We start from the raw sequence: 230686 nt of genomic DNA, 5'->3' as shown, positions 1-230686 counted from the left end.
CGAAGAGCGCCTTGCGGTCAGGCTGATCGAACGCAATACACGCCGGCTGTGGTTGACGGAGGCGGGGCAGGAGCTGCTGGAGCGCTCCAGCCGGGTGCTGAGCGAACTGGCGGAGGCCGAGGACATCGTCAGCGATCGCGCGCTGTCGCCGCAGGGCACGCTGCGGGTCACGAGCTCGCTGTCTTTCGCGGTGATCTATCTGGCGCCGATGCTGCCTTCCTTCCGCGCGCGCTATCCGAAGCTCAACATGCAGATCACGACCGCCAACCGCTATCCCGATTTCATCGAGGCTGGCATCGACGTGGCGATCCGGACGCGCGAGCAGGAGCCGGATTCGAACATCATCGTCCGCCGCATCGGCCAGATGCGGCGCGTGCTTGCCGCCGCGCCTTCCTATCTCGCAAGCGCCGGCGAGCCGGAGCAGCCCGCCGATCTCGCGCGCCACAACATGCTGGTCTACAATCTCGCGAACGATCCCTATTCGCTGCGCCTGCGCAAGAGCCATGGCGCGCAGACCGTCCGCATCACGCCGACGCTCGACAGCAATGACGGCCAGGTCATTCGCGGTGCGGCGCTGGCAGGGCTCGGCATCCTCATCCAGCCGCTCTATATCGTTCAAAGCGACATCGCGGCGGGCCGTCTCGTCCCGGTGCTGGTGGATTGGGAGCTGCCGCTGCTCACCATGAACATCGCCTACCAGAACCGTGCCGGGCTGCCCGCCAAGATCAGGGCTTTTTCCGACTTCCTCGTCACCCACATCCGCGAGCATTCGGAGCCGGGCATCTGGATGGACGCGACCAAGTGAGCGGGTAGCAGCCATGTATCTCGGCATCGATCTCGGCACCTCGGCGGTCAAGACCGTTCTCGTCGACGGTGCCCAGCGCGTGATTGCGAGCGAGAGCCGGCCGCTCGCGACCGCCTCGCCGCAATCAGGCTATTACGAGCAGGACCCCGCACAGTGGATCGATGCGGCCTTTGCCACACTGGATGCCCTCAAGGCGACGCATGCCGGCGAGTTGGCGGCCGTCGAAGGCATCGGGCTGTCCGGCCAGATGCATGGCGCCATGCTGCTCGATGCGAGCTGGAGACCCTTGCGGCCCTGCATCCTCTGGAACGACGGCCGCTCCGCCGCCGAGTGTCGTGTCCTGGAACGACGCTGGCCCGCCTTGCGTGCGGTGACGGGCAACAAGGCGATGCCGGGATTCACCGCGCCAAAACTGCTCTGGATCGCGACGCACGAGCCTGAAATCTTTGCGGCGACGAAACTCGTGCTGCTGCCGAAGGCCTATCTGCGCCTGGTGCTGAGCGGCGAGGCCATCGAGGACGTCTCGGATGCATCGGGATCGCTGTGGCTCGACGCCGCGCGCCGGGACTGGTCGGACGCAGCACTGGCGGCGACCGGCCTGTCGCGCGATCACATGCCGCGTCTGGTCGAGGGATGTGCGCCCGCGACCACGCTGCGCGGCGAGCTGGCGCGGCGCTGGGGCATGACCGGACAGCCGGTGATCGCGGGCGGTGCCGGCGACAATCCGGCGGGCGCCGTCGGCATCGGCGCGATCCGGCCGGGAACCGCGTTCGTGTCTCTGGGAACCTCGGGTGCCTTGCTGGCACCGACCAGCAGAATCGCCGCCAACCCGGACCGCGCGGTGCATACGTTCTGCCACGCCATTCCCGACATGTGGATTCAGGCCGGCGCGATCCTCTCGGCCGCCTCCTGCCTGGCCTGGATCGCGCGCCTGTTCGGCGCCACCGAGGCCGAGTTGCTGGCGCCGCTTGGATTGCGCCCGCAGGCGCCGTCGCCTGTGAGCTTCCTGCCTTATCTGGCGGGTGAGCGGACGCCGCACGATGATCCCGCCGTGCGCGGCATGCTGGATGGTTTGAGCCATGGCACCGATCGCGGGACGATCGTGCAGGCGGTGCTTGAGGGCGTTGCCTTCGCGCTCGCCGATTGCCGCGATGCGCTCGCGGATGCCGGCATTGCGATCACGGAAGCCGACGCCATTGGCGGTGGTTCACGGTCCCGGTTCTGGCTCTCGGTGCTGGCAAACGTGCTGAATGTTCCGGTCCATCGCTTTGCCGGAGGCGAGACCGGCGCGGCGTTCGGTGCGGCGAGATTGGGGCGGCTTGCTGTCACCGGTGAGGCGATCGCCGCCGTGTGCACGCGGCCGCAGCGCATCGAGACGTTCGAACCCGACGCAAGACTGGTCGATGCCTATGCCGAGCGGCTTCCCGCGTGGCGCGAACTGTATCGGCCGCGCCACTAGCATCGCCTCGACGTTGTATTCCCGTGTCTTCGGTATTGCTCTGTGCCGCGGGCTTTTGTTTAATGCGTGAACCGCGCTGACAAAATCATTGAGACGCGGGTAGGAAACGCATTGTGCGTCGGGAGGCACGATGAACGATCCGATCCTCGAGATGCGTGGGGTCTCAAAATCCTTCTTTGGCATCAAGGCGCTGCGTTCCGTTGATCTCACCGTCTATGCCGGCGAAATTCATGCCCTGATGGGTGAGAACGGCGCCGGAAAGTCGACCTTGATGAAGATCTTGTCCGGCGCCTACAGGCCCGATCCCGGCGGCGAGATCCGCATTGAAGGAAGCCCGGTGCGGATCGAAGGTCCGCTCGGCGGCCGCGCGGCGGGCATCTCCATCATCTACCAGGAGCTGTCGTTGGCTCCCAATCTCAGTGTTGCCGAGAATATCTATCTCGGCCGGGAGCTATCGCGTGCAGGTTTGCTGGCGCGCGGCACCATGCGCGAGGGCGTCGGCCCCATCCTGAAACGGCTGGGCGCAGACTTCCTGCCGTCGACGCTGGTGGCGCACCTTTCCATGGGCCAGCGGCAACTGGTGGAGATCGCGCGTGCGCTGCACGCGAGATCAAAAATCCTGATCATGGATGAGCCGACCACCGCGTTGTCGGCCGGCGAGAGCGCACGGCTGTTCGCGCTGATCCGCCAGCTTCGCGCCGAGGGGCTTGCCATCATCTACATCTCGCACCGCATGGACGAGGTCTACGCGCTCGGCAACCGCGTCACCGTGCTACGCGACGGCCGGCTGGTCGGGGCGCTCGACAAGCAGGACATCCGCGCCGACACCATCGTTCGGCTGATGGTCGGGCGCGACGTCTCCTCGTTCTACAAGAAGGATCACGATCCGGAGGCGGGGCGGGGGCATCCCGTGCTCGCAGCGATCGACATGGCCGACGGCCGGCGCGTCAAGGGCTGCTCGCTGACCGTGCATGCGGGCGAGGTGGTCGGTCTCGCCGGCCTGATCGGCGCGGGTCGCACCGAGCTTGCGCATCTCATCATTGGCGCGGCGCCCAGGACCTCCGGCCGTCTCGAGCTGGAGGGACGCCCGGTCGACATCCGCACGCCGGGTGAGGCGCTCGACATCGGCGTCGCCTATCTGACCGAGGACCGCAAGGCGCTCGGCCTGTTCCTGGACATGTCGTGCCTGGACAACATCAACCTCGCGGTGCTCGGCCGGGATGCCCGGATCGGTTACATCCTCGATCGCGACAAGGCCCGCGACCGCGCCAACAGGGCGTTCGCGGCGCTCGGCATTCGTGCCGCCGACATCAACGTCACCGTCGGCGCGCTGTCCGGCGGCAACCAGCAGAAGGTGCTGCTGTCGCGCCTGCTTGCGACCACGCCAAAGGTCCTGATCCTCGATGAGCCGACGCGCGGCGTTGATGTCGGCGCCAAGTCCGAGATCTATTCGATCATCGACAATCTTGCCAAATCCGGCACCGCGATCCTCGTCATCTCGTCCGATCTGCCCGAGATCATCGGCATCTGCGACCGCGTCGTCGTCATGCGGGCGGGGCATATCGCCGGCGAGGTCAGGCGAACCGAGACGGCGCCGTTGAACCAGGAAGACATTATGGCGCTTGCCACGGGGATGGAGCATCTCGATGCCTGACAATGCTGCTTCGGAGGCCAAGCCCGCTGTGACGACGACCAACGGCGCTGCCGCAGAGACAAGGCGCCAGCGGATGAGGGTGCTGATCAGCGCGCTCGGCATGCTGCCGGTGCTGCTGATCCTCTGCATCGGCTTCCACGTGCTGTCGGAGGGCCGTTTCTTCACCGGACAAAACCTCGGCATCGTGTTGCAGCAGGCCGCAGTGAACACCGTGCTCGCCGCAGGCATGACCTTCGTCATCCTCACCGGCGGCATCGACCTCTCGGTCGGCTCGATCCTGGCGGCGTCCGCGATGGCCGGGTTGACGCTCTCCAAGCTGCCGGAGCTCGGGATGCTGTGGCTGCCGGCCGCGCTGCTCACGGGCCTCGGCTTCGGCGTCATCAACGGCGCCCTCATTGCGCTCCTGCGCCTGCCGCCTTTCATCGTCACGCTCGGCTCTCTCACCGCCGTACGCGGCCTGGCGCGACTGCTCGGCGCCGACACCACCGTCTTCAATCCCTCCATTCCCTATGCCTTCATCGGCAACGGCTCGCTGACGCTCGTTCCCGGCGTCGCGTCGATCCCGTGGCTCTCGGTGATCGCCTTGCTCGTGATCCTGGTCTCGTGGCTGGTGCTACGGCGGACGGTGCTCGGCGTGCACATCTATGCGGTGGGCGGCAATGAAAGCGCGGCGCGGCTTGCCGGCATCAAGGTCTGGGCCGTGTTGACCTTCGTTTACGGCGTCTCGGGACTCTTCGCCGGGCTCGGCGGCGCCATGCAGGCGGCGCGGCTCTATGCGGCCAACGGTCTCCAGCTCGGTCAGTCCTACGAGCTCGATGCGATCACCGCCGTGATCCTGGGCGGCACCTCGTTCGTCGGCGGCATCGGCTCGATCTGGGGCACGCTGGTCGGCGCGCTGATCATCGCCGTCCTGTCGAACGGCCTGATCCTCGTCGGCGTCTCGGACATCTGGCAATATGTCATCAAGGGCCTGGTGATCATCGGCGCCGTGGCGCTGGACCGCTACCGGCTGCAAGGCTCCGCCAGAACGTGAAAGGCTCTGCCAGAACCTGAAAGGGTTCGGCGCGCACCTGAGTGCGCATGGTGTGATGCGAGGTTCCGTTGCGGCAACTGGTCTGCCGTGCCGGATAAGAATACAGACCAGGGAGGAAGCCAATGTTGAAGACGATCACGCTCGCCGGCGCCGCGATGGCGCTTGCCCTAAGCACAGCGCCATCCTTCGCCAAGGAACTCAAATCGATCGGCGTCTCGCTGGGTTCGATGGGCAACCCGTTCTTCGTCGCGCTGTCGAAGGGCGCCGAGTTCGAGGCCAGGAAGACCAATCCCAATGTGAAGATCACGACGGTCGGCTTCGAATACGACCTCGGCAAGCAGGTCACCCAGATCGACAATTTCATTGCCGCCGGCGTCGACCTGATCCTGTTGAACCCCGGCGATCCCAAGGCGATCGGGCCGGCGATCAAGAAGGCGCAGGCGGCGGGCATCGTGGTCGTCGCGGTCGACACCGCGGCCGAAGGCGCCGACGCCACCATAACCACGAACAACGTGCAGGCCGGCGAAATCTCATGCCAGTACATCGTTGACAAGTTAGGGGGCAAGGGCGACGTCATCATCGAGAACGGGCCGCAGGTCTCGGCCGTGATCGACCGCGTCGTCGGCTGCAAGAACGTTCTCTCGAAGAATCCCGGCATCAAGGTATTGTCCAGCGACCAGGACGGCAAAGGCTCGCGTGAAGGCGGTCTCACCATCGCGCAGGGCTATCTGACGCGCTTTTCCAAGATCGACGCCATCTTCGCCATCAACGATCCGCAGGCGATCGGCACCGATCTCGCGGCGCGCCAGCAAAACCGCAGCGGCATCGTCATCACCGCGGTCGATGGCGCGCCCGACATCGAGGCCGCGCTGAAGGATCCGGCGGCGCCGCAGGTCCAGGCGTCCGCTTCGCAGGATCCGTTCTTCATGGCGCGGCGTGCGGTGCAGGTGGGTGTCGGCATTCTCAACGGCCAGAAGCCGGCCTCGACCGTCGAGCTCCTGCCCTCGAAGCTCGTGACCAGGGACAACGTCGCCGAGTACAAGGGCTGGACCTCGGATCGTTCTCAGTAGAACGCCGCCTCCCGCGGGAGCGGTCGAAACACGAGATGACGGGCGGCGTTGTGATCCACGCCGTCCGTCGTGCCACGCGTTAGCAGGCGGTGTGGGGACTGGTTCGCGGGGACAAGACGACCGATGGAAATTTGCTCGCGAAGGCGCGGGTCTTGGGTTGAACACGCGATCCGTCGATCACCTCGAGCCGGCCGCAGCGGTTCAGCGTGTGCAGCTTTCTACCGGGCCATGCCGGTCCGGGTCTGAGGGAGTGGCGCACGACCTGCTTGAACGTCGTCGGAGACAGTTCGACCACTTCCGCGAGGCCGAGCGCTGCGCCATATCCGTCGGCGCAATCCTGCACCGGCCGCCACAATTTGCCATCGATGGTGACGAAATTCCCCGCGGGTCGCGCGCTTGCGCGATCGATCAGGACCGGGTTGCTGGCATGGGGCAACCAGGGGCCGAGCAGGTGCTCGGCGTAATAGATCGCAAGAGAATCCGAATAGCCGCCGGTTCCGTCTCGCCAGGCTCCGAACAAATAGTTCAGACCGTTGTGCTGCGTGATGGTCACATCAGCCAGTTCGAGACCTGAGAGCAGCGTGGCGTGCCGCTCCCATTTGTCCGGAAACCGAATGCATTTGTAGAGCGCGACGTCCCCGTGGAGCGAGCTCTCCGGGATCATCCACAACTCGCCATCGTCCTCGATCAGGAACGGATAGGACAGGTGCCAGGGCTCCTCCAGCACGGGTACGACCTCGCCGACCGGGCCGGCGTCGCCGAATTCGATTGCCGAAATGATGCCTTTTCCAACCCGGTGATCGAGGTCTTCGAAGTAGACGAATGTTCGTCCCTGCCAGGTGATGGGGAAGGGATCGGCGTAGAAATGGTTTCCGGGATCGGCAAGAACGTTCCAGCCAGGCCCGGAGAGATCTCCCGTCTGCCAGACGCCCGCGCCATCCTTGAAGCGCCATCCGACATGCCAATGCGGGGCATAGCAGCAGAGGCGGTAGATCTCCTTGGCGATCGACACGGCGAGGCCGCGCACGACGTAGGCCGCCAGCGGCCGGCCGTTGCCGGCTTGGGCCGGGCGTGCCAGCTGCGGCACGATACGCGGCCGTCCCGACAGGATGGCCGCCACCATGGTCAGGGTTCGCGCCATGACCGTTTCGAGCCCACCGCTCAAACCGGCCGCGGTTTCTGCGGAGGGATGGCCGCGGTCGAGCACTGCACCGTCGACCTCGTCGACGATCTCGATGACGGGCAGGTCGCCGGCGAGAATTGCCGCGAGTGCCGCGTTTTCGCCCGCAGTCCCGTTGAACAACGGGCGGAGATACAGCCGGGCCGAGCTGTTCGGATCGCGCGCGGTGCTCGTGAAATCGACGATCACGTCGGCCGTGCCGGTGCGAGCCTGCGTCCGTTCGGGATCGATTTTCAGCTCGTCGGCGCCGCTATGCCTGCCCTTGTGCAGCACCACGCGCTCCAGCCCGAACAGGGCGTTGAGCCCCGCGGGCCGTGGCTCCGCCGTTGCGGTCCACGCGATTTGAACCGGAACGTCCCGGCCGTCGATCGACAGCGACTGGCGGTGCATCCACCGCCGCGCATGGTCACGTTCGCAGCGAAACTCGATGATCATGTCGAGCCAACCTATTCCAACGCATCGGCTCAGATGAGCTGGTTGAGGATTTGAACGTATTCCTCAACCATCGCATCGACCGAATAGCGCAGCCTCAGGCCTTTGGCGTTTTGTTGCAGTTCGTCGCTCAGTGCTTGGTCGGTCAGAAGTCTGGAGACGGCAGCCGACAGCTTCGCTTGATCTGAAGCATCGACAAAGAGGGCAGTGGGCTTTCCTTCGAAGGACAGCACCTCGCGCAGCACGGGAAGATCGGTGACAACCGAGGGAACGCCGGCGTTGGCGGCTTCGACGGCGGCAAGGCCGAAGGTCTCGGCCTGCGTCGGAAACACGAATATGTCGAGACAGGCGAGAAAATCCGCGATCTGGCGTGGCGCTATTTCGCCGAGCAGATGCAGTCGGTCCGAGACGTTCAGCTCGTCCGCGAGCTGCCGCAGTCGTGCCTCGTCGGCGCCCTGGCCGGCGAGTGCAAGGTGCCACGACGGCTCATCCGGCAGCAGGCGTATCGCCGCATCGAGCCGCTTGTGCGGATGCAGCCTCGCCGCGCAGCCGAGCAGGACGCGGTCCGGCGGCAGGTTGAATTTCTGTCGTGCGGCGCTCTTCGGCAGGATGAGGGCCTTGTCCTCGAAGCCGTGCGGGACATGCACCATGCGCGACCGGTAGGCCTGCGGGTAGCGCGAATACTCGCGCTCCATGTCCTTCGAGTTCAGCGTGATGCGGTCGAAGAAGCCGACGCTGCCCATGACGATGTCGGCCGTGCGGACGGGCCAGCTCATCGACAGCGCGGATGAAACCTGATTGGCGACGACAGGGGCGCGGCTGACGAGGCGCGTCACGCCCGCGCCGATGACGTTGCCGAAATGCTGGAAGGTCAGGACGGCGTCAGGCCGCGTGGCTCTGATATGTCCGCCAAGCGTCCACAGCATCCGCAGCAGCGCAACCGGATTGCCCGGCCGGCGCGATGCGCAATAGAACGTCTCGGGCGGCTCGTCGAACGAATCCGATTTGCGGAAGAAAAACAGGTTGGAGACGCGATGGCCGCGCGCGGAGAGGCCGGCGCCGAGAAGCCTGGAGATCTCCTGCGCGCCCGCGTTCTCGGCCTGGGTCTGTACGAGAAGGACGTGCAGCTTTCGTTCGCTGCCGTTCAGCCGCGCGAGTTCTGTCGCGGTCGTCTCGCCCAAATTGTTCGGCTGGTAGTGGAGCACGGATCCCGACCCGCTAAAGAAACGAAATCTTCACCTTCTTAACCCCGTACCTATCATGCAGGCATCGGGCAGACACCGACTAGCAACAAACGGAGTTAATGCGCGAGCCGCCGATTGCCGCGTTCTCGCGGGAATTCTGCTGATTCCCGGATGGTGCGCAGCGAGCGCGTTAACCAACGGAACCTGCGCGCGCCGTCGCGGATCAACCAGGCCGATCGTACGATTGACGCCTATTCGGCGGAGTCGGCGCCGCGAACCGCATAGCGGCCGCGTCGCCACGCCGAGAAGCGCAACAGCACGAGAACCGAAGGATCGACCCCGGTTCGCCGCCGACACAAGACATTGAGTGCGATCGTCGTGAGCGCCAGCGACACGGTGGCCGCAATTGCCGCGCCAAGCACGCCGAGCCAGGGGATCAGGACGAGGAATCCGCCCAGTCTCAATGCGACATTTGCGGCGACGACGGGAACGTAGATGCGTTCATGGCCGGTCAACTGCAGGATCGCCGCCGACGGACCGCCCGCGGCCTGAATGGCCGTTCCGATCGCGAGCACGATCAGCACCGAGTGCTGCTCGGTGAAATGCGGCCCGAACAGGTTGAGGAGATAGGGGCCGCCGACCCAGATCAGGGCGAGGCCTGCGACCACGCAAAGCGCGGTCACTTCCGCCATGAGCTGCAACGTCCGCTCGAATTCCCGGTGATTTTTGCTGAAGTACAGCGAAGGAAGCCGGCGCGCGCCGAACGAGTACAGCGCGGCGGAAAGCATGGCGAAGATATTGGCGAGGCGTGACGCCGCGAAGTAGATGCCGGCGGTCGCCGGATCCAGCATCCAGTAGACCAGAATGACGTCGAAATACTGGTTCGCGACTTCAAGGATGGACGCAAGCCAGAAATGCAGCGCGCTCGATCGCCAGCGCGTTGCTTCGGAACTCGCTGTTGTCGCGCGCAAATCCGGCAGCACCCGTACGATCGCAATGATCTGCGCGACGAGGCCCACCGACATCGCGATCGTCATTGCGGCGATCAGCTCGGCGGGATCGAGCTGCCGATGCCCGAACAGCGTGGCGAGCAGAAACAGGACGACGATGACCCGCCAGAAGAACTCGCGGTTGCCTTCGCCCATGATAATGCTGACCAGCGAGCGCGCGATCTGGCTGCCGAGCATCAATCCGGCACTCACGGCGGTGTAGGCCGAGACGGCGAGGATCAGCAGCCACAAATCCCCTCTGAAGTGCGCAACCAACGCAACTGCGGCGATCGCGATCAGCATCGCGACGGCGGAGATCCTGAAGCTGGAGAGCAGGAGGCCCTTGGTGAGGTCGGGCCTGTCGCCGACCTCATATTCGTTCAGGAACCGCACCAGCAACGCTTCCTGACCGACCAGTCCTACGACTGCGGCGATCTGGGCAACCGAAAGCCAGGTCGCAAAGATACCGAATCCGTCGGGTGTCATCGTTCGCGCGGCGAGCGAGAACAACGCAAACGCGAGCGCGCCGCTGCCAACCTTCAGGAGGATGGTCCCGACGACACCGCGCGTGACGTCACGCCGCAGAAATTGAACAATGGAATCGATCATCGAAGATGCGCAGCGTTCCCCGAAGATGGGCGTTGCAAGGATGGCGAGAGCCTAGCATGCCGGAAAATTGCGAGTGTTAATGCCCGGTCTTCAGGTCCCGTCGTCCATGGTCGACGAAGGTCGTGCGCCGCTGCTTCACGGCGAAACAGCCGCGTCCCTGATGTGCCAGATTGAGCAGGCACCGGCTCGGTCGAAAAGCGGCGTGATGTCATGCCGGTGCACGATGCGGGGCGAAGCCGGCCGGCCTGCGGCGGTTCGAGCATTGGAATGGCCTCTCTGGAATGAATTCGGCAGCTTGGTCTGACGAGACAGAGTACTTCGATGTCGTTCCGAGCAAGGCGCATGCCGCGACGGATGTATCCTGCGACCCGTTAACCTCAATCGCCGGAAATGATCGCGTTTGGCTCTGCGATACGACATCAGGCGAGGGAATTGCACATGGAACCACCGTTAACCGTGGAGCCCTGAACCATGACGACGGATAGACCCGTGACCGAGCCGAGCGATGCAGCTGCGACTGCGGCCATCGTCGCAGACATCGCGATCGTCGGTGGCGGCCTTGCGGGATCGCTCGCCGCATCCGTGCTTGCGCGGGCGGGGCATCGCGTCGCACTCGTCGACAAGCGCGCGGTACATCCGGACGAATTCCGGGTTGAGAAGCTCGGTGGCCAGCAGCTGGAGATGTTCCGCAAGCTGGGTTTCCTCCATGCGCTCGAGAACGTCGCCTGCCGGTATGACCGGGTGCTCAATATCCGGGAAGGCAAGGTCGTCGATATCAGCATCGGCCAGGCTTACGGGTTTTCCTATGCCGGCCTCGTTGCCATGGCGCGCAGCCAGCTGCCTGATCCGTCCAATCTGATCGTCGACGAAGTCACCGCAATCAGCCCCGGCGATGATGTCCAGCATATCGAGCTTGCGTCCGGACGACGCCTTGACGCGCGGCTCGTCGTGCTCGCCACAGGCATGGCGGGCGCTCTCGGCTACAAGCTCGGCATCAAGCGGCGCGTGCTGGCCGAGCGCCATTCGGTGTCGTTCGGCTTCACGATCGCCCGCCGCGACGGCACGCCGTTCGATTTCGAGGCGCTGACCTGTTACGGCGAGCGCACCGCTGACGGCATCGACTATCTCAGCCTGTTTCCGGCGCCTGCGGGCATGCGGGCCAATCTGTTTATGTTCCGCGACCCGACCGATCCGATCATGCGCGAGCTGCGCCGCGAACCGGAAGCGACCGTCCTGCGGCTGCTGCCGGGACTGCGGCCTTACCTCGGCGACTTCCACGTGACCGACAAGGTGCAGAACTGGGTGATGGATCTGACCGTGGTGGAGGGACACCTCCAGCCCGGAATCGTCCTCATCGGCGATGCGTTCCAGACCAATTGTCCCGCCGCCGGCACGGGCGTCGCCCGCCTCTTGGTGGACGTCGATCGCCTTTGCACGGATTACGCGCCGCGCTGGCTCGCAAGCGCCGGCATGGGCACGGAGAAGATCTCGCAGTTCTATTCCGATCCCGACAAGCTCGCGGCCGACCAGCGGTCGCTGAAAATGGCGCGCTTCCGTCAGGCCCTTACGTCCCGCAACGATATCGAATGGGATGTGCGGCGCCGGTTTCACTTCCTGCGGCGCAGTCTCACGCATCGTGTCGATCAGATGCGCCCGGGCTGGCTCGGACGCGTCCGCGGCGCGCTCCGCGCCTGAGCTCCCTCGCTTGCGCTTCGGTTAGCGCGTGGGCGTCGGGGTGCGGGCCGGCGGGAGCCTGAAATCCGACAGCCGCTTGGCCGCCAGTTTGAGCCAGGGAGCCTGCTTCAGCGCGAACAGGCTGATGGCGCCCGCGGTGCTGCCGGCCTGCGTGACCATCCACATCGGCGAGGGCTGGGCGCCGAACAATTTCTTGTACGGCTCGTCGCCAATCGTGAAGTCGAGCATCTGATCGCCGCGCTCGATGCAATCCCTCGCCACTTGCTCGAACATCAGAGAACCCAGGGACTGGCTTTTGTACCCGTCGATATCGAAGGCGCTCATGATGACGAGGAAGCTGCCGCGATGGCACAGTCCGAGCACGGCGGCGATCACGCCGCCGTCCATCTTCATGGCGTAGAGCCGGACGAACGAGCCGAGACCACGGGCCGCCACGTCGGCATAGAAGCTGTAATATTCGGGGCGCTGGAGCAGATCGCCGTCGCCCTGGGCCTGAAAGCGCGGACCACGATATTGCTTCATCGCGTCCATCGCCTCGGAGATCGAGGCGCTGTCGTCGCAGCACGAGAAGCTCAATGCTCCCTTCTTCTGGAGCTGGCGATATTTCTTGGCGAGCTCCTTCTGATAGGAGCGATCCAGCGCGCTGGCACGCCATTGCTCGAACGGGGCGACGAGAACGGTCGCGTAGGCGTTCGTCTCCATCGAGACCCGGCGTGGCGCGCCCAGGAGGCTTTCGATCGGAAGCCGTCCGTCGGGCAGCTTGGTCATGCGGAGCAGGTCGAACGGGCGGACGAGGCGCCTTATCTCCGCGCAGGCCACTTCGTCCTCCAGCAGGCTGGCAAACACCTCGGGACTGCAGACCGGCGCCAGATAGTCGGATACGCGCAAATCGGCGAATTCGATGGTGCGGATCGGGCCGCGGCGGATTCGGAGCAGGGGCAGCACCATCACCAGCGCCCCCGTCGTACGGCGGCGGACCACGACGACCAGCGGCGTCGCGCCTGCATGGGATGCGAGCCTGGCGTAGAGGCTGTCCAGCCAGAGCGGATGCTGAAACGCGGTCGCGGCAGAGCTGTCGAACAGCGCCGCGTATTCCGGAGACAGGAAGTCGAACGCCTGCTCGATGGCGATATCGAATGTATTGCTCGGCTTATTCATGCGTGACCACGGAAACCAGATAACCCGGAGAAGTCGATCGAGCCGGATCCCGCGCCTGTATAGCAGGGTCGTGACGGCCGAGGCACCAGCGGGGTGCGATTTGCATTAACGCATCGAGCAGGGGCCGTATCGTTATCGATCCCCCGAAGTTTCGAGATTTCGTGGTGCCGGGGCTCGGGAGATCAACCCGCAGTAGCAGATAATTAACCAAGCTTAAGGGAAAGTCACCTCATGGCCATCCTGCAGACCGAGAGAGCCTCCGAGGCACTCACGAGCGCGATCTGGAAGACGCGCAGTGCCGGCGTCGAGAAGATCGCCAGGCTCGTCATCTGCGTATCGATCACCGTCAATGTCGTCGCGTCGATGGGGACATTCAATACGGCGATACTGCCGGCGGGACTGACTTATCTGCAACAGGCGGTCGCTCTGTTGATGTGGAGCGTCCTGATCTACGCAAGCGCGTTCGTGCGCCCGCGCCTGCAGCTGGCGTTCAACCCCGATCTGATCGCGCTCCTCGCATTCTACACGTTCGCGGTCGTCTCCGTGTTGTGGACCACTCTGAATGCCGCAGCCATCATGAAGAGCGCCGCTCTTGCAATGACGACGTTTGGCGCGTTCTGTATGATCACGCGGATCGATATCGACGATGTCGTGAAGGCGACGTCCTCCGGGCTCTTCATATTGGTCGCCGCATCGGCGCTTTGCGCACTCGCCGTGCCCGATATCGGGGTAGATCATAGCTGGATGCACAATGGTCAATGGCAGGGCGTCTATGAATCGAAGCAGACGCTGGGCTTTGTCGGCGCGTATCTGATGTTCTTCTCTTGCTACCGGAAGATGACGGGGCAGGGGTGGCTGGCGTTCCTCGTCGCGTTCCTGCTGGCGTCGACCTGCGTCCTCGCGTCGGAATCGCGCGGCGCCGGTGCTGTCGCCCTGGCGGCTTGTGCGCTGCTCGTGACGTCGATGTGGTCGGTCGGCTGCATGAGGCTCTATGCGATCCTGCCGTTCGTCATGTGCATTCTGGCCGGCCTCCTGATCGTCTATTTTTACGCGACGGGCTACGACGCCATCCACATCGGCGATGCGACCGTCAATTTCACCGAGCGGACCTTCATCTGGCACTACGCGATAAGCCATTTCGACGATGCGCCGCTGCTCGGCTTCGGAATCAACGGCTTCTGGACGATCCCGTCGATCTACGATTATTTCGAGCAGAACCATGGTTGGGTGCTCGACAACTATCATAGCGGCTATATCGCGATTCTGATGGAAACAGGATTCCTGGGCTACGTGCTTTTCGCCGCGAGCGTTCTTCTGTTCTCGAACAAGGTTCTCTATTTGATTTCCGCACGATCGATCCACCGGGCGCACTGTGCCCTCATCATCGGATTTGTCGCCCTCAGCTTTCAGACCAATTTCACCGAGACGACGTTCCTTCGCTCGACCATGTTCACGTCGGTGCTCCTGGTGGCCTTCCTCCTTGCAACGTGCAGGCCGGTGCCGGAGACCGATTTCTAACCCTTACGGAATGGAAGCAAGATGACCGCCCCCCGCGCTCGCTGGTCGAGAAGCTTCAATCTTGCCGCAGCGGCTTTTGTCGTCGCATCATTCTTCTCCGACGCCCATGGCGCCGGGCAGGTCGCGCCTCGTGATGCGGCAAGGTTGGGGCGCGGGATCAACATTCTCGGTTACGACGGAATCTGGGAGGGCGGTCAGAACGCGCCGTTCCGTCTGGACAATTTGACGGCGATCAGAAAGGCCGGATTCTCGCACGTCAGGATCAATTTCTTCGGCTTCAAGTTCATGGATCGCGCGAATGTGCTGGATGAGGTCGTGCTGAGAAGGCTTGATGCCGTCATCGAGGAAATCCTCGCCAGGAACCTCGTTCCCATCGTCGACGAACATGACACGCATGTCTGTCAGCGTGATGTATCCGAATGCGGCGAGAAGCTCAGGGCATTCTGGCGGCAGATCGCCGAGCGCTATGCCGGAAGATATCCCAGGCTCGTCTTCGAGGTCTTGAACGAGCCGGGGGGGCAGATGACGTCCGCCAGCTGGAATTCGCTCCTCAACGAATGTATCGGCATCATCCGCCGCACCAACTCCGAGCGGCGGGTCATTGCTGCCGTTCTCAACACAGACGAGATTCCCATCGACGATCTGGCTCTCCCCGCCGACGACAGGAATCTCGTCGTCACCTTTCATTATTACGCGCCGATACGCTTCACGCATCAGGGTGCGCCATGGTCCGAGACGTTCGCGCGCATCGGGCCGCTGGATTGGGGCAGTCCGGACGACGAAGCCAAGGCGGCCGCCGATTTCGACAAGGTCAGCGGGTGGTCGGAGCGAGAGAAGCGCCCGATTTATCTCGGCGAGTTCGGGGTGTACGAAAGGGCTCCATCCGAGAGCCGCCAGAGATACCTGTCGTTCGTGGCGCGAAGCGCCGACAGACGTGGCTGGGCCTGGGCCTATTGGCAGTTCGACCATGATTTCGCGGCCTTTGACAGCGCCCGTCAGGCCTGGAAGCCCGACATCCTGCGCGCCCTGATCCCGCCGGCCCGTTGAAGCAGCAGTTCACGGCCAATATCGGTCTGATCGCGATCGCCTTGCGGTGACGGCTAACCGCCGTCTCTGGCCCGGCAGAACAGATCGATCCCGCCGACCTGTCCGCCCTTGAGCGCGATCTCGATGTTCGCATGCGCGCGATCCGATGATGCGCGATTGAGTGGCGCGCCTTCCGCGAGAGGGGCGATCGCGGTCAGCGCATAAATGCCCATTGCCTGCAGCGCATGGCCGGACGTGTCGCCGCCGGCGACCACGGTGCGAGGGAGCCGCGCGGTTTCCAGAATCGAGTCCAGCGCCTCGCCGAGCCCCGCGCCGATGCGCTCGTTCACGGCGCTCGCCGTTGCGCCGCTCGCCTTGATGGCCGCGTTGAGCGCACCGATGGCGGGATCGTCGGGGCCGCTTGCTGTGATCAGGAGCGCATCGCGTCCCGACGAGAGTGCAGTGAGCGCGCGTTCAGCGGCGCGGCCTATCTCCCTGGTCCATTCAGCCGCGTCGACGGCGCGCGCCGCATCAAGCCGCTCGACGTCGAAGCCGTTGTCCGCGGCATGCGCGATCTGCGCGGCGGTGACGGGTGAGCAGGAGCCGGAGACGCAGGCGATGCGCTCGACGCCGGCAAGGCGCAGATCGGGTTTGCTGTCGGGAATCAGGCCCGCCGACCGCCAATAGGCGACCAGGGCCTGCTCGACACCTTGCGAACCGGCGACGAAGAGCCGCTCGCCGCGATGTTCCCAGATCAGGCGGCCGGCTTCGATCAGCGATGCCTGGTCGAGCACGTCGAGCGAGATGATCTCGGTGCCGGCGCTCCTCGCGCGCATGAGCGCCAGATCCGCGCCGCCATTGACCATGGTGACGAAGTCGATCAGTCCGATCGATCGTGCCGTCTGTCTTGCAAGGTGCCGGCCGAGATCGGACTCGTCCATCGGCGTCACCGGATGACGCGACATGGTCGGGTGCCGGTCGAGACGATGGCCGACGCCATTCACGGCCGCGAACAAATGGCCGAACATCTGATAGCGGCCCATCGCCGGCGATCCCACGAGGAGCGGATGCCAAGCGCCGCCGAGCTGCGGCACCGCGAGGTCGATCGCACGCCCGATCGAGCCGATCTGCGGCGAGGAGTCGAAGGTCGAGCACACCTTGTAGTGCGCGATCGGCGCGCCGATCCCTGCGAGCACCGCGAAAACCGGCGGAAGGTTTTGCTCCATCCAGGCCGGATCCTTCGCGCGCGCCGTGCCGGCGATGCCGATGCCGCGGTAATGCCTGGCGGACGTGAGACGCTCGGGCGTCGGAGTCTCCAGGAAAAGGATTGTCGGCAGGCCCGCGAAGGTGAGGGCCTCCATCGCCGCGGACGAGCCGGTGTAATCATCGCCGTAGAAAGCAACGAGTGGACCGTCGGGCAGGGCAGACGCGCCGCTCACGGCTGCGGACTCGCCGTCGCGGCGTCCCATGCTGCGCGCAAATCGGCAACGCCGGCGGCCGGTCCATCGGGATGGGCGAGAATGCCGCCGCCTGCGGCGAAGATCAGATCTGTCGAGCCGAGTGCGCGCCAGGTAGGTAGCGCCTGAGCCGGCGTCTGGCCCGAGGAGAACACGGGCATCGCGATGCATGGCTTGTGCGCGAACATCGGCGTCAGCGCCGCCTTTGCGGAGACGACCACGCTGTCATCGGTCTCGCTGAACTTGTTGCCGATGCCGTTGACGTGCATGTGATCGGCGCCGGCCAGCCGCCAGATCTTGTGCCACGCCGTATAATCCCAGCCGAGCGCGGGATGACGGTTCAGCGCGCCCCAGCCGTTGCGATGTGCATGAACGGGAAGCTGCGTGTGGCGGCCGAGCTCGACCATGCCGGCGAGCCCGACCGAGTTGATGCTCGCCATCACGCAGGTGCCGCCCTCGCTGAGCACCAGATCATGCCGGCGGCGCATCTGGTCGATCTCGCCGGTGAGGTTGAAGGCGATCATGACCTTCTTGCCGGTTCGATCAGCGTGGTCGTTGACGACGCGCATCACGGCGCGCACGCGTTCGTTGAACGGGCAATAGGCGCCGTCCGATTGCAGCTCGTCGTCCTTGATGAAGTCGATGCCGGCCGCGCACAGCGTGGCGACCAGATTGGCCGTCTCGGTGGGGCTGAGCCCGATGCTCGGCTTGATGATGGTGCCGATCAGAGGACGGTCGCTGACGCCGGTCAGCTCGCGCGTGCCGGCGACGCCGAACTTCGGTCCGGGATAGGCGGCGGCAAACGCGAGCGGCAGGCGCAGGTCGAGCAGGCGCAGGCCGGTCAGCTGGCGCAACTCCCACAGATTGCCGGCGATCGCCGTGACGAGATTGGGCAGTGACGCGCCGATATTGTCGAGCGGCCATGACAACGTCACCCGCGCGCGATTCCAGGGGCCATCGGGGTTGATCGGGCGGGCGACCGGGAGCGACGGCGCGGAAATCGCATCAAGCAACTCGATGCTCTCGACTCGGGCGGCTGCACGCGCTTTCAGCTCCGGCGTTTCGCCGGGCACCGCAACGAACGTGCCGCTCGACTGCTCGCCCGCCATGGTTTCCGCGGCAAGACGCGGATCTTCAGGCGTTTCGATCAGATAGTCGGCTTCGATGCGAACGGGATTTTGCGTCACGGGAGCGCAGACAATCTAGAGCTTGGTAAGATCGGGGAACGGGCGCACGGGGTCGCGCCCGTCCCAGCCTTTGGCGGCTGCGCGGATGAGATCGAACATCTTGCCCTTTGGTCCCGCGACTTCAGACAGTTCGATCACCGTTCCCGGATGATATTCCGTGTCGAAATAGACGAAGCGTCCGCGCGCGCCGACTTCGCCGCTCATGACCGGCTTGAAACCCTCGGCTTCGAGACGGGAGAGATCGGCGTCGTAGTCTTCGGTCCAGTAGGCGACGTGCTGCAGACCCTTATGTCCGGCTTTCAGGAAGTCGGCATACATCGACGGCGCATCGTTGCGGATCTGGATCAGCTCCATCTGCAGCGGACCGGAATTGGCCAGCGCCACCGAATTGTGCGGCTCATAGGCCTTGCCGCGATAGTGGTAGTTCACGATTGGAACCCGCGGATTATAGAACCACGGCCCGATGCCGAGCTCGCGGCTCCAATAATCCATGGCCTTCTCGATGTCGTCAACGACGTAGCCGGCTTGCCGGATCTCACCAAAAAAACGGCTCATTGCATGATTCCCATGATCTTCAGAATTTGAGGAAGCCGATCGACAGCCACGGCACGGCTGCGACGATGGCGAGGCCGATGAAGAGGGCTGCGACATAGCCCCAGATGTGCTTGAGGCCTTCGTCCGGCGATATCTTGCTGATCGCGCAGGCGCCGTAATAGCCGACGCCGAACGGCGGCGCGAACAGGCCGATGCCCATCGCGAGAATCACGACCATCGCATAGTGCACTTCATGCACCCCGGCCTGCTTGGCGATCGGAAACAGCAGGGGACCGAACAGCACGATGGCCGGAATGCCTTCGAGCACGCTGCCGAGCACGACGAAGGCCACAATCGAGATCGCGAGGAAGCCGTAGGCGCCGCCGGGGATCGCCGCCATCGCCTTCGCCAGCTGTTGCGAGAAGCCGGATTGCGTCAGTCCCCAGGCCATCGCCGTGGCGCAGCCGATGATGAAGATGATCGCGCCGGTCAGCGAGGCCGTCTCGACCAGCATGGATTTCAGCCGCCGCCAGGGAAACTGGCGGTAGACCACAAGGCCCATCAGCACGGCGTAGGCGATGCCGATGGTCGAGACCTCCGTGGCAGTGGCAACGCCTTCGACCACGGCAGTGCGGATCACGAAGGGCAGCAGGATGGCGGGCAGAGCGACCATTGTGAGTTTTGCGATCTCGCGCTTGGAGGCGCGCCGCACATGGCTCAGATCCTCATGCCGGTAGCGCCGCCACACCACCACGCAGAGCGCGGTGCCCACGACCAGGGCCGGCAGCAGCCCGCCCGTGAACAGCGCCGCGATCGAGACGCCGGTCACCGAGCCGATGGTGATCAGCACGATGCTCGGCGGTATGGTCTCGGTCTGCGCGCCGGTGGCCGACAGCAGCGCGACGAGGTCGCCGGGCTTGGCGCCACGCCGCTGCATTTCCGGCAGCAGCACGGGCGCGATCGCGGCCATGTCGGCGATCTTCGAGCCGGAGATGCCGGAGACCAGATACATGGCCCCGATCAGCACGTAGGACAGTCCGCCCCTGACATGTCCGAGCAGGCTTGCCAGAAACTGGATCATGGCCCGCGCCATGCCGGTCATTTCGATCAACGCGCCGAGGAAAATGAACAGCGGCACCGCGAGCAGGATCAGGTGCGACATGCCTTCATCGAGACGGCCGACCATCACCATCATCGGTACGCTGGTTGTCAGCGCCAGATAGCCGAAGGTCGCGAGCGCAAAGGAGAATGCGATCGGTACGCCGGCGAACACGTTGGCTGCGACCACGCCGACGAAGAAAATGATGAGGTTGTAGCGTCCGAGCGGGGCGAGCAGCGGTCCGGCAAGCCAGAATGCGGCAATCAGGACGGCGGTGGTGATGAGGGCCGCGACGATCAACGCGGGGCGGTGATGCGTCGCGAGCCGGATCGCGGCGACGACGGCCATCAGGGTCATCCCGACGGGAATTGCGGCTGCGCGCCAGGCATTGCTGATCTCCAGCGCCGGGGTGACGATGACCTGTTCCTCGCTCGCATAATCGAAGGCGGGATGCAGGATCAGCGCCAGCAGGGCTAGGGGCGCCACCGCCGCGATCGTGTCGAGAAAGGTGCGCGCGCCCGGGCCGACATGGCTGACGAGGCCTGTCATGCGCATGTGCTCGCCCCGGCGCAGCGCGATCACCGCGCCCAGCATCGAGAGCCAGAGAAACAGGATCGAGGCCAGTTCGTCCGACCAGATCAGCGGGCTGTGGAAGACGTATCGCATGATGACGCCGGCGAGCATGATGCCGATCTCGACCAGCACGACACCGGCCGCGGCGGTCTCGACCACCGCACCGAGCCAGCGGTCGACGGTGCCCAAGGCGCTCGCAAGCCTGCGCGTGCCCGCATCGGAAGCAGGGTGAGCGGTCGCCGCCAGATAGTCCGTCATCTGATGCTCTGCGATCGTCATCGCGCTCAGGCCAGCTTGCCGACGGCGCCTTCGAGCAGCGCCCAGACTTCGTCGCCGAAGCGGCCTTTCCATTCGCTGTAGAAGCCGCCGTCGCGCAGCTTGGCGCGGAACGAGTCCGGCGAAGGCTTGGTGAAGTTCATTCCCTTGCTCTGGAGGTCGGTCTGCACGGTCGCGTTGAAGGCCTTGATGTCCTCGCGCTGCTTCAAGCCGGCATCGTTGATGGCGTTGCTGACGATGGTCCTGAGGTCGGCGGGAAGGGCGTTGAAGGCGCGGGCGTTGGCGATGAACCAGAAGCCGTCCCAGATGTGGTTGCTGATCGCGCAGTACTTCTGCACCTCGTAGAGCTTCGCCACCTGGATGATCGGCAGCGGATTTTCCTGCGCGTCGACAATGCGTGTCTGCAGCGACGAATAGACCTCGCTGAATTGCAGGCTGGTCGGCGAGGACGACAGCGCCTTGAACATGGAGATGCTGAGCGGAGACACGGGCACGCGGATCTTGAGTCCGTCCATGTCCTTGGCGCTCTCGATCGGCTTGGCGCCGCTGGTGATCTGGCGGAAGCCGTTGTCCCACATCTTCTCGAACGTATGGAGGCCGACCTTGGCCATGGCGGCACGGATATGCGCGCCAAGCCCGCCGTCCATCGCTTTCCAGACCTGATCGTAATCGGCAAAGGCAAAGCCGACCGCGTTGATCGCGGCGACCGGTACCAGGGTCGCGACCACGAGCGCGGAGGGCGTGAAGAAGTTCAGCGCGCCGCTGCGCACCTGGGCGAGCATGTCGGTGTCGCCGCCGAGCTGGTTGTTCGGGAAGATGACGATCTCGACCCGGCCATTGCTCTCCTTGGCGACGCGGTCGGCGGCTTCCTGGGCGCGGATGTTGAGGGGATGCGTCAGCGGCAGGTTGTTGCCGTATTTCAGCGAAAACTCGGCCGCCCGGGCCGGGCGCGAGAGACCGCCGATCAGGCCCGCGGCGGGAAGGGCGGACAGGGCTTGCAGGGCGCGCCGACGGGTCAGGGACATGGGCTTCTCCTCCAACAGCGATTTGATGTTATTTGATGTTTCTGCGACAATGTTGATGCGAAAATTGCGGCTTAGAGCTACCATGTCAAACGGTAATGGTGATGGTTTTTGATGTATTTGACGTTTGGGCCCTGAGATGGACAAGCCATTCGCTCGTTCGCTGAGCCGCATCGTTGACGTGGCGCGCCGGGCCGGCGTCTCCACGGCGACGGTCGACCGCGTGCTCAATCGCCGGCCCGGTGTGCGGGCGATGACGCAGCAGCGGGTGCTCGCCGCCGCGTCCGAGCTCGACTACATGCCGGCCGAGAACCTCCTCGCGGCGATGCGGCCCAAGCCGATGCGGCTGCTGTTCCTGCTGCCGTCGGGCACCAACCGCTTCCTGTCGACGCTCGGGCAGCTGATCGCGCATTCCGACGGCCGGCTCGCGCCGTTCAACGTCCATTGTCAGGTCGACACCATCAAGAGCTTCAATCCCGACCTGCTGGCACGCCAGCTCTGGCGCGCCCGCGACAAGGCCGACGGCATCGCTTTCATGGCGCTCGAACACCCGGTCGTGCGGGAGGCCGTCGATAGGCTTGCGGAGCACGGCGTGCCGACGGTGACGCTGATCTCGGATATCCTGAACGCACGCCGCGCGGCCTATATCGGACTGGACAATCGCTCGATCGGACGCACCGCCGGCTATCTGATCGCGCGCTTTCTGGGCGAGCGTCCGGCCAAGGTCGCGATGATCGCGGGCAGCCGCAGCTACCGCGCGCACGAAGAACGCGAAATGGGCTTTCTGCACGTCTTCGAAGAACTGTTCCCGGCGATCAAGGTCGTAGGCCTGCGCGAAGGTCACGATGACGCCGACCGCAACTATCGCCAGACGCGCATGCTGCTAGGCCAGCATCCGGATCTTGCCGGAATCTACAACATCGGCGGCGCCGCCGACGGTGTCGCTCGCGCCCTGAAGGAAATGAACCGGGCACGCGACGTGATCTTCATTGGTCATGGTCTGACCTCGGATACGCGCAGCTTTCTGCTCGATGGGACGATGGATGCCGTCATCACTCAAAATCAGCTCAACACGATGATGAGCTGTGTCGGCATCTTCGACAATCTGCGCGCCGGCCGCAGCGCCATGCACGGCATCGAGGCGCCGCGCAGCGAGATCATCTTTCGCGAAAATATTCCGGCGCTTGGGGGCTAGCGGCGTATCAACGAGCCATGATCGCTCTGGATCATATCGGCTGGCATGATCGCCACGATGCAATTCTGCCAGTGTTTTGCCCGACGAGTCAAACGGCCGCAGCCTGGTGAAATCTGGGCTCGTCCGGCGGCTCAATTTGCGTTTCAGGAGGGAGGCCGCGCGCTCTGCGCCCGCGGGACGATTCAACCAAACATCGTCTCGACTTAAGCCGTGCCACCGCGACCAACCGGCCAATGGCGGTTCTACTGTGCATGGGGTTGTTTTTCAGTTTTTTGTTTGGCGAGGCGCCGGCGGGCGCTCTACAGGCCAGCCGCGACGCCCAGGCGGCCGATCCCGGGGAGCTTGAGCGCCGGCCGCCGGATGTCGATGCCCAGCACCGCGCCGAAGAAATTGATCTCGAACCCTTCGACCCAGCCGATCGTCATGCCGAGGTAACCCGACAGCGAGGCGTAGGCGCCGGTGCGGGAAGGGGTGATGCCGGCCCAGCGTCCACTGTACGGATAGTCCTTGCCGACCGCGGTGGGTGGAAGGATGGCACGAAGCTCGGGAACGGCGTCCAGCGCCGCCTGCACGAAGGTGTTGGAATTCGGCCCGGGCCAGGCGCTGTAATCGCCGTAGGCGCGGAACTTGTAGGTCTCGACGACGTGGCGGATCTTGGGGATCAGCGCTTCGGCCCGCGCGCCGTCGACCGCCACGACGGTTTCGGGCATGGCGCCGAACCAGCGGCCGTCGGGTGCAAATCCGTTGCTCCGGATCGGGTCGCCCCACGCCGTGTAGTCGTACCGGCTGTAGGTGCTGGCACCTTTCTCCTTGACGACGATCCAGCTGTGGACGGCGAAAATGCTGCGCCACCGCACCGTCCGCGCGGCAAAGACCCGGATCAGCGCGTCCGGATTGGCGGATGCCGGCGGCAGCAAGCCGGCGCTCGAGCGATCCGCCGTCTGCCAATTGCCCCGGCCATCGCCGAACAGATAATAGCGCCCGGTCGACAGCCCGATCGGCACGAGGATCAGCAGCAGGAAGAGAATCAAGAGTTTCCTCAAGGGCGGACACGGTCAGGCAGGGCGATGCGATTAATATAGTTCGCCCGCGGGGTCGCGCCAGCACGCTTCCGCTCTTGCATTTGGGAGGTGCGCCCCCATGTTCCCGATTATGATGAAACTGTCCCTCATCGAAGACCAGGCCATCCAGGCGCGAATCGCGGGCATCGCGGGCGCCGAGACGTTCGATCGCATCTTCGCCGGCATCCGATTCGACGAGATCGACGGCAATCTGCTGTTCGCCATTGCCAGGGACGAAGACTGCGCGAGCGAGATCGAAGACGAATTCTCGCACCATCTCGCGGTGGTTGCGACTCAGGTTCTCGGACAGAGCGTCGACGTGGTCGTGGTGCTGCCGAAAGTCCTGCAATAGGCCTTATTTTGGCGTGCAGGCCGGTCGTCCGGGCTTGCGTCTCTGCTTTTCAACGCAATCGCGAAATTGTAATGACGTCATTGGGCGCTTAGGCCCGATGTGCGTTATCGACCGAGCTCACGGGAGGGCTCGTCGGCGCACGCCTCTATTTGCGAAACAAAGTTGGATACAAATTGGCGCCTACCAGGAAAGCCCGGACCGCGACCGGCGCGACAAAGACAAAGGCCAGCTCTAAGAGCAAGAGCTCGAAAAACCAGAGCTCAAAGAGCAAGGGCTCGAAAGGCAAGAGCTCTAACAGCAAGAGCTCGTCGCGTTCTACGGTCTCGTCTTCATCGCCGCTCGGCATGCTGGCGCTGCATCTGCGCGAGCAATGGGAGAAGTCCGGCCGCGACGGCCTCGTGTTCCTCTGTGACAATGAGAACAGGGCGGAGCGGTTGGGCGGCGTGATCCACGCGCTCGACCCTTCGGTCGACGTGCTGGTGTTCCCGCGACTGAACAATCTGCCATTCGATGGTCTGGAGCCGTCGCGCGAGATCGCGGGCAGGCGGAGCTCGGTGTTGCGGCGCCTCGCCAAGGCCAAGAAGCCGGTCTTCCTCGTATCGACCGCAGAAGCCATCATGGAGCGGCTGCCGCTGCCGGCGAGCTGGTCAAAGACCAGCCTCAGCCTGAAAGTGGGCGCGGCCTATTCGGAAGCCGAGCTGGAGAGCCGTCTGGAAGCTCTCGGCTACGACCTCGATGAAGAGGCGGAATATCCGGGCGGCGTCCTGTTCCACGGCAAGACGTTCGAGGTGTTTCCCGCGGGCGGACTTGGTCCTTTCAGGATCGAACATTCCGGCGGCGTGATCCGTAAGATCGTTGCCGTCGATCCGGTCGAGCATGAGGTCGTCTACGAGACCAGGGAATTGCTGATCGATCCGATGTCCGAACAGATTGCGCTCGGAGGCAAGCGCGGACAGCGGGCGACGCTGCCGGATTATTGCGCTCGCGCGCGGTGGATCGTGGATGCCGGCGTGCTGGGCCATGCCGATATCTGGCTGGGCACCATCGAGGAGGCCGCTGGCCGCAGGGATGCGGAGCGCGAGTATCTCGGACGGGCTGACTGGAAGCGGCTGAAGAAGCGCATCAGCGTGCTTCCGCAAAAATCGGCCTTCACGCCGACGCCCGATTTCTCGCAGGCCTCTTCGCCAAGAAAGATCCTCCGCGCATTTATTGACGACATGCAACGCGCCGGGTCGCGGGTGCTGTTCGTCGCGGCCGTCGAGGATGACCTTCGCGCGATGGAGCGGATGAGCGGCATCAAGGCGGAGCGCTGTGCCGATTGGAGCGAGGCGACCGAGGGACGCGATCGCGAAACAGCGTTCCTGGCCGACTTCGATGCCGGCTTCGTCGGAGCCGGCCGCAAGCCTCTCGTCATCGTCACCGCGTCCGACGTGCTCGGCAGCAGAGCCCATCATCCGCAGCCCATGGCGAGGGCCTGGACGGCCGCGTTCGATCATCCTGACGTCGCGGAGCGCGGCGCGGCGGTGGTGCATTTGCAGCGTGGGCTCGCTCTGCTCGACGGCTTGCAGACCCTCGCCATGGGGACGGGATCGCGGCGCGAGATGGTCAGGCTTGCGTTCGCGGGAGACAACGCCGTTCTCGTGCCGCCGGCCGATCTTGCCTTGATCTGGCCGTATGCGGCCGAGCCCGGCAAGCTGGCACGCGACAAGGCGGACGGAAGCACATGGTGGGCGCGGCGGACCGAGGCCGAGGCGGAGATTCAGGTCGCCGCCAGGGCGCTCGCAAAGCACATCAGCCAGCGCCACCGCCGCCGCGCGCCGAAACTGGTCGCACCCGGGCCGCTCTATGAAAGGTTCGTTGCGCGTTTTCCGTATTTCCCGACCGTCGATCAGGCGAAGGCCATACAGGACGTGCTCGATGATCTCGCGGCAGGTCATCCCATGGACAGGGTGGTGTGCGGCGACGTCGGATTTGGAAAGACCGAGGTCGCGTTGCGCGCGGCAGCCGCGGTGGCGCTGTCCGGGAAACAGGTGGCGATCGCGGTGCCGACCACGGTCCTGGCGCGGCAGCATGTCGAAACCTTCCGCAAGCGCTTCGGTCCTCTCGGTATCGACGTCGGAAGCCTGTCGCGAGCGACCTCCGGCCCGGAGACGCGAGGGATCAAAGAGGGCTTGCGAAGCGGCAGGCTGAAAGTCGTTGTCGGCACGCAGGCGCTCTCTGCAAAGGATGTGAAGTTCGCCGATCTTGGCCTCGTCATCATCGACGAAGAGCAGCACTTCGGAGCGGCGGAGAAGGCGAAGCTTTCAGGGCTGGCAAAGAATGCCCATACGCTCTGGATGAGCGCGACGCCCATCCCGCGCACGCTCGCTGCTGGTCTTGCGGGCTTCCGGGATCTCAGCGTGATCGCAACGCCGCCGGTTCACCGGCTTCCGATCGTGACCAAGATCGCTCCGCTTTCGGATGCGGCCATCGCCGGAGCATTGCTCCGCGAGCGGCGGCGGCATGGACAGAGTTTTCTGATCTGCCCGCGCATCCAGGATCTGGAGCCGATGCTGGCGCGCGTGCAATCATTGGCGCCCGACCTCCGCATCGTCTGCCTTCATGGCAAGATGCCCGTCGACGACCTCGACGACCGCATGATGAGTTTCGTCGATGGCGAGGCGGACGTCCTCCTGGCGACCAACATCGTGGAAAGCGGTCTCGATATCCCGCGCGCGAATACCATCGTGGTGTGCTGGCCCGAAAAGTTCGGCCTCGCACAGCTCCATCAGCTCAGGGGGCGGGTGGGGCGCGGCGGAACGCGCGCCTTCGCCTATCTGCTGACGGAGTCGACCTCGGAACAGTCCGAGAAGCGCTTGGCCGTCCTCGAGGAGTTCAGCAAGCCCGGCGCCGGCTTCGCCATCAGCGAGCGCGACCTGGACCTCAGGGGCGCCGGCGATCTGTTTTCCGAGCAGCAGTCCGGGCACGTGCAGGTGTTCGGACCGGTGCTCTACAGTCATCTCCTGAAGCTCGCCTCGGAAAGAGTGAACGACTCGGGCGCCTTTCTGTGGGTGCCCGATCTCAATCTGCCTGTCGGCGACATGTTGCCTGAAGGTTATGTGCAATCGGAAGCAATGCGGCTCGAGATCTATGGTCGCGCCGCCAGATGCCGGAGCGACGACGATCTGGAAGACCTTGAGGAGGAGACCTCGCGCCGTTTCGGCAGGCTCCCGCCGGAGGCGCGCGATTTCTTTGCGGCCGCAAGGCTCAGGATCGATTGCAAGCGGCGCGGCATCGTCAGGCTCGATGTCGGGCCCGAGGCCGTCGCCGCGACTTTCCTCCCCGGGCGGCTGCGGAAATCCAGAGCGCGATCGCTCCAGCGCGACGGCGATCGTGTCGTCTGCGCCGCCCGCGGGCACGCGGACCCGTTCGGCCGGATCGAGGAATTCCTGGAGCTTCTGGACGAGTGAGGCAGGCCTACTGCGGCTCGATTCCGGCTGCCTTGATGATCCGGCCCCATTTGGCGATCTCCGCCTTCAGGAAGGCTTCGAGGGCTTGCGGCGTCGCGCGCTCGGCCTCGACCGGAGCCATGCTGAGCTCGGCAAAGCGGCTGATCAACGCGGGGTCTTTGAGCGCCGTCTGCAGCGCGCCGACGAGCTGGTCGATCACGAGCTTCGGCGTGCCGCGCGGCGCGTAGAGGCCATACCAGGTCGTCACATCGAACTCGGGAACGCCGGCCTCGGCCGAGGTCGGCACGCCAGGCAGTGTCGCGACGCGCGTCTTGCTGGTGATCGCGTAGCCCTTGATCGTGTTCGACTGGATGTAGGGCGTCGGTCCCGTCGCGGGATCGCAATAGACGTCGATATGGCCGGCGATGACGTCGTTTAGCGCGGGCCCGCCGCCCTTGTAGTAGATTTGCGAGAGTTTCGTATCGGTGGTGCTCATGAACATCAGGCCGCAGAGCTGCGAGGCCGAGCCGAGACCGACATTGCCGAAGGTCATCTTGTCGCCCTCGCTGCGGATGCGCGCGATCATCTCGCCGAGATCCTTGGCCGGGAAATTCGGCCGGGCGACCAGGATCATCGGGACATCAGTGACGAGCCCGATCATGGCGAAGTCGCCGACGGGATCGAACGGCAGTTTTGCGTAGAGCGCGGGCGCAGTGGCCTGGCCGACATGCATCAGGAGCAGCGTGTAGCCATCAGGCGCGGCCTTGGCGACGCGGTTGGTGCCGAGTGTTCCGCCGGCGCCGACGACATTCTCGATGACGATGGACTGCTTCAGCGTCGCGCTCATGGCGTTGCCGAGAATTCGCGCGATGACGTCGCCGGGGCCGCCGGCGGAGAAGGGCACGATCATCGTGACCGGGCGGGTGGGGTAGTCGTCTGCGATTGCCGCGCCGCAGGGCGAGAGCAGGAGACACAGGATCAGCGATCGTACCAGAGACAACATCGAACACTCCCTGAATTCTTGTTTTTCTAGTCGTCGGAAGGCGCCGCCTCCTTGGCGGCGTTTCGTTCAATCATGTCGAGCGCGGCCACCGCAGCCGCATTGATGTGATCGACACAGCAGCGCTCGGCGAGATCTGGATCGCCGTTCTGGATCGCGCGCCAGATCGCGGTGACCTCGCGCAGGCTCTTGTTGATCCGTTTCGGCTGCGACATCGACGTGATCCGCAACAGCTGGATCCGGTCGTGCAGCGGCTTGAGCATGCGCTCGATGAAGGCGTTACGGCATCCACCGATCAACGCGGCGTAGAAGTCGGTCTTGGCTTCGAGGCTCCCGACGAGGTCCTGCTTGGCTGCGGCCGCCTTCAGTCGCGTCAGGGCTTCCCCGATCCGCCGAGCCACTTCCGGATCGTGGAGTCTGGCGCATTCGCGGCCGGCGAAACCTTCGAGCACCGCGCGCGCCGCGTAGAGCTGCCGGGCTTCTTCGAGGCTGATCGTGGAGACCACGGGGCCGCGGTGCGGCACGATGTTGACGAGGCCGTCGGCTTCGAGGGCACGCAGTGCTTCACGGATCGAGGGGCGGCTGACGCCCATCATCTCGCAGAGCTCGCGCTCGACCAGGCGCTGGCCCGGTTTGAGTGTTCCGGACATGATCGCCTCGCGAAGCTTTTGCGCGACCATCGCCCGGACGGTCGGGACGTCCTCGATGCGGAGTGTCGACTGCAATTCGCTACGTCTTTCCATGTCCGGACCCTGGTTGGGAAAAGTCAGTACCGGTTTACAGGCAGAATCATCATTTCGGCAATTTGAACGTGCGCGGGCTGGTCCAGGGCGAAGACGATCGAACGGGCAATATCGGCAGGCTCGAGCGCCATCCTGAACTGGTCGAAATAGTCCTTTTCCTTCTGCCTGTCGCCGCGGTAGCGGGTCAGGATGATGTTGGTCCGGGTCAGGCCTGGCTGGAGCTCGGTGACCCGGATCGCGGTTTCCGCCAGCTCGCCCCGCAACGTCTCGGTGAACATGTGCACGCCCGCCTTGCTGGTGCTGTAGGCGGCCATATCCGGGACGATCCGGACCGCATTGATGGAGCTGATGTTGACGACATGGCCGGCGTTGCGCCTGCCCATGTCGGGCAGGATCGCGCGGGTGACGCGCATCAGGCCGATCAGATTGGTCTGGATGATGTTGGACCAATCGTCGGCGGAGCCGGCATCGAACCGCGTCCGCCCGCCGATATCGTGCCCGGCGTTATTGATGAGGACGTCGACCGGCTTGAACTGCGCGGGAATGGCGTCCGGCAGGCGATCCACGGCCTGCCCATCGCTAATGTCGAGCTGGATCGGAAACACCGCGTTGCCCGCCGTGGATGCGAGTTCCTGAAGCGCCTTGGCGTCGCGATCGACCAGCACGACGCGGCGGCCGCTTTCCAGCAAGGCCTTGGTGATGGCGCGTCCCATGCCGCCGGCGGCACCCGTCAGCACGACGCTCTGGCCCGATTGTTCAGTCATCGCAACACTCCCAATGCTTTCATGCGACCGACCAGCCGCCGTCGATCGGCAGGCTGGCGCCGGTGATGTCGTTTGCCGCGGACCCACAGAGAAAGACGACCATGGCGGCGACCGCATTCATTTCGATGAAACGCTGCGTCGGCTGGCGCTCGCCGAGATATTCCTTGGTCACGTCGTCGACCGGACGGCCGCTGTTCGACGCGATCGTCGCGATCTTGTTCAGGATCGCAGGCGTCGGCAGCGTGCCGGGGCAGAGCATGTTGCAGGTGATGCCGCTCCGCGCGGTCTCGATCGCCACCGCGCGGGTCATGCCCGAAATCGCAGTCTTGGTGGTGACGTAGTCGATGCGGTCCTCGACCGCGCGGCTCGAATAGATCGAGCCCATGCTGATGATCCGGCCCCAGCCGCGCTGCTTCATGGCCGGCAGCGCCAGGCGGATCAGATGGAACGGCGCCGACAGATTGACCGCCAGCGCCTGCTCCCAGCGATCGGGCGGAAATTGCTCGATGGCGGAGAAATGCCTGACCACGGCGTTGTTGACGAGGATGTCGATGGCGCCACAGCGGTCGAGCAGATCGGCCATCATGCCCTCGATCGCCTCGCGCCGGGACAGATCGACGCCGGCGGCGATGACTTCGACACCGAAGCGGGCGCGGAGATCTTCCGCGGCCTGTTTCGGCGCGACGAGATCATGAAGGACGATATTGGCGCCCGCGCCGGCAACGCCTTCCGCGACGGCGAGGCCAAGGCCCGCCGTCGCACCGGTCAGGAGTGCCCATTTGCCCTTCATCGTCGTCACGCTCCGTTATTTCTTGTCGAGCTCGGCGAAGACTTCCTTCGCGTTCCGGAACGCATCCACGCCGGCCGGAACGCCGCAATAGATCGCGACCTGCATGAAGACCTCGCGGATTTCCTCCTTGGTGGCGCCGTTGGCGAGCGCGCCGCGGACATGGGTCTTCAGCTCGTGCGGACGGTTGAGCGCGCAGAGCATCGCCAGATTGAGGAAGCTGCGGGTCTTGCGCGTCAGGCCGTCGCGGCCCCAGACGTAGCCCCAGCAATACTCCGTGGTGAGGTCCTGCATCGGACGGTTGAACTCGTCCGCGGATGCGATCGCCTTGTCGACGAACTCGTTGCCGAGCACGCTCTTGCGGATTTCGAGCCCGCGGTCGTAGGTCGCCTTGTCCATGTTGTTCTCCGTTTCTCCTTCGGACCTTGTCTAGGTCAGTTCTCAGTTCAGGTTTTGGGCCAGAACGGCTGCGCCAGCGCGAGCTGGGGTGGGAACACCGTCACCGGCACGCCGGACTGCCACTGCACGATGGTCACGCCGGCGCCGACGCGGCGGCCCTTCTCGTCGAACTTGATCTCGCCCAGCGGATAGTATTTCGAGGGGCCGGCATCCATGGTGCGCAGCGCCTCGCCGACGGCGACGCGGTCGGCCTTGCCGGCCTTCTCGAGCGCGTCCTTGATCACCCACATGTCGCCATAGGTGGAGATCGCGTTCTGCGTCATCCACGGCTCCTTGTAGCGGGTCTTCAATTCGGCGATCAGGGCCTCGTGGCCCTTGGCGCCCCAGCTTGCGACGCAGGTCAACACGCCCTGGAGCAGTTCGGGGCTCACGGTCTGCAGCATGTCGGGCTCGGCGATCGCGATGCCGAACGAGATGGTCGGAATCTTGCCCTGGCCGAGGCCGAACTCGTTCATCTTCTCGAGCAGCAGCTTCGCGTCCGAGATCACCGTCGGCAGGAAGAACAGCAGATCGGGTTTCGCCGAACGGATTTTCTGCACCAGCGACGTCGCATCGGCCAGCGGCGGCGTGAACGTCTCGTCGACGATCAGCTGCAGCTGGTTCTCCGCCAGCAGGCCTTCGCGCATCGCCTTTGCGGAAGCGATCGAGGCCCCCGTGTTGTCGGTCAGGATCGCGACCGTCTTCGGCCGCCTGCCGGAGGCGGTCTCCGCCAACTTGATGATCTGCGGCAACGCCTGCCGTGCCTGCGAACCTGCGGTGGCCGCGGTCTGGAATACGTATTTGAAGCCGCGGTCGGTGATCAGGTCGGAATAGGAGAGGGTGAGGACGGGCAGGCTGGCGCGCTCGGTGACTTCTGTCACCGCGAGCGTGAATGAGGACAGGTATGCGCCGCTGGCCGCGACCAGATCGGTCTCCTGCGCGACCATGCGCTGAGCGGCGTTCTTGGCCTTTTCCGTGGTGTCGCCGGAATCGAGCACGACCAGCTTCAGCTTGGCGCCGCCGAGCGCCTTGATGCCGCCTTGCGAATTGATGTGGTCGACCGCCATCTCGGCGCCCTCACGCATCACCGTTCCCGGGCGGGCATAGAGGCCAGAGATCGGCACCAGCAGGCCGACCTTCACTTCCGCCGGTTGCTGCGCCCAGGCGGCACGGGACGCGATCAGCGTGCCGGAAGCGCCGGCCAGTAGAGTTCGCCTTGAGATCGTGATTATGCTCTTTGCAGTCATGACAATTCTCCTCCCTGAAAAATTGCGCGGCGCTTAGGATTTCTTCGGCCAGAACGGCTGCGCCTGCGCGAGTTCGGGCGGATAGACAGTGACAGGCACGCCCGATTGCCCTTGCACGATGACGACGCCGGCGCCGACGCGGCGGCCCTTCTCGTCGAATTTGAGCTGACCGCCCGGATAGTATTTCGACGGACCGGCATCCATGGTGCGGAAGGCCTGCGCGACCGAATTACGGTCGGCCTTGCCGGCCTTCTCCAGCGCTTCCTTCATCAGCCACATGTCGCCATAGGTCGAGATGACGTTCTGCGTCATCCAGGGCTCCTTGTACTTGGCCTTGAGTTCGGCGATCAGCGCCTCATGACCCTTCGAGCCCCAGTTGGCGACGATGGTCATGATGCCCTGCACGGTCTCCGGGCTCACGCTCTGGAGCATGTCGGGCTCGGCGATGGTGATGCTGAAGGACACCGTCGGGATCTTGCCCTGGCCGAGGCCGAACTCGCTGATCTTCTCCAGCCCGAGCTTGGCGTCCGACACTGCATTCGGCATGAACAGGAGCAAATCGGGCTTGGCCGAGCGGACCTTCTGGATCAGCGGCGTGGCATCCGACAGCGGCGGGGTCCAGACTTCCTCGACGACGAGTTGCAGGCCTTCCTGCGCGAGCAATTTCTCCTTCAGCGCCTTCGCGGTGGCGACGGACGTCGCGGTGTTGTCCATCAGCATCGCCACGGTCTTCGGTTTCTTGCCCGACGCGTTCTCGGCGAGCTTCATCAGCGTCGGCAGGCCGAGCTCGGACTGACGGCTCGCGGTCGCGGCGGTCTGGAAGATGTATTTGAAGCCGCGGTCGGTCAGCAGGTCCGAATAGGACAGTGTCAGCACCGGCAGTTCGGCGCGCTCGGTGACCTCGGTGACGGCGAGGGTGAAGGAGGAGAGATAAGAACCGGTGGCGGCGACGAGGTCGGGTTCCTGCGCCACCATGCGCTGCGCCGCGTTCTTGGCCTTCTCGGTGGTGTCGCCGCAGTCAATCACCACCAGCTTCAGCTTGGCGCCACCGAGCGCCTTGATGCCTCCTTGCGCGTTGATGTGCTCGATGCCCATCTCGGCGCCCATTTTCATCACCTGGCCGGGGCGGGTGTAGATGCCCGACAGCGGGACGATCAGTCCGACCTTGATCTCGCTAGGTGCCTGCGCACGTGCCACGCCGGCGAGGCCGACGGCGGCGGCGCCCGACAGCACGGTCCGGCGCGTCAGTCCTTTTGATATCCCGCCCTTGGATGTCTTGTTCATTTGTTGTCTCCCTGCTCTTTGTTCTTTGTTCGTCACATGCCGAGATAGGCTTTGCGCACGCGATCATCGGCGCGCAGCGTATCGTTGTTGCCTTCGAGCACGACGTGTCCGGCTTCGAGGACGTAGCCGTGGTCGGCGGACTCCAGGGCTTCCGCCACGCGCTGCTCGACCAGCAGCATGGTCAGCCCGGACTGACGCCGGATATCGATCAGCCGTTCGAAGATGAAGTCCGCGGTCGATGGCGCGAGCCCCATCGAGGGCTCGTCCAGCATCAGCAGCTTCGGCGAGGAGGCCAGGCCGCGGCCGATCGCGAGCATCTGCTGCTGGCCGCCGGACATTGTACCCGCGAATTGGTTGCGGCGTTCCTTCAGCACCGGCAGCCATTCGAAGATGCGCTCGATGTTGGCCTGCCAGTCGCGCCGGCCGCTTTCGGTCATCGCGCCCATTTCGAGGTTCTCCATCACCGTCAGCGACGGGAAGACCTGGCGGCCCTCGGGGACATGGGCGATGCCGAGATGGGCGCGCTGCGGAGGCGGCACCGCGAGGAGATCGATGCCGTCGAACGTAATTTCCCCGCCGCTCGGCTTCACGATGCCGGAGATCGTCTTGAATAGCGTCGTCTTGCCGGCGCCGTTGGGCCCGACGATCGCAACGAACTGGCCCGCGCCGACGTTGATCGACACATCGTTCAGGACGGGCTTGGCCGAATAGCCCGCGCTCAACCCCTCAATTCGCAGCATGGCCCACCCACTTCTTGCCGAGATAGGCCTCGATCACGCGGTTGTCGCGCGTCACCACTTCGGGCAGGCCCTCGGTGATGACGGCGCCGTGGTCGAGCACGAGGAATCTGTCGACCAAGCGGACCATCGCCTGCATGGTGTGCTCGATGATGGCGATGGTCATGCCGTCGCGTGCGAGCTGCTGGATCACGGCGACGACCTCGTCCGCCTCGCCGTGGCCAAGGCCCGCGAGCGTCTCGTCGAGCAGCAGGATGCGGGGCTGGCCGGCGATTGCGCGGGCGAGCTCCATCAGCCGCAGCTCCTTGGTCGAGAGTTCGCCGGCGACGCGGTTGGCTACCGCAGAGAGCCCGACGCGGGCGACCGCGTCGGCGGCAAGCTTGCGTGCCTCCGCGTCGGAGCGCGCGCGCACATAGGCGCCCACCACGACGTTGTCGAGGATCGACATGCGCAGGAATGGCCGCATCACCTGGAAGGTGCGGCCGATGCCGGCCTCGCAGATCACGTGCGGCCGTTGGCCGGACATGTTGCGGCCGTCGATCAGCACCTCGCCCTGGCTCGGCTTCAGGAAGCCGTTGAGGAGGTTGAACAGCGTGGTCTTGCCGGCGCCGTTGGGACCGATAATGCCGAGGATCTCGTTCTTTTGCAGCTTGAAGCTGACATCCTGAACGGCTTTGAGTCCGCCAAAGGAACGCGAGAGGTTGCGAACCTCGAGCACCACTTCGCCGGTGGCCGCACGCTGCCGCGCGGCGGGCTTCAGCGCCGTGACGTTGGCGACGGCCGTTTCCGGAGTGACGCTAGCCGTGGCCTTGGATGCATTTCGCTTGCGCAGGAGATCGCGCAGCTTCCAGAACAGGCCTTCCGGCGCGAGCAAGATGACACAGACGATCGCCAGGCCGAAGATGACGCCCTGAATGCCGGGGATGCGCGCACCGGCCTCTGCGTGCAGGATCTCGGCGAGTGGGATCAGGATCACGGAGCCGATGACCGGCCCCCACACCGTGCCGACGCCGCCGAACATCGCGACCGTGAGCGCCTGTGCCGACACCAGCATGCCGAATACCGATTGCGGGGTCACGACCAGCAGCACCTGTACATAGAATCCGCCGATGGCGGCGGCGATCGCGCCGCTCAGCGTGATCGCGCGCAGCTTCCAGGCCAGCGTGTTGATTCCGGCCGCTTCTGCCGCAGCCTCGTTCTGCTTGATCGCGAGCAGTGCCATGCCGAAGCGCGATCGCTCGATCACCTGCGTCAGCACGATGGTGGCAAGCATAATGGCGAGCCCCAGCAGCGTGTAGATGTGGGGATCGGAGAACTGCATATAGGCGATCGGCGCGTCGCGCTTGATCGGAAGCGTCACCTCCTGGAAGCCGAGCCACTCGAACACGTAGAGAATGGCGAGCGGGTAGGCGAGCATCGCGAGCGCAAAGTAGTGGCCCTGGAGGCGGAAGGTTGGAAATCCGATCAGTAGCCCGGCGATGCCGCCGAGCATGGCGGCGACCGGGATCAGCAGCCAGGGGGAGATATCGAAATAGATCTGCCCGAGCGCGGTCGCATAGGCGCCGATCCCAAAGAAGGCGGCGTGGCCGAACGAGATCAGCCCGGTGTAGCCGCTCAGCAGATTCCAGGACAGGCCGAACACCGCCCACACCGGCACCAGCGTCAGGATGAGCTGGTAATAGGAGTTGGTGACGCCGAGTGAGATCCCGGCGTAAGCGAGCGTGAAGAGCAGGGGGGGCAGCAGTGAACGCATCCGGAGCATGGTCACGTCCTCTCGACCATGCGCCCGAAGAAACCTTGCGGACGGAAGAAGATGATGAGGAGGAACACGGCGAAGATCGCGGCGTTCTGCAATTGCGTCGGCAGGATCAGCGTGGACATCTGCTGCACGAGGCCGATCGTCATGCCGCCCCAGAAGGCGCCGATGATGCTGCCCATGCCGCCGAGCACGACGCCGGCATACATGACGATGACGTATTCGAGGCCGACGAAGGGATGGAACGGATAGTTGGTCGCGAGCAGGCCGCCGGCGATCGCGGTGATGCCGCAGCCGAGCGCGAAGGCGATGCGGTGCGCGCGGTCGACGTCGATGCCCATATAGGTCGCAGCGGTCGGATTGTCGGCGGCGGCGCGGAGCGACTTGCCGATCCGGGTTCGCGTGATCAGCAGCGAAAGCAGAATCATGATCGCGAGCGAAACGATCGCGTCGATGCTGCGCGCCTTGTTGAGGAAGATGCTGATGTCGAAGAAGGGAACGAGCTCCCAGGCCGAGCTCGACAGCGGCGTGCGGATCGAGGCCAGCACCGATCCGAAAACGATGAGGCCGCCGTTCTGCAGGATCAGCGCGATGCCGAGCGTCAGGATGAGCTGGGCGTAATGGCCCTCGCCTTCCAGTGAGGCGGTGCGCGTGCCCGAGACGCGCGAGATCAGGGCGAGATGGACGAAATAGCCGAATACGGCGAGCACAGGCCCGGCCAGCAGGATCGCGACGAAGGGACCGACCGTATTGCCGAACAGCGCCTGGATGCCGGCGGCGGTGAAGAGATAGAAGGCGGCATACATGCCGAGCATCATGAAATCGCCATGGGCGAAGTTGATGACGCGCATGACGCCGAAGATCAGGCCGAGCCCGACGCACATCAGGCCGTAGACGGCGCCGATCAAAAGGCCCGCAGCGAGCGCTTGAAAGAAGCCTTCCATCAGCCCTGCCTCCGCGCGGCGCGAGCGCCGGCTTGCTGGCGATTGTGTGCCGTCGGCACTGCTAGGCTGGTCTCCCGGTCGACCATGTTTCCCCCGTATTGTCTGGCATTTCTTATGATGCCGATCGTAAAACTCGTTCCGGCGCATCCAGACGACACTGCGCGGCGATGTCGCCGGCATTGCCGAGCTGCTCGCAGCCGTCGATGAGGTGCTCGAGCCGGTGCGCGCGGTCCTCGCTGAGGGCGCGAATGGCGGCGGCGCGGAAGCGCGCGCGAATATCTGAAGGCGTTGCGGCGATGACGTCCGGCAAAGCGTGCCGGATCGTCCGGCCGCCGCGCAGATGCACGATCACCTCCGCGCCCTGCTTGCCGGGGAAGGCGGCGGTGAAGCCAGGATCTGCCTTGAGGTCGGTGACCGCGACCAGGCGGATGATGTCGGTATCATCGAGTTCGGAATAGTTCTCTTCCTCGATCTCGCCCCGCGCCAGCGTGGCAGCGACGCTGAAGGGAATGCTCATCTTGGCCTGGAGCGCATTGCGATAGGGGCCCATGGAGTCGCAGCCGGGATAGCGAACGGCGGCATCGGGTGCGCGAATGACGACGCGGTCGATCTCCTCAGTGCTGGCGAGCTCGTGCGAGACGCGGAGCGCTGCTTGGGCCGCGGTCTGCGCGAAATTGCAGGCCGGGACCGGCTTGTTGTAGACGGCCATGATCTCGCTCTCGCCATCCGGGAACAGAGCGATGCTGTCGGGCGCGGCCTGGCGTCGATAGGCGGCGAACAGGCCGGCTTCGCCCTCCAATATGGTTTCCGAGCCGAACGCGCCGGCTGCCGCAAGGCCGATCGCCTTGATCGCATTGCTGGCGGCAAAACCGGGATGAAAATACATGTCGGAGCCGCCGGCATGCGGCCACTCGTTCAGCCCGCTGGATGTATTGGCCGCGATCGCGATGGCGCTGGTTGCCTGGTCCTCGGACAGGCCGAGCGCAAAGCTTCCCGCGAGCGCCGCGCCCGGCGGCGCCACGAGGCCAGTTGGGCGATAGAGGCGCGCGAGGTCGGAGGTCAGGAGCGCGCGGCCGATCCGCGCGCCGGTCTCATAGCCGATGATGGCTGCTGAGAGCAGCCTGGCTCCGTGCAGCGGCGTCTGCTCCGACAGCGCGAGCAGCGTCGGCCAGATCACGACGCCGTGGTGCGCGATGCTGGCCGCATGCATGTCCTCGCGGACGAGGCCGTGCCCCATCACAGCATTCGCAAAGGCGGCGTCGGCCGCTGATGAGGTTTGTGCGGTCCCGATGATCGTTGTGTTGCCGCCGGCCTGCGCGATCGCAACCGCCTGACGGCTCCAGGGATGCTGGCCGGCCTCGAAGGCGCAGGACAAAAAGTCGAGCAGACAGAGTTTTGCTTTCGCGATGACTTCAGGTCCGAAATCTCCAAGATCAAGCGCAAGCACGCTGCGCGCCATCTGGCGCGCAAGCGAGACCTTGCCTGATCCGGTCGGGCCGATCGTCATCGCAATCGCTCTCCCTGAAGGCTTGCGTGATCAGCCGCGCATCTCGACGCCGGCCCACTCCTCGAGCACTTTGGCGATCGAGGTGAAGTCGGACGAGGCGCCATATTTGGCATTGGTGATCGCGAGCATCTGCCGCACCACCGCGCCGCAGACCATCGGCACGCCCATCGCCTCGGCCTCGTCGACGCAGAGACGGACGTCCTTGTAGGAGAGGCCGGTGGCGAAGCCGAAATCGAACGTGCCGGGCAGCACCGCGCGGGGGAATTTGTCTTCGGAGGCGCTGTTGCGGCCGCTGCTGGCGTTGATGATGTCGATCAGCACTTTTGCGTTGACGCCGCCCTTGACGCCCATCGCGACGGCTTCGGACGTGATGACGAGCGCTGCCGCCGCCATCAGATTGTTGGCGAGCTTGGCCGTCTGTGCCACGCCGGGCTTGTCGCCGGTGTAGAACAGCTTGCCGAAATTCTTCAGGATCGGCTGCACGATCTCGTAGGTCGCCTGCGGGCAGGACACCATCACGGCCAGCGTGCCGTTGACGGCGCCCTTGATGCCGCCGCTCACGGGCGCATCGACCAGCGTCATGCCCTTGGCCTTCAGGCCTTCCGCAACGATCTTCGCGGCGCCGGGACCCGAGGTCGAGAGATCGATGACGATCTTCGCGCGGCTACCGCTGCTGATGCCATCCTGTCCGAGCGTGACGGCCTTGACGATGTCGGGTGTCGGCAGGCTGACGAGCAGGATATCGGCGCGCGAGGCGACGTCGGCCGGCGATTTGCCGAGCTGTGCGCCGCGCTTGACCAGCGGCTGCGTTGCTTCAGTCTGCGTGTCATAGATCACGAGCGAATAGCCCGCGTCGATCAATCGCCCGGCCATGGGGCCGCCCATGCGGCCCGTGCCGATTACGCCGAGAATCTCTCCCGCCATCGTCTACTCCCTGTCGCGCGATCCCGTGACGGGCGCGCCTTCTTGATCTCTTTCTTCGACCGGTGTTGCCGGCCGCCGTCGTTGTGGCTGCGGGATCCCGCGCCAACGGGCCGGATTGTTATGATTGTCAGACAAGCTGTCAAGCATAACATTTGGGGTCGACAGTTTGCCGCGGATCGTCATAAGGTCCGGGAAAACGAGGAAGACGCCCCGCGTGCCGCAAGACCAGGTTCAACAAGACCCAATTCCAGGTGTGAGCAGGACTCTCGCTGACTTTGTCGCATCCTCGTCATGGGCGGACGTGGAGGCGCAGAGCCTCGAGGCGCGGCGATCGATCCTCAATTTCTTTGCGACCGCGCTCGGCTCCGCACGCGATCCGGTGGTTACGGCCGCAATGCGCACGCTGTCGCCGTTCAGCGGCGCCGCGACATCGACGATCATCGGCTATTCGCAGTCCATGGACGCGCTGTGCGCGTCGTTTCTCAATGCCGTCTCGGCGAATCTGCTCGACTTCGACGACACGCACCCTGAAACGATCATCCATCCGGCCGCGCCGGTCGCCGCGCCGATCTTGGCGCTGGCGGAGACGCGCAAGCTGACGGGGCGCGAGGTGCTGACCGCGTTCATCCTTGGCGTGGATGTGGAGTGCCGCATCGGCAATGCAGTCTCGCCGCGTCATTATGCCCGCGGCTGGCACATCACTTCGACCTGCGGCATTTTTGGCGCTGCGGCGGCGTGTGCGAAGCTGTTGGGGCTGCCCGCGGAAGGGATTGCGAACGCGATCGGACTTGCGGCGAGCCAGTCGGCCGGCAATGTCGAGAATCTGCCAAGCGCGGCCAAGAACGTGAGCGTGGGCAATGCGGCACGTAACGGGTTGTTCGCCGCGCTGCTCGCGCAGCAGGGCTATGAGGCCGCGCCCCGCGCCATCGAAGGTCCGCTCGGCTGGGCGCGCACCATGGGGGATGAGCCGGATCTCGCCCGCATGCTCGCCGGCCTCGGCAAGACCTGGGAGATCGCGAAGAACACCTACAAGCCCTATCCCGCCGGCATCGTGTTCCATTCGGTCATCGACGCCTGCCTGCTGTTGCGCGAGCGAATTGGCCGGCGCGTCGACCAGATCGAGTCGGTGACAGTGCAGGGCTCGGCACTGCTGCTCGCGCGCGGTGATCGCCCCGTGAACAACGAGCGCGATGCGCGCGTCAGCATCCATCATTGCGTAGTTTGCGGACTGCTGCTCGGCGCGGCCGGCGTTGTCGAGTTCGCGCAGGAGACCGTGGTCCGGCCCGAGATCGCGCGGCTGCGGCAGAAGGTGAGGGCGGAGCTTGATGCTCAGATGCCCGATGGCGCTGCGCGCGTCATCTTGCGCCTGTCGTCTGGTGAAATTCTCACAGAGACCGTGACTTGGCCGCGCGGCAGCCAGGCTGCGCCGCTTTCAGACCGCGAGATCGAAGAGAAGCTGCGTGAAGGCGTGAGGACCGGTCGAAGCGACTGGGATGCGGACCGCGTCATCGATGCGGTCTGGCGGCTCGATGCGGCGGACGACGTCGCCACGCTGCTGCAATCACTGCGACCACCATTGGCGTCGCTCCAGACAAGTTCCAACTAGAATCTCTCAAGACCGAAAAGGGACGATCATGAGCAAGACCGAACTGTTCGAAAAGGGCCTCAAAGTTCGTAAAGAGGTGCTCGGCGAGGACTACGTCAACAAGTCGATCGCGGGGGCCGACGAGTTCACGCGCACCATGGCCGAGTGGTCGACCGAGTTCTGCTGGGGTGCGCTGTGGACGCGGCCGGGCGTCGACCGCCGCACGCGCTCGATCGTCAATCTGGCGATGCTGGGCGCGCTGAACCGTCCGCACGAACTGAAGCTGCACGTCAAGGGTGCCCTGAAGAACGGGCTGACCAAGGAGGAGATCAAGGAGATCCTGCTCCAGGTCGCGGTCTATTGCGGCGTGCCCGCCGGCATCGACGCCTTCCGTAACGCGCGCGAGGCCTTCAACGAGGTCGACGCGGGGTCCTGAGACCGCTTGATGGAAGCTCTTATGGCTGACCCGGAATACGAGCTCTTCGCCATCCGCTATGCAACGCGGGATGCGCAGCGGAGCGAGCACTTCATCGGCGGCGACCCGCATGACGGGCCGATGCCGATGGACTATTTCATGTGGCTGGCGAGGGGAGGCGACCGCACCTTCGTCATCGACACCGGGTTCAACGCCGAAATCGCAAGGCAGCGCAGGCGAACATTCCTGCGCTGCCCGGTGGAGACGCTTGCCGCGTTCGATGTCGACGTGGCCGACGTCAAGGATGTGATCCTCACGCATCTGCACTATGATCACGCCGGCAATTTCGACCGGTTTCCGAATGCGCGGTTTCATCTCCAGGAACGCGAGCTCGCCTACGCCACCGGGCGCTACATGCAGTATCCGAGGCTGTCGCATTCCTTCGAGGTCGAGGACGTCTGCGGGATCGTGCGGCTGAACTATGCGCGCCGGGTGCTGTTCTACGACGGCGACGCCGAGATCGCGCCCGGACTGACGGTCCACGCAGCCGGCGGGCATTCAGCCGGTCTTCAGTTCGTCCGCATCAACACGCGCCGCGGCCCGGTCGTGCTCGCCTCCGACGTCAGTCATTTCTACGAGAACATGGCGAGCGAGCGTCCTTTCACGACAGCATTTCATGTCGGTGACATGCTGGTGGGCTTCGACAAGCTGCGAGCCGCCGCACCGGATGCTGACCACATCGTTCCCGGCCATGATCCGCTCGTCATGAAGCTCTATCCGGCGCCAGGCCCGGATCTGAAGGGCGTGGCGGTTCGCCTCGACGTGGCGCCGTCCAGGGCCGCGCATCCCCGGGAGGTTGGGCAGGGCACAGCGTAAACCTAGGCTAGAAAAAATCGATTTTCGATTTTTTGTTGACCCGCGGCCGCCGCCTTGCAATCATCCGAGCATGGGTCCGCTTCAGTTCCAGTTGTCCGGAAGCCCCGGGGATGGTCCGCGCAGCCTGACGTCGGCGCTGCACGAACGTCTGCGCGCCGACATCCTGGCGACGCGGCTGGCTCCGGGCCAGAAGCTGCATATCGCGGGGCTGGCCAAGCAGTTTTCCGTGAGCCTCGCCGCCGTGCGCGAGGCGCTGTCGCGACTTGTCGCTGACGGGCTCGTGCAGGCGTCGGACCAGCGCGGCTTTCGCGTGAGCCCGGTGTCGCTCGCCGATCTCGCCGACGTGACGCAGACCCGGATCGACATCGAGGGGCTTGCGCTCCGTCGCTCGATCGAGCGGGGCGATGAGGCCTGGCTCGCATCGGTGAAATCCGCCTGGGCGGATTTGAAGGCCGTTCCCCATCGCTATCCCGACGATCCGACCGTGCACTACGAGGAGTGGGTGGTCCGTCACCGCATCTTCCATCGTGCGCTGGTCAACGCGTGCGGCTCGCCATGGCTGCTCGGCTTCCGCGACGTGCTGCACGAGCAGAGCGAGCGATATCGCCGCCTCTCGATCCGCCGGGAGGCCGGAGGCAAGCCGCGCAACGTCGAAGCCGAACACAAGGCGATCGTCGCCGCCGTGATCAGGCGCGATGCGGATGCGGCAGTTCGCGCCTTGTCAAAGCACTTCGGCACCACCAAAGAATTCGTCGAGCTCGCCGCTTCCCGCATTGCGGAGGTGAGCCGTACGACCTGACGATCCGGAAAAATCCGGCACACAAAAAACAGAGACCGGGAGGAAGCTAATAATGAAGATCAATCGCGCGCTGATGTCGCTGATCGCCGCCACAATTCTGGCGGGCCCTGCGAGCGCCGCCGACACCATCCGCGTCGGCCTGCCCACGAAAACCTATTGGCCGACGACGATCGCCGAGACGGCAGTGCGGCAGAAACTGTTCGAGAAGGAAGGCATCCAGGCCGAGTTGACGATCTACCGCAGCGGCGCCGAGACGTTCGAAGGCATGGCCGCGGGCGCGGCCGACATCATTCTCGATCCGCCGTCGCTGGTCTCCGCCGGACGCAAGAAGGGCGTGATGTCACGGATCGTCGCCAATGCCGCGATGGGCAATTTCGGCTGGCAATTGATGGTCCCGACCAAGTCGACACTCGACCTCAAGGACCTCAACGGCAAGAAGGTGGCGATCACCGCGGCCGGCTCCGGCTCCGACTTGCTCGCGCTGTGGACCATCCAGGACAAGAAGATCGATTTTACGCGCGTTCCCGTCGGCGGCGGTGGCTTGGTGCCGAACCTGCTGGCCGGCAATGTCGAGGCGGCCGTGGTCTATTCGCCGCTGAGTTTCCAGATCTCGAAGTCCGGCGAGGCCAAGACCATCCTCGATTACGCGACTGCGGTTCCGCCGAACCTCACTGCGGGCTGGATCGTGCTCGACAAATTCGCCGAGGCCAAGCCCCAGATGGTGCAGAAGGCGGTGAACGCCCTCTACGGCGCGGTCGCGTTCATGCGCGCCAACCGCGACGTCACCGTCAAGCTGATCGCCGAGCTCTATGAAATGCCGCCGGAGATCGCGGGCCTGGAATACGACAACACCATCATGAAGCTCGAGACCAGCGGCGACATGGGCGCGGCCAACGTCAATGCGGCCGTGCAGCTGTCGCTCGATCTCGCCAAGCTCGGTGGGCTCAAGGACATCGTGCCGGTCGAGGACGTCATCTCGGCCAAGTTCAAGCCCGTCCCGACCAAGCCGTAACGATGCAAAGCACGTTCGTCATCAACCTTGCGCGGATCGCGATCATCATCGCGGTCCTCGCGCTGTGGGAGGTGCTGTCGCGCACCGGCATCGTCAATCCGCGACTGCTGCCGTCGGCCTCCGATACCTTTGTGACGCTCGGCGATCTCCTGCAGCGCGCGGCGGTGCAGAAAGATCTGATGGTGACCGCGACCGAGGTGCTGGCCGCGTTCGCGCTGGCCGTGCCGTTCGGTGCGGTGATCGGTTTCCTGGTCGCGGAGAACCGCTACTTCGCGGACGTCGCCAAGCCGCTTTTGTTCTTCGCCTTCAGCATCCCGAAGTCGATCTTCCTGCCGATGTTCATCCTGGTGTTCGGCGTCGGCTTTGCCCAGAAGGTGGGCTTCGGCTTCTTCTCGACGATCTTCATCGTGATCATGTCGACTACGACGGCGGTGGAATCGGTCAAGGTCGAGCATCTCACAGTGGCGCGCTCTTATGGCGCAACGCCATGGCAGACGGCGTTCCGGGTTTATCTGCCGAGCATGCTGCCGGTGTTGCTCGAGGCGTTGCGGATCTCCATGATCTTCAACCTCACCGGCGTGATTTTGGCCGAGATGTACGCCTCGCGCGACGGCATCGGCCACCAGATCGCGACCTGGGGCGAGAATTTCCAGATGAAGCAGCTCCTCGCCGGCGTCGTGATGGTCGCCGCGATCGCCATGACCTTCAACGAGCTTGTCAGATGGGTGGAAACGCGATGCAGCCATTGGCGAATGTGACCCCGTTGAAGCCCGCCGCGCGGGCCGGCGCGATCGAGGTGAAGAACGTCGGCCAGGTCTTCAAGACGAGGTCGCAGGACGTCGTCGCGCTGGAGGACGTCTCGCTCGAGGTCAAGCCCGGCCGCTTCGTCGTGCTGGTCGGCCCGAGCGGCTGCGGCAAGTCGACCCTTTTGATGATGATGGCGGGTCTGCGCCAGCAAACGTCCGGCACGATCACCATCAGCGGCGCGCCGATCCCGCAGCCCGACCCCGACAGGGTCGGCGTGGTGTTCCAGGAGGCGAGCTTGTTTCCGTGGCTGACGGCCGAGGACAATGTCGAGTTTCCGCTGGCGCTGCGCGGCGTGCCCAGGGCCGAGCGCCGCGCCAAGGCGCAGGACGCGCTCAAGCTGGTCGGCCTCGACGGCTTCGGCGGACGCCATCCGCACGAACTCTCCGGCGGCATGAAGCAGCGCGTCTCGATCGCGCGCGGGCTGGTGCAGGACCCGCCGGTGCTGTTGATGGACGAGCCGTTCGCAGCGCTCGACGAGCAGACGCGCATGACCATGGGTGACGAGCTGCTGCGGATCTGGGCTGCGACCGGCAAGACGGTCGTTTTCGTCACGCACAGCCTCACCGAAGCCGTCTATCTCGCTGACGAGGTGATCGTGATGTCGGCGCGGCCCGGACGCATCGTCGATCATCTCCAGGTCCAGCTGCCGCGGCCCCGCACCTACGAGATGCTGAGCGGAGACGCCTTTGGTGCGTTGCGCGACCGCATCTGGCGGCACATCCGCAAATCGGCGTGAGGCGGGCATGAGCGCCAGAATAAGTGCGAAAACGCTGCGATATCTGATCGTGATCGGCCTGATTGCGCTGTGGGAGCTGCTGCCGCGCACCGGTCTCATTCCCGAGCTGTTCCTGCCGTCCTTGTCGTCGACGCTGATCGCCGGATGGACCGATGCCGCGGAATACGGGCATGCGCTCGCGGTGACGCTCTACGAGGTCGTGGTCTCCATGGCATTCGCCTGCGGTGGCGGCATTCTGCTCGGCGCCATTGTCGGCAGCCTGCCACGTCCGCGCGTCCTGATCATGCCGATGGTGTCGAGCCTGTATGCGGTGCCGCTCGTGATCCTCTATCCTGTCTTCACGGTGTGGCTCGGCATCGGCTCGGAGTCCAAGATCGCGTTCGCCTCGATCTATGGCTTCCTGCCGACGATGCTCGCCACCGCCGCCGGCATCCAGACCATCGACCCGCAGCTCCTGCTCGCCGCGCGCAGCATGGGCGCGACGCTCAGCCAGCGGCTGGTTCGCGTCATCATCCCGGCGGCGATCCCGACGGTGCTGTCGGGCTTGCGCGTCGGCGGCGCGCTGGTCATCGTCGGCGTCGTGGTCTCGGAGATGCTGATCTCATCGGCCGGCATCGGCTATCTGATCTCGCGCTATCGGACGATCCTCGACAGCCCGCACGTGTTCGCGGGCGTGCTGCTGGTGCTGTTCCTTGCCATCGCCTTCAACGCCGCGATCCGCTGGATCGAGCGCAAGGCGGCGATCTGGCAGACCGGCACGCGGGCCGGTCAAGCCAATGATGAGATCACGTCGGGCGCGATGCAGCCGGCGACCTGAGGTACTGGCGTGTACGATTTGACCCTGACATTCGACAACGGCCCCGATCCGGAGGTGACGCCACGTGTGCTCGACATTCTCGCCGAGCGCGGCATCAAGACCACCTTCTTCGTCATCGGCGAGAAGCTCGGTGACCCCGAGCGGCGCAGCCTTGCGGTGCGTGCGCACGGGGAGGGGCACTGGATCGGAAATCACACCTTTACGCACAGCATTCCGCTCGGTGAGCAGAAGGACAGCAAGACGGCAGAGAACGAGATCGGCCGCACGCAGTCTGCGATCTCCGATCTCGCGCATCCCCAGCGCTGGTTCCGGCCGTTCGGTGGCGGCGGAAATCTGGATGCGCGGCTGTTGAAACCCTCCGTCGTGGACTATCTCGCCCGCAACAAGCACAGCTGCGTGCTCTGGAATGCGATCCCGCGCGATTGGGACGACCCTGATGGCTGGACCGACCGCGCGCTCGAGCAGTGCAGCCAGCAGCCCTGGACGCTGATGGTGCTGCACGATCTTCCGACCGGCGCCATGGACCATCTCGAGCGGTTCCTCGACGCTGCCGAGGCGGCCGGCGTCCGCTTTCGCCAGGACTTTCCGCCGCAATGTGTTCCGATCCGCAGCGGCGAGATTGCGCTTCCGATCAACGACTATGTGTCCTCCATCGAAGAGAGTGTTTGACTGATGAAAGTTGCAAGCTTCACGATCGCCGGCACCGCGAGCTATGGCATCGTCACCGACAGGGGCGTCATCGATGCCGGCAAGCGCCTGAAGGCATATCCGACGCTGAAGGCGCTGCTTGCGAAGGGAACGCTTGACGAGCTCAAGAAACTTGCCGGCGAGAAGCCCGATTACGCGCTGCAGGATGTCGCGCTGCAGCCGACGGTACCCGATCCCGACAAGATCTTCTGCATCGGCGTCAACTATGCCACGCATCTGGCCGAGAGCGGGCATCCGACGCCGGCGCATCCGATGATCTTCACCCGCTTCGCCAACAGCCAGGTCGGCCATGGCCAGCCGATGATCCGGCCGCTGGAATCCGAGCGGTTCGACTATGAGGGCGAGATGGCCGTCATCATCGGCAAGGCCGGTCGCCGCATCTCGCGCGATGCCGCGCTCAGCCATGTCGCCGGCTATGCCTGCTACAACGACGGCAGCATCCGCGACTGGCAGCGCCACACCTCGCAATTCGCGCCGGGTAAGAACTTTGCCGGCACCGGCGGCTTCGGGCCCTGGATGGTGACCACCGACGAGCTGACCGATGTGACCAAGCAGACGCTGATCACCCGGCTCAACGGTGTCGAGGTGCAGAAGGCCCCGATCTCCGACCTCGTTTTCGACGTGCAGGCCTTGATTGCTTACTGCTCGACGTTCACCGAGCTTGCGCCCGGCGATGTCATCGTGACAGGCACGACCGGCGGTGTCGGTGCCTATCGCACGCCGCCGCTGTGGATGAAGGGCGGCGACTTCGTGGAGATCGAGATCTCCGGCATCGGCATCCTGCGCAACCCCGTCACGGACGAGGGATCGGCCACGGCGACGCGCGCGGCGTGAGAGCCGCGCTCTATAACAATAAGAAGGAGAATCCCATGCCCATGCCAACGCATCTCCTGCCGACCACGGTGGTCGGCAGCTACCCGCAGCCGGAATGGCTGGTGAACCGCGCGATGCTGTCGAAGGTGGTGCCGCGCACGCGCCTGCACGACATGTGGCGCTTGCCGGCGGAGCATCTGGAGGAGGCGCAGGACGATGCGACCATCGTCGCGATCCGCGACATGGAGCGCGCCGGCATCGACATCGTGACCGATGGCGAAATCCGCCGCGAGAGCTACTCCAACCGCTTCGCCACCGCACTCGACGGCATCGACGGCGACAATCCCGCGATGATCGTGGCGCGCACCGGCAACACCCAGACTCCGGTGCCGCGCGTCGTGGGTCCCGTGAAGCGCAAGGGACCGGTCGAGCTGCACGACATGCAGTTCCTGCGTGAGAATACCGACCGTGCCGCCAAGATCACGTTGCCGGGCCCGTTCACCATGAGCCAGCAGGCCAAGAACGAGTTTTACAAGGATGAGGAGGAGCTTGCGATGGCGCTGGCCGAGGCCGTCAATGCCGAGGCGCTCGATCTGCAAAAGGCCGGCGCGGATGTGATCCAGCTCGACGAGCCCTGGGTGCGCAACAATCCGGATCTCGCCAAACGCTATGCCGTCAAGGCGATCAACCGCGCATTGCAGGGCATCACGGTGCCGACCGTCGTGCATCTCTGCTTCGGTTATGCGGCGGTCGTGCCGGGCACGAACAAGCCGGCCGGCTATTCCTTCCTCGCCGAGCTCGACGACACCATTGCCGACCAGATCTCGATAGAGGCCGCGCAGCCGAAGCTCGACCTCGGCGTGCTCAAGGACCTGTCGTCGAAGAAGATCATGCTCGGCGTGCTTGACCTCGCAGATCCCGCGATCGAGAGCGTCGACACCGTGGCCGCCCGTATCCGCAACGGTTTGAAATACGTGTCGCCGGACCGCCTGGTCCCGGCGCCCGATTGCGGCATGAAGTACATGCCGCGCGCAACGGCGTTCGGAAAGCTGAAGGCGATGTGCGACGCGGCAGCCATGGTCCGGCGGGAGATCGGCTGAACAAAGCTGGGCCGGCGAGGATCGTTCGTTCGCCGGCCATCGTCTGGCTGTGGCCAGCCAGGTCGAAATCTGGGATCGTCGGCTCAAAGACCAGTTTCACAACGTTGAACATTCGTCCTCGTTGGCGAGGGGCGACATCGCCGTGGAGGTGACAGCCGCCGTTCAGGCCGAGAGGAATTTGGTGAGAAGCTCCGTTGTGTCGGTGGGGTTTTCCTCGGGAAAGAAGTGACCGCCCTTGACGGCCCGACCTTGTACGTTGTCGGCCCACTTCTTCCAAATTCCCAATGCGCCGCCATTCTGCTCGTAGAATGTATCGAGCGGCCCGCCGGAAGCCCAGAGGTGCAGCATAGGGCACTTGATGCGCCGGCCTTCCTTCTGGTCCGCCTTGTCATGCTCGATATCCACGGTTGCGGCCGCGCGGTACTCTTCGCAGATCGCATGCACCCGAGCCGGATCGCGGTAGGTTTCGATGTATTCCGCTTTCACTTCGGGGCCGAATGAGCCCTGGCCGAAGGGATTGTCGAATACCGCGTCCGGCGCGCCGATCAGGTATTTTTCGGGAAGCGGTGCTTTCTGCGAGAGTAGGCTCCATGGCCAGTAGGTCATGGCGAACTTTGCGTCGGCGTGGCCCCAGGCTTCCGAGATGGGCAGCACGTCAAACACTGCGAGACGCTGCACCTTCTCCGGGTGATCGAGCGCAAGGCGGTAGGAAACGCGACCGCCGCGATCGTGTCCAACCAGATCGAATTTGGAAAAGCCGAGCTTATCCATCACGGCGACAAGCTCATTCGCCATCGCCCGCTTTGAATAGGGATAGTGATCCTCCGCGGAAGCGGGAACGCCGCTGCGGCCATATCCACGAAGATCGACGCAGATGACCGTGCGATCGCCGGCGAGATGCGGCGCCACATGACGCCACATCAGGCTGGTTCGAGGAAATCCATGCACCATGAGCAGTGGGGATCCGCTCCCGTAGCGCCTGATGAAAATGGTGTTGTCATCGATCTTGATCTCCTTTGTCTCGAACTGATCGGAAGCGTTCGAAGCGGGGTCGTTTGGGGATTGGCCGGCCGCGCGTCGCGGTAGAAGCGCCAGTGATAGAGCGGCGCTCGATGCAGCGGTCATCACCTGGACGAAGGTGCGGCGCTCGATCTTTGTCTTTTCTGTCATCCCTGAGGTCCTTCGAGGTTCGCGCGGCGCTCCTGGCAAACGCCCCCTCAATGACGACGCGGGGAGACATGTTAGCACCTGCGTGGAAGAACGCTTTCGCAGGATTAGCGTCTCTGAACCGTTCGTGCTGATGATTTCGGTCATCCGGCTGGCGCGAAGGGCAGAGGCGGGGGCAGTCGGGAAGTGATCGCTGGAATGATCCTCCGCCTGTAACCAATTTGGTCGCGTCGCCGAATAGCGGGAGGTCAGGGTAGGCGGAGATGCGTCAACGCAAGCCGCCAGAGCAATGGAGGATCCATGTCCGACGAAATCAACCACGATCGCCGGCGTTTCGTCGGTGCTGCGGCAACGACAGTTGCGGCGGCACAATTCGGCGTGATTGCGCCAGCGGTTGCAAATGTCCGAGCGAGCAAGAAGGTCGCCCGCGACGTCAGCAGAAGATCGGAAGCGGCGGGGATGGACGCCACCGTCGTTCTCGTCCACGGCGCCTGGGCCGACGGTTCAAGTTGGGCGCACGTCATTACGCTGCTGCAGTCCGAGGGACTGAAGACGATGGCGGCGCCGATTCCGCTCACATCGCTTTCAGATGATGTTGCGGCGCTTGAACGAGCGCTGGAGCGGACAGACGGGCCGGTTGTCCTCGTCGCGCATGCCTATGCCGGTGCCGTGATTGGTGCGGTTACGCAGGAGAGAGTGCGGTCGCTGGTCTTCATTTCGGCTCTCTCTCCTGACGAAGGCGAAACAGTCGCGCAAATATTCTATCGCGACAAGCCGTCGCCGGAGGCGCCGAAACTCACTCCCGACAGTCATGGTTTGCTCTGGATGCCGAACGACCGGTTTGGCGCGGCCTGGTGCCAGCATGCCCGACCCGAGCAGGCTGCGCTCCTGGCTGCGATCCAGCGACCCATTGCCGTCGCGGCAATCCAGGAAAAGGCTCCGAAAGCCGAATGGAAGGCAAAGCCGTCGTGGTACCTTGTCGCCGAAGAGGATCGAATGATCAATCCGGCGACACAGCTATTCCTGGCACGACGGATGGGTGCGCAGGTTCGCTCCGAGAAAGTCGATCATGCATCGCCGATCACCGCGCCGAAGCTGGTCGCCGGAATGATACGCGAGGCCGTCACCCCCGCACGTCCGGACGCCGCGCAGCAACACGGCTGAACGGTCGCTATCAGTGTGAGCTGATTGAAAGTGCCATTGGCTTCTTTCCAATAGGCTTCGCGACCTCGGCTTGTGCAAACAACTGGACGGAGCCACGCTAACTGTTAATTAGTGTGGCCCAGGTTCGAGCGCTGGTCCCGCCCACGACTCTCAAAGCATCTCAGACCCAGCCGCCATCGACGATGTAGTGCTGAGCGGTGCAGGCGGAGGCCTCGTCGGAGGCGAGGAAGACGGTGAATTTCGCGACCTCGTCCGGCACCAGCCGGCGCTTCAGGCACTGTCGCTGCTGCAGTTCGATCTCGCCCGCCGGTGTCATCCATTTTTCGAGCTGGCGCTCGGTCATGATCCAGCCCGGCGCTATCGCGTTCACGCGGATATTGTAGGGACCGTAATCGCGCGCCAGAGAGCGCGTGAGACCGACCACGCCTGATTTGCTGGCGGTGTACGCGGCCATGCCGCCTTGTCCGGCGATCCACGACACCGAGCCGAAATTGATGATGGCGCCGGCGTTTGCCGCCTTCATGTCCGGCAGCACGGCTTGCGACGCGAAGAACTGGTGCTTCAGGTTCACCGCGATGCGGTCGTCCCAATACTCCGGCGTCATCTCCTCGGTCTTGTGCCGTTCGTCATGCGCGGCATTGTTGATGAGGATGTTGATTGGCCCGTGCGCGCTGCGCGCCTCCGCAACGCCGGCGCGTAGCGCGGCGATATCGGTCACGTCGACGCGCATGAAATGCGCGGTGAGACCTTGATCCGACAGCTCGCGTGCCAGGCGTTGGCCCTCGTCCGCCTTGATGTCGAAGAACACGACATTGGATTTCTGCTGCGCAAAGCGCCGCACGATCGCAGCGCCAATTCCTGCTGCGCCACCGGTGACGAGAACGACCTTGGCGGCGAGGTCGGAATAAATGGCGGTCATGGGTACCTCTCGGCTTGCGTAACGGCGGAGCGATGCTCGGCCCAATGTTCCCGCAGACCTTAGCCATTCCCCGCGTGAGGTGCATAGATCAGAATTTTAGTTGCGTACCTCAAAAATCGAAGGCAGGATTGCATCCAAAGAATAAGAGCCGGTTGGGAGGAATGTGATGAGACTGCTCGGGAAGCTGGGACTCGCCGCCGCCGCATGCCTGCTTTGGGCCAACTCCGCCGCGGCCGACACGACGGTCAAGTGGCTGCACATCGAGGCCAATCCGGCCCAGGTGAAGATCTGGGAGGAGGTTGCGCGCGCCTATGAGGCATCGCATCCCGGCATCAAGGTCGAGATGCAGTTCCTCGAGAACGAGGCCTACAAGGCCAAGCTGCCGACCATCCTGCAATCCAAGGACCGGCCCAACATCATCTACAGCTGGGCCGGCGGCGTCCTGAAGACGCAGATCGAGGCTGGCGTCCTCGACGACATCACCGATCAGGTGAAGGGCTACAGCGACAGCCTGACGCCGGCGGCGCTCGCGGCCTTCACGGCCAACGGCCGCGTTTACGGTCTTCCGACCGCGCTGTCGCAGGTCGGTTTCCTCTGCAACAAGGAGCTGATGGCGAAAGCCAAGGTCGATCCTGCCGCCATCAAGAGCTGGGACGATCTGCTTGCCGCGGTGAAGACGTTGAAGGCAGCGGGCGTGACGCCGATCGTGGTCGGTGGCGCCGACAAATGGCCGCTGCACTTCTATTGGACGCATCTTGCGGTGCGCGTCGGCGGCAAGCCGGCCTTCGACGCTGCATTGCGCGGCGAGAATGGCGGCTTCGCCGGCGAGACCTTCCAGAAGTCCGGCGAGCTGTTCAAGCAGCTGGTCGATCTGCAGCCGTTCCAGAACGGCTTCCTCGGCTTCAAGAATCCGCAGGCGGTCGGCTATTTCGGCGATGGCAAGGCGGCGATGACGCTCGCCATCAGCACGGTCTATCATTTGCAGCGTGCGCTTGCCGCCGACAAGGTCGGATTGAGTGAAGAGAAGATCTGCTGGTTCGACTTCCCGGTCGTGGCGGGCGGCAGGGGCGCGCCAACCGATACGCTCGGCGGCATCACCGGCTGGCTGATCACGAAGGGCTCGCCGAAGGAGGCCGTCGATTTCCTGAAATACTTCGTCTCCAGGGACGTGCAGACGCGGCTTGCTGCGGGCAACTTCATCATCCCGGTGGTGCAGGGCGCGGATGCCGGTCTCAACAACGCCTTCATGAAGCTGATCGCGTCCAATCTGGCGAAGTCGAACTACCACCAGAATTTCTATGACCAGAGCCTCGGCCCCTCGGTTGGCCGCGTCGTCAACGACGTCACCGCGGAGATCGCCGGCGGCAGCATGAGCCCGCAAGACGCGGCCAAGGCGATCGAGGCGGCGTGGAAGCAGGGTAACTGACGGTGGCACGCCGGGCCGCGAGCGTGTCGGCGATGGACGTTGCCGGTGAGCTCCCGCAGGTCGCCGAGCGCGGCCCGAGCTGGGACGGCAGGCTGACGGTCCTGATCCTGTTCCTGCCGCCGGCGCTGCTGTTGTTCACGCTGTTCGTGGTGCTGCCGATCGGCGAGGCGGCCTGGTACTCGGCCTTCAACTGGAACGGGTTCGGCAGGCCGACCAACTGGATCGGCTTCGACAATTACCGTTTCGTGCTGGAGACACGCGCCTTCTGGCTCGCGCTGCGCAACAACGGGCTGATCATCGCTGTTTCGCTCGCCATCCAGCTGCCGCTTGCGCTCACGCTGGCCTTGATGCTCGCCGAACGCTTTCGCGGGGCGGTGGCGCTGCGCATGCTGTTCTTCATGCCTTATATCCTGGCCGAGATCGCGACCGGGCTGATCTTCAGCTTCGTCTACGACGGCGATTACGGCCTTGTCGCCTCGATCTGGCGTACCTTCGGCGCCGAGCCCCCGCATCTGCTGGCCTCGACCGACACGGCAATGCTGGCCGTGCTGATCGTCGTCGTCTGGAAGTACTTCGGTTTCCACATGATGCTGTTCATCGCGGCGCTCCAGGGCCTCGACAAGAGCCTGATCGAAGCCGCGCGCATCGACGGCGCGACGCGTTCGCAAGCCCTGCGACACGTGGTCATCCCCTTGCTCTATCCGACGATTCGGCTCTCTGTGTTCTTCGCCATCGTCGGCTCGCTGCAGCTGTTCGACCTCGTCATGCCGCTGACGCGCGGGGGGCCTGCGGACTCCTCGAACACGCTGGTGAGCTTCCTCTACAACAACGGCATCTCCCGCATGCGGGTCGGATATGGCAGCGCCATCGGTGTCATTCTGTTCACGATCTGCGTGACCTTTGCCTTCACGTACAAGCGATGGTTCATGCGTGATGAGTAGCACCGAGACCAATCGTACGCCGTTCGATCCTGCCGTGCTGTTCAAGGCGGTGTTCCTCGCCGTCGTTGCCGTTTTCGTGCTGGTGCCGCTGCTCGCGACCTTGCTCGGTGGCTTTAAATCGCTCGGCGAACTGCGCGTCAATCCGTTCGGCCTGCCACGTCACTGGGAGTGGCAGAACTATGCCGACATCCTGTTCTCCGCGCGTTACTGGCAGCTCTTGCGCAACTCGCTGATCATCTCGACACTCACGGTGACCCTGACCCTGATCGTCGCCTCGATGGCGGCGTTCACCTTCGCCCATGTCAGGTTCTACGGCTCATCGATGCTGCTGAGCTACCTGACGCTCGGCCTGCTGTTTCCGGCCGCGACCGCGGTGCTGCCGCTCTTCATCAAGGTGCGCGATCTCGGGCTGCTCGACACCTATTTTGGCGTGGCACTGCCGCAGGTGGCCTTCAGCCTCGCGATGAGCGTGCTGCTGCTACGCCGTTTCTTCAAGGACATCCCCTATGAACTGCTCGAGGCCGCGCTGGTCGACGGCTGCAGCTACATCAAATTCTTCCGCTATGTGACGCTGCCGTTGTCGCGACCGATCCTGGCGACCGTCGGGACAATCACCTTCGTCAACAGCTGGAACGCCTATCTGTTGCCGCTGGTGATGCTCAACACCGATGCGCTCTATCCCTGGCCGCTCGGCATCATGGTTTATCAGGGCGAGTATTCGTCCGAGTGGCACCTGATCCTGGCCTTCATCACGCTGACGATCCTGCCCACCATCATTCTCTTTCTTCTGGCGCAGAAGCACATCGTCGCCGGCCTCACCGCAGGCGCGGTCAAGGGATGAACGATACCTCACGGAGATCACAATGAGAAAAGTCGGCATCGGAATCATCGGCTGCGGCAATATCAGCACCGCCTATCTGAAGGCGGCCCAGCGCTTTCCAGTCATGGAAATCAGGGCGCTCGCCGATATGCGCAGCGACGCGGCAGAGCGGCAGGGCGCCGCCTTCGGGCTGCCGGCGATGCGGGTCGACCAACTGCTCAAGCGAGAGGATGTCGAGATCGTCATCAATCTCACCGTGCCACTTGCCCACACCGACGTCAGCCTCGCGGTGCTGAACGCCGGCAAGCACGTTCATTCCGAGAAGCCGCTCGGCATCGACGTCGCGGAAGCCCGCAAGGTGATAGATCTCGCCGCGCAGAAGGACCTTCGCGTCGGTTGCGCGCCCGATACGTTCCTTGGCGGCGGGCACCAGACCGCGCGCAAGCTGATCGACGATGGTGCGATAGGCACTCCGGTCGCGGGCAGCGTCTTCTTCGGCTGCCCCGGCCATGAGCGCTGGCACCCGTCGCCAGGCTTCTATTACCTTCGCGGCGGAGGGCCGATGCTCGACATGGGGCCGTACTACATCACGGATCTCGTGCAGCTGCTTGGCCCGGTCGCAAGCGTGATGGGCTCGACCGCGCGCCCGAAATCCGAACGGTTGGTCACCAGCCAGCCCATGAACGGCACCCTGATCCCGGTCGAGGTTTCGACCCATGTCGCCGGCACGCTCGAATTCGAGAGCGGGGCGGTCGTCTCGATCGCGATGAGCTTCGACGTCCCGAAGCACCGGCACGCGCCGATCGAGATCTATGGCGACAAGGGCAGCATGCTGGTGCCGGACCCGAACCGGTTCGGCGGCGAGGTGCAGGTCGCGAAGACTGGCGGTGAATGGGAGCCGGTGCCGCTGACCCACGGTCATGTCGATGGCGAGTTTCGTTCCATCGGTGTCGCCGACATGGCCTCCGCGATCCTGAACAACCGTCCGCATCGCGCCAGCGGCGTGCTCGCTTTCCATGTGCTCGAGGTGATGGAGGCGTTCCAGACCTCCGCCGACGAAGGACGCCGCGTCAAGATCGGCAGCTGCGTCGAGCGGCCGGCAATGCTGCCGGCCGGACGTGAAACCGGACAGATCGACTGAGGGAATGACCATGCGCAAGGCAATGATTGTATGGGGCGGCTGGCCGGGACACGATCCCGATCTCTGCGCTTCGATGATCCGCGGCTGGCTGAAGGCGGAAGGCTTCGAGGTCCGGGTCGAGACCACGACGGCGGCGTTCGCCGATCCCGCGATCCACGATCTGTCGCTGATCATCCCGATCTATACCATGTCGAAGATCGAGAAGGCGGAAGCGCTCAATCTCTGCGCAGCGGTGCGTGGCGGCGTCGGGCTCGCCGGCCACCATGGCGGCATGTGCGATGCGTTCCGCGAGTCCGTCGACTACCAGTTCCTGTGTGGCGGGCAGTGGGTCGCGCATCCCGGCAACATCATCGACTACAAGGTCGACTTGACGAAGCCGGATGACCCCATCATGAAGGGGCTGAAGAGTTTCGAGCATCGTTCCGAGCAGTACTACATGCATGTCGACCCCGCCAACGAGGTGCTGGCGACGACGACCTTCACCGGCGAGCACGCGCCCTGGATTGACGGCGTGGTGATGCCGGTGGTCTGGAAGAAGCGATACGGCGCGGGCAGGGTGTTCTACTCCTCGCTCGGCCACCGCGCTTACGAGCTCGACGTACCGGAGATCCGAACGTTGATGACTCGCGGCATGCTGTGGGCCGCGCGGGAATGACAGCCGGTGCGACGCAGCCGGCGGTTCGCGCCACGCTGGAGGACGTCGCGCGTGCGGCGGGCGTTTCGCTCGCAACCGTCGACCGCGTCGTCAACCGGCGCGAGGGCGTGCGCGCCAAGACCGTCGCGCGTGTCGAGGCCGCGGTGGCAAAACTCGGCTATCGGGGCGACGTCGCGGCCGCGCGGCTCGCCCGCGGGCAGACCTTCCGCTTCGCCTTCGTACTGCCGAGCGGTAGCAACAGCTTCATGACCAACCTGGCCGAGCAGGTCCAGCGCACCGCGGACTGGCTTGCCGGTCACCGCGGCTTCATCGATATCCTCCATGTCGACGTGTTCGATCCGGATGTGCTCGCCGGTGCGCTGGAAAACCTGTCGCCGGCCTATCAGGGCGTCGCCGTCATCGCACTGGACCATCCCAGGGTGCGCGCCGCGATCGACGAGCTCGCCGCGCGCGGGGTCGCCGTGGTGACCCTTGTGTCGGACGCGCCGAGCTCGCGCCGTCTGCATTATGTCGGAATCGACAACCCGGCCGCGGGGCGAACTGCGGCAACGCTGATGGGACGTTTCCTCACCGGCCGCGAGGGGAAGGTCGCCGTGATCGCGGGATCGTTGTCGCTGCGCGATCACACCGAGCGGCAATTCGGCTTCCACCAGATCCTGTCCAGCGAGTATCCGAACCTGCTCGCGCTGCCGGTGATCGAAGGCCGCGACGACAGCGAGCGCACGCGCGAGCTCACGGCGGCGCTGCTGGCGCGCCACGCCGATCTCCGCGGTATCTACTGCTGCGGCGCCGGGAACCGCGGCATCGCCAATGCGCTGGAGGACTTGGGCCGCGCGCGTGAAGTGGTCTGGATCACGCACGAGCTGACCCAGTACACGCGGCGTTTCCTGGTCCGCGGCACGCTCGATGCGATCATCAACCAGGATCCCGGCCACGAGGCGCGGTCTGCGGCGCGAGTTTTGCTCGCGCATTGTTCGGGTGAGCCCATCAGCCCCGACCAGGAGCGCATCCGAATCGACATTTTTCTGCGGGACAACCTGCCGTGATTAGCGTTCGCAGGTGATGGGCAGCTTGCTTCGATAGGTGTCGTGAAGCGCCGCAGCGGCCTCGACGGTGCTCAGAAGTTCGCCGCCATTGCTGCGAGGTGCTGATGGGCCCTTTCGCGGGCAGCCTCGATGGGCTGTTGCGGTCCGGTGGTTGGCCCGATCGGCACGAAACGGACATTGCTGATACCGATAAAGCGCAAAATTTCCCGCAGGTAAGGCGTTGCCATGTCGATGCGCCCGCGGTTCATTCCGGTGGCGAAATCGCTGCCACTAGCGAGAATCACCGTGGTCGGCCGGTCCTTCAGCAGCGGGAGATATCCCAGGGAGGGATCGAACCGAAAGGTAAGCCCGGGCTGGACGATGACATCGAACCATTGCTTGAGCTTGTACGGAATGCTGAAGTTCCACATCGGCGTCGAGATCAGGACCCGATCGGCCAGTGAAAACCGCAGCGCCATCCGCTCGGCCTCGGCAAAGCTGTCGCGCTGTGCGTCGTTGAAGGGCTGCGCCTTCATCCGCGCATATTTGGCCTCGACGATGGGACCTGCGAATTCCGGCAGCCGCTCGCGCCAGAGATCCACGACGTCGATATCCCAATCCGGACGGGCCTGCCGAAACCCGTCAAGAAAGACGCGCGCGCCGGCGCTCGACTCGGAGTCGGCACGGGGCGAGCAGGAGAGGTGCAAGAGCTTTGCCACCACTCATCCCAGCGCTCTGATGACGGCATCCGCCCGGGTGACGACGGCGACGTTCTGCATGGCAAAGTTGATCGAGGCGGAGTGCCAGTCGGCATTCATGGTCGAGCAGCAGTCTTCCGGCACGATCATGAAATAGCCCTTGTCGGCGCCGGTGCGCGCGGTGTGCTCGACCGACATGTTGGTCCATGCGCCGGTGTTGATAATCATGTCGCGGCCGGTCGCTTTCAGGATCGTCTCCAGCCGGGTGCCTTCCCAGGCGCTCATCCGCATCTTCTCGACGACGAAATCGCCGGGCCGCGGCTCGAGGCCCGAGACCGGGGCGGCGCCCCAACTGCCGCGCACCATCGCCTTGCTGTCGACGAGACCCTCGAACAGCGGTGCGTTCAGCGTCACGCCGGGTGCGCCGGGCTCGACCACGAACCAGACATGGATGATGGCGACGCCGCGCGCGCGAGCTGTCTCCGCCAGACGCCGGACGTTCTCGACCACATGCTGTTGTTTCGCATGACCCGGTGCGCCCGACTCGGCGAACGCGCCGCCATCCATGATGACGTCGTTCTGAAGATCCTGAATGATCATGGCGCAACGGCTCGGATCGAGCCGCATCTCGCCGTCGGCGAGGATGGGCGCTGCAGCCGCGGGGCCGGCGTTTGCGCCGCCGCTGCCGCGTTTGCCGCTCATATAGGGCTCGTGGCGCGGCCCGGCCTTGGTCGGGATCGCATAGACCGAATGCGTCGACGTCAAATAGAGCGTGCGGAAATCCGGGCCACCCCAGGCAAGGTTGGCGACGAGCTCGGGCACGCGGACTTTCCCGAGCAGCTCGCCGCGCGGTGAATAGACCCAGACGCCGCCGGGCGCGGTGACCCAGACATTGCCATGCTGGTCGCACTTCATGCCGTCGGGCAGGCCCGGCTCCAGCTCGGAGCGGATGCTGCTCGCGAACACGCGCGCGTTCGACAGCGAGCCGTCGCCGTTGACGTCGAATACGCGGATCAGCGCCTGCACGGTGTCGTTGACATAGAGCAGCTTCTCGTCGGGCGAGAAGCACAGCCCGTTCGGCTGGTCGAACAAATTGCGGTCCACCACGAGCTTGGGCTCGCCGCCCGGCATGACGCGATAGACGCCCTGGAAGCCGAGCTGGCGCGGCCGCTCGACCCCGTAGACCGGCATGCGGCCATACCAGGGATCGGAGAAATAGATGGCGCCGGAGGAGTGCACGCAGACGTCGTTGGGGCTGTTGAGCTCCTGTCCCTGGAAGTGCGAAGCCAGCACCTCGCGCCGCCCGTCCGGTCGCTCACGGATCAGCGACGAGGTCGCGTGCTCGCAGACGATCAGATTGAGCTCGGCGTCATAGGTCATGCCGTTGCATTTGTTCGACGGGCGCTTGACCTCCGCGATGCCGCGCCGCGCATCCCAGCGCCGCCGCACGTCGCCCGGCATGTCCGAAAACAGGAGATAATGATCGACCGGATGCCAGATCGGCCCTTCCGTGAAGTCAAAACCCGTTCCGACCTGCGCGACCCGCGCGTAGGGGTCGATCAGGCTTTCGAATTCGGAGCGCAAGGTGACATGCGTCATCGGTCGATATCCTTAGCTCACGTCAGGCAGGGAACCAGTTCCGCGCGGGCAGCGACTGCACGATCGGGCCGGGGACCTGGTCGTGCAGGCGTCCGACCACCATGCCGCCCTCGATCTTGGCCGGCCTGTCGTGCACCGGCAGCAAATAGCGCGAATTGCTCAGCAGCTTCTTGATCGAGGCCTTCTCGGCCCGCTTGCTGGTGCCGTGGTTTCCCGTCGTCCGCGGCTCCCAGTCGTGAATCTCGTGGAAGGGCGTGACGATCTGGTCGTTGAAATCGTAGATTACGTCTCCACAGATGGTGGCAATGCCGTCGGCGGTCTCGACGATGATGTTCATGGAGCCCTCGGTGTGGGCGTTGGCGGCGTCGCAATAGACGCCGGGCATCAGCTCGATAGGACCTGTGATCTCGAGGTCGAGGAAGCGCAGCGCACTCTTGGTGTGCAGTCGGTCGATGAGATGCTTGATGTCCGGCGCCGGATATTGCGGATGCATCAACCCGGAGACGGAATATTCGAGTTCTTTCCGGTTGAGGACGACGGTCGTATTCATCGGAAACAGATCGTCCTTGCCGGCGTGGTCGATGTGCAGATGGGTATGGCAGACGAAGCGGACGTCGCCCATGCGCACGCCGTGGCGGGCGAGCTGGTTCTCGATCATGTGCTCGTGGTATTGCAGGCCGCGCATCCCGAGCGTTTCCATGATCTGGTTGGAGCGGTAACCGGTATCGACCACGACCGGATATTTGCCGCCGAGGATCAGAAAGCCGAGGGTGAGGACGCGGCGGGTGCGGCCGCAGTCGCGGCCGAGGACCAGAAAGCTCGATTCCAGCTCGATATCGCCATAGTCCAGGATCTTGATCTCCAGCGCCATTCGTTTCCCTTCCCTGTTCCGTTCTTGGTCTGTCAAAGCCGATAGACGCGCGTTGCCGTCGTCCTGAAAATCGCGTCCTGCTGCTCGGTCGTCAGCTTCGCGGCCGCGGCACGAAAGGCGTCGACGAGCTCCCGATAGCTCGTCCACAATTTCTCGATCGGAAAATTGGAGCCGAACAGGCAGCGCTCCGCGCCGAAAATCGCGACGGTATCGGTAAGGACGGCCGCGATGTGTGCGGGATCGTTGCGATGGATGAAGGTGCCGAGCCCGGAGAGTTTTGAGACCACGTTCGGACAGAGCGCGAGCCGGGCCATCCCGGCGCGCCAGGCGGCCCGGCCCGCGGGCGAGAGGTCCTCCAGCATGCCGGCATGCTGGAGGATGAAGGTCACCCCAGGGCAGGACTCGGCGAGTTGCGCCGCGTCCGGCATCTGCGGCGTGAAGACCTGGAGGTCGAAGCTCCAGCCGTAATCGGCCAGGTGCGCGATGTTGCGGCGGACCATGGGATCGACGCAGAGATCGGGCCTGGCCGCGAAGCGATAGAGCGGATTTTCGTGCCAGTGCAATTGCATGCGCGCGCCGCGCACGAGCGGATAGCGCTTCAGGCGATCGAGTTGCGGGCGCACGTCGTCGACGGCGAAATCGGCGTAGGCGACGATGGCATGCGGCCAGCTGTGCTCGTCGGCGGTCTGCTGCACCCAGGCGGCTTCGTCCTCGAAACGGTCATTGGACCAGTTGGTCTGGACATAGACCGAACGGGCGACACCGGTGCCCTCGAGGTCGTCGAGATATTCCCGGATCGGATAATCGCGACGGATCGGCTCGTAGGGTCCAAAGATGCGCGGCTGCATCGGGCCGGTCAGCCAGGGCAGGTCGGCCTGCCGCCAGATGTGATGATGGCCGTCGACAATGTCGCTCACGCCGCTTTCCTCCGTCCCAACGTCAGAATGTGCGCGACAATCGACGCGCTTGAACCGCCATCCACGAGATCATCGACGAAGCGCTGGATGGCCACCAGCGCCTCGGTCTGCGGGCGGAAGTCCGGGCCCGTCGCGAGCGGCGTCAGCCAGCTCACGCGCCAGGCACGCCGCGACAGCTTTGCCACGGCGTCGCGCAACGCATCGACTTCGCCGCGCTCCAGCCCGTCCGACACGACGACGACGGCTGCGCCTCGCGCGTAACCCCCGAACCGCGGCACCGCGAGGAAGGCTTGCAGCGCGTCGCCGATGCGGGTGCCGCCGTCCCAGTCGCTGACGAGGTGCGCAGCCGCGTTCAGCGCTTGCTCGCGACGCTTGAGACGCAACGGCCGGGTGACGCGGGTCAGCCGCGTGCCGAAGGTGAAGACCTCGACATTGGGCGCGGCCTGCACCAGCGTATGCGCGAGCTTCATGTTCTCCTCGGTGCGCGTCTTCATCGAGCCGGAGACGTCGATCAGCAGCAGGAGCTTTCGCCGGCGCTGGCGCCGCTTCAGGTGCCCGAGCCGCAGGATCTCGCCGTCGCTCCGCACGCTGTCGCGCAAGGTCCGGCGAAGGTCGGCAAACGGCCCGCGGCGGGCGCGCATGCGCCGGTGGCCGCGACGCTGCGGCAGGCGCCGCGCGGCCTCGCGCGCCAGGCGCCGGAGCGCGTCGGTGGTGGAGAGCTGGGCGAAGCGGCGCTCCACCAGCGCCTCGGTACGCGTCGCGGCGAGGCCCGATTCGTTGGCATCGTCGGAGAACAGGGGGGCCTGTTCGCCGCGGCCCTCTTCCTGGAGCCGGACAGTCTCGTCGTCCTCGCCATCATCGACATGTTCGATGGCTTCGCTGCCACGGAAGTGCAGGTCGAACAGCCGGTCGAAGGTCGTGCGGCGCTCGGGTGGCGGGGCGAGTGTGGCCAGTGCCGATTGCCTGATGTCGTTGAGGTCGCGCGGCCCGAGCAGCTCGATCGCGGCGAGATAGGAGGTGGTCTGCTCGGGCGCGACGGCGAAGCCGTTGGCGCGCAGCAGCGCGACGAAGGAGACGAAGATGCGGGCAGCGCGCGGAAGCTCCGGCTCGGTGCTCATGCGGTTGCCTCCGCGAGCATGACGTCGAGCCGTGGCGAGATGAAGTGCAGGTCTTCCTCGTCTTTCAGCGCCACGCCGATCGAGCGTTTGAAGGCGTCGGGCCAGCGCGCGCCGCCCTTGTGAAGCAGCGTCGCCGCTTCAGCCCAGTCGACCGCTTCCGCGATGCCCGGTGCCTTGCTGAGCGGCTCGCGGCGCAATTTGCCGACGGCCGCGACGACGGCCCGCGCAGTCGCCTCGGCGACGCTGGAGGCCCGCAGCATCACGATACGCGCCTCCCGCTCTTCGGTGGGATAGTCGATCCAGTGATAGACACAGCGGCGGCGCAGGGCCTCGTGCAGGTCGCGCGTTCGATTCGACGTCAGCACGACGACAGGACGTTCGGCCGCGCGCACCGTGCCGCGTTCCGGGATCGAAATCTGGAAGTCCGAGAGAAATTCGAGCAGGAACGCCTCGAATTCCTGGTCGGCGCGGTCGATCTCGTCGATCAGCAGCACGGTCGAGTCGGGCGCGCGAAGCGTCGCCAGCATCGGCCGCTCGATCAGAAACGTCTCGCCATAGATGTCGATGCTCTCGTCGCCAGCCTGGCGGATCGCGAGCATCTGGCGTGGATAGTTCCACTCGTAGAGCGCGGCCGAGGCGTCGATGCCCTCGTAGCATTGCAGGCGGATGAGGCGGCGGCCGAGGACGGCGGCGATGGCTTTCGCGGCCTCGGTCTTGCCGACGCCGGGGGCGCCTTCGAGCAGGAGCGGTTTGCCGAGGGCAAGGCCGAGATAGGCTGCGGTCGCGAGCCCCTCATCGGCGAGGTAATAGGCCGCCCGAAGCGCCTTCTCCAGCGCCTCGGGGTTGTCGATGCCAACGATGTTGCTGCGAACTGCCATGGCCAGTCTCAGCGTCGCGCCTGTGGCCGCGCGCCGCCCTGAGTCTTGATCGCGCGCAGCACCTTTTCCGGCGTAATCGGCAGATCGTCGATGCGCACGCCGACGGCGTTGAAGATCGCATTCGCGACAGCCGGCAGCACGGGATTGGCGCACATTTCGCCCGGTCCCTTGGCGCCGAACGGGCCATCTGGCGCGGGGCGCTCCAGCACGGCGATATCGTGCGGGCAAATGTCGCCCGGGCCGGGCATCAGATATTCGACGAAGTCGCGGGGGCCGTGAACGGGGTCGGGATAGTGAGGCTCCGTCGTCTCGTAGAGCGCGTGGCTGATGCCCATCCAGGCGCCGCCCACGAGCTGCTGCTCGACCAGGCGCGGATTGAGCGCGCGGCCGAGCTCATAGGCGGAGTCCATGCGGACCATCGCGACTTCACCGGTCTCGTCGTCGACCTCGACCTCCGCCACGAGACAGGCATGGGCGTAGCAGGTCGCCGGCGACATCTCGCCGGTTTCGGGGTCGACGTTGGACAGAGGCACGAGGAATATGCCGCGGCCGGAGATGGTCTTGCCCTGCTTGAACTGGGCGGCGATGGCGACGTCCTTGGTCGAGATCGAGCGATGCGGCGCACCCTTGACGTGGATGTTGCCGCGTCCGTCGGTTTCGAGATCGGCGGCGTTGACCTCGAGCTCCTCGGCGGCTGCCTCCATCATCACGCCGCGTGCCTCGCGCGCCGCGGCCATCACGGCATTGCCGACGCGATGGGTGCCGCGCGAGGCGAAGGAGCCCATGCAATGCGGACCGGTGTCGGAATCCGCGGTGTCGACATAGACGTCCTCGACGGGAACGCCCAGCGTCTCGGCGCAGATCTGACGCGTCACCGACTTCATGCCCTGGCCGAGATCGATCGACGACAGCGCCACCGTGAACTTGCCGCTCGGGTTGGAATGAACCAAGGCCTGGCTGGGATCGCCGCCGAGATTCATGCCGATGGGATAGTTGATCGACGCCATGCCGCGTCCGCGATGCCGGGTCATCAGCGTCTCCTGGTGCCGAACACGGAGGAGAAGCGGGGCGCGCCATGCGAGGGCGCGGCCGGCCGCGGTGGAGGTGGTGACGGCGCAGTAGGCGGCGGCTCGCGCGGTGGTTCGCGGGTGACGGCGGGCGGGAGCCGGTCATAGCTGGTGCGCTGCTGGACTGGCGCGGCCGGCCGGCTGCGCGAATCCGTCGGGGTCGGCGGGATCACGGCGCGGCTGCCGCCGCCGTCCTTGCGCGACGACGCTCGCTTGAACTCCTCGCGGATCGGCCATTTCGCCTTCTCGGCGGCGACCTGGACGCATTCGATCAGCGCGGTGTTCTTGGCTTCGCGCCGATGCGCCTTCATGTCGCCGTCGCGATAGGCATTGAGGATCCGGAACTCCATCGGGTCCATGCCGACGAGGTTGGCCAGCTTGTCCATCTGGCACTCGATCGCGAAATCCATCGCGGTGACGCCGAAACCGCGCATCGCCGTCGCGGGCGTCCGGTTGGTGAAGACGCAATAGACGTCGCCATAGACGTTGGGGATGGTATAGGGCCCCGGCAGATGCGCGGCGCATTTCACGGCGGCGTAGCTGGACAGCCTAGTATAGGCGCCGCTGTCGAAATAGGCGCGGATTTTTCGCGCGATGACACGGCCATCCCGCATCACGCCGTCCTTGATGTAGATGCGCTCAGCGCCGCGGGGCGGGCCGTACTGCATCTCCTCCTCACGCCCGAACACATAGCGGACGGGACGCCCTGTCAGCATCGCGCCCAGGATCGCGAGCGGCTCGGTCAGCGTATCCACCTTGCCGCCAAAGCCGCCGCCGACCGTGCCACCGATGAAGTGAAAGGTGTTGGATGGCAGGTCCAGGATCTTGGCGCAGGTGTCGACCGAGAAAAACAGCGCCTGCGTCGAGGTGTAGACGACGTAGCGGCCGTTGGTGTCGGGCGCGGCGATCGCGCCATTGGTCTCGGTCGGCGCGTGCTCGATCGGAGACATCTGGTAGCGCTGTTCGAGCACGTGGTCGGCCGTCGCGAGCGCGGCGTCGGCATCTCCGAAGCGCAGCTTCTGGTGATCATGGACGTCGTGATAGATGAAGGCGTTCTTCGGATAGGTCCCGTTGACCACGGGCGCGCCGGCCTTGAGCGCGTCCTCGACGTCGAGCACGACCGGCAGCGGCGCGTAGTCGATCCGCACCTTTGCGATGGCCTCGAACGCCTCGCGCTCGCTGTCCGCGACGATGGCGACGACCGGCTCGCCCTTGTAGCGGACCTTGTCCACCGCCAGCGTAGGCTCGTCGTCCTTGCCGAAGTTGATGAGGCTGAGAAGCGTGTTGAGATTGCGCGGCACGTCGGCGCCGCGGATGATCCGGCGTACGCCGGACGAGCGTTCGGCTTCCGTGGTATCGATATGGCGCAGCTGCGCGTGCGCCTGCGTCGAGCGGACCACCTTCAGGTGCAGCATGCCCTGAAGCTTGTGGTCGTTGAAATAGCTCGACGTGCCCGTGACATGGCCGAGCATGTCCTGGCGCTGCGTGCCCTTGCCGATCTCATTGAGATTGTCGTCGCGCTCGTCGGCGAAAATGTCCTTGCGCAGTTCCAGCATGACAAAATCCTTTAGGCACTGGCCCGGCCGCCCGAAGCGGCAAGGATGGCATCGATGATGGGTTCGTAACCGGTGCAGCGGCAGATGTTGCCGGAGATCGCCTCGACGACCTCGGCGCGGCTAGGCTGCGGATTACGGTCGAGCAGCGCCTTTGCGGCCATCAGCATGCCCGGCGTGCAATAGCCGCATTGGGCGGCAAAATTGTCGGCGAAAGCACGCTGGAGCGGATGCAGGTTTGGACCCTGCTTGAGGCCGTCGAGCGTCTCTACCGATCGGCCGGCGACGGTTTCCGCCAGCGTCAGGCATGACAGGTGCAACTCGCCGTCGATCAGCACACTGCAGGTGCCACAGCCGCCCTGGCCGCAGCCGAACTTCGGCGTCATATCGCCGATCAGTTCGCGCAGAGCGACCAGCAGATTGGTGCCGCCATCGACGAAGATCGCGACGTCGCGGCCGTTATGACGAAATTGCAGGGCGGTCTTGGCCATGACGAGCTATTCCTGACCCGAGAGGAGACGGCGCAGATGGACGCCGGCGATCTCGCGGCGATACCAGGCGCTGCCGAGCGCGTTATCGAAGGGTGAGGTGCCCTCGGTGACGGCGGACGCCGCGGCTGCGATGGTCGCGGCATCCAACGAACGTCCCTCGAGCACACGCTCGGCGGCGCGTGCCCGAATCTGGGTCGGTGCCATCGAGCCCAGCGCGATCCGTGCCCCGGCGATCCGTCCGCCGCTGATCGGCAGATGGGCTGCGAGCGTAATGACGGAGCCGCCCTTTGGCTTGATACGGGCGACCTTGTGGTAGCGGAAGGCGTCCGCGCTCGCCGGCCGTGCGCAGGACACCGAGAGCACCAGCGTGCCGGCCTGCCGCTCGCGCGCCTGCAAGAATTCTTCGATGGCGATGTCGCGCGTGCCAAAGCCGCCCTGCACGGCGACGGTGGCATCGAGCGCAAGCAGCGCCACCGTGAAGTCGCCATAGGGACTTGGCGCGAACAAATTGCCCCCGACCGTGCCCATGTTGCGCACCGCAGGTCCGCCGATCGAGCGGGCAGGGGCGTGCAGGAAGCCCAGGTCGCGCTCGGCGAGGATTTTTGCGAAGGTGATGCCGGCCCCGAGCGTCACGCGCGGGCCCGACGCGTCGATCCGGGTCAGGGCCTGGTCGCTGGCGCGGATGACGGTCGAGACAGAGACGTCACCCTCGTTCAGCGCCCGCATCACCAGCGTGCCGCCGCCGAGATAGCGTGCGCCGCGATCTGCCGACAGCGCGCCGGCCGCTTCGCTTGTGCTGGCAAAAGTCTTCACTGTCACGGCCATTGCTATGCCGCCTCCTTCAAGTGCCGGCGGATCGCCTCGAAGCCGGCTTGATAGATGTCTTCCGCGACCATGTGGACGATGCGATCGCGGTCCTCCGGCCGGGTGCTGAAGCGCGACTCCCAGTGCCAGAAGGTGCGGTCGCCGTCGGTCACCGGCAGCAGGCGGACATGCGCTACGTAGTTGAACATCGGCACCGGCGTATCGAGCAGACAGTAGCTGAAGGTCTGCTCGAGATCGGAGAGCGCCAGTAATTGCTCGCGCAGCTCCGATCCGTCCTGCAGCTTAAAGCGCCTGATACAGCCGATCTTGTCAGGGGAGTGCGCGCGCTCGATCGTGGAGCTCGCAACCGCCGGATGCCAGTGATCATGTCCGTTGAAATCGCGCAGCACGTCCCACACCGCATCGGTGGGCGCATCCAGGATCGTGCTTTTCACGATATGCGGCACGGAGTTCACCCTCCGAACTGGCGCTTGAGGGCGTCGAAGCCGCCCTGGAACACGCCGCCGCCGATATTGCCGACGAGCTCCGCTTCCCGTTCGGGTGCGCAGTCGAACTCGGCGGTCCATTCCATGAAGGTCTGGTCGCCGTCGGTGACCGGCGTCAGCCGCAACGTCGCGACGTAATTCTCGACGCCCATGGGGGATTCCAGGATCGAATAGGTGCAGAACATGTCGTAGTCGGAAAGGCCGAGCAGCCTCTCGCGGATGCGGTCGCCGTTGCGCAGGCGAAAATCCCTGACACAGCCGATCTTGTCCGAGGGCTCGCCGCCCTCGATGCGGCTTTCCGCGATCGCGGGATGCCAGTTCGGCATGCCGTTGAAGTCGCGCACCCGCGCCCAGACGCGATCGTTGCGCGCATTGACGACGGTTGAGACATAGACGCGGGCCATGATGCGACCTCAGCTCTTCTTCCGGGGGCTGCGCTCCGCGGGCGGCTCGCCCTCGGTGGAAGGCGAGGGAGCTGCAGCCGGCTTCTCGCCGCCTCCGCCGCCACCGCCGCCCTTGCGGGCGGACTCCTTGATGCCTTGCATGTCGCGAGCCTCGCGGATCAGGCCCGGCATCTTGGCGAGGCTGCCGCCCTCGACGCCGATATCCGCCAGAAGCGAATCGATCAGCGGCGCCTGGACGCGGTAGCGCAGCGCCGAGTCGATCACCTCGTCGGTGGCGCTGCGGCCGCCATTGCCGCCATGGCCGTTGCCGTTGAGGCCGTCGACCTGGAGGATGCGGATGCCCTCGATCTTCTCCATCGGCTTGACGCTCTCGCGCACGATGCCTTCGATGCGGTCGAGCAGCTTCCTGCGGAACAGCGAGTAGCGAGCCTGGTCGGTCAGCACGTTCTCGGCCTCGTTGAGCAGCCGCTGCGCCTCGGCCTCGACGGCCGCGCGCACGCGCTCGGCTTCGGCGGCAATTCGGGTCTCCTCGGCCTGCTTCTCGGCAATCACGATTTCCACGCTCTTGCGACGCCTGGCGATTTCGTTTTCGCGCGCGGTGATGACACGCTCGGTGGCCTCCGTCGCATGTATCCGCGCTTCCTCGGCCGAGGCCCTGGCTGCGGACTCTTCCAGCGACTTCAGGTGGATCGCGATCGCCTTCTCCATCAGAACGGTCTCGACCTCCTTCTCGCGGTTGACTTCGAGCTTGCGCAGTTCGCGCTCGCGGCCGATGCGGGCTTCATCCAGGCCGCGATCCGACGAAATGCGGGCACGCTCGACCTCTTCGCGCGCGGCGATCTCGGCTTCCTGCAGCGACTGGACGCGGGCGACCTCGAGCTGCTCGATCGAGCGGCGGCGTTCGATCCGCGCCGCCTCCAGCGCCTGCTCGCGTGAGACGTCGGTGGTCTCGACGTCCTTGCGGGCGACGATCTCGGCCTGCTTGACCTGGCGGTCGGCGTCGATGCGTTCGGAGCGCTTGGTGGAGAGCGCGATGACGCGGTCCTCGTCCGCGATCTCGATCGCCTTTTTCTGCTCGATATTGAGCACTTCGCGCTTCTTGGACGAATTGATCCGCTCGGACTCCAGCGCGAGATCGACGCCGATCCGCTGGCGCTCGATCACGTCGCGCCGCTTGAGGTCAGCCGCCTCGATCGCTGCGGTCCGCTCGATCTCCAACGCCTTGGTCTCCCTGTCGGCCTGGATCCGCTCGGCGGCGATGGCCTTCTCCTGTGCAACCCGCGCGGCCTCGATCGCTTCGCGCGAGGCGATGTCGGCTTCCTCGACGGCGCGGTTGCGGGCGATCTCGAGTGAACGAACGCGTTCCTCCTGGGCGATACGGGTGGCTTCCGTCGCCTCGCGTGCCGTGATTCCCGCGACGTCGAGTGCCTGGTTGCGCTCGATCTCCAATTGCCGCGTATTCTGCTCGGCGGCGATGCGCTCGGCGGCAAGCGTCCGCTCGCGGGCGATGCGCGCGGCCTCGACCGCGCGCTGGGCCTCGATCTCGGCTTCCTGGATCGTGCGCACCTGCTGGATCTCAAGCGCGCGGGTGCGCTCGTCCGACGCGATGCGCTCGACATTGACAATCATGGTCTGGGCGATGCGGGCCTTTTCGGTCGCTTCGCGGGCGGCGATCTCGGCTTCGTCCACGGCGCGGGTCCGCTCGATCTCGCGGCGCCGTGTCTCTTCTTCATTGGCAATACGGGCGTCGGTCACCACCCGGTCCTGCTGGATGCGCGCTTTCTCGATCCCCTCGCGGGCGGCGATCTCGGCTTCTTCGATCGTACGCATCCGCTCGATCTCGCGCTGGCGCACTTCGCGCTCCGAGGCGATGCGGCTGGTGTCGATCGAGCGTTGGTTGGCGATCCGGGTCTTCTCGATCTCCTCGCGGGCGAGCAGTTCCTTCTCTTCGATGGTGCGGGTGCGCTCGATCTCCCGCTGGCGCGTCTCGCGCTCGGACGCGATGCGGGCTTCCGCGATCGCCTGGTCGTTGGCGATGCGTGCCTTCTCGATGGTCTCCCGCGCGGAAATTTGCGCCTGCTCGGCCTCGGTCTCGCGCAGGGCCCGCTCACGCGCGACCTCGGTGCGTTGCAGGGCGCGGCGCATCTCGATGTCGCGCTCTTGCTCGAGGCGCGCCGTCTCGCTTTCGCGCTCGATCTCGAGGGCCTGTCGCTCGGCCTCCAGATTGCGGGAGCGGATCTTGATCATAGAATCCTGCTCGATGTCGTTGCGCAGCTTGCGCTTGGCCTCGATGTCCTCCATCAGCCGTGTCAGACCTTCGGCGTCGAAGCGGTTCGAAGGATTGAAGAATTCGAGATCGGTCTGGTCGAGATCGGTGATCGCGACGGACTCCAGCTCGAGTCCGTTCTGAGCGAGGGCCTCAGCCGCGTTCGCCTTGACGCGGGCCACATACTCGCCGCGTTGCTCATGCATCTGCTCCAAGGTCATCTCCGAGGCAATTGAACGGATCGCGGAGATGAATTTGCCGGCGAGGAGGGCGTGGAGCTGCTCGGGCTCCATGGTGCGGCGGCCGAGCGTGGCGGCGGCGATGGACACGGCTTCGCGGGTGGCCTGGACGCGGACATAGAAGTCGGCCTCGATGTCGACGCGCATGCGGTCACGGGTGATCACGGCGTCCTGCCGGGAGCGCACGATGCCCATCGGCTGAACGTTCATGTTGACCGGCGTGTAGTCGTGGATGAAGGGCAGCACGAAGGCGCCGCCGTTGATCACGACGCGCTCGCCGAGCAGGCCGGTCCGGACGAATGAGGTCTCCTTGGACGAACGATGGTAGAGCCAGTTCACGATGTAGACGCCGACCACGATCACCACGATGGCGACGATCAGCCAGAGGATCAATTCACCGACCAGAGTCCCTGACATATTTCCCTCCCTCGACCTTCCGGCGTTATCGCGCGCCGATCGCCTTGAATTTGCGTACCTGATCCGTCAGCGCCCGCTCGACCGGCAGCCGCTCCATCGAGGAGGCGCCGTAAAAGCCGTGGCAGTAGCGGGTGTTCTTCATGATGAAATCGGCGTCGTCCGGATCGGCGATCGGTCCGCCGTGGGCGAGCACCAGAATGTCCGGATTGACGCTGAGCGCGGCGGAGGCCCAGGTGTCGATGCGCGCCGGGCAATCCTTGAGCTTGGGTGCGGTCTGCGCGCCGATGCTGCCCCCGGTCGTGAGGCCGAGGTGACAGACGATGATATCCGCGCCCGCGATCGCCATCGCCGCGGCTTCCTTCTCGGTAAAGACGTAGGGCGTCGTCAGCAGGTCCTTCTCGCGCGCCTTGGCGATCATGTCGATCTCCAGCGCATAGGACATGCCGGTCTCTTCGAGATTGGCGCGGAACACTCCGTCGATCAGGCCGACGGTCGGAAAGTTCTGCACGCCGGCAAAACCGAGCGCCTTCAACTGGTCCAGGAAAACGTCCATGTCGCGGAACGGGTCGGTGCCATTGACGCCAGCGAGCACTGGCGTCCTGGTCACGACGGGCAGCACTTCGCCGGCCATCTCCAGCACGATGGCGTTGGCGTCGCCATAAGCCATCAATCCCGCAAGCGAGCCGCGGCCGGCCATGCGATAGCGGCCGGAATTGTAGATGACGATGAGATCGACGCCACCGGCTTCCTCGCACTTGGCCGACAGGCCGGTGCCGGCGCCGCCGCCGATGATGGGCTCGCCGCGCTTTGCCATGTCGCGGAAGCGTTTCAACAGTTCTGCGCGTTCAAACCGGGCCATCGATCACCTCGCTAGTCTCCGGCGCGCCCCGGTGCGGCCGAACAAGGTCCGGAACGCGCTGACAATGGTGGAGGCGAACTCGGGATCGTTGATGTTCTTGGGGACGCGGATGAGCTGACGGTTGGCGGTCTGCCGCACGTTCCGCTCCAGCGCACGGAACAGCGCCGCATCGGCATCGGGATCCCAGAATGGCTGTCCTCGCGCGTCGAGCGCGGAGACGCCGCCCTCGGGCAGGAAGAAGCGTACCGGGCCGTCCATCTGGTTGAGCCGATCGGCGATCCAGCGGCCCATGCGTTCGTTCTCGTCCGCCGTGGTCCGCATCAAGGTGACCTGCGGGTTGTGGACGTGGAATTTGCGGCCGCGGTAGCGCTCCGCAATGGTGTCCGGGGCGCCGAAATTGACCATGTCGAGCGCGCCCACCGAGCCGACGTAAGGCAGGCGGCTGCGGATGATGGCGCCGAAGCGGTCGTCGGTCGCCGGGAACACGCCGCCCATCAGGAGATCGCAGATTTCCGTGGTGGTGAGATCGATGACGCCGGCGATCTGCCCGGAATCGACGAGCTTCTCCATTGAGCGGCCGCCAACGCCGGTGGCGTGGAAGACGAGGCATTCGAAATCCTCGCGCAGGTCGGCCGCGATCTTCTGCACCGCCGGCGTGGTGACGCCGAACATGGTGAGGCCGACCGACGGCAATCCGCCGTCGCCGCGATCCTTCCGCGCGTGCTGATCGAGGCGGGCCCTGACCATGCCGGCCAGCGCGTAGGCGCCATTGGCGAGCACGGCACGCGAGATCGAGTTGAGGCCCTGCACGTCGGTGACCGAATGCATCATGGTGATGTCGGCGGGGCCGACATAGGGCCCGACGTCGCCGGAGGCGACGGAAGAGATGATCAGCTTGGGCACCCCGACGGGGAGGGCCCGCATCCCCGGCGCGACCAGCGACGCCGCGCCCGAGCCGCCCGCTGAAATCACGCCGGCCACATTGCTCTGGCGTCGCAGCCAGCTGGCGAAGGCCTCGGCCATCGCCGTGACGGCGGCGCCGCGGTCGGGTCCGAACACCGCCGATCCGCCGCGCCCATGGTTCAACGCGATCTCCTGGGCGGAGACGTCGCTGGTTGCGTGCCGGCCGCTGGTGGAGACATCGACCAGTCGCGTGCGCAGGCCGCTCCCGGCGATGATGTCGCGGATGAAGCGAAGCTCCGTGCCCTTGGTGTCGAGCGTGCCGACGACGAGCACGACCGGGGGTCCCTGCATCTGCGCCGCGACCGGCTCGCGCCGGCGCCGGGCGGTCTCGTCGAGACGCGCCACCTGTGTCGAGAGCGTGCGGGCGGCGGCCTCGATGCGAGCGATCGGGACTGGCTGTGACCATCGGGTGGGCGGCGTCGGATTGGAGATGTAGACGCGGATCGGGCCGCCTGGACGGGACGGCTGCGGTGCGGCCTTCGCCCCGGTGCCTGCAGCCGGCACGTCGATGGCGGGCTCGAGCTCGGCGTGGAGTCCGACGCCGAGCAGGCGCTGCTGCAACTCCCGGTCCGCGGCAAGGCGCACGGAATCGATGATGCGGTTGATGCGGCCGTTGACCATGATCGCGACGTTGCGCGACACGGCCGTGGCCACACCGATATTCTGCTCGATCACGAGCACGGACATGTCGCCGTCCTCGCCAAGCCGCACCAGCATCTCCTCGACCTGGGCGACGATGACGGGCGCAAGCCCCTCGGTCGGCTCGTCCATGATCAGGAGCTGCGGGTTGGTGAGCAGCGCGCGGGAGATCGCCAGCATCTGCTGCTCGCCGCCGGAGAGCTGGCCGCCACCATGATCCTTGCGCTCGGCCAATCGCGGAAAGGTCTCGTAGATGCGCTCGACCGTCCACGGCCCGCGCCGCAGGCCCGCGGCAAGCTGCAGATGCTCGTCGACGCTGAGCGAGCGCCACAGCCGCCGGCCCTGTGGCACGTAGCCGACGCCGAGCCGGGCTATGTGGGCGGGCGGCCGCTGGGTGATGTCGTCGCCGCGGACGCGGATCGAGCCGCCACTGACCGGCACCAGTCCCATGATCGCCTTGCACAGCGTGGTCTTGCCCATGCCGTTGCGGCCGACCACCGAGAATACGCCGGCTTCGAGCGTCAGATCCACGCCTTGCAGCGCATGCGAATGCCCGTAGTAGACGTCGAGGCCGCGGACTTCGAGGGCGGCGGCGGAGCGGCGGGCCTCATTCATGGCCGCCTCCGAGGTAAAGCTCCTGCACCTCGGGATCGGACTGGATCTCCTGCGGCAGGCCTTCCTTGAAGATGCGCCCGTTGTGCATCATCGTGACGCTCTCGACGACGCGTAGCGCCACGTCCATGTCGTGCTCGATGATGATGTAGCCGATATGCGCCGGCAGCGAGGTCAGGATCTCGACCAGCTCGGCACGCTCGGTCGGAGACAGGCCCGCGGCCGGCTCGTCGAACAACACGAAGCGCGGCGCTCCCGCGAGCGCCAGTGCGATCTCGAGCTGGCGCTGCTGGCCATGCGCAAGCTCGGCGACGCGCTGGTCCTTCACGCCCGTGAGATGGACAGCCTGCACGAGATTATCGGCCGCGCTCATCAGCGCGTCGTTCTGTCCGGGGCGCAGGAACGAGAAGCGCCCGCGCGAGACGCCGCGGCAGGCGAGGTAGACGTTGTCCTGGACGGTGAGACCGGGAAAGAGCGCGGAGATCTGGTAGGTCCGGCGCAGACCGCGGCGGATGCGCTCGTAGGGCGGGAAGTGGGTGACGTCCTCGCCGAAGAAACGGATGGTGCCGGAGGAGGGCGGGAAATCGCCGGTGATGCAGTTGAACAGGGTGGTTTTGCCGGCACCATTCGAGCCGAGCACCGCGCGCCGCTCGCCGGGACGCACGGTAATGGTGACGTCGGTGAGCGCGGCCAGCGCGCCGAACAGGCGCGTCACGCCGCGAAGCTCCAGCGCCGCGCCGGCGCCGACGGCCGAGAGGCGTTGCGCGACGCTATCCATGGCCGGATCCTTGACCGTGACGTCCGCTTGAACGGGCCGCGCCGGATCGCTGGCGCTGTCGCCAGCTCTGCCAGAGCCCTATCACGCCGTCCGAGGACCAGAAGACGATGGCGAGGAAACCGAGACCGATCAGCAGCCGGAAGCGGTTGCCGTCGAGCCCGAGCTTGACCAGGAAGTCGAGCGCGAAGGTGCGTAGCAGCACGAAGATCAGCGCGCCGATGAACGGACCGATGGGACGCGTGATGCCGCCGACCACGGCGATGATGAGAATGTCGATGCAGGCGCCGACGCTCACGGATCCCGGCGAGATCTGCCGGTAGTTCCAGACCTGGAGCACGCCGGCCAGCGCCGCGACAAAGGACGCGAAGGCGTAGGCGGCGACCCGGTGCGCATTGACGTTGAAGCCGAGCGCAGCCATGCGGCGGGGATTGTCGCGCACACCCTGCAGCGCCAGGCCGAACGGTGCGCGGGAGATGTATTCAACGGCGAAGTAGCACAGCGCAGCAACCGCGAGCACGATGTAATAGAAGGGAATGTCGGCGCGCCAGTTGACGCCCCAGAAATGCGGCGTGGCGACGGTGTTGATGCCGGTATGGCCGTTGAAGATCGCCCAGTTCTGATTGGTGAAATAATAGAACGCCGCGCCGATCGCGAGCGTGATCATGATGGTGTAGATGCCCTCGGTGCGCACCGCCAGCGCGCCGCCGAGCGTTCCGAACATGGTCGCGAGCGCAAGCGCCATCGGGACCGCGAGCCACCACGGCCAACCCAGGCTGATATTGGCGTTGCCGCTGACGCCGAACACCGCGACCATATAGGCGGAGAAGCCTGCGATGGTGAGCTGCATCAGGCTGACCATGCCGCCGTAGCCGGCGAGGAACATCAGGCTCAGCGCCATGATGCCGAGGATCAGCGTGGTCGCAAAGATCTCGATCAGGAAGAAGCCGTTGGCGATCAGCGGCATGATCAGAAGAATGGCCGCGACGATCCAGGCTGCAGGATTGTTGATCTCGGGCCATCCGCGCAATTTGGGGCGCTGCGCCGCTGCGGCGGGACGAACGGTGACGCGGGCGTCGTGGGCGAGCGACATCTCAGCGCCTCGCCAACAGGCCTTGCGGCCGGACTGCCAGTACCAGCACCATGATCAGGAAAGTCACGACGATGGCGTAGGTCGGGATGTAGACCGAACCGAGCTGTTCGGCGAGGCCGATGATCAGCGCGCCGAGGGCGGCACCGGGGATCGAGCCCATGCCACCGACGATGACGACGACGAGCGAGGCAAGCAGGAAGCGGATGTCTTCGCCGGGCGAGAGTGACTGGAAGGTGCCACCGACGACGCCGGCGATGCCGGCAAGCCCGGCGCCGAGCGCGAAGACCAGCACGAAGACGAGCTGGATCCGCACTCCGGTCGCGGCCAGGATGTCGCGATCGTCGACGCCGGCGCGAATGATCATGCCGATGCGTGTGCGGTTGAGCGCCAGCCACATCGCCAGGCCGATCACGACGGAGGCGGCGAAGATCACCAGCCGGACCAGCGGATAGCGGAGATAGACCGGCTCGCCCGAGGATTTCACCGCAGTGATCAGCGGCAGCTCGATCGGGCCGATCAGCCAGTTCGGCGTCTGGATCTGATAGAAGTCGCCGCCGCAAGCCCACAGCATCAGGTCGGCGAAGACGATCGAGAGCCCGATCGTCACCATGGTCTGCCGCAAGTCCTGGCCCTCCATGCGGCGGAAGACGATGAGCTGAAGCAGGACGCCGACCAGCGCCGTCAGGATGAAGGCGACGATGAAGCTGAGGAGCCAGGAGCCGGTCGAGGCGCTGATGGCGTAGCCGACATAGCCGCCGAACAAATACAGCGAGCCGTGCGCGAGGTTGACGTTGCGCATCAGGCCGAAGATCAGGGTGAAACCGCTGGCGACCAGGAAGTAGAGGCCGCCGAGCGTGATGCCGTTGAACACGGCGTTCAGGAAGACCCGCTTGCGGCCGATCGCCTCTTCAAGTCCGGGCGGCCACACCGCCAGGGTCAGCCACAGTGCAAGCGCGATCGCGATGATCACGATCAGGGCCCAGGCCGGATGGCGTTCGACGAAGCGCGTCATGTCAACCGCCTCATCCCGGCCTCGCGCCCCCGCAAGCGGGAGGAGGGAGCGATCAGGCCGCGTCGACCTTGCCCTGCCTCATGCTTTGAACGCTGGTCGAACAGCCTTGCGTAGGCTGCGTACCTCGCCATGGACGTGCGTCCTCCCGGACTTGCGATCCTCTTTTCGGGATCGCGTTCCGACCATCTTAGCGAGGGCACAAGGGGAGCGTTTGATCGTCAGTATCTTTTCGCGCGCGGTCAGGCCCGCAAAACCTTGGCGGCGCGGCGGTAATCGGTCGGCGCCATCCCGACATTGGCGGTGAAGAAGCGTGTGAATCCGCTTTGCGAGGAGAAGCCGAGGTCGAAGCCGATGTCGGCGATGGGTGCTTCGCCGGCGACAAGGGCTTCCAGCGCCTGTTCCATGATCAGGGTGTTGAGGTAGAGATGCGGCGTGACGCCGGTCTGGGTGCGGAATAGCCGGTAGAAATGCGGTCGCGACAGGCCGGATTCGCGCGCGATCGTGTCGAGCTCCATTTCGGCGCCCGGACTTTCAGACATCAGCTTGATGCATTTGCGCACGCGGAAGTCGGTGACGGCGCCGGCCGTGCGCGCGTCGCGCGCGATCTCGGCCTGCTGCCAACTTTCGTCGTAGCAGATGTCGATCAGTCGCCGCAGCTCGGCATCGAGGCTGGAGAGTGACGGTGCGCCGCACACAAGCGCTGCGGTTCGTCTGATGTGCTTGTCGAGCGCGACCGTGCGCTTGAACTGGGTGCGGCCGAAACGCAGGCGGTCGGCGCCGGGCGCGTCGGGCGCGAACCACTCCGGATTGACGTAGAGCACGAAGAAGATCGCGCCACCGTCGAGATCGGACGGCAGGAAATTGTGAGGCTCCCAGGGATTGACCGCAACGATGGAGCTTTCCGTGAGGTCGTAGTGCCCGTCACAGACGTCGATGCATGCGGACAGGCCGCCAACATGGAAGATCAGATGACCTTCGCGATGTGCGTGCACGTTGAAGGGGCGGTTCAACTGATAGACCGTCGCCCGACCAAACCGGCCGTGAAAGACGGCAAGCGCCCGGCTCATGCCTTCCCTCCCGAATGTTCTTGTCTTTTCAGTCAGCGTTCAACAACCGGGGCGAGATTGCAAGAGCGCAAGATATCGCGCCTGCAAATCGCCCCGGTTGCCGGAGAGGTATGCGAAACGAGCGACGATGAATGCGTCAGTACTTCTTACATTCCGGAACCGTGCGGCTCGGCAGTCCGATCTTGGCGAACACCGCCGGATCGTAACCGAGCGTCTGGTTCACGTTCGGGATCACCTTCACGACCTTGCTGAACAGCGCGCCCTTGCCGTCATCGACGACCTCGGTGACGAAGTTGGTGCCGATCGCCTGGCGGTTGGCGTCAAGCTTGATCTTGCCGTTCGGTGCGTCGATCTCGATCTTGGCCAGCGCCTCCTTGTACTTGGCCTGGTTGTTGGAAAGATCGCCATTGACCTCGCGCAGCGCGAGGATCAGCGCCATGGTCGAGCCGTAATAGTTGGTCGCAAGAAGCGACGGGCTCGGGAAGCGCTTGTTGGGCGGAAACGCGTCCTGATACGCCTTCACGAACTTCTGCCAGCCCGGATCCTCCCAGGTGTCGGCCTGGCCGCTCGCAGCGATGGTGCCGACCAGCGCATTCTTGGCGTTGCCTTTGGAGGACAGGATGGTCTGGTCGATCATGATGGAACCACCCATCAGATGCGCCTTGCCGCCAGCCTGCTGGTACTGGTTCAGGAAGTTGACGGCATCCGCACCGCCCAGGCCGAGATAGATCGCATCGACATCGTCGGGCAGCGCCGCGATGACGGAGGCAAAATCCTTGGTGCCGAGCGGCACCCATTGCCGGTTGGTGACCTGGCCGCCGGCGCCGCAGAATTCGAGCACGAGGCCGAACACCTGCGTGTAGATGAAGGAATAGTCTTCGCCGACGGTCGCGATCTTGCGATACTTCTTGTCCTCATAAGCGTATTTGCCGAGGCCGACCTGCCACTGCGCGCCATCCATGTTGTAGCGGAAGAAGTTCGGCGCGGGATCGACATAGGTGGTTTCTTGCGCGCCGGAGGCGGCGTTGATGAAAGTCAGCTCCGGATGCGTCTTGGCGAAGTTCTTGACCGCGATGCCCTCGTCGCCGGAGAGCGGCGACAACAGGATCTGCACCTTGTCCTGCTCGATCAGCTTGCGTACGGCGCGCACCGCGGAATCCGGCGTCGCGTCGGTCGAAGCAACGATGAATTCAAGCTCTTTGTCGCCGACCTTCTTGCCAAGCACATTGAGCGCCGTCTGGTGGCCGCGCATGCCGTCCTCGCCGAGCACCGTGTAGGTGCCTTCCAGCGTTGCCGTGACGCCGACCTTGATCTTTTCCTGGGCGATTGCCGCGCCTGAAAGAAAAAGGCTGCTTAGAGCGATCAGTCCCACACTGCATTTCAACATTGCATTCCTCCCTCTGTAGCCAAATTTTTCGCTGAATTGGCGCAGCGCCGTGGCTCCCGAAAGGCGCCCGGCTGTTGAACGAAGGCTAACCGAAGTCGGATGCAGTGCACGTATGGGCGCATCGTGCGGCTTGACGGGCAGTCTCATTTTGAATGTTGCGGCGCAATTGGCTTCGCGGTGCAATAGGCGGCCGGCTTGCCCAATTTGCAGGGCGGCGCACGTGAGGGGCACGATCCTCCGCTTGGTCCGCGCATGGAGCCTGACCCAGCACAGGCCTGGTCCGGTTCAAATCCCCAAGGGAAGGCGGGGCGGAAACAGCCCCCGACGGCTGGATCCGGCTTGAATTTGCCGACAGGGTGTCGCGGCCGGGCGGGCCCCGATGCCTTCAACCTAGGGTGAATTTGCCCTGGATTTCCATTACCATCTGGTGGAAATGAATCACCATACGGCCTCTCACGATCCCGTTCTTGTGGCGCTGTCGATCCTGATCGCCGCGCTCGCCTCCTACACAGCGCTCGACCTCGCGACCCGGATGCGTGCCGCGTCTGGGCGGGCTCGTCCGGCTTGGCTTGCAGCCGCGGCCACCGCCATGGGCGGCGGCATTTGGTCCATGCATTTCGTCGGCATGCTGGCTTTCAGGCTGCCCGGGGTCGAGATCTCCTACGATCCATTCCTCACCTTTCTATCACTTGTCGTCCCCATTGTTGTCGCGGCCGCGGCCTTTGCCGTGGTCGGAAGACGCCCGCAGGCGCTCCTGGTGTCCGGCTTGGCGATGGGGCTCGCCATATCCGGCATGCACTATACGGGCATGGGCGCGATGAGAATGGCGGCATCCGTCGCGTACGATCCTTGGTGGGTCGTGCTCTCGGTCGTGATCGCGATGTGCGCTTCGGTCGTGGCGCTCTGGCTTGCCTTTCGCAAGACAAGTGCGACGCAGCGACTGTTCGCAGGACTTGTAATGGGTCTCGCGATCTCCGGCATGCATTACGCGGCTATGGAAGGTGCCTTGTTCGTGCCAGCGAACACCATGGCCGAACACGCTGGACATTTCGTGGGTCGGGCGCCGCTGGCATTTCTGCTGGCCGGCGCCACCATCCTGATCCTGAGCATTGGGATTGCCGCTGCCGTCTACGATCGGGTGTCGGCGGAGCGCGCCCAACGCGAGGCCAGCGCACTGAGGCGAAGTGAAGAACGCTTTCGGCTCCTGGTGGAGGGCATCGCCGATCACGCCATGTTCATGATCGAGCCGAATGGGGCCGTGGGAAACTGGAATCTCGGGGCGCGCCGGCTGATGGGGTATGGCGACGACATCGTTGGGACCAGCTACGCGATCCTTCATACCGACGAAGACCGCGCGTCCGGGGCGCCAGCACGTGCTCTCCTGGAGGCGGAGCGGTACGGCAAGTCAGCAGTGGAAGCCTGGCGCGTGCGCCGGGATGGCAGCCGTTTCTGGGCGGAGGCAACCCTGGTCGCGGTACGGAACGAAAGCGGCTTGATCACTGGGTTTGCCAACATCGTGCGCGACATCAGTGAGAGGAGGCGGGCACAGGAAGCGCTGGATCGGGCACGCGAAGCGCTGACGCTGTCGCAGAAAATGGAGACCATCGGTCAACTTACCGGCGGCGTGGCCCACGATTTTAACAACCTGCTCGCCGCCGTTCTCGGCAGCCTCGAGCTCCTGAAAAAACGCCTGCAAACCGATGATCCGAAGATACAGCGTCTCGTGGACAACGCGATGCAAGGCGCGCAGCGGGGCGCTCTGCTAACCCAGCGCTTGCTCGCCTTCGCTCGCAAACAGGATCTCAAGCCGGCTGTCGTCGATATCGCCGCACTGGTGCGGGGCATGGCGTCACTGCTGAAATTCGAGGCAGGCGTCCGTATCGACACACTCTTTCCGTTGGACCTGCCAAACGTAAAGATTGACGCCAACCAGCTCGAACTGGCCATCCTCAATCTCGCCGTAAACGCGCGTGATGCGATGCCGGCGGGCGGCCTGATAACCATCTCCGCCCGAGACGAGCAGCGCGAAGCTGGCGCTCCCCGCTACGTGGCGCTCTCGGTGAGCGATACCGGCTGCGGCATGGACGAGGAAACGCTCAAGCACGCTCAGGAGCCGTTCTTCACGACGAAGGGTATCGGCAAAGGCACCGGGCTCGGACTATCGATGGTTCACGGCCTCGCCGAGCAGTCCGGCGGCAGGCTCGTCCTGAAGAGCCGCCTTGGAGTGGGCACGACGGCCGAGATCTGGCTGCCGGTAGCCGAGGAGGAGGCCGCGGTGCTCGCACCGCGCGCGGAGGCTCCGGCACCGATGCTTCGGGCCGACCGCCGGCTTTCCGTGCTTCTGGTCGATGACGACCCTCTCGTGCTCGAGAATACGGCGGCAATGCTGGAGGATCTCGGGCATGCGGTGGTCGAGGCACGCTCGGGCGAAGAGGCATTGGCTCTCCTCCGCCGCACCCAGACCATCGAACTTGTCGTCACCGACTATGCGATGCCGGTCATGACCGGCCTGCAGCTTGCTGAAGCCGTGGTCGTGGAGCGTCCCGGTATGGTCATCCTCCTGAGCACCGGGTATGCGGAGCTTCCCATCGATGCGCGTTCCAATCTGCACCGACTGTCGAAGCCGTTCGATCAGGCCGCCCTTGAGAAGGCTATCCAGGGAGCGATGCGAGAGCGGGGGCGCGCGATATCCGTCGTGGCCTGACGGTTCTGGCTGACGGCCGCCGATCGGCGCCGCCAGCACATTTGCCTCCAGCTCCCTTACCATCCAAATATGGTTGCGTGGAGCGATCAGGTCGTGTTTCGACCGGGGATCATAACAGCGCCTCAGCGACGAGAGGTTGCCGCTGTCCCAGTGAAAGCATGCCGGTACTTGGCAACCGTGTTGCCGATTCGATAAAGGGCTAAATTCAAGTCAGCGTCGCGCGCGGATTCACAACCGTGTACCCCCTCAAAGAACGCGCGTGTATTCTCGTTGTGTGTCCACCTGAGTTGCCGTCGTACGCCATCCAAACGTCGCCCCCGATGTGCTGCTCGAGGACGAAAACGTGCCCGCGTCTTGCCGCGACCATTCCTGCTGCTGGCGATGTACGCGGAAATCTCAGCCAGTTTGCCGCGAGATTCAATTCCGGAACGATGCGACCAAACAGGCGCAGGGCTGCGGCACAACCGCAGAATGAGGACGGGCAGCCCGCGGGGCGGCCGCCAACGATCCGAGTGCTGACCGGGCCGTCAGGCGCCGCAATATTTGTATTGGCGACGACGGTGAGTTGTTTGGTTCGATGTATACGCAATGAGTCTCGCACCTCCCTTCGCTGGTTCGAGATTTGCGCGTAGTTCGAGAAGTCGCATGGCATGGTGACGTTGCATTCGGAGGCGTGCTGTATGCGGTACGGTCGTGCATCGGAATTGAGCGAGGTGATCACAACGAGGCAGCACGCAGAAATTACTTGCTTGAACATCGCAGGCTCCGGGATTGATGGATCCTCCCCCGAGCAACGAGCAACTAACAAAGATTGGCTGAAATGGGTCAAAAGAGCGGCCTAATGCTGGAGCAGAGGCCGGCTATACTTCTGGGGTAACTCGAAACGCGACATTGAAGAACGCCTTTTTCCGCAAGTGGGCCGTGGACGCGGCGCCCGCTTCACGTGTTGATCATGGCCACGTAGTCCACGTGAAGAGTAATTGGTCCCTTCGATCCGTCCAGAATGACGCGGAGGCTCTTCGGATAGTATCCGGCCCCAACCACGGTCCCGGTCTTTCCAGCTAAGCGAGGACCGGCTGCCGGCTTTACCTGAATTCGTGAACCCGGCGGAAACTTGAGGTTCGTTTGGGCCGACCCTGACATGACGTCCTCGGCAGCAAATGAGCTGATTCTACTCGAAAAATCGCTAGCGCGCGGCACAGCGAACGGGTGGGACGAATTCGATTCGCGCGCGCTATCAAAAAGAGCTCTCCAGCCACGGTGCTAAAGAGCGGCAAGGCAACCCAGCGCCTAATACTTCCGCGATTCGCAATTGCCCCCGCAAACGGGTTCGGCTTCGGTGCCAAAATACCGGCTTGCAGGAGCGCTGATCCGCTTGGATTTTCTCTCTACCTGCGCCACGCCCTTTACTGAACAACGGAAACGCTTCGATGAGAACATCCGTCATCGGGGGTAATCCACGAACATCAATCCGGTTTGCTGCTTGCGACCGGCACTGAAGAATTTCGTCGGCGTTGTGCCAGATTCAACATTGATCTTCTCGGCCTCGATTGACCGCATATCTTTGAATCGTCTTTCAAAACAAGTTTTCGCTCAGATATGGCGGTCAGCGCTGGCCAGTTGTTGTGCAAACTTTCAGCACAATAATCCCTTGGTTACGCCCAATGGAACGGAGATTCCTGCCTCAAACGTAAACATACGTTCACCTCGGTGGGACGCACGATCGGTTGTCGGGCGCTCAGACCTACAGGTCACTGGGGGCTTTCAACACTGACAGGGGAATATCATTGGCAACATTACACTACGCTGCGGGCGGGGGTCTGGACTCCCAAGGTAACTTCGCACCAGCTGAAGCTGGCTTTAATCTCGCAGATATCCAGTATGTCGACCAGGCGAATGCACTGCCCAGCGGCGTGCAGGGTCTGGTCTGGCTCGATCAGTACCAAGGCGTGACCCAAGAGTTTATCGACCAGGTGACGCCGTTCCTCAACAATCCGAAAGTGTTCGGCTTCTACCTTGTGGATGAGCCCGATCTGACCGGTCAGTGGGGACCGCAGGCCGACCCCGCGGCTCTGAAAGCTGAATCCGACTGGATTCATCAGCACGATCCCGGGGCCAAGACGTTCACCGTCCTGATGAACACGGGATCATCAGACGATCCGAACTACATGAACAGCTACAACCAGGCGAACACCCACATCGACTACTTCGGTCTCGATTGGTACCCGGTGTGGACGGACCGTCCGAACGTCGACCTCAGCACGATCGACAAGTACGTCTCTGCCGCGGAGCAAGCCGGGATCCCGCTCGACTCCATCGTTCCGGTTTATCAGGCGTTCGGGGGCGGCGGCTGGTCCACCGAAACCGGCAGCCAGGTCGCTGTGCCGACTGCCGCGCAAGCGCAGGCAATGATCGATCATTGGGCGGACCTCGTTCCCAATCCGGCCTTTGACTATGCTTACGCGTGGGGATCGCAGAATGGCGACACTGCGCTCGAGAATTTGCCGGCACTGCAGCAGGTGTTCCTTGCGCACAATACGAGCCATGGCACGGGGGGCGCGACAGCTCCGCCCGTTACCGATCCGGTGACCGACACGCCGCCGCCGGTGGACGCTGGCGGTAGCACCGGGACGGGCGGCACCACGCCGCCGCCGGTGGACGCTGGCGGTAGCACCGGCACGGACGGCAACACGCCGCCGGTTGGCGACGCTGGCGGTAGCACCGGGACGGGCGGCACCACGCCGCCGCCGGTTGCCGATGCTGGCGGTGGCACCGGAAGCACTCCTCCCGTGTCGGGCTCGGACGGAACGACCGATCCGTCGACCGGCGGTACGGATACCGGCGGCTGGGGTGGTCATCACCACGGCGGCGGGTCGGGAGGTTCGTCCTGGCAGGTGGGCAACGGCGGTGGCGGGCACAACCACAACGGTGGCGGGCTCGATTTCTCGCAGTGGCTCAATAATACCAGCACGTCGTCCGCATCCGGAGATCATTCCTGGTGGCGGGGTCACACTGCGACGTCGACCACGACTGCGGATGCCGGTTCGGGGCAGACGGATACGACGGACACGGGCTCGTTCGTAGCGCATCTGGCTGATCTGATGTCTCACCACAACGATCACCACGGGTGGCACTCGTAAGCTCGTAGGTCGTCTACATCAACAAGGACATGCGCGCGGTGCGCTGCGCGCATGTCCACTCTGGGGAGTTCCTCGCGACCACCGGGGCGGTCGAGAGGCGGGGTGCCATTCCGCGCACGGCGGAATGTTGAAATGCGGGCGTCTCGACGCTCGATCGCATGCAATTTTTCAACCGTTTACCGCCGCCCGGCCAAGGGCGGCCCGGATATGCACATGCACGCTTCGGCAAAGCACGCTTCGGCAAAACAGTCTGCGCTCGCGGATGTCTTCCGTCGGATACGTCCCGGTCTGCTCGCGGCCGGTGGACTATCCATCTTCATCAATCTGCTGGTGTTCGTATCGCCGATCTACACCATGCAGATCTACGATCGGGTGCTCACGAGCCGAAACGGGATGACGCTGCTACTGCTCTCGCTCATCGCGCTCGTGCTCTTCATCAGCTACGCGACGCTCGAGCATTTTCGCAGCCGGGTTCTCGTGCAGACTGGATTGCGCTTCGACCGGTTCGTCTCGGGCGAGACGTTCGAGACCGCGCTCGGACAGGCGCTGAGCACGAGCAGCTCGCATCATGTTCAGCTGCTGCGCGATGTCGACACCTTGCGTGAGGTGCTGTCGGGGGGCGTCATCACGTCGCTGATGGACGTGCCGTGGACGCCGATCTTCCTCGCGATGTGTTTCCTGCTTCATCCGCTGATCGGCCTGGTCGCCCTGATCGGCGCGATCATCATCCTGACGCTCGCCTTCCTCAACGAGCGGGTTACGAAGGCGCCGTTGAATGCGGCCGCGTCGAAGAACCTTCACGCACTGGACCGGTTGACGTCCTCGCTGCGCAACGCAGAAGCGATCCGCGCGCTTGGAATGGGACCCGCGGTCCGCGCCGCCTGGGCGGTAACTCATGGTCAGGCGCTGCTGGAAAGCGCGACGGCCGGAGAGCGGGGCGGGACCTTGCTCGCCATCTCCAAATTCCTGCGCATGGCGATTCAGGTGGCCATCATGGGAGTGGGCGCTTATCTCGCGATCCAGCAAGAGATCTCCGGGGGCGTTCTGTTCGCGGCTTCGCTGATCATGGGACGCGCGCTCGCGCCCGTCGAGGCTGCGGTGTCGCAATGGAAGGCGCTGGTTGCCGCGCGCACATCATATGCCCGGCTGGATCGCGCGCTTGCGAACCGCGCCACTGAGCGACAGCCGACACGGCTGCCGGCCCTGGTCGGCGAAATCTCCGTCGAGGCCGCGACGGTGCTCGTCCCCGGATCGCAATTACCGGCCATCGCCGACGTCTCGTTCCGACTGGCCCCTGGCGAAGTCGTCGCCGTGGTCGGCCAGTCCGGTTCCGGAAAATCGTCGTTGGCGCGGGCCCTGGTCGGCGCTTGGCCGCTGGTGCACGGCTGCGTCCGCATCGACGGCAACGACGTCAGGCATTTCGATCCCAATTTCCTTGGACAGAACCTCGGCTACCTTCCGCAGGATGTCGAACTGTTCGCCGGTACCGTGCGTGACAACATTGCACGTTTCCGCGACGACGCCTCCGACGAGGCGGTCGTCGAGGCAGCGCAGCTGGCGTCGGCGCACATGATGATCCAGCGTCTTCCCAAGGGCTATGACACCGTGATCGGGGATAATGGCGCAGGTCTTTCTGGCGGCCAGCGGCAGCGCATCGGGCTCGCCCGCGCGCTGTTCGGCAAGCCGGTGCTGGTGGTGCTCGACGAGCCGAACGCAAATCTCGACGGCGACGGCGATCGCGCGCTCGCCGATGCGATCCAGCGACTGAGGCAGAGCAAGGTGACGATCGTGATCATCAATCATCGCCCGAACCTGCTCGCCGCGGTCGACAAGATCGTGTTCATGCACGACGGACGGCTCGGGCAGATCGGCACGCGCGAGGAAATGCTGCCTGCGCTGCTCGGCAAAACGGTCGCGCCGATGCGGCGTGACGTGCGCGAGCCCGCTGAACATCATCGCGCCGATCGTCATCACCATGCTGACGGCAACCATCGAACCGATGGGGCTCACCGTCAGCCGCAGCTTTCAAATCAAGCGCGTCAGGCGCACGCGACGAGGCAATAATGGACAAGATGTTGCAGCGGGGAACGGACGCTCTTCACAACGAACTGGCGGAGCTTTTGAAGCAGTTCAACAAAACCGATAAAGCGGCGCAGGAGCCGCGCCCTCCGAGCAAGCTCCTTGCGAAGGCGGAGACCATGACAAAGTCGTTGGTCGATCTTGCCAGGGCGAAACTGCTGGTCGATCTTGCCAAGGTGAAACTGCCGACCTTGTGGCCCCGAGGGTCAGTGGGCAACGATGAGGATCCGTCGGGCGATTGGCAGACCCCCGCACGGCGAGGCTTCCTGGTCGTCTTCCTGACCTTCGGCGTATTTGGCGGCTGGACCGCCCTCGCATCGATCGACGGTGCCGTGGTGGCCCCCGGCTCCGTCGTCGTCGAGAGCGACCGTAAGGTGGTGCAGCATCTCGAGGGTGGCATCGTCCAGAACCTGTTGGTCACGGGCGATTCTCATGTCGCGGAAGGCCAGGTCCTGTTGCGGCTCGATCCGACCCAGGAGCGGGCCAAGGAAGAGATCGCCCGCTCGGCGGTTTACTCGGCAGTTGCCGAGGAGGCGCGCCTGCAGGCGGAAGCCGAAGGAAAGGACAGCATCACGTTTCCGACCGAGCTGCTCCAGAAGACGTCCGATCCGAGTGCGATACGCGCGATGGGTGACCAGAAGCGGCGCTTCGATGAACGTCGCGCTGCGCGAAAGATCGAGATCTCGATCCTCGAGGAACGTATTGCGCAGGCGCAGCGGCAGATCCAGGGGAATACCGCGCAGAACAAGGGCGCGCGCGCGCAGTTCGACAGTGTCAGTCAGGAATACACCAAGCTCAAGCCGCTCGTTGATCAGGGCATCGTACCGTTCGCACGCGTCGCCACGCTGGAGCGCTCCAGAGCGGATCTCGAGGGCAAGATCGGCGCATATGAAGCGGATATCGCTCGCTATGGCCGCATCATCGACGAGTCGCGGCTCCAGATCGATCAGGTCGGGCAGAAGGTGCTGGAGGAAGCGACCGGCAAGCTCGCCGACACGCGCGCCCAGCTTGCCGATGCGCGCGAGAAGCTGCGCGTCGCGGTCGATGTTCTGGCGCGGATGGAAATACGCGCACCGCGATCGGGGCGGATCGTGAACCTCAAGCTTCACACGATCGGTGCCGTGATCAAGGCGGGCGACGTGCTGATGGAGATCGTGCCGGACAACGACGTTCTCGTGGTGGCCGCGAGGGTGTCGGCGCTTGATATCAACCACGTCCAGCTCGGCCTTCCGACGGAGGTGCGGCTTCCCTCGTTCAAGGCGCGCTCCACCCCGATCGCCGTCGGCGAGGTTCTTTCGATCTCGGCCGACGCCACGCGCGACGATGTCACCCATCAGCCCTATTACGAGGTGAAAGTCTCGGTCCAGGTGACGCAATTCCCCGACAAAGTCCGGGAGAAGCTCAAGCCGGGCATGATGGCCGACGTCCTGATCGCAACCGGAGAACGCACTATTCTTGCTTATCTGACCCAGCCGATCACGGACGCGATCCGGCGCGGGATGCGGGAGAGCTGATTCGCTGACCGGCCTGTGCAAGGGTCGCCGGGTTCAGGGTGCTACGCTGCAATGCCAACGATCATTGTGGGGGAAGGGCTCGAACCCGGCTATCCCTTCGCGTAGGCCATGACGACGCGACCGGCGCCCGCGTCGTCCAAGACCACGCGGACATTTTCGTAAGCGTCGTTGCGTTCGAGCAGGGTTGCCACCTGTCGATCCTGGCCGCGGCCCACCTCGAACAACAAAAGTCCTCCCGGCCGCAAGTAGCGAGGTGCGTCTTTTGTAACGCGCATATGGATGCTCAGTCCGTAGGGCCCGGCGGCGAATGCCTCGCGCGGCTCGTCTGTGAGCAGAGAGGCGCGATCGCCGTTGAGCCGGGATTCCGAGATATAGGGCGGATTGCAGACGATCATATCGATGCTGTGCTCGAGTTGCAGGCCTGCGAGAGCTTTGAACAGATCACCTTGGAGCACGGTGATGCGGGACTCCGCGCCCTGGCTCGCGGCATTGCGTCGCGCGAGCTCGACACATCCGTCAGTCAGGTCGCTCGCCCAGACGCGAGCGTCGGGAATATTGAGCGCGATCGCGCACGCCAGATTGCCGGCGCCGCAGCACATGTCGACGATCCGCGGCGAGGGCAGGTGTGTCCGGCGCAGTGTTTCAACCGCGGTCCTGCCAAGCAACTCCGTCTCCGGCCGCGGCACCAGCGCGCCGGGAGCAACCTGCAGTTCGATTCCCATGAATTGGGTACGTCCTCGCTCGTAAGCCTCGGCTACGTTGATTGTCTCGCTCATCGCATTCACACCTCACGCGTGACGTCTTCCCCGTCAGCCGTTCAGCTTGCCGTTTTTCAGCTGGGCGGCCAGGTGCAGACCTTTGCAAATCGCCGGCGGACGGCGTCCAGACCTGTCAGTTCAAATGTTTCCTCGTAGGGCGCAGCCGTTCCAGCATACACTTTGGTCTGAAGCCGGCCCGCCCCTGGCATGGAGTTGATGAAGCGGACGACGTCGCCCGGAAAGGCGAGACTTCGTCCGCCATCAGCAACCCTCCATCGTTGATCGACAGGCGGTTGATCATCGATCTGGAATACGACCCTCATGTCGGTGCCTGGAGTGTTGGTCCAGGAACCCGCCGCGGAGAGCAACAGCTCGGTCCGATTCGCGCGACAATGAATGGCGAGCGACGAGGGCCCATCCTTCGCGCCGGCTCGTGCGGTGATCCGGGCGGCGATCTGCGGCTTGTGGTCCACCGGTGATGTCGTTTCGCTCAAGATCCAGTTCGGACTTTGCGGCGGAGCTTGGAAGGATTGCTCAGGTGCTTCCCCAACCTGCTCGTCGACGCATGTCATGTGCTCCATTCCCTGAAATTTCGCGCATGCCCTCGAACGATCTGGCGTGTCGCCGGCTTGCGCGCAGCTTAGATGACCGATACCCGCGAGCAAGACGGCCGCAAGGGTACCGGTTCGCTTCATCGCGATAATCCGACTGTCGCGCTGGGCGAGCGATCGAGCCATTCCTGTGCCGGACCAAACCGGGCCAGAGTGGGGACGCCGGCGCGGAGATTCACGTCCTTCCATTTCGTATCGAAGCCAGCGGATTGCAGCCGGTCGAGCCGTCCGAACAGGTGGTCAACAAAGCGCACCATGCGCCGATAGCGATCGGTCTGCGGCTGCCAGTTGTAGGCGGCAAGAATCGTCGGGACGGCAATGGTCGCGATCCGCTTGCCGGCAGGCACGAGGTTTGGATAGTCCTTTGAATCGAGGGACGACGGAAGATAATAGTCTTCAAATCTGGGGTCGTATTCGATCGGCAGGAACTTGAAGCCATCATCCCAACGTCCTTTCAAGAAGGCGTCGACCGGCTTTGATGTGATGAAGACGACCGCTGCGATTTCGCCGCTCTTCATCTGTTGCAATGCGACCTGGTGGGGAATGAACATCTTTTCGACGTTCAGTCCCAGCCGGCTGAAGATCAGCGGACCGGAATAGGCGGCTGCCGTACCCTGGGTATTGAAATTGACCTTCTTTCCCTTGAGGTCGTCGAGCGACTTGATCTCGGGACGCACGAAGACGTGCAGCTCGGCCGGGAAGAGGTTGAGAACATAGACGATGCGCTTTTCGATCGACGGAACCTGCGCCTTGTACTCGTCAAGGGCATCCATGTTGATGATCGCGGCATCAACGCCCCTGAGATAGAGCAACGAATTGACGTTCTCGGTCGCACCTGTCGTCACGATCGGAATGACGTGAAGCTTGTCCTCCTCGTTGGCGACGCGTGCGATCTCTGCGGCGAGCCGAAGCGGTGCGCCCTCGATAAGTCCTCCGGCGAGCCCCACCGTCCATGCATTGATACGTTCCTTTGCGGCCGTATCAGCATTCCGCGGCGCGGTCGGCGCCGGCGGGTCTCGCGGCGCGCGAGATTGGGCGTTGGCAGCAAGCTGCAGGCCGACCAGTGCCAATGCGACCGTGAACGCGAGCTTACTCAATGACATGGGCCTCTCCACTCTCTGGTCTGGCTTCCGGGGCTCGCTCCAGCAGCTATTTGAGCCCCTTGATCCGTCCTTCTGCATCTCGAATGCCGCCAGCCTGGGCTCGTTCATACAGCTCGCGCGCCTTCGCGGAATCGCCGGCGACGCCGCGAGCGTCCCACGATTGCAGCACGTGAGGATCGTAAGTTTCGGCCAGCATAAAGGCTGCTTGCGCGCTGCCATGTCCAAGCACGTATTCCAGCAAGCCGCGGGCACCGTTGATGTCGGCCTGCCGCAACAATGCGCTGGCACGCGCGAGCAGTCGCTCCTCGTTCGCAAGCGGGCGCAGTGCTCCGCTCGCGGCGGCCTGTCGCTCCACCGAAGCCATGGCCTTCGAGTCGGCGCCGGGCAGGGCAGTCCCCTTTGTGATCTGCGCGCTCGGTGGCGTCGGGGCGGAGGCTGACGGCGCGGGCGGAGGCGAAGCAGCAGGCTGGAGGCTGCTCTGGCTCGGTGCGCGGCCGGTGGGCTCACGCGAGGGCGCCGCCACAACCGCGGAAGCATTCCATGCGGCCAGATGATCCCGGGCGGATGCGAACGTTTGGAGCATTGCGGCGCCGTTGCCCGGTTGCTCCTTTTCGCGCTTGGCTGCCGCCTTTGTGGCGGCCTCGGCGGCTCGTGCAGCCTCCGACGTTTCAGCCCGCGCCAGGTCGCGTTGATCCTTCAGCGACGCCGCCTCGCGCGCGAGAGCGTCCGCGCGGCCGCGCTGCTGTTCGACCTCTCGTTTCAGCGTTAGTTTTTGCTCGGCGTCTGCAGCTCGGGCCGCAGTCAGCTCAGCGCTCGCCGTTTGCGCCGCACGGAGTTCAGCCTGAAGGGACTGCAGCTGGCGGTCTGCGCTCTCAGCTCTGTCCCGCTGCTTCTCGACCTCTCGTTTCAGTGCCAGTTTTTGCTCGGCGTCTGCAGCTCGGGCCGCAGTCAGCTCAGAGCTCGCGGTTTGCGCTGCACGGAGTTCAGCCTGACGGGACTGCAGCTGGCGGTCCGCGCTCTCGGCTCTGTCCCGCTGCTTCTCGACCTCTCGTTTCAGTGCCAGTTTTTGCTCGGCGTCTGCAGCTCGAGCCGCAGCCAACTCAGAGCTCGCGGTTTGCGTTGCACGGAGTTCGGCCTGAAGGGACTGCAGCTGGCGGTCCGCGCTCTCGGCTCTGTCCCGCTGCTTCTCGAGCTCGCGTGTCAGCGCCAGCTTTTGATCGACATCTGCAGCGCCGACCCTCGTGGTCTCGGAGGCCGCGATCCGGAGGGTGCCGAGTTCGCTGATCAGGGCTTCTGTCTTGTCCTGCTCCTGCTTTAGTTCGCGCTCGAGAGCCTGCCTTTGTGCTGCCTCCGCCGCGGCGGACTTCGTGGCTTCGGATGCTGCGTTGCGCGAAGCCTCAAGCTCCGAGCGAAGCGAGGCAAGTTGGAGGGCAAAGCGTTTGGCTCCATTCCGTCGGTCGACCGGCCGCTCCTGTTTCGGCTCGGGTTCGGGCGCCTGCATGGCCGTTGAAGCCGCGACCCGTGCGACGTCGAGCTCCGTCTTCAGGAAAGAGAGCTCACGTGACAGATTTTCGGTCTTTACCCGCTCCTGTTCGAGCGCCTGCGTTTGCTGAATACCAATCTCGATGGCGCGGACAGTGTGCGTCTGGGTCTGCCGCGCCGCGTCGAGCTCCACTCGAGCCGCAGCCAATTCGCGCGCAAGCTTGTTCGCTCGTTGCCGCTCCTGATCCAGCAACAGGTTCTGGTTGAACCGCTCCGCCTCGGAAGCAGCTTGAGCCGGAGTTGACACCGGGGGCGGCGTGGACGTCATGTCCCGCGCAGGGGCATCGGCAGCCGCGCGGGGCTGCTCGGTCGCGGTCCTCGCTCCGCGCGATCCGGGCGCGGCTGGCCTGCTTCCAGCGGGCTGTGTCGCGGCGGGTCGCGCCTCGTCCGCGCGTTGGGCGAGCTTCAGCCTTTGTTTGATCCCGTCGATCTGTTCTGGTCCGCGCGTGCATCCGCACTGATCGAGCATCGCCGGTGTGATGTAGGAGGCGCCACGGTCGCTGTCGTCCTGGGATTTGGCATCGGCAGTTCCAGTCAGAACCGGCAGAAAGCAGGTGATCAGAACCACCATGAGCCGGCCGGCTCTGTCGCATGCGCGTGAGCCGTCAGCGACGTCGAACGATCCTGGTCCGCGGAATGCAAATTGCCGGTGCCCGGGTCGGCGCGCAGCTGTGGTCAGCGCGACGGCTGTTCCTTTCGACAGGCCGAATCCGTGTACCCCCATTGAGACGCCCAACTGCTTGGTAGGGATCATGATGCCTGGCAGCGATCATGGCATATCGTCCATGACGGCGCTTTCATCGACGCGATGTCGATGTCGCAGTTGCGGTAGCCAAAACGGAGTAGTGCGCCGACGATGGGAATTAAGTAGATCGGACGGACCTTTGCCCAAAGCTGCTTGCCCCGACGGTTACGCTTAAATAGCTTGCGACGTGCACGCTTCGTCACACACGCAGGAAGCACAGCCATGAGCAGATCATTTGCCATTTTTGCCGGCGTGGCGGCTGTCGGACTGGTTCTCATTAGCGGCATCGAAACCCGCGGTTCTGCGCAATCCACCCTCTCCACCAAGAATCCCAGCACTACCGCCAGGAACGCAAATGCCAGAATGGGTGTTGCGACACCTCGGAAGCAGCCGCCGCATCGAGTTGTCATCCATGTCGACGTCAACGATCCGGCCGTCATGAATCTCGCTCTCAACAACGTCAGCAACGTCGTTCAGTACTACGGCGACCTCAGTCAAAAAGTCGAAGTCGAAGTCGTCGCATACGGGCCAGGACTGCACATGCTGCGAGACGATACCTCGCCTGTGAAGGGGCGCATCAAGATGATGACCGAAACAACGCCCGAGCTTACGTTCTCGGCCTGCGGAAATACACGAGAGAACATGACCAAGAATGAGGGCAAGGAAGTGCCTCTCATCACGCAAGCGAAGGTCACCAAATCCGGGGTTGTTCGCCTGATGGAGCTTCAGGAGCAAGGCTGGAGCTACCTGCGGCCCTGATGATCGTACGCGGCACGCCCAAGCGCGAGACGGCGGGTTCGAGCCAGGTTTGAGCCGAACCCGCGTGATCTCTCTGTGCTGTCCTGTGGTGGGCAGGACCGGCCCCTCAAAAAGCATTGTGTTGTGTGGATCAGGAGCAGGACGCCCCGATCGCGCGCTCGATGACGGGCCGATTGATCGAGAGGTGGGGCTCGACCACCAGATCAAGATGTCCGCCGGCGATCGGAATCACGTCCAGTTCTTCAAACAGGGAGTCCCATCCGAGGCGCGGCGTGACGCCAGGCCGATGGCAGGCAAAGACAGTTCCCTTGATGGCTAGACGAGGCTTGGCATCCTCGACCCAGCGTCCGAACGCGCGCATCCGGAGAATCTCCTCGAGCTCGAGCTTGAGCATGAAGCGCGTGTTTGCCAGGCGAGGCCATGTAATGGTGTCGATGAGCCTGCAGAATCGAGCCTCCTGGCCCAAGCGAGCGGCGAACTTCGCCACCGAGCGACAGAACATGCGGTAGATCGTCACTCGATGGGATCGAATCCGCTGTAGCGTGCGAGAGAGGGCTTCCCGGTGATTTGCTCTGCGAGGGCCGACATTGGTGTCGAGGATGCCCAGGAATTTGACGGCACGACCTTGTTCGATCAACCGGCTTGCGACTTCGAAGGCGACGCCGCCGCCCAGGGAATAGCCGATCATTCGGACGTCGCCGCGTGGTTGGACTGCATTGATCTGTTCGACGGCCATCGCGGCCATCTCCTGCACGGAATCGCGTCCCGCGAGGCTCCAGCTCAGATCTGGATAGCGAATCGGAATCACCCGCGCCACCTTGCCGAGCTGAGCGCCAAATGCGGCCATGCTCGGGCCATACCCCATGGAGCCGGGCAGTATGACAAGACCTGGGAGAATCTGGTCGTTTAGACGCTGCCGCACCGGTGGCTCCACCGTCGCGATAGCCCGGATCATGTCTTCAGCGCTCATATCGACCGTGAACGCTTCCATGCTGACTTCGCGGCCGATGAGGTCTTCGATATCCATGACGCAGCGCAGGAGCTTTAGGGAATCACCGCCGGCCTCATCCCAGCGTCCGGCGGCTTCCGGCACGCCGAGGATGCTGCTCCACACCTGCTGCACGATCCTGTTGGCCTCGGCCATTCCTTGCATCGTCGGCACGGGCGCGGGCGAGGTCGTTTTGCTTTCGAGATCGAGCAGCTTCAGCTTGGCGTGATCGATCTTACCTCCTGGAAGGCGCGGCATCTCCGGTATCTCGTGCAGCCTGGTCGGATGCAAAGCCGCAGGAACAGCCTGCCGGATGCTGTTGCGAACGTCGGTCCGGAAGTGCGCTTTTTGTGGATCGGCCGGCGATGCAAACAGGACCAACTCGTTCGCGTCCGTCACGACGGCGACAGCGTCCTTCACATAGGTGAGCTTGCGCAACGCACTCTCGAGCTCGGCCGGCTCGACACGCTGGCCATTGATCTTGAGCTGGCGTCCCTTCCGTCCAACGATCCGCATCAGTCCGTGCGTATCCACGGTGACGAGGTCGCCGGTCTGATAGATGCGAGACTTTGGGTCATCCGGGGAGGGCGATGCCGGAGAAAGCCGTCCGTCTTCCCAGTATCCGAGCATGACGTACCTGCTCTTGATCACCAGTTCGCCGACTTCACCGTGCGGGACGGGCTTCCCGCTTTCGTCAACCACGGCGTACGATATGCCGGGAAGCAGGTAGCCAACAGGAACGCTGACGCCGTCCTCTCGCCATTGCTTGGGAAGAAACCACTGGGTGCCGGTGGTTTCCGTCGACAGATAGCTGACCTGGATGAAGCAACCCGGTGGTATCGCTCGCCGAACGAGCGCGATATCGGTCCACAGGACCTTCTCCCCGCCGATGCGGATCATGCGAAGCGAGTCGAGATCGCCTGGCCGGCTTGCGTTGATCAGTGCACGCACCAGGGCGGGTACAACGTATGTGATCGTCACCTGTTGCGTGGCGATCTGGCGAAGAACGCCACGCAATCCGAGCGCCTCGACGTCGACGATGTGCAGTTTCGCCCCCGTCAACAAAGCCGACAGCATCTCCCGGCAACCGGCGATCGTGGTGGGGCCGCTCAGAGGCATGAAGACGTCTGTCGCACTTATGTGGCAGGCGTCCACATATTGCTGGACGCGCTGGAGCAGGTTGCGTTGGCTGTTGACGACCCCCTTCGGAGCTCCGGTGCTGCCGGAGGTATAGAGCACTACGGCAGGCGCATCGACCGAAACCTGGGGGAGTGTTGAAGTTGCTGCGGAAGGGTCGCTGGCGCCGGCGGCGTCGAGCCAGCGCAGGCCGTGGTGTTGGATCCACCCGGCGGAGCTGTCGCCGTCTTGCCCGATCAGCACGGAAATCCGGGCGGCTGCGGCGATAGCCGTGAGCCGCTGAACTGGATCGCGGGGATTGAGTGGGACGAGGACTCGTCCGGCCGCCATGCAGGCCAGCATAGCGATCGGCTGCCAGGCCGAGCTGCGCAGTAGCCATCCGACGGCTTCCTGCTCCGGGATCAACACGCTGATCGCCTGGGCCAAGGTCAAGACGCGGGACAACAGCTGCGCGTAGGTGAAGCTATGATTGCCGTCGCTGATTGCGACCCTGTCGGCGAACTTCGCCGTCACCGCAATCAGGTGTTCGATGGCGGGGACGCACGCAAAGCCGGCTTCCAGGGGATCGAATGATCGATCGACCGGACCGTTCAGATCGAGAGGGACTCCCACGGGGCTCAGCCAGCTCGGCGTCGCTGGAGCTTGCTCAACGGTCGAGGGCAGGTGCGCGTCAAGGGCGTCACATGGATCACCCGACGGATCGCCAGATATCTGAAGCCGCATCACCGTACCCGTCATTTTGCTGTCCCAACGTATTTAATCAGGTTTGGGCACGCATACTTCAAACGAAGGATGCCGGTTTCGCAGCCACCGTCTGGTCGATCGGCTGGCTGCTCTATCGAAAGACCCGGGTGATTAACCCAAGCCGCCTGGGGGTCATTGCCGTGGTCTCAGGCCAGATTCAGCGTGGTCGGAAACATTGATTACAGGTTCGATGCTTGTCCACCGTACCGCCGTTGTTTTGAAGCGGCGATAGTAATGCATCAAAGTCGATGTCGATGACGGCTCCAGATCCGAGGGCGCGAGCTCGGACGGTACTCCGTGCGTCAGGACACACCAGAGCTTGACACGAGCATCGAGATCCGACGTCCCGGCAAACCGATTCAAAGTGCTCCGTACGACGTCGCGGCTCGTGCTTCCGGCGCGGACGGCAAGTAGAACGTGATCCGCCCAGGAGGCGAGGAGGCGCACTTCCGGCGCGTCATCCAGCGATGGTGCGTTGATGACGACGAGATCGTAGGTGTTTCTGAAGTGATCGAACAGCGAGGCGACTTTCGGACCCGCCAACGGCCCCAGGCGACTGCCCTCGGACAATCTTGACGATATGTAGTCGAGTCCGAGCTCCGGGATGTGCTGGACGGCCTTGGCGGCCGCTCCGTCGTGCGCCAACAGCTTGAACAGATCCGCAGCCTCACCGCCGACGCGCCGGGGCAATTGAGAGAAATCCAGGAACAGAACGCGCTGTCCGAGTTGCGCCGCACAAAAGCCGAAACTCCAGGCGATCGCGCTCTTGCCTTCACCGTGCAGGCTGGATGTCACCAGGATGACATGCGGCGTCTGTGGCGAGACCGGATCGGCGGCCATGAGGGATACGACGGTCGAGCGAACGGCCCTGTTATGCGAGACAGCCGATTGCTCTACGAAGCGCTGCGGCGAGATGCTCAGCTCCGGCGGGATCGAGGGGATCAACCCGACGCACGGGATGTCCAATGCCTCTGCAGCTTCCGCCTCTGTGTGCAGACTTCGATCGAAGTGCTTCAGGATGATCGCGACGAGACATGCCAGGAGCGCGAAGATAATCGTGATCGGTGGAACAAGGAGGAACGGGTTCAACGAGCTCGGAAAGTCGGGTGGTGAGGCGTCCGCGATGACGGTCACGTCTGGCTCGGCGACCACGCCCTTCGTGGTGAGATCCTGCCGCTTTCGTATCAGTGTTTCATATTGCTGCGCCAGCGTGGTTATTTTCCACTCCAACGCGGCGGCGGCCTGTGCGGCTGCCGGTGATGACGAGATCTGACCTGAGTGACTGGCGTCCCATTCCGCTTTCGCCGTCGACAATTCGCGCTGAACATTCGCTGATTGTGTTGCGATGGCGTCCAGAGCCTGGAGCTCCACAGCCCGCTTTTGCCGGACCAGCTCGTCAGCGTAGGATCGGGCGACCAGGTTCGCGATGTCTGCGGCCCGTTGCGGATTGGCGTCGCTGGCAATTACGCTGATAACTCTGGATCGGCGCTCCTGGCTGACCTTCAGGCGCCCCTTCAATGCTGCCACCGCCGTGCCATCGCTCGGTTGGTCTCTCCGGAACGAGAGGAATCCCTTTATCTTCGACAAGGCAGTGCGGAGCAGCGAAGCCGTGCCGTTCTCGTTGGCCGGGTTGTCGAGCATCCTCAATGCCGGCAGGAGCCGCCGCAGATACGCATCGGATGACATGACCGTTACGTGCGTGTCGATCGTCGGGTCGTCCGAACCGCCAGTCGGCGTGGAATTGCCGGGTGCACCGGGATTGTCGGCCGCTCCGCCAGCTCGAGCGCTCACGACAAGCTGTGCCGTCGCGAGATAGGTGGGCGACATGAAAATACCACCGAGCACTGCGAGCAGCGCGCCCGCGCCGATCATTTTGGCAATGAAGAGCTTGTACCGCCTGATGCTCTCGAAGACATGCTTGAATGCCGCGATGGCGTCATCTGGAGGTGGCTCGTCGCCTTGTGACCGGCCCTGGGACAGGACAGTCACCGGCAGAATCCGTTTATTTGTGAACGCTTCCATCGCCTGCTCCTTTATTGCGCCGGTTCCATCACGCCTGCTGTTCGCGACGGCCCGGAGGTAACTGCTGAGTCGAGCCAGGACTGCAGCATCAAGACAGCCCACAGCGGTCGTGAGAAATCGCGGCGACCGCTAAGATGTTGAAGCCAGCACTCCTGCACGCGGGAAACGTCCAGAAGATGCTGGTTGCGAAGACGCGACTCCGAAAGGAGGTCCGACGCCCACGAACGAAGAGGTCCCTTCAGCCAGGAGCCGATCGGCACGTCAAAGCCCTGTTTCGGTCGCTCGAAGAGGTGGCGCGGCAGGTAACGGCCGAGGACCTGGCGCAGGAGCCATTTTCCCTGACCATGACGCACTTTCGCCGAGTTCGGCAGCGCCCAGCTGAACTCGACAACGCGATGATCCAGAAGCGGGCAACGAGCCTCCAGGCTCGTGGCCATGCTCGCGCGATCGAGTTTCACGAGAATATCGCTCGGGAGATATCCAAGCATATCCCGAACGATAAAATCAGACAGCAGATCGTTGAGCGGCGGGATCGAGTCAGGCTCCGAGCCTGCCTGGGTTCGCGTCAACTGCAGTTCGGAAAGCCGCGTCGACCGACGGTACATCTCGCCGACGTCGTTGCTGCCAATAAGGTCTGCCAGGCGGTTGATCCGGTCGCCGTGTGTCATCCTCTGCAACCAACCTGGAAGACGAAGTGTTTCGGCGACGCTTTCGCGCATGCCGCGCCCGAGCAGCGCCACACCGCTCGCGGCCATGGTCCGGATCGATCGGTTGGAGTTCAGCAGAGGCGCTAAGCGGGCGGAAAGTACGTGCCTGGAATACCCCCCGAAGCACTCGTCACCTCCATCGCCCGAAAGCGCAACGGTGACGTCCTGCCGTGCAAGTCGAGACAGAAGCAGTGTCGGGATCTGCGATTCATCGGCGAACGGCTCGTCCCAGATGGTTGGAAGTTCGGGGATGACCGCTCTGGCGTCCGCGGAGGTGAGACGTAGCTCGGTATGGCTGGTGCCGAGGTGCTGCGCCACGGCCGCAGCGTTAGCCGTTTCATCAAAGGCGCGCTCACCGAATCCGATCGTGAAGGTCCGTACCGGGCGCGCCGATTGGGCCTGCATCAGGGCAACGACGGTCGAACTGTCTATTCCGCCCGACAGGAACAGCCCGACCGGAACGTCGGCAACCATTCGGTCGGCGACCGCGGCCTTGAGCAGATCGCAAGCGTGGGAGACGAGCTGCTGGTCATCCGCAGTGGCCAGCGCTGCGCGGCCCGTTTGCGCGGCATCGGTCAACGACCACCAGGAGCGCGCGCGCTCTTGTAGTGCTGCGGCATCCCGGCAGACCGAGAGCTCCTCGGCACGGATCGATAGGGCGCCCCCGGGTGGAATCTTGAAGACGCCGCGCCATATGCACTGGTCTTCCGGCAACCATCCGCGGGTTAGGAACTCGGCAACCGCGCCCGGATCGATCTCCTGGTGAAAATCGGGGAATGCCGCGATGGCCTTCAACTCCGACGCGAACACCACCGCATTCGACGTCCGCGCGACGTAGAGCGGCTTTTTCCCCATTCGATCGCGGGCCAGGTGCAGCGTGCGGTTCCGGCGATCCCACAAGCCGATTGCGAACATCCCATTGCAGCGCTGGAGGGCCTTCTCCAGGCCCCATCTCTCGATCAGCGCCAGCAAGACCTCCGTATCGCTATTGCCGGTGAAGCGCTTGCCTGCGCACTCGAGCTCTTGCCGCAATGGCTTGTAGTTGTAGATCTCGCCGTTGAACGTAATGACGAAGCGGCCGTCGCTCGAAAGCATTGGTTGCCGGCCCGCATCGGAGAGATCGATGATGGACAGCCTGCGATGTCCGAACGCAACGCCGGCGTCACGATCGCTCCAGAACCCGTCCGCATCAGGACCGCGGTGGCGCAGGCGAGCCGTCATCGGCCCGATCGCCGCCAGGTCGGCGGATCGAGCAGCATGCGGCGTCTGAAGTATTCCTGTAATTCCACACATGACTTAACTTCCAACTCGCGCATGCGCCAATGAGCGCCGATCCGAGCCCAGGATGAGGCCCAGCGTGACGGCAAACCACACGGTCGGATGCCGCAGAATGAAATGGCTGATGCTGAAGACGGCGAGTGCAAAGATCAGGACAGCCAAGGCGTCGAGCCGCGCGCGAAGCAGGAGCGCAAACGTGCCGACAAGCAGGCTAACAATGGCGATCACGCCAGGCAGTCCGCCTTGGGTAAACACGTCCAGAAGAGTGCTGTGAGCTTCCACCGGAAGCGCTACGCCCTTGTCCGTGATTCCGCTTGGCTTCTCCAGATGTGGCCCGGGTCCAAGGCCAAGCGACCCGGACTCCAGTCCGGCATGCAAGGCGTCTTGCCAAAGACTTAGCCGCAGATTGGCGGTCGCCTTCGTTGCCTCACCGCCACGATCCTTCATCATGCCGGCGGCCAGCCCCTCGACATCATTCGCCGTTGCCACCCCGTAGGGAAGCAGTGAGAGCGAGAGCGGAATTATGGCCACAACGACGATCGCTGCAGCTGCGAAACGCAGGCTCCATCGATGTTCGGGTGATGTCAGCCAGCTTCGCAAGCGCAGCGCAATGAGCAGCGGGATCGACAGCGACATCGAGATAAGAAAGGTATCGCTCTTCGTCAGCCGGCCGACGACGAATGTTACGATGCAGCTAAACACTGCGACGATCCGGCCAAACCGCTTGGCCGTCAGAGCCATGTGAAGCGAGAGTGGTGTCAAGACCGCACAGTAGATTGCAAGCTGGTTTGGATTCTCCGACCACCCGCGGAACCGGTCCCAATACCATGGATCCACCGACGAGATGCTGAGATAGCCCCAGCCCAATGCAAGTTGCACCGCCACGGCGACGATCCAGAATCCGATCAGGAACCACAGCGATTGGCGCAGGGTATCCTCGGGTCTCAACGTTGCAGCCACCAGGCAAGTGAGGGCCGCCACGAGGAGATATGCGAAGATGTCGTGCACGACGAGCTCTGGGTCGACGATCTCCGGGCGCAGCAATGCAAGGAAGCCCCCGAAACTCTGAATCAAGACAAAGCAGCCCCAGAATGCAACGAGCCAGAGCAGGGCTTGGGGGTTGTAAATTCTTGAGCCGACCAAGAGATGCAGGGATGCGAGACCGAGCCAGAGGACGAGGCAGGCTTCCCCGATGCCCAGGGGGAAGCTGGGAAGACGCAGCTGCGAGGCTGTCCCAAGCACGAGGCCAAGCGCAAGAAGGGCACTGCCGATCATTGTACTTCACTGCTGCTGTGCGCCGCCGCCCGCCAGCCGCTGGAATAGCTGCGGGAAAGCAGCTGCGTGTAGAGCTCGGCATAGCGATCGGCGACGACGTTCAGGTCGAACTCCTTGCGCACCACGTTGATCGAGCGTTGACCCATCGTCTTTGCACGCGTGGAATCCTGAAGAAGGTCGAGAATTGAGGCCGCGAGCGCGCGCGGGTCGCGCGGCGCTACAAGTTTGCCGTTCCAGTCCTCGCGGACCACGTCATCGCACCCCGGCATGCGGGAGGCGACGATTGGCACGCCAGCCAATCCGGCTTCCAAAAGAACACGGGGAATGCCTTCACGATACTCAGTCGGAAAGGCAAAGAGGTCGGCGATACCCAGAAGCGCGGGAATATCCGATCTGGCGCCGGTCGCAATCACATATGGTGCGTGCGCCTCGATCAGCGCCTGACCTACCGCGAATGGACCCTCGCTTTCGCGCGGACCGACGAGCAGAAAGCGGACATTCGGGCGGACCTCATGCACGAGCTTGGCCGCTTCGAGGAGCGTTGTGATTCCTTTTTGGACAGTTAATCGACTTACTGTCAGGACAATCTCGGCATCGCCCAGCCCGAGTTCGGCGCGCAGCTCGCCAGGCGGGGCCGTTCGCGCCTGCGCCGCTTCGAAAGCGCCGACATCGATCCCCGAGCTTCCGATGATGACAGATGAGCTCTTTCCAAGCAGGCGGTGTCGTTGAAAGAAGCTGCTGTCGGCCTTGTTCTGGAAAACCGTCGCCGCAGTCCAGCAAGCAGCCAGGCGTTGCATCGCCAGATAGACGGGGCGGAAGGCCAGGGCTCTCAGTTCTGTCGATGAGAATACCCATCCCATTCCGTTGATCGTGCGCACAACGGGTACGGAGCCGCGAAGCGTCAGCGGCGCAAACAGGTTGGGCTTGGTATCAAACGTCTGGATCACGTCGGGCCGAGCGCTCTTCACGAGCCGCGCCAGCTGGCCCATGGCCGCGCGATCGGCAAAGCCGACGCCAAATCTGTCGAACTGATATTGATGATACGGGATTCCGGTCTTCGCGAATGCAGAGACTGCACCAGTGCCGGCCGCGCTCACGCGGAGGCCGCGGCTCTGCAGAGCCGCCAGGAACGGGATACGCAGAGCGTGATCCTCGCCTCCTACGCAAAGCAAGTGCAGCGCCATGTTGGTTCCTTCCAGCCCTTTGAGCAATCCCGGCAAGATGTGAATCTTCGCGGAGGCCCCCGGTTTTCCCGGCGAAAGTTTGACAGGATCAGGTTAGGACGTGGCTGCGGCCTGTCTTCATTCATTCGCATGACAGCGGAAGTGAGCGGTTGGCGGACGTGCTCGAACAGGGCTGAAAAGACGACGCGGCGCGAGTGCATGTTTGCCGAACGCGCCGCGAAGCACGTCGATGTCCGACCAGTCGAGACAACGCGACACCGTATTCCGCGTGCACGCTAGGGCAGGACGGCGAGGCGGCCCAGCAACGCGATCAGGTCTGCTTGCCGGCGTGTCTGTGTTTTGACAAACAGGGAAGCCAACTGGGAGCGTACTGTCGTTCGACTCAATCGTCGCGAACGAGCAATGTCGATCAGGTTGTTGCCTCGCGCCAACTCGAGAGCAAGCTGGGTTTCGGCAGCGGTGAATCCAAACAACCGCTGCAACGTCCGCGGCGAAGGCTCCGGATGCGCGTCGAGATCCAGCAGGATCAATGCGATGGTCTCGTCGGACCATGCATTCGCGACCTGGTTGATCAGCGCGGTAAATCCTTCCTTGGTGGATGTCGCCAACCAGGAAGTCGAGCCTGCCGGAAACTGTGCGCCGGCGCGGTGAACCAGTTGCTTGACGGCGCCATAGAGCGTTTCGTGGCTCGCATCCACGCGCGCTTCGCGTTCCAATATTGCGCGGCCGGCCGGACTGAGTTCGATGACCTTGCCGCGCCTGAGCAAGACCTGTCCGCAGCCGATCCGCGCGAGCACCCCGCGCAAGCCGTCCTGCTTGGGGTTCTGGGCGTCAGAATGAGCAGATGAAACGGGACTGGAAATATTGAATATTGATTCAGAAGAATGACGCTGTAGAGCAATGGTAGACCTTGGCAATGCTTGGCTTAAGTTCAACATTTTATTCCCCCGGCCGCGCTGACCCGATGGAGTGAACGTGCCACAAAGATTCCCAACTTCTGCCAAGCATGGCAACGTTGAATGGGGGGTAACCCCGCGGCCGTCGGAGGGGGTGAAAGTTGCCGATCTTCCGGGCATCGACCCGGTTGTGATCAACGAAGAGGTAGCAACGTGGGTTGAAGGGGTAGCAAGGCGGGTTTAAGCCTCCCGGGAGCAGCCATGGAGGTATGCGGAAGCTACTCCGGAAGGAGCGCCCTGCTTACTCTTAAGGGAGTACCTCTGTTCGTGCTCAATTCGAGAAGGCCGGCGCAGGGCGCAATGTGACTTCAATCACGTCGCCTGGCTCCACGTCGAAGTCGACGGATGCGGGTATCCTGTCCCACTGTTGACCGAGCCGCCGCACGACGACCACGTCGGGATTGAGCTCGCCTGAATTGACGGGGATGGCACCCGAGCCGCCGATGGGCTGCAGTTTCTGGCTGAGCGCCTGCATTCTCACGCGCAAGTCCGCCAATCGAACGTTCGAGTCCTTCTGCTCCCTGAGCAGATTGATCGTGCGCTGGCTGGTGACACGTCCCGCCTGCCGCACGAAGTCCTCACGCTGACGCTGGAGCCGCATGAGTTCGACGCTCGTCTGCAGGCGCCGGGTCGAGGACAGCAACAGGGCGCGCCGGCTTTCGCTGACACGAGGACTTGCGAGCAGGCCGGAGCCGAACGCCTTCATGACCCGTTCGAGCTCCTCTTCGTCGGCCTGCACGCCCTTCTCTTCACCTTCCTGTTGCTTCTTGAGCGTAGCGAACTGCGCGTCCGTTTGCTTTACGGCGTCGTCCAGGAAGCGTTGTTCCGTGCGGTAGTCGCTTTGCGAGGTCTTCAGAGAGTCCTTCTCGGCTTGAACGACCGAACCGATCACGCTCGCGGGCAGCGAAATGTCGCTTGGAGGCGTGGCGTCGAACGTGTCGCGGCCATCCAGCTCCGCGCCGGTTCGGACGATATGGAAATATTCCTTGGTGTATTCGGTGGCGAGAGACTGGTAGTCCCGTACAAGATCCGCAGGGTCGGTGGCGCCGGGCTGCATGCCACGCGATCGCAACAGGCTGAAACCGCCGGCCACTGCCACGGCCTGGCGCACGGTCATTGAAGCCCGATACGTCTGCTGTCCGGGCGTGAGCACGTCGCCGGAAACATAGACCGGCCGATATTCCACGACGCTTGCCATGACGTCGCCGGGCTTGACCACGAATGCCTGGTCGCGTCCGTCGGTCAGGCGTTGACGCAGTATCCGTGCCTGCAGCAGCGTCTCGATGCGGTTCTGCATCTGCGCCGGGGTCAGGCCGGCAACTTCAACCGTCCCCCCTCCCGGGAGAGGGATGGTGCCGTCGATCTGGATCTGCGTGCGGTTGCGTTGATCGGGGAGGCCACCGATCGAAATCTCGATGGTATCACCCGGTCCGAGCTTGTATGGCGCGGCAAGGGATAGCCCGCTTGTCGCGAAAAACAGAACCGCTGCGCATGGACCCAGCAGGAGGGTGGAAGAGGACCTGCCTTGCTTCTTGCATTTCATGGACGAACTCCCGATGCAACCGAGCCTTCGTCGCTCGCGATTTAGGGATACTGATAGAAGATCCTTCTCAGCCGGCTATCTTCAAATCCGGTATGCGGGCGGTCGGAAGAAAGATCTCGTAGTTTCCGAAGAAGTGCCTCTGCTCCTCGACGTGGTCGAACAGGCCCTGGCTCAAGGCAGCGAGGATCTCGCTGATCCCTTGCTGAACGCTGATTTCAGGCGTGAAATTCAATACCCGGCGGATCTTGTCGAAATTCACGCGGTAATTTCGGGGATCGGCGCCGCGCTCCTGATAGGTCACCTTCGATCGCGGAATGTGCCGCATGATCTCCTCAACGACCATCAGCTTGGTGAAGTTGTTTTCCTCGCAGCCCACATTGAAGACTTCGAAGGCGACCTTGCTGGTGGGCGCGCGGAGCACTTCCTCGATCGCGCGGGCAAAATCACGAACATGGCAGTAAGGACGCCAGGTGTTGGGATCGAATACCAGCAGTTCTTTTCCCAGGTGCAGTTCACGCACAAATTCGTTCACCGTGAGATCGAAGCGCATTCGCGAGGAAAGGCCAAAGGCCGTCGCAAAGCGGAGAACCGTTGGATGGAATCCAGCCTTTCCCTTGAGACCCAGGATCTTCTGCTCCATCTCCACCTTGTGCTTGGCGTAAAGGGAGAGTGGTGCGAGCGGGTAATTCTCGTCGACGGCTGTGTCTTCTTCCACGAGCCCATAGTTCGAGCAGGTGGACACAAAGATGAGCCGATCGACCGGATGATGTTGCATCGCGTCGATGAAGGACGCGACGCCATTCCGATTGATGGCGTGACTTTCGTCGGGGTACTTGCTCGTGATCGGATCGCCGACGAGCCCGGCCAGGATGACGACGTCATCCACACCCTTCAGTGCTTGATTGGCGAAACGGGGATCGCGAATATCGCCTTGCATGAATTCGTATTGCGGAACGCTCAGATAAGGCCAGGCACAGCTCTCGTTCTTGTAGATGAGCTGATCCAGGCAGCGGACGTGCCAACCCTTTCTCAGGAGATGGCCCGTGATCACTGAGCCCACGTAACCAGCACCACCTACCAGAAGCACAGTTCGCTTTTCAGTCGCCATTTGATCACCCGTCTACTTTTGAAATGAGTTCGCACCGACAGATCCGCCAGTTGGCGCTACGCCGCTCTGGCTGTCCGGTCGGGGTCTTCGCATGCGGTTGAGAAGCGGCTCCCCCACGGCGATCCAGACGGCCTGAACGATCCACCGGAGATCGGACGTGACGGTTCGATTGGAATAATATGCCAGGTCGATCTTCGCCTTGGCGGGAAACAGGACCTCCCGATAGAAATCCGCCACATTGCCGTCCGGCGGGAACAGCTCATTTTCATGGCGGAAGAGAACCTGGCATGGCCCGACGAGGCCTGGCCGGTGTTCCAGAATCTTTTCGAATCCGTTTCTGAAACAGTCGGCAAATACGAGCGTCTCGGGCCGCGGGCCGACGAAAGACATGTCACCCCGCAGGATGTTCCAGAGCTGCGGTAGCTCATCCAGCTTGAATGCAGCCAGCAGCCCGCCGATCGTCGTCATGCGGTTGTCGTTCACCATCGTGAGCGGACTTCCGCGATCGTCGCAATCGGCTCTGAACTTCCGGAACTTGTACATGCGGAACGGCGCCCCGTTCAGCCCGAGACGAAGTTGCGAATACAGTATCGGTCGCCCGCCTTCGATCCACACTGCAAGCGCAATGACCAACAGGATCGGCAACGAGACGATTATGGCCATCCCGGCACAGAGGAAATCGACGAGGCGCCGCAAGCGCACGGCCGGAGCTGCCGGCCCAGCGCATCCCGCATTGACCGTTTCGCTCATGCCTGTTCGACCTCCGCGGGACAGGTTGCCCGTAGTCCATCCGCGAGGCTGTCCGCCACGTGATCGACGTCGGCGGGAGTCATCGCGGGATGGAGCGGCAAGGTGAGCTCACGTCCGCAAAAATCCTCAGTGTTGGGTAGGCTGATGCCCGGATACTGATCCTGGTAGAACGTCAACCGATGCACCGGGGGATAGTGAATGGTCGTCTGAACGCCGCGCTTGCTGAGATGCTCGATCAGGGGCTGCCGCGCGCTTGCCGCAGGGAGAAGGACCGGCATGAGATGGTGGGCCGATACCCACGACGCGTTGAATGGCACCAGGACCGAAGGGCAACGCTCGGCGAGCCGCCGCCGATAGTGCAGCGACAGATGCCGCCTGGTGTCGTTCCAGCCTGTCAACTTACGCAGCTGCACCAGGCCGACCGCAGCGCGCAACTCGTCCATGCGGTAGTTGAATCCAAGAAGCGTCACATCGTATTCGGGGCTGCGGCTGACGAGGCGCTGGCGCGTGTTGGTGGTCATGCCATGCGACCTGGCGCGCTTGATCATGTCGTTCAAGATCCGGTGACGCGTTATGATTGCGCCGCCTTCAGCCGTCGTCATGTTCTTGTTGCCGTAGAAGGAAAATGCGGCTGCATCGCCAAACGTGCCGACCCCTTTGACGCCGGGCGCATGCGCGGCATCCTCGATCAGGAGCAGACCCTTGCTGCGAGCGAAGGCCTGCCACTCCTCTCGATCAGCGAGGTAACCCCCAAAATGCATGAGGATCACCGCTTTCGTCCGCGAAGTGCACTTGCGGAGCGCGTCGGCCGCGGACATCAGGGGAACGGTCCCGGATTGGACATCGACGAACACGGGCCGTGCTCCGACGTAGAGCACGGCATTGGCCGTGGCGACGAACGTGAGAGATGGAACGAGGACTTCATCGCCGGGGCCGACGCCGAGCGCATGCAGGATGAGGTGAAGTGCCGCCGTGCATGATCCGACTGCAACCGAGTCCTCGGCGTCATGCATGCGTGCAAACGTTTGCTCGAATTCCCGTACGCGATCCCCCATGGTGATCCAGCCGCTATCGATTGCGGCAACAAGAGCTTCCTTCTCGTCAATTCCCAGGGCCGGCTCTGATACCAACAGCATGTGTTCCTCTTCCCGTTCATTCCCCATGCGAAGGGTGACGCTGCGTCACGCAGCCGCAGTTGCGAATGCAGTCGATTGCTCGTCCCACGCAATGTCCTGGGCTTTCAGGAAGTCCTCGACCCGGCCAATGTCGAGCCACAGGCCAGTGTGCTTGAAGACGTTGACGCGGGCTTCTTCCTCGAGCATCTGGAACATCAGGTCGTCGAATCCGAAGGGGACGCCCGACGGAATGCGCTCGAGGACGACCGGATTCATGCAGTAGATTCCCATGCTGACGAGGTTCGTCAGCTCCGGCTTCTCGCGAAAGCCGGTCACGCGTCCATCGATTTCATCAATCACACCGAAGTCCATCTTCGTGCTCCGAACGGAGGTTCCGATGGTGATGTTGGCGTCGGATTTTCGGTGATTGTGGATCAGCTGGTTCAGGTTCAGGTCTGTCAGGACGTCGCCGTTGAGGACCAGGAACGGCTCGTTGAGCTGTTCTCGCAGCAATGACAGCGGACCGATCGTGCCGAGCGGCTCGAGCTCCTGCGTATAGGTGATCTGCATGTTCCACTGGCTGCCGTCGCCACAGACGCTGCGGATCAGATGGCCCAGATAACCGGTGGTGACGAAGACCTCTCCGATCCCGTTCCGTCTCAACCATTTGAGAACGAGCTCGAGGACGGGACGGGCGCCGATTGGCATGAGAGGTTTTGGCAAAATGGACGTATGTGGACGAAGTCGAGTTCCTCTGCCGCCGCACTGAACTACCGCTTTCATCTGAACCTCCATGTACTCAAAAAAATACGCTTCAAAAAAAACGAGATATGCTTCTCAGGAAAAAGGTAGGAGCAAACCATGCCTGCGTCTTCGTTCGTTTGCATGAGAGCGTTGGAATCGGACGGCAGAGGAAGGCCGGCGGGTTGTCCACGCAGTCGTGCAGTCGAGGCGTACCTCTCCGGAAGACACGGAATTCGCCTTGACTAGGAAGCTCAAGCGGAAGGGTTCGCGAAGGGCGAAAAAACACCGCACCCGGCGGCCGGGTGAAGCCCCGGAGTGCCAAGCCGCGATCGAGTCACAGGACAGCTCGTTTCCTCCGCTTGCCGAACGCGCCGGTCGGTCAGGTATCGGCGGCCAAGTTAACCTTGCTGGCGATGTAACGTGCCATGCCCCGAATTGAATCGAGATTCTCGGGCAGGATCTCATTGTCGTCGACGGCGATGCCGAAGGTCGACTCGATGAACCCGACCACCTCGAGCACTCCGGTCGAATCGATGATTCCCTGGTCGAGCAGGGAAGCGTCGTCGTTCAGCGACGCGATGTCGCTGATGTAGAAATTCGATGTCAGAAAAGCGCGGATCTGCTCCTTGCAGCGGTCGGGTGCCAAGACCAGTGTCATTGCGTTGGTGCTCCATATGAAAGCGGGTGCGTCGATTGGTCGTCCACTAGCTATCCGGTGATGAGCTCTCTCTTGTTGATCTTGCCCGTGTCCGTGCGCGCCAGTTCCGGCACGATAACGACGTATTTGGGGACCATGAAGCTCTCGAGGCGTTTGTGACATTCAAGCTGGATCTGCTTGGCGTCGATCGGCCGCCCCTGGTCGATGACCACGAATGCCTTGATCGCGTGGCCGAGCAGATCATCGGGAACGCCGACGACTGCCGCTTCCCTTATGCCGGGAATGTCCAGCAAAGCGCTCTCCACCTCCTTGGGCGCGACCTTCTCGCCGCGTGATTTGATGACCTCGTCGCTCCGGCTGACGAAGTACAGATATCCGTCGGCGTCCATCTGACAGTAGTCGCCGGTGTAAAGCACCTGCTCGCCGGGAAGCGGTCCGGGCTTGAGTTTCTTCGCAGTCGCTTCGGGCTTTCGCCAATAACCCTTCATGACGGTCGCACCGCGGATCACCAGCTGTCCGGCGATGCCGGCGCCGACCCGTTGGTCATGCTCGTCGACGATCCACATTTCGGTATTTGGGATGGCGATGCCTACGCTCGACGGCTTACGATCGAGGTCCTCCGGCGGCAGGTAGGTGCAGCGTTTGCATTCGGTAAGACCGTACATGGAGTAGATGCGTGCGCCGGGGAACGTGTGCCTCAGCTGCACCAGGTGCCGGACCGGCAGTGCGGCACCGGTGCTCGTCACGTAGCGAATGCTGGATAAATCGCAACTCTTCAACGACTCAAGCTGCAGCAGAGTCGAGAACATCGTCGGCACGCCGGGAAAACCCGTCACTCTCTCTTCCGCAACACGCCGAAGCGTCTCGGCGGGGAAAGCGAACGAGCGCTCGAGAACAAGACGTGCTCCGGCGCGTACGGCCATGATCATCTGATACAGGCCGTAGTCGAAGGCGAGTGGCAGAGCGTTGAGGATGACGTCATCGTCACGGACATCCAGATAGGAGGAAACCGACGTACACGCCGTCATCATGTTCCGGTGTGTCAGCATCACCCCTTTGGGCTCGCCGGTCGAGCCCGAGGTGTAGACAATGGCGGCGAGATCGATATCGATGCAACGGCGCGCGGGTGCTGCGTCGTGCTCGGTGGCCGTTGCGGTGTTCCATCGCACCGCATGTGGCAGTGCGTTCAAATCGACGTCGTCGATAGGGCCGGACACGATCACGCGGCGCAAGGACGGGCAATGTCGTGCAGGCTCGCGGAACGTCGCATAGAGGCGCGTTTGCGTAATGAGCGCGGTCGGCTGGCAGTCATTGAGGAGATAGCCGAGCTTGTCGGGTTTCGTGAGAGGATTGATGAGGCATACGATCGCGTTGGCCTTGAGGACGGCCCAGAAACTGACGGCTGCCTCGACGGTGTTATCGGCAAAGATCATCACACGGTCGCCGCGCTCGACGCCGGCCTCGGCCAGGTGGTGCGCGACCGCATTCGACCACGCCTCGAGCTGGTCGTAGGTGACCCGATGACCGTCGCAGACGAGCGCGACCTTCGCGCCGCTTTGATGGGCCGCGTTGATCAGGTAATCGTGCAGGAGCGGCACAGGATTGTTGATCATGCGTAAACTCCCGGTACGTCCTGGTGGTCGACGTCCACGCTGAGCTCGAGGCGGTGCGGTGCTTCCGGCCGGTCCGCGACGAATTGCTGGAACAGGAGCTGGGTGGACAAGACGCCGACGAGCGCCATGTTGTCGAAATTGGACAGGTCGCCATCGCCGGCGTGTGCATGGGCTTGGCACTTGGTGCGCAGCCGTTCGACCGCCACCGGGTCGAAGATGTTGGCGGCGCGGACGCTTGCGCTTGAAAGCGCTTCGTCGACATAAGGGGGGGCATCCCTGTCGACGAAGCAGAGCGCATTGGGGGTCCGGTAGGGCTGCTTCTTGCGTGTGACGATCTCTGGTGGAGCCTGCGATTGGGTGACGCGCTTAAGGACGTGCTTCTCGTCGAGGATACGAAGTTTGCAGGCGTCCGGAAGGGAGTTCGCGAGCTCGACGACGTCGTCGTCAAGGAATGGAAAGCGTCCCTCGACCGAATGCGCCATCAGCATCCGGTCTCCCTGGGAGGAGAGCAGGTATCCGGCCAGGAGCGTCTTGGTCTCGAGGTACTGATCTTGTGCAAGCGGCGTCCAGCGGGAAAAATCCGGCGGCAGACGATCGAGCAATTCGGTCACCGGGTCGGCTCGCGAAGTCGCCGCGCGCATGTCTTCGGAGAACAGGCGCTTGATCGCGCTGGTGCTGCGCCAACGCGGAGAGTGAGCAAAGCCGGGCGCATCTGGGGCAGAAATGCCGTGTCCGAAGAACTTGAGCGCGATGGCCTGCATGTGGACCGGCGATCGCGAGATGTAGGGATAGAGCCGGCTCAGAAGGGCGGCGCGCCGCGTTGAGGCCGGTTGGCGGCCCCAGAAACGGCGGATCTTGCCTTCCCGAAACACATCATAGCCGGCGAACATTTCATCTGCGCCTTCGCCGGTCAGCACGACCTTGATGCCGCGCTCGCGCACGAGCTTTGAGAGCAGGAACAGCGGTGCAGGGGCGGTCCTCAGAATTGGCCGCTCAGTGTGATAGATGACCTTGGGAAATACCTCGGCGATATCCTGCCGCGAGACCATGAGCTCGTGGTGCTCGCTCGCGATCGTGCGTGCCATTAGGCGCTGATAGGAGGTCTCGTCATACTCAGCGTCGGAAAAGCGCACGGAAAACGTCTGGAAGCGCCTGCCTGCGAACCGGCTTCCCAGTGCTGCAACAAGCGAACTGTCGAGGCCACCGGAGAGATAGCTTCCCACGGGGACGTCGGACCGCACCATTCGTAGCGCCGTAGCCGCTTCCAGTGCGCTGCGCACGGCATTGATCACATCGTCATTGCAGCCAGCGGACGAAATGCGATGCTCGTCGGACCGGGTCGCATAGCAGGGAGTCCAGAATGCGCGGTCCCGGACCGCGCCGCGCAGGTAGCTACGGACGTGTCCCGGTTCAATTTCCGTGATCCCCTGAAACACGCTTTGCGGCGGCACGCTGCTCCAGAAGGTGAAGGTCTGGTCGATGCCCGCTGGATCGAGCGCTCGAGGGATTGCCGGATTTGCCGCGAAGATGGCCTTGATCTCACTGGCGAAGTAGAGTTGGCCTTGATGGTTGCAGATATAGAGCGGACAGATTCCGGTCCGGTCACGGGACAGGACGAGGCGGCCGGCGGAGGCGTCCCAGATGGCAAGCGCCCATTGCCCGTTCATCCGTTCGAATGCTGCCTCGCCCCAGGCGCGATAGGCCTGAATGACGACCTCCGTGTCGCTGCGGGTGCGGAAGCGATGGCCGAGCGAGATCAGCTGCTCGCGCAGCTCGACATAGTTGAAGATCTCGCCGTTGAACACGATCCAGGCGGGCCCGCCGGGATCGGAGAGAGGTTGTTGCCCGCCCGCGATGTCGATGATCGAGAGCCGGGCGTGCGCCAGGCCCGCGCGTTGGTCCCGGTAGAGGCCCCGTTCGTCCGGTCCGCGATGTGCAAGCGCCCCGGCCATCCGCAAGAGCGCTTTCCGCGAAGGACTGGGAGCGTTCGCACTCAGCACCACGATGCCGGCGATGCCGCACATGCCGTCTAGTCCTCGATTACCGCATCAACGAGCAGAGGCGGGGTGTGAAGATAGCGCGTCGCGCGACGCTTGGAGGTGATGTCCTTGAAGACCTTCTGCACCTGCGCTGTGGCTATACCTACGGCCTCGGCCACGTTGTCGGCGGAAATGCCGTGGTTGACCGCGTACATGCAAACATCTGTCAATCGATAGGGGGCAGCGAAATAGAACTCCTCCTGGCTCTGCGGCAGCGAGAATGTGTCGGACGTCGGCGGCCGTCGCCTGATCTCGTCGTCGATGCCAAGGTACTCGGCCAGTTGGTAGACCTGGCTCTTGTAGAGATGCGCAATCGGCATGACGTCCGCATCCCCGTCACCCTGCTTCACGAAGAAGCCTTGATCGTGCTCGAGCCGGTTTGGCGTACCTATCACGGCATATTTCAGGCGGTCCGCGTGATAGTACTCGGTCATCTTGCGGACCCGTTGCTTGTAGTTGGTTGCAGCAACGATCTGCAGGTAGACCTCGGGCGGAAGACGCACGGTGGAGGTTTCGCCGTCCGGGCTTTGTACGGTCAGGCGGGTGATGTTGATGCCGGCGCTCTCCGAACCCGAGCCGAGTACCAGCTTGCATTTCCAGTCGGTTCCGTACTCGGGTACGACGGCTTGGATCGCCTCTCGCTGCCGGCGGTATGCACCCAATGCTTCGAGCGCCGGTGCAATGTCTTCGACGACTGTCGTGAGGCGCAGCTGCGCAGCAACCGTCCGGCCGAGCCTCAGCGCATCGGAAGACGAATCGCGCTCGGGCATCAGCAGACCGAGGACCTTCGTATTTCCAAATGCGCGTGCACAGAGCGCTGCGACCACGGAGCTGTCGATGCCGCCGGAAAGTCCGACGATGGCTCCGCGTCGGCCAAGTACGCCGAGGACGCGGTCGCGCAAGAACGCGACGATGCGCGCGACCTCCGATGGCGCATCCAGGACCAGGGCGTCTTTACTGAACGCGGGTTCGGTTTGGCTGTGGGCTGCTTGCAAGGTCACGTGAACAATCCGCCTCTCTCTGGGGGAACTCGGCCGGTGAGTAGGTTTGCGACAGCGCCTTCTGGACGAGGTGCAAGTTCATCGCGAGGTAAGGCGGCATGACCAGATCGGTGTGAGTGCCTGCGCTTGGGACGACATCGATCTGGGCAAACGCACGATCCCATCCCAAAGTTTGCGGCATCTTCTTTCGCTGGCATCGGAACAGAACGGCGGAGAACGGCAGCATCGATTTCGGCTCCGCCAACCAGCGGAAGTAGGCCTTCGCGCGCAAGACTTCCTGCAATTCCTGCTTGAGCCTGAAAGACGTGAGATCGAACTGCCCCTTCGTGCGGCGATCGAGCATCCGGGCCAGGTTAGCTTGATGGCCGAGCGCAACGGTTGCCTTGGCGAGGGCACGGCAGACCATCCGGGGCGCGGTGACCCGGTTGTTGCGGATTCGACGGATCGTGCGGGTCAACGTCTCCCATGCAGAACTGCGCTCGCCCATGAGACTGGTGTCGAGAATTCCGAAGAACTTCACCGAGCGGCCGGCGGCAAACATTCGCGTCGCGACCTCGAAGGCGACCGCCCCACCGAGGGAATGACCGAGAAGTCTGATATGGCCCCGTGGCTGGATGCGATTGATCTGCTCCACGGCAGCAGCAGCCATATCGCAAACGTTGTCCTGACCCTGCAATATCTTGCCGAGATCCGGGTAGCGGATCGGAACGACATGTGCAATTTCGCGCATTGAGGCTGTCAGGGCGGCAAGGCTGGCTCCATAACCAAGTGAGCCGGGCAGTAGGAAAAGCACGGGCGGCGCCGCCGCCGCAATGCACGAGGGCGGAGAAGCCAGATCCTCGCCTGTATCAATCAATGGTCGTAGTTTCATTGGAATGCAACCGACCGGCCGAGCTCCAAAATTGGAGTATGAAGACGTTGAAAATCCTCTCATCATTCATTTGCATGAAGCATATGGTCGCGCCCAAGAAATCGGTTATTTTCGCCCCAGTGCATCTGTCTTCCATGTCCCGCCTCCTCGAGCGGACGCGACGTTCGGGGCGTGCTCTTTCGACCCTCTGGGTCACACAGGCCCATTGATCGGCGCGCCCGACGTCCGCGCGCCGCCGGGCCCATTCAAGAGAAACAGCGCCACGATAATTCCCAGGGCGTAGCCGGTAGCTCCTCCGGCGGCCATCATGTATATCACCTGCAACGGGTCGAGGCCGAGATGAGCACCGATGAGGAGCGGGGCAAATACAAACACGGCCCGCACCAGATCGACCAGCAGACGCAGTTCCTGACGACGAAAAAGCGTCGGGACTTCTTGAATGGGCGTCGACAAGGCTTGTGCGGCGCACATGAGCGCCAGGGCGCCCATGATCTGACCCGTAGGTATCCAGGATTCTCCGAGCAGCGGAACGACGACGTAGGGGGAGACAAATCCAAGGCCGAGCACCGGCAGAACGATCAGGCCGGCCGCAACGACCAACAGGCCGCATGCGGTGCCGAGCAGATGATGACGATCGAAGTCTTTGCTGGCCTCGGCCACGAAGACATTGCTGAGCGGCAAGGCGATCAGGGTGACCGGACCCGTCACGAGACGGGCGGCGACGCCAAAATGCCCGGCAAATGCGGTACCGAATAGCGAGCCTATGAAGATTGCGGGGAGATTGATGATCGCGAATCCCGCAAGGGCCGAGGGCAGCTCGAACAGGGGAAACTTGTACTCTCGCCGCGCCGTCGCCGCGACCGAGCCCCACGAGGCTTGCGCGATGCGGCGGATGTCCTCCCATTTCAGGAGCCGGACGCAGAGAAATGTGATCAGCACAGCCTGGCTCAGGATGTGGGCTCGGATCATTGCATCGTCCCCGAGGTGCGCAAGGCCGAAGCTCACCTGGAGCAGTGCCATCGACGCCGGCAGGATGAGGCGGCCCATGCCGAAGTCACGCATATGATTGAAGCGCAAGCACCAGCAGTTCATTGCGTCGGCAACGCCGACCGCGGCCATCCCGATGGGTACGAGGTAGGTAAGATGTTGCAGTCGTCCTGGCACGACGTCCGACAGCATGTATCCCGCGGTGAGCACAACGGAGGTCGTAAAGCAGACCGCCACGAGTGTGAGCTTGAGCGCGACCAGCGCGTGAGCTCTGTCCTCGACCACATAAAGAGACGTGCTGAAGCGAAGTCCGGCTATCGCGCCGACGATGTTCACGATTGAGAGATAGATCGTGAAGATTCCAAAATCCTCCGGGGAATAGAGCCGGGTGAGGATGGGAATGGCCGCTACGAGCATGAGCTGGCCGGTGAGTGCGAGGGCGGAGACGCCCGCCGCCGCACGAACAAGGGCTCCTGTCCGCGTCGGACCGGTCGCCGGTTTCGCGGCCATGAAGAACTTCCTCGGTCCAGAATTCATTTTAAAAAGGGCAAGATCGTCGCGACGACTGTGCAATCTATTTCGGTTCGATCGTAGGATGGAGTGGGGTTCGCGCCATCATTCGTTCGCATGACGTTGACTGAAGTGTCGCGGAATCGAAGGAGGGTTTGCATGAACAGCTCGCGTTTGCGGAATAGACGACGCATGGAGCCCGATCGTGGGGCCGGACCCCGGCTGTGATGCGCGTGGCTTGTGGGCGGATGATGGATGCTCACGCAAGCCGCGCCGACGGGAGACGCCGATCTACAGGCGATGGGGACGTGAGCTGTGCAAGCCGAAGGCCGGTCCGCGCGAGCAGGTCCGACAAGGCGGATGGTCTGACGGCGATCAGGTTATCGTCGTCCGGGCCCGGTATGTCGGGAGACGCCGGCTCGAGTCGTCCCGCTCTGAGATGGAAGAGCTCAAACCCGTGATCGGTCAGCCGGTCATACAGCTCCGCACGCGAGGTGCCGGCCCGCCGAAGGTTGAGCTCGGAATCCTCTATGTACAGACATCGGCAATTGGAAATGGTCTGGGCGGCGCCCTTGAGGAGATCGACTTCGAATCCTTCGACATCGACCTTCAGAAGGTCGATCACCCGATTTTCGACGATCGAATCGAGGGTTCGTACTGGTACTCGGAGCGCCGCGCTGCCGGCCGGAGGCGTAGCGCATGCGAAGTTCATGTCATCACTCCGAAAGTCCGTGAAGACGAGTTCGCCTTCGGTGCTGCCGATCGCCGTGTTGTGGACCTCGACGGTCAATCCGTTCAGGCGAATGTTGCCCAGCAGGTATTTGCAGATGCGCGGATGTGCTTCGATAGCAATGACTCGTCCGGATCGGGTAACCCGCATGGCCGCCGCGAGACTCAGCTGTCCTACATTCGCGCCGACATCGACGAAGGTTTCTCCGGGTTGCAGGTAAGATCCGACGAAGTCGGCGTCATCGGCGCGAAGGTTTCGGTTGCGCCAGAGTCCTGCGGACATGGAGCTGGGATAGAAGCGCATTCTGTATCCGGCGGGAAAGCCGAAGGTGATAAAGCGGCACAATCCGCTCACCCACAGTCCGCGCGATAGCAGGAACCGAGCCTTGTCGGGCTCCTCTCGAATGCGAGTGAGCAGTTGATGCAATTTGTGCAAGGGGCCACCCATCTCTAGCGGTTAGCTGCTCGGGAGAGCGTAGGCTGACCGGAGCGCCCAGCCATCCTTCATTTGCATGACGATGATCATTCCGAGGCGCGAAGTTTCGCGGTCAGCTCGGTTGGCAGAAACACGGCGGCGCCGGGAGAGTTAGAATCGACCGATCGATACCATCATGCAAATGAAGGATGGCTGGGCGTTCCAGTCAGCATACCGTTCATCGAGCTGAGCTTGAGGGAAAAGCGATGAACTTGTTGCAGCCCGACGGGTCGGAGGGCATTCGAGATCCGGACGCCCGCCCCATGATTTCGGTGGCCATACCAACCTTCCGTCGACCGGATATGATACGCCGTGCGATCGAAAGCGTGCTGCAGCAGAATTACTCCGACTGGGAATTGGTGATCAGCGACGACGAAGGCCCAAAGGGCGTCAGTTGGAGCATTCTGTCTGAATACGCGCGGAGCGATTCCCGTATTCGGATTGTCGAGAACCACCGAGGACGGGGCCAGGTTGAGAATACGAACAGCGCGATGCTCGCCTGTCGCGGCCACTGGATCAAAGTGTTGCATGACGACGACTGGCTCGTGCCGGGATCGCTCGAGACTTTTGCGGAATTGGCGAGGACGTACCCCGCCGCTGCGTTCATGACTTCCACATCTCATCTCGTTCAGGATGAAGGCATAAAATACCGCCGGGGAGGGCAGGTTACGCTGTATTCGAGCCAGCAGTGCCTGACTGATCTCTATTTGGTCGGCAAGACCCGGGTGCTGGGGATCGTGCCGTCGACCCTGCTGATCAGCAGCGAGGTCATCCAGGCGGGTTGCTTAATGCGAAACTACAAGTCGATCAGGTGGGGAGTGGACCAGCTGTTCTTCGTCGACCTCGCCTGTCATGGCGACATGGTGGCGATCGACGACGGCCTGATCTTCTACGATATGACGGATCACGAGAACATTACCGCGTCCAAATCGTTCACTCAGATCGATGAGGAGACCCTTGATCTCAAGAATCTGACCTGGAGCCTGGTCGAGGACAAGCAAGGACTTCCGGATCCCGAAACGGTCGTGCGTGCATTACGGGTTGCAAGATTGCGCGGAAGATTTCGCCACCAGTCCTGGGGGGCGACGATCCGGGACGCGCTCCAGATCCTGCGTCCCTCGGTTATCAAGGCAGCCAACAAGGCGATCCGGGCGCGAGCGCGTACATCGGCAGCGGGCTCACTGGCTCGCGTGGGTCACGCCTGACGGAGCCGCCGCTGATCATTATCGGGACAAGGCGCTGGTCCGATCAGGGCCATCGAGACGTGTTACGAAGTCGAACACGGGGCCGCCCGCTACCCCCCAATTGCTCGACCAGATCACCTGGGAACCGTCGGGCGACGGCGAGCCGTGAGTCTCGTTCCAGTAGTCGTGCGGGACGTTGCGTGTGTACGCAATGCGTCGGAATTCGCCACTGCCGTCAATTCGCAGAGCAATGACTTCCCGAGCGAACGGCGCAAACTTTGGTAGCTGGGCGATCTCGGCTGGATCGCCGCCATAGCTTAGAATCACCCAGCCGGGCCAGTGGATCGCGCGCGTGGACGCATGCGAGGCCTCTCCACGCGGAGCAAGGGCGGTCACCACGCCGTCATCCAGCCGGCGCTTGATCACCTGGTATATGTCGGGATCAGATTTGCTGATTCCGACGTATACCTCGCGTCCGTCGGCGTCCACGGCCATGTCGCCATGACTCGGACGGTGATGTTCGGTCCAGCTTTGCACCAGATCGCCTGCGACGGTAAAGATGAATGCCTCATCCTTTCCGTCGACCCATCGGCTGCATCTGATGTAGCTGCCCAGGGCAGATATCTCGCAAACGCCGTCTCGCCCGGGCAGTTTTCCCACTTCGATATCCGGAAACTTCTGTCGGCTCACGAGGTCAAACGCGAATGCGACAACGACGCCGTCGGCGCGCGTGCCTCGCACGGCGATGCGCCGGCCGTCCTGAGAGGGATTGCCCTTGCCCGGTCCGAACTGAAGGCCGCGATAGCCATCGGCCATCAGCATGATCTCTTCGGCGTTGGTTCTCGGCGTCCAGAGCGAGATCTTGCGACCGATCACGCATATCATGCGCTCGGGATCGCGCGGGTGCCACTCGCACTCGTCTTCGCGTTGCCGGCGGAACAGCGGAACGTATGTCCGTCCGTCCAGAAAGCAGAGCCCGTTACAGCCGTTGGCGATCAGAAGCAAAGTCTGGTCGGCGTTCCAGGCCTGCGCGCTCGAATATCGGTGGGTGCAATAGGCTCGCTGACAGGCCAAGCCAGCGCCCAAGGGCCCCGGGGTTGTTATCCGGACGATCGTGGCGCCGGTGTCGGGGTCGGTGACCGGAACGAGATAGTCGGGCAGGTTCATGCTGCTGGCAGTCGTCAGCTTGGTTTTTCCAAGCGTCTGTGCGGCAGCGATGCCCGCCAGTGCAAGCACGACGGCCGCGGCGCCGGCCAGGCCAATTCGCGTGTAGTGGGACGGAGACATCCGTATCATGCTCCATGGCAAGCAGGGGGCTCGGATCATCCAGGTGGGCAAGCGACCGCTATGAGGTTCGATGCTTGCCGGTCACCAGGTTCCTGCGGCGACCAGAAATACTGGTTCGACGATGCGTTCTAGCTGCTCGGTCGCCGCGCGCATCATTTGAATGCAGGAGACGCCCCGCGAAATGTTGCCGATCCACGGGCAGGTTCTGATCCTCTCGCTCGAGAGATCAGTCCGGCGCGGTTAGCCGGGCGGCGCGTATGGGCGCCGCCCGGAATTTATTGAGGGCTTGATGGGACGTCAGGCCGATCGGCCAGGCTAGTCCGGCTCCGAGGCGCCGATTTCGTGACGTCCGCGGTCGCTTGGCACAAGGCTGAGCGTAGGTTCCCGATCGATTGACAACGGCAGCGCGTGACCATTCGAGACCCGCACCAGTGATCCGTTGTTCATTCCCCAAATTGCGGCCTGCGTCCTGTTCTGGACCCGTATCTTGCGCAGGATCGCCTTGACGTGAACCTTCACGGTCGCCTCGGCAATATCGATCTTTCGCGCAATGCACTTGTTGGAATTGCCCTCGATCAGATAGGAGAGAATCGCCCGCTCTCGCGGTGACAGATGAGGTGCTATCCGTTCTTCGGCCGCAACGAGGAGATTTGATCGCTCTTCGATCGCGGGCTGAAGCTGAGGCTCGCGATCTAGACCGCTATCGAGCACGAATGACAGGAAGGCCGGTGGAAACACCGTCTCGCCCATCGTCACGAGCTCAATGGACTTGATGAAAGCGTCGCATGAATTGACGTCGACGAAATAGCCGCTGGCGCCGGCCTTGTAGGCCGCGATCAACTCATCCGGCCGGTAGTGGTCCGAAACGATCGCTACGCGCGCGTCCGGATAGTGCTCTCTTACAAATCCGATGTGCTTCAGGGCTGCATCGAATTCGCCGGTGCTGTGGATAATAACAAACAGGAGCTGCTGATGTGCCTGGAGTGTGCTTGTAACTTCATCGGTGCTCGAGGCCGACACCGCAATTTGAAAATCTGCCGCATGCAGTATTTGTGAAATTCCCTCTCGCAGCAAAATATTTCGTCCGATCAAAACAACTTTGCAGGACTGCCGCCTCCTCATCTTACCCTCCGCAACCAACGCAATGACACAACTTGAATGAAAAACACGCAGGAAAAGGAACAAAGCGTCACATGGCCCGTTTTTTCTGATTTGCAGAAGCCGGGCGCCGTTTAGTTAATAATTGCTGAAGGTTAGATTCGATCTTTCGATTTTGCCTATATACCTTTGGTTATAGGCCGATGGGTCCCCGAGCTGTTGGTGAACGGTCGTCGGAGATTGACTTGGGAGCGAAAGAGAATACAGATTCAACCTTTGAATGTTCGCCGTGAGCGGGTGAATCCGTTCGCGAAAGCCTTGCTCCAACGCGATGATTTCGGATTTGCCAAATTTGCAAATGGATAGACCGCTCGCCAGCTTTTATGAGCCGAGACCACCGGGTTCATACGGCCCTTTGATCCGGCGAACTTGATGTATATTGCGATCACAGACTCGTGCGGTTATTTGCCTCATAGGTCCGCTTCGCCAAATGATACTTTAGGGAATTGTTCGAAGTTTATTTGTTGGTGATCAATTAATGTTGGAGCGGCAAGGGCGGGGGCCCGTAGCTTCAATCGCGGGAATTTTGGGGGCGGCAGGTTAGGGAGCGCCCGATGCGTCGTGCGACTGTAGTGATTGCAGACCGACATCCAATGGTCTTGCAGGGTCTCGCAAGTGTTCTCGGTTCAGAACCCGATTTCGAGGTCGTTGCATCCTGCGGCGATGCTGCGAGCTGCATCCAGGCAATTTTGACGCTTGCGCCCGACATTGCGATCATGGATGCGGCAATGCCGGAGCTGACCGCTCTGATGAACAATTCGCTCGGCCATTCGGACAGCCGACCAACGCGCTTTGTGTTCTTCGCGCCCAGCGAGGACTGCGATCTTGTGTTGGCGGGCGCCCCCGCCGGGTACAGCGTCCTTCTGAAGGAGATGACTGGCCAAGCCGTGGTGCAAGGCTTGCGAGACATTGCCAACGGCCAGACCGTTGTTCCGTTATCGCCCACCGATCAGGCCGCGCCTCGCGAGCACAGTCCGAATCCGGAAAGTGCGCTCGCGGTACTCACCGAGCGCGAGCGGCAGATCATGCGACTGGTCTCTCGTGGTCTGTCCAACAAGGAAATTGGCCGCCGGCTCAACATTGCAGACGGCACCATCAAGGTTCACCTCCACAACATTTTCCAGAAGCTTGAAATCGGCAATCGCACTGCGCTTGCTGCCCTCGCCATCTCGCAGGATGACCGCGCCAATTCGGCGCAGGACAAACCGGCGCATGCTGGATCGGATCCGGTGCCCGGGGGACGTTAGATATCAGCTCGCGCTGTTGCAGCGCGATATGCGGGCATTTTCGAAGCGCAGCCGAACGACTATTGCACCGTCAGATTGCGCAAGCGCCGGCAAAGCAGCGTTTTCGCTCTCTTATCCCTCGACAGAGAACTGAAGAACGAACAGCGACCGGCCGCCAAGCTCGGGGCTGTCGCTGACTTCCACCTGCCAGGAAATGTAATGAAGGAGTGGGTCCATCACGTCGTGCTTGAGGATCTCGCCGCTCAATTCGATCGCAGTGGTCCGTGCCGCGGAAATGTCGGGGAGATCAAGTCCGACATCGTCGAGCACTGAATGACCGTCGTGGATATGAAAGAAATACCGCGGCATGGACGTCTCCGGACAACGCGAACATTCCGATGACTGCAGCGAGCCCCCCGCATCACGGTCGAGATTTCGCATCGCCGGGGGGAGCATAGCAAGCGGCTATTCTAGGAGGGCTCAATCATCATTGATGGGTACTCCGACGTTGATCGGTATGACCACGAATTCAGAATGAACAATTGCTTCTCGAGGACTACGATGATGTTGCGTCGACGGAGCCCACTTCGGCGCAGCGCTGCGGCCCCGGCCCTGCGAATCCCCAATGCCCCCGCCGGGGCCGCGCCCTTTTCTCAACTCCCGCCTGGTCGTCCATCACCGCCGCGCAGAAATTGCAACCAACACGCCGATCGGTCGGGTGTGGACGGTTCGGCCCTTGGGGGACATCATCTCGAAAAGGTCATATCGCGTAATAGTCGCGATACCAGCGGACGAAATTGCATATACCGGTTTCGATAGGGGTGGAGGGCGAAAACCCGGTATCGCGCATGAGATCGCCAACGTCGGCAAACGTTTCCGGAACATCCCCAGGCTGCATCGGCAGCATCTCCTTCGCTGCGGTTCGTCCGAGCTCCTTCTCGATCAAGTCAAGGACGTGCATCAGCGCTTCCGGGCGGTTATTGCCCACGTTGTAGAGCTTGGCCGGTGCGCCCGCCGCATCGGCGTTGTCCTCCGGAGCGCGCTCGATCAGCCGCGAGACGACGCGCGTGACATCGTCGACATAGGTGAAGTCGCGCCGCATCCTGCCATGGTTGAAGAGCTTGATCGGCCTGCCTTTGACGATCGCGTCGGCGAACAGGAATATCGCCATGTCGGGCCGGCCCCACGGGCCGTAGATCGTAAAGAACCGTAAGCCGGTGACCGGGAGGCGGTACAGGTGGCTGTACGAATGGGCCATCAGCTCGTTGGCTTTCTTCGTCGCGGCATAGAAGCTGACGGGGTGGTCGGCTTTATGCCGGGTCGAAAATGGCAACTCCGCATTGGCGCCGTACACGGACGATGACGATGCGTAGATCAAATGACCACAGGCGTTATGCCTGCAGCCTTCGAGGACGTTGAGGAACCCCTCGAGATTGGCGTCGACATAGGCGTGCGGCTGATCGATCGAATACCGGACGCCGGCCTGAGCGGCTAAATGGATCACTCTCGCAAAACGATGCTTTGCGAACAACTCGGCCATCGTCGACCGATGTCCGAGATCCATCTGCACGAAGGAGAAACGCGGATCGCGGCGCAGAATGTCGAGGCGCGCGCGCTTCAGGGCGGGATCGTAGTAGCTGTTGATGTTGTCCAATCCGACGACGCGGCGCCCTTCATCGAGCAGCCGACGGGCGACATGAAAACCGATGAAGCCGGCAGCTCCGGTCACCAGAACGTCGTCGGCAACTTGCTCTGAGCGAGATGACATTCGCTGTCCAAGTTTGATGGAGTTTCGAACGGCGAACAAGGCGCCACCGATCGCAGCAAGTTAACTCTCAATCGCGCCGCATCTCGACTGCGCAAATGAGCGCACCTGACGATGGCGGCGGAGCCAAGCCGCCACCGGCCGCTCGAACGGATTACTCCGTGCATCCTCGCCACTGTCTCAAATTCCAGGGGCGTAGCGTATGTAATGTCCCAGCGAACCCCGTCATCATCCATTTGCATGAAGATGAAGCGAGGCAAACCTGCAGAGTTGTTTCAGCGTCGGCTTGCCGGACGTGGCCGTCGGCTTGGAAGTACGCGGCGTCGCACGATCGACGTCGGTGACTTGAGCGCAAACGGCGTGGTCAGGGGTGTTTGCGATGAAGATGGTCCGTGTTGATGCTCTCGGCGCGAACGTATCGAGCATCGGTTTCGGCTGCGCGTCGCTCGGAGGGCGCGTTGGGGCTCGCAGGGGGATCGAGGGGCTCGAGCGCGCGTACGACGCCGGAATAACCTGGTACGACGTGGCACCTTCGTATGGCGATGGGATGGCCGAGTCGATTTTGGGCCAATTCGCATCCGCGAAGCGCGGCAGCGTCTATATCTGCACAAAGGTCGGGATGCGCCCGCGTGATACCTCCGCCGCTATGCGGATCCTGAAGCCGATGGCGCGCGCCGCTCTTGCGGCGTTTCCCGGGATCCAACCGCGCCTCTCCGCAATGAAGTCGAAGCCCTTCAAGGTGCCGCTATCGGCCGAGCTGATCAGGACGAGCATCGAGGACAGCTTGAGGCGACTTCGCACGGATTATGTCGATGTGCTTGCTCTCCACCGTCCTACCCGCGAAGAGGTCGTTCGCGAAGACATCATTCGAGCGGTCGAGCGCATCGTCCAGGACGGGAAGGCCCGGGCAATTTCGATTGCAGGCAATAACGAGGGCGGAATTGACGGCCTCCATGAATCGCTACCTTACCGGCTGATACAGATCGCGAATAATCCGTTCGAGCCGAATCTTCAGAGATCGACGGAGACCATGCGGCGCAGGACGTTTGTCACGTATGGATCATTTTCGAGCGTCAATCCGTTTGTCGCAAGGCTAGGATCGGAGAAAGAAATACTGAACGGCCTTCACGAGATGGGATACCGGGGCGACCTCACCGAGATCGCCGCTGCCTTTGTGGTGGATTATGCGCTGGCAACGAACTCGGCAGGAGTCTCACTGTTTTCGATGTTTCGGAAGGAGCATCTTGCATTCAATCTGCTCCGGTCAACGCAAGTTCCAGCGCTTCATCAGCTCAATAGCATAGCCGCCGAGCTCTCGAACGGGCCGCGGCAAATCGAACGAATTTGCCACGGCACGAATGACCGGCGCGTCGAGAGATGCTGATGGCGGCTCGGGCGGTGTCTGCTGCCACGATAGGACATGCAGGTGCCGGTGTAGCGATCAAGTGCAGAGCCTAGGGGCAAGAGGTCTACTCCGTCATCATCATACAATCGGCGGCTGCGTGTGTTAGAATTGACGTCCCACGATACTACTCGCCAATGTTGTCGACGATATTCGACAGGCGCGCGGGCGGCCGGGAGGCGGCTAGCTTGAGCGTCTCGCTGAAGCATGCGTAGCAGGGCAGGCCAAAGGTGAGGGCGCCAAGCCGCTGCCGTCGCATTAAGGAGGTTGCCCCCGATCGCGGTTGCGCTTCGTGGGGCCGTTGGTAGATGCTCGGAGAGAGGCCATGTGCGGAATTGTTGGTGTCGTCGGGCGAGGCCCAGCCTCTGCTCTCCTTTTGGATGCGCTGAAGCGGCTTGAATATCGGGGATATGACTCGGCCGGTATTGCCACTCTCGAGGACGGTTCGCTGACGCGACGTCGCGCGGTCGGAAAGCTCGCAAACCTCAAGAATAGGCTCGACTCGGAGCCGCTTGCCGGGCGGATTGGAATTGGTCACACGCGCTGGGCAACGCACGGCCGTCCCGATGAGACGAATGCGCATCCTCACATGGTTGACGGCGTGGCGATCGTGCACAATGGGATCATCGAAAACCATCGAGAGTTGCGCAATGATCTCAAAGCGGCCGGCGCGCACTTTACGACCGAAACCGACTCCGAGGTGGTTGCGCATCTCGTCAGCCGCGAGCGGAAGAACGGATGCGAACCGGTCGCAGCGGTGCGTAAGGTGCTCCCGCGCTTGAACGGAACGTTCGCGCTCGCCTTCCTGTTCGAGGGGCACGACAATCTCCTGATCGGTGCCCGAAAGGGCTCGCCGCTTGCCGTCGGCTACGGGTGCGGCGAGATGTTTCTGGGTTCGGATGCGATGGCGCTCGCACCTCTGACCGACATTGTCGCCTATCTCGAGGACGGCGATCTCGCCGTCGTGACCCGGGAGCAGATCGAGTTTATCGACGTGAACGGCGCGCGTCTGCGCCGTGCGTCGGCCAAAATTGCCGGCGCGGCCGTGATTGTTCACAAGGGCGAGCATCGCCACTTCATGGCAAAGGAGATTCACGAACAGCCGGACGTGGTCGGGCAGACGCTTGCACAATACATCGCGCCCAACGGGACAATCAGGCTGCCGGCGGGCGTGGATGTGGACTTCGCGACAGTCGATCGCGTCTCGATTGTAGCTTGCGGCACCGCCTTCTACGCCGGTCTGATTGCGAGGTACTGGTTCGAGCGCTACGCCAAGCTCTCGGTCGAGATCGATATTGCATCGGAGTTCCGCTATCGCGACGTTCCGTTTGGCGCGGGCAATCTGGCGATTTTCGTGTCGCAATCCGGCGAAACGGCCGACACGCTCGCCTCGTTGGAGTTCGCCAAGACCCACGGCCAGCGCGTTCTCGCGGTCGTCAATGTGCAAACCTCGACGATGGCTCGTTCGAGCCACATCGTGATGCCCACATTGGCCGGTCCGGAAATTGGGGTTGCATCCACGAAGGCGTTCACCTGTCAGCTGGCAACCTTGCTCTGCATTGCGATCGCGGCCGGTCGCCGTCGCGGGGTGCTCTCGGCCGAAGACGAGCGCTCGCTCGTCCGATCCCTTGCCGAGATTCCAAGCTGTATGGCCCGCGCACTCGAACTGGAGCCGAAAGTCCATGAGCTCGCGCGCGAGATCGCCAGGGCCAGAGACGCTCTGTTCATAGGCCGGGGCACCAATTATCCGTTGGCATTGGAGGGAGCCCTCAAGCTCAAGGAGGTCACTTACATTCACGCAGAGGGCTATGCGGCCGGTGAGCTCAAACATGGACCGATCGCGCTGATCGACAAGGGCCTGCCGGTCATCGTCATTGCACCGTGCGACGCAACGTTCGAGAAGACCATGTCGAACATGCAGGAGGTGATCGCCCGTGGGGGGCGCATCATCCTGTTGACCGACCAGAAAGGTGCTTCACTCGCCGCATCCAGTGGTTGCTCGATCCTGGCGTTGCCGGATATGCCCCAGATCGTGGCGCCGCTGGCTCTCGCGGTGCCGCTGCAGCTCCTTGCCTATCACAGTGCCGCGATTATGGGGACCGACGTAGACCAGCCGCGGAATCTCGCGAAGTCGGTGACGGTCGAATAGATGGTCCGGTCGCGCCACTTCCGCTGCCCTTCCGCTTCAGAAAGAGGGGCTATCTGAATCAGAATGCCGGTCTGGACGCTCCGAATGGGTGCCTCTTTCGACCAGTCCTCGTTCTCGGCCGCTCGGCGTAGAATACGGCAGCCTTCGGACCCAGGTTAAACACCGACGTCCGTAGGGCAGGCGGCCCCGCTATATTGTAACCGCGTTGGCGGGGCCGCTGTTGCTCAAAACCAACCGCCTGCGCGCGCTCCGTAGCCGGATCCTCGCGGCGCCTCCGGCATCCGGCCGCAAGGACGGCCCGATCAGGGAGTAGTCCTTTCGGGTTATTGGAAGACCGTTCCGCTTCGAGATAGCTTCAGACAAGCCCGTCCGGTCGACGAGCTCGTTTGGCATCCTACGTGCGCTTGGCGAGGGATCATGTCGGTTCTGACGGGAACGGCCGGCGCGGACATTCGACGCGGTGATATGATTAAAGTCATCAAGGGGAGGCTGTTCCCGGCGCTCCTTTACGAGCAATATGAGGGCGGCGCCGCCGAAGATATTCCCGAGGGCGTCCGTGCGTATTGCCTCAAAGACAAAGTCTGGCGAACGATGCCTCCGGGCTTCCGCCCCTCCTAGCGCTTATTGGCGAAGCAGCATCGCAAAATGGCCGAGCCAGGCTCGGCCAAGTCAGTCGTGAGCGGGCCGGCGCCGCAACCTCCGCGGTAGGTCTGGACCGACGGCGGAGCGCTGTGTGTGCAGACTAGCTGCAGCTCAGCGGCAACGGCTGGTCGGGGTGCAACTCGTACCAATCGTAGCAATCTGGATAGGCGCCGTAGAATCCGTATCCGGATCGATAGTGACCAAAGCGGTGAAACGCATGCTGGCGCAGGCCGATGCCGCCGGCCCGACCGCCGAATCCGAGATGTTCGCCGCCAAAGCCTCCCTCATGCGCCATGCCGCCGAAATGCGCGCCGCCGCCGAAGCCCATGTGTCCGCCGCCAAAGCCACCACCGCCAAAACCGGCGTGGCCGCCACCGCCAAAGCCACCACCGTGGCCCCCGCCGCCACCGCCATGCGCCTCCGCTACGCCGATGGCCAGGGTCGAGGCAAGCGCCGCGGTTGCCAAAATCATGATTGCTCGTTTCATGGGACACTCCTTTCGTGTCGATCTGCCTGGTCATCCATGCAGTCCGCTTCCGCGTCGTGCCGTCGCCAAAGCTCCTGATGACAAGGCTCGTGATGAAATGAGAGGTAGGAGCGATGCGCGGCAATCCCACTAAATTCGACTTCAGGAACGAGGCGCGCCGGTAGGGAAGGTGATCCTGCCGCGGGGGCCGCGGCCCACAGAAGGGGCGGGCTGAACGTTCAAGCCCGCCCCCGTCGTTCGATGAGGAGCGGCCGACCGAGGCGCCCGGCCGGCCAAGGAAATGCGGCGATCAGAAGCTGCCCGTGCCGGGCTCGCAAGGCACGTTGTTGCCGGTCCACGGCGCCGTCGCGAAAGCGCCGACGCGCGGCGCGGGAACGCAGACGCGGCCTCCCTGCTGATAGAAGGGCGCACCCGATGCGACCGTATCGGTTGTCATCGCGGGCTGTCGCATGACGGCATGGTGCTCGCGAGCCATGACGGGTCCCCCGAGCACGGCGGCTGCAATCAATCCCGTCGACAAGAGTTTGAGAGTGGTCATTCGGCTTCTCCTTGATGACATCAGGCCGACCAAGCGGCTCCCCATCAAAGTATGGACGGTCGGGCGTTGTCCAAATGCACGAATTGCTCACCGGATCTCAACGGCCTGTGAGCCGGCGCGGCATTGCAAGCACGATCGTGCGAATGCGCAACATCCATTGCCTTGAGAGTAACAGGGAGCGCATCACAGGCATATGTTCATGAAAGCGCAGTTCAGAATGGAGGCGGAAGATGATCACGACGACAGCGAGGCGTATGGCCATCGCGCTGGCCCTGTTGGCGACGGGCACGGCGCGCTTCCTGAATCGCTATTTAGTGGTGCCCCATTCTCCGCAGGACTATCTCGTCAGACAACGAGTGGCCTATGGCAGGCTGGCGCGGCGCCGCGCGTTCAGAGCGGGCGGGCATTGAACATGACGCCCCGGACCGCCGAGCCCGTGCTCCTCCGCCGCAGGCCGAAACGCCTCGCAGAACGTGGGAGCAGGATGATGACGCGGATTCTTCTGATCGAAGATGATGCCGAAACCGCCGAGGTGATCGTCGCCGAACTCGCCGATCGCGGTTTCGAGGTCCAATGGGCCCCTGACGGCGTCGACGGTCTCGATCGGGCGCGCGCGGCGTGTCCGGATGCCATGATCGTCGATCGCATGCTGCCCGGAATGGACGGACTGACCGTCATCGAGGCCCTGCGCAAGGATCGGGTCGGGACGCCGGTTCTGGTTCTGAGTGCGCTCGGCGCCGTGGACGATCGGGTACGCGGACTGCGTATGGGGGGAGACGACTATCTCACCAAGCCGTTCGCGATCATCGAGCTCGTCGCGCGCATAGAGGCATTGCTGCGCCGTCCGATGGACAGCCGCGAGACCACGTTGCATGTCGGGCCGCTGGAACTCGACCTGATCGAGCGGACCGCGCGACGGGACGAACGCGAGATCGACCTGTTGCCGCGTGAGTTCCGCCTGCTCGAATACATGATGCGCCGGAGCGATCAGTTGCTCACGCGCGCGATGCTGCTCGAAGAGGTCTGGAACTACAAGTTCGTTCCGGCAACGACGAATCTGATCGACGTGCATATGGGCCGGCTGCGCCACAAGGTGGACGGTCCCGGCGATACGCAGCTCATTCACAATGTTCGCGGCTCCGGCTTCATTCTGCGTTCGCGCGCATAGACACGCGAAACCCAGGGGCTCGCGGAGCACATCTCGGACGAATATCGAGTGCCGGTTCGATGCGCCAGATTCAGTTCATCCGTTCGAACACGTTCCTCTGGGCCCTGGCGGTGGCGGCCGCATTTGCGCTGTTCGTGGTCGGGCTGTTCGCGTTCACCTATTGGAAGCTCGACGACTATCTGATCGCACGATCCGACCGCATGATCACGACCCGGATCAACTTCATCGCCGATTTACCGTCGGCGCGCCGCATCGGAGCGATCTCCGATCACCTCGAGCAGGATTCCAGAGGTGTGCAGTACGCTGGACTTTTCAATGGTGCAGGCACCCGGCTTGCCGGCAACATCGACAGCTTGCCGCGCGCGCTCGATCTCGGCGGAGCGGCGCAGGGTGTGCGGCTCGACCTCATTGAGAAATCGGCGGTCCACGGACCGGTCATCAGGGTCGTGGGCAGGCGTCTTGAGAACGGCGACGTCCTGGTGATGGGACGGAACGTCGATGAGACGCGCGAAATCTCCAGTGTCGTTGGGCAGGCGCTCGCGCTTGGCCTGCTGCCGGCGTTCTGCCTCTGTCTGCTGGCCGGTGCGTGGCTGAGCGTTCGCGCCCAGAGACGCGTGGAAGAGGTGAACCAGCGGGTGCAGCGGATCGTGGCCGGGGAGTTGCGCGAGCGGCTTCCGGAGGACAATTCCGACGATCCGTTCGCGCGACTGGCCAGGATCGTCAACGGCATGCTCGCCGAGATGGAGACCATGATCAACGCGCTGGCCGGTGTCGGCAACGATATCGCCCATGACCTCAGGACGCCGCTCACGCGCGCACGCCTGGCGCTGGAGCGCGGCCGAACGCATGCGACCACCCTGGAGCAACTCCAGGAGGTCACGGACAAGGCAATGGCCGGAATCGATCAGTCGCTCGCGATCGTCACCGCCTTGCTGCGCCTCACCGAGATCGAGAACAGCCGCCGCACCGCCGGCTTCGGTAACGTTGCGCTCGACGAGATCCTGCGCGAGGTGTGCGATGTCTACGAGCCCATTGCCGAAGACAAGGGTATCGGGCTTGGCGTCGTCATCGATCGCAATGTGCAGGTGTGGGGCGATCGGGACCTGTTGTTCGAAGCGATGGCCAATCTCGTGGACAATGCCGTCAAGTTCACGCCGCCCGGCGGCCAGGTGAGGCTCGAACTGGTGTCGGAAGACGACACGGCGCTCGTGCGCGTAAGTGACACCGGACCCGGCATCAGCACGCAGGAGCGCGAAGCGGTGCTGCGGCGATTCTATCGCTCCGACAAGATGCGCAACACGCCGGGGGTTGGGCTGGGACTGAGCCTGGTGGCTGCCATCGTCAAGCTGCATGGCTTTCGATTGATCATCGGTCCGGCTCCTGGCGGGCGGATCGAGATCCTTGCCTGGACCGGGAGGGCGAGGAAAGCCGCCGCATGCCGGTCCCGCACCCCAACTCTCGCAACCGTCAACCAGATGTGATGCCGCTCATGATGCGCGATGTTCTCGATGCCAGGACATGCCGAATGTCTGAAGGCGAATTCAGGTTTGTTACGCTCAATTCAGTGGCCTCCTCCTTCGGAGGCTTTCTAGAGTCCGCTCGCCGGTTTCGTATGTGGGAGTGACAGATGCAGATCCGCCACGAAGTCGCGAGGAATAGTGCTGTGGCCGTAGCGGCCGGAGCCCCATCGCCCCCTTTCCTCAGCGCCTATTCCGCGGCCATCAAGCGCTATGAACTGCTTGAGCCCGGTCACGAGCAGCAGCTTGCACGCCGCTGGCAGGAGACGCGGGACCGCGGTGCCGTGAACGCGCTCGTCACGAGCCATCTCCGGCTCGCAGCCAAAGTGGCGCGCGGCTACAAGGGGTACGGTCTGCCCTTGGCGGACGTGATTGCGGAGGCAAATCTCGGCCTCGTCATCGCGGCGTCACGCTTCGAACCCGGCCGGGGTGCGCGGTTCTCCACCTATGCGGTTTGGTGGATCAAGGCCTCGGTTCACGAATACATCCTGCGCTCCTGGTCTCTGGTCAGGATCGGCACGACGGCAGCACAGAAGAAGTTGTTCTTCAGGCTCCGCAGCGAGATGAGGAAAGCCGCGGGCGGCGCTATGGCGGCGCTCACGCCCGATGTCGCCGAGACGATTGCAGAAAGGCTCGACGTCACGGCGCGTGAGGTGATCGAGATGGATTCCCGCCTGAACGGTGACATGTCGCTGAACGCGCGCGTTGGCGACGACGAGCAAGGAACCGAATGGGAAGCGTTGCTGGTCGATCAGGCGATCGACGCGGAGACGGTGCTTGCCGATCATGAGCAGACAGAGCGCCGTACCAACGCCTTGCGCGTTGCGCTGGGCATGCTCACGGCGCGCGAGCGTCATATTCTGGAGGCGAGGCGGCTGGCGGAATGCCCGGTTACGCTGGACCAACTCGGATTTGAGCTTTCGATCTCCAGCGAGCGGGTTCGGCAGATCGAGATCCGCGCCTTTGCCAAGGTCAGGCGAGCCGCAATTCTTGCCGTGCAGGATGCGGCGCGCAAGCGCCCCGACGGCGTCCCGGGCTCACGGCCGCGGGAGCTCACCGCTCCATGAGCGATCGAGAAGCGGTGATGCCGGTACGAATGATGTCTGTCCTGCCGCGGAGCATCTGAATTCGTTTTCATTTGAACGGATGCCCGCCCGTCCTCATCTGTTCAATGATCCCGCGCAACTTGCTTCAGGCAGAACCACCATGGGAATTGTTCGCTTCGCGCTGCGGTTTCCGCACACGTTCTATGTGCTTGCAGCGCTGATCCTGTTCCTCGGCGGCATCGCGATCTGGTCGATGCCGACGGACATTTTTCCGGAGATCCGCATTCCCGTCGTCACAGTGGTGTGGAGCTACACCGGCCTGTCGACGCCTGAGATGGAGCAGCGCGTCAGCACCTACAGCCAGTATTCGATCAGCGCCAATGTCAGCGGTATCAAGAACATCGAGGCGCAAACCCTCAACGGCCTGTCGGTTCAGAAGATCTACTTCCAGCCGGACGTCAATCTCGACCTCGCGATCTCGCAGATCGTCTCGGCAACCAACGCCATCCGCGCCCTGATGCCGCCGGGCATTCAGCCGCCGATCATCGTGCAGTTCAATGCATCGAGCGTACCGGTGCTGCAGCTCAGCCTCGAGTCCAATAGTCTGAACGAGCAGCAATTATACGATTTCGGTATCTATCGTATCCGGCAGCAATTGGCGCCTGTTCCGGGCGTGACGTTGCCCACGCCTGCCGGCGGCAAGTACCGCCAGATCATGGTCGACATCGATCCGAACAAGCTCCTGTCGCGCGGATTGACGCCGCTCGACATCGTCAATGCGGTGAACACCCAGAATCTGACCCTGCCCACCGGCACGGCGAAAATCGGTGACACCCAGTACACCGTTCGAACCAACGCCACGCCGGCCTCGATCAAGGATCTCAACATGATCCCGGTCAAGTTCGTGAACGGGGCCACGATCTTCCTGAAGGACGTGGCCCAGGTCCGGGACGGCTCCCAGGTCCAGCAGAACATCGTGCGCGAGGACGGTCATCGCGCCGTCCTGCTCAGCGTGATCAAGAACGGAAATGCCTCGACGCTCGCTGTCGTCAATGGGGTGAAGAAAGCCTTGAGTTCGATTCGCGCGTCGGCTCCTGCAGGGCTGAAGATCAACGAGCTGTTCGACCAGTCGGTTTTCGTCACCCATTCGGTCGATGGCGTGCTGCGCGAGGGCGCGATCGCGGCCGGCCTCACGGCGCTGATGATCCTGCTGTTTCTGGGATCGTGGCGATCGACATTGGTCGTCTTGATCTCGATCCCGCTGGCGATGCTGTCTTCGCTGGTCGTGCTGTATTGTCTCGGCGAGACCTTGAACACGATGACGCTCGGCGGGCTTGCACTCGCGGTCGGCATCCTGGTCGACGATTCGACGGTGACGATCGAGAACACGCACCGGCTCTGGACCGAGGAAGGCCTGCCGTTGGCTGATGCGACACTGCACGGGGCGGCTGAAATCGCGGTGCCGACGCTCGTCTCCACGCTCGCCATCAGCTGTGTGTTCACCTCGGTCGTATTTCTGGAAGGGCCGGCCAAATACCTCTTCACCCCGCTGGGTCTGGCGGTGGTGTTCGCGATGCTGGCGTCGTATGCGTTGTCGCGAACGCTGACGCCGATCACCATTGGCCTGCTGCTGAAGGGCGAACGGCGCCATGGCGAGGGCGGAAGCCGGTCGGGCATCTTCGGCCGCGCCTCTGCGATGTTCGAGCGCGGATTCGAACGCCTGCGCAACGGCTATTCCGATTTGCTGTTGACGTTGCTTCGACATCGCGTCGTCGTGCCGGTCGTCGCGGTGCTGGTGCTGGCGCTCGGCGCCACCATGTTCGTCTATGTCGGCAGGGACTTCTATCCCCTGATCGACGGAGGCCAGATCCAGCTCCACGTTCGCGCGCCCGCGGGCACCCGCATCGAGAAGACGGAAGCGATCTTCCAGGCGGTCGAAGACAAGATCCGCCGAGTGATTCCGGAGCGGGACCGGGCGCTGATCGTCGACAATATCGGGCTTCCGGCGCGTCCCTATAATCTCGCATTCACCGACGGCTCGACGATCGGCGTGAACGACGGCACCATTCTCGTGTCGCTCAAGGACGGACACAAGCCGACCGCGGACTACGTCAGGAAGCTGCGCCAGGTGCTGCCGGCGGCATTCCCGGAGGACACGTTCTATTTCCAGGCGGCCGATATCGTGACGCAGATCCTGAACTTCGGCCTTCCGGCGCAGATCGATGTCCGCACGGTTGGCTACGGCGCCAACAATCTGTCCGTGGCCAAGGAGCTGCAGAAGTCTCTCGCGGCAATTCCCGGTGTCGTCGATGCGCATCTGCAGCAGGAGGTCGATGCTCCCGCGTTCTATGCCGACATCGACCGCACGCGGGCCGCGCAGCTGGGGCTCAACGCCAGCACGGTGGCGACCAATATCAATGTCAGCCTCAGCTCGTCGGCTCAGGTCTCGCCGAACTTCTGGACCGATCCGACGTCGGGCATCCCGTATTACCTGGCGGTGCAGACGCCCGAATACAGGGCCAATTCGCTGAACGCACTGGGAAACACGCCGGTGTCGGCCTCGGTTGCCGCGAGCGGGCAGACGGTGCCCGGCCTCCTCAGCAATGTCGCGACGTTCAAGCGGGGGAGCGTCCCCACCAATTCGAACCAGGCCAACGTCCAGCCGGTGTTTGACGTCTATGCAAGCGTCCAGGGCCGCGATCTCGGCGGCGTCGCGGCCGATATCGACAAGGTCACGTCCACACTCCAGAAGCAGCTCCAGCCGGGCAATTCGATCCAGGTCCTGGGACAGATCCAGAGCATGAATCAGTCGTTCCGCAATCTCGGACTCGGCCTGCTGTTTGCCGCCATCCTGGTCTACCTGCTGATGGTCGTGAACTACCAGAACTTCGGCGATCCCTTCGTCGTCATCATGGCGCTGCCGGCGACCTTGTGCGGCATCGTGACGATGCTGTTCATCACCGGAACGACGCTGAACGTGCCCTCGCTGATGGGAGCGATCATGGCGGTCGGCGTTGCCTCCGCGAATTCCATCCTGCTCGTAACGTTCGCGCGTGATGAGCAATTGAAAGGACATTCCGCGTTCCAGGCAGCGCTGAGCGCGGGCCGCACCAGGATCCGTCCGGTCCTGATGACTGCCGCCGCGATGATCGTGGGCATGATCCCGATGGCGCTCGGAGGTCCGGGCGAGGAGCAGAACGCCGCGCTCGCGCGCGCGGTGATCGGCGGACTGCTGTTCGCGACCCCGACGACATTGCTGATCGTGCCGTACCTCTTTGCCATGCTGCGCAAAGGTAACGATGGCAAGCCTCACCACGGCGTATTCGAGGAGCAACCGGAATGAGCGACGTTCGTGTGCGGACCAATGACGACGAGGCAAGGGACCCGCCCGACGCGGAGAGCCGCCGGATCGTCGAGCTCCCCGGCAAGGGCGCGCCATCCGGACGCCGTTACGGCGGCGCGCTGCTCGGAGGAGGGATGCTTCTGCTGCTCGCGGGCGGTCTCGGCATTGGCGGCTGGCGGCACTATCAGGCGGCGCGTGAGGTCGCTGCAGTGGCGGAGCAGGTGAGAACCGCCATTCCGGAAGTGCGGGTGGCGGCGGTCCGGCCCAGCGGGGACCTGATGAAGGTTACCTTGCCGGCGACGACGACCGCGTTCGAGGCAGCGAATATCTTCGCGCGGACCAGCGGCTATATCGAAAAGCGCTATGTGGATATCGGCGATCGCGTCAAGAAAGGCGATCTTCTCGCGGAAATCACCGCTCCGGAGCTCGACCAGCAGATCGCCCAGGCCCAGGCGACGTTGGCCCAAAACCAGGCCGCCTTGCAGCAGGCGCAAGCGAGCCGGGAGCTTGCCGACGTCACCAACGCGCGGGACAGCAATCTGGTCAAGCAAGGTTGGCTGACGGCACAGCAGGGGGACAACGATCGTCTCACCCTGCGTGCACAGCAGGCGGCCGTGGGCGTCGCCCAGTCGAACATCACAGCGCAGGAAGCCCAGATTCGAGTCCTCCAGCAGGAGAAGGCCTATCAGCGCGTGGTGGCGCCGTTCGACGGCGTGATCACACAGCGCAACGTGGACAATGGCAGCTTGGTGCAGGCCGGGTCGACCTTCATGTTCACGCTGATGCATTCCAACGTGATCCGAACCCAGGTCTTCGTGCCGCAGGACGAGGCCTTCGGAGTCGCGCCGGGCGTCGACGCGGATATTCGCGTCCCCGAGATTCCGGGGCGGACGTTTCCGGGGAAAGTCACACGTATCGCAAGCGCATTGCAGCCGGGAAGCCGGACTCTGCTGACCGAGATCGACGTGCCCAATCCGGACGGTGCCTTAAGTCCCGGTATCTACTGCACGGTCGAGCTGTCGATCCCGCGCAAGACGCCGTCGATGACAGTCTCGTCCGATGCGCTCGTCTTCGATCAGAACGGTCTTCATGTCGCGGTCGTGCGGAATGGCACCGTTCATCTGCAGCACGTCGCGATCGCAAGGGACTTCGGCACCACGGTTGAAGTGCGCGAGGGCCTCCAGCCCGGCGATCAGGTCGTGCTCAATCCGGCGGTGAACCTGGCGGAGGGCAGCAAGGTCACCATTCGCAAGGTCGAAGTCAGTTAGGAGCACAGGCATGATCCGGGCCGTGCTCGCAACAATGATCGTCCTGCTGTTGGGCTGTTCCTCGAGTGAGGCGCAGGTCTCAACGATGGGCACTACGGCGATGGGCCTTCCAACCGTACCGGGGGCGATCGTCACTTCGCCGCTCAATAGTCCGGGTCCGTTTTCCGCAACGACCGAGCCTGGCGCTCCCGACACGACGCTGGCGCCTGTTCCGCTCGCCTCGGATCCGACGACGCCGGGTACGGTCGTCGTCTGCGCCACCCCATTGACGTCTCCGATGCCGGTGCCGGCGACCCCGATCGTATCGAGCATCGGCTCGTCAGCGTCAGGCATCGGCGCTCCGCTATTGCCGGTCACAGGGCAAACCGCCAGCACCACCGGAACAATTCCCGCAGCGGCACCGGCGGGAACGGGGACGACGGTCGCATGCAGCTCGACGCCGGGAGGCCTCGCGGCGAGCGCTGCGACCCTGCCGCTCTCGATCCCGCAAGTGTCGTCCAGTCTCGCGCCCGGCACGATCGTGGCGGACACCAGCGCCGCTGGCGGCACGGGCATCGATCCAAACGCCGCCGTCATGCCGAGCCCGAACAGCACGGCCTGCGCGGAAGGCGTCTCGATGAACCTCGCAGCGCCTGCGACCGTGTTGCCGGCCAACGCCTCAGGCGCGGCGCCAACGCCGGGAGTGTCGCCGATCTTGCCGCCGGGATGCTGAGGCGGCGCCGCTACAGGACTCCCGCCGCACCGCGTGCGGATCGGGCGACGACACGTCGGCTCGCGTAGCCTTGGCCGTACCGGCGCTTCACGTTGCCGGGCGTAGCTTCAAGACTTCGGCGTCGGGCGGCAGCATCGTTCCACCGTCCCGGTATTTCCAGTCCACCATCACGCCCTTGTTGCCCCGTACAGCGGTGCGGCCGACGAAGGTCCCCATGGTGCTCTGATGGTCGATGGAACGCCAAATCGCCCGGCCGAACGGCGTTTCGAAGCCGACGTTGCCAAAGCCGTCGGCCATCGCCTCGGTATCGAATTTCCCAAGCTTCGCAATCGGTGCCACGATGGAGCTGATCAAGGCGTGACCGACCACGGACCCCATCGTGGGAGCCTCGCCATATCGCGCGGAATAGGCCGACACGAAGGCGCGGTTGGCATGATCCAAAACCTCGGTCACCGGATAGCCGGTCACGATCCATCCTTCCGGCGCGTCCTGCCCGAGGGGAAGAAGGTATTCGGGTTCGCCGGTCGTGAACGATACGACGTGTCGCCCTTCGAACAGGCCGCGGTCATTGCCTTGCCGGACAAATCTGGCGAGATCGGGTCCGAAGGTGACGTTGAGGATCGCTTCGGGTTTCTGCTGCGCGAGAGCGTTGACGACCACGCCGGCATCAATGGCGCCCAGCGGCGGCCACTGACTGTTGATGAACTCGACGTCGGGACGGCGGCGGCTGAGAAGCTGCGTGAACCATCTTACGGCCGACTGCCCGTATTCGTAGTTCGGGGCGATCGTCGCCCACCGCGTCGCCTTCAATTGAGCTACCTCCTCCACCAGCATGGCTGCCAGCATGTATGTCGAGGGGCGGAGCCGGTAACAATATCGATGTCCTTGCTCCCAAACGAGAGCGTCGGTGAGCGGTTCGCTTGCCACGAAGAGGATCCGGTTTTGCCGGGCGAAGTCGCTGATCGCCAGTCCGACATTCGACAGATATGCGCCGGCCAGAAGATCGACGTCATTCCGCCGCACCAGTTCTTCGGCGGCACGCAGCGCGACGCTCGGCTTGCCTTCGTCGTCCCGGCTGATGACCTGCAGCTCTCGCCCGAGGAGGCCCCCGCTCGCATTCAGCTGTTCGACCGCCAACTGCCAGCCGCGACGATAGGGCAGGGTAAACGCGGGCGCGCTGCTATAGGAGTTGATCTCGCCGATCCTGATCGGTCTCGTGCCCTGGGCGCGGATGATGCCGGGCGAAAACACCGACGCGCCAACACCGCCTAAGACCTGTCGTCGGGAGATGCTCATCTGGTAGGATCCGGAGGATTGAGTGTGAGGGCTGGTCCAGCGCTGCAGGACATGTCGTCCCGGTCGAAAGATCAGCAACCTAGTGGCAGGTGCAGGACGCGGGCCCGTCGTCGCCGCAGGTCGAAATCGAGATGCCCGGACTTGCAGCGAGACCGCGCGCAAAGGCGAGCGCGGGAAGATCGACCTCCCGATCGAACAGAGCGCTGACCGGACCGACCAGATCGAGCGCGGTCTGCTGGCGGTCCGACGCCGCCATGATCCTTGCCCAGGCTGCCGCGACTTTCAGCTCGTAGAAGCGGCATTGCTGCTCTCTGGCAACGAACAGGCCCTCGGAGAACAGGACTTCCGAGCGGGACTGATCTGACGATCCATCGGCAAGCAGGATCTCGCCCTTGATCCGCAGCAGATCAGCAAGGCACCACAATTGCTGGCCTTGCCGGGAGATAGTCAGGGCTTCTTCCACGGCGGCCAGGGCTTGCGCAGTCTCGCCGACCGCGAACAGTCCTTCGGCGAGCGATCCGAGAAATTCGGGATTGCGCATCAGCCAACCGTTCTCGGCCCGCGCTTTCAGTCCGCTGCGCAGCAGCTCTATTCCATCGTGATGTCTGCCTTGCAGGACGAGCAACTGCCCCTTCAGGCAGGACGTCCAGCTCGTCCAGAAAGCTATTCCCTCGCGCGTGACGAGCTCGAGGAGAGACGCTATCGCCTGATCGGCAGTGGCGACATCATGCGTCATCAGCGCAATGGGGCACACGGCGTTCCGCAGCGCGTAAGCGATAGCGAGCTTGTCCTTCTCCCGCTGCGCCTCCTCGAGGCATTCCGCGGCCAGGGATCTGCTCTGGGCGATCTTTCCCTGGAGCAGCAGCACGCGGGCTAACATGGCCTTTGCCAGGACGCTCTGGTTGAGCAGGAACCACATCTGGTTCGTGCCGTCCTTCAATCCGTGAGCCGAGTGGTCCAGGGACAGGGTCAGTTCGCGTCGAGCTTCCTCCTGCGCGCCGTAAAAATGGGTGGCGGCGCCGATCAGGCGGCGGCCTACCGTCTCGTTGGCGGGGTTTCCCGTGCGAAGGGCGATCTCCAGATATCGCTCTCCGACACTCTTGGCCGCGTCGTATTGGCCCGAGTTGAGATTATAGCTCCACAGCGTCCAAACAGCCTTGAGCTGAAGCTCGAGATCGGACAGCTCTTCGCCGAGCGCAAGGCCGATGTTCAGGGCCGCTTTCATGCGATCCGCCGAGCCAGTCGTATTGAGAAGCGCGAACCCCAGCGCGACATAGAGCTGCGCCTTGAGCCTTGGATTGCAGGTCAGCTTTCCGTCGAGATGGGCGAGAGCGTGCTCGATCCGGGTCGAGCATTCCATGAAGGACAGCAGTTGCATCCACACCGGCACAAAGCCGGCCGTTAGCTCTACGCCGAGCGCGGCATCGCCGCCGGGGGCGAAGGCCCAGTCGAGCGCCGCATGCACGTTTGCAATTTCCTGGGCAAGGCGGGTGAGATCGTCGGAGGCGGGGGAGGCATCGCCAAGTGGCATGATGAGCTGCCTGAGAAAGCCCGCATGCCGTCTGCTGGCCTGCTCGCACAGCCCTGCTTCTGCCAGCTTCTCCAGGGCGTAAGCGCGGGTGGTCTCAAGCAGACGCCACCGCCCTTCGAAGGAGGGATCGAGCGAGACCAGCGATTTTCCGACCAGATTGAACAGTGTTTCGATGACGTCCGACCGGGACAACGCGTCGTCCATCATTGCAATGGCCGCATCGAGAGTGAAACCTGCCGGAAACACCGCGAGCCAGCACAACAGCCTTTGCTCGTCGGGCGACAACAGATCGTAGCTCCAGTCCAGCGTTGCTCGCAGGGTCTGGTGCCGCGGCAGCTGGTCCCTGCGGCCGCCGCTCAGCAACTCCATTCGCCTGTCCAGGCGAAGCAAGACGGTGTCTACCCCAAGATTCGCGGCCTGAGCCGCGGCAAATTCCAGCGCAAGCGGAATTCCGTCGAGCCGGCGACAGATGGCAGCCACTTTCAGCAGATCGTCCGCGCCCGGAGCGAAGTTCGCGCGGAGCGCCCGTGTGCGAGTGACGAAGAGCTGCACGGCGCTTGCCTGCAACAGCAAACCGGGATCGCGCAAACCAGAGTCCGGAACCGACAGCGGCGGGATCGCCGCGACGTATTCGCCATCGATGCGGAGGCCTTCCCGACTGGTCGAAAGAATAGTGACATTGGGACAATAGCGAAGTGCAGCACTCGCGATCTGTGCAGCGATGTCGATGACATGCTCGCAATTGTCCAAGATGAGAAGCAGACGCCGTGACCCGATGGCCTGGGCGATGCAGGCGGCCGAAAACTCCTTGTCACTCAAGGCCAGCTTGAGCGCACGGGCGGTGGTCGATGTCGCAAGTGCCGGATCATGCAAGGTCGCGAGCTCGACCAGCGCCACCGAACCATCGAATGAGGATGCGGCCCGGCGCGCAAGTTCGATGGCTAGCTTTGTTTTCCCGATGCCTCCCGGGCCGACCAAAGTCACGGCCCGATATGCGAACATCAGTTCGGCAATTTCGCTCACGCAATCCTCGCGCCCGATAAGAGGAGCGCGCGTGTTCGGCAGGTTATTCGAAAAGGATTCGATGGCCGGGACGGATACCGTTGTCGCCGCGGGCTGATCCAAATGACCGCTTCGCCAGGTCCCGGCGAGGGTATATCCACGGCCCGAGATCGTCTTGAGGAGATCGCGATCTTTGCCCAGCGCCTTGCGGACGGCGGAGATATGGACCTGGAGCGTGTTGTCCTCGACGGCCAGGCCTGACCAGACACTTCCGATCAAATCATCCTTGGTCACCAAATGACCGGCGCAACCCGCCAGTTTCTCGAGAATCTCGAATGCGCGGCTTCCGATCGGCACCGTGATGTTGTCGCACCTCAGCTCTCTCCGCTGGCAATCGATGAGCCAGTTACCGAAAGAGTAGGTTCGTACAGCGGGCGAAGGCGACATAAGGGGGGTCCGTGAATCAGCTTCACTGCCGCAATCTAGGAGAGTGACGAGACCCCCAAAGATCACCGCCCCTGCAAGATTCTGAAAGCGTCAGTATGCCCAGGTGTCCTACAGGGGAGGCCGTTGGGGTGTCAAGACGACCTTCTCAGTAGGCGGCTGTTCGCCATGGCTCGATGCATGCGTCGGAAACGCTCGTTGCCTGCTACACGAGTTCGTGAGGACGAATGGGAGTGCCAAAATGGGAGAGCGGGCCGGAAGGAGCGTGCAGCACATCCCGACAGCAGCACAGGGCAGGGGATTTCGCGTCGCGACGGTTCAGAAGCTCGGCAGCCTGCTTGGTCTCTTCGTTATCGATCGGTCGAAGCAACACCTGTTCACATCGCGACTTGCAGGATGTCGCGCGGCATCTCGGTTGAAACGATGGCACGACGTATCGCTTCGACGGTGTCGGCATGTCGGCGAAGGAGAGCCTGAAGTTTCCTGATTTTGCGCCTCTTAACTCGCGATCGGGCCATACCTTGCTACCTTACTCTTCGATCGATGCGCTTCGCCGGAATGGGGCGTCATCGTTTGGATTATCCTTGCCAGAGTAAGATCATGTCTCAGCCAATATCGTCACGACAACCGAAGCATGGCTACACCCAGGCGACCGTCGCCGCGGACGAAACAGATTTCCGCTCGGCCATCACAATGGCGTCGATTGCGCCGCTTCCGAAGGTCATCGCCCCCGCCATCGTTTCGGGCAGGGACGATCTGTCCCCCCTTGATGCAACGACGATTGCCTTCGAGCGGCTCGGTCTGGTCATTGCGATCGAAGGGCGGCCACGGCGCAGCTCCAGCATATCCCCGTGTAATCCGGCGCGCGACACGACACCCAACTCTGTGACAACGGCGCCCATTTGTAACGACGATGATCCGGTGGTTCAGCGCCTGTCCGAAGCGCTCGTCGCGGTGGAGCGATTGAAGGCCACCGATAGCGCTCTTTGTGTCGACGCCCTGCGATTTGCCGTCATTGCCCGGCTTCTTGCCTTGCGGTCCGAGGCGCAGCCGAAGTTCGACGAGCGAGCCCGCGTCGGCCAATGCAGTTCTGAAAGGCCGGTCCAGGGATTGCAGAGGTGGCGGCTCAAGCGGGTGCTCGACTATATCGAGACTCACTTCCGCAAGAAAATCGTGCTGGCGGATCTTGCCGCGGCCGCCGGCCTGAGCCGGATGCATTTCGCCGCCCAATTCCGCGCCGCGACGGGTTGCAGGCCGCACGAATATATCTTGCGGCACCGCATACAGCGCTCCAAGGACTTGTTGCTGGATTGCGAGATGCCGATTGTTGAGATCGCGCTCACAGTGGGTTTTCAGAGCCAGGCCCACTTCACGACGACGTTCAGGCGCTTCGCAGGTGACACGCCAAGTCGATGGCGAGATGCCGCTGCGGCCGGGGTCGATCTTTGATGCCATCGCCGCGAGCGGCCCCATGGGGGCGGAGACTGCAACGACGAAGTTGGTGCAGCCCGCGATGGAGCTGGCATCGCATCCGATAAATATGTGGGTTGACGGATAGCGATGGCCGGTCGGAAGAACGGGGCTTCATAGGGCCGCCATTCCTCCTCCAGTCACGTCCGTGAGACGGAAGCCAAACGCCGAGATGAACTTCTTCAAGTCAGCGCTGACGATTGCCTCGCGGTAAGGGGGCTCGCCCCGGTTGGGGTGCTCAATAGCCCGACTTGGGCTCGCACGGAGGCCGACGCCAGGGGTCGCTCGCGTACGCACCGACGTCGGGAGCGCGAACACAGTTGCGCTTGGACGTCACCGGAACGCGCTGAACCGACGCATAGGCGTCGGCATCGGTCCGACGCGCCTGGTTGTTGCCTTCACGAGCCATCGCGGGGGAGGCGATCATGGCCGCAACCATCAGTCCGGCCGACAAGAGCTTCAGTGTAGTCATTGCACGTCTCCTTGACAAAGCGACGCCGGGAACGCCTCGGCTCGCCTGCCAGACATGTGTACGCATGTGTCGGATGAGCAGTATCAATTGAACGATCATTTTCGCCTTTGCACGAAGTCGTCGGCCGTGCGTTATCTCGAACGCGGTCGCTCGCTAGCCGGGCGAAAGCGTTATCTGGTCCGCATGGCCATTCATGAGCGGACCGAACCATTCCCACTTCTCGCCGGTGAAGCGCATCATTTGGAGATGCTCGATCGGGTGAAAATCCGTCGGCGATGTCTTGACCCGGACGCCGGGAATATAGGCCGCACCCTCGATGTCGAGGTCCGTCGCCACCTGCATGATCCTCTCGCGCGTGAGATCGTCGCCACAGCGCCTCAGCACCTCAACGAGCGCGCTCGACATATTGAATGCCACCAGCGGGCCGCTTTCGGATCTATCTGCGTCCGGATAGTATTTCGCCATGAACGCGCGAAAATGCTGCATGCCCGGGTATGAGTCCCACTGCGGGTCGGTCACGTCCATCTGGTAACCCGCACTCAGAACTCCCTTCGCGTTGTCCAGTCCTGCGAGCGTCAGCACCGAGCCGACCGAAACCGAGACGTTCGTCATGATGTGGACGGGATGCCAGTCCAGCTCGGCGAGCTTCCTGATCGCCTGAGCCGCGAATTTTGGCGTGGCGACATTGATGAAAATGTCGGGGGCGGCCGCCTTGATCGCCACGATCTGCGAGTCGATTGTCGGCTCGCTGATTTCATATGGCAGGCTCGCAACCACCATTTGCGCGTACCTGTCTTGCAGCACGTCCTTCAGGCCGGCCAGATAATCGCGTCCGAAGTCGTCGTTCTGGTAGAGGATGCCGATCCTGGCGCCGGGGTGATGTGTCAGGATATAGTCTGCGTAGATGCGTGCCTCGGTTCGGTAGCTCGGTAGCCAGCCGATCGTCCACGGAAAGTGGACGGGATCAGCCCAGCGAGATGCTCCCGATATGGCGAACAATTGCGGCACGTGGCGATTGTTCATGTACCTTTGAATGGCGGCGTTGCTCGCGGTACCGAAGGGGGCGAAGATCGCGAGCACTTCGTCGTCCTCGACGAGCCGTCGTGCCTGCTCGACCGCCTTGGACGGGTTGTAGGCATCGTCGTAGGAGATGAACTCGATTGTCCGGCCGTTGATGCCGCCGTTGTCGTTGACCATGCGAAAATACGCACTCATCGTCCTGCCGATGATGCCGTAAGCCGATGCCGGGCCGCTATAGGGCATGATGTTGCCGATCCTGATCTCGGTGTCGCTCGCGCCGGGATCGTATCGCTGTTGCGCAGAGGCGCTGGCTGCGCCGGCTGCAAATATGACGGTGACGACCGCTAGTGTTCGCAGACGCCTCGCAATGCCCGGACTCAAATGGCCAATTCCACTGGTGATCAAGCGATGCCTCCATGGCGCTGCTGGTCATCGTGCCTGCCGGGCGGCGGTATAGCGCCAATGGAGGGCCTGCTCGTCCAACAGTCGATAGCCGGAGTGTAGCGCGGGACCCGCCGCGAGCCGGATTACAGAAGCTGAAGAACTGTGAAGTTTTACAATGGTGTGCGTAGGATTGGCCCGTCACCGGCGCCCGACCTGGGGGGCCTTCTACGCCGTCGTGGCGAACAAACGTTCGGGGCCGATGATATCTATCGAGGCTCCGGACCCGCGGCGTGCGCCGCATGGCGCGGTCGCACTCCGAGCGGGGGCACGGACAGGCATGGTTACGCGGCAATTCGCCTTTGCGTGTTGCCGCCGCTCACCGATGCCCGTGGCGGTTGTAGATCTGGCCCGCTCCGAACACCGGAGCCGCGCCACCGGACCGCTCGAGACCCATTCGTCCTGCCGGCGTCAATGCGCCGCCATTCAGCACGTCGCGGTTGGGATACATTGATGCAAATGCGGCGGGCTCCTGATCGGCATAGGACCAGGCCGCGGAGGCGGACGATATCGTTGCCGTTGAGAGCAGCACTGCGGCGATCAGGGTTTTGAATGCACTCATAGCGATTCTCCATTGCTTGTGATGTGCGGAGAGTCGCTTGGCGATGGTCGCTGCTCGGCTGGTGGCGTTTCCGGAATTGCTTTCTATACCGGGCTATATAGGCAGTCCGGCCGGAAAACCCCGCTTGCAGTGCATCACTCCTGCGAGAAGATGACGGGAATATCAGGCAGGGCGCGCGGTTACCAAGGTCTGATGCGTCCTCGAAGCCGAACTTTGTCACAATTGTCATAGTTGCTCGCGCGATCGTGCATGGTTGAATCGTGTGCGAGGTCCAGTTCTAGGTGCAGGTCATACAACATGAGGAGTGTGAGCCATGAGACTGCTCTGGTGTCTCTGCGTCGTCGCCAGCCTTGCGCTCTCGGGCGTTGCATCTGCCCGCGGCGGCGGCATGGGATCCCACATGTCGATGGAGAGCGGCGGCGCGCTCGGTACCAGCGCTGCTGCGCCGGGAACGAACTCGCTCGGCACCGCGCTCCCGTCATCGGAGGGGGTTGGTCATCCGACGAAGGGACCGCTGCTCGGCTCGGATGCGACCATCGACAAGGAGGACGCACGGGTCGAGAAAATGCTGGAAGGATCCATCTGTCGCGGCTGCTGACGCGCGAGCATTGCGATATTTGCGGCGAATGTCTGGCGGCCTTGGTCGCCGGACACGTTGTGTATTTTGAAAGCGTTGGTGATACGCTGGGCGCAAGATCAAGCAACTGCCTGGGGCTATGCCGATGATGGCCGAGCCAAGCCAGCGCCCCGTCTACGCCTGCGCTGAATGGGAGATCGATCTTGCCAGACGCGAACTGCGCTCGATGGGAGAGTCCGTTCCTCTGGGCGGTCGTGCCTTTGAGATCCTTGCGGAATTGGCTCAGGCCGAAGGCGGGCTGGTCACCAAGAATGACCTGACGGAGCGTGTCTGGCGCGGCGTCTTCGTCGAGGAGAGTGCACTTCGGGTCCATATCGCGGCGATCCGGAAGGCCTTTGGTTCGGATCGTGACATGCTGGCGACAACGGTCGGCCGGGGCTATCGCCTGCTGGGTTCATGGCGGACCCGGCAGATGGATGCCCCGCTACAATCTGCCGCACCCCAGCCACTGCCGTCGACCAACATTCCCAATGCATCATTCGTTCTCATCGGCCGCACCACCGCGCTCGCGCGTTTGTGGGACCTTCTGTCGGCTTATCGCGTCGTGAGCCTCGTCGGGCCTGGCGGGATTGGCAAGACAGCACTTGCACTACAAGCCGCCAGGACGCTGCCAGCCGGTTTTGCGGCCGACCGGTTGCTGGTCGAATTGGCCTCGCTGCCCGATCCCAAGCTCGTGTGCTCGGCCGTCGCCAGTATGCTCGGTATCAAGCTCGAAGGGGAGGAGATCACCCCGGATTCCATCGCGCGCGCGATTGGTGCCAGGCCGTTGTTGCTCATTCTCGACAATTGCGAGCATGTCGTTGATACCGTGGCCCAACTTGCCGAGACGATCGTCAGCCACTGCTCCGGAACGACCATCCTGGCGACAAGTCGCGAAGCGCTACGCATTGATGGCGAACAGGTCTATCGCGTTCCGCCCCTGGGTGTGCCGCCCGAAGTCCGGCTCGGATCTGATGCCGCATCGGCCTACACGGCGGTGGAATTGTTCACGACCAGAGCGAAAGCGCTGGGCTCCAGCTTCGCGCTCGACGAAGAGAACCTCGATGCCGTCGCAGCCATCTGCCGCCGGCTGGATGGCATTCCGCTCGCGATCGAGTTCGCGGCGGCACGCGCCGTGATGCTCAGTCCGCCGAAGATCGCGGCACTTCTCGACGACCGGTTCAAATTTCTGACGACCGGCCGGCGTACCGCGTTGCCCCGGCAGCAAACGCTTCGCGCGACGCTCGACTGGAGCTACGATCTACTGCCGGACGCCGAGGCGCGAGTCCTGCGGCGGCTCGGCGTGTTTGCCGGAGAATTTCTGCTCGATGCCGTGATCGCGGTCGCGAGCGAAGGGATGGGCGATGTCACCGCGGAGCTTGCCAACCTGGTGGCAAAGTCGCTCGTCCTTGCGGATATTCGCGGCGAGCGCCCGTACTATCGCCTGCTGGACACCACGCGCGCCTACGCGCTGGAAAAGCTTCACGCCAACGGCGAATTTCCCGGCATAGCGCGCCGCCAGGCCGGATACTATTGCGGGTTCTTTGTGAATGCGGAAGCTGACAGCGAAGTGAAGCCGCAGGCGGAGTGGCTCGGCTTCTATGGCCAGCACATCGACAACGTACGATCCAGCCTCGATTGGGCTTTCTCGCCCGGCGGAGATGCGCAGATCGGAGTGGCGCTGACCGCAGGGGCCGTTCCGTTATGGGTACAATTGTCGCTCCTCGCCGAGTGCCGCGAGCGGACCGAACTGGCGTTGGCCAGCCTCGACGACAGCGCCGCGGGCGCATTGCGGCTCCGCATGCAATTGTCGGCCGCGCTTGGCTGGTCACTGATGTACGGCGTCGGCAGGGCTCGGGAGGCCGGTCCGGCCTGGGCTGCGACCCTGCAGCTGGCCGAGCAGCTCGGCGACAGCGACTATCTGTTGCGTGCGCTTTGGGGGCTGTGCATCGATCAATTCAACAACGGCGAGTTCCGCAAGGCGTTGGAATTCGCGCACCGCTTCGCGGATATCGTGGCCGATTCCAACAATTCCGTCGACCGGATGATGGGTGATCGGCTGCTTGCCACCACGCTGCACTACCTCGGTGACCAGCGGCTGGCGCATCATCACATTGGGCGGACCTTGTCTCGCCTTTCCGATCTGGCGGCGAAGCCTCAGGTGATCCGTTTCAGGTTCGATCTGCGAGCCTCGGCGCGCTATTTCCAGGCGCGCATCCTGTGGCTTCTCGGGTTGGCGGATCAGGCACTCAGCGTCGTGGAGCGCAATGTCGAGGAGGGCCGTGCGAGTGGTCACGCTCTGACCTTCTGCAGCGTGCTTGGCCAGGGTGCCTGTCCGATTGCTTTCCTGGCCGGCGATCTCGATGCTGCGGAAGGCTATTGCACCATGCTGCTTGAGCACACCGAACGTCATCCGATCCGTCTGTGGAACGTGTGGGCGCGCGCCTTCAGGGGCATGGTGATGGCGCGAGGTGGCGATGTCGCCGCCGGACTGACGTTGCTGCGCAAGGCGCTCGAGCTGGCGGGCGAGGCGCGTTTCCTGCCGCGCTTCCTGCTTCCTCTCGGCGAGCTGGCGGCATGTCTCGGAGAGGTCGGCGAAGTATCGCTGGGGCTCGCGACCGTGGACGAGGCGCTTGCGCGCTGCGAGGCGAGGGATGAACGGTGGTACGCGGCCGAGCTCTGGCGCATCAAGGGCGAGTTGCTCCGGCATCCCGGCGAGCGTCGCTCGGCTATCGCCGTCGAGCAGTGCTTCGACAAGGCGTTCGAAGTGGCGCGCGGGCAAGGTGCGCTGTTCTGGGAGCTGAGGGCGGCCATCAGCCTGGCACGGTTGAGGACGAGTCAGGGCCGTCCCGCCGATGCACACCAAACCCTGGCTTTCGTGTACGGCCAATTCACCGAAGGTTTCGAGACCGCGGATCTCAGGCTCGCGAGAGCAATGATGACTGAGTTTTCGACCTCATAGAGCTGACGCGCGGTGCCACGGGATGCCCCGGGGGCGGCGTCCGATACATATCATCGGACGCAGGTGCGGCCTCTGCGAGCGCCGCATCCCCCGTGCTCCAGAACATTGGCTTCGAAGTCCTATTGCCGGACCAAGAATGCGCCGGCCCGTCGACGCGGTCTTTCCACGCCGCGCGCTTCTATCCGGATTGCACGGCATCGCGGCCAGCCGCACGACCCGGCCCACAGGGGATTGCGATCACGCCGCATGTCGCTGCGGGTTCGCGCACCCTTAGGCGCGGCTGTTGCGCAGCCATCAACTCGCGGCGAGCGAGCCCGAAGGCGGAGAGGCCAATTCGGCCAGCAATCCGCTGGCCGCTTTCAGGACAGGCGTATTGAACCCCTCGGTGAATCGTCCATGGATTGGAGCAAGCACGTCTTGCGCTTCTCTGCGTCGGCCCCGATGCTGCAATAGCCCTGCAAGACTGATTGCCGTGCGCAACTCAAAACCGAGCGCCCCCTGATGTCGGGCCAGGTCAAGTGATTGCGCCAGGCTCCGCTCCGCCTCCAGGAAGTCGGGATTGTCCTTGCGGATCAGCACATCCGCCCTTGCCCGCAACATGTCCGGCATCTCCACCATGAAGTTGCGACGCCGGCCCCGGGCAATCGCCTGATCGAGGATGTCGAGTGCTTCATCTCCACGACCTGACGCCGCCAGAGCTTCCGCGAGCGGCACGCAAAGTCCGGCCGCCGCGCCGTAGCGCTGGCTCTGCAGCTTCTTGACGGATGCGTTCAGCATGGCCAGCCCGACATCACTCTCGCCGCGGGCCAATAGCGCAATCCCTTTCATAGCGTCGCCGACCGTCTGGAGGGTGGCGAGATTGTGCTTGCGGGTCTCCACGAGGAGCCTGTCAATGTGCTCTTCGCACACGCCCACATCCCCGTTCCAAAGAAAAACGCCGAATGCCCAGGGCAGCGCTATGCACAGTATGGTCGGATGGTTGATGGCGATCACATCGGAGATGGCTTGGCGCGCCGTCGCCGTGGCCTGATCGGGATGTCCCTCGAGCCATAAGATGCGGGCGAGGGTGATTTGAGGACGCCTCGGGTAATCGGACGTCAGTCCGCCACGGGAGTCGCCCTCCAGGCCCGGATGGGACAGCGCCGCTTCGACGTAGGAGCGAGACGCGGCAACTTCGCCCAGATAATGGCAGGACGTTCCGAGCAACATGCGCATGCGCGCCACCCCGATGGAATCGCTTTTGGCGAGGGCAATCGCTTCGCCGCGCTTTGCGGTGGCCAGCGCGTCGTCAAAATTGCCGACGAGCAGTTGGAGCAGATGCAGTCGGCCAATCAGGCGGATTTGGCCGGCGACATCGCCAATTGTTTCGGCCAACCCGACCGCTCTGTCGAGATAGCCGACACCCAGTTCGTCGATTTGTCCCGTCAGCATCCGTGCCGACGCCAGCGCGGCATGAAGTGCGAGGTCGTGCCTGACACTTCCGCCCGTCTCTTGAAGCGCTTCGATTGCGCGCGTGACCCAAAGCTGGCATTCGGTGAAGAGCGACAGCTTGAAGAACATGGGGATCGCCGCGGCAGCGAGGCCGACGCCGGTTCTACGGTCGCCTCGATCCGAGAAGCACCACGCCAGTGCGCTGCGTATGTCGCCGAATTGATCGGCCATCGACGACAGGCCTTCGTTCGGCTCGTCGGCAGTCTTTTCAAGCAAATCCCGAAAGTAAGACGCGTGGCGTAGCGGCACGATTTCGGCGTCGGTGCTGGCGGCGAGCTTCTCCTGCGCGTAGGCCCGCGTCGCGTCCGCGAGCCTGTAGCGAATCGATTGCGAGCCCTGGTTCAGGGCAAGCATCGACTTGGCCACGAGGTTGTCGAGCGCAGCCATGGTCGTGTCGTCGCCGGTCGCATCGCTGCCGGCGATCGCTCGGGCCGCATCGGCGGTGAAGCTGCCGACGAACACGGATAGCTGGCTCAGAACCACCCGTTCGGGCTCGGATAGGAGATCGTAGCTCCACTCGATGGTTGCGCGAAGCGTCCGGTGCCGGGGCAGCGCCGTGCGTCGTCCTTCCCACAGCAGATTGAAGTGCTTGTCGAGGAGTTGGACCATGGCCTTGACGCCGTATGCGGTCACATGGCCGGCGGTGAGCTCGATCGCGAGCGGGATGCCATTGAGCCGACGGCAGAGGTTGCCGACGTCCGACGCGTTCGCATCCGTCAATCCGAACTCACCTCCAGCCGCGGCTGCGCGCTCCACGAAGAGCTTTACTGAGGTGTAGGCAATCGCGCTCTCGGCCGTCAGAACGGCGTTTTCCGGCGGGCTCGTCAAAGGCGAGAGACGATATGTGTGCTCGCCTTCGACCCGCAGCAGCTCCCGGCTCGTGGCCATGATGTGCAGCTGCGGTGCCTCCTGGTAGAGCCGCTCGGCCAGCGCCGCAGCGGCATCGACGACATGCTCGCAGCAATCCAGAATGAGCAGCATCCGCCGGTCGCGCAGGAATGCCACAAGACTGTTTGAGGGATCGTCCGATCGCGCCCGCAGCCCGAGCGAAGATGCTGCAATGGCCGGAACCAGCGCGGCGTCGCGGGTCTCGCCGAGACTGACGAAGTGAACCTGGCCGGCGAATTCCGCGAGAAGGGCGTGGCCCGCGGAAACAGCGACCGTCGTCTTGCCGATGCCGCCCGGGCCGACGACCGTGATGAAACGCTGGGCTTTGAGCCTTTCCGATATATCCTCGATGGTCTGCTCGCGGCCTACCATCTGCCAGGGATGTGCCGGCAGGTTGTGCGCGCGAACAGGCTTGGTTGGTGCAGGTTGATTCTGCTCCGGGCTCGCGGCCGAACCGACGAAACAATAACCCTGTCCCGAGACCGTGCTCAGATATTTGGCGCCGGCAGTGCCGTCCCCGAGCGCCTTGCGGAGTGCCGCGATATGGACGCGCAGGCTGTTGTCATCGACGCTGCAGCCGGGCCAAGTCCTCGCTATCAGATCGCCCTTGCTGACGACGTCGCCCGCATGCCGGATCAGTGTCAGCAGCAGGTCAAATGCGCGAGCCGACAGATGGACCGGATTGCCATCTTTCTCGATACGTCTCTGCGAGGCATCCAGACGGAACGGCCCAAAGACGAAAATCTCTTGAGCGGAGCTCTCCTGGAGAGAGGGTCCGGTCGTGGCTGTTGTGGCGTTGCTCTGCCAGCGGTGGACCATTTGGAAATATCAAATCCGACGACCGACTCGTCGACTCCATAACTTGAACTCGGGGACTTGAACTCGGGCCGAAACGTGTGACCGCGGTGGCAGCTTCGAACGTAACATCCGCCAGTATCGCGGTAAAGTATCACCGATGGATGTCGCTGATCACTTTCGTCCGGAGGGATGGGAACTCCGGGAGAGTCCTGATTTTTCAGGAAACGACCGTCGATTGGGCAAATCTCCGCCGATGGCTGATCTCATCGGATCAACACCGGCTTGAGAATATCCTCCAGGCCGATCCGGCGGAACAGTTCCGTGCGAGCGCGGTCGGCGACGGCGTCGACAGCTGCCGCCCCATCGTCATCCGGGCCGAAATGAACTTTCAGCGGACGTTGTCCGAACGGCATGTTCACGACATTCGCAACCGTGCTTGCGACATCTTGTGGGGCCGTATCCTTCGGCGAAAGCTGCGCGAGACCCGCAAGCGCGATTTCACTCAAATCGGCGGTTGGACCATCTGCGTATTCTTCCGCCCGAACAGTATCCTGCGGCCGGCCGGATCGGACATAGTGGCCGGGTCCGAGAGCGCTGGGGACGATGATGGTCGTCTCGACGCCCCAACGCGCGAGTTCGCCGGCGTAACTGAGCGCCAGGGAATCCAGGGCGGCTTCCGTTGAAGCACAGGCGCCGAGGAACGGAACCGAGCTGCCCCGCGAGCTGCTTGACGTGATCCATATCAGCAAGCCCTGACCCTGCTTGCGCAATTGTGGCAATGCCGCGCGATTGAGGCGTTGTGCGATCAGGACGTTGGTATCGTAGAGCTCGGCGAGCTGCTCCGGCGTGAAGGCTTCTGCGGGTCCGTAAACGACTTGCCGGGCATTGTGCACGACCACGTCGAGGCGGCCGTTTTCGGCGATGATGGTCTCAACGGCCGAGGTCACTGAGGATTCCGAAGAGACGTCGAACTCGATCGTGCGTAGATCGGGGCCGGGCTGGCCGGGAATTGATCCAGCCTCCTCGATCTCCTGCGCAATAGGGCCACTCATTTCCCGGCTCGAAACGTAGACCGTGTGGCCTGCCTGCATCAGTTGCCGGCAGGTGGTTCGCCCGATGCTGTTTGCAGCACCCGTGACGATGATCACTTTGCTCATTCGATTCCCAATCGCATTCCAGCCTCTGCGGCGCTGGCGGCCCCGTCGCGACACGGTCCATCGTTCGGGAGTCGACCGCCGCCATCGTGCGAAGCGCATCTGAAATAGGGCGGGGCGCAGGGTGGGTCTTTTCGGGCATCACGATCGATTGTCAAATTGCACGAAAAATTTCGAGAATGCCCGAAGCCGGGTCCGGCGAACGCCGAAGACAGCTCAGGCGTGCCTTCGCGAAATTGGCGGTGGGTTCGAAAAGATCGAGCCCTGGTCGCCGGCTACAAGGAAGCTGCGTCGCTCGAAAGAGTGCCGCGCGCACCCGATCGCCGGGCGGTCCGGGCATCGCAAAGGAGACCGAATGAACCAAGGCAAGCTACCACGTTCGGGGCTTGGATCCCTCGTCCTGATTGCAGCCGTGCTCGGCGGCGGCGCGGCTGCCTTCGCATACACCGCGGGATGGCTCTCGCCGGAGCGTCTGACGCCGGAACGGATGATCGCGGCGTTGACGCCTCCGAGCGGTCCGCCGCTCGGGCACCGGCGAAATCATGCCAAGGGAATCTGCTTCACCGGGACATTCGAGGCGAATGGAAATGGCGCGGAGCTCTCGAAGGCCAGAGTCTTCGAGCGAGGCGCGTATCCGGCGCTGGGCCGCTTCAATCTTGGCACGGCCGACCCGAACGCCGTGGATGCGACTGTGCGCGTGCGCGGTTTGGGATTGCAGATCGCAGCGGCGGACGGCGAAGAGTGGCGGATGGCGCTGATCAACCCGCCGGTTTTTGCAGTGTCGACGCCGCAGGCGTTTCACGAGCTGCTGATTGCATCCGGCAAGAAGGATCCGGAGGCGATGAAGAGTTTCATCCAGGCAAATCCGGAATTTGCTGCCTTCGCAGCCTGGGCCAAGACAGCGCCCTGGACCACGAGCTATGCGGAGGATTTCTACAACGGCCTCAACAGCTTCATCTTCACGGACGCGAAGGGCGGCGAGCGGGCGGTGCGATGGTCGCTGGTGCCGATGGCGAAGGGCGTGCCGGTCTCGCAAGCCGATCTGGAAAAACGCGGCCCGGATTTTCTCGAGCAGGAGATCGTGGAGCGGGTCCGCACGGCCGGCCCGCAACGCTGGACCATGGTCACGACCGTCGCCGATCCCGGGGATCCGACCGCGGACCCGAGCAAGGCCTGGCCGGAGAACCGTCGCAAGGTGGAGGTCGGAACGCTGATCGTGCAGCGGATCGAGCCGGAACGCGATGGACCGTGCCGCGACATCAATTTCGATCCGACCGTCCTGCCGCAGGGAATCCGGGTGTCGGATGATCCGTTCCCGGCTGCACGCTCGTCGGTCTACCGCAAATCCTACGATCTGCGTGCGGCCGAAGCCAGGGACTATCCGCGAACCGAGACGGCCAAGCCATGACCAGCGCTCCTCATCGTTTTGCCCTGATCCAGCGCGTTCTGCATTGGCTGATGGCGGTCTGCGTCCTCGCCATGCTGTTCATTGGCGTCGGCATGGTCTCCACCGTCGCGCCGAAATATCTCCCGCTCATCCTGGTTCACAAGACGACCGGATTCATCCTGCTGGTCCTCGTTCTGATCAGGCTGGCCTTGCGCCTGCATTACGGTGCGCCGCCATTGCCGGCCGATCTTTCGAAAACCATGAAGTTGGGAGCAGGATTGTCGCACCAGCTGCTGTATGGCCTCATGATCGTCATGCCGTTGCTCGGTATCGGCATGCTCTGGGCTGCGGCCTATCCGGTCATCCTGTATGGCGGGATCCGAATTCCCGCGCTGCTGCCGCAGAGCGACCTGATGCACACGCTGCTCTGGAATGCCCACGTCTATGTCGGGTTCGCGTTCTTTGCCCTCGTGCTGCTGCATCTGGCGGCGGGGCTGTTCCACGCATTGATCCGTCGCGATGGCGTATTCGCATCGATGTCGCTTCTGCCGTTGCGGGACAGGGGGACCCAAACGAAATGAACCCGCTGCGCGCCGGCGGGCGCCCCTCGCAGGCGTGCGATCCAAAAAGGATCTTTCGCGCCGGAAAGATTCCTCGCGCACCGCGCGGCTAGATGTTTCCAACCTCCAACAAGGATGCCGACCATGACCCAAGCAGACCTCCAAAGCCCGACAGATCTCGGAGCGAATGCGAATCGGGACATCCCAGCCGCGCTGAGAGCGCTGCTTGCCGACGTTTTTGCGCTCTACCTGAAGACCAAGAACTTCCACTGGCACGTGTCGGGTAGCCACTTTCGCGATTACCACCTCATGCTCGACGAGCAGGCCGACCAGATCTTCGCGATGACTGACGACATCGCCGAACGCGCACGCAAGATCGGCGGCACGACGCTACGCTCGATCGGCCACATCGCGCGCGAGCAGCGCATTCTCGACAACGATGCCGACTATGTCGACCCGCAGGACATGCTCGCTGAACTGCGCAGCGACAACCAGCAGCTTACGCGAGAAATGCGCCGGGTCCACGAGCTCTGCGACGAATACGGCGATGTCGCCACCGCGAGCGTCCTGGAAAACTGGATCGACGAGACGGAACGGCGCATCTGGTTCCTCTACGAGACCGGCCGAAGCGGCCAGAACTCGTAAGCGCCAAGCACGCCGTTGAGCCGGGAGGCGGGTGAAGGATGAGCAGCCTCTCGGAACTCCTGCCGGATGGCGGCATCATGGCGGAGCGCCTGCTGCTGCGTGAGCTCGCGCATCGGATCGACGACGAGCTCGCCTCGGCCATTGATCTGGTGGCGCAGGCGGCCGATCGCTGCGACGGCATCGAAGCGAGGGCGACCCTCGCTTCCGTGCAGGATCGGCTGGAAGGTCATGCGCAACTTCACCATGCGCTGCAAATGCCGCAGTTCACCACCACCGTCGATCTGGCGGCCTATCTTAAGCAATTGTGCCGCTCGATCAGTCGCTCGAGCCTCGAAGACAAGGGTATTGCGTTCTCGCTGCTGCTGCATCCGCTGCAGATGAGCTCCGAGCGCTGCTGGCTGCTGGGGATGATCGTCTTCGAACTGATCACCGGTGCGGTGCGCCACGTGTCCCACTGCGGTGCAGGCGCCATTCGTCTCGAAGTGTGGCTCACGGCGACGTCGGTTGCGTGCAGCATCATGGACAACGGCTCGTCCGACGAAAGTCGGTACCGGGAAGAGGACCGCTCCATCGTCGAGACGCTTGCGGCGCGTCTGCACGGGACCGTCGACGTCCGCGGGGGCCCCGACGGGTTCAGGACCGTCGTGACCATCCCGCGCTAGTCGCGATCCTCGCGCAACGATCCGTATCGTGCGGATCAAATAATATCGCGGCGTCCTCGAAAGATGACCTGGGACAGATCTCGATACGCTTGTCCCCATTCATGATCTGCGGATCGTTCGTGCGAACAAGGGTCAAGCCATGACGGACATGTCGAACTCGAAGGCCTCGCTCGGATGGGCGATCCACGCCATCACCGGAAAATGGGGCTGGTTCGTTGCGCTGGGTGTCGGCGAACTGATCCTCGGCGGTGTTGCATCTGCCAATCTGATGGCGGCGAACCTCGCGTCCGTGCTGGTCATCGGCGCTACCATGGCGGTCGCCGGAATTTTCCAGATCGTGCACGCGTTTTCAGTGCGCGGCTTGCGGGGATACCTGCTTTGGCTACTGGCCGGGATCGTCTATGCGGCCGCCGGGGCCATCATACTCTACGATCCGATCCTGGCTTCGTTCACGCTGTCTCTCGCCGTGTGTGCCTTCCTGGTCGTGGCCGGGGTGATAAGGATCTGGGCCGGGTTGCATATGCGGCCGGCCGCGGGCTGGCGTTGGATCGTGGCTGCGGGCGTCCTGACCTTCTGCGTCGGTGTCATGCTGGTTGCGGCTTGGCCCGCCATCGGTTTGTGGCTGCTTGGTGTGATGCTGGTCGTCGACCTGATCTTCCAGGGATGGGGATTTATCGCATTCGGGATCGCGCTCAAGAGCCGCGCGTCGCGCCATTCGTCCCAGCCGGCGACGGTATGAATCATGGCGAAAGGCTCGACATTCACGCGGCATTGGGAGATTGCCTGGCGCGGCGGTCAGACCAAGTCGACCTCGCGGCTGGTTGCCGAGGAGACCGCGATCGCGCTCACCTATAACGGCTCGACCCATGCGGTGATGATGGGTACGCCGGGAGATCTGGAGGATTTCGGTATCGGCTTCAGCCTGACCGAGGCCATCGTCGAACGCGCGAGCGAGATCAGCAGCATCGAGCTGATCCCGAACGATCTTGGCGTCGAGGTTCGGATGTGGCTCGATGGCGACCGCGCGTCATCCCTGGCGGCACGGCGCCGAACCATCAGCGGCCCCGTTGGCTGCGGGCTATGCGGCATCGAGAGCCTCGAACAGGCTCGCCGTGCGCCGGCGCGGGTGAAGGGCAGGGGCGTCGTTTTTCACGCGCGCGACTTGCTGGGCGCCATGCAGGCCCTTTCTCCGCACCAAATCCTGAATCAGCAAACGCGGGCCGTCCACGCGGCGGCCTTCTGGCATCCGCGGGGCGGCATCGGCCTGGTCAGAGAGGACGTCGGCCGCCACAATGCGCTCGACAAGCTCGCCGGTGCGATCGTACGCGAGGGGAGATCGGCATGCGATGGCGCGGTGCTGCTGACGAGCCGCGTCTCCGTCGAGATGGTGCAGAAAGCGGCGATGCTCGGCGCACCGGTCATCGTGGCCGTATCCGCACCCACCGCACTCGCGATCAAGACCGCGGATGAAGCGGGGATCACGCTGCTGGCGATCGCGCGCGATGACGGATACGGCGTATTCACGCACCCGCGTCGCGTTCTGCTGCCGGATGGGGCCGCAACGCACGCCGGCTGCTGACCTCGCGGGCCGGCGCACATGGCGATGCAAGCCGTATCTCCGGAGCTGGTCGCCGAGACGGGGAGCGTCGTCCATGCTCCGGAGCGATCGGCTCTCGTGGCGTCTCTTCTGAGCATGACGGGCGGCTTTCTCGACGCCTTTACATGGCTCTCGCTCGGCGGCGTGTTTGCAAGCTCGCAGACCGGCAATGTCGTCTTCCTCGGCATCGACGCCATGTCCGGACAGTGGCGGCAGGCAACCCATCATCTTCTTCCGCTTGCCGCCTTTCTGCTCGGCGCATCGCTGGCAATCCGCCTCAAGTCGCCGCTGCTGTGCCTCGCCGGAGAGATCGTCTGCCTGGTCACGGTGATGCTGTTGTATCATCGGATTCCGGACATGATCACGATCCTCGGAATCTCCTTCGGCGCCGCACTGCAGTCGGCCAGCTTCAGGCAGGTCGAGCGCTGGAAATATCTTTCCGTCACCGTCACCGGCAACATGCTCCGTGCCCTCGATCAATCGGTTGCGTCCGATCGCGATGCGGCGCGCGGCACCGCGATCATGCTTCTGGTCTGCCTGATGTTCCTGACGGGGGCCGCCGTCGGGGCCTGTGTGACGAAATGGCTGCACGCCTGGAGCCTTGTCCTGCCGATCGCATCGTCGGTGTGCGTTCTTTGGCTCTGCCGGCCACCGCTGCGAAGCTGAACCGTCGACCCAGGTCCCACGATTTCGCTCGTTGATGGTGCGGAGCGCGCACCATGCCATTCGGCAAAAGGACGTTCATTCCAGGAAGCGTGGGCTTCACGCGGTGCGTACACTTTCCAACAGCGCCGAGATGGCCTTTCGACGTCAACTGCCAAGAGGCACGGATGAGCAACCTTCGCAAAGAGACGGACAGCCTGGGTGACGTGGACGTCGCCGCGGACAAGCTCTGGGGGGCGCAGACGCAACGTTCGCTCGAGCATTTCAGCATCGGCAAGGACCTGATGCCGCGCGAAATGATCCAGTCCTACGCGATCCTGAAGAAGGCGGCCGCGAACGCCAATTGCGCCGGCGGCCGTCTCGACGGCAAGGTCCACAAGCTGATCGCGCATGTCTGCGACGAGATCCTCTCCGGCCAGCATCAGGACATGTTTCCGCTTCACGTTTGGATGACCGGCAGCGGAACGCAATTCAACATGAACGTGAACGAGGTGATCTCGAACCGATGCTGCCAGCTCGCGGGCACGCCGCTCGGGAGCAAGCACCCGGTTCACCCGAACGATCACGTCAATATGTCGCAATCGTCAAACGACAGCTTTCCCTCGGCCATGTACATCGCAGCCGCGATGAACGTAACCGAGCGGCTCGTTCCGGCGGTCGAGGCGTTGCACGACGCAATCGCGGAAAAATCGAGCCAGTGGGACGACGTCGTCAAGATCGGCCGAACCCATATGCAGGACGCGACGCCCTTGACGCTCGGGCAGGAATGGTCTGGCTACGCCGGCATGCTCGCCGACGATCTGGCGCGCATCGACGACGCGCTCAAGGGCGTCTTCCGGCTCGCCCTGGGCGGCACGGCCGTCGGCACCGGCATCAATGCCGCGCCGGGCTTCGCCGAGGCCGTCGCCGCGGAAATCGCGCGGCTGACCGGGCTGCCCTTCGTCAGCGCACCGAACAAGTTTGCCGTCCAGGGTGCGCATGACGCGCTGGTGCAGCTATCGGGCACGCTCCGCACGTTGGCGGGGTCGCTCTATAAGATCGCGAACGACATCCGTCTGATGTCCTGCGGCCCGCGCGCGGGCTTTGCCGAATTGCTGATCCCCGAGAACGAGCCGGGTTCGTCGATCATGCCGGGCAAGGTCAACCCGACGCAGGCCGAAGCGCTGACGATGATCGCCGTGCAGGTGATGGCGAACGACGTCGCCGTCGGGTTCGGCGGAGCCGGCGGCTATCTGGAAATGAACGTCTACAAGCCGCTGATCATCCACAACATCGCGCAGTCCATCACCATCCTGACCGATGGTTGCACCAACTTCCGCACCTTCCTCGTCGAGGGCACCGAGCCGAACCACAAGAAGATCGAGGAGTATGTCGAGAGATCGCTGATGCTCGTGACGGCGCTGGCGCCCGTGATCGGCTACGACAAGGCGTCGCGGATCGCGCACTATGCGATGGACAACGATCTCACGCTGAAGTCGGCAGCGCTCAAGCTCGGTTTCGTGACCGAGCCGGAGTTCGACCGCATCGTGGATCCCGCCAAGATGGTCAAGCCCTATGTGGCCGAGATCAAGGTGCCGCTCGCAATCGGCGCCAAGGCCGGCTGAAGTGGGGCGGCGACAATGATCCGGTGCGTCAGACTCTGGACGGGTGCGGATGGCAAGTCGCACTTCGAGGAAGGCGTCGTCGAACTCGCGCGTGGGGCGAGGGGCGATGCGGTCAGCGCAAAGCTTGGGATCGATGCCGCCTCGTTCCACGAAACGGACGCAGATCCGAAACTCGGCTGGCATCCGGACGCGGCGCGTCAGCTCGTCATGTCCTTGAGCGGGACGCTACGGTTCGAAACGGCGGACGGAAGCTTCACGCTGCGCCCGGGCGATGTCCTGTTCACGGAGGATACCAGCGGGACGGGCCACAATTGGACCATGACGGACGCGGCGCCGTGGCGCCGCCTCTACACGGTTCTCGAGCCGGACGCCGGCGTGCCGTTCCGGTCCGAACAACGCCGCGCAGGCGACGCAACCACAATGCAAGGAGAGACACGATGATCCGCTGTGTGCGTCTATGGACCGGAGAGGACAACAACTCGCATTTCGAGGAAGGCTTCCTCGAGCTGGAGCCGGGACAGCGCGGCGACTTCCTGACCGGAAAGATCGATGCCGCCAGCGCCTCCTTTCAGGAAACGGAATCGGGCGGCGCGTTCGCCTGGCACACCGCGCCGATCCGGCAGTTGGTGATCACGCTGAGCGGAACGCTCGATTTCCAGACGCGTGACGGCCATCACTTCCTGCTCCACCCCGGCAACGTCCTGCTGGCCGAGGATACCGCCGGCTCGGGGCATAGCTGGAAATTGACCGACGATTCGTCCTGGCGCCGTGCCTACGTGATCCTGCGGCCGGGAGCGGACGTACCGTTCCGCGCCAAGGCGCGGCAATCGGTGCGAGCCTGATCGAGCCATCCAAAGCAGCAACACCCGACGAAGGAAATAGCCATGTCAGCAGCTTCCGACCGCGAAACCGATGTCGTCCTCATTGGCGCCGGCATCATGAGCGCGACCCTCGGCGTCTTTCTCAAGGAGCTCGAGCCCTCCCTGTCGATCCAGATGTGCGAAATTCTCGGGGATTGCGCGCAGGAAAGCTCCGACTCCTGGAACAATGCCGGGACCGGCCACGCGGCGAACTGCGAGATGAACTATACGCCGCAGCGGCCCGACGGCAGCATCGACATCTCCAAGGCGCTCCAGGTCAATGTCGAGTTCGATCTGTCCCGGCAGTTCTGGTCCTACCTGATCGGGCGCGGAGCGATCGCGGATCCGCGGGCCTTCATCCATCCGGTGCCGCATATGAGCTTCGTGCACGGCGCGGAGAACGTCGAATTCTTGCGGAAGCGGTTCAAGGCGATGTCGGCCCATCATTGCTATGAGGGGATGGAGCATACCGAGGATCCCAAGAAGATTGCCGAATGGGCGCCGCTGGTGATGGACGGTCGGAGTGGCGACGAGGCCGTTGCCGCGACGCGGATCATCACCGGCACCGACGTCGACTACGGCTCGTTGACGCATCTGCTGGTCAAGCATCTGGTCAGCCAGCCGGGCTGCGCCGTCCACTACAACAGCTGCGTCACCGGTCTTGACCGGGAGCAGGGCGGCCGGTGGCGCGTCGAAGTGCGGGACACCGCGAGCGGCGAGACGCGGTCGGTGCGTGCAAAATTCGTCTTCATCGGTGCCGGCGGCGGTGCGCTGCCGCTGCTGGAGAAATCCGGCATCCCGGAGGGGCGCGGCTATGGCGGCTTCCCGGTCAGCGGGATCTGGCTGCGCTGCGATGATCCAGAGATCAACAAGCGTCACCATGCCAAGGTCTACGGCAAGGCCGCGGTCGGATCGCCGCCGATGTCGGTGCCGCATCTCGATACGCGGGTGATCGGCGGCCAGCACTCGTTGCTGTTCGGTCCCTATGCCGGCTTCTCGAGCAAGTTCCTCAAGCACGGCTCGCTGCTGGATCTCTTCGAGTCCATTCGTCCCGCCAATGTCGAGCCGCTGCTTTCGGTGGCGCGCGATAATTTCGATCTCACCGAATACCTGGTCGGGCAGGTGCTGCAATCCGAGGGACACCGGCTCGCCGCGCTCGACGAATATTTCCCGAAGGCCGACCCGAAGGACTGGAGATTGCAGGTCGCGGGCCAGCGCGTCCAGATCATCAAGCCCGATGTCAAGCGTGGTGGGTTGCTCGAGTTCGGGACCGAGCTCGTCGGCGCGGACGACCATTCGCTGGTCGCCCTGCTCGGCGCCTCGCCGGGCGCCTCCACGGCAGCGTTCATCGCCATCAGCGTGCTGGAGAAGTGCTTCGCCGGCGAGCTGACGGCAAGCGCCTGGCTGCCCAAGCTGAAGCAGATCATCCCGTCCTATGGCGTGTCGCTGATCGACGATGCGGATTTCTGTCGCCAGATTCGTGCAGCGACCGCGGCGATCCTCAAGGTCGACAACATTCCGCAGCCGGCCGCACGCGCGCCGGCCGCCGCGAAGCGGGCGTGAACGAACGGGAGAATGTCCGATGGACCCGACGGCGCTCCTTCTGTCGCGGCTGCAATTCGCTTTCACCATCTCGTTCCACATCATCTTCCCGGCGTTCACGATCGGGCTTGCCGCCTGGCTCACCGTGCTCGAAGCGATGCACCAGTACAGTGGCAAGCCCGTCTACCGGACCCTGTTCGCGTTCTGGCTGAAGATCTTCGGCGTGGCGTTCGGCATGGGCGTCGTATCGGGCGTGGTGATGGCGTTCCAGTTCGGAACGAACTGGAGCGTGCTCTCGAAGATGTCGGGCCCGATCCAGGGTCCGCTGCTCTCCTACGAGACGTTCACCGCCTTCATGCTGGAGGCGGGCTTTTTCGGCATCCTCATCTTCGGCCGGCCCCGGGTGCCGCCCTGGTTCTACCTGTTCTCCACCGCGATGGTGGCAGTTGGAACGACGCTCTCCGCATTCTGGATCATGGTCAACAACAGCTGGATGCAGGTGCCGACCGGCTACGTCCTGCAGAACGACCAGTTCGTGCCTGATGACTGGACGCAGATCATCTTCAATCGCGTGGTCTGGGTCCGGTTTCCGCATATGCTGCTCGCGTCCTACCTGACCGGCGCGTTCTGCGTGGCGGCAACCGGCGCGCGGTATCTGCTGCGGCGGACCTATCGCGCCGAAGCCCATGTCATGCTGCGGATGGGACTTGCGCTTGCCGCGGTGCTGCTGCCGGCCCAGCTCTTCATCGGGCATCTTGTCGGCGACTATGTCCACGATTACCAGCCGGCCAAGTTCGCCGCGATCGAGGCGCGCTGGCATGACGAGCAGCCGGCCTCCGAGGTGCTGATCGCGATCCCGGATTCGAGCACCGAATCGAACAAATACGCGATATCGATTCCCGTGCTCGGGAGCATCATCGGCAGCATGAGCCTGACGTCGAAAGAGGTCGGCCTCACCAGCTTCGCGCCGCAGGACCGGCCGCCGGTGCTGATCCCGTTCTTCACCTTCCGCATCATGGTCGGCTGCGGCTTCGTGATGCTGGGATTAGCCTGGCTCGGGACCTGGCTCGGCCTCAAGCATCGGCTCGATCGGAACCGCCTGCTGCTGTGGGGCATCTTCCTCAGCTTTCCGCTGCCGTGGGTCGCGATCCTCACCGGTTGGTACACCGCGGAAGTGGGGCGCCAGCCATGGACGGTCTATGGCGTGTTGCGGACTGCGGACGCCGTGACGCCGTTCCTGACCGCGTCGGCTGCGATGACTTCCTTGATCCTGTTCGTCGCGGTCTACGCCTTCATCTTCTCGTTCGGGACGTATTACATCTATCGGCTGCTGCGTGCCGGCCCGGCGGGACTCGGCGGCAGGCCGCTCCACGTTCCCGTGCCCAATCGGCCGATGTCGCTCGCCGATCAGGTGCCGGCCGCACGCAGCTATCTCGGGGCGGGAGAATAGCCATGGTGATGTACTGGGTTGCCCTTCTTGCCATCAGCATCCTGATCTATCTCCTCCTCGACGGGTTCGATCTTGGCGTCGGCATGCTGTTCAGCGCGGCCGGCGGCGAGTCGCAACGGGATGCCATGCTGAGCACGGTCGCTCCGGTCTGGGACGGCAATGAAACCTGGCTGATCGTCACGGGCGTGATCATGTGGGGCTCGTTTCCCGTGGTCTACGCCATGGTGATGTCGGCCTTCTATATCCCTGTTCTCGTGATGCTGCTCGGATTGATCCTGCGCGGCGTGGCGTTCGAGTTTCGCGGCAAGGCGCTCAGTTCGCGCTGGGTCTGGGACGTCAGCTTCGTCGTGGGCTCGTTTGCCGCCAGCTTCATGCAGGGCGCGATGGTCGGCGCTCTCGTCGAAGGACTCCAGTTCTCCAACGGCGATTATACCGGCGGAACGCTCGGCTGGCTGACCGCATTTTCCGCCCTGTGCGGGGTCGGGCTCTGCTTCGGCTATTCGCTGCTCGGGGCCTGCTGGCTGGTGCGGAAATGCGACGGTCCCGTTCGGGATGCCGCACGGCGCCAGATCCCGCCGCTGGCGATCGGCGTCCTGGTGTTCCTGGTGGTCGTCTTTGCGTATGCGCTTGCCGAAAACCTTCCGATTCTGCAGCGCTGGACCGACCGGCCCTATCTGTTCGTGTTTCCCGTGATCGGCGCCGGTGCGGCCGCGATGCTGGCCAAAAGCATCCTGCGCCATGACGACTATTGGCCGTTCCATATGGTCGCCCTGATCTTCGTCGCGGCTTTCGCCACGCTTGCCCTGTCGTTCTGGCCCTACATGATTCCGTTCGTCGTCACGATCGACGAGGCCGCGGCGCCTCATGCAAGTCTTGCATTCATGTTCTGGGGTGCCGGCCTGTTCGTATTCCCGCTGATGCTGCTCTATGTGGCAATCGGCTATCGCGTCTTCCGCGGCAAGGCGGCCCCTGCTGCCGATCACTACTGACGGCTGCACGCTCGAAGTTGCCGTGAGCTGTCACGGATAAAAAGAAAGGCGCCGGTTTCGGCGCCTTTCTCGTTCAGAACCCCTGCGGGTCCTGGTTCAGGATTTTGGCATGACGCCGGGGCTGTTGTCCGGCCATTGCGCGATCAGCTTCTCGTCGATGTTGAAGTGCTGGGCGACCAGTTTGGGTGGCGTGTGCGTCAGCCAGTTGGAGAGCGACACCTCCTCGTAGCGGGGCGCGCGAAACACGCCGACGAACTGCAGCTCGGTGTCCCCGACGTTCTCGACATAGTGGCCGAGATTGCGCCGGACATAGCCGATGTCGCCTGCCGCGAAGTCCGTCGTCAGTGCATTGGGGCCGGTGTCGAACACCGTCATCCGCGCTTTGCCCTTGATATAGTACTGCCATTCGTCGGCATTCGGATGCCAGTGCATTTCCCTGATAGCTCCCGGCGGCATCGACACCAGCGCCGCAGCGACGGTGGTGGCAACCTTGAAAGTGGCGCTGTCGGCGACGCGGATGCTGCCGGCGGAGCTTTCCTTCACCGGGGCCGAGCCGCCGAGCGAGTGGACGAAGGGGTAGGGCGGCGCTTCGGCGTGCTTTGCGACGGCTGCGCGATCCGCGGCGAGATCGCCGGGCACCGTCCCCTGGAAGATCCAGCGGTTGTGCAGCGGGATCGTGGCGAAGGCTTCGGCCGGAACACCGAAATTCTTCGCCAGCACCTCGGGCGGCGTGTGGGCGAACCAGTCGGTGACCAGGAGCGTGTTGAATTCATCGGCGTGGCCGTCGTCGAAACAGATCACGAACTCGCAACCATCGGGGCCCAGGCCCTGCAGCGAATGCGGTGCGCCCGGTGGAAAATACCAGAGGTCGCCGACTTTGAGGTCGCCGACATAGGGGCGCCCCTGCGTGTCGAGCACGGTGACGCGGCAGGAGCCGTAGGTCAGGATCGCCCATTCGGCCGCCTGGTGCCAATGCAGCTCGCGGATGCCGCCGGCGGCCAGCCGCATGTTCACGCCGGAGATCTCCTCCGAGATGGCGAAATCCTTGACCGTGACCTGACGGGCCCAGCCGCCATTCTGGATGCGCCTCGGCGCATTGTTGAACGAGGCCCAATCCATCGGCAGGCCGCCGACGTCCGTGGGGGGCGGGCTTTGGGCTGAGGGGAAGTGCTTGGCAAGGTCCGGATCTTGAGGACCAGGATCGGACAGGCTTCCGGGGCTCTTGGCGTTCACGGCGCCTTGCGGCGGCTCGTCCGGATTGCCGAAAGTTGCGGCCTGCGCGCTGGAGCCGACCATGGCGGCGCCTGCCGCGGACATGGCCAACAAATCACGTCTTGAGAACATTTTGGGTCGCTCCTGAAAATGTCGAAAGCCCTCCGTAGCGACGGGGCTCCAACTGACAAACCTAGTTTCCGGTCTCCGTTTCAGCTTCCGTGAACGCGCTCTTTTTGTCGGAATGCACTGGCTGGTGCGGTCGGCCGACGGGCTCAGAACGTGTGCAATTGCGAAATTCGGCTTCGTTTTGAAAAGACGGCTCGGCCCGCGCGATCCTTAACTGGCCCGGAGAATTGCCATATCGCGAGATATCGAGATGACCACGAAATCGGTTCGTCCCTATCGTGAACCCGCCGGCGGCTGGGGCGCGCTCAAGGCGCTCAGCGAGGCGCTTCTGGTGCAGCGGGCGCCGCTGAAGGGCGCAGCGACGCTCAGCAGGATGAACCAGCCGGAGGGCTTTGATTGCCCCGGCTGCGCCTGGCCCGATCCGAAGCACACCTCGTCATTCGAATTTTGCGAGAACGGCGGCAAGGCGATCGCCTGGGAGACGACATCGAAGCGCTGCACGCCCGAATTCTTTGCCGAGCATACCGTCACGGAGCTCGCGAGCTGGAACGATTACGATCTCGAAATGGTCGGCCGGCTCACCCATCCGATGGCCTATGACGCCGCATCCGACTGCTATCTCCCGGTGCAGTGGAGCGATGCGTTCGCCATGATCGGCCGCGAGCTGAATGCGCTGCCGGATCCGAACATGGCGGAGTTCTATACGTCCGGGCGAACCTCGAACGAAGCCGCCTTCCTCTATCAGCTCTTCGTGCGCGAGTTCGGCACCAACAACTTTCCCGACTGTTCGAACATGTGCCACGAGGCGACCAGCGTCGGCCTGCCGGAATCGCTCGGCGTCGGCAAGGGCACCGTGCTGCTGGAGGATTTCGACAAGGCCGATTGCATCTTCATCTTCGGCCAGAATCCGGGCACCAACAGCCCGCGGATGATGACCAGCCTGCGCAACGCGGCCCGCCGAGGCGCCTCGATCATCTCGTTCAATCCGTTCCGCGAGCGGGCGCTGGAGCGTTTCCAGGCGCCGCAGAGCCCGGTCGAGATGATCACGCTGGGCTCGACGACGATCAGCTCGAAGCTTTTCCAGGTGCGTGTCGGTGGCGACGTCGCCGTCCTCAAGGGGATCATGAAGATCCTCGTCGAAACGGACGAGGCCGCCCGTGCTGCCGAGCAGCCGGAGATACTGGACTGGGAATTCATTCGCGGGCACACCGCCGGCATCGAAGCGCTGATCGACGATCTCAAGCGAACGCAATGGCCCGACATCGAGCGCCAGTCCGGCCTGACGCGCGAGGACATGGAATATGCCGCCGGCGCCTACATGAAGGCGGAGCGGGCCATCCTTGTCTACGGCATGGGCATTACCCAGCACCAGCGCGGTGCGCACAACGTGCAGCAAATCGCCAATCTTGCGCTCTTGCGCGGCAATGTGGGGCGCGACGGCGCCGGCGTTTGTCCGGTTCGCGGTCATTCCAACGTGCAGGGCGACCGAACCGTGGGGATCACGGAGATCCCCAAGGCGGATTTTCTCGAGCGCCTCGAGCACCGCTTCGGCTTCAAGCCGCCGAGCACGCCGGGACACAACGTCGTGACGGCATTGGAGGCAATGATCCGCGGCGAGGTGAAGGTCTTTTTCGCGATGGGCGGCAACTTTGCCGCGGCCATACCCGACTGGCAGGCGACCCAGGCCGCGCTGCGCAAGCTCGATCTGACCGTCCACGTCTCCACGAAGCTCAACCGCAGCCATCTGATCCATGGCCGCGCCGCCCTGATCCTGCCGTGCCTCGGGCGAACCGAGATCGACATTCAGGAATCGGGACCGCAGTCGATCACGGTCGAGGATTCGATGTCGATGGTCCACGCCTCGGGCGGTCGCAACCAGCCGGCATCGGAGCATCTTCTCAGCGAGGTCGCGATCATCGCAGGCCTCGCCAAGGCGACGCTCGCCCAGCGCACGGTGGTCGATTGGGACGGCTTTGTGGGCGACTACGATCGCATCCGGGACGCGATCGAGGCCGTCTTCCCTATCTTCGAGAGTTACAATGCCCGTATCCGCATTCCCGGCGGCTTCCATCTGACCTCGACCGCGCGGGAGCGGATCTGGGCAACGCCGTCCGGCAAGGCAAACTTCCTGGTGTTTGAGGGCTGCGGCGAGGACCCGCCGCAGGCCGATCCGGATTTCCTGTGGCTCAGCACGATACGGAGCCACGACCAGTACAACACGACGCTCTACTCGTTGTCGGACCGCTATCGCGGCGTCTTCGGCCAGCGCGACGTGGTCTTCCTCAACGAATATGAACTGAAGAAGCGTGGGCTCGCGGACGGCGATCGCGTCGACCTGATCACGGAGTCGACTGATGGCGCCGAGCGGATCGTGCGCGACTTCCGCGTGGTGGCGTATTCGTTTCCGACCGGCTGCTGTGCCGCGTACTATCCGGAGACCAATCCGCTGGTGCCGCTCTATGCCCGCGATCCCCTCAGCTTCACGCCGTCATTCAAGGGCATCCCGATCCGCCTGGTGCGCTCGACCGCCCCGGCGGAATAGAGCGGGCGGGGTCAGGCGTCGGCGTCCCGACCGGATGGCGGCGATGACGCCGACGTCGAGATCGGCAGCGTAAACCAGAACCGGGCGCCGCGATCTGCACCAAGGCCTTCGGCGTCGATCCGGCCGCCATGCGCTTCGACGATGGACCGGCAGATCGGCAGTCCCATGCCCATGCCGGACTCCTTGGTCGTGAAAAAGCTTTCGAACAGCCGGCCGGCATGTTCGACGGAGATGCCGGGACCGTTGTCCTCCACGGAGCAGTACAGGGTCGTCGCGTCCTGCGCGGCGGTGGTGATGACGATCCCGCCATGGTCGCGTCCCGCCTGCGTCATCGCCTGCACGGCGTTGATCGCCAGATTGACGATCACCTGCTGGAGCTGGGTGCGGTCGCCGATCACGAGTGCAGCTTCCGTGTGGGGCCGGTGCAGGATCGTTACACCGCGGGATTCCATCTCGTGGCGCAGGAACAGAAGCGCCTCGCGAATGACACCGTCAAGCGACAGAACGGTACGCTCCGGCGCCTTGCGCGAAGCCATCCCGTGAACACGCGCCACGATGTTGGCGGCCCGCCTCGTATCCGTGACCATATTTTCGATTGTGCTGCGGACCTCGGCCATGTCGGGAATGGGCCTGTTCAGCCAGCGCAGCCCGGCAGCGGCGTTGGTCGCGATGGCGGCCAAAGGCTGGTTGACTTCGTGCGCGATGGAGGCGGTGAGCTCGCCGAGCATCGAGACGCGCGCCGCATGCGCGAACTCCGCCTGCACCTGCCGAAGCCTCTCCTGGGCACGGACGCGTTGCGAGATGTCGATCGTGGCGACCAGGCTTATTTCGAGATCATTGATTGGACCGACGCGGGCCGTTGTGAAGAGAACGTCGACGACGCGGCCGTCCCACGTCACCATCTTGGTTTCTTCCTCGAAGTTCGTTTCACCGCGAAAGCGGGACTCCATGGCGCGGCGGAACGTGTCTGGACGTTCCTTCCAGGTCTCGACCATTGAACGCCCGACATAGCCGTCGGCGCCGCTTCCGAAGATCTGGATGGCCCGCTCGTTGGCCTCCTGAAATGACAGCGCGTCCATGCACGTCCGGAGGAAATCGGGATGGCTGTCGAAATAGGGGGCGAGATCCGTGATGCCTTCGGCGCGCAGTTTCCGGAACAGCACCACCAGCCTGCTGGCATCGAGCTGGCGAAGCGCGATCGGCATGCGGCTGAACAGATGGCGATAGCGCTGCTCGCTCCGCTCCAGCTCGGTGTGGGCCTTCTTCTGGTCGGTGATGTCCATGACCGCCCCGACGAACTCGAACTGACCTCGGTCGTCGGTCATTCCGCGAGCGACGACGCGGATATGCTTGATCGAACCGTCGCTCATGACCAGGCGCTGTTCGAGGGCGATATCCTTCCGGTCTTTCACAGCGCGGTCGATCGCTGCGCGAACGGACTCGAGATCGTCTGGATGCGTGCGCTTCAGGACGACGTCGAGCGACGGGCGCGATGTCGGCGCGAGATCGAAGATTCTGAACGTTTCATCCGACCAGAACAGCTCTCCGGTCTCGACATTCCAGCCGAAGCTGCCGGTTTGGCTGAGCTTCTGCGCTTCGGCGAGATAAGCGGCCTGGCTTTGCCGCGACGCTCTTTCATTGCGCCGCGTGACCTTCATGGTCCAGTTTGGGAGCACACGGCGCCACCATCGCTGGGGCTGTACGGAATCGGAGCCATCCAGGCGTTCGAGCGTCATGCGATAGGTCTACCGCGCCGCCGGTGAACGGTCTTTTGCGTTTTCGCAACCGCTTTGCCAAAACGCACGACGCCGAGATCGGGCTCGGTGCTTTTGGTTTCAGACCAGCGCCGCGGTGGGCCTCGTCACGCCGAATCGCCTTTCGAACTCGGCGACATCGACAACGCCGCGACGATGGGTCCCGCCGCCGATCTTGCGGCCGCCGTCCCAGGCCTCGACTGCGAAGAAGACGCTCCTGGCTTCGACGGCGACGACCCGTGCGACCGCGCGCACGGTGCGGCCGACCGGCGTCGCCGCCAGATGACGGACGTCGACCATCATCCCGACGCTGACATAGCCGGCCGGCAGGGACGGCTGGATCGCCGATCCCGCCGCCATCTCCATGTGCAGGATCATCATCGGCGTGCCGTAGACTTCAGGCATTCCCGGGACCACGTGGCCGACCGTCATCTCCGCCGTGACCGTCACCAGCTTCTCTGCCGTCATGCCGGCGGTCAACTTCTCAAGCGGATTCATGGCTCAACGTATCTGCCTCGGTCGTGGATGGAGTGGGGGTCGCGGCCGCTCGGGGCTTGCGCCCGGTCAGCCAATTGCCGAGCCGGTCGAGATAGAGATAGACGACGGGCGTGGTGTAGAGTGTCAGGATCTGCGAGAGCATCAAGCCGCCGACGATCGTGTAGCCGAGCGGCTGGCGCAGTTCGGCGCCGGTGCCGTTTCCGAGCATCAGAGGCACACCGCCGAGCAGCGCGGCCATGGTCGTCATCAGGATCGGTCGGAAGCGGAGCGTGCAGGCCTGGTAGATCGCTTCCTCAGGGCTCAGCCCGTGCTTGCGCTCCACCTCGAGAGCGAAGTCGACCAGCATGATGCCATTCTTCTTGACGATGCCGATCAGCAGGATGATGCCGATGATGGCGATGACGCTGAGATCCATGTGGACTGCCAGCAGCAGCAGCAGCGCGCCGATGCCGGCGGAAGGCAGCGTCGACAGGATCGTGATCGGATGGATCAGGCTCTCATAGAGGACGCCGAGGATGATGTAGATCACGATCAGCGCCACCCCGATCAGCAACGGCGTGCCGGACAGGGAAGACTCGAAGGCTTGCGCGTTGCCCTGGAACGAGGTCGACAGCGAGGCGGGCTTGCCGGTGTCCTTCTCGATCTTCTGGATCGCCGTTACCGCGTCGCCAAGCGCGACGCCGGGCCGCAGGTTGAACGAGATCGTGACGGAGGGAAACAGGCCCTGGTGATTGATCAGAATCGGCGCCGGCATGATGACGCTGTGGACCAGCGTGCTCAGGGGGACCTGCTGGCCGGTCGCCGAGTTGAGATAGATGTCCTTGAGCGCGTCGGGCCCATATTGGAAGGCTGGATCGACCTCCATGACCACGTGGTACTGGTTCAGCGAGGTGAACATGGTGGAGATGATGCGCTGGCCGAAGGCATCGTCGAGGGTGTTGTCGATCGTCGTGGGCAGGATGCCGAAGCTCGAGGCGACTTCGCGATTGACGGTGACCTGCAGCCTCGGGCCGGCATTGGCCTGGTCGCTTGCGACGTCGGTGATGAGGTCGAGCGCGCGGAACTTCTCCAGGAAGAGCGCCGACCAGTGGTTGAGTTCGTTGGAATCGGCGTCCGTCAGCGTGAACTGATACTGCGTCTTCGACAGGCGTGCGCCGATCGTGATGTCCTGGGCCGACTGCATGTAAAGCTTGATGCCCTGGATGTGGGCGAGCGGGGGTTCCAGCCGAGCGATCACCTGGTCGGCGCTTGCCTTGCGTTCGGGCTTCGGCTTCAGGACGATGAAGATGCGTCCCTGGTTGAGGGTCGCGGTCGGCCCGCCTGGACCGATATAGCTGGCCACCGATTGGATCGCCGGATCCTTCGACAGCACGTCGACGACCGCCTGCTGTCGTTCGGACATGGCGGGGAAGGAGATATCCTGGGCAGCCTCGGTGATGCCGATGATCTGTCCGGTATCCTGTTGCGGGAAGAAGCCTTTCGGGATGATCACATAGAGATAGCCGGTCAGCGCGATGGTCGAGAGCATCACGAGCAGCGTCACGAAGCGATGGCGCAGCACGACGCGCAGGCCGCGCGCGTACAGCGCAAGCAGGCCGTCGAAGCCGCGCTCGAACAGGAGATAGAGCCGGCCGTGCTTTTTCCGCGAGTCGTCCTTGAGGAGCCGCGCGCACATCATCGGCGTCAGGGTGAGCGAAATCACCAGCGACAGCAGCAGCGAGGCGGTGATCGTGACCGCGAATTCCTGGAAAAGCTTTCCGACATAGCCGCCCATCAGGAACAGCGGAATGAAAACGGCGATCAGGGACAGGGTGATGGAGACGATGGTGAAGCCGATCTCGCTGGAGCCCTTGAGCGCGGCCTCCATCGGGGTCATGCCCTGCTCGAGATGGCGCACGATGTTCTCGATCACCACCACCGCGTCGTCGACCACGAACCCGACCGCGATCGACAGCGCCATCAGCGAGAGGTTGTCGAGGCTGTAGCCGAGCACATAGAGGATCGCGAAGGTGCCGATCAGCGCCAGGGGAACAGTGATCGCCGGGATGACGGTGGCCCAGAAATTCCTCAGGAACACGAATATGACCATCACCACCAAGGCAACGGTCAACATCAGCGTGAATTGCACATCGGAAACCGCGGCTCGAATCGTGGCGGTGCGGTCGGCGGCGATCGTCACCTTGATCGCCGGCGGAACGGAGGCCTGCAGCTGCGGCAGCAGTTTCTTGATGCGATCGACGGTTTCGATGACGTTGGCGCCGGGGATGCGCTGGACGGCCAGGATGATGGCGGGGTCCTTGCCGTACCAGCCGGCCAGCAGGTCGTTTTCGGGCGCCTCGATCGCCGAACCGATGTCGCGCAGCCGCACCGGCGAGCCGTTGCGATAGGCGATGATGAGGTTTTCATAGGCGGCGGGCTTCAGCAACTGGTCGTTGGTATTCAGCGTATAAGTGACGCGCGGGCTGTTGAGCGTGCCCTTGGGCAGGTCGACATTGGCGCCGGCGATCACGGTGCGGACGTCTTCGAGGCCGATGCTGCGGGCGGCCAGCGCCTGCGGATTGACGCGGATGCGGATCGCGGGCTTCTGCTGGCCGCCGATCCCGACCAGGCCCACGCCTGGCACTTGGGAAATCTTGGGCAGCAGGATGTTTTCCGCGTAGGCATCCACCGTGGTCGTCGGTAGCGAGTCCGACGTCAGCGCGATCAGCATGATTGGCGTTTCCGCCGGATTCACCTTCCTGATCGTCGGCGGGTAGGGGATGTTCTGCGGCAGGAACGGGCTCGCGGCATTGATCGCGGAGAGCACGTCGACCGCCGCGCTGTCCACCGTGCGCGACAGCTCGAACTGCACCGTGAGCTGGGCGACGCCGAGTGCGCTGGACGAGGTGAGCTGCGTGACGCCGGGGATCTGGCTGAGCTGCTGTTCGAGCGGCGTGGCGACCGACGAGGCGATGGTCCCCGGGTCGGCGCCGGGCAGTTGCGCCGAGATCTGGATCGTCGGGTAATTGACGTTCGGCAGCGCGCCCACCGGCAACAGGGGATAGGCCGCGAGGCCGCACAGCAGCAGGCCCGCCATCAGCAGAGCGGTTGCAATCGGCCGCTGGATGAAGAGCGCGGACAGGTTCATGGGAGCGCGTCCTGCACGGAGCTTTGCAGGTCGGCTTCGCGCGCGGCCTTGCCGTGCAGCTCCCGAACCTGGCTTCCTTCCGTCAGCCGATACTGACCGTCGACGACGACGGTCTCACCTGATTTCAGTCCCTGGTCGATCAGGGCCTGCCCATCGCTGATCTGTGCGACGTGAACGGAACGCAAGGAAGCGGTCTGGTTGGGGGCGACGACATAGACATAGCTTCCGTTCGGGCCCTGCTGGACTGCGGAGCCGGCGACCGTCAGCGCATCCTTCTCAATCTTCAGCAGCAGCCGGGCATTCACCAACTGTCCCGGCCACAGCCGGTGCTCGTGATTGGCGAATGTGGCCTTGAGCTGGACGGTGCCGGTCGTTCCTGCGATCTCGTTGTTGACGAGCAGCAGCGTGCCTTCGCCGAGCTTGATCTTGTTGTCCTGGCTGTAGGCGATGACTTTCAACTGGCCCTTTGCAGTGTGTTCCTGGATCACGGGCAGATCCGTCTGCGGAAGGGTGAACAGCAGCGAAATCGGCTCGATCTGGGTGACGACGACGAGACCGTTGGCGTCGGTCGGATGAATCACGTTGCCGACGTCGATCTGGCGGACGCCGGTGATGCCGGGAATGGCCGATGTCAGGCGCGTATAGCTGAGCTGGACGTTGGCCTCGTCGATCTGCGCCTGGTCCGCTTTCACGGCGGCCTTGAGCTGGGCCACCTGCGCGGTCTGCGTGTCGATCAGCTGCGGGGTCGCATAGCCCTTGTCGCCGAGTTTATCGTAGCGGGAGAGATTGGCTTCGGCATTGGCGAGCTGGGCCTGATCTCGATCGCGATTGGCCGTCAGCTGCTCGATCTGGGCCTCGTAGGGACGCGGGTCGATCTGGGCGAGCAGATCTCCGGCCTTGACGGTCTGTCCCTCGGTGAAGGCGATCTTGACGATCTGTCCCTGAATCTGGCTGCGCACGACATCGGTGTTGTAGGCGATCACGGTGCCGATGCCGCGCAGATAGATCGGAACGTCCCTGCCGGTGACCGCGGCGGTGACCACCGGTACGGCCGCGGGCACTGGCGCGGTGGCGACGACCGGCTTCCGGTCCGCGGCGAAGAACCAGAGGCCGGCTCCGACGAGGATCGCGGCGAGAGCGACAAGCGCGATGGCGGGATTTCGTTTCATGAGAGCGTCCTGGATGTCAGGGATTGCTTGAGCCGCCGATCGAAGGCGTGCTGCCCGTTGCGGCAGGGCCCTGCACCGGGACGGACGGACTGAGTCCGGCGCCGCCGAGCTCGGTGGCTCCGAGCGGAACCCCGACGCGTCCGACCGTCGATGCCGACGGCAGGGGCGACGCCGCCGTGATGCTGCCGTTGCAGGTGACGGATGAGCCTCCGGACAGTCCGCCGCCGTCGAACAAGGCTCCGGACGAGGCGGTATTGCCGGATCCGGCACAACCCGCCGTGCTTTGCGCCGGATTAAGCGGCGAAATGCCGGGCGTCGCGATCTCGGTCGATCCCAGCGGAACGCCGACGGGCCGCGTGGATTGCGGATTGAGCGGCGACGTCGCCAGCATGCCGGTGGAAGGCTGCGTTCCCGGCATGGTCGTTTGAGCGATTGTCGCTGCCGGGACGAGCCAAAGCATGCCGGCCGTGAGTGCCACGGCCGGCTGCATCAGGGCGAACCGGCGCGAGCCGGATCTTCCCGAGCCGACGTCGTTCGATGAGTGCTGCTCTCGCATGGAAGAAGCTCCGGCTGAATGCTGTCGAGCACTAGAAAGGTGCGGAGCTGCGGGGTATTTCCAGAATGCACGTCCCGCTCCCCGGCAGCACGACGACAACGGGCATTCGACGTGCCGTGAGCGGGCATTCGTCTTCGTTCGGCCGCATCGCCGCGTTGCCTCGCCGATAACGGCGCCATTGGCCGGCTTTGGCTTCGGTCTTCTTTTTCGCTATTTCAGAATGTCCCGCACATGCGCGAGTTCGCGGCTGCATGTGCCTGTGTCGCCGTTTTGATCAGCGGTCCGCGCGCGATCAAGCGAGTCCAGCGCATCCGTGAAAACCGCTCCGCGGCCGCCCTCTGCCTCTGCAATCGAGCGAGGCGTCGGTTGATGACTGCGCAGCGCGCTGAGGCTCTCCCGCTGCCAGCCGTGGGCGCCCGCGTCTTTTTCTATCGCTTGATCCAGCTGGATCTGGGTCTGCGCGATGTCGTCTGCACAAGTGCCTGCACGCGCGGGCGAAGCTGCGCACAACAGGATGAGAAGCGCGATCTGGAAATTTGCCGTGGATGTCATGTGTCCGATCCCATGCATGGAGTTCAAACAGCGTCAGATTCGACCTCTTGAATGACAAAGTCGATCGTTCGTCTTTCGTGTTCGAACGCCGACCGTTCACAGTAACGAGAGGTCTGTACGCCTGACATATGCGCTGCGTTTTGAAGTGGGCGCCTTAGCTAGGCAGCGTCCCGAGGATGCACGAGGAGCCGTTGTCTCGATCGGCATGTCCCGACGTGCGAAGTGGCAAGGGCCGTTGTTTGCCGAAATACGCCGGCAGGCGTCGACACTACTGTCGCACCATTCCAACCCCGGAGTGATCCCGACATGAAACACCTCAACGCTGGCCTCGCCTTCGCCGCCACTCTCTCCCTGTTCGCGACCGTCGCCCCGGCGCGCGCTGAACCCCCGAAGAACATCGTCCTGGTGCACGGCGCCTGGGTCGATGCGTCCGGCTGGAAGCCGGTCTACGAGATCCTGACCAAGGAAGGATTCCGCGTCAGCATGCTGCAGGAGCCCGAGACGTCGTTTGGCGATGATGTCACGGCGGCGAAGCGGCTGCTCGATCTCCAGGGTGGCCCGACGCTTCTGGTCGGCCACAGCTATGGCGGCTCGATCATCACCGAGGCGGGTGTTCATCCCAATGTGGTCGGTCTGGTCTATGTTGCCGCGCATGCGCCCGACGTCGGAGAGGACGAAGGGGCGCTGGGCAAGAAGACGCCGAGCGTACTTGGAAAGACCGAAGGCGCCATCAAGGTCACGCCCGACAAATTCACCTATCTCGATCCCGTGCAATTCCCCAAGCTATTCGCGCCCGATCTGCCGCGCGAGCAGGCGGAGTTCGAATCACGCTCCCAGGTTCTGGCCGCGACGCAGGTGTTCACCACGCCGCTGACGGCGGCTGCGTGGAAGACCAAGCCGAGCTGGGGCATCGTTGCCGGCAACGACCAGATCATCAATCCGGACCTCGAGCGCTGGTATTACGAGCGCGCCAAGAGCCACACCACCGTGATCCCGGGCGCGAGCCACTCGGTCTACGAGTCGCATCCGAAGGAAGTGGCGGAGATCATCACCCGTGCCGCTCGCAGCATCGATCAACCGGCCACCCGCTGACGCGTTTTGCCGGTCCTGACGCACGGCCGGCGGAAGGAAGGACGGCGGGAGAGACAGCACTCCCGCCGGCCCGACTGCCCTCTGGAGAATTCCATGAGCATGATCGAGACGACCGGCATGGTTCCGGATCGGAGCGGAGCCAACGCCGCAAAGGGGCCAAGGTCATGACGAGCTGGCAGAACAACCGCGCCGCGCGCGATGCCCGCATTGCGGCCGGTGCCGGACTTGCCCACGGTAAGGTCGTGGAAGCGTCGGACGCTACGCGTCTGCTGGAGGCCGTGATCCGGCCGGGTGACCGGGTTTGCCTGGAAGGCGACAACCAGAAGCAGGCGGATCTCTTGAGCCGCGCGCTGCTGGCGGTCGATCTGTCCAAGGTCAACGACCTGCACATGGTGCAGTCGGGCGTCGTTCTCCCCGAACATCTGGACCTGTTCGACCGCGGGGTCGCGAAGCGGCTGGACTATGCCTATTCCGGGCCGCAATCGGCGCGCATCGCGCGCATGCTGTTCGGCGGCAAGATCGAGCTGGGCGCGGTTCACACCTATCTCGAACTGTTCGCGCGCTACTTCATCGATCTCACCCCGCACGTCGCCCTGATCGCCGCCGTCAGCGCCGACCGTGACGGCAATCTCTACACCGGTCCGAACACCGAGGACACGCCCACCGTGGTGGAGGCAACGGCGTTCAAGGACGGCGTCGTGATCGCCCAGGTCAACGAGATCGTCGAGACGGTTCCGCGGGTCGATATCCCGGCGGACCGCGTCCATTTCGTCGTCAAGTCCGACAAGCCGTTCTTCGTCGAGCCGCTGTTCACGCGCGATCCGGCGGCGATCACCGAGGGGCAGATCCTGACCGCGATGCTCGCGATCAAGGGCATCTACGCGCCCTATGGCGTGCAGCGGATCAATCACGGGATTGGCTTCAGCACGGCCGCGATCGAGCTTCTGCTGCCGACGTTCGGCGAGAGGCTGGGCCTGAAGGGCAGGATCGCAACCCACTTCGCCTTGAATCCGCATCCCGCGCTCATTCCCGCGATCGAGTCCGGTTGGGTCCGGCAGATCCACTCGTTCGGCTCGGAGGTCGGCATGGACGACTACATCCGGGCCCGATCCGACGTCTATTTCACCGGTCCCGACGGCTCGCTGCGTTCCAACCGCGCCTTTTGCCAGACCGCCGGGCTCTATGCCTGCGACATGTTCATCGGCTCCACGCTGCAGATCGATCTCCAGGGAAATTCCTCGACCGTCACCGCCTCGCGCATCGCCGGGTTCGGCGGCGCGCCCAACATGGGCTCGGATGCGCGCGGGCGCAGGCATCCGAGCGAGCCCTGGCTGAAGGCCGGCGCGGAGGCCGATCCGGACAGCCCGGCGCCGTTGCGCCGGGGCCGCAAGCTGGTGGTGCAGATTGGCGAAACCTTCGGCGACAAGAACGTCCCGTTGTTCGTCGAGAAGCTCGATGCGATCGAGCTCGCCGAGAAGCTGAACCTCGAGCTCGCGCCGGTGATGATCTACGGCGACGACGTCACGCACATCGTCACCGAGGAGGGGGTGGCGAACCTCCTGTTGTGCCGTACGGCGCAAGAACGCGAGCAGGCGATCCGCGGCGTTGCCGGATACACCGATGTCGGTCGCGGGAGGGATCGCAGCATGGTCGCGCAGCTGCGCGAGCGCGGCGTGATCCGGCGGCCGGAAGATATCGGCATCAATCCGCTCGATGCGGATCGCAACATGCTGGCGGCGCGCTCGATCAAGGATCTCGTGCGCTGGTCGGGCGGGCTCTACGCGCCGCCGTCGAAATTCAGGAACTGGTGAGGACAGGCCATGGAAGATCTCAGCTTTCACCACCCGGTTCGCGAGCGCGCGGGCGGCATCAGGCAGAGCGCGATCGTCGGCGTGGTCGCCTCGGGCAATCTGGAAGTGCTGGTCGAGCGCGTCCTGCCGGATGCGGAATGCGCGGTCGAGATCAAGACCGCGGCGATGGGCTTCGGCGAAGTCTGGAGCGCCGTCATTGGCGATTTCGTCGAGCGCTATTCGCCCGGCGGGCTGAAATTCTCCATCAATGACGGCGGCGCGCGGCCCGACACGGTCTCGCTTCGGCTGGCCCAGGCGGTGCGACTGATCGCGGGGAGCGACCGATGACCGCGCCGCTCTCGCACATCGCCCCGGCCGAGCGGGCCCGCAGCACAAGCTTCAACGAGGCATCGGCGCGGACGAGGCTTGATCTGCTGCTTGATGCCGGCAGCCTGGTCGAGTTCATCGGGCCGGAACAGCGCGAGGTCAGTCCGCATCTGGAGATATTCGGCCTTCCCGAGCAGTTCGATGACGGCATCGTCGTCGGCCATGGCCGCCTCGGCGGCGCGCCGGTGTTCGTCGCCGCGCAGGAAGGGCGCTTCATGGGAGGCGCCTTCGGCGAGGTGCACGGTGCCAAGCTCACGGGGCTGCTCCGCGCAGCGCGCGAGATCGGATCGATCCCCGTTCTGATCCTGCTCGATACCGGCGGGGTCCGGTTGCAGGAGGCCAATGCCGGTGAGCTCGCCATCGCCGAGATCATGCGCGCGGTGATGGAGGCGCGCAGTGCCGGCGTGAAGGTCATCGGCCTGATCGGCGGGCGCTCCGGCTGCTATGGCGGCGGCGGTCTGATCGCAGGCTGTTGCTCCGCGCTCGCCGTGTCGGAGGCGGGACGCATCGCGGTTTCGGGTCCCGAGGTGATCGAGACCAATCGCGGCGTCGAGGAGTTCGACTCCCGTGACCGTGCCCTGGTCTGGCGCACCATGGGCGGCAAGCACCGGCGGCTGCTCGGTGCGGCCGACGTCTTCGCCGATGACACCGTGCAGGATTTTCGCGAGGCCGCGCTCGAGTTGATCGGGTTGATTGGCCCCTTCGGCCTCGACCGGCTCAAGGCGGAGCAGGGGCGTCTGGCCGACAGGTTGCGCCGCTTCGGCGCTTGCCAGGACGCCGTCGATGTCTGGACGGTGGAAGGTGTAGCGCATGCGGAAACGGTGCCGGAATTGCCGGCCGACCAATTCATTGCGCTCGCTGACAGGATCGGGAGGAGCAGCCGTGACGCTCGATGACATTCTCGCCTCGCTGTTTCCCGACGGCCACGAGGTCAGGAACGACAATGGCGTCATTGCCGGCGCGGCGACGCTGCGGTCCGGCGGCAGGATACTCGTGATTGGTGTTTCTGATCGGACTGCACTCGGCGTCGACGAGGCGATCAGACTTTCCGCGCACGTCCTGGACTCGATCGACCGGGGGAGCGGACCGATCGTGGTGCTCGTCGACAGTGACAGCCAACGCATGAGCAAGCGGGACGAGCTGCTCGGGCTCAACGAGTTCCTCGCGCATCTGGCGAAAGTGCTGATCCACGCGGACATGCACGGCCGCCCGACCATCGGTCTTCTCTACGGCCATTCGGCGGCGGGCGCCCTGCTTGCGACGGGCCTTGCGACGCGGGTGCTGGTCGGATTGCCCGGCGCCTCTCCCGCCGTGATGGATCTGCCGTCGATGGCGAAGGTCACCAAATTGTCGATGACGGCTCTTGAGGAGAAGGCCAAATCGACGCCGGTGTTCGCGCCGGGGCTCTCCAATCTCGAGCAGATGGGTGCCGTTCATATGACATGGAGCGACGCCACCTCACTCGCAGACCAGCTTGAGGCGCTGCTCGCCGACATGCCGGCTGCGCGGGATCGAAGAGATGCGCTCGGCAAGGAGCGCGGTGGCCGGCCGAAGGCCGCCGATATCGCGGAGCGCGTTCGTGACCTTGCCCTGCAAATCCGGTGAACCGCCGGCCGGTCGCCACGACCTCGTCTTTGTCAGCCCGGAGGGCTGGCGGGCGCTCCTCGAGATGCGTGCCGATCTCGCCGCCGATCCCCTGGTCGGGTGTTGGCCCGTCATGGGTTGGCCGACGATCAGGCGGCGCGCGCTGCCAGGCGAGGCGACCGGCCTCGCTTTGGGCCTGCCGCTGCCGCCCTCTGCCGGCAAGAAGCGGCTCTCCTTTCTGGCGGATGTCGGCCATGTCGTTTCGGTTGCGAGACCGCCCTCGCTGCTGGAGGTGCGTGCCTCGGCGCCGCGTCACTGGTGGTTGACGCTCGATCGACTCGACGAGCTTGCACTCCGGCATGCGGTGGATGTGCGGATATTCGGCAGCCTGGCCTGGCAGTCGCTGACCGGGCTCGATTACGTGACCGACCGCTCCGATCTCGACGTTCTGCTCGCGTTCCACCGCGAAACGGATCTGGATCGTCTCGCTGCCGATGTGGCCGCAATCGAGACCGAAGCACCGATGCGGCTCGATGGCGAATTGATGCGCGTGGATGGTGCGGCGGTGAACTGGCGCGAATTCCACGCCGGCGCGAGCGAGCTTCTGGTCAAGACCATCGGGAGCGTGGCCGTGCTCGACAGGGATCGGTTCATTTCGGGAGCGACGGGATCATGATCACCGCGGCCGCACGGGGTGCTGAACCGCTCGTTTCGTACCGGACGCGAAGGGTCGCCGATACCGCAGCCATCGGCGACGTCGCCGCTGATTGCCTCGTCATGGAGCTGGAAACCTGGCCGAAGCCGGGACTCGTGAGCCATGTCGACAATGGCAGTCACGACGACATGGATGCCGGCATGTTTCGCCGCAGCTCTGCGGCCATCAGGCCTTACTTTCAACGGCTCGCCGATGCGGGCGCGCTTGGTTGCGGCATGGGACGGCTGAGGATCATCGGCCTGGAGGCCGAACGTGCAATGCTCGCGGCGACCTCCGGCATCAACACCCATCGCGGCGCGATCTTCGGACTCGGGCTGTTGTGCGCGGCGGCGGGTGCGAAGGTCGGCGGATTGGTCGATCCCGGGCTGCCGCTCGGCGATGTCGTGGCACGCGTCTGGGGCGGCAGCATCCTCGACGGTCCGGTGTTGCTGCACAGCCATGGCAGCACCGCGCGCCGCCGCTATCACGCGGGCGGCGCGCGTCTTGAGGCCGCGAACGGATTTCCCAGCGTCTATCGGATCGGCCTGCCTGCCTTGCGCAGGATGACGCCGGCCGTGCCCGCGGAAGCGGAAGCCGCCCGGGTCGAGGCGTGCTTTGCCCTGATCGCGTCCGTTGAGGACACAAATCTCCTGCATCGCGGCGGGCTCGACGGCCTTCGCTTTGCACATCGTGCCGCGCGTCATTTCATCGACGCCGGGGGCGTGCGTGCGCCCGGCTGGCATGCATACGCGCAATCGATCCATGAAAGCTTCGTCGTCCGGCGTCTCAGCCCGGGTGGATCGGCCGACCTTCTTGCGATGACGCTCTTCGTCGACGCCCATGAAAGGCCGATGCCATGATGTCCAACGCGATCCTGATGGCGCTGGTGCCGGTCTTCTTCGTCCTGTTGCTCGGATACGCCGCCGGCAAGTTTCATGTCGTCGACAATCTTCACGTCGACGCCCTCAACGCACTCGTGATGGATTTCGCCGTGCCGGCGTCCCTGTTCGCCGCGACCGCCTCGGCGTCGCGCAGCGAGATGATCGAGCAGGTTCCGCTCTTTCTGGTGCTCGGTATAACGATGTCGTTGCTCTATGCCGCCTGGTATCTTGCCGCGCGCAGGTTGTTCAAGGTGTCGCGGCCCGATGCGTCGATTCAGGCACTCACGGTTGGCTTTCCAAATCTTGCCGGCGTCGGTCTTCCAATCCTGACATCCGTCGCGGGACAGGCGGGCGCCGTTCCGGTCGCCGTCGCATTGGCAACCGGTTCGGTCCTCATCAGCCCGGTGACCCTGATCATGGCGGAAATGGACGCCGCCAGGGCCCGCGGCGAGGAAATGGCGGCGCGGCAGATGCTGACGGCCGTGGGACGTGCGATCACCAAGCCGGTCGTGCTCGCGCCCGTGTTCGGCATCCTGTTTTCGGTGTCGGATCTGAGTCTCGACGCGCTCGCTCATGCCTGCCTCGCCCTGATCGGGAGTTCGGCCGCCGGCGTCGCGCTGTTCCTGACCGGAGCCATCCTGTCGGCACAGTCGTTCCGCCTGAACTGGAAGATCGCGGCTGCAACCGTGGCCTCGGACATGGTTCGGCCGCTCGCGGCCGTTGCAGTCACTCACGTCTTTCCAATCGCTCCCGACACAGCGAGGACGGCCATTCTGCTCGCCGCGGTGCCTTCTGGCTTTTTCGGCATCCTGTTTGCGGTCAACTACCGGCTGGACTCCGCAGCGGTCGGATCGATGGTCATTTCGAGCACCGGATTCAGTGTCGCGACCATGGCGGTCGCGATCGCCGTGCTCTTTCCGCACTAGGCGGCGACCATGACACTTGCGATCCTGTGCTCGGGACAAGGCGGACAGCATCGGGACATGTTCGCCCTGACGGGCGATGCGCCGGAAGCGACGCACCTGTTTGCACATGCGGCAACGTTGCTGGGCGGCAGGGATCCGCGCGATTTCGTGCGCAGCGAATCTGACGAGGCTCTGCATCGCAACCGGTCCGGCCAGATTCTATGCACGTTGCAGGCACTGGCCGCCGCTGCCGGGCTCAGGGACATCATTCCACATGGCGCCATCATCGCAGGCTACAGTGTCGGTGAGGTGGCGGCATGGGGCGTGGCAGATTTGTTCGAACCGGTCCTCACGCTCGACCTCGCAGTGCGCCGCGCGGAAGCGATGGACGCCGCCACCTGCGCCGGTGACGGGCTGATCTTTGTCCGTGGTCTTTCACATAACGATGTGACCCGCCTTTGCGAGCGCCACGGCGCGGCGATCGCCATCGTCAATCCAGGCGATGCCTTCGTGATCGGCGGTGGCCGGAAGGCATTGAACGGGATTGCCGGAGAGGCGAGGGCGATGCGTGCCACAAGGATCGTCGACCTGCCGGTTGGGGTTGCCTCCCACACCGGACGGCTCGCCGAGGCGTCGGTCGTGTTTCGCGAAGTCTTGCGGTCGGCGCCGGTGGCGTTCCCGCCGGCTGCCGGCGCGCGCATCCTGAGCGGCGTCGATGGCGGTTCGGTCGTCTCCGCCGAGACGGGCCACGACAAGCTCGCCGCGCAGATCTCGCAAACCGTGCAGTGGGGAAATTGCCTGCAAAGCTGTCTCGAAGCGGGTGCCACGGCATTTCTCGAATTTGGACCTGGACATGCACTGAGCCGGATGGTTGCGAGCGTCGAGCCCGGCCTTCCGGTGCGGTCGCTGGACGATTTCAGGAGTCTTCAGGGTGTGCGTGACTGGCTTGCGCGACATCTCAGCGACTGAAATGGCAACAGCTTCGTTTCGGAATCGGACGGACGGCGCTCCGAATCGGCGCGGCGAGGTCAAAAAAAGGGGCCGTCCTTGTGGGGAGGACGGCCCACTGCTCGCATGCCTGGGAGGAGAAGGCTCGAGCCGTGACTTGGGGTCTCAGTCACTAACACTGCCAGCATCGCCGATCCGGCGTGCAAAGTATTTCACGTCCCCACGCTGTTTCTCATTTCGCATGATTCACGAAGGTCCGCCGGCAGGACATGAGACACCGGCTCGCGTGACGGAACCGGGTCGCATTCAGCGAGCCTGGGTGACGCCAATGCGTTCCGGCTGGTGCATCGCCAACGTGCCGGCGTGTCGCCTGTCAGACGTTTGAAGACGGTCGAGAAATGCGCCTGCGTGCAGAAACCGACGGCCAGCGCCGCCTCGACCAGCGGCGTCTCGGTATTCGACAGGAGAGATTTTGCATGCTCGATGCGCTGTTGCAGGAGATACTCGCGCGGCCGGTATCCAGTCGCGGCGCGAAACTGCGCGGCAAAGTGCATCCGGGACAATCCCGCGACGCCGGCGAGGTCGGACAGGCTGATGGAGTGGTCGAAGCGCGCCCTGACATACTCCTCGACGCGTCGGAGCCGCCATTTCGGCAAGGCGTTGACTTTCGTGCGCGGGGGCTCGCGCCGAGCAACGTGCATCGCCAGCGTCTGGGCGATGCAGCACGCAAATTCGCGATCGGCCGAATGGCCTTGTTCGGTCAGCGCCTTTGCGAGCTGCTCGGCGAACGGGTCGCGCAACAGAAGGAGATCGTTCAGGCATTCGGGCGCGAGCGGCTCCGTTCCCTGCTGTGGAGATGGAAAGCAATTGGCCGAGATGTGGAAGTGCAGGAAATCGCAAGGCGCGAGAAACTGCGCGCGGAGCGGCTGCGACGGCGCGCCGACATAGAGCGTGCCTGCCGGCATGGCGCCGTCGAAAATGGTCTGACTGCCTCTGGTCAGCTTGAGACGTGTGCTCTTCAGGGCGATGGCGAAGAAGTACCGGTCGGGAGGTGTCGTTGCATCCTCGCGCCTGACGGCCGTCTGCGCATAGGTAAAGCGCGAGATCGTGATGTCCTCGCGCGCGACTCCTACGCGTTGCTCGGGCTGGCGCCATTTTCGTTCGTGGGGGAATGCGCGTGCCCCCTGAGAGAAATCCGGTTCGCGGGCGCCGGGTTGATGTGTCAATCGGGCGCCGGCCGCTTGCATATCGGTGAGCATCGTTCGTCCCGTCGTTTGGATTCCGCTGCCGCCGTGACGGCTGCTGAATGCCATTGGTTGACGCTCGAACGATATGTCTGATGCCGCCACAAGGCCCGTTAGAGATGCTGAAATCGTGTTAGATTTTGCGAAATGTGCAGGTGCGGCAGAAGGTCGCGAAACTTCCAATTGAGCAAGCAGAATCAAAGGCCTGGGCTGTGAGTTCAGATGTTGCGGTGCGACGCGATGGCTCTCATCAGGTGGGCGATCTGACTGGATTCAGGGAAGGCGTGGCGAGGCGTCGATGCCGGGGGTGAGGCCAGGCGCGATCTTCTCCGCTGACGGAATTGCGGGCACCCGCGCATAGGGAAGCGCTGTCACCTCGGGAGGCTGCTGGGATGGGGATTGGAGGCAGTTGGGGCGGGGCGGATCTCCCGCGCCGAACACATCGAACATTGGGTCCACCAAGGTCGTGCGGAGCCGATGAGACCAGGTCTGGCGATCGACCGCATCGGGCTGCCGGATCGTCACCGTGGCCGTCATGCCGGAGACCAGCGGCACGCCCGGCGGCACCGTGTCGATGGCGACGCGAACCGGTATGCGCTGCGCAAGCCGCACCCAGGTGTAGATCGGGTCCACGTTGGGCAAACCTTGCGTGCCCGCCGCGGCGTTTGACGGGCTGATGCCGCGGGTCACGGTTTTCACATGTCCCAGGATCGGCTTGGAGTAGCCGATGAGCTGTGCCTCGACGCGATCGCCGACGCAGACATGCGCCATCTTGGTTTCCTCGAAATAGCCGTCGATCCAGAAGCTGTTGGAATCGATGATGGAGACGTTGGTGACGCCGGTCAGCGCATAGTCGCCGACGCGCAGCAGGAGATTGGTGACATAGCCGTCGACGGGGCTGAGCACATTGGTGCGCTTCAGGTTCAATTCCGCCTGTGCAAGCTGGTGAGCGGCCGCTGCGTAGGCGGCCTTCGCCTGCGAGGCGTTGCCGGCGAAGATCTGCTGCTCCTCTGGCGTCGTCGCGAGGTCGGACAGACGCCGGCGCCGGTCGGACTCGGCCTGCTTCACCTCCAGGTCCGCCGCCCGCTGGTCGACGAGGGCCTTGCCGATGCGGACGGCTACCTCGAAGTCGAAGGGATCGATGACGTAGAGCACGTCACCCTTGCGGACGAACTGGTTGTCGGCCACCCGCAGCTCTACGATTTTGCCAGCAATCTACGGCGCGACATTGGCGACCTGCACGCGCACGCTGCCATTGCGCGTCCAGGGCGCGGTGACATAGTGCTGCCAGGTTGCAACCGATATCAGGATGGCGACCAGGGCGATGGCAAGAGTGGCGAAATGCTTGCCGACGCCGGCCATGAACCGCCCGGCGGCCTTGCGCGGCGACCGCGTCAAAGGCGTCGCCTGCCGGGAAGCTTCGCCGTCGTTCGCGGCGCGGTCGCTGGTCGCGCGCGCCGCGGCCTCCGTCGGGCAGGAACACGCGACGGCGTCGGCTGCGCCCGCCCGTGCTTCGGCTGAAGATTCGGGGTGGGGCGGAAAGGCCGCATCTCGAGGCAGAGCCGCGTCCATGACTTTCTCCTTAGCAAAAGAGCGCGAGCAGGCCGAAGATCGACACGTAGAGGCAGAGCTCGGCCAGCGACGGGTTGCTGAAGATTCTTGTAAATCCCACGAAGCGCAGCACCGGGCGGAGCAGCAGGAATGCGAGCAGCGCTGTGGCCGCATAGGACACGATCGGGGCGATCAGCACGCCGCCCACGACGAGTTCACGATAAGTATTCGTCACGGATGCGTCCCCTGGCCGGAACCGGCGAAACCCTGCCCTGGTTCAAAGACAATGCTGGCCGTAACGAGCGCGGCGAGCACCGGCTCGACGGACAGGTTGCTTTGGGCAGCTGTCCGGCGCAGCGCCTCGGCGGCAGTCAGGATTGCGCCTCCATCCCGTAGGGTGAGCGCGGCTCGCGCGGCGTGCACCGCCCCGCCGAGTGAGGTCTCGGCCAGGCGGTCCAGTTCGGCATGGCACCGTCGCAGCACCACCGCCTCGTCGAAGCAGCGCAGCGCTTCCGCGACGACCCGAGGGGGAGGTGCCGTGGCGCCGTTCGTCGTCACGATCTGCTCGATCCGAGCGGCATCGCGAAACGCGGCTTCCTCCGGCGCGAGATGCCGGGCTCGCCCGGAATCGAGGCGGTTCAGCTCGCGATGGGCGTCGTCCAGCAGTAGCCGGATCCTCCGTTCGCCCGATAAGGACGGCAGCAGGAGCTGCGCCGCGAAGACCAGAACCGAGGAAAGCTGGGCAAACAGACACGTCACAAGGAACACGTCGGGGTCGTAGCTCTGCGGATTGCTCGGTGCGAGAATGACAAGCGTGAACACGAGGGAGAGCCTGCCGAGCGGCGGCAGGACGCCGCTCGGCAGCGTGATCAGAAGCGCTGCGCCGATCACGAGAGGCGCAAGGCCGATCGCCAGCAGTTGAAACTCGGATACGCCGTTGAAGACGAGGTATTTCAGGATGCCGGCGAGCAAGCATGCGATCGGCATGGCAAAAACCGCCAGTGTCGTGAAGGCGCGCGGATCCGGAGCCGTCGCGCTCAGGCCGATGATGACCGCGGCAAGCGAGAGGCAGAGCGCGGTGGTCGGCCACCCCGCCATCACGAAGATGATCGCAATGAGGATGAAGTGGATCGCGGCCCTGACGCCGCTTTCCGCTGCAATGCGAGGCGAGCGGTAAAGCGGCGCGCGCCATTGCCGGCGCGGATAGTTGCCGGCTCGCAGTGCCTCGAGACTGTCGCGCACGTCTGCATTCCTGCGGATGATCTCGTCGCGGAGATAGGTCCGGCAGATCGTGATCAGGCCGGAGGCGCCGGGGTCTCGATCATCCCGAGACGTCGCGGATACGACTGGCAGCGCGGCGAGCATGCGGGCAAGCGCGAGCTCGCTCACGAGGGCCACCATCGCGGAGCGTGCGGCTGCGGATCTGGCCGGGCCGCTGATCGACTCCGTGACGAGGCTCGCGATCTCCGGATGCAGGGCCGCGACATCGCGCAAGATGTCCGCAGCAGTCGTCGCGGATGAGGCTTCGCCGCGGACGGCGCGTTGCGCGAACTCCGTGACCCGGCGATGCAGTGTTTCGAGGCGGTTCGCAAGAACCGGATGATAGTCCGGCGCGGCGAGCACCTCGTTGACCAGAGCGACCGCGAGGACGCCGATGGCGATGGCGGCGCCCCGGGCGACGCCGGTCGGAAACACTTGCAACGGGCTGTCGATCTGCTGGATGGCAATCAGGGCAACGGTGATGCAGCTGAGAGCCGCTGCATAAGCGCGATTGCCGTCCAGCATCCCGGCGACGTAGACGCAAAGTCCGACCCAGATCCCCAACACTGCGGGCAGGAGCGCGTCGGTTTGGGAAAAGGTGCCGGCGATGGCGATCGATGCGATCACCCCGATGGCGGTTGCGAGCAGCCGGTAACCCGCCTTTTCCATGCCCTGCGCGCGCGTGGGCAGCGCCAGGATGGCCACGGTGACGGCTGCCGACGAAGGCGATTCGAGCTCGAGCCAGAAGCTGACATAGAGTGCGAGGAGCATTGCCAGCAGGACGCGCAGCGCGAATGCCCAGGAACTCACCGGGAAGCCGGCGAAGACCCGCGGGCGGATGTTATCGGCAGCGCTGGTGGCATCCCCTGGCAATTATGCTCCCTCCATGCGCGGCAAAGCGCGCGGCCTGCCGGCGTCGCGAAATCGAAGGGGAGCATGAGCTGTGCCGACCGGTATTTTCGGTCCATCAACCTCCTTTCGGGAATGCACGCCGGGAAGGCGCGCTTTGCCCGAGCCGGGGCCCGACTATTGCGGTGCGTGGCCCGCCAGGGCCTCTTCGAGGCGGCGGATGATCTCGTCGCCGCTGGACGGCTTGCCGAGATAGCAATGCGCGCCGGCCGCCATGACGCGCTGGCGCACGGGTTCGCTCGGGAAAGCGGTCATGAAAATGATCGGGAAATGGCGGCCGGAGGCAACCAGGCGCGCCTGCAATTCATCGCCGGTAATGACCGGCATCTGAACGTCGGCGATCATGCAGGCCGGATCTTCTGCCGCCGGTTCCCGCAGGAAGGCGACGCCGGACTCGTAGGCGTGGGCTTCATAGCCGAGCGAACGCACCAGGCTCGCCAGCGACGCGCGCACGCCTTCGTCGTCGTCCACGATCGCAATCACCGGGGTTTTGGCCATTGGCACACATCCTGACCGCTGTGTTCCGCAGGGAGGATATCTCCCATTGGGCGGCCGATGGCGCCTTATGCACCGTGCGGCAGTCCCGCCGAAATTATACTCAGGTTTGGTCCGTCGTCTTTCGGTTCTGGGAAATCCCGAGCGCTTCGGCCTTGCGAACGAGGTCGGCCAGCGACCGGACTTCCATCTTGCGCATGACGTTGCCGCGGTGGATCTTGACGGTGATCTCGCTGAGGCCGATCAGGCCTGCCACCTGCTTGTTCATCAAGCCGGCGGTCACATGGCCCATCACCTCGCGCTCGCGTGCCGTCAGGCTCTCATACTGGATGCGGATATCTTCCTTCGTCGCGGCTTCCGCGCGGCGCTGCGCATCGCGCTCGAGCGCTGCCGTCACGGCGTCGAGCATGTCCTGATCGCGAAACGGCTTGGACAGGAAATCGACGGCGCCAGCCTTCATGGCGCGCACCGACATTGGAATGTCCCCATGACCGGTCATGAAGATGATCGGAAATCTGATGCCCTGGCGGGTCAATTGCCCCTGGAGATCGAGGCCGCTCACGCCCGGGAGCCGGACGTCCAGCACGATGCAGGCCGGTTTGTCGGGCATGACGCCGCCAAGCAGCTCGGCCGGTGAGCCGAACAGGCGTGTCTCGAGGCCGACGGATCGGAACAGGCTGTCGAGCGAGGCACGAATGCTCGCGTCGTCATCAACGATGATGACGACAGAACTGGAGGATTGGGCCGGCGGTTGCGCTTGGTTTGGTCGTGTCATGGCAAGGCGTGTTCTTGGCTAAATGGCAGTGTCAGGTGGAATGTCGCGCCCGAGCCCGGAGAACTCTCCACGGACAATCGGCCGCCGTGAGCTTCCACCGTCGTTCGGCAGATCGCAAGTCCCATGCCCATGCCGCCGCCCTTGGTGGTGAAGAACGGATCAAACAGGCGCGGCAGGTCGTCAGGCTGGATGCCCGGACCGCTGTCCTCGACCGTGATGGCAAGGTTTTCACCGTCGGCGGTTCCGGCGCGTAGCGTGACGGTGCGGGGACCAGGCCGCCCCGACATGGCCTGGCCGGCATTGATCAGAAGATTGACCAGGACCTGCTGAAGCTGGATCCGGTCGCCGCGAACCGGCGGCAGGCCATGCTCCGCCTTGACGATGAGGGTGACGTCGTCCTTGACGAGCTCGCGCGCGACCAGGAGGGTCGCGTCCTCGATGATCTCGTCGATCTGCAGCAGATCCTGCTGGGGCGGAACCTTCTTCAGGAAAGTCCGGATGCGGGTCACGATCTCGCTGGCGCGGCGGCCCTGGGCAACGACGTGACCGATCGTCGTTGCAACCTCCTTGAGATCGGGCACGTCGCGGCGCAGCCACCGCAAGCCGGCCTCGCCGCTGGTGACGATCGCCGCCAGAGGCTGGTTCACCTCGTGGGCAATGGACGCGCTGAGTTCGCCGAGGGTGGCGACGCGCGCGGCATGCGCCAGCTCCGCCTGCGCCGCGAGCAGCGCATCCTGTGCCTGCTTGCGCTCGGTGATGTCGATGACGAAGGCGAGCACGTTGCGATCTCCGTCGGGCTCGGCCGGAAAGGTGATCGTAAACAGGACGGGAACCCTGCGTCCGTCGAGGCTCACGAGATCGGTCTCGCCTTCGTGGAACCGCTCTCCTTCGGCGAATGCGATCAGCGCGCCGAGGAAACTGCGGTCGTTCTCGCCCAGAAGCCTGTCCGCGTTCGCCATGAAGGCCGCAGAGCCGCTTGCTCCCGCCATCTTCTGGAGGGCAGGATTGACGTCGGTGATTCCAGCGAGGCGGCGGGCATGCCGCACGAATTCAGGATTTCGTGCAAGATAGTCCCGCAAGGTGGCGCCTCCGGTCTCCAGCGAATTCAGCGCGGTCCGCACTGCGCTCCAGTCCTCTTCGACGACGCCGATTCGGCTTGCGTCGAACATCCGGCGGTATCGCTGCTCGCTCTGCACCAGCGCGTTGTGTGCCGCTACGCGGTCCGTGACGTCGGTGTGCGTTTCAAGGACTCCAACGGGTTTGCCGAGATGGTCGTGCTGGAGCGCCCATCGGGCATCGACGGTGAGTGCGCCGCCGGCCTTCGTCCGCTGCTCCAGCCTGCCTTCCCATCGGCCGATGTCGAGCAGGCCGGCCTCGATGACCTCTCGCCGGTCGGGATATCTGGTTCTCAGCAGCGCATCTGCGAGTTGCCCGACCGCCTCGTCGGCCGGCCAGCCGTAGGCCTGTTCCGCGGCCCTGTTCCAGAACGTGATCACGCCGCCGCGATCCCTGACGAAGATCATGTCATGCGAGAGATTGAGCAGGCGCGCCTGCGCCGCGAGGCGCTTCGTCGCCGCGTGATTTTGCAGCGCCAGCAAGGTCGTGATTCCGATGGCGGCGAGGCTCACCAGCGCACGAAGGGCAGGCGAGGCGATCGCCTCCAGATCGTGTGACAGCAGATAGGCGGTTATGGTCAGGACGCTGCAGCCGACAGCGGCGGCGATGATGTCGTTACGCCGGTGCGTCCTCGCCGCGAGCAGGATCGCAACGACGTAGAGAACTGCGACCGCGCCCTCGAGCGGCGTCAGCACATCGACCAGGAAAACCGCGAAAGCGAGGACGGCAGACCAGAACCGCAAGCCGGCGCGGCCCATCGATGAACCCGTGGCCCGATCAAGACTGGTCATCGTCGCTGGTGGTCGCTCTGCTCATTTTCGGTCACGTTGATGCCGCGATTTGATCGGGTCGACAACATGCGGCAACATGATTTTCGTGCTCTCTTGAAAGACGTTGTCGCGGTTCCATCCTGCGCGAGAGCCGACCAGGCAAATTCCCCGGCATAACGGCGTTTTGCGTGACTTTCCGACCATCGGCGAGCGCGTCAACTTACCGCAGGGAGAGACCCGCTCCGCCATCGCCGCGAACGGGACGTCCACGCGGCCGGCGACGCCGTGGTCATACCTAGGTATGACGCGATCAACCCGAGAACCTATCCGGTGCACCCGCGCGTAGAATGGAGCGCGGGGACCGCCGAACTACTCTGCTCCCACATTCGGACGAGCCATTGGGTCTCGCCGGGTCGAAAATGGGACAAGGAGTTCGACGATGTCGCTACAGATGTCACACCTGCAAGGCGCGAAGGATCATGTCGTCGGCTCGATCGGCGTCTCGGCCATCGATTGTCGGCGGTCCGGGCTTGCGGAACGTCCGGATCGCGCCGGCGAAAAGGCGATGACGCTTTCCCTCGTTCACCTCGATGTGGCCCTGGCCATCGAGACGCCCCCGCCGGGCGTGCGGAGATGCGCCGGTGACGGGCCCAGCTTCAGGGTATCGGCGAAACGCCTCGCGCGCGCCTCCGTCGAGACTGATCGGGAGGCCGGTGCAGGCGAGTTCCGGGACCCGGTGATGCGAAGCCTCTCCGATGCACTCGCGGCAACCGAAGCGGCCCATCATCCTCACTCCGCCATCCTTGCGGACGCCTTGCGTCTTGCCATCCTGACCCGCAGGGCCAGCCGGCCGACGGCCGTCGGGTGCAACGAGACCGATCAGGCCGACGACGAGCGGTGTCGGTCCGTGAGGTCGTTGCAAAAATGGCGCCTCAAGCGCGTGCTGCAATATGTCGACGAGAATTTGGCTGGCAAGATCACCTTGCAGCATCTGGCGGCGGTCGCCGGCCTCAGCCGCATGCACTTTGCGGCGCAGTTCCGCGCGGCCGTCGGTATGCGGCCTCATGACTATCTGCTGCATCGGCGGATCGAACGCGCCCAGGAATTGCTGAGGCGCGCCGACGCCTCGCTCGTCGATGTTGCCTTGACCGTCGGATTCCAGACTCAGGCGCATTTCACGACGGTATTCAAGCGTTTCGCCGGCGACACGCCTTATCAATGGAGAAGCGCCTATCTTGCGCAATTCCTGCCGCTGCCTCGCGCCGAAGCGGGGGCGTCATGAGCAGTGTTGGCATTCAGGTCCTGTTGCTGCCGCTGGCCGGCATTCACCTGGCGATGGCGTACCATGAACTCACGGGCGTGCTGGAGATCGCCCGTGTTCTCGGCAACTCCTATCGCCTGGCATCTTCAGATCCGGGATCCGGTGCTCTCCATGGCCGGTTCATTCTCGATTTCTGCCGAACCATCGTCACGGTCAACCACTGTGTCCAGTGAAACGAGCCGCCGTTGACGGCAACGGCGGCGGCCAGCACGATAAGGCCATTCGCATGGGCCGACTGCCGGCTACTGCGCCGTCCATCCGCCATCGACCGCGATCGCGGTGCCCGTGATCTGGTCCGCCGCAGGCGAACACAGGAACGCCACGGTGCCTCCAAGCTGCTCCGGAGAGACGAACTCGGACGACGGTTGTTTCTCGCCCAGGAGTGCCTTGGCGGCGTCCTTTTGACTGATGTTTCTCTGTGCGGCGATGTCGCTGATCTGCTTTTCAACCAAGGGCGTCCGCACCCAGCCGGGACAGACTGCGTTGCAGGTCACGCCGCTGCCGGCGGTTTCCAGGCCAACCACCTTGGTCAGGCCGATCAACCCGTGCTTGGCGGCGACGTAGGCGGCCTTGTGTGTCGATGCGACGAGGCCGTGGGTCGAGGCGATGTTGACGATCCGGCCCCAGCGTTGCTTCTTCATCTGGGGCACCGCCGCCGCGATGCCGTGAAACGCGGCCGACAGATTGATGTCCAGGATCGCATGCCACTTGGCCGACGGAAATTCTTCCACCGGCGCGGTGAACTGGATGCCGGCATTGTTCACGAGGATGTCGAGGCATCCGAACGTCTCGATTGTCGCGGCGATCAATCGGCGCACGGCGTCGCCCTTCGACATATCGGCACCATCATAGACCACGCGCACGCCGTGCTCGCGTTCGATCCCGCTGCGGATGGCTTCGATCTCGCCGGAGTCGCCGAAGCCGTTCAACACGAGGTTGACGCGAAGCCTGGCCAACTCTCTGGCGATTCCGAGCCCGATACCGCTGGTCGATCCGGTGACGATAGCGACCTTATCCTTCAACATGGGAGTTCCTTTCGACGTCAGGTGGGGTGGGGGGACTAGTGGGTGCCGCCGGTCTCGATCTGGCCGGGCTTCTTCAGCATCATGGACGCGGCGAGTGCGACGATCAGCGCGACACCGAGCAGGTAGAACATGTCGCCGAAGGCCAGGATGAAGGCCTGCTTCTGCACGATCTTGCCAATCGCGACATAGGCGCGGTGGGCGGCGTCGATGCGATCGGTCACGCCGTGGTTCATGAAATACTGCGTCAGCTTCTCGAGCCTGGCTTGTGTGGCCTGCTCCAGCAGCGAGACCGACTGCATCAGCACGTTGGAGTGATATTGCTCGCGCTTGGTCAGCAGCGTCTGCAGCAGTGCGATGCCGACGGCGCCGCCGAGGTTGCGCATCATGTTGAACAGGCCCGAGGCCGAACCCGCGTTCTCCGCCTCGATGCCCGAAGTCGCGACAGCCGACAGCGGGGCGAACACCAGCGCCTGCCCGAAGGCGCGAACGACGTTCGGCCAGAACAGCTGGTCGGTGGCGTAGTCGTTGGTCATCGAGATGTTCATGAAGTTGGAGGCTGCGAACAGCGCAAAGCCGACACCGATGATGAGCCGCGCGTCGAAGCGCCGTAACAGCTGCGGCACCAGCGGGATCAGCAACAGCTGCGGCAGCCCGGTCCATGCCAGCACCATGCCGATCTGCTCGGCGTTGTAGCCCTGGATGCGCGATAGATAGACCGGCAGGATGAAGACCGAACCGTAGAGCGCGATGCCGAGCAGGAAATTGGCGAGGATACCGAAGCCGAAATTGCGACGCGCCAGGAGGCGCAGGTTCAGCAGCGGCTTCCTTGCCGCCAGCTCGATCCACAGGAAGGCCGACAGCGCGATCGCGGCGACAATCGACAGCTTGACGATGAACGGCGAGCCGAACCAGTCGTCCTTGTTGCCTTCCTCGAGCACGGTCTGCAGCGCGGCGAGGCCGATCGCCATGGTGGCGATACCGGCCCAATCGCCCTCGCGCAGCAGCGACAGCTTCATCGGCTGCGATTCGAGCGAGACGAACAGCAAGCCGATCATGACCGCGCCCGGCACCAGGTTGACGTAGAAGATGTACTGCCAGCCCCAGTTCTCGGTGAGATAGCCGCCGATGGTCGGCCCGATCGCGGGCGCAAAGGTCGCGGAGATCGCAAACAGCGCCAGCCCGATCGGCTGCTTCGCCTTTGGCAGCAGCGTGATGATGAGCGTGAACGCCATCGGGATCAGCACACCACCGGTAAAGCCCTGCACGGCGCGCAACACGATCATCTGCGACAGGTCTTGCGCCAGCGCGCAGGCCGCCGAGAACACCAGGAACAACGTCGCATTGGTCAGGAGATAGATGCGGACCGACGCCTGCGCGAGCCAGCCGGACAGCGGGATCACTACGATCTCGGCGATCAGGTAGGAGGTCGAGATCCAGCCGCCATCATCGATACCGGCCCCGATAGCGCCCTGGATGTCAGCCAGCGAAGCGTTGACGATCTGGATGTTGAGCACCGCCATGAAGGCGCCGAGGGTGGCGCCGGCGATGGCGATCCAGGTCTTGGCGGAAACCGCTGGAGCCGGTGTGGTGACGGACCGCTCGCCTTCGCCGGCGGGCATGGCATCGATGGCCGGTTGCAGTGTGGTCATGGTTGTCTGCTCGTCGCTTGCGAGAGAAACATTGCCTGAGCGGATTGTCCGGGAGGAGACAACCGGCAGGGACGCGTGTTCATTCAACTGCGAGGTTGGGGGCGGCGCGATGCGAGGCGCTTTTTGCTGTCGCGTTCGGCGATCGCCGCCGATTTGGTGTTGATGGTCGGCTCGGCCGACATGCCGGGACGGAGCAGGCCGGTCAGGCTGCGGTCGTCGAGGATGATTTTCACCGGCAAGCGCTGTACGATCTTGGTGAAGTTGCCGGTCGCGTTGTCGGGCGGCAGCAGCGCAAACTCCAGGCCGCTTGCCGGGGACAGGCTGTCGACATGGCCGCGCAGTCTGGTGCCGCGGAAGCTGTCGATCGTCAGCTCGACGGGCTGGCCGCCGCGCACATGGGTGAGCTGGGTTTCCTTGAAATTGGCGACGATGTACACGGCATCGAGCGGAACGACGGCCATCAATTGCGTACCGGCCTGGACGAACTGCCCGACCCGGAGTGAGCGCGCACCGACGGTGCCGTCGACCGGCGCGATGATGCCGGTGTAGGAGAGGTTCAATGCCGCCTGCTGCTCCACCGCGCGGGCGCGGTCGCGCTGCGCGACTGCCCTGGCGCGTTCGGTGGAGAGCACGTCGACCTTGCGCTCGGCCGCGAGCAGGCCCGACTTGGCGTGCTGCAATTGCGCGGCGGCGGCGCGCAGCGCAGCATCGGTCTGCTGCGCGCGCTGCACCGTGCCGGAGCCCGTCTTCATCAGGCCGTCGTATCGGACCTGCTCTTCCTGCGCGAATTTCAGATTGGCCGTGGCGGCAGCGACATCGGCCGTGCCTTGCTCGATGATCGGCTGCTGCAGGGCAAGCTGTGCGTCGAGATTGCGGACAGTGGCGTCGGATGCGGCGACGTCGGCGCCGGCCTGATCGAGCGCGGCGCGGAAATCGCGATCGTCGATCTTTGCCAGCAACTGGCCGGCCTTCACCGCTTCGTTGTCGCCGACCAGGACCTGCGCGATATAGCCCGACGCTTTCGGCGAGATGATCGTGGAATCCGCCCTCACATAGGCGTCGTCCGTGGTCTCCAGATAGCGGCCGATGGTGAGATAGTGGTGGCCGAACTCGGCTGCGGCGGCGACGCCCAGGGCCAGCGCCAAGGCGAGGGCGGCCCGCTTGATCGCCTGCCCGGATGGCCCAAGGCTGGTTTTGGCGTCCTGCTCGGGAGCATAGGGAATGGAAGACATGGTATTCTCCGAAACGAGGTGGCGGTGAGGTTCAGTCGCGGCGATGGACGTCGTGGGTGACGATGCCGAGCTCGGGAGCCGGCGGGTCCAGGCGGCGCGGATCGGCCAGCGTGCGGCGGATATCGTCCAGTCCGCTCTGCCAGTGAGCGCGCATCGCGCTCAGCCCGAACTCGTAATCCCTCGAATGGCCCTCGTGGATCTTGGTCTGATAGATCAGGTGCACGATGTTGTAGCAACGATGGCGCGCCATCTCCGCGATGGCGCGGATTTCGGGATCGTGCCTGGCAGCGTCCGGCAATTTCGCGATCGTGCGCTGCAAGGCCTGACGCATCTTCTGCATCCGCAGCACCTGGTCGGTCACGGCGCGCGTGCGGCTCGAATACTGAATGTCCTTCTGCCGGCTCGACACTTCCATCATGTCGTGGGGAACGCGGCCCTTGGCCGACCAGAGATCGATCTGGAACGTCAGCGTGTCGCACGGCTCGCCGGACAGCACGCGAGATAAAGGCGTGTTCGAAACCACGCCGCCATCCCAATAGTGCTCGCCTTCGATCTCGACGGCGGGGAAGCCCGGCGGCAGCGCACCCGATGCCATGAAATGCTTCGGTCCCAGCCGGCGCTCGGCGGTGTCGAAATAGGTCAGGTTGCCGGTGCGGACGTTGACCGCGCCGACGCTGACGCGCACGTCGCCCGAGTTCAGCCGGTCGAAGTCGACGAGCTTTTCCAGCGTCCGGTGCAGGGGTGCCGTATCGTAAAAGCTGGTCGCGGCGTCGCCCGAGAACGGTGACCAGAGCGGAGAGGGGAAGCGTGGCTTGAAGAAGCCAGGCTGGCCCTGGATCAAGGCCCGCGCCGCCGCCATCGCGTTGCGTACCGAGCTGATGTCGAACGCAAAGGGCAGGGCGTTGGCGAGCCCTTCGCCGGCGGGCCACTCGATCGAAAAGGCGCAGATGGTTTCCCAGAACTCGCGCAACCGTGCAACGCGCTCGCCTTCGGGCGAGCCCGCGATGATCGCGGCGTTGAGCGCGCCGATCGAGATGCCGGCCAGCCAGTTCGGCCGGATGCCGGCCTCGTGCAGACCTTCATAGACTCCGGCCTGATAGGCGCCGAGTGCGCCGCCGCCTTGCAACACCAGGGCGACGACATCGTAGGGAAGCGAATTGCTTCGCTGCGGCACAGGATTGGTTTGCTCGCGCATCACGTTCAGCATTTTGAGGACTCCCGATGGTACGGATGATGTCGATCAGCCGGCATTCGCGTCGACCAGGGTTTCGGAGGATCCGCGCCGCCGCACGATTTCGCTCGAGGCCAGATAGTCGTGGACCACGGTGCCGAGCCCGAGCGTCAGGTCGGCAACGATATGCTTGGCCGAAAGCACCTGGAGCACCGGCAGCTCGGCGACGGGGGCGAGGGCGTGCGAGTACAGGTCGAGCGCAGCCGGCCCAGTCCAGGCGCCCTTGACGGTGATGTCTTCGAGATGGAAGCGCACCAGCTCGCAGATGCGCGGCGTGCCGTCGACATGCGGAATGATCTTGAGCAGGAAATTCGGTGCGGCGAGCTTTTTTGCCTCGGCCGCGGCGTCGAGGGCCCGGTGCTTGTAGCCCATCGTGCCGGTCGCGATGCGGACCGAGCCGTAATTCAAGGTGCCGACCAGCGTGTCGGTCTCGACCTCGAGCTTCGGCTGCGCCAGCTTTTTGGGAAAGCCCCAGAGCTCGCGCCCGCCCGCAATTGGCGGATGATCGTTGAGGAACATCTGGTGGACGAAGCTGCCGGCCTTGCCCTGATAGGACACCGGAACGACCTGCCCACTTTCGGTGTAGTCGCCGAATCCGGTCGAGTCCGGCATTCGGATGAACTCATAGTTCACCACGGGTTCGGTGATTTCGAGTGGTGCCGGCACGATCCGGCGTAGTGCCTCGGGATCTGTCCGGTACTGGATGATGAAGTATTCGCGATTGATGAAGCGATAGGGGCCGGGCGGGAAAGCCGGGCTGGTCAGCGGCATGGCGAACGCGCTCGCGCGCACGGTGTCGAGTTTCATCATGGTTGGCTCCGGTTGGTATGGGGTGATCGGGCCGTGCCAACGCACGGTCGGCGCGGCCCGGTTTCGCGTGAGGCAGCTACACCTCGCCGACGTGCTCCGGATCCGCCGAGGCCAGCGCGGCCGCGCGTTCCGCTCGGGGCGGATAGATCCATAGAGTATTGATCTGCTGCTTGGTCCGCTTCGCCTCGTCGCCGACGAGCTCGAGCTTCCGTTCCCAGCCTCGCGTGAAGATCGCGCCGGCTTCTCCCAGATCGAGGCAGGTGGCGTAGGCCTTCTGGTGATAAGGCCTGGTCGCGACACCCAAAAGCTCGGCGGCGGCATTGTTGCCGGCAAATGCGCCCATGCGCGTGGCATGCTGGCACGACATCAGCGCGTGGTTGCCGACGTCGTCACACGCTGCTTTGGCGGCATCGCCGGTGGCAAAGACGCCGGCGACACCAGGCACGCGCAAGTCGCGGTCGACAAGGAGGCGGCCCAGATTGTCACGCTCGGCCGGGATCTGCGCGGTCAGAGGAGCGGCGCGCATGCCCGCGGCCCAGATCACGGTCTCCGCTTCGATGTGTTCACCGCTGGAAAGCGTGACGCCAGACCTGTCGAGCGATGCGACACCGGTGCCGAGGCGGGTCTCCACGCCGAGCTTGCGCAGCGCATCCTCAATGACGGGGCGGGAATCCGTGCCCATATCGTGAGCGATCGTGCTGTTGCGATCGACGATGACGACGCGTGCCTTGGCGTTCTTGCCGAGGACCGCACGCAGCCGCGCCGGCATCTCCGTCGCCGTCTCGATACCGGTGAATCCGCCGCCGGCTACGACGACCGTATCGCGTCCGTTCCTTGCCGGCCGGTCGGCCAGATCATGGAGATGTCGCTCGAGCGCAATCGCATCGTCGAGCTTGTCGACGCTGAAGGCGTGTTCGGCAATGCCGGGGATGTTCGGCCGGAAAAGCCGGCTGCCGGTGGCAACGACCAGCCGATCGTAGGAGAGAGTCTGCTTCGCGCCTTCCGCCGTGACGAGCTCGATCGCACGAGACTTGGTATTGATGGTCCCGGCGCTGCCTTGCACGTAGACGACGTCGATGGCCTTCAATACGTCTTGCAGAGGTGCCGTCAGGGTTTCCGGCTTGCTCTCGTAGAGGCGGGGCCGGACCACGAGCGTCGGCTCCGGTGCAACAAGCGCGATCTCGAGTTGTTCGGGCGAAGCGCCCTGAATGTCCCGCAGGCGTGCGGCGGAAAGTGCGGCGTACATGCCGGCAAAGCCGGCGCCGATAATGACGAGTCGCATTTGATTATCTCCTGTGGATTGAGCTTTCCGGGCATGGGCGCGTCACCGCCGCCGCCACTCTCGTGGCGGATCGTCGAGGCCGATGACGCGAAGACGTGACGTGAGATCGCGAATTGTCAGGGAGAGGGGCAGCTTGGCATCGAAGCCATCGGCGCCGGCCAGCGGTGACGAAAGAAAATTGGCCCAATGGCGTTCGGACGCCAGTCGGCGTACGGAAGCCGGCCGCCATCCCTGTCGATGATGGACATCACCGGACCTGCGTTGTGTACGGACTGCGCCGGTATTTCCACTTCCTCGCCGGTTGCCGAGGTGAAGCGAACGGCCAATGAAAGTCCGTACATGATGGCGCTTGCGGCCATCCTTCGTCGCGGCACGAGTTTGACCGGACTAACGAAGTTCTTCCAGGTCATTGTTCGTCTCCGTCTATTGGATCGAGGGCACCCTGATCATTTAGCGGAGCGGACCTGCGGTTGCGCCAGAGCGATTGCTCTGCCTGCAGAGTGATTGCTGCTTAGCGCATGCGACGTCGCCAATCGCTCGGTGTTTCTCCCGTCAATCGTCTGAACGCGGCGGCAAAGGCGGTTTGAGAAGCATAGCCAAGCTCTGCCGCCACCGTGGCGATCGGAATGTCGGTGTCGCGCAGCGTGTTCATGGCCTGCTCGAGCCGGTGCTGGCGCAGCCAGCTATGCGGCGAAAGACCGGTGCTTTCCTTGAAAGCACGACAGAAGTGGAAGCGAGACAGGCCGGCGTCCGACGCGAGCGCCGCAAGAGAGACGTCGGAATCGCTGTCCGAACGCAAGCGTTCGATCGCGCGTCGCAGAGCTTGGGGAGCCAGCCCGCCTATGATCGGCTCGACGGCGGTTGGCTCGCCGATGTGCGCGGCCAGGATGCGCGTGGCCAGGATATCGGTCAGTCGCTGCCTGAAGAGTGCATCCAGGACCGCGTTGCCCTCCAACACATCCGCCCCGCTCATCAGCAGTCCGGATGTGACTGGGTCGGGATGCCCGGTTCGCTCCAGAAGATCGCCGGGAATGGGCGCGTCGGCTTCGCGGGCGACGCGTTCGAGCGTTGCGTGCGGAAGATACAGCTGGACGACATCGACAGGACCGGGAATATCCCATCTGGCGCTCGAACCAGCCGGAATGATCGTCACGACTCCGGAACGGGCCGTTCCAATCGCAACCGATTTTCCGGCGCGTCGCTCCAGGCGCTGAACCCCTGTGGGGTAAGTCATGATGACGTGGTCGGTCATGGGCTCGACGACGTCGTGCAGAGCGCCGTGCTTCCAATGCGCGATGCCGCCATTGGAGGGGTCCGAAGCCATCTGCAACGGCGCGGTCTTGAGGATGCGCGCCATCTCAACATCGGCACGCCGCCGCTCGACGTTCGGCGAATCGCTGTGGCGCGCATCGGTTGCGGCAAGCAGAGCCCCCAAAGGATCGTGCAGGATGGGCTTGTCCATGGAGTTAGTCTCGCGTTCGGAAGGCACTTGGGGACCTGCGAAGCGTTGCTGCTAACGCACGCGTCGTCGCCAATCGCTCGGCGTTTCGCCGTTCAATCGCTTGAACGCCGCGGCGAAGGCCGTTTGCGAGGCATAACCAAGCTCTGCCGCAATCAGGGCGATCGATGCGTCGGTATCGCGAAGCAGGTTCATGGCCTGCTCGAGCCGGTATTGGCGCAGCCAGGCGTGAGGCGAGAGCCCGGTGCTTTCCTTGAATGCGCGGCAGAAGTGGAAGCGCGAGAGGCCGGCATCGGAGGCGAGAGCATCGAGGGAGACGTCGGTATCGCTGTCCGAGCGCAAGCGTTCAACGGCACGGGCCAGCACCTTGGGCGAAAGCCCACCGATGGTCGGCTGGAATGTGGCTTGCGAGCCGGTATGGGCAGCCAGGAGACGCATCGCCAAGAGGTCGATCAACTGATGCCTGAACAGCGTGTCCAGGGCACCATTGCCCTCCAGCGAGTTGACCGCGCTCAGGATCAATCGGGACGTGATGGGATCAGGATGCGCTGTTCGCTCCAGGAGATCGCTCGATGTGCCGCTCGCGGCTTCGTCGGCGACGCGTTTCAGCGTTGCGTGAGGGAGATAGAGTTGAACGACGTCGACAGGCTTCGGAATATCCCATCGAGAGCTCGATCCTTCGGGAATGATGATCACAACCCCGCGACGAAACGTTCCAATCGCAACCGACCGTCCTGACCGCCGCTCCATGTGCTGCATCGCGCCGTTGTAGGCCATGATGACGTGGTGGCTCATGGGCTCGACGACGTCGTGCAACGGTTCGTGTTTCCAGTGGGCGATCCCGGCACCGGAGGAGTCCAAGGCCACGCGAAATGGTTCGGTGTGGAGCACACGCGCCATCTCGGCATCAGCGGCGCGCCGCCCGGTCGTCGACGACTGGCCCTGGCTTGGCTCGGATGCGGCCGGAGGATTTTCACGCGCAGAATTGTGCGAGATCGGTTTGCTCATTGGACGTGCTCGCTTCAGGGGCCTTGCACTCGCGTCGCCCGGCGTGAAGCCATCGCTTCTTTTGCGCCGGTAGTGGTGCCGCAGGGCGCCGCGAGCTCTCGGTGAGGGTTTCTAGGCACGTGGGACTACGGGGTCTTTCCTGAAACCGCGGTGTTTGTCCTGATTCTGCTCAAAGCGCTCGGACGCGAGATCTCGTGATCGGCGATCCCCGGACGACTGCGGAGAATCAAGCTCATGATTTACGCGTTAGATACTGAAATCGCTTCTTAAAAGGGCCTTGCCACAATCGAGGCGGCGGGCCCGTCACAATCGCAAATCACGCCGCGACGCAACTGGACCGCCGTACTCCGAAGCGGATAATGCTACCGACCTCCAGGGCGACGGCAGTCGGATGGTTGCCTGGTCAAAATTCCACGGATGGGTCGATCTAATGGCACTGGCGGGCACCTTCGGACAGAGGGTCAAGCGGCAGTTGAGCCTGGCGGATGCACCGCCGTCGCTGATCACGCGGTCGCGGCGAGGCGTCGACCTTGCGGTCACCGAGACCATGAACAGTGAGCCGGTCGAGGGGCTTTCCGGTTCGCTCGCCGACGACGCCTATCTCGTCAGCCTGAAACTGCAGGATTATCCTGACTGCGAGCTCTGGGAGCACGGCAAGTGCTTCACGAAGACGGACGTCAGGGCCGGCACGACATATCTGTACGATCTCCGGCACGATCCGCGCTTCGTCATCGACAAGCCGTTCCATTCCGTCCATTTCTATCTTCCCCGCCTGACGCTCGACGGAATCGCGCGAGAAGCGCGCACGCCGCCCATTGGCGACCTCGCATGCCGGTATGGTTTCGGCCATGACGACGAGATCATGCGCCATGTCGGTGCCCTGATGTTGGAAGGACTGCGTCGTCCGGCAGAAGCCAACCAGCTCTTCATCGACCACATGATGCTTGCGTTCACGGCCCACATTGCCGAGACCTATGGCGGATGGCAGCGCATCGCGGATGCGGCTCGGGGCGGTCTCTCCCCATGGCAGGTGCGGCGAGCCTGCGAAAGGCTCGACTCGGATCTCGGCGGGACGCTTTCACTGCAACAGATCGCGGCCGAGTTTGATCTCTCGGTGAGCCATTTTTCCCGTGCGTTTCGAATCTCGACCGGCCTTCCGCCTCACCAGTGGCTGCTCCGCCAGCGTGTGAAGGCGGCAAAGCAGTTGATGACCCTGCGCGACCTGCCGCTGTCCGAGATTGCGATATCGGTCGGGTTCGCCAATCAAAGCCACTTGACGAAGGTGTTCTCGGCGCAGGTGGGCGTCAGCCCGGCGGCATGGCGCCGCGAAGCGCTCGGCATCAGGGACAGCGAGACGTGATCGTCCGATCAGCGGCGCTGCGCCAGTGAATCGGCGTAGGCGGCGCGGCGCGCCGCGAAGATCTCATCCGGCGGATAACCGATGCCCTCCGCAAGATTCGCCGGATCGAAGCCGGAGGTATCGCACGTCTCGTTCGCTTCGATCGCGGTGATCACGATCGTCCCGAGCCGTACGGCTTCCCGGCTGTCCTCATCCGGCCACCGGATAGTGACATCCTGCGTCGGGTCATCGGGACGGCCGAGCAGTGCCATCAGGCTGAACCGGATATCGCGCGTCGCGATCCTTGCTTTGAGATCGTCGTGCAGGACGTCGGCCGAGATCGTCCTGGCCTTGCGCCCGATCGCCGCAAGCTCGCTACCGACCGGGACGACCTTGAATTTGATGAACTGCGTCTCGCCCTTCGAATTCGTTGCGGGGAAGGCGTGGACGGCCCAGTAGGTCGTGCCGGCAAAGCTCGGCGGAGGCGGATGCGTGGCGATGTAGTTCGCTTGACGCAGCGTTTCGGGATTGGCGGTGGAGAAGGCCTTGATCTTCTCCAGGTCCGGCCTGCCGTCGCGACCAGGCATGCGCGAGGTGAGGAATGCCAGCATTTGATCGAGCGTCCTCGCATAATGAACCGGAGCGCTCTGTGTGAGGATGTCGGAGCGATGCTCGTCGTCGCCGAGCCTGAAGCTGAAGCCGCGCAGCGTGAGATCCCTGGTCTCGGATCCGCGGGGACCGCCGTCCACCGAGAAGCGCGCCAGCACGCGCGATGGTGTCGTGAAGCTCCGCGACTTCGTGACCTCGTCGGCCCGATCCGAAGGGATGTAGGTCCCGCGGACGCAGCGGCCCTTGGCAAAGCTCGCGCGTGCCTTCGGTGGATTGCCCAGAACGGCTTGCTGAGCCTCGACAATGGAGGCGGGGGTGGCGGTGCCGCTCGGGAACAGGGACATGGCTTGGTCTTGGATTTGCTCCCCTCAACCGTTAGCGGCGTGGATGCTTCCCCGCTCCAGAGCGATTGCTGTGCTTGCAGCGCGATTGCTGTCATCTTGCGCGGTCACCAGGGCACTGAACACTGCGCCGGCGGATCGCCGGCGATGTAATATCTTAGCAAAATGAATGGCTTGAGTTGAAATCTTCCCACGGTCCATCATGGATCGGGGCGGGCGCTCAAAGGCGGCGCGTACACGGGCAGCAAAGTCCATTGAAAGCACGGCCGGTCGTTCTTCGGAGTGATCCGTCATCCCCTGCGGCGTGGGCGACCTCCGAGGGGGCCAACCGTCCTGCACCAATGAGACGTGCCCAGGACTGCAATCCGAGCCAGAGCGGGCGCCGACGATTGACAGCTAATTATTACATGTCTAAAAATATGCAAATTCATATAATTCGTGAGATGCCTGAATGGACACGCATCCGCTCAAGCTCAAGGTCAGATCGTATGCCACGGAGACGCCGTTCATACGGAGCCTTGTGTTTGGCGTGGAGGACGGCGTCGCGCCGCGATGGCAGGCGGGGGCACATGTCCGCGTGGCGCTGCCGAATGGAGGCGACCGGCCGTACTCGCTGATGGCTCTGCCGGGTCTCCCCGAGGGTACGCTGGCGCTTGGGGTGCTGCGCGAGGAGGCTTCGACCGGCGGCTCGCAGTTCATGCACGCGCTGAAGATCGGTGATGTCGTGAAGGCAACGGCGCCGGTCAACAATTTTCATCTGCATGAGGGAGCGGCGCCCGCGCTGCTGTTCGCCGGCGGCATCGGTGTCACGCCGATCCTGTCGATGGCGGCGAATCTCGCGGCCCGAGGAAGCCCATATCGCTTGCACTATGCGGGCCGCACGCAAGGCCTGCTCGCGTTCCTGCCGCACCTGCAGGAGATTTGCGCCGGGGGTTTGTCCGTTCACTACGACGGCGACGAGTCCCGCCTGGACATTGCAGCGGCGCTCGGCGATGCCGCCGCAAACGCCCATGTCTATGTCTGCGGCCCTTCGGGCATGATCGACGCGGTGAAGGCCGGTGCGCTTGCCGCGGGTGTGTCAGCCGACCGCATCCACTACGAGCTCTTCAAGGCCGAGCAATCGTCCTCGCCCGACTTGCCGTTCGAGGTCGAGGTCAAATCGACCGGGCAGGTCGTCAGCGTCGCAGCGGGTCAGACCATCATCCAGGCGCTGGAGGCCGCGGGTCTCGACGTGCTCTACGACTGCCAGCGCGGCGATTGCGGCATCTGCCAGTGCGGCGTGATCGAAGGGGTGCCCGACCATCGCGACGTCATCCTCAGCGACGACGAGAGGGCGTCCAACACGGTCATGCAGATCTGCGTGTCACGCGCGAAGTCGGAACGTCTGGTGCTGGATCTCTAGGGGAGGCGAGGAACGCCATGGCGAAATACGGACAGAATGCCGACGCGATCGCGGCGCTGGTGCGCGAGGCCGAGGTGCACCGCGACGTCTATGTCGACCCCGAGATCTTCGAGCTCGAGATGGAGCACCTGTTCCCGAACAGCTGGATCTATGTCGGACATGCAAGCCAGCTGGGAAAGCCCGGCGATTTCATCACCGCCAATATCGGTCGTCAGCCGGTGCTGGCGAGCCGCCACACCGACGGCTCCATCCACGTCTTCTACAACCGCTGTCCGCACAAGGGCGTGAAGATCGCCTCCGAGCCCTGCGGCAACACCGGAAAGTTCTTCCGCTGCCCCTATCACGCTTGGTCGTTCAAGACCGACGGCTCGCTGCTCGCGATCCCTCTGAAGAAGGGCTATGAGGGCACCGGCTTTGGCGACACGCAGGCGAATGAGGGACTGTCGAAGGTCAGGAACGTCGTGATCTATCGCGATTTCATCTTCGCCCGCCTGAGCGACGACGGCGTGTCCTTCGAGGATTATTTCGGCGAGAGCCTTTCGACCATCGACAACATGGTCGACCGCTCGCCGGAGGGGAAGCTCGCAGTCCAGGCGACGCCGATCCGCTACATGCACACCTGCAATTGGAAGATGCTGGTCGAGAACCAGACCGACACCTGCCATCCGATGGTGGCGCATGAGAGCTCGGCCGGTACCGCGGTCAAGGTCTGGAAGCGCGAGCAGGGCTCCTCCACGGAGACGCCGATGGCGGTGCAGCTCTACGGTCCCTTCATGAGCCCGTACGAGTTCTACGAACAGAGCGGCATCAGGATCTGGCCGAACGGCCATGGCCATACCGGCGTCGCCAACTCCATCCATTCCAACTATTCGGACATCGAAGGCTATCTCGGCCAGATGGTCGCGGCCTATGGCGAGGAGCGGGCGCACGAGATCCTCGGCGAGGTCAGGCACAACACCGTGTATTTCCCGAACATCATGGTGAAGGGTGCCGTCCAGATCCTGCGCAATTTCATCCCGATCGCGGTCGACAAGACGCTGGTCGAGAGCTGGGTCTATCGCCTGGTCGGGGCGCCGGACAAGCTCTATGAGCGGGCGCTGATGTACAACCGCTTCATCAACGCGCCGACCTCGATCGTCGGGCACGACGATCTCGAAATGTACGAGCGTGCGCAGGAAGGGCTGAAGTCGAACGGCAATCATTGGGTCAATCTGCGGCGCCTCTACGAGAGCCATGAAGAGCAGGACGTCACGGCCGTGATCAACGGCACGTCCGAGCGACAGATGCGAAACCAGTTCCACGCCTGGGCAAAATTCATGACCATGGACATGGACAAGCGCGCCGAGGCCGCGGAATGATCGACGAGAAGGCCATCACGGACTTCATCTATCTGGAAGCCGAGCTGCTCGACACGATGCAATGGCAGGCCTGGCTCGATCTGTTTCACCCCGAAGGGCGCTACTGGATGCCGCTCGAATGGCAGCAGCAGGATCCGGTGCTGCAGCCGTCGTTGATGTACGAGGATCTGCTGCTCCTGAAGGTCCGCGTCGAGCGGCTCGCCGGCGAGCGGACCTTCAGCCAGAAGCCGAAGAGCCGTTGCCATCATCTTCTCCAAGCGCCGCGGATCGTGGCGTGCGACCCGGCTGCAGGCGTCTACAAGGCGCGGACGTCCTACATCTATACCGAGACCCGCGGCGATCTGCTGGAGCGCTATTCGGGATGGGCGTCGCACGAATTCGTAGAGGTCGGCGATGCCCTGAAGATCAAGCTCAAGCGGGTCGATCTCGTCAATTTCGACGCGCCGTTCGGCAACATCCAGCTTTTCATGTGAGCACCCCTTGTCCGCTGCGACCACAGTCTACGCCCGCTTTCGCGAGACCGCCTCTCGCCGGGACGAGGCAGGCTTCCTCAACGTGCTGCCGGAGACCGCCGATATCTATGGCATCGCGGCAGGCGAGATTTCCTACCGCGCCATGCTCGACCGGGTCGAGCGCTGGCGTTCGGCCTTTGCAAGCCGGGGCTATGGCGAAGGCCACCGGGTCGGGCTTCTGCTCCAGAACCGGCCGGTGTTCATCGAGCTGTGGTTCGCGCTGAACGGGCTCGGCGTGTCCGTGGTACCGATCAATCCCGATTTGCGGATCAGCGAGCTCGAATACATCATTGCGCATTCCGAGATGAATGCGGCGTTCGTCCTCGCGGAGCGACGCGACGAGGTCGAGACTGCGGCGCGCCAGGCCGGCCGGCCGATCCCGGTCGTGACTGATCAGGACGACGTTCCCGAACCCTTCGGAGGTGCTCGGCCTTCGACCGCCGCAAGCGAGGCGAGCGAATGCGCGCTGCTCTATACGTCTGGAACCACGGGACAGCCCAAGGGCTGCGTGCTCACCAACACATATTTCCTGCATTCCGGGAACTGGTATCGCGATGTCGGCGGGTTGATCGATCTCAAGTCCGACCGTGAGCGCATGATCACGCCGCTGCCGCTGTTTCACATGAACGCGATGGCGGTGTCGCTGATGGCGATGCTGACGGTCGGCGGCAGCCTCACCATGCTCGATCGCTTCCATCCGCGTAGCTGGTGGGCGTCCGTCCGCGACAGCCGCGCGACCTGTCTGCATTATCTCGGCGTGATGCCCTCGATGCTGATGAGCGCGCCGCAATCGGAGCAGGACCGCGCGCACACCGTACGCTTCGGCTTCGGCGCCGGCGTCGACAGGCTCCTGCATGCGCCGTTCGAGGAGCGCTTCGGCTTTCCACTGCTGGAGGCCTGGGCGATGACCGAGACGGGAAGCGGCGGCGTCATCGCCGCCAATGTCGAGCCGCGCAAGATCGGCACGAGCTGTTTCGGACGTCCGGCCCCCGAGGTCGACGTTCGTATCGTCGACGACGGCGGCAACGACGCGCCGGTCGGGACGCCGGGCGAGCTCCTGGTGCGGCGCGCAGGCGCGGACCCGCGTTATGGTTTCTTCCGCGAGTACCTGAAGAACGAGGCCGCCACCGCCGAGGCGTGGGCCGGCGGGTGGCTGCACACCGGCGATATCGTGTCGCGCGATGCGGACGGCGACCTCCATTTCGTCGACCGCAAGAAGAACGTGATCCGCCGTTCCGGCGAGAACATTGCCGCGGTCGAGGTCGAGTCCGTCCTCAACCGCCATCCCGCGATCCGGCAGGCCGCGGTTGCCGCGACGCCCGATCAGGTGCGCGGCGACGAGGTTGCGGCGGTCATCATCGCCGAGGAGGCCGGTGCCGACCGCGCGCTCGCCGAGCAGATCGTGCGCTGGAGCCTGGAGCAGATGGCCTATTACAAGGCGCCGGGCTGGATCTGTTTCGTCGACAGCCTGCCGTTGACCGCGACCGAGAAGATCCAGCGCGGCGGCCTGAAGGACTTTGTCGCGAGGCTGATGTCTGACGGTGCGTTCTTCGACCTTCGCGACCTCAAGCGGCGGCAGGTTTGATCATGAGCGAGATCCGCACCACACTCATCACCGGCGGCAATTCGGGGATCGGCGAGGCGCTGGCGAAGAAGCTCGTCGAGAGCGGGCAACGCGTGGTCTCGGTCGGGCTGGAGGAGCCGGACTGGACGCATGATCTGCTCGCGGCCTATCGCGCTGATCTCTCCGATATCGACGAGACGCGCGCGATCGCGCAGGAGATCTGCCGCGAACACGCCGTCGATCGCCTCGTGCACAATGCCGGCGTCATCCTGCCGAACCTGCTGCCCGATGCGAAGCCGGAAGACATTTTGATGTTGGCGCAGCTGCACCTGGGCGCGCCGATGCTCCTGACCCAGGCGGCGCTGGAGGGGATGCGTTCGCGCCGCTTCGGGCGCATCGTGTTCGTCAGCTCGCGCGCCGCGATGGGCGCCGCGACGCGGTCGGCCTATTCCGCGACCAAGGCCGGCGTGCACGGCCTGGCGCGGACCTGGGCGCTGGAGCTCGCCGCGAGCGGCATCACCGTGAACGTCGTGGCGCCGGGGCCGATCCTGACCGACAATTTCTGGGGCATCATTCCCAAGGGCTCCGAGCAGCAGGAGCGGATGGCGCGCAACGTGCCGGTCGGGCGGCTCGGCTCGCGCGAGGATGTCGCGCACGCGATCAGTTTCTTCCTCGACGAGCGCTCGGACTTCGTCACCGGCCAGGTGCTCTATGTCTGCGGCGGCACCAGCCTTGTCGGGCTCGGTCCGTAATGCCCGCCACCTAGATCTGGTTCTGGCGGATGTTCTCGACCATCTTGGCCAGCACGCGCGCGCAGACCTCGATGTCATCAGGCTCGATGCCTTCGATCAGCTTGTCGTAGTTGCTCGCCATGATTGGCCAGATCTTGCGCAGCAGCGCTTCGCCATCCGTCGTCAAACCCACGACGCGGCGGCGCTGGTCTTCCTCAGCGATCTCGCGCTTGACGAGGCCCGATGACACCATGGACTCGACCATGCGGCTCGCCGTCGACTGCTCGGTCACCGCGAGAACGGCGACCTCGTTGACCGTGAGGGTCTTGTAGATGAACAGGACCGACAGCGTCCGGAACACGACATTGTTGATGCCGTGGTCGCTCAGGTCGCGGTTCTGATCGAGATTCCAGCGATTGGCGAGCCGGTTGAACAGATACGGGATGTAGGTTTGCAGCTGGTCCCTCGTCCTCGGCGGACCCGACTTCCATCTGCTCTTGGATTCTCTGGCCATTATCTCTTGCGACTTTGCTTCTTGCTCTCGGTATGAAGTTTTGAAGAAAGGGATTTCAGTACGGACAGCGCACCGTCCAGCTCCCGGGCCGAGACATTCTCGAGCCGTTTGCCGAGATGCTTCTTGTGGATTTCGGCTGCCTTCCTGAACAGCGCGTCGCCCTTCGGCGTCAGGCGCACGATGAAGGACCGTCGGTCCTCGCTCGACATTTCCCTGCTGATGAGGTCGTCGGCGAGAAGACGCTGCACCAGCCCCGAGACATTGCCGCCGGTGACTTTCAGATTTTGCGACAACTGCCCGAGCGCGAGGCCATCCCGGTAGCGATCGAGCTGGGCCAGCACGTCGAATTTTGCGAGCGACAGGCCGAACTCGGAGTTCAGCATCGAATTCAGCGACGCGAACAGCTCGCCGTGCAGCGACAGCAATTGGAGCCAGAGCCGGGTTTCGATCTGCCCAGGGACGGGAACAATGTTCTCTTTGAGTGCTGCCGGCATTGCATGACCATCGAGTACAAGATGTCTCGTCGATTGGAGGGATTATCGCGGGTCTTTCGCTCCGATTAACAACCTGAGAATCGTAGTCAAGTCGCCTGATCCTGACGTCTTGGGGGTCGAACGGCAATCCACTCCCGCGGCCTCCTCCGATGGAATCATGCAAAAGTCTTGATGGTCTGGATCACGCCGTCGAGCTCCTTGCCGGCGCTGTCCTTCAGTGCGGCTTCCCGCAGGCGGCGCGCCCAATCGGCGGCATCCTCGCGTCGCTCGACCAGCTTGATCGCCGCCAGTGTCCTGTCGAATTTCGACAGCCCGCGGCTGTGGGTATCGGAATAGCCTTTCACGAGGCGTCGGCATTGCAGGATCTCGACACCGAGCTGGTAGTTGGTTGCGACCGCGTCGGTCGCGGCCTTGAGCCATCCGTCCCGATGCGTGGTCTCGACGGCGTGACGCAGCGAGCGGCGTCGCAGGCCGCGTAGTCCGGCCACGACGTAGAGCGTCAGGAACCAGGGCAGCGAGTAGGTCCGCACCCGGCGCCCCCGGTTGACGCGGCGATCGAGCCAGCCGAGCAGGCGCGGCCGTGCGCCGAGCCAGCGGCTGAAGCCCGCGGGCAGCACGCCCATGACCTCCTCCATGCGCGGATGCATGAATTCGGTGGTCTGGAGCACCTGTCCCTCGGACATCTCGAGCTCGCTCTCGATGCGCGCGCGGCGACCGGCGCGCGTCTTCAGGTCGGCCACGCGGATGACGTCGTCATAGGTCATGGCGTTGGCGAGATACTTCGCCGCCACCTCCGTGAAGGCATAGGCGCGCGCACCGCCGCCGGCGTTTCGGTCGGCCGTGTGCAACGTCTTGAGAATGTCGAGATATTCTCCGCCATAGGCGACGTCCTGGAAGTCGACCACCTTTTTCAAGCCGGCGCGGGCCATGGTGAGCGCAGGCTCGGGCAGCTCCTGCTTCAGTCTGGCGATGAGCCCGGCGAGTTCTGGATCGGGCGTGGCGGGAGAGGGGACGTGATCGGCCTGCTTTGATGGCGCTGGCGCTGCGACCTCGGGTGAGCCGGTCTTGACCCGGTCAAACGCGGCTTCAAACGTCTCCACGCTAGCCTTGGCGCCTTTCCCACCTGCGCGGATCACGTCGAGATAGCTGTCGCGGCTGAACGGCAGCACAGCGGCCGCCGCGAGCGCACCGAACATCGCGGCCGAGATGACGCTGCCATGCGCGATCGCCAGCGCGTTCAGATCGAAGATGATCTCGGTCTTGGCGGCAACCCCGATGGCGCCGGTGACGGCGTCGCCGTCGGCGATGCCGTTGCCCGGTGCAATCTTCTCGCCGATGGCAAACGACCGGTGGTTGGATGCGATCAACGTGGTGCGATCCGGCGTCACGAGGCCGCGCAGGATCGATCGCCCAGCCTCCATGAACTCCGCCGCCATCACCACGTCAACGTCGCCGGGCGTCGGCATCAACGACAGGATCGGCTTGCGGCCGTCGAGCGGCGGCATCGTCTCGATATAATAGATCGTGGCGCCGGTGCGCTGGGCGACGCCGGGCACCGAGGTTGATTGCGCGACCCAGCCATGGTTCTCGGCCAGCTGAACGATCCAGTCGGTCAGCACGCCGCCACCCTGGCCACCCATCGCGACGATCGCGATGGAGATTGGCCGCTCGGTCGCCTCGCCGGCGGCGGGGAGGGCCAGCCGGACCGTCTCGTCTCTCATGCCAACGCCTCAAGTGCCGGACGCCGGCGATCACGCCGCCGTTGCAACCAGCCGATCACGGCCATCGCGACCCTGGATTTGAACCTGTCCCAGCCGGTCGGATTGTGAATGACGTCCGCGCGATAGAATGAGGGGCAGAGCACGGCGGCTTCGGCGACCTCGCCGCAATTGCCGCAGCCTACGCAGGAATTGTCGATCGCGGCAACGGGATCGTCGCGCAAGGGATCGTCCAGCTGCTTCACCGAAAGCGACGGGCAGCCCGAGAGCCGGATGCAGGCGTGGTCGCCGGTGCAGACGTCCTCGTCGACACCGAAGCGCTCCTTGACGGTGCGCACTCCGTCCTTGATGGCCTTGTTGATCTGCGGCTTCACGCGGCGCTGCTTGTTCAGCATGCATTCGGAGGAGGCGACGATGACCTTGGGGCCTTCCTCCCTGGTCGTCAGCGCTTCCTTCAGCGTGTCGCGCATCTTGCCGACATCATAGGTGCGGTCGAGCTGGCGCACCCATTGGCCGCCGATGCCCTTCACGGCCTTGACGATCGAATTGTTGGTGTCGCGCCGCTTGTTGATCGCGCGCGAGGACAGGATGTCCTGACCGCCGGTCGCCGAGGTGTAGAAATTGTCGACGATGACAAACACGCCGTCGTGCTTGTTGAACACGGCATTGCCGATGCCGCTGGTCAGTCCGTTGTGCCAGAAGCCGCCGTCGCCCATCACCGCGATCGAGCGTTTGTCGGCCTTGACGTTGAAGGCCGAGGTCGAGGCCGGTCCAAGGCCGAAGCCCATGGTGGTCGCGCCGATATTGAAGGGCGGCAGGATCGAGAACAGATGGCAGCCGATGTCGGCCGAGACATGATGCTGGCCGAGCTCTTCCTCGACGAGCTTCATGGCGGCGAAGATCGGCCGTTCCGGGCAGCCGGTGCAGAGCCCTGGCGGGCGCGCCGGCACAACCTGCTTCAGCTTCTCGACCGCGGGGTGATTGAGCACGGGAACGGCGTCCGGGGCCGGCGGCCGGTTGCCGAGCAGCCGCGGCTCGGTCTTCTCCAGGAAGTCCCTGACGCCGCCGAGCAGAACCTGCGCGGTGTAGTCGCCGCCCATCGGCAGCACGTCCTTGCCATGGATGCGCGCCTGGATGTCCCTGCGGCGCAGCACGGTGTTGATCGCCTGCTCCAGATATTCCGGCTGGCCTTCCTCGACGATCAGGACGGCGTCCTTGTCGACGCAGAACTCCGCGACCTCGGTGTCGATCACGGGGTAGGTGACGTTCATGATGTAGAGCGGAACCTGCGTGTTGCCGTAGGCATCCGACAGCCCGAGATATTGCAGCGCGCGGATCACGTTGTTGTACATGCCGCCCTGCATGATGATGCCGACCTTGCCCTGCTTCGGCCCCATCCATTCATTCAGCTTGTTGTCCCGGATGAAGCCGATCGCCGCGGGCATCCGCGTCCTGATCTTCTCCTGCTCGTGCTCATAGGCGGCCGGCGGCAGCACGATGCGGTTGACGTCGCGCCTGGGGTTGTTGAGCGCGTCCTTGATGGTGTGCGCCGGCTTGACGTTGTCCTTGCAGGCGAAGCTGCCGTGCATGTGACAGGCGCGGACGCGGACCTCGAGCATCACGGGCGTGTTCGAAAATTCGGAGAGCTCAAAACCCTTCTCGATCAGATTGACGATGCATTCATGATCGGGGCGGGGATCGAGCAGCCACATCTGCGACTTCATCGCGAAGGCATGGGTGCGCTCCTGCATGATGGAGGAGCCTTCGCCATAGTCCTCGCCGACGATGATCATGGTGCCGCCGGTGACGCCGCCCGAGGCGAGATTGGCGAGCGCGTCGGAGGCGACGTTGGTGCCGACCGTCGACTTCCACGCCACCGCGCCGCGCAGGGGATACATCACCGAGGCAGACAGCATCGCCGCCGCGGCCGCTTCGTTGGCGGAGCTCTGGAACACGACGCCGAGATCGTCGAGCACGTCCTTGGCGTCGGCGAGCACGTCCATCAGATGCGAGATCGGCGAGCCCTGGTAGCCGCCGACATAGGCGACGCCCGATTGCAGCAGCGCCTTGGTGATGGCGAGGATGCCTTCGCCGCGGAACGTATCGCCATCGCCGAGCCGGAGATCCTCGACTTCGCGAGCAAAAGACCGTTCAGCCATTGCACCCTCCAGAAATATGCGATAGCATACGTTTATATATGAAGTAAGTCAACGCCGCGCCATGCTATCACGCTTGCGGATCTCTGCTCCGGCAAGGCGATCATGAGCCAGCGACAGGGTAGGGCCAATGCTGAAGCTGCCTCGCTTTAGAGCCGCCGCCGTCCAGGCTTCATCTGTCTATCTCAACGCCGGCGCGACAGCGGACAAGGCGGCTTCACTGGTCCGTGAAGCCGCAGCGAATGCACGACATCATCAGGCGCTACAACCGGTTCGACATCTTCGATCTGCGGGTCAATCGCCGTCGGCCGGCGCCGCTTGGCAAATCGGAACGAGAGTTCGGGACGCGTCGCGTCAACAGTGCCAAAGGGCAGGACTTGGAGGATAGGATGCGCGAAAACATCGTCGGTCGGGCCAATGTCGAGGACACCCCCGAGCTCAAGGCCTATTACAAGGACCTCGAAAAGTACGAAGCCGGCGCGCTGTGGACGGTCGCCAACAAGATCGAGCCGTGGGCGCCGCAATCGGCGTCCGTTCCCGTGCTCTGGCGCTACAACGATTTGCGCGAGCACGTGCTGCGCTCGGTCGAGCTGGTCTCGCCGGAGAAGGCGGGGCGGCGGGTGATCTATCTCAACAATCCCGGCCGCCGCGATGTGTCGGCCGCGGTCGGCTGGCTTTATTCGGGGTTGCAGGTGATGCATCCCGGCGAAGTCGCAACCGCGCACGCGCACTCGGCTTCAGCCCTGCGCTTCATCATGGAAGGGGCGGGTGCCTACACCATCGTCGACGGTCACAAGATGACGCTGGGGGCGCGGGATTTCGTGCTCACCCCGAACGGCACCTGGCACGAGCATGGCGTCGAAGCCAACGGCTCGGTCTGCATCTGGCAGGACGGCCTGGACATCCCGCTGGTGAACGCGCTGGAGGCGAATTTTTTCGCGGTCCATCCCAAGGTGCAGCAGGAAGACTCCGGTTATCCCGTGGACGACATGACCAAGACCTGGGGCAATCCCGGGCTTCGTCCGGCGGATTCGAAATGGTCGAAGGGCTATTCGCCCATGTTCAAATACGAGTGGGAGCCGACCTACGAGTCCTTGCGCAAATATGCCGCCGCGACCGACGGTTCGCCCTATGACGGCATTCTCATGAACTACGTCAATCCGATCTCCGGCGGACACGTGATGCAGACGATCGGCGCGAGCATGCAGCTGCTGCGGCCGGGCGAGAAGACGAAGTCGCACCGGCATACCGGCAGCTTCATCTACCAGGTCGCCAAGGGCCGCGGCTATTCGATCATCGCCGGCAAGCGTTTTGAGTGGCAGGAGCGCGACATCTTCTGCGTTCCCTCCTGGGCCTGGCATGAGCACGGCAATGCCTCGGGCAGCGAGGACGCCTGCCTGTTCTGCTTCAACGATCTGCCCGTCATCGAGAGTCTCGGCTTCTACCGGGAAGAGGCCTATGGCGACAACGCCGGCCATCAGCCAGTTGCCGCCTGACGTCCCCACACAGAATTCAACCGAAAGAGCCGGATAAAGCTTCATGCGCCTTGTTACCTACACCTTGGGCTCCAGCGGTGCCCGCCTCGGGGTTCTCGTTGACGGATTGGTCGTGGACGTCGAGCACTTCGGTGCGTCGCACGGCTTTGCATGGCCGAGCGACATGCTGTCGTTCATCGACAACAGTGTGACATTGCTGCCGGCGCTCAGGGACTGCCTGGACGATGCCAATGGACGCTTGCCGGCCGGCTCCGCCGTTCCGGTCGAGGACGTGAAGCTGCAGGCGCCGATCCCGCGTCCGCGCAAGAACATCTTCGGCATCGGGCTGAACTACCGCGCGCATGTGGCGGAGTCCGCCAAGAGCCTGGACACGGACAAGGATCTGCCGAAGCAGCCGGTCGTGTTCTCCAAGCCGCCGACGTCGGTGATCGGCCCCGGCGGCGCGATCCAGCACAATGCGAAGATGACGCAGCGGCTCGACTGGGAAGTCGAGCTCGCCGTCATCATCGGCAAGACTGCGACCCGCATCGCGACCGACAAGGCGATGGACCACGTCTTCGGCTATTCAGTGATGATCGACATCTCCGCGCGCGACAATCGCCGCGCCGGGCAGTGGATCTTCTCCAAGGGCATGGACACCTATGCGCCGTTCGGCCCCTGCATCGTGACCGCGGACGAAATTCCCGACCCGCATGACCTGCGGCTGTGGCTGACCAAGAACGGGGTCATGAAGCAGGACTCCAACACCAAATACATGATCTTCGACATTCCGGTCCTGATATCGGACATTTCATCGGGCATGACACTGGAACCGGGCGACATCATCGCAACGGGAACGCCGGAGGGCGTTGGCGCCGGCAGGACTCCCCAGGAATGGCTGTGGCCGGGCGACGTGGTGGAAGCGGGGGTCGACGGGGTCGGTGTCATCAGGCATCCGGTCGTTGCGATCTGATGACGACGTTCTCGTTCGATCGCGAGCTGAGGTTCGGAGACTGCGATCCCTCGGGGATCGCGTACTTCCCGTCCTACCTGAACATCCTCAACGGTGTCGTCGAAGACTTCTGGGCGAGAATCGGATTTCCATGGCCGGAGCTGATCACGGTCCGGAAGATCGGGACGCCCACGGTGCATCTATCCTGCGACTTTTCCCGGCCATCAATGTTCGGCGATCTCCTGACGTTCAACTTGCGTATCGGCCGCGTCGGCGGATCATCGCTCCATCTGGAGCATGTCGTCTCCGGCGCGAACGGCATGCGCTGGCGCGCCCGCCAGGTCCTTGCGGCGACCTCGCTGGTGGCCCACCATGCGATCCCGTGGCCCGATGACATTCGCGCCGCGCTGATCGCGCATGTGAGCGTCGGCGAGGGCACCGAGGCAACGCCCGCATGATCTCGCTGTTCATGACATTCTCCGATCCGGCCGGCGAACGGCGAATCCATCCTGACGAGGTCGTCGCCGTAGCGGAGCTGGTCGGGTCGATCCCTGACATGACCGAGGGCTTGCTGTTCACGCCGCTCGAACAGTCGGTCGATCATCCCTACAGGGACGATGGCTCCGGCCCGGTGTTTGCGTTTCAACTGCGGTTTCCCGACCTGCTCGCCTGCGAGGCGGCGATGGACCGCGGCGGCATCCTTGCCGGTCTCGCGACGGGGGCCGGACTAGCGATCCTCACCGGCTTGGACGTCACGCACCAGGTGATGCTGACGCGCGCGTTTCCCGTCGACGTCGCCGAACATCCGGCAGGCACGACCACTCCGTGCAGTTACCTCGTGCACTATCCCGGCCCGGCCGAGGATATGAACGCCTGGAACCTGCACTATCTCGAGCATCATCCATCGATCATGCGAACCTTCCCTGATGTCCGCCAGATCGAGATCTACACCCGGATCGATTGGGTCGACCGGCTGCCGTCGCGGCGGGTCGAGCACATGCAGCGCAACAAGCTGGTGTTCGACAGCCCGCAAGCCCTCGCGCACGCGCTCGGCTCCGACGTGATCAAGCGCATGCGCGCGGACTTCGTCCAGTTCCCGCCATTCGCAGGCGGCAACAAGCATTTTCCGATGCTGACGCGGGTGGTTAGGTCTAGGCCTCAGAGAGCCGCCTGACGACGAGCCGATCGCACCGCCGCTTCGGGCCAAAAGCCGCCATCCCCGCCAATGCGGTTTGTCCTTATCGGGCCCCCCGGGCGATGTCCGAGACCGTATCGCGTCGTATCAGCGCCGACATCCTGATGCTAGATTTCACGACGGCGGGGAGCACCTGCTTCCTGCTTCAGACCGAACAGGAGGACGACATGCCTGATAGCGTCTACAAGGTCATTGAACTGATCGGTACCAGCAGCGACTCATGGGAGAAGGCGGCCGCCAATGCGGTCCAGCAAGCCGCAAAATCTCTCCGGGATCTTCGCATTGCAGAGGTCGTCAAACTCGATGTGCAACTGGATGAGAAGGGCAACGTAGAGGCCTATCGCGCCAAGCTCAACGTCTCGTTCAAGTTCGAGGGGACCTGAGCCTCGGCACCTCGCCCCCGCTTGCGGGGCGAGGTTGGCTCGCTGGAGAAAGGCGCGCGGCCATCCGGGAAGCAGCGCCCTGGTCCAACCGGGACCCGGTTGCTTTGATGCGTAGGGCGGGAACTGCAACGCGTGGTGACCTCATGTACATCGTCATTCGCAAGTACACCAAGGTTCGTTCGGTTGCGGACGCTGCTCGCCGCGCCAAGAGCGGCGTCGGTCAGATCCTGAGGCAAACGCACGGATTCAGATCTTACTACGTGCTGGATGGGGGCGACGGCGTCGGTGTCGCCGTGATGATGTTCGAGGACCGCGAAAGCGCCAATGCAGCGAACGCCAGGATAATGGAGTTTATTCAAGCAAGTCTGCATGACCTCGATCTCGGGGATCCCGAAATCACTGCCGGCGAGGTGTTGGTAAATATAGAACCTGAGGCGTCCTCGGCATGAAGTATTCGTAAGCGCCGATGCTTTTCGAGGAGTAACAACAACATGAGGCAACACGATTTCGAAGCAGTTTTCATCACGGCGATCGTCTGGACGCCGCTCGCAGCTATGGACGCCGCGATGCCGCCCCGAGATCCTGATGAAGACGAGGAGGACGACGAAGACGACGAAGAGGAGGATGAAGCCGACGAACCGGCAGTCGTACGCGAGCCGGATGAAGACTAGGTCGTGAACCCATAAAGTGAAGAGGTGAGGCGCTGCATGATGCCGAGTACTCGGCGCGCCTTGTGCAGATCGTGTCAGAGCGATAGCAGTATGCGTGGAAATCTCGCTCCTGCGAATTAAGGCACTAAAGCCAGCGTAAGGACGCTCAATCATGCTCACTGTCTATGGCGAAGGTCGTGGGTTCCGTGTCGTTTGGCTGCTCGAGGAATTGGGAGTGGCTTATCGGCTGCGCCCGGTCGATCTGTTCGCGGTCGAGAATGATCCTGATTTTCTTGCGATCAACCCCGCCGGCTTTATCCCGGCGCTGCAGGACGGCGAGATGATCATGGTCGAATCGATCGCGATCCTCGAATACCTGCTCGCCCGCCACGGCCCGAGCCCGCTCGCCGTCGCCCCGGATGATCCGGCTTTCGCCGCCTATCTGCAATTCCTCCATTTGGGAGAGGCTGGGCTCGCCGGACCAATGAACGCCGTCATCGTTGGTCGCGCACTCGCCCCCGAAGCGGAGCGAAACGCCCGGGTCACATGCTGGGCACTGGAGACCTTTCATAGCCGGCTGGGATTGGTCATCCAGCGTCTCGCAAGCCGTCCATTTCTCGCCGGAGACCGGTTCACTGCTGCTGACATTTCAGTGAGCTACGCTCTCCTGCTTGGTCTGCGAACCGGCAACTATACCCCGGGTTCAGTCGAGCGTGCTTATCTCGCCCGCACCACGACACGCCCCGCCTACGCCCGGGCGATGGAAATCTGCCAAGCCACCAAAGGCTGGGCGGAGCGATCACCGAAATTGTAGAGCCAGGTCGTGAATCCATGGAAGGGATTCCCACGAGCGGCCTGGACTAGCCAGAGTCGGCCAGTCCGCGCTATAATCTCTCATGGGCTGGGATGCGAAAGACGTAGCGCTGCTCAAAAGGCTCTGGGCCGCAGGACAGAGTGCGGCACAGATTGCGCGCCGTCTCGGGTATAGCCGTAACGCGGTCTGCGGGATGCTGACCCGTTCGGGCTTGAAGCGTGGCCACAAGCCGCCAACAGCAAGACCCAAGATCAGGCCGCCCCCGAAGCTAAGGCCGGCGTCGTCGGCCGCCTTGGTACGTCGAGTAGAAAAGAAGGTGTCGCGGAGCACCGCAGAGAAGCAGCAGCCCAAGGAATTCAGCAAGCAGCAGCTGTATGCCATTCTCGCCGAGGCGGTCAGGAACACTGGCTAAGCGCTGACCACGAAGGCCGTTGCGCTCCGCGTCCTACTGCAGCGTCCGCTTGAAGAAGGCGACGATGTCGTGATCGAAGCGCTCATGAAACGCAGCGCGGTCGAAGCCCGGCTTGCTTGTGCAGATTGCAGGCATGCGGTTTGCCAGGTCCGCAGAGCACGGCTTCAGAAAGTCGTAGTGCCCGGCGTCAGCCACGACGTGCGTCTCCGGTGGCGTCGGCAAGGCGAGCCGAACGGCTTCCGCATAATAGGGGTGTGGCAGCACTTGATCATCCTCGGCCCGCCACAGCTGCACCGGCTGGAGGACCGCCGCTAGACCGTTGGTCCCGAAGGCAAAACCGAGAGCGGGCGCGGCGGAGACCACCGCCTTGATTCGCGGATCGTGGGTCCAGACGATATCGGTATCCGGCAGCGACGGGTGCTCTTGAATGATCTGACAGTCTTCGAAGGCGGGATGCGCCTTGCAGTGACGCGGGAGGGTCCGAAGGTCCGGCTCGCCACCGGCGGCCGCTAGCACCGTCAAGCCGCCAGCCGAGAAGCCGAACGCGCCAACGCGATTGGCATCGAGGCGCCCGTGGTCGCTCCACGCGCCCAGCATGTAATCCGTGAGCAGCTTCAATTGCCGTGGCCGTTCCCAGATTGCGGTAGGACGGCTTTGGTCGCGCCAGCTGTCGCCATTATGCGTAAGAGCGGCGACGACGAACCCTGCATTGGCCAGGGCCGTGGCGGTGTCGAGGTGCCCGGCATAGGAGCCTCCGTGACCGTGCGATATGACCACCAGCGGCAGACCGGTGCCCTCAACCGGCGCGTCGCGGGCGACCATCTGCTGATCGGTCTCGACCGCCGCCAGCTTCGGGGTCATCGTGGTCGGATACCAGACGCCCACCTCGATAGGTGGGCCTTGCGGATCGTCGATGCTGAAATGCCGGAACCCGACCGCGGCGTCGGCCTGGCCGGCGGTGACCGCGATGAGTACGGCGAAAAAATATGCAATCGTGTAGCGCATGGGAACCTCTCGGCGAGTGAGACGCCAAGGATCCAGCAAACGGCACAGGCCGGCGCCAGCAATTGTTCACCAACGGGCGAATGGGTTCGCCGGCGGGCAAACCGCCACTATAATGGCCTTATGAGTGAAGCGCGCCGGAGTGACTTTCTGCGGGATTGGGTCGTTGACCTCGCGATCGCGAGCGTCTGCGCCATCTTTTTCGGCCTGATCGGACCGTTTGGTAGCTATCTGAACGGACCGACCTGGCAGCGCGTGGTGTTTCAACTCGCCTGTTTCTTACCAGGAATCCTCCTTTTCGGATCGCTGATCCGGGTGGTACTGCGGCTCCGCCTGAACCCGGCGATGACCTGGATGTCGATCTTCCTCGGCGTCGTCATCCTGAACGCGCCATTCCAGATCTGGGTCGTGTCGATCGCCGTATCGATATGGCCTTTCCTGAAAATCTTGCGACCACTCGATTGGTACTTGCAGGGGCTCGTCACCGCCTTGCCGATTGTGCTGGGTTTCACCCTTCTTATGCAGGCCCGGTTACATCGCCGACAGCAGGCCAAGGAAGCCGGCGAAGCGCCGCCAACTGCTTTCGGGCTACTCGGTGCGCCACCTTCCGCGGTGCTTTGCCTGCAGATGGAGGACCACTATGTACGCGTCCATACCGCCGGCAACTCTCGCCTTGTCCTGGCAACGCTCAACCAGGCGATGATGGCGCTCGAAAATGCCGATGGCCTGCAGGTGCATCGCTCCTGGTGGGTCGCGAGGAAGGCGGTTGTGCGGGCCGTTACCGAGGGCCGCAATCTGCGACTGCAACTCGTCAATGGAATCACGGCCCCCGTCGCCCGGTCAGCCGTCGCCATCGTGCGGGAGGCGGGCTGGTTGACGAACGAGAGCTCGACGGCGGGCCGCAGCACCGAAACAGAAATATTGTCCTTATGACGCGCTGACCGGATAGTTCGACGGCCCTTGCCCACTGCCCGGATCAACGTTTAAGCTGATTTCCTGGCGCGGTTCCCTGATCTGATGCTGAGATTTTCTTAGGATTACTCAACCGGCGGGGCAGGCCGTGATGGCGGAGCAAAGCCTACGAGCCGTCTATGAGTCGAACGGGTGGGAGATTGATCTTACCCAGCGTGAGTTGCGGTCCCGAGGTGTTGCCGTTCCGATCGGGAACCGTGCATTCGAGATTCTGGAGATTCTGGTTCAGTCGGGCGGCGAGCTTGTCAACAAGCGCGACCTGATAGATCAGGTGTGGCCGGTTGCGACGGTCGAAGAAAACACGCTGCAGATTCATATATCCGCCATTCGCAAGGCGCTCGGCGCAGATCGCGAGTTGTTGAAGACGGTGTCCGGCCGCGGCTATCACCTGCGCGGCATCTGGACCATGCGGCCAGCAACCGGACCGGGACATCCACTCTACCTGAACGAAAGTGCGTCGGCGCAGCCATTAGCGTCGACCAACCTGCCGCAGCCGGTTTCGGCGTTGATCGGCCGCACCGCCGAGGTCGGGGAAATCTCGAAGCTCGTCCGTGCCGGCCGGCTCGTCACCCTGACCGGGGCGGGGGGGATCGGCAAGACACGGCTCGCGCTCGCGGTCGCCCGTGAACTGCTGCCGCATTTTCCAGAGGGCGTGTGGCTGGTCGAGTTCTCGCCGCTCGCCGATCCCAGTCTGGTTCCGATAGCGCTCGCTGCCGCGATCGGGCTCAAGTTCGGCGGAGGTGAAATTTCGACGCAGCGCGTGGCGCTGGCACTGGCGGCGCGGCGCTTGTTGGTGGTGTTGGACACCTGCGAGCATGTGATCGACGCCGCAGCGAGGATGGCTGAGGGCGTGCTGCGAGCCGGATCCTCGGCTCAGATCATCGCAACCAGCCGGGAGCCGCTCCGGGCCGAGGGGGAGCAGGTCTACTGGGTGCAGCCGCTCTCGATTCCGACGGAGGCCTCGGATGATCTCCTGAAATACGGCGCCGTCAGACTGTTCATCGAACGTGCGCGAGCAACCGAGCCAGGGGCGGTTCTGGATGGCCAGCGGGCAAAGACGATCGCGGCGATCTGCCGGCGTCTTGATGGCATACCGCTCGCGATTGAAATGGCGGCGGCACGTGTCACGGCTCTCGGTGTCGAAGAACTCGCCGCTCACCTTGACGATCGGTTTCAGCCGCTGACCGGAGGTTGGCGGACGGCGCTGCCGCGTCACCAAACTCTGCGGGCGACTTTCGATTGGAGCTACGAGCTGCTCACTGAGCCTGAGCTGGTGCTCCTCCGTCGGCTCGCGGTCTTCGCAGGCGCCATCGACCTGGAGGCGATCTGCGCGGTGGTAACGGACGCCGGGATCGCTTTGCCGGACGTGGTCGATGGAATTTCCAGCCTGGTTTCGAAGTCGCTGGTCGTGGCGGAAATCGATGCCACCGCGGCGCGCTACCGCTTATTGGATACGACCCA

The 230686-nt window shown here is 63.7% G+C and carries 200 protein-coding genes and 1 pseudogene (2 of these 201 only partly in view); 92 read left to right on the top strand and 109 right to left on the bottom strand.

Features of this window, described 5'->3' with window-relative positions; translation table 11 throughout:
• The 5 genes from OWC48_RS02865 to OWC48_RS02845 all read left to right on the top strand — a co-directional run.
• Positions 1-805, top strand: the 3' portion of a protein-coding gene (locus tag OWC48_RS02865; RefSeq protein WP_071915418.1) for a LysR family transcriptional regulator. It extends 119 nt beyond the left edge of the window; 805 of the gene's 924 nt are visible here — the last part of the coding sequence; its start codon lies off the left edge, out of view; it ends in the stop codon at positions 803-805.
• A gap of 13 nt (positions 806-818) precedes the next feature.
• Positions 819-2264, top strand: a complete 1446-nt coding sequence (xylB, locus tag OWC48_RS02860) for a xylulokinase (RefSeq protein ID WP_282518568.1) — start codon at positions 819-821, stop codon at positions 2262-2264.
• A gap of 130 nt (positions 2265-2394) precedes the next feature.
• Positions 2395-3918 carry a sugar ABC transporter ATP-binding protein gene (locus OWC48_RS02855; RefSeq protein ID WP_282518567.1) on the top strand — a complete coding sequence of 508 codons (1524 nt, stop codon included), beginning with the start codon at positions 2395-2397 and terminating at the stop codon, positions 3916-3918.
• Complete coding sequence (locus tag OWC48_RS02850; RefSeq protein WP_282518566.1) at positions 3911-4951, top strand: ABC transporter permease subunit; 1041 nt, start codon at positions 3911-3913, stop codon at positions 4949-4951. The genes OWC48_RS02855 and OWC48_RS02850 overlap by 8 nt, the downstream gene beginning before the upstream one ends.
• A 122-nt stretch (positions 4952-5073) precedes the next feature.
• Positions 5074-6021: an ABC transporter substrate-binding protein gene (locus tag OWC48_RS02845; RefSeq protein ID WP_282518565.1), complete on the top strand. Its 948-nt coding sequence runs from the start codon at positions 5074-5076 to the stop codon at positions 6019-6021.
• Positions 6022-6100: 79 nt separating this feature from the next.
• On the opposite strand, the gene OWC48_RS02840 is transcribed toward OWC48_RS02845, so the two are convergent.
• From OWC48_RS02840 to OWC48_RS02830, 3 genes are all read right to left on the bottom strand, one after another.
• Positions 6101-7636, bottom strand: coding sequence for a hypothetical protein (locus tag OWC48_RS02840; RefSeq protein WP_282518564.1), 1536 nt, complete (start codon positions 7634-7636; stop codon positions 6101-6103).
• Positions 7637-7665: 29 nt separating this feature from the next.
• Positions 7666-8838: a glycosyltransferase family 4 protein gene (locus OWC48_RS02835; protein WP_282518563.1), complete on the bottom strand. Its 1173-nt coding sequence runs from the start codon at positions 8836-8838 to the stop codon at positions 7666-7668.
• Positions 8839-9068: 230 nt separating this feature from the next.
• Entirely contained in the window at positions 9069-10415 is a 1347-nt protein-coding gene (locus OWC48_RS02830; RefSeq protein WP_282518562.1) for a lipopolysaccharide biosynthesis protein, read from the bottom strand.
• A 471-nt stretch (positions 10416-10886) separates the two neighbouring features.
• Between OWC48_RS02830 and OWC48_RS02825 the strand changes: the two genes are divergently transcribed.
• Positions 10887-12110 (top strand): NAD(P)/FAD-dependent oxidoreductase, encoded by a 1224-nt coding sequence (locus tag OWC48_RS02825; RefSeq protein WP_282518561.1) that lies wholly within the window; start codon positions 10887-10889, stop codon positions 12108-12110.
• A 21-nt stretch (positions 12111-12131) separates the two neighbouring features.
• On the opposite strand, the gene OWC48_RS02820 is transcribed toward OWC48_RS02825, so the two are convergent.
• Positions 12132-13268 (bottom strand): GNAT family N-acetyltransferase, encoded by a 1137-nt coding sequence (locus tag OWC48_RS02820; RefSeq protein WP_282518560.1) that lies wholly within the window; start codon positions 13266-13268, stop codon positions 12132-12134.
• 231 nt (positions 13269-13499) lie between these two features.
• Between OWC48_RS02820 and OWC48_RS02815 the strand changes: the two genes are divergently transcribed.
• Together OWC48_RS02815 and OWC48_RS02810 are read left to right on the top strand one after the other, a co-directional pair.
• Positions 13500-14786, top strand: a complete 1287-nt coding sequence (locus OWC48_RS02815) for an O-antigen ligase family protein (RefSeq protein WP_282518559.1) — start codon at positions 13500-13502, stop codon at positions 14784-14786.
• 21 nt (positions 14787-14807) lie between these two features.
• Positions 14808-15833 carry a glycoside hydrolase family 5 protein gene (locus tag OWC48_RS02810; protein WP_282518558.1) on the top strand — a complete coding sequence of 342 codons (1026 nt, stop codon included), beginning with the start codon at positions 14808-14810 and terminating at the stop codon, positions 15831-15833.
• Positions 15834-15886: 53 nt separating this feature from the next.
• On the opposite strand, the gene OWC48_RS02805 is transcribed toward OWC48_RS02810, so the two are convergent.
• Genes OWC48_RS02805 through OWC48_RS02785 form a run of 5 tightly spaced genes read right to left on the bottom strand, consistent with a single transcriptional unit; the run spans position 15887 to position 21963 of the window.
• Positions 15887-17281 (bottom strand): four-carbon acid sugar kinase family protein, encoded by a 1395-nt coding sequence (locus OWC48_RS02805; RefSeq protein ID WP_282518557.1) that lies wholly within the window; start codon positions 17279-17281, stop codon positions 15887-15889.
• Positions 17248-18456 carry a ribulose-bisphosphate carboxylase large subunit family protein gene (locus OWC48_RS02800; protein ID WP_282518556.1) on the bottom strand — a complete coding sequence of 403 codons (1209 nt, stop codon included), beginning with the start codon at positions 18454-18456 and terminating at the stop codon, positions 17248-17250. Before OWC48_RS02800 ends, OWC48_RS02805 begins: the two co-directional genes overlap by 34 nt.
• 15 nt (positions 18457-18471) lie before the next feature.
• Complete coding sequence (locus tag OWC48_RS02795; RefSeq protein ID WP_282518555.1) at positions 18472-19011, bottom strand: VOC family protein; 540 nt, start codon at positions 19009-19011, stop codon at positions 18472-18474.
• Between the two features lie 19 nt (positions 19012-19030).
• A complete protein-coding gene (locus OWC48_RS02790) occupies positions 19031-20941 on the bottom strand; it encodes a TRAP transporter large permease subunit (RefSeq protein ID WP_404979684.1) in 1911 nt (636 codons plus the stop codon).
• 5 nt (positions 20942-20946) lie between these two features.
• The gene (locus tag OWC48_RS02785) at positions 20947-21963 is read right to left on the bottom strand and encodes a TRAP transporter substrate-binding protein (protein WP_282518553.1); all 1017 of its coding nucleotides are present in this window, start codon (positions 21961-21963) and stop codon (positions 20947-20949) included.
• 136 nt (positions 21964-22099) lie between these two features.
• Between OWC48_RS02785 and OWC48_RS02780 the strand changes: the two genes are divergently transcribed.
• The gene (locus tag OWC48_RS02780) at positions 22100-23155 is read left to right on the top strand and encodes a LacI family DNA-binding transcriptional regulator (RefSeq protein WP_282518552.1); all 1056 of its coding nucleotides are present in this window, start codon (positions 22100-22102) and stop codon (positions 23153-23155) included.
• Between the two features lie 299 nt (positions 23156-23454).
• Here the strand turns inward: OWC48_RS02780 and OWC48_RS02775 are convergent, their stop codons facing one another.
• The gene (locus OWC48_RS02775; RefSeq protein WP_282518551.1) at positions 23455-24186 is read right to left on the bottom strand and encodes a DUF3750 domain-containing protein; all 732 of its coding nucleotides are present in this window, start codon (positions 24184-24186) and stop codon (positions 23455-23457) included.
• 121 nt (positions 24187-24307) lie between these two features.
• Here OWC48_RS02775 and OWC48_RS02770 point away from each other — a divergent pair, with 121 nt between their 5' ends.
• Positions 24308-24568 carry a hypothetical protein gene (locus OWC48_RS02770; RefSeq protein ID WP_071917581.1) on the top strand — a complete coding sequence of 87 codons (261 nt, stop codon included), beginning with the start codon at positions 24308-24310 and terminating at the stop codon, positions 24566-24568.
• Between the two features lie 145 nt (positions 24569-24713).
• On the opposite strand, the gene OWC48_RS02765 is transcribed toward OWC48_RS02770, so the two are convergent.
• Positions 24714-24914: a hypothetical protein gene (locus tag OWC48_RS02765; RefSeq protein ID WP_282518550.1), complete on the bottom strand. Its 201-nt coding sequence runs from the start codon at positions 24912-24914 to the stop codon at positions 24714-24716.
• On the opposite strand from OWC48_RS02765, the gene OWC48_RS02760 reads away from it, so the two are divergent.
• Positions 24913-28017, top strand: a complete 3105-nt coding sequence (locus OWC48_RS02760; protein ID WP_282518549.1) for a DEAD/DEAH box helicase — start codon at positions 24913-24915, stop codon at positions 28015-28017. The genes OWC48_RS02765 and OWC48_RS02760 overlap by 2 nt on opposite strands.
• Before the next feature lie 7 nt (positions 28018-28024).
• Here OWC48_RS02760 and OWC48_RS02755 read toward each other — a convergent pair whose 3' ends face one another.
• The 12 genes from OWC48_RS02755 to OWC48_RS02700 form a co-directional block, all read right to left on the bottom strand.
• A complete protein-coding gene (locus OWC48_RS02755) occupies positions 28025-28999 on the bottom strand; it encodes a tripartite tricarboxylate transporter substrate-binding protein (protein WP_282518548.1) in 975 nt (324 codons plus the stop codon).
• Positions 29000-29025: 26 nt separating this feature from the next.
• Positions 29026-29739 carry a GntR family transcriptional regulator gene (locus OWC48_RS02750; protein WP_282518547.1) on the bottom strand — a complete coding sequence of 238 codons (714 nt, stop codon included), beginning with the start codon at positions 29737-29739 and terminating at the stop codon, positions 29026-29028.
• Positions 29740-29762: 23 nt separating this feature from the next.
• On the bottom strand, positions 29763-30503 hold the full coding sequence (locus tag OWC48_RS02745; RefSeq protein WP_282518546.1) for an SDR family oxidoreductase: 741 nt from the start codon (positions 30501-30503) through the stop codon (positions 29763-29765).
• 19 nt (positions 30504-30522) lie between these two features.
• Complete coding sequence (locus OWC48_RS02740) at positions 30523-31293, bottom strand: SDR family oxidoreductase (protein WP_282518957.1); 771 nt, start codon at positions 31291-31293, stop codon at positions 30523-30525.
• 15 nt (positions 31294-31308) lie between these two features.
• On the bottom strand, positions 31309-31689 hold the full coding sequence (locus OWC48_RS02735) for a carboxymuconolactone decarboxylase family protein (RefSeq protein WP_014496467.1): 381 nt from the start codon (positions 31687-31689) through the stop codon (positions 31309-31311).
• Between the two features lie 47 nt (positions 31690-31736).
• Positions 31737-32975 carry an ABC transporter substrate-binding protein gene (locus OWC48_RS02730; protein ID WP_282518545.1) on the bottom strand — a complete coding sequence of 413 codons (1239 nt, stop codon included), beginning with the start codon at positions 32973-32975 and terminating at the stop codon, positions 31737-31739.
• A gap of 33 nt (positions 32976-33008) precedes the next feature.
• Positions 33009-34259: an ABC transporter substrate-binding protein gene (locus OWC48_RS02725; RefSeq protein WP_282518544.1), complete on the bottom strand. Its 1251-nt coding sequence runs from the start codon at positions 34257-34259 to the stop codon at positions 33009-33011.
• A 32-nt stretch (positions 34260-34291) separates the two neighbouring features.
• Positions 34292-34999, bottom strand: coding sequence for an ABC transporter ATP-binding protein (locus OWC48_RS02720; protein WP_282518543.1), 708 nt, complete (start codon positions 34997-34999; stop codon positions 34292-34294).
• The gene (locus OWC48_RS02715; RefSeq protein WP_282518542.1) at positions 34986-36758 is read right to left on the bottom strand and encodes a branched-chain amino acid ABC transporter ATP-binding protein/permease; all 1773 of its coding nucleotides are present in this window, start codon (positions 36756-36758) and stop codon (positions 34986-34988) included. Before OWC48_RS02715 ends, OWC48_RS02720 begins: the two co-directional genes overlap by 14 nt.
• 2 nt (positions 36759-36760) lie before the next feature.
• On the bottom strand, positions 36761-37696 hold the full coding sequence (locus OWC48_RS02710) for a branched-chain amino acid ABC transporter permease (protein WP_282518541.1): 936 nt from the start codon (positions 37694-37696) through the stop codon (positions 36761-36763).
• A gap of 112 nt (positions 37697-37808) precedes the next feature.
• Positions 37809-39203 carry an MmgE/PrpD family protein gene (locus OWC48_RS02705; RefSeq protein ID WP_282518540.1) on the bottom strand — a complete coding sequence of 465 codons (1395 nt, stop codon included), beginning with the start codon at positions 39201-39203 and terminating at the stop codon, positions 37809-37811.
• Between the two features lie 30 nt (positions 39204-39233).
• Positions 39234-40127, bottom strand: coding sequence for an NAD(P)-dependent oxidoreductase (locus tag OWC48_RS02700; RefSeq protein WP_282518539.1), 894 nt, complete (start codon positions 40125-40127; stop codon positions 39234-39236).
• 214 nt (positions 40128-40341) lie between these two features.
• Here OWC48_RS02700 and OWC48_RS02695 point away from each other — a divergent pair, with 214 nt between their 5' ends.
• From OWC48_RS02695 to OWC48_RS02645, 11 genes are all read left to right on the top strand, one after another.
• Positions 40342-41733, top strand: a complete 1392-nt coding sequence (locus OWC48_RS02695; protein ID WP_282518538.1) for an MmgE/PrpD family protein — start codon at positions 40342-40344, stop codon at positions 41731-41733.
• Between the two features lie 28 nt (positions 41734-41761).
• A complete protein-coding gene (locus OWC48_RS02690) occupies positions 41762-42148 on the top strand; it encodes a carboxymuconolactone decarboxylase family protein (protein ID WP_027575101.1) in 387 nt (128 codons plus the stop codon).
• A gap of 21 nt (positions 42149-42169) precedes the next feature.
• Complete coding sequence (locus OWC48_RS02685) at positions 42170-43003, top strand: N-acyl homoserine lactonase family protein (RefSeq protein ID WP_282518537.1); 834 nt, start codon at positions 42170-42172, stop codon at positions 43001-43003.
• Between the two features lie 70 nt (positions 43004-43073).
• Entirely contained in the window at positions 43074-43802 is a 729-nt protein-coding gene (locus OWC48_RS02680) for a GntR family transcriptional regulator (RefSeq protein ID WP_282518536.1), read from the top strand.
• 52 nt (positions 43803-43854) lie between these two features.
• Positions 43855-44814 carry an ABC transporter substrate-binding protein gene (locus OWC48_RS02675; protein WP_282518535.1) on the top strand — a complete coding sequence of 320 codons (960 nt, stop codon included), beginning with the start codon at positions 43855-43857 and terminating at the stop codon, positions 44812-44814.
• 2 nt (positions 44815-44816) lie between these two features.
• Complete coding sequence (locus OWC48_RS02670) at positions 44817-45572, top strand: ABC transporter permease (protein WP_282518534.1); 756 nt, start codon at positions 44817-44819, stop codon at positions 45570-45572.
• Entirely contained in the window at positions 45551-46357 is an 807-nt protein-coding gene (locus tag OWC48_RS02665) for an ABC transporter ATP-binding protein (RefSeq protein WP_282518533.1), read from the top strand. The genes OWC48_RS02670 and OWC48_RS02665 overlap by 22 nt, the downstream gene beginning before the upstream one ends.
• A 7-nt stretch (positions 46358-46364) precedes the next feature.
• Positions 46365-47174, top strand: a complete 810-nt coding sequence (locus OWC48_RS02660; protein WP_282518532.1) for an ABC transporter permease — start codon at positions 46365-46367, stop codon at positions 47172-47174.
• A 9-nt stretch (positions 47175-47183) separates the two neighbouring features.
• Positions 47184-47843 (top strand): polysaccharide deacetylase family protein, encoded by a 660-nt coding sequence (locus OWC48_RS02655; protein ID WP_282518531.1) that lies wholly within the window; start codon positions 47184-47186, stop codon positions 47841-47843.
• A gap of 3 nt (positions 47844-47846) precedes the next feature.
• Positions 47847-48716 carry a fumarylacetoacetate hydrolase family protein gene (locus OWC48_RS02650; RefSeq protein ID WP_282518530.1) on the top strand — a complete coding sequence of 290 codons (870 nt, stop codon included), beginning with the start codon at positions 47847-47849 and terminating at the stop codon, positions 48714-48716.
• A 35-nt stretch (positions 48717-48751) separates the two neighbouring features.
• Positions 48752-49795 carry a uroporphyrinogen decarboxylase family protein gene (locus OWC48_RS02645; RefSeq protein ID WP_282518529.1) on the top strand — a complete coding sequence of 348 codons (1044 nt, stop codon included), beginning with the start codon at positions 48752-48754 and terminating at the stop codon, positions 49793-49795.
• Between the two features lie 162 nt (positions 49796-49957).
• Here OWC48_RS02645 and OWC48_RS02640 read toward each other — a convergent pair whose 3' ends face one another.
• Positions 49958-50965, bottom strand: a complete 1008-nt coding sequence (locus tag OWC48_RS02640) for an alpha/beta fold hydrolase (protein ID WP_282518956.1) — start codon at positions 50963-50965, stop codon at positions 49958-49960.
• Between the two features lie 456 nt (positions 50966-51421).
• Between OWC48_RS02640 and OWC48_RS02635 the strand changes: the two genes are divergently transcribed.
• A complete protein-coding gene (locus OWC48_RS02635) occupies positions 51422-52126 on the top strand; it encodes an alpha/beta fold hydrolase (protein WP_282518955.1) in 705 nt (234 codons plus the stop codon).
• 160 nt (positions 52127-52286) lie between these two features.
• Here the strand turns inward: OWC48_RS02635 and OWC48_RS02630 are convergent, their stop codons facing one another.
• Positions 52287-53045, bottom strand: coding sequence for an SDR family NAD(P)-dependent oxidoreductase (locus OWC48_RS02630; protein WP_282518528.1), 759 nt, complete (start codon positions 53043-53045; stop codon positions 52287-52289).
• 166 nt (positions 53046-53211) lie between these two features.
• Between OWC48_RS02630 and OWC48_RS02625 the strand changes: the two genes are divergently transcribed.
• The 6 genes from OWC48_RS02625 to OWC48_RS02600 are packed head-to-tail and all read left to right on the top strand — an operon-like array spanning position 53212 to position 59074.
• Positions 53212-54471: an extracellular solute-binding protein gene (locus OWC48_RS02625; protein ID WP_282518527.1), complete on the top strand. Its 1260-nt coding sequence runs from the start codon at positions 53212-53214 to the stop codon at positions 54469-54471.
• Positions 54472-54473: 2 nt separating this feature from the next.
• Positions 54474-55412 carry a carbohydrate ABC transporter permease gene (locus tag OWC48_RS02620; protein WP_071915383.1) on the top strand — a complete coding sequence of 313 codons (939 nt, stop codon included), beginning with the start codon at positions 54474-54476 and terminating at the stop codon, positions 55410-55412.
• Positions 55405-56253: a carbohydrate ABC transporter permease gene (locus OWC48_RS02615; RefSeq protein WP_085403202.1), complete on the top strand. Its 849-nt coding sequence runs from the start codon at positions 55405-55407 to the stop codon at positions 56251-56253. The genes OWC48_RS02620 and OWC48_RS02615 overlap by 8 nt, the downstream gene beginning before the upstream one ends.
• A 22-nt stretch (positions 56254-56275) precedes the next feature.
• Positions 56276-57373 (top strand): Gfo/Idh/MocA family protein, encoded by a 1098-nt coding sequence (locus OWC48_RS02610; RefSeq protein ID WP_282518526.1) that lies wholly within the window; start codon positions 56276-56278, stop codon positions 57371-57373.
• A gap of 10 nt (positions 57374-57383) precedes the next feature.
• Positions 57384-58028, top strand: coding sequence for a ThuA domain-containing protein (locus OWC48_RS02605; protein ID WP_014496439.1), 645 nt, complete (start codon positions 57384-57386; stop codon positions 58026-58028).
• Positions 58025-59074: a LacI family DNA-binding transcriptional regulator gene (locus OWC48_RS02600; protein ID WP_282518525.1), complete on the top strand. Its 1050-nt coding sequence runs from the start codon at positions 58025-58027 to the stop codon at positions 59072-59074. The genes OWC48_RS02605 and OWC48_RS02600 overlap by 4 nt, the downstream gene beginning before the upstream one ends.
• 71 nt (positions 59075-59145) lie before the next feature.
• Here the strand turns inward: OWC48_RS02600 and OWC48_RS02595 are convergent, their stop codons facing one another.
• The 20 genes from OWC48_RS02595 to OWC48_RS02500 form a co-directional block, all read right to left on the bottom strand.
• Positions 59146-59772 (bottom strand): FMN-dependent NADH-azoreductase, encoded by a 627-nt coding sequence (locus tag OWC48_RS02595; RefSeq protein WP_039157148.1) that lies wholly within the window; start codon positions 59770-59772, stop codon positions 59146-59148.
• 3 nt (positions 59773-59775) lie between these two features.
• Complete coding sequence (locus OWC48_RS02590; protein WP_282518524.1) at positions 59776-61350, bottom strand: isochorismatase family protein; 1575 nt, start codon at positions 61348-61350, stop codon at positions 59776-59778.
• Between the two features lie 22 nt (positions 61351-61372).
• A complete protein-coding gene (locus tag OWC48_RS02585; protein ID WP_282518523.1) occupies positions 61373-62221 on the bottom strand; it encodes an MBL fold metallo-hydrolase in 849 nt (282 codons plus the stop codon).
• A 32-nt stretch (positions 62222-62253) separates the two neighbouring features.
• Positions 62254-63138 (bottom strand): amidohydrolase, encoded by an 885-nt coding sequence (locus OWC48_RS02580; RefSeq protein ID WP_282518522.1) that lies wholly within the window; start codon positions 63136-63138, stop codon positions 62254-62256.
• Positions 63135-64256 carry a VWA domain-containing protein gene (locus OWC48_RS02575; protein WP_282518521.1) on the bottom strand — a complete coding sequence of 374 codons (1122 nt, stop codon included), beginning with the start codon at positions 64254-64256 and terminating at the stop codon, positions 63135-63137. Before OWC48_RS02575 ends, OWC48_RS02580 begins: the two co-directional genes overlap by 4 nt.
• The gene (locus OWC48_RS02570; protein ID WP_028147224.1) at positions 64253-65134 is read right to left on the bottom strand and encodes a MoxR family ATPase; all 882 of its coding nucleotides are present in this window, start codon (positions 65132-65134) and stop codon (positions 64253-64255) included. The genes OWC48_RS02575 and OWC48_RS02570 overlap by 4 nt, the downstream gene beginning before the upstream one ends.
• Positions 65135-65142: 8 nt before the next feature.
• A complete protein-coding gene (locus OWC48_RS02565; RefSeq protein WP_014496431.1) occupies positions 65143-66165 on the bottom strand; it encodes a xanthine dehydrogenase family protein molybdopterin-binding subunit in 1023 nt (340 codons plus the stop codon).
• Complete coding sequence (locus OWC48_RS02560; RefSeq protein ID WP_282518520.1) at positions 66165-67757, bottom strand: xanthine dehydrogenase family protein molybdopterin-binding subunit; 1593 nt, start codon at positions 67755-67757, stop codon at positions 66165-66167. The genes OWC48_RS02565 and OWC48_RS02560 overlap by 1 nt, the downstream gene beginning before the upstream one ends.
• Positions 67758-67768: 11 nt before the next feature.
• Positions 67769-68245 carry a (2Fe-2S)-binding protein gene (locus tag OWC48_RS02555; RefSeq protein WP_038941740.1) on the bottom strand — a complete coding sequence of 159 codons (477 nt, stop codon included), beginning with the start codon at positions 68243-68245 and terminating at the stop codon, positions 67769-67771.
• A 6-nt stretch (positions 68246-68251) separates the two neighbouring features.
• A complete protein-coding gene (locus OWC48_RS02550) occupies positions 68252-69070 on the bottom strand; it encodes a xanthine dehydrogenase family protein subunit M (protein WP_282518519.1) in 819 nt (272 codons plus the stop codon).
• A 2-nt stretch (positions 69071-69072) separates the two neighbouring features.
• Positions 69073-69516 carry an SRPBCC family protein gene (locus OWC48_RS02545; protein WP_282518518.1) on the bottom strand — a complete coding sequence of 148 codons (444 nt, stop codon included), beginning with the start codon at positions 69514-69516 and terminating at the stop codon, positions 69073-69075.
• A gap of 5 nt (positions 69517-69521) precedes the next feature.
• Positions 69522-69959, bottom strand: a complete 438-nt coding sequence (locus OWC48_RS02540; protein ID WP_282518517.1) for an SRPBCC family protein — start codon at positions 69957-69959, stop codon at positions 69522-69524.
• A 9-nt stretch (positions 69960-69968) separates the two neighbouring features.
• Complete coding sequence (locus OWC48_RS02535) at positions 69969-72881, bottom strand: flotillin family protein (protein WP_282518516.1); 2913 nt, start codon at positions 72879-72881, stop codon at positions 69969-69971.
• Positions 72882-72906: 25 nt separating this feature from the next.
• On the bottom strand, positions 72907-73740 hold the full coding sequence (locus tag OWC48_RS02530) for a phosphoenolpyruvate hydrolase family protein (protein WP_282518515.1): 834 nt from the start codon (positions 73738-73740) through the stop codon (positions 72907-72909).
• Between the two features lie 3 nt (positions 73741-73743).
• Positions 73744-75957 (bottom strand): ABC transporter permease, encoded by a 2214-nt coding sequence (locus OWC48_RS02525; protein WP_282518514.1) that lies wholly within the window; start codon positions 75955-75957, stop codon positions 73744-73746.
• Complete coding sequence (locus OWC48_RS02520) at positions 75950-76732, bottom strand: ABC transporter ATP-binding protein (RefSeq protein WP_014496422.1); 783 nt, start codon at positions 76730-76732, stop codon at positions 75950-75952. The genes OWC48_RS02525 and OWC48_RS02520 overlap by 8 nt, the downstream gene beginning before the upstream one ends.
• Entirely contained in the window at positions 76725-77822 is a 1098-nt protein-coding gene (locus OWC48_RS02515; protein ID WP_282518513.1) for a branched-chain amino acid ABC transporter permease, read from the bottom strand. The genes OWC48_RS02520 and OWC48_RS02515 overlap by 8 nt, the downstream gene beginning before the upstream one ends.
• Position 77823: 1 nt before the next feature.
• Positions 77824-78834: a branched-chain amino acid ABC transporter permease gene (locus OWC48_RS02510; RefSeq protein WP_014496420.1), complete on the bottom strand. Its 1011-nt coding sequence runs from the start codon at positions 78832-78834 to the stop codon at positions 77824-77826.
• 239 nt (positions 78835-79073) lie between these two features.
• Complete coding sequence (locus OWC48_RS02505) at positions 79074-79901, bottom strand: AraC family transcriptional regulator (protein ID WP_282518512.1); 828 nt, start codon at positions 79899-79901, stop codon at positions 79074-79076.
• 136 nt (positions 79902-80037) lie between these two features.
• A complete protein-coding gene (locus OWC48_RS02500) occupies positions 80038-81288 on the bottom strand; it encodes an ABC transporter substrate-binding protein (RefSeq protein WP_166351801.1) in 1251 nt (416 codons plus the stop codon).
• Between the two features lie 433 nt (positions 81289-81721).
• On the opposite strand from OWC48_RS02500, the gene OWC48_RS02495 reads away from it, so the two are divergent.
• Positions 81722-83992 (top strand): MHYT domain-containing protein, encoded by a 2271-nt coding sequence (locus tag OWC48_RS02495; protein WP_282518954.1) that lies wholly within the window; start codon positions 81722-81724, stop codon positions 83990-83992.
• A 205-nt stretch (positions 83993-84197) separates the two neighbouring features.
• On the opposite strand, the gene OWC48_RS02490 is transcribed toward OWC48_RS02495, so the two are convergent.
• Positions 84198-84749 carry a hypothetical protein gene (locus OWC48_RS02490; protein ID WP_282518511.1) on the bottom strand — a complete coding sequence of 184 codons (552 nt, stop codon included), beginning with the start codon at positions 84747-84749 and terminating at the stop codon, positions 84198-84200.
• Between the two features lie 1030 nt (positions 84750-85779).
• On the opposite strand from OWC48_RS02490, the gene OWC48_RS02485 reads away from it, so the two are divergent.
• The 3 genes from OWC48_RS02485 to OWC48_RS02475 all read left to right on the top strand — a co-directional run bounded on the left by OWC48_RS02485 (position 85780) and on the right by OWC48_RS02475 (position 90725).
• Positions 85780-87132 (top strand): calcium-binding protein, encoded by a 1353-nt coding sequence (locus OWC48_RS02485; RefSeq protein ID WP_282518510.1) that lies wholly within the window; start codon positions 85780-85782, stop codon positions 87130-87132.
• Between the two features lie 213 nt (positions 87133-87345).
• Entirely contained in the window at positions 87346-89196 is a 1851-nt protein-coding gene (locus OWC48_RS02480; protein ID WP_404979682.1) for a type I secretion system permease/ATPase, read from the top strand.
• A gap of 134 nt (positions 89197-89330) precedes the next feature.
• The gene (locus OWC48_RS02475; RefSeq protein ID WP_282518508.1) at positions 89331-90725 is read left to right on the top strand and encodes an HlyD family type I secretion periplasmic adaptor subunit; all 1395 of its coding nucleotides are present in this window, start codon (positions 89331-89333) and stop codon (positions 90723-90725) included.
• 89 nt (positions 90726-90814) lie between these two features.
• On the opposite strand, the gene OWC48_RS02470 is transcribed toward OWC48_RS02475, so the two are convergent.
• From OWC48_RS02470 to OWC48_RS02455, 4 genes are read right to left on the bottom strand one after another with little or no spacing between them, the layout of a single operon-like run.
• Positions 90815-91501 (bottom strand): HemK/PrmC family methyltransferase, encoded by a 687-nt coding sequence (locus tag OWC48_RS02470; RefSeq protein ID WP_282518507.1) that lies wholly within the window; start codon positions 91499-91501, stop codon positions 90815-90817.
• A gap of 56 nt (positions 91502-91557) precedes the next feature.
• Positions 91558-92178, bottom strand: coding sequence for a hypothetical protein (locus OWC48_RS02465; RefSeq protein WP_282518506.1), 621 nt, complete (start codon positions 92176-92178; stop codon positions 91558-91560).
• Positions 92175-93197, bottom strand: a complete 1023-nt coding sequence (locus OWC48_RS02460) for a TAXI family TRAP transporter solute-binding subunit (protein ID WP_282518505.1) — start codon at positions 93195-93197, stop codon at positions 92175-92177. The genes OWC48_RS02465 and OWC48_RS02460 overlap by 4 nt, the downstream gene beginning before the upstream one ends.
• A gap of 46 nt (positions 93198-93243) precedes the next feature.
• Complete coding sequence (locus OWC48_RS02455) at positions 93244-95310, bottom strand: hypothetical protein (RefSeq protein ID WP_282518504.1); 2067 nt, start codon at positions 95308-95310, stop codon at positions 93244-93246.
• A gap of 396 nt (positions 95311-95706) precedes the next feature.
• Here OWC48_RS02455 and OWC48_RS02450 point away from each other — a divergent pair, with 396 nt between their 5' ends.
• Positions 95707-96243 carry a DsrE family protein gene (locus OWC48_RS02450; protein ID WP_282518503.1) on the top strand — a complete coding sequence of 179 codons (537 nt, stop codon included), beginning with the start codon at positions 95707-95709 and terminating at the stop codon, positions 96241-96243.
• A gap of 130 nt (positions 96244-96373) precedes the next feature.
• Here OWC48_RS02450 and OWC48_RS02445 read toward each other — a convergent pair whose 3' ends face one another.
• From OWC48_RS02445 to OWC48_RS02360, 18 genes are all read right to left on the bottom strand, one after another.
• The gene (locus OWC48_RS02445) at positions 96374-99106 is read right to left on the bottom strand and encodes a non-ribosomal peptide synthetase (RefSeq protein WP_282518502.1); all 2733 of its coding nucleotides are present in this window, start codon (positions 99104-99106) and stop codon (positions 96374-96376) included.
• A 138-nt stretch (positions 99107-99244) separates the two neighbouring features.
• Positions 99245-101134: a hypothetical protein gene (locus OWC48_RS02440; protein ID WP_282518501.1), complete on the bottom strand. Its 1890-nt coding sequence runs from the start codon at positions 101132-101134 to the stop codon at positions 99245-99247.
• An 11-nt stretch (positions 101135-101145) separates the two neighbouring features.
• Positions 101146-103134 carry an asparagine synthase (glutamine-hydrolyzing) gene (asnB, locus tag OWC48_RS02435; protein WP_282518500.1) on the bottom strand — a complete coding sequence of 663 codons (1989 nt, stop codon included), beginning with the start codon at positions 103132-103134 and terminating at the stop codon, positions 101146-101148.
• Positions 103135-103137: 3 nt separating this feature from the next.
• Positions 103138-104394, bottom strand: coding sequence for an O-antigen ligase (locus OWC48_RS02430; RefSeq protein ID WP_282518499.1), 1257 nt, complete (start codon positions 104392-104394; stop codon positions 103138-103140).
• A complete protein-coding gene (locus OWC48_RS02425; protein ID WP_282518498.1) occupies positions 104391-105614 on the bottom strand; it encodes a glycosyltransferase in 1224 nt (407 codons plus the stop codon). Before OWC48_RS02425 ends, OWC48_RS02430 begins: the two co-directional genes overlap by 4 nt.
• Positions 105615-105853: 239 nt before the next feature.
• Positions 105854-106516: a helix-turn-helix transcriptional regulator gene (locus tag OWC48_RS02420; RefSeq protein WP_144030703.1), complete on the bottom strand. Its 663-nt coding sequence runs from the start codon at positions 106514-106516 to the stop codon at positions 105854-105856.
• Positions 106517-106805: 289 nt separating this feature from the next.
• The gene (locus tag OWC48_RS02415) at positions 106806-108077 is read right to left on the bottom strand and encodes a polysaccharide biosynthesis/export family protein (RefSeq protein ID WP_282518497.1); all 1272 of its coding nucleotides are present in this window, start codon (positions 108075-108077) and stop codon (positions 106806-106808) included.
• Positions 108078-108144: 67 nt separating this feature from the next.
• Positions 108145-109185 (bottom strand): NAD(P)-dependent oxidoreductase, encoded by a 1041-nt coding sequence (locus OWC48_RS02410; RefSeq protein ID WP_282518496.1) that lies wholly within the window; start codon positions 109183-109185, stop codon positions 108145-108147.
• A 12-nt stretch (positions 109186-109197) separates the two neighbouring features.
• Positions 109198-109935, bottom strand: a complete 738-nt coding sequence (locus OWC48_RS02405; protein ID WP_282518495.1) for a sugar transferase — start codon at positions 109933-109935, stop codon at positions 109198-109200.
• Complete coding sequence (locus OWC48_RS02400) at positions 109932-111071, bottom strand: DegT/DnrJ/EryC1/StrS aminotransferase family protein (RefSeq protein ID WP_282518494.1); 1140 nt, start codon at positions 111069-111071, stop codon at positions 109932-109934. The genes OWC48_RS02405 and OWC48_RS02400 overlap by 4 nt, the downstream gene beginning before the upstream one ends.
• A 45-nt stretch (positions 111072-111116) precedes the next feature.
• Positions 111117-111833 (bottom strand): sugar phosphate nucleotidyltransferase, encoded by a 717-nt coding sequence (locus OWC48_RS02395; RefSeq protein WP_063986521.1) that lies wholly within the window; start codon positions 111831-111833, stop codon positions 111117-111119.
• A gap of 340 nt (positions 111834-112173) precedes the next feature.
• Positions 112174-112452, bottom strand: a complete 279-nt coding sequence (locus OWC48_RS02390) for an acyl carrier protein (protein WP_282518493.1) — start codon at positions 112450-112452, stop codon at positions 112174-112176.
• A 50-nt stretch (positions 112453-112502) separates the two neighbouring features.
• Positions 112503-114065, bottom strand: coding sequence for a class I adenylate-forming enzyme family protein (locus OWC48_RS02385; protein WP_282518492.1), 1563 nt, complete (start codon positions 114063-114065; stop codon positions 112503-112505).
• Positions 114062-116089 carry an asparagine synthase (glutamine-hydrolyzing) gene (gene asnB, locus OWC48_RS02380; protein WP_282518491.1) on the bottom strand — a complete coding sequence of 676 codons (2028 nt, stop codon included), beginning with the start codon at positions 116087-116089 and terminating at the stop codon, positions 114062-114064. Before asnB (OWC48_RS02380) ends, OWC48_RS02385 begins: the two co-directional genes overlap by 4 nt.
• Before the next feature lie 5 nt (positions 116090-116094).
• Positions 116095-117105: an NAD(+) synthase gene (nadE, locus tag OWC48_RS02375; RefSeq protein ID WP_282518490.1), complete on the bottom strand. Its 1011-nt coding sequence runs from the start codon at positions 117103-117105 to the stop codon at positions 116095-116097.
• A complete protein-coding gene (locus OWC48_RS02370) occupies positions 117059-117976 on the bottom strand; it encodes a thioesterase domain-containing protein (protein ID WP_282518489.1) in 918 nt (305 codons plus the stop codon). The genes nadE and OWC48_RS02370 overlap by 47 nt, the downstream gene beginning before the upstream one ends.
• Positions 117977-118168: 192 nt before the next feature.
• Complete coding sequence (locus OWC48_RS02365) at positions 118169-119473, bottom strand: lipopolysaccharide biosynthesis protein (protein ID WP_282518488.1); 1305 nt, start codon at positions 119471-119473, stop codon at positions 118169-118171.
• A gap of 259 nt (positions 119474-119732) precedes the next feature.
• Positions 119733-120506 carry an FkbM family methyltransferase gene (locus OWC48_RS02360; protein WP_282518487.1) on the bottom strand — a complete coding sequence of 258 codons (774 nt, stop codon included), beginning with the start codon at positions 120504-120506 and terminating at the stop codon, positions 119733-119735.
• A 377-nt stretch (positions 120507-120883) separates the two neighbouring features.
• On the opposite strand from OWC48_RS02360, the gene OWC48_RS02355 reads away from it, so the two are divergent.
• Positions 120884-121882 (top strand): glycosyltransferase family 2 protein, encoded by a 999-nt coding sequence (locus tag OWC48_RS02355; protein WP_282518486.1) that lies wholly within the window; start codon positions 120884-120886, stop codon positions 121880-121882.
• An 18-nt stretch (positions 121883-121900) separates the two neighbouring features.
• On the opposite strand, the gene OWC48_RS02350 is transcribed toward OWC48_RS02355, so the two are convergent.
• Together OWC48_RS02350 and OWC48_RS02345 are read right to left on the bottom strand one after the other, a co-directional pair.
• Positions 121901-123148, bottom strand: coding sequence for a hypothetical protein (locus OWC48_RS02350; protein WP_282518485.1), 1248 nt, complete (start codon positions 123146-123148; stop codon positions 121901-121903).
• A gap of 315 nt (positions 123149-123463) precedes the next feature.
• On the bottom strand, positions 123464-124270 hold the full coding sequence (locus OWC48_RS02345) for a response regulator transcription factor (protein ID WP_282518484.1): 807 nt from the start codon (positions 124268-124270) through the stop codon (positions 123464-123466).
• A gap of 590 nt (positions 124271-124860) precedes the next feature.
• On the opposite strand from OWC48_RS02345, the gene OWC48_RS02340 reads away from it, so the two are divergent.
• Positions 124861-125553 carry a response regulator transcription factor gene (locus OWC48_RS02340; RefSeq protein WP_282518483.1) on the top strand — a complete coding sequence of 231 codons (693 nt, stop codon included), beginning with the start codon at positions 124861-124863 and terminating at the stop codon, positions 125551-125553.
• A 111-nt stretch (positions 125554-125664) separates the two neighbouring features.
• On the opposite strand, the gene OWC48_RS02335 is transcribed toward OWC48_RS02340, so the two are convergent.
• Both OWC48_RS02335 and OWC48_RS02330 read right to left on the bottom strand, forming a co-directional pair.
• On the bottom strand, positions 125665-125901 hold the full coding sequence (locus OWC48_RS02335) for a DUF6894 family protein (RefSeq protein ID WP_014496384.1): 237 nt from the start codon (positions 125899-125901) through the stop codon (positions 125665-125667).
• A gap of 391 nt (positions 125902-126292) precedes the next feature.
• Positions 126293-127300: an NAD-dependent epimerase gene (locus OWC48_RS02330; RefSeq protein WP_282518953.1), complete on the bottom strand. Its 1008-nt coding sequence runs from the start codon at positions 127298-127300 to the stop codon at positions 126293-126295.
• A 376-nt stretch (positions 127301-127676) separates the two neighbouring features.
• Between OWC48_RS02330 and OWC48_RS02325 the strand changes: the two genes are divergently transcribed.
• The 3 genes from OWC48_RS02325 to OWC48_RS02315 all read left to right on the top strand — a co-directional run bounded on the left by OWC48_RS02325 (position 127677) and on the right by OWC48_RS02315 (position 131466).
• Positions 127677-128681 carry an aldo/keto reductase gene (locus OWC48_RS02325; RefSeq protein WP_282518482.1) on the top strand — a complete coding sequence of 335 codons (1005 nt, stop codon included), beginning with the start codon at positions 127677-127679 and terminating at the stop codon, positions 128679-128681.
• A 343-nt stretch (positions 128682-129024) separates the two neighbouring features.
• On the top strand, positions 129025-130848 hold the full coding sequence (gene glmS / locus OWC48_RS02320) for a glutamine--fructose-6-phosphate transaminase (isomerizing) (protein ID WP_282518952.1): 1824 nt from the start codon (positions 129025-129027) through the stop codon (positions 130846-130848).
• A gap of 417 nt (positions 130849-131265) precedes the next feature.
• Complete coding sequence (locus OWC48_RS02315) at positions 131266-131466, top strand: hypothetical protein (protein ID WP_282518481.1); 201 nt, start codon at positions 131266-131268, stop codon at positions 131464-131466.
• Between the two features lie 124 nt (positions 131467-131590).
• On the opposite strand, the gene OWC48_RS02310 is transcribed toward OWC48_RS02315, so the two are convergent.
• Both OWC48_RS02310 and OWC48_RS02305 read right to left on the bottom strand, forming a co-directional pair.
• Complete coding sequence (locus OWC48_RS02310; protein ID WP_282518480.1) at positions 131591-131977, bottom strand: hypothetical protein; 387 nt, start codon at positions 131975-131977, stop codon at positions 131591-131593.
• Between the two features lie 289 nt (positions 131978-132266).
• Complete coding sequence (locus OWC48_RS02305; protein ID WP_282518479.1) at positions 132267-132515, bottom strand: hypothetical protein; 249 nt, start codon at positions 132513-132515, stop codon at positions 132267-132269.
• Between the two features lie 230 nt (positions 132516-132745).
• Here OWC48_RS02305 and OWC48_RS02300 point away from each other — a divergent pair, with 230 nt between their 5' ends.
• From OWC48_RS02300 to OWC48_RS02270, 7 genes are all read left to right on the top strand, one after another.
• The gene (locus OWC48_RS02300; RefSeq protein ID WP_282518478.1) at positions 132746-132925 is read left to right on the top strand and encodes a hypothetical protein; all 180 of its coding nucleotides are present in this window, start codon (positions 132746-132748) and stop codon (positions 132923-132925) included.
• 77 nt (positions 132926-133002) lie between these two features.
• A complete protein-coding gene (locus OWC48_RS02295) occupies positions 133003-133683 on the top strand; it encodes a response regulator transcription factor (RefSeq protein ID WP_014496376.1) in 681 nt (226 codons plus the stop codon).
• A 59-nt stretch (positions 133684-133742) separates the two neighbouring features.
• On the top strand, positions 133743-135164 hold the full coding sequence (locus OWC48_RS02290) for an ATP-binding protein (protein ID WP_282518477.1): 1422 nt from the start codon (positions 133743-133745) through the stop codon (positions 135162-135164).
• A 146-nt stretch (positions 135165-135310) separates the two neighbouring features.
• Complete coding sequence (gene rpoH / locus OWC48_RS02285) at positions 135311-136267, top strand: RNA polymerase sigma factor RpoH (protein ID WP_282518476.1); 957 nt, start codon at positions 135311-135313, stop codon at positions 136265-136267.
• A 139-nt stretch (positions 136268-136406) separates the two neighbouring features.
• On the top strand, positions 136407-139589 hold the full coding sequence (locus OWC48_RS02280; RefSeq protein ID WP_282518475.1) for an efflux RND transporter permease subunit: 3183 nt from the start codon (positions 136407-136409) through the stop codon (positions 139587-139589).
• Positions 139586-140857 carry an efflux RND transporter periplasmic adaptor subunit gene (locus OWC48_RS02275; protein WP_282518474.1) on the top strand — a complete coding sequence of 424 codons (1272 nt, stop codon included), beginning with the start codon at positions 139586-139588 and terminating at the stop codon, positions 140855-140857. The genes OWC48_RS02280 and OWC48_RS02275 overlap by 4 nt, the downstream gene beginning before the upstream one ends.
• Before the next feature lie 10 nt (positions 140858-140867).
• Positions 140868-141569, top strand: a complete 702-nt coding sequence (locus OWC48_RS02270; RefSeq protein WP_282518473.1) for a hypothetical protein — start codon at positions 140868-140870, stop codon at positions 141567-141569.
• 87 nt (positions 141570-141656) lie between these two features.
• On the opposite strand, the gene OWC48_RS02265 is transcribed toward OWC48_RS02270, so the two are convergent.
• Positions 141657-142865 carry an ABC transporter substrate-binding protein gene (locus OWC48_RS02265; protein WP_282518472.1) on the bottom strand — a complete coding sequence of 403 codons (1209 nt, stop codon included), beginning with the start codon at positions 142863-142865 and terminating at the stop codon, positions 141657-141659.
• 79 nt (positions 142866-142944) lie between these two features.
• Complete coding sequence (locus OWC48_RS02260; RefSeq protein ID WP_282518471.1) at positions 142945-145845, bottom strand: winged helix-turn-helix domain-containing protein; 2901 nt, start codon at positions 145843-145845, stop codon at positions 142945-142947.
• Positions 145846-146442: 597 nt separating this feature from the next.
• On the opposite strand from OWC48_RS02260, the gene OWC48_RS02255 reads away from it, so the two are divergent.
• Positions 146443-147291, top strand: coding sequence for a helix-turn-helix transcriptional regulator (locus tag OWC48_RS02255; protein WP_282518470.1), 849 nt, complete (start codon positions 146443-146445; stop codon positions 147289-147291).
• A gap of 259 nt (positions 147292-147550) precedes the next feature.
• Here OWC48_RS02255 and OWC48_RS02250 read toward each other — a convergent pair whose 3' ends face one another.
• The 3 genes from OWC48_RS02250 to OWC48_RS02240 form a co-directional block, all read right to left on the bottom strand.
• Complete coding sequence (locus OWC48_RS02250; RefSeq protein WP_282518469.1) at positions 147551-147784, bottom strand: hypothetical protein; 234 nt, start codon at positions 147782-147784, stop codon at positions 147551-147553.
• A 153-nt stretch (positions 147785-147937) separates the two neighbouring features.
• Positions 147938-149209 carry an ABC transporter substrate-binding protein gene (locus OWC48_RS02245; protein ID WP_282518468.1) on the bottom strand — a complete coding sequence of 424 codons (1272 nt, stop codon included), beginning with the start codon at positions 149207-149209 and terminating at the stop codon, positions 147938-147940.
• A 355-nt stretch (positions 149210-149564) separates the two neighbouring features.
• Positions 149565-149807 carry a hypothetical protein gene (locus OWC48_RS02240; RefSeq protein WP_282518467.1) on the bottom strand — a complete coding sequence of 81 codons (243 nt, stop codon included), beginning with the start codon at positions 149805-149807 and terminating at the stop codon, positions 149565-149567.
• Between the two features lie 313 nt (positions 149808-150120).
• On the opposite strand from OWC48_RS02240, the gene OWC48_RS02235 reads away from it, so the two are divergent.
• Both OWC48_RS02235 and OWC48_RS02230 read left to right on the top strand, forming a co-directional pair.
• Complete coding sequence (locus tag OWC48_RS02235; protein ID WP_282518466.1) at positions 150121-150405, top strand: hypothetical protein; 285 nt, start codon at positions 150121-150123, stop codon at positions 150403-150405.
• A 124-nt stretch (positions 150406-150529) separates the two neighbouring features.
• Positions 150530-153385, top strand: coding sequence for a winged helix-turn-helix domain-containing protein (locus OWC48_RS02230; protein ID WP_282518465.1), 2856 nt, complete (start codon positions 150530-150532; stop codon positions 153383-153385).
• A gap of 294 nt (positions 153386-153679) precedes the next feature.
• Here the strand turns inward: OWC48_RS02230 and OWC48_RS02225 are convergent, their stop codons facing one another.
• Together OWC48_RS02225 and OWC48_RS02220 are read right to left on the bottom strand one after the other, a co-directional pair.
• A complete protein-coding gene (locus OWC48_RS02225) occupies positions 153680-156583 on the bottom strand; it encodes a winged helix-turn-helix domain-containing protein (protein ID WP_282518464.1) in 2904 nt (967 codons plus the stop codon).
• 242 nt (positions 156584-156825) lie between these two features.
• Entirely contained in the window at positions 156826-157719 is an 894-nt protein-coding gene (locus OWC48_RS02220) for an SDR family NAD(P)-dependent oxidoreductase (protein ID WP_282518463.1), read from the bottom strand.
• Positions 157720-158071: 352 nt separating this feature from the next.
• On the opposite strand from OWC48_RS02220, the gene OWC48_RS02215 reads away from it, so the two are divergent.
• From OWC48_RS02215 to cydB, 13 genes are all read left to right on the top strand, one after another.
• Complete coding sequence (locus OWC48_RS02215) at positions 158072-159124, top strand: catalase family peroxidase (protein ID WP_282518462.1); 1053 nt, start codon at positions 158072-158074, stop codon at positions 159122-159124.
• On the top strand, positions 159121-159684 hold the full coding sequence (locus tag OWC48_RS02210; protein ID WP_282518461.1) for a cytochrome b: 564 nt from the start codon (positions 159121-159123) through the stop codon (positions 159682-159684). Before OWC48_RS02215 ends, OWC48_RS02210 begins: the two co-directional genes overlap by 4 nt.
• Before the next feature lie 123 nt (positions 159685-159807).
• Positions 159808-160308 carry a Dps family protein gene (locus OWC48_RS02205; RefSeq protein WP_282518460.1) on the top strand — a complete coding sequence of 167 codons (501 nt, stop codon included), beginning with the start codon at positions 159808-159810 and terminating at the stop codon, positions 160306-160308.
• A gap of 38 nt (positions 160309-160346) precedes the next feature.
• Entirely contained in the window at positions 160347-160970 is a 624-nt protein-coding gene (locus OWC48_RS02200) for a histidine kinase dimerization/phosphoacceptor domain -containing protein (RefSeq protein WP_282518459.1), read from the top strand.
• 139 nt (positions 160971-161109) lie between these two features.
• Positions 161110-161709: an HdeD family acid-resistance protein gene (locus tag OWC48_RS02195; RefSeq protein WP_282518458.1), complete on the top strand. Its 600-nt coding sequence runs from the start codon at positions 161110-161112 to the stop codon at positions 161707-161709.
• Between the two features lie 3 nt (positions 161710-161712).
• Positions 161713-162549, top strand: a complete 837-nt coding sequence (gene fdhD / locus OWC48_RS02190) for a formate dehydrogenase accessory sulfurtransferase FdhD (protein ID WP_282518457.1) — start codon at positions 161713-161715, stop codon at positions 162547-162549.
• 18 nt (positions 162550-162567) lie between these two features.
• The gene (locus OWC48_RS02185) at positions 162568-163233 is read left to right on the top strand and encodes a YoaK family protein (protein ID WP_282518456.1); all 666 of its coding nucleotides are present in this window, start codon (positions 162568-162570) and stop codon (positions 163231-163233) included.
• A 164-nt stretch (positions 163234-163397) separates the two neighbouring features.
• Positions 163398-164834, top strand: a complete 1437-nt coding sequence (gene fumC / locus OWC48_RS02180; protein WP_282518455.1) for a class II fumarate hydratase — start codon at positions 163398-163400, stop codon at positions 164832-164834.
• A gap of 15 nt (positions 164835-164849) precedes the next feature.
• Positions 164850-165275 (top strand): hypothetical protein, encoded by a 426-nt coding sequence (locus OWC48_RS02175; protein WP_282518454.1) that lies wholly within the window; start codon positions 164850-164852, stop codon positions 165273-165275.
• The gene (locus tag OWC48_RS02170; protein ID WP_282518453.1) at positions 165272-165676 is read left to right on the top strand and encodes a hypothetical protein; all 405 of its coding nucleotides are present in this window, start codon (positions 165272-165274) and stop codon (positions 165674-165676) included. The genes OWC48_RS02175 and OWC48_RS02170 overlap by 4 nt, the downstream gene beginning before the upstream one ends.
• Positions 165677-165718: 42 nt before the next feature.
• Entirely contained in the window at positions 165719-167257 is a 1539-nt protein-coding gene (mqo, locus tag OWC48_RS02165) for a malate dehydrogenase (quinone) (protein WP_282518452.1), read from the top strand.
• Positions 167258-167276: 19 nt separating this feature from the next.
• Positions 167277-168686 (top strand): cytochrome ubiquinol oxidase subunit I, encoded by a 1410-nt coding sequence (locus OWC48_RS02160; RefSeq protein ID WP_282518451.1) that lies wholly within the window; start codon positions 167277-167279, stop codon positions 168684-168686.
• Positions 168687-168688: 2 nt separating this feature from the next.
• Positions 168689-169675: a cytochrome d ubiquinol oxidase subunit II gene (cydB, locus tag OWC48_RS02155; RefSeq protein WP_282518450.1), complete on the top strand. Its 987-nt coding sequence runs from the start codon at positions 168689-168691 to the stop codon at positions 169673-169675.
• Positions 169676-169771: 96 nt separating this feature from the next.
• Here the strand turns inward: cydB and OWC48_RS02150 are convergent, their stop codons facing one another.
• Complete coding sequence (locus tag OWC48_RS02150; RefSeq protein WP_282518449.1) at positions 169772-171019, bottom strand: oxalate decarboxylase family bicupin; 1248 nt, start codon at positions 171017-171019, stop codon at positions 169772-169774.
• Between the two features lie 247 nt (positions 171020-171266).
• Here OWC48_RS02150 and OWC48_RS02145 point away from each other — a divergent pair, with 247 nt between their 5' ends.
• Positions 171267-173558 (top strand): FdhF/YdeP family oxidoreductase, encoded by a 2292-nt coding sequence (locus tag OWC48_RS02145; RefSeq protein WP_282518448.1) that lies wholly within the window; start codon positions 171267-171269, stop codon positions 173556-173558.
• A gap of 11 nt (positions 173559-173569) precedes the next feature.
• Here the strand turns inward: OWC48_RS02145 and OWC48_RS02140 are convergent, their stop codons facing one another.
• From OWC48_RS02140 to OWC48_RS02125, 4 genes are all read right to left on the bottom strand, one after another.
• Positions 173570-175294, bottom strand: a complete 1725-nt coding sequence (locus OWC48_RS02140) for an ATP-binding protein (protein ID WP_282518447.1) — start codon at positions 175292-175294, stop codon at positions 173570-173572.
• Positions 175295-175393: 99 nt separating this feature from the next.
• A complete protein-coding gene (locus tag OWC48_RS02135; RefSeq protein WP_282518446.1) occupies positions 175394-175810 on the bottom strand; it encodes a thioesterase family protein in 417 nt (138 codons plus the stop codon).
• Positions 175797-178937, bottom strand: coding sequence for an efflux RND transporter permease subunit (locus OWC48_RS02130; RefSeq protein ID WP_282518445.1), 3141 nt, complete (start codon positions 178935-178937; stop codon positions 175797-175799). Before OWC48_RS02130 ends, OWC48_RS02135 begins: the two co-directional genes overlap by 14 nt.
• Positions 178934-180106 (bottom strand): efflux RND transporter periplasmic adaptor subunit, encoded by a 1173-nt coding sequence (locus tag OWC48_RS02125; RefSeq protein WP_282518444.1) that lies wholly within the window; start codon positions 180104-180106, stop codon positions 178934-178936. The genes OWC48_RS02130 and OWC48_RS02125 overlap by 4 nt, the downstream gene beginning before the upstream one ends.
• A 23-nt stretch (positions 180107-180129) precedes the next feature.
• Between OWC48_RS02125 and OWC48_RS02120 the strand changes: the two genes are divergently transcribed.
• Positions 180130-180534, top strand: coding sequence for a hypothetical protein (locus OWC48_RS02120; RefSeq protein ID WP_282518443.1), 405 nt, complete (start codon positions 180130-180132; stop codon positions 180532-180534).
• 338 nt (positions 180535-180872) lie between these two features.
• Here OWC48_RS02120 and OWC48_RS02115 read toward each other — a convergent pair whose 3' ends face one another.
• Positions 180873-181214 (bottom strand): hypothetical protein, encoded by a 342-nt coding sequence (locus tag OWC48_RS02115; RefSeq protein ID WP_282518442.1) that lies wholly within the window; start codon positions 181212-181214, stop codon positions 180873-180875.
• Positions 181215-181520: 306 nt separating this feature from the next.
• Between OWC48_RS02115 and OWC48_RS02110 the strand changes: the two genes are divergently transcribed.
• From OWC48_RS02110 to OWC48_RS02070, 9 genes are all read left to right on the top strand, one after another.
• The gene (locus OWC48_RS02110) at positions 181521-182306 is read left to right on the top strand and encodes an alpha/beta hydrolase (protein ID WP_282518441.1); all 786 of its coding nucleotides are present in this window, start codon (positions 181521-181523) and stop codon (positions 182304-182306) included.
• A 164-nt stretch (positions 182307-182470) separates the two neighbouring features.
• On the top strand, positions 182471-184117 hold the full coding sequence (mdcA, locus tag OWC48_RS02105; protein ID WP_282518440.1) for a malonate decarboxylase subunit alpha: 1647 nt from the start codon (positions 182471-182473) through the stop codon (positions 184115-184117).
• Between the two features lie 9 nt (positions 184118-184126).
• The gene (gene mdcC / locus OWC48_RS02100) at positions 184127-184444 is read left to right on the top strand and encodes a malonate decarboxylase acyl carrier protein (RefSeq protein ID WP_014496337.1); all 318 of its coding nucleotides are present in this window, start codon (positions 184127-184129) and stop codon (positions 184442-184444) included.
• Complete coding sequence (locus OWC48_RS02095; protein WP_282518439.1) at positions 184441-185379, top strand: biotin-independent malonate decarboxylase subunit beta; 939 nt, start codon at positions 184441-184443, stop codon at positions 185377-185379. The genes mdcC and OWC48_RS02095 overlap by 4 nt, the downstream gene beginning before the upstream one ends.
• Complete coding sequence (gene mdcE / locus OWC48_RS02090) at positions 185366-186088, top strand: biotin-independent malonate decarboxylase subunit gamma (RefSeq protein WP_282518438.1); 723 nt, start codon at positions 185366-185368, stop codon at positions 186086-186088. The genes OWC48_RS02095 and mdcE overlap by 14 nt, the downstream gene beginning before the upstream one ends.
• Positions 186063-186743, top strand: a complete 681-nt coding sequence (mdcG, locus tag OWC48_RS02085) for a malonate decarboxylase holo-[acyl-carrier-protein] synthase (RefSeq protein WP_282518437.1) — start codon at positions 186063-186065, stop codon at positions 186741-186743. The genes mdcE and mdcG overlap by 26 nt, the downstream gene beginning before the upstream one ends.
• Positions 186740-187621, top strand: coding sequence for a triphosphoribosyl-dephospho-CoA synthase MdcB (gene mdcB / locus OWC48_RS02080; protein ID WP_282518436.1), 882 nt, complete (start codon positions 186740-186742; stop codon positions 187619-187621). Before mdcG ends, mdcB begins: the two co-directional genes overlap by 4 nt.
• Positions 187618-188568 (top strand): AEC family transporter, encoded by a 951-nt coding sequence (locus OWC48_RS02075; protein WP_282518435.1) that lies wholly within the window; start codon positions 187618-187620, stop codon positions 188566-188568. The genes mdcB and OWC48_RS02075 overlap by 4 nt, the downstream gene beginning before the upstream one ends.
• 9 nt (positions 188569-188577) lie before the next feature.
• The gene (locus tag OWC48_RS02070) at positions 188578-189516 is read left to right on the top strand and encodes a malonate decarboxylase subunit epsilon (RefSeq protein WP_282518434.1); all 939 of its coding nucleotides are present in this window, start codon (positions 188578-188580) and stop codon (positions 189514-189516) included.
• Between the two features lie 191 nt (positions 189517-189707).
• Here the strand turns inward: OWC48_RS02070 and OWC48_RS02065 are convergent, their stop codons facing one another.
• From OWC48_RS02065 to OWC48_RS02035, 7 genes and pseudogenes are all read right to left on the bottom strand, one after another.
• Complete coding sequence (locus OWC48_RS02065; protein ID WP_282518433.1) at positions 189708-190754, bottom strand: AraC family transcriptional regulator; 1047 nt, start codon at positions 190752-190754, stop codon at positions 189708-189710.
• Positions 190755-191012: 258 nt separating this feature from the next.
• A pseudogene (locus tag OWC48_RS02060) lies at positions 191013-192311 on the bottom strand (biotin/lipoyl-binding protein).
• Positions 192312-192321: 10 nt separating this feature from the next.
• Positions 192322-192525, bottom strand: coding sequence for a DUF1656 domain-containing protein (locus OWC48_RS02055; RefSeq protein WP_028155834.1), 204 nt, complete (start codon positions 192523-192525; stop codon positions 192322-192324).
• The gene (locus OWC48_RS02050) at positions 192522-194423 is read right to left on the bottom strand and encodes an FUSC family protein (protein ID WP_282518432.1); all 1902 of its coding nucleotides are present in this window, start codon (positions 194421-194423) and stop codon (positions 192522-192524) included. The genes OWC48_RS02055 and OWC48_RS02050 overlap by 4 nt, the downstream gene beginning before the upstream one ends.
• Positions 194424-194576: 153 nt before the next feature.
• Complete coding sequence (locus OWC48_RS02045) at positions 194577-194957, bottom strand: response regulator transcription factor (protein WP_282518431.1); 381 nt, start codon at positions 194955-194957, stop codon at positions 194577-194579.
• Positions 194958-195057: 100 nt separating this feature from the next.
• Positions 195058-195729 (bottom strand): response regulator transcription factor, encoded by a 672-nt coding sequence (locus OWC48_RS02040; protein WP_282518430.1) that lies wholly within the window; start codon positions 195727-195729, stop codon positions 195058-195060.
• A complete protein-coding gene (locus OWC48_RS02035) occupies positions 195726-197636 on the bottom strand; it encodes a PAS domain-containing sensor histidine kinase (protein WP_282518429.1) in 1911 nt (636 codons plus the stop codon). The genes OWC48_RS02040 and OWC48_RS02035 overlap by 4 nt, the downstream gene beginning before the upstream one ends.
• Positions 197637-198054: 418 nt before the next feature.
• Here OWC48_RS02035 and OWC48_RS02030 point away from each other — a divergent pair, with 418 nt between their 5' ends.
• Together OWC48_RS02030 and OWC48_RS02025 are read left to right on the top strand one after the other, a co-directional pair.
• Positions 198055-198897: a helix-turn-helix domain-containing protein gene (locus OWC48_RS02030; protein WP_282518428.1), complete on the top strand. Its 843-nt coding sequence runs from the start codon at positions 198055-198057 to the stop codon at positions 198895-198897.
• Positions 198894-199109, top strand: a complete 216-nt coding sequence (locus tag OWC48_RS02025; protein ID WP_282518427.1) for a hypothetical protein — start codon at positions 198894-198896, stop codon at positions 199107-199109. The genes OWC48_RS02030 and OWC48_RS02025 overlap by 4 nt, the downstream gene beginning before the upstream one ends.
• Positions 199110-199178: 69 nt before the next feature.
• Here OWC48_RS02025 and OWC48_RS02020 read toward each other — a convergent pair whose 3' ends face one another.
• The 9 genes from OWC48_RS02020 to OWC48_RS01980 form a co-directional block, all read right to left on the bottom strand.
• Complete coding sequence (locus tag OWC48_RS02020) at positions 199179-199961, bottom strand: 3-hydroxybutyrate dehydrogenase (RefSeq protein ID WP_282518426.1); 783 nt, start codon at positions 199959-199961, stop codon at positions 199179-199181.
• A gap of 35 nt (positions 199962-199996) precedes the next feature.
• The gene (locus OWC48_RS02015; RefSeq protein WP_282518425.1) at positions 199997-201610 is read right to left on the bottom strand and encodes an MDR family MFS transporter; all 1614 of its coding nucleotides are present in this window, start codon (positions 201608-201610) and stop codon (positions 199997-199999) included.
• 83 nt (positions 201611-201693) lie between these two features.
• Positions 201694-202842: an HlyD family secretion protein gene (locus OWC48_RS02010; protein WP_282518424.1), complete on the bottom strand. Its 1149-nt coding sequence runs from the start codon at positions 202840-202842 to the stop codon at positions 201694-201696.
• 31 nt (positions 202843-202873) lie between these two features.
• Complete coding sequence (locus OWC48_RS02005; protein WP_282518423.1) at positions 202874-204049, bottom strand: patatin-like phospholipase family protein; 1176 nt, start codon at positions 204047-204049, stop codon at positions 202874-202876.
• Positions 204050-204082: 33 nt separating this feature from the next.
• Positions 204083-204880: an acetoacetate decarboxylase gene (locus OWC48_RS02000; RefSeq protein WP_282518951.1), complete on the bottom strand. Its 798-nt coding sequence runs from the start codon at positions 204878-204880 to the stop codon at positions 204083-204085.
• Positions 204881-204959: 79 nt separating this feature from the next.
• On the bottom strand, positions 204960-206165 hold the full coding sequence (locus OWC48_RS01995) for an NAD(P)/FAD-dependent oxidoreductase (protein WP_282518422.1): 1206 nt from the start codon (positions 206163-206165) through the stop codon (positions 204960-204962).
• A gap of 116 nt (positions 206166-206281) precedes the next feature.
• On the bottom strand, positions 206282-206575 hold the full coding sequence (locus OWC48_RS01990) for a hypothetical protein (RefSeq protein ID WP_282518421.1): 294 nt from the start codon (positions 206573-206575) through the stop codon (positions 206282-206284).
• A gap of 101 nt (positions 206576-206676) precedes the next feature.
• Positions 206677-207627 (bottom strand): AraC family transcriptional regulator, encoded by a 951-nt coding sequence (locus tag OWC48_RS01985; protein ID WP_282518420.1) that lies wholly within the window; start codon positions 207625-207627, stop codon positions 206677-206679.
• A 51-nt stretch (positions 207628-207678) separates the two neighbouring features.
• Positions 207679-208632, bottom strand: a complete 954-nt coding sequence (locus OWC48_RS01980) for an AraC family transcriptional regulator (protein ID WP_282518419.1) — start codon at positions 208630-208632, stop codon at positions 207679-207681.
• A gap of 430 nt (positions 208633-209062) precedes the next feature.
• On the opposite strand from OWC48_RS01980, the gene OWC48_RS01975 reads away from it, so the two are divergent.
• The gene (locus tag OWC48_RS01975) at positions 209063-209992 is read left to right on the top strand and encodes an AraC family transcriptional regulator (RefSeq protein WP_282518418.1); all 930 of its coding nucleotides are present in this window, start codon (positions 209063-209065) and stop codon (positions 209990-209992) included.
• A gap of 8 nt (positions 209993-210000) precedes the next feature.
• Here the strand turns inward: OWC48_RS01975 and OWC48_RS01970 are convergent, their stop codons facing one another.
• The gene (locus OWC48_RS01970) at positions 210001-210924 is read right to left on the bottom strand and encodes a catalase (protein WP_282518417.1); all 924 of its coding nucleotides are present in this window, start codon (positions 210922-210924) and stop codon (positions 210001-210003) included.
• Positions 210925-211372: 448 nt separating this feature from the next.
• Between OWC48_RS01970 and OWC48_RS01965 the strand changes: the two genes are divergently transcribed.
• Genes OWC48_RS01965 through OWC48_RS01945 form a run of 5 tightly spaced genes read left to right on the top strand, consistent with a single transcriptional unit; the run spans position 211373 to position 216509 of the window.
• Positions 211373-212323, top strand: coding sequence for a PDR/VanB family oxidoreductase (locus tag OWC48_RS01965; RefSeq protein WP_282518416.1), 951 nt, complete (start codon positions 211373-211375; stop codon positions 212321-212323).
• Positions 212324-212340: 17 nt separating this feature from the next.
• Entirely contained in the window at positions 212341-213681 is a 1341-nt protein-coding gene (locus OWC48_RS01960; protein WP_282518415.1) for a Rieske 2Fe-2S domain-containing protein, read from the top strand.
• Positions 213678-214154, top strand: coding sequence for an aromatic-ring-hydroxylating dioxygenase subunit beta (locus OWC48_RS01955; protein WP_014496307.1), 477 nt, complete (start codon positions 213678-213680; stop codon positions 214152-214154). The genes OWC48_RS01960 and OWC48_RS01955 overlap by 4 nt, the downstream gene beginning before the upstream one ends.
• Positions 214155-214161: 7 nt before the next feature.
• Entirely contained in the window at positions 214162-215778 is a 1617-nt protein-coding gene (locus OWC48_RS01950) for an ATP-dependent acyl-CoA ligase (protein ID WP_282518414.1), read from the top strand.
• Between the two features lie 2 nt (positions 215779-215780).
• Positions 215781-216509 carry an SDR family NAD(P)-dependent oxidoreductase gene (locus OWC48_RS01945; RefSeq protein WP_282518413.1) on the top strand — a complete coding sequence of 243 codons (729 nt, stop codon included), beginning with the start codon at positions 215781-215783 and terminating at the stop codon, positions 216507-216509.
• Between the two features lie 10 nt (positions 216510-216519).
• On the opposite strand, the gene OWC48_RS01940 is transcribed toward OWC48_RS01945, so the two are convergent.
• The 4 genes from OWC48_RS01940 to OWC48_RS01925 all read right to left on the bottom strand — a co-directional run bounded on the left by OWC48_RS01940 (position 216520) and on the right by OWC48_RS01925 (position 221373).
• A complete protein-coding gene (locus tag OWC48_RS01940; protein ID WP_282518412.1) occupies positions 216520-217002 on the bottom strand; it encodes a MarR family winged helix-turn-helix transcriptional regulator in 483 nt (160 codons plus the stop codon).
• Positions 217002-217496, bottom strand: a complete 495-nt coding sequence (locus tag OWC48_RS01935) for a MarR family winged helix-turn-helix transcriptional regulator (protein WP_282518411.1) — start codon at positions 217494-217496, stop codon at positions 217002-217004. Before OWC48_RS01935 ends, OWC48_RS01940 begins: the two co-directional genes overlap by 1 nt.
• A gap of 155 nt (positions 217497-217651) precedes the next feature.
• Complete coding sequence (locus OWC48_RS01930) at positions 217652-219217, bottom strand: indolepyruvate oxidoreductase subunit beta family protein (protein WP_282518410.1); 1566 nt, start codon at positions 219215-219217, stop codon at positions 217652-217654.
• Positions 219214-221373, bottom strand: coding sequence for an indolepyruvate ferredoxin oxidoreductase subunit alpha (locus tag OWC48_RS01925; protein WP_282518409.1), 2160 nt, complete (start codon positions 221371-221373; stop codon positions 219214-219216). The genes OWC48_RS01930 and OWC48_RS01925 overlap by 4 nt, the downstream gene beginning before the upstream one ends.
• Before the next feature lie 386 nt (positions 221374-221759).
• Between OWC48_RS01925 and OWC48_RS01920 the strand changes: the two genes are divergently transcribed.
• The 9 genes from OWC48_RS01920 (at position 221760) to OWC48_RS01880 (ending at position 227251) form a co-directional block, all read left to right on the top strand.
• Positions 221760-222866, top strand: a complete 1107-nt coding sequence (locus tag OWC48_RS01920; RefSeq protein ID WP_282518408.1) for a cupin domain-containing protein — start codon at positions 221760-221762, stop codon at positions 222864-222866.
• A 43-nt stretch (positions 222867-222909) separates the two neighbouring features.
• Positions 222910-223818 (top strand): fumarylacetoacetate hydrolase family protein, encoded by a 909-nt coding sequence (locus OWC48_RS01915; RefSeq protein ID WP_282518407.1) that lies wholly within the window; start codon positions 222910-222912, stop codon positions 223816-223818.
• Positions 223818-224255 (top strand): thioesterase family protein, encoded by a 438-nt coding sequence (locus tag OWC48_RS01910; RefSeq protein ID WP_282518406.1) that lies wholly within the window; start codon positions 223818-223820, stop codon positions 224253-224255. The genes OWC48_RS01915 and OWC48_RS01910 overlap by 1 nt, the downstream gene beginning before the upstream one ends.
• Positions 224252-224971: a hypothetical protein gene (locus OWC48_RS01905; protein WP_282518405.1), complete on the top strand. Its 720-nt coding sequence runs from the start codon at positions 224252-224254 to the stop codon at positions 224969-224971. Before OWC48_RS01910 ends, OWC48_RS01905 begins: the two co-directional genes overlap by 4 nt.
• An 83-nt stretch (positions 224972-225054) precedes the next feature.
• Positions 225055-225375, top strand: a complete 321-nt coding sequence (locus OWC48_RS01900; protein ID WP_282518404.1) for a dodecin family protein — start codon at positions 225055-225057, stop codon at positions 225373-225375.
• A gap of 143 nt (positions 225376-225518) precedes the next feature.
• Positions 225519-225824, top strand: a complete 306-nt coding sequence (locus tag OWC48_RS01895) for a hypothetical protein (RefSeq protein WP_282518403.1) — start codon at positions 225519-225521, stop codon at positions 225822-225824.
• Positions 225825-225866: 42 nt separating this feature from the next.
• Positions 225867-226046 (top strand): hypothetical protein, encoded by a 180-nt coding sequence (locus OWC48_RS01890; RefSeq protein ID WP_282518402.1) that lies wholly within the window; start codon positions 225867-225869, stop codon positions 226044-226046.
• Between the two features lie 151 nt (positions 226047-226197).
• A complete protein-coding gene (locus OWC48_RS01885; RefSeq protein ID WP_282518401.1) occupies positions 226198-226839 on the top strand; it encodes a glutathione S-transferase family protein in 642 nt (213 codons plus the stop codon).
• A gap of 82 nt (positions 226840-226921) precedes the next feature.
• A complete protein-coding gene (locus tag OWC48_RS01880) occupies positions 226922-227251 on the top strand; it encodes a GcrA family cell cycle regulator (RefSeq protein ID WP_282518400.1) in 330 nt (109 codons plus the stop codon).
• A 33-nt stretch (positions 227252-227284) separates the two neighbouring features.
• On the opposite strand, the gene OWC48_RS01875 is transcribed toward OWC48_RS01880, so the two are convergent.
• Positions 227285-228256: a prolyl oligopeptidase family serine peptidase gene (locus OWC48_RS01875; RefSeq protein ID WP_282518399.1), complete on the bottom strand. Its 972-nt coding sequence runs from the start codon at positions 228254-228256 to the stop codon at positions 227285-227287.
• 120 nt (positions 228257-228376) lie between these two features.
• Here OWC48_RS01875 and OWC48_RS01870 point away from each other — a divergent pair, with 120 nt between their 5' ends.
• Both OWC48_RS01870 and OWC48_RS01865 read left to right on the top strand, forming a co-directional pair.
• Positions 228377-229186, top strand: a complete 810-nt coding sequence (locus OWC48_RS01870; RefSeq protein WP_282518398.1) for a LytTR family DNA-binding domain-containing protein — start codon at positions 228377-228379, stop codon at positions 229184-229186.
• 130 nt (positions 229187-229316) lie between these two features.
• Positions 229317-230686, top strand: partial view of a winged helix-turn-helix domain-containing protein gene (locus tag OWC48_RS01865; protein ID WP_282518397.1) — the start only. It continues 1501 nt past the right edge of the window; only the first 1370 of its 2871 coding nucleotides appear in the window; the start codon lies at positions 229317-229319; its stop codon lies off the right edge, out of view.

It is taken from the genome of Bradyrhizobium sp. Arg816, from assembly GCF_029989365.1.
GTDB lineage: Bacteria > Pseudomonadota > Alphaproteobacteria > Rhizobiales > Xanthobacteraceae > Bradyrhizobium.
This window is presented reverse-complemented; position numbering and strand designations above follow the sequence as displayed.

What these genes read in the sequence shown, in the direction of transcription:
- OWC48_RS02560 (WP_282518520.1), bottom strand. Translation starts at nt 67,757, where the DNA reads ATGCTGGAACTGCGCAAGGACATTTTCGCCGACGAGCGCGACGACAAT.
- OWC48_RS02770 (WP_071917581.1), top strand. Translation starts at nt 24,308, where the DNA reads ATGATGAAACTGTCCCTCATCGAAGACCAGGCCATCCAGGCGCGAATC.
- OWC48_RS02405 (WP_282518495.1), bottom strand. Translation starts at nt 109,935, where the DNA reads ATGAGCGAAACGGTCAATGCGGGATGCGCTGGGCCGGCAGCTCCGGCC.
- OWC48_RS01885 (WP_282518401.1), top strand. Translation starts at nt 226,198, where the DNA reads ATGCTCACTGTCTATGGCGAAGGTCGTGGGTTCCGTGTCGTTTGGCTG.
- OWC48_RS02745 (WP_282518546.1), bottom strand. Translation starts at nt 30,503, where the DNA reads ATGACTGAACAATCGGGCCAGAGCGTCGTGCTGACGGGTGCCGCCGGC.
- OWC48_RS01875 (WP_282518399.1), bottom strand. Translation starts at nt 228,256, where the DNA reads ATGCGCTACACGATTGCATATTTTTTCGCCGTACTCATCGCGGTCACC.
- OWC48_RS02725 (WP_282518544.1), bottom strand. Translation starts at nt 34,259, where the DNA reads ATGAACAAGACATCCAAGGGCGGGATATCAAAAGGACTGACGCGCCGG.
- OWC48_RS02705 (WP_282518540.1), bottom strand. Translation starts at nt 39,203, where the DNA reads ATGACGATCGGCCCGACCGGATCAGGCAAGGTCTCGCTTGCGCGCCAG.
- OWC48_RS02525 (WP_282518514.1), bottom strand. Translation starts at nt 75,957, where the DNA reads ATGAATGAGGCCCGCCGCTCCGCCGCCGCCCTCGAAGTCCGCGGCCTC.
- OWC48_RS02450 (WP_282518503.1), top strand. Translation starts at nt 95,707, where the DNA reads ATGAGCAGATCATTTGCCATTTTTGCCGGCGTGGCGGCTGTCGGACTG.
- OWC48_RS02700 (WP_282518539.1), bottom strand. Translation starts at nt 40,127, where the DNA reads ATGGCGGGAGAGATTCTCGGCGTAATCGGCACGGGCCGCATGGGCGGC.
- OWC48_RS02355 (WP_282518486.1), top strand. Translation starts at nt 120,884, where the DNA reads ATGAACTTGTTGCAGCCCGACGGGTCGGAGGGCATTCGAGATCCGGAC.
- OWC48_RS02830 (WP_282518562.1), bottom strand. Translation starts at nt 10,415, where the DNA reads ATGATCGATTCCATTGTTCAATTTCTGCGGCGTGACGTCACGCGCGGT.
- OWC48_RS02475 (WP_282518508.1), top strand. Translation starts at nt 89,331, where the DNA reads ATGACAAAGTCGTTGGTCGATCTTGCCAGGGCGAAACTGCTGGTCGAT.
- OWC48_RS01910 (WP_282518406.1), top strand. Translation starts at nt 223,818, where the DNA reads ATGACGACGTTCTCGTTCGATCGCGAGCTGAGGTTCGGAGACTGCGAT.
- OWC48_RS02630 (WP_282518528.1), bottom strand. Translation starts at nt 53,045, where the DNA reads ATGACCGCCATTTATTCCGACCTCGCCGCCAAGGTCGTTCTCGTCACC.
- mdcA (WP_282518440.1), top strand. Translation starts at nt 182,471, where the DNA reads ATGACGAGCTGGCAGAACAACCGCGCCGCGCGCGATGCCCGCATTGCG.
- OWC48_RS01895 (WP_282518403.1), top strand. Translation starts at nt 225,519, where the DNA reads ATGTACATCGTCATTCGCAAGTACACCAAGGTTCGTTCGGTTGCGGAC.
- OWC48_RS02160 (WP_282518451.1), top strand. Translation starts at nt 167,277, where the DNA reads ATGGACCCGACGGCGCTCCTTCTGTCGCGGCTGCAATTCGCTTTCACC.
- OWC48_RS02000 (WP_282518951.1), bottom strand. Translation starts at nt 204,880, where the DNA reads ATGAAACTCGACACCGTGCGCGCGAGCGCGTTCGCCATGCCGCTGACC.
- OWC48_RS02175 (WP_282518454.1), top strand. Translation starts at nt 164,850, where the DNA reads ATGATCCGGTGCGTCAGACTCTGGACGGGTGCGGATGGCAAGTCGCAC.
- OWC48_RS02390 (WP_282518493.1), bottom strand. Translation starts at nt 112,452, where the DNA reads ATGACACTGGTCTTGGCACCCGACCGCTGCAAGGAGCAGATCCGCGCT.
- OWC48_RS02760 (WP_282518549.1), top strand. Translation starts at nt 24,913, where the DNA reads ATGCTGGCGCTGCATCTGCGCGAGCAATGGGAGAAGTCCGGCCGCGAC.
- OWC48_RS02790 (WP_404979684.1), bottom strand. Translation starts at nt 20,941, where the DNA reads ATGACGATCGCAGAGCATCAGATGACGGACTATCTGGCGGCGACCGCT.
- OWC48_RS02365 (WP_282518488.1), bottom strand. Translation starts at nt 119,473, where the DNA reads ATGGCCGCGAAACCGGCGACCGGTCCGACGCGGACAGGAGCCCTTGTT.
- OWC48_RS02275 (WP_282518474.1), top strand. Translation starts at nt 139,586, where the DNA reads ATGAGCGACGTTCGTGTGCGGACCAATGACGACGAGGCAAGGGACCCG.
- OWC48_RS01980 (WP_282518419.1), bottom strand. Translation starts at nt 208,632, where the DNA reads ATGAGCAAACCGATCTCGCACAATTCTGCGCGTGAAAATCCTCCGGCC.
- OWC48_RS01900 (WP_282518404.1), top strand. Translation starts at nt 225,055, where the DNA reads ATGTCCGAGACCGTATCGCGTCGTATCAGCGCCGACATCCTGATGCTA.
- OWC48_RS02480 (WP_404979682.1), top strand. Translation starts at nt 87,346, where the DNA reads ATGCACGCTTCGGCAAAGCACGCTTCGGCAAAACAGTCTGCGCTCGCG.
- OWC48_RS02075 (WP_282518435.1), top strand. Translation starts at nt 187,618, where the DNA reads ATGATGTCCAACGCGATCCTGATGGCGCTGGTGCCGGTCTTCTTCGTC.
- OWC48_RS01945 (WP_282518413.1), top strand. Translation starts at nt 215,781, where the DNA reads ATGAGCGAGATCCGCACCACACTCATCACCGGCGGCAATTCGGGGATC.
- OWC48_RS01930 (WP_282518410.1), bottom strand. Translation starts at nt 219,217, where the DNA reads ATGAGAGACGAGACGGTCCGGCTGGCCCTCCCCGCCGCCGGCGAGGCG.
- OWC48_RS02550 (WP_282518519.1), bottom strand. Translation starts at nt 69,070, where the DNA reads ATGGCCGTGACAGTGAAGACTTTTGCCAGCACAAGCGAAGCGGCCGGC.
- OWC48_RS02195 (WP_282518458.1), top strand. Translation starts at nt 161,110, where the DNA reads ATGACGGACATGTCGAACTCGAAGGCCTCGCTCGGATGGGCGATCCAC.
- OWC48_RS02660 (WP_282518532.1), top strand. Translation starts at nt 46,365, where the DNA reads ATGAGCGCCAGAATAAGTGCGAAAACGCTGCGATATCTGATCGTGATC.
- OWC48_RS02500 (WP_166351801.1), bottom strand. Translation starts at nt 81,288, where the DNA reads ATGTTGAAATGCAGTGTGGGACTGATCGCTCTAAGCAGCCTTTTTCTT.
- OWC48_RS02215 (WP_282518462.1), top strand. Translation starts at nt 158,072, where the DNA reads ATGAACCAAGGCAAGCTACCACGTTCGGGGCTTGGATCCCTCGTCCTG.
- OWC48_RS02820 (WP_282518560.1), bottom strand. Translation starts at nt 13,268, where the DNA reads ATGAATAAGCCGAGCAATACATTCGATATCGCCATCGAGCAGGCGTTC.
- OWC48_RS02220 (WP_282518463.1), bottom strand. Translation starts at nt 157,719, where the DNA reads ATGAGCAAAGTGATCATCGTCACGGGTGCTGCAAACAGCATCGGGCGA.
- OWC48_RS02825 (WP_282518561.1), top strand. Translation starts at nt 10,887, where the DNA reads ATGACGACGGATAGACCCGTGACCGAGCCGAGCGATGCAGCTGCGACT.
- OWC48_RS02455 (WP_282518504.1), bottom strand. Translation starts at nt 95,310, where the DNA reads ATGGTGGTTCTGATCACCTGCTTTCTGCCGGTTCTGACTGGAACTGCC.
- OWC48_RS02600 (WP_282518525.1), top strand. Translation starts at nt 58,025, where the DNA reads ATGACAGCCGGTGCGACGCAGCCGGCGGTTCGCGCCACGCTGGAGGAC.
- OWC48_RS02025 (WP_282518427.1), top strand. Translation starts at nt 198,894, where the DNA reads ATGAGCAGTGTTGGCATTCAGGTCCTGTTGCTGCCGCTGGCCGGCATT.
- OWC48_RS02345 (WP_282518484.1), bottom strand. Translation starts at nt 124,270, where the DNA reads ATGAGGAGGCGGCAGTCCTGCAAAGTTGTTTTGATCGGACGAAATATT.
- OWC48_RS02230 (WP_282518465.1), top strand. Translation starts at nt 150,530, where the DNA reads ATGATGGCCGAGCCAAGCCAGCGCCCCGTCTACGCCTGCGCTGAATGG.
- OWC48_RS02235 (WP_282518466.1), top strand. Translation starts at nt 150,121, where the DNA reads ATGAGACTGCTCTGGTGTCTCTGCGTCGTCGCCAGCCTTGCGCTCTCG.
- OWC48_RS02385 (WP_282518492.1), bottom strand. Translation starts at nt 114,065, where the DNA reads ATGATCAACAATCCTGTGCCGCTCCTGCACGATTACCTGATCAACGCG.
- OWC48_RS02295 (WP_014496376.1), top strand. Translation starts at nt 133,003, where the DNA reads ATGACGCGGATTCTTCTGATCGAAGATGATGCCGAAACCGCCGAGGTG.
- OWC48_RS02530 (WP_282518515.1), bottom strand. Translation starts at nt 73,740, where the DNA reads ATGGCCCGGTTTGAACGCGCAGAACTGTTGAAACGCTTCCGCGACATG.
- OWC48_RS02150 (WP_282518449.1), bottom strand. Translation starts at nt 171,019, where the DNA reads ATGTTCTCAAGACGTGATTTGTTGGCCATGTCCGCGGCAGGCGCCGCC.
- asnB (WP_282518500.1), bottom strand. Translation starts at nt 103,134, where the DNA reads ATGTGTGGAATTACAGGAATACTTCAGACGCCGCATGCTGCTCGATCC.
- OWC48_RS02605 (WP_014496439.1), top strand. Translation starts at nt 57,384, where the DNA reads ATGCGCAAGGCAATGATTGTATGGGGCGGCTGGCCGGGACACGATCCC.
- OWC48_RS02430 (WP_282518499.1), bottom strand. Translation starts at nt 104,394, where the DNA reads ATGATCGGCAGTGCCCTTCTTGCGCTTGGCCTCGTGCTTGGGACAGCC.
- OWC48_RS02010 (WP_282518424.1), bottom strand. Translation starts at nt 202,842, where the DNA reads ATGTCTTCCATTCCCTATGCTCCCGAGCAGGACGCCAAAACCAGCCTT.
- OWC48_RS02240 (WP_282518467.1), bottom strand. Translation starts at nt 149,807, where the DNA reads ATGAGTGCATTCAAAACCCTGATCGCCGCAGTGCTGCTCTCAACGGCA.
- OWC48_RS02810 (WP_282518558.1), top strand. Translation starts at nt 14,808, where the DNA reads ATGACCGCCCCCCGCGCTCGCTGGTCGAGAAGCTTCAATCTTGCCGCA.
- glmS (WP_282518952.1), top strand. Translation starts at nt 129,025, where the DNA reads ATGTGCGGAATTGTTGGTGTCGTCGGGCGAGGCCCAGCCTCTGCTCTC.
- OWC48_RS01940 (WP_282518412.1), bottom strand. Translation starts at nt 217,002, where the DNA reads ATGGCCAGAGAATCCAAGAGCAGATGGAAGTCGGGTCCGCCGAGGACG.
- rpoH (WP_282518476.1), top strand. Translation starts at nt 135,311, where the DNA reads ATGCAGATCCGCCACGAAGTCGCGAGGAATAGTGCTGTGGCCGTAGCG.
- OWC48_RS02325 (WP_282518482.1), top strand. Translation starts at nt 127,677, where the DNA reads ATGAAGATGGTCCGTGTTGATGCTCTCGGCGCGAACGTATCGAGCATC.
- OWC48_RS02310 (WP_282518480.1), bottom strand. Translation starts at nt 131,977, where the DNA reads ATGAAACGAGCAATCATGATTTTGGCAACCGCGGCGCTTGCCTCGACC.
- OWC48_RS02765 (WP_282518550.1), bottom strand. Translation starts at nt 24,914, where the DNA reads ATGCCGAGCGGCGATGAAGACGAGACCGTAGAACGCGACGAGCTCTTG.
- OWC48_RS02170 (WP_282518453.1), top strand. Translation starts at nt 165,272, where the DNA reads ATGATCCGCTGTGTGCGTCTATGGACCGGAGAGGACAACAACTCGCAT.
- OWC48_RS02460 (WP_282518505.1), bottom strand. Translation starts at nt 93,197, where the DNA reads ATGTCATTGAGTAAGCTCGCGTTCACGGTCGCATTGGCACTGGTCGGC.
- OWC48_RS02040 (WP_282518430.1), bottom strand. Translation starts at nt 195,729, where the DNA reads ATGACACGACCAAACCAAGCGCAACCGCCGGCCCAATCCTCCAGTTCT.
- OWC48_RS02255 (WP_282518470.1), top strand. Translation starts at nt 146,443, where the DNA reads ATGTCTCAGCCAATATCGTCACGACAACCGAAGCATGGCTACACCCAG.
- OWC48_RS01915 (WP_282518407.1), top strand. Translation starts at nt 222,910, where the DNA reads ATGCGCCTTGTTACCTACACCTTGGGCTCCAGCGGTGCCCGCCTCGGG.
- OWC48_RS02035 (WP_282518429.1), bottom strand. Translation starts at nt 197,636, where the DNA reads ATGACCAGTCTTGATCGGGCCACGGGTTCATCGATGGGCCGCGCCGGC.
- OWC48_RS01990 (WP_282518421.1), bottom strand. Translation starts at nt 206,575, where the DNA reads ATGACCTGGAAGAACTTCGTTAGTCCGGTCAAACTCGTGCCGCGACGA.
- OWC48_RS02465 (WP_282518506.1), bottom strand. Translation starts at nt 92,178, where the DNA reads ATGAAGCGAACCGGTACCCTTGCGGCCGTCTTGCTCGCGGGTATCGGT.
- OWC48_RS02315 (WP_282518481.1), top strand. Translation starts at nt 131,266, where the DNA reads ATGTCGGTTCTGACGGGAACGGCCGGCGCGGACATTCGACGCGGTGAT.
- OWC48_RS02125 (WP_282518444.1), bottom strand. Translation starts at nt 180,106, where the DNA reads ATGAAACGAAATCCCGCCATCGCGCTTGTCGCTCTCGCCGCGATCCTC.
- OWC48_RS02335 (WP_014496384.1), bottom strand. Translation starts at nt 125,901, where the DNA reads ATGCCGCGGTATTTCTTTCATATCCACGACGGTCATTCAGTGCTCGAC.
- OWC48_RS02470 (WP_282518507.1), bottom strand. Translation starts at nt 91,501, where the DNA reads ATGAGCGAGACAATCAACGTAGCCGAGGCTTACGAGCGAGGACGTACC.
- OWC48_RS02840 (WP_282518564.1), bottom strand. Translation starts at nt 7,636, where the DNA reads ATGATCATCGAGTTTCGCTGCGAACGTGACCATGCGCGGCGGTGGATG.
- OWC48_RS01905 (WP_282518405.1), top strand. Translation starts at nt 224,252, where the DNA reads ATGATCTCGCTGTTCATGACATTCTCCGATCCGGCCGGCGAACGGCGA.
- OWC48_RS02225 (WP_282518464.1), bottom strand. Translation starts at nt 156,583, where the DNA reads ATGGTCCACCGCTGGCAGAGCAACGCCACAACAGCCACGACCGGACCC.
- OWC48_RS02575 (WP_282518521.1), bottom strand. Translation starts at nt 64,256, where the DNA reads ATGAGCACCGAGCCGGAGCTTCCGCGCGCTGCCCGCATCTTCGTCTCC.
- OWC48_RS02095 (WP_282518439.1), top strand. Translation starts at nt 184,441, where the DNA reads ATGACCGCGCCGCTCTCGCACATCGCCCCGGCCGAGCGGGCCCGCAGC.
- OWC48_RS02845 (WP_282518565.1), top strand. Translation starts at nt 5,074, where the DNA reads ATGTTGAAGACGATCACGCTCGCCGGCGCCGCGATGGCGCTTGCCCTA.
- mqo (WP_282518452.1), top strand. Translation starts at nt 165,719, where the DNA reads ATGTCAGCAGCTTCCGACCGCGAAACCGATGTCGTCCTCATTGGCGCC.
- OWC48_RS02795 (WP_282518555.1), bottom strand. Translation starts at nt 19,011, where the DNA reads ATGAGCCGTTTTTTTGGTGAGATCCGGCAAGCCGGCTACGTCGTTGAC.
- OWC48_RS02340 (WP_282518483.1), top strand. Translation starts at nt 124,861, where the DNA reads ATGCGTCGTGCGACTGTAGTGATTGCAGACCGACATCCAATGGTCTTG.
- OWC48_RS02305 (WP_282518479.1), bottom strand. Translation starts at nt 132,515, where the DNA reads ATGACCACTCTCAAACTCTTGTCGACGGGATTGATTGCAGCCGCCGTG.
- OWC48_RS02850 (WP_282518566.1), top strand. Translation starts at nt 3,911, where the DNA reads ATGCCTGACAATGCTGCTTCGGAGGCCAAGCCCGCTGTGACGACGACC.
- OWC48_RS02680 (WP_282518536.1), top strand. Translation starts at nt 43,074, where the DNA reads ATGGGTCCGCTTCAGTTCCAGTTGTCCGGAAGCCCCGGGGATGGTCCG.
- OWC48_RS02415 (WP_282518497.1), bottom strand. Translation starts at nt 108,077, where the DNA reads ATGAAATGCAAGAAGCAAGGCAGGTCCTCTTCCACCCTCCTGCTGGGT.
- OWC48_RS02690 (WP_027575101.1), top strand. Translation starts at nt 41,762, where the DNA reads ATGAGCAAGACCGAACTGTTCGAAAAGGGCCTCAAAGTTCGTAAAGAG.
- OWC48_RS01935 (WP_282518411.1), bottom strand. Translation starts at nt 217,496, where the DNA reads ATGCCGGCAGCACTCAAAGAGAACATTGTTCCCGTCCCTGGGCAGATC.
- OWC48_RS02280 (WP_282518475.1), top strand. Translation starts at nt 136,407, where the DNA reads ATGGGAATTGTTCGCTTCGCGCTGCGGTTTCCGCACACGTTCTATGTG.
- OWC48_RS02535 (WP_282518516.1), bottom strand. Translation starts at nt 72,881, where the DNA reads ATGTCAGGGACTCTGGTCGGTGAATTGATCCTCTGGCTGATCGTCGCC.
- OWC48_RS01880 (WP_282518400.1), top strand. Translation starts at nt 226,922, where the DNA reads ATGGGCTGGGATGCGAAAGACGTAGCGCTGCTCAAAAGGCTCTGGGCC.
- OWC48_RS02520 (WP_014496422.1), bottom strand. Translation starts at nt 76,732, where the DNA reads ATGGATAGCGTCGCGCAACGCCTCTCGGCCGTCGGCGCCGGCGCGGCG.
- OWC48_RS02370 (WP_282518489.1), bottom strand. Translation starts at nt 117,976, where the DNA reads ATGAAACTACGACCATTGATTGATACAGGCGAGGATCTGGCTTCTCCG.
- OWC48_RS02140 (WP_282518447.1), bottom strand. Translation starts at nt 175,294, where the DNA reads ATGACGCTCGAACGCCTGGATGGCTCCGATTCCGTACAGCCCCAGCGA.
- OWC48_RS02755 (WP_282518548.1), bottom strand. Translation starts at nt 28,999, where the DNA reads ATGTTGTCTCTGGTACGATCGCTGATCCTGTGTCTCCTGCTCTCGCCC.
- OWC48_RS02250 (WP_282518469.1), bottom strand. Translation starts at nt 147,784, where the DNA reads ATGACTACACTGAAGCTCTTGTCGGCCGGACTGATGGTTGCGGCCATG.
- OWC48_RS01920 (WP_282518408.1), top strand. Translation starts at nt 221,760, where the DNA reads ATGCGCGAAAACATCGTCGGTCGGGCCAATGTCGAGGACACCCCCGAG.
- OWC48_RS02815 (WP_282518559.1), top strand. Translation starts at nt 13,500, where the DNA reads ATGGCCATCCTGCAGACCGAGAGAGCCTCCGAGGCACTCACGAGCGCG.
- OWC48_RS01890 (WP_282518402.1), top strand. Translation starts at nt 225,867, where the DNA reads ATGAGGCAACACGATTTCGAAGCAGTTTTCATCACGGCGATCGTCTGG.
- OWC48_RS02555 (WP_038941740.1), bottom strand. Translation starts at nt 68,245, where the DNA reads ATGGCCAAGACCGCCCTGCAATTTCGTCATAACGGCCGCGACGTCGCG.
- OWC48_RS02260 (WP_282518471.1), bottom strand. Translation starts at nt 145,845, where the DNA reads ATGTCGCCTTCGCCCGCTGTACGAACCTACTCTTTCGGTAACTGGCTC.
- fumC (WP_282518455.1), top strand. Translation starts at nt 163,398, where the DNA reads ATGAGCAACCTTCGCAAAGAGACGGACAGCCTGGGTGACGTGGACGTC.
- OWC48_RS02505 (WP_282518512.1), bottom strand. Translation starts at nt 79,901, where the DNA reads ATGAGCCGGGCGCTTGCCGTCTTTCACGGCCGGTTTGGTCGGGCGACG.
- OWC48_RS02005 (WP_282518423.1), bottom strand. Translation starts at nt 204,049, where the DNA reads ATGCTGAACGTGATGCGCGAGCAAACCAATCCTGTGCCGCAGCGAAGC.
- OWC48_RS01955 (WP_014496307.1), top strand. Translation starts at nt 213,678, where the DNA reads ATGATCGACGAGAAGGCCATCACGGACTTCATCTATCTGGAAGCCGAG.
- OWC48_RS02135 (WP_282518446.1), bottom strand. Translation starts at nt 175,810, where the DNA reads ATGAATCCGCTTGAGAAGTTGACCGCCGGCATGACGGCAGAGAAGCTG.
- OWC48_RS02445 (WP_282518502.1), bottom strand. Translation starts at nt 99,106, where the DNA reads ATGACGGGTACGGTGATGCGGCTTCAGATATCTGGCGATCCGTCGGGT.
- OWC48_RS02145 (WP_282518448.1), top strand. Translation starts at nt 171,267, where the DNA reads ATGACCACGAAATCGGTTCGTCCCTATCGTGAACCCGCCGGCGGCTGG.
- OWC48_RS02540 (WP_282518517.1), bottom strand. Translation starts at nt 69,959, where the DNA reads ATGGCCCGCGTCTATGTCTCAACCGTCGTCAATGCGCGCAACGATCGC.
- OWC48_RS02645 (WP_282518529.1), top strand. Translation starts at nt 48,752, where the DNA reads ATGCCCATGCCAACGCATCTCCTGCCGACCACGGTGGTCGGCAGCTAC.
- OWC48_RS02750 (WP_282518547.1), bottom strand. Translation starts at nt 29,739, where the DNA reads ATGGAAAGACGTAGCGAATTGCAGTCGACACTCCGCATCGAGGACGTC.
- OWC48_RS02290 (WP_282518477.1), top strand. Translation starts at nt 133,743, where the DNA reads ATGCGCCAGATTCAGTTCATCCGTTCGAACACGTTCCTCTGGGCCCTG.
- OWC48_RS02610 (WP_282518526.1), top strand. Translation starts at nt 56,276, where the DNA reads ATGAGAAAAGTCGGCATCGGAATCATCGGCTGCGGCAATATCAGCACC.
- OWC48_RS02410 (WP_282518496.1), bottom strand. Translation starts at nt 109,185, where the DNA reads ATGGCGACTGAAAAGCGAACTGTGCTTCTGGTAGGTGGTGCTGGTTAC.
- OWC48_RS02440 (WP_282518501.1), bottom strand. Translation starts at nt 101,134, where the DNA reads ATGGAAGCGTTCACAAATAAACGGATTCTGCCGGTGACTGTCCTGTCC.
- OWC48_RS01870 (WP_282518398.1), top strand. Translation starts at nt 228,377, where the DNA reads ATGAGTGAAGCGCGCCGGAGTGACTTTCTGCGGGATTGGGTCGTTGAC.
- fdhD (WP_282518457.1), top strand. Translation starts at nt 161,713, where the DNA reads ATGGCGAAAGGCTCGACATTCACGCGGCATTGGGAGATTGCCTGGCGC.
- OWC48_RS02185 (WP_282518456.1), top strand. Translation starts at nt 162,568, where the DNA reads ATGGCGATGCAAGCCGTATCTCCGGAGCTGGTCGCCGAGACGGGGAGC.
- OWC48_RS02045 (WP_282518431.1), bottom strand. Translation starts at nt 194,957, where the DNA reads ATGGCCAAAACCCCGGTGATTGCGATCGTGGACGACGACGAAGGCGTG.
- OWC48_RS02625 (WP_282518527.1), top strand. Translation starts at nt 53,212, where the DNA reads ATGAGACTGCTCGGGAAGCTGGGACTCGCCGCCGCCGCATGCCTGCTT.
- OWC48_RS02330 (WP_282518953.1), bottom strand. Translation starts at nt 127,300, where the DNA reads ATGTCATCTCGCTCAGAGCAAGTTGCCGACGACGTTCTGGTGACCGGA.
- OWC48_RS02570 (WP_028147224.1), bottom strand. Translation starts at nt 65,134, where the DNA reads ATGGCAGTTCGCAGCAACATCGTTGGCATCGACAACCCCGAGGCGCTG.
- asnB (WP_282518491.1), bottom strand. Translation starts at nt 116,089, where the DNA reads ATGTGCGGCATCGCCGGCATCGTGGTGCTGAGTGCGAACGCTCCCAGT.
- OWC48_RS01985 (WP_282518420.1), bottom strand. Translation starts at nt 207,627, where the DNA reads ATGGACAAGCCCATCCTGCACGATCCTTTGGGGGCTCTGCTTGCCGCA.
- OWC48_RS01975 (WP_282518418.1), top strand. Translation starts at nt 209,063, where the DNA reads ATGGCACTGGCGGGCACCTTCGGACAGAGGGTCAAGCGGCAGTTGAGC.
- OWC48_RS02490 (WP_282518511.1), bottom strand. Translation starts at nt 84,749, where the DNA reads ATGTTCAAGCAAGTAATTTCTGCGTGCTGCCTCGTTGTGATCACCTCG.
- OWC48_RS02205 (WP_282518460.1), top strand. Translation starts at nt 159,808, where the DNA reads ATGACCCAAGCAGACCTCCAAAGCCCGACAGATCTCGGAGCGAATGCG.
- OWC48_RS02265 (WP_282518472.1), bottom strand. Translation starts at nt 142,865, where the DNA reads ATGAGCATCTCCCGACGACAGGTCTTAGGCGGTGTTGGCGCGTCGGTG.
- OWC48_RS01965 (WP_282518416.1), top strand. Translation starts at nt 211,373, where the DNA reads ATGGACACGCATCCGCTCAAGCTCAAGGTCAGATCGTATGCCACGGAG.
- OWC48_RS02015 (WP_282518425.1), bottom strand. Translation starts at nt 201,610, where the DNA reads ATGACCACACTGCAACCGGCCATCGATGCCATGCCCGCCGGCGAAGGC.
- OWC48_RS02130 (WP_282518445.1), bottom strand. Translation starts at nt 178,937, where the DNA reads ATGAACCTGTCCGCGCTCTTCATCCAGCGGCCGATTGCAACCGCTCTG.
- OWC48_RS02200 (WP_282518459.1), top strand. Translation starts at nt 160,347, where the DNA reads ATGAGCAGCCTCTCGGAACTCCTGCCGGATGGCGGCATCATGGCGGAG.
- OWC48_RS02740 (WP_282518957.1), bottom strand. Translation starts at nt 31,293, where the DNA reads ATGAAGGGCAAATGGGCACTCCTGACCGGTGCGACGGCGGGCCTTGGC.
- OWC48_RS02735 (WP_014496467.1), bottom strand. Translation starts at nt 31,689, where the DNA reads ATGGACAAGGCGACCTACGACCGCGGGCTCGAAATCCGCAAGAGCGTG.
- OWC48_RS02650 (WP_282518530.1), top strand. Translation starts at nt 47,847, where the DNA reads ATGAAAGTTGCAAGCTTCACGATCGCCGGCACCGCGAGCTATGGCATC.
- OWC48_RS02590 (WP_282518524.1), bottom strand. Translation starts at nt 61,350, where the DNA reads ATGACGCATGTCACCTTGCGCTCCGAATTCGAAAGCCTGATCGACCCC.
- OWC48_RS02675 (WP_282518535.1), top strand. Translation starts at nt 43,855, where the DNA reads ATGAAGATCAATCGCGCGCTGATGTCGCTGATCGCCGCCACAATTCTG.
- OWC48_RS02395 (WP_063986521.1), bottom strand. Translation starts at nt 111,833, where the DNA reads ATGAAAGCGGTAGTTCAGTGCGGCGGCAGAGGAACTCGACTTCGTCCA.
- OWC48_RS02780 (WP_282518552.1), top strand. Translation starts at nt 22,100, where the DNA reads ATGGACAAGCCATTCGCTCGTTCGCTGAGCCGCATCGTTGACGTGGCG.
- OWC48_RS02420 (WP_144030703.1), bottom strand. Translation starts at nt 106,516, where the DNA reads ATGTTGAACTTAAGCCAAGCATTGCCAAGGTCTACCATTGCTCTACAG.
- OWC48_RS02065 (WP_282518433.1), bottom strand. Translation starts at nt 190,754, where the DNA reads ATGCTCACCGATATGCAAGCGGCCGGCGCCCGATTGACACATCAACCC.
- OWC48_RS01970 (WP_282518417.1), bottom strand. Translation starts at nt 210,924, where the DNA reads ATGTCCCTGTTCCCGAGCGGCACCGCCACCCCCGCCTCCATTGTCGAG.
- OWC48_RS02360 (WP_282518487.1), bottom strand. Translation starts at nt 120,506, where the DNA reads ATGCGCTTCTATCCCAGCTCCATGTCCGCAGGACTCTGGCGCAACCGA.
- OWC48_RS02110 (WP_282518441.1), top strand. Translation starts at nt 181,521, where the DNA reads ATGAAACACCTCAACGCTGGCCTCGCCTTCGCCGCCACTCTCTCCCTG.
- OWC48_RS02510 (WP_014496420.1), bottom strand. Translation starts at nt 78,834, where the DNA reads ATGACGCGCTTCGTCGAACGCCATCCGGCCTGGGCCCTGATCGTGATC.
- OWC48_RS02730 (WP_282518545.1), bottom strand. Translation starts at nt 32,975, where the DNA reads ATGACTGCAAAGAGCATAATCACGATCTCAAGGCGAACTCTACTGGCC.
- OWC48_RS02030 (WP_282518428.1), top strand. Translation starts at nt 198,055, where the DNA reads ATGTCGCTACAGATGTCACACCTGCAAGGCGCGAAGGATCATGTCGTC.
- OWC48_RS02495 (WP_282518954.1), top strand. Translation starts at nt 81,722, where the DNA reads ATGAATCACCATACGGCCTCTCACGATCCCGTTCTTGTGGCGCTGTCG.
- OWC48_RS02070 (WP_282518434.1), top strand. Translation starts at nt 188,578, where the DNA reads ATGACACTTGCGATCCTGTGCTCGGGACAAGGCGGACAGCATCGGGAC.
- OWC48_RS02670 (WP_282518534.1), top strand. Translation starts at nt 44,817, where the DNA reads ATGCAAAGCACGTTCGTCATCAACCTTGCGCGGATCGCGATCATCATC.
- OWC48_RS02855 (WP_282518567.1), top strand. Translation starts at nt 2,395, where the DNA reads ATGAACGATCCGATCCTCGAGATGCGTGGGGTCTCAAAATCCTTCTTT.
- OWC48_RS02400 (WP_282518494.1), bottom strand. Translation starts at nt 111,071, where the DNA reads ATGCTGTTGGTATCAGAGCCGGCCCTGGGAATTGACGAGAAGGAAGCT.
- OWC48_RS02715 (WP_282518542.1), bottom strand. Translation starts at nt 36,758, where the DNA reads ATGCTCCGGATGCGTTCACTGCTGCCCCCCCTGCTCTTCACGCTCGCT.
- mdcB (WP_282518436.1), top strand. Translation starts at nt 186,740, where the DNA reads ATGATCACCGCGGCCGCACGGGGTGCTGAACCGCTCGTTTCGTACCGG.
- OWC48_RS02635 (WP_282518955.1), top strand. Translation starts at nt 51,422, where the DNA reads ATGGACGCCACCGTCGTTCTCGTCCACGGCGCCTGGGCCGACGGTTCA.
- OWC48_RS02210 (WP_282518461.1), top strand. Translation starts at nt 159,121, where the DNA reads ATGACCAGCGCTCCTCATCGTTTTGCCCTGATCCAGCGCGTTCTGCAT.
- OWC48_RS02300 (WP_282518478.1), top strand. Translation starts at nt 132,746, where the DNA reads ATGATCACGACGACAGCGAGGCGTATGGCCATCGCGCTGGCCCTGTTG.
- cydB (WP_282518450.1), top strand. Translation starts at nt 168,689, where the DNA reads ATGGTGATGTACTGGGTTGCCCTTCTTGCCATCAGCATCCTGATCTAT.
- OWC48_RS02720 (WP_282518543.1), bottom strand. Translation starts at nt 34,999, where the DNA reads ATGCTGCGAATTGAGGGGTTGAGCGCGGGCTATTCGGCCAAGCCCGTC.
- OWC48_RS02350 (WP_282518485.1), bottom strand. Translation starts at nt 123,148, where the DNA reads ATGTCTCCGTCCCACTACACGCGAATTGGCCTGGCCGGCGCCGCGGCC.
- OWC48_RS02615 (WP_085403202.1), top strand. Translation starts at nt 55,405, where the DNA reads ATGAGTAGCACCGAGACCAATCGTACGCCGTTCGATCCTGCCGTGCTG.
- OWC48_RS02020 (WP_282518426.1), bottom strand. Translation starts at nt 199,961, where the DNA reads ATGTTGAAGGATAAGGTCGCTATCGTCACCGGATCGACCAGCGGTATC.
- mdcC (WP_014496337.1), top strand. Translation starts at nt 184,127, where the DNA reads ATGGAAGATCTCAGCTTTCACCACCCGGTTCGCGAGCGCGCGGGCGGC.
- OWC48_RS01925 (WP_282518409.1), bottom strand. Translation starts at nt 221,373, where the DNA reads ATGGCTGAACGGTCTTTTGCTCGCGAAGTCGAGGATCTCCGGCTCGGC.
- xylB (WP_282518568.1), top strand. Translation starts at nt 819, where the DNA reads ATGTATCTCGGCATCGATCTCGGCACCTCGGCGGTCAAGACCGTTCTC.
- OWC48_RS02115 (WP_282518442.1), bottom strand. Translation starts at nt 181,214, where the DNA reads ATGACATCCACGGCAAATTTCCAGATCGCGCTTCTCATCCTGTTGTGC.
- OWC48_RS02805 (WP_282518557.1), bottom strand. Translation starts at nt 17,281, where the DNA reads ATGGGACGCCGCGACGGCGAGTCCGCAGCCGTGAGCGGCGCGTCTGCC.
- OWC48_RS02685 (WP_282518537.1), top strand. Translation starts at nt 42,170, where the DNA reads ATGGCTGACCCGGAATACGAGCTCTTCGCCATCCGCTATGCAACGCGG.
- OWC48_RS02565 (WP_014496431.1), bottom strand. Translation starts at nt 66,165, where the DNA reads ATGACCCGGCATCGCGGACGCGGCATGGCGTCGATCAACTATCCCATC.
- OWC48_RS02515 (WP_282518513.1), bottom strand. Translation starts at nt 77,822, where the DNA reads ATGTCGCTCGCCCACGACGCCCGCGTCACCGTTCGTCCCGCCGCAGCG.
- OWC48_RS01995 (WP_282518422.1), bottom strand. Translation starts at nt 206,165, where the DNA reads ATGCGACTCGTCATTATCGGCGCCGGCTTTGCCGGCATGTACGCCGCA.
- OWC48_RS02785 (WP_282518553.1), bottom strand. Translation starts at nt 21,963, where the DNA reads ATGTCCCTGACCCGTCGGCGCGCCCTGCAAGCCCTGTCCGCCCTTCCC.
- OWC48_RS02270 (WP_282518473.1), top strand. Translation starts at nt 140,868, where the DNA reads ATGATCCGGGCCGTGCTCGCAACAATGATCGTCCTGCTGTTGGGCTGT.
- OWC48_RS02585 (WP_282518523.1), bottom strand. Translation starts at nt 62,221, where the DNA reads ATGGCGCTGGAGATCAAGATCCTGGACTATGGCGATATCGAGCTGGAA.
- OWC48_RS02640 (WP_282518956.1), bottom strand. Translation starts at nt 50,965, where the DNA reads ATGACAGAAAAGACAAAGATCGAGCGCCGCACCTTCGTCCAGGTGATG.
- OWC48_RS02665 (WP_282518533.1), top strand. Translation starts at nt 45,551, where the DNA reads ATGCAGCCATTGGCGAATGTGACCCCGTTGAAGCCCGCCGCGCGGGCC.
- OWC48_RS01960 (WP_282518415.1), top strand. Translation starts at nt 212,341, where the DNA reads ATGGCGAAATACGGACAGAATGCCGACGCGATCGCGGCGCTGGTGCGC.
- OWC48_RS02710 (WP_282518541.1), bottom strand. Translation starts at nt 37,696, where the DNA reads ATGGAAGGCTTCTTTCAAGCGCTCGCTGCGGGCCTTTTGATCGGCGCC.